The sequence below is a fragment of the Pseudomonas paracarnis genome (genome assembly GCF_904063055.1).
Taxonomy (GTDB): Bacteria; Pseudomonadota; Gammaproteobacteria; order Pseudomonadales; family Pseudomonadaceae; genus Aquipseudomonas; species Aquipseudomonas paracarnis.
Map to the genome: position 1 here is coordinate 56657 of NZ_CAJFCN010000008.1, position 228034 is coordinate 284690.

Below are 228034 nucleotides of genomic sequence, written 5' to 3' on the forward strand. Positions count from 1 at the left end.
GACACAGAATGGCGCGGTGACAAACTTGATGTCTTTGTAAATACCGAGGTGCTGGGAGTATCCTATTTCAGGAAGGCTGCAACGAAAACCATTTAGCGCGCCACTCATTGCCAACAACCAGCCCGCACCGCCGAAGGCCCCCAGATCAACAGGCTCGGTGCTCCAATGGTCCAGCCGCTGCCTGATATCATCGTAATCCGTATCGGAATGTATATTCTCGGCGGTACACAGGATCAACACATTAAATAACTGCGCATGGTCCAGCCGAGTAGTTTCAGTAGCTATGCCGCTGCTTGCGTTAAGCGTGCCCCCTTCTAAACTGAGAATTTGCCATTCACAAAGCTGAAAGCCTGCTACATGATTAGCGGATCGTAGTGGCTGTATAGCATTCGCTAATGAATATAGGTCAAACCCCTCAGTGAGCAAGAACCCAACTTTCACAATATCCAAGTCACCTCCAGGAAATCTAGGCACTTTTCTGCATCCTCGGAACCATGCTCAAACGCGACACCGCACAATATAACATTTAGCAACTAATATTTCTGGAAAGAGATCAGACGATAGCTTGATCACAAAGTAAGACCATTGATGTAAATGCAATTCAATTTACACTGCCACCATTCTGCCGCTCATTCCATGACGTAAGGAACTGAAGTAAGCGAGGGCTGGTAGGAGCCCCAAATATCTGGCTAGGAGGTCCCTGTTCCTCTACGCGACCATCAGCGAGAAAGACGACTTTATCCGATACCTTTGCCGCGAATCCCATCTCATGCGTCACGATGACTAATGTCATACCTTCACTCGCCACGTCCTTAATGACATTGAGCACCTCTCCTACTAATTCGGGGTCTAAAGCTGAGGTAGGCTCGTCAAAGAGCATAATGCTGGGTTCCATCGCCAACGCTCTGGCTATTGCCACCCGTTGCTGTTGACCTCCGGAGAGTTGACTCGGGTAGCTTGAAGCCTTATGAGCGAGACCGACCTTTTCAAGCTGGGCCTCCGCCATCGCATATGCCGCAAGTTTCGGCATTTTTTTTACAAGCCTCAAGGGGGTGGCAATATTATCAAGAACACGCATATGTGGCCATAGATTGAACTGTTGAAAAACCATGCACACCTTGCGAAGCGAACTCTGGATTATGTTTTCGGGCAATTGGTACAAACCTCCAGTAACAGAGCTTCCGTAACCAATAAGGCGGTTATTTACCAGTACCTCACCACCGTCATATTCTTCAAGAAAATTTATACATCTCAGCAACGTTGATTTACCAGATCCAGAACCTCCGATGATGCTAACCACCTCGCCTTTCGCGACGGTGAGTGAAATGCCTTTGAGCACTTCATGTTGACCATAGCTTTTTTGCAAATCACGAATTTCTATAGCGTATGAATTGGACATGCATAACCTCAGCGCTGCAGATAATTTTTAAAATGCCGCTCAGCTCTGGAACCAATGCCAGCTAGTACAATGGCAATAGCCCAATACGTCAACGCCAATATCGTATATGGCTCCAGCATGGAGTAGCTCTGAACAGCAATTGTCATCGCCACGTTAGTTAACTCAGCGACTGTTATAATCGACAAAACAGACGACTCCTTTAGTAGAATTATCGTCTGCCCGACGACTGCTGGTACGCACCGAGCCATCATCTGCGGCCACAGCACAACGCGAAATACCTGGGTACCTGTCAGTCCCAGATCTCTTGCAGCTTCGAGTTGACCTTGTGGAATTGACTCACGTCCGGCACGAAATATCTCTGCAAAATAGGCTGCACCATACAACCCTAGACCTATCAATCCTACGGTTTCTGCAGTCCATTCAATACCTATGTATGGTCCCCCATAGAAAACCAAAAATAATTGTAGAAGAAGCGGCGTACCCCGAAAAACATTTAAATACAGCTGGTATAAAAAGGCAAATGGCTTGTTATCAGGCTTGTATAAACTCTGTAACACCAAGCCCAAAACCATCCCCAGCGCAATTCCCCCGATACTCATTTTCAGCGTAACGCAAATCCCAGCTAGGATTGAGCCACCGTACTCGTCAAACAGACCAATGCCGATCAAAGGCACCTCCTACGCAATTTTTAGCCTAGCTTCCAGCCAGTTACCCACCCGTCCAGTCGCCATTGTTAGAGCCAAGTAAAGCAGCCCGGTCACGATAAAGAATTCGATGGGGCGGTAGGTAGTTGAGGCAAGGGTTTGAGCTGTCCTCATAAGCTCATGTACAGCGACAGCAGAAATCAATGAGGAATTTTTAATGATATCGATAGTTTCGTTTACAAGAGCAGGCAACATGGCCTTCAACACTTGAGGTGTTTTAATATAAATCAATGCTTGCCAGCGCGACAGACCAAGATCTCTGGCCGCCTCAGTTTGACCGTATGGCAGAAGCTGGAAACCGGAGCGCAATATTTCACCTTGGAAGGCTCCACTGTTCAAAGTTAATGCGACAATCGCGGCCGCCAGTGGAGGTAAACTTATTCCGATAGAAGGTAGTGCATAAAACACTAGAACAAGCTGTACCAACAAAGGCGTGCCTCGAAAGAAGCTTACATAAACAGCGCAAAACATCCGGAGCCACCTACGCTCACTCATCAGACCAAGACAAACAGCCCAGCCCATCACCAGCCCTAACGCAATAGCGGTCAAAGATACCCATAGTGTGGTAAATAGGCCTGCCAAAAGCTGTGGCAAATAGTGGGCTGTAGCTGTTAAATCAAACATACCTAATTTTCCCGATTAGCATTACTGCATTCAGTTTATCGGTGCTGGAACAGCATCAGTAGGTAGAGGCATTTCGAAGCCGAACCATTTGCGCTGAAGTTTGGCTAACTCACCGCTTGCGTTCAGCTTTGCAATACCGTCACTAAAAAATTTAACAAGAGAGGCGCTGTCAGCATCTTTACGACCGGCCCACGCATAGTATGTCGGCGGTCCGAAGGGAGGCTGTACAATTTCAAATACATCTCCACGCTCCTTGATTAAAGGCGCGAGATTGGGTAGGGATTGAACGACTGCATCGACACGACGGGAGGCCAAAGCCGCATAAGCCTCATTATAGTCCATAAATGCCTTGATTTCTTTCACGCCCGAGTTCTTCGTCGGCTGTAGTACAGTCCGCTCATACTCCTTGAGCACGTCGATTTGTGGTGCCCCGGCTTGACTTCCTACTACCATGCCAATCAAATCTTCGGCACTATTGATCCGGGCGTCTCCTTTACGCTTCAATACTGCCACACTAGCAGTGGAGAAAGGCAAGGTAAAAGCAAAACTTTCTGCGCGCGCCTTAGTTATAGTAAGTGACGTGGCTACGAAGTCGAATCTTTTGCTGGATAATCCAGGAAGTATGCCCTGAAATGGAACATCTAATTGTTTAAGTTTAACCCCGGGCAAATCAAGCATAATCGCGTCGAGTAAGTCTTTCCCGTACCCGACAATTTTACCGTCCTCGATCATCTCAAAAGGCGCATAACGTGCTTCGGTTGCGACGACAATCTCGCCACGCCCCTTGATGTCAGAAAGTAAATCAGCCTTAGCCTCAACAGCTGCAAAGGACACTAAAGTGCCAACTAACAATGGGGTCAGCAGCGAGTACAGTGGTCTCATGACGCGATCCTTTCGATGAGTTACGAGTAGAAGTGGGCGAACCGGTTGGCGTTCACACAGCATGTCCACAACCGAAATCATGAACAAACGGCTATTTTTAACGTCGACTCATTAGGTTTACTAATGTCGGCATGACTCATGCTTGTACCGGTAAAATCCCAACAGCTGGAGCCTCGTCATGTCTCGTGCCCTACCTTCTCTTGAGGGATTGCGCTACTTCGATGCTGCTGCACGGCACTTGAGCTTCACTCGCGCATCAAAAGACCTGTTCCTTACACAAAGCGCTGTAAGCCAGAAGATTCAAGCGCTTGAGCAGGAACTGGGCTATGAGCTTTTTTATCGCCTGCCTCGGGGTTTGAGGCTTACGCAACGCGGTGAACGCTTGCACGTCGGAGTCGACCAAGCGTTGAGGCTTTTAGGAATGACTTTGCACCAAATTGGAGATGAAGAGCTAAGTGGCACGCTAAAAGTGCGCGTTATGCCCTCCTTCGCTAGCAAGTGGTTGCTGCCGCGGATGCCATCCTTCAATCAAGCCTACCCTGGCATACAGTTGGAGGTAGAAGCGGATCTGAGTACCCCTAATTTCAATAGCGACGGCGTCGACTTGGCAATCAGCTGCGCTTGGACTGACAATGCCAAACTCTCTCAGCTACACCTATTCGATGACCTCGTTTATCCAGTAGCCAGCGCGGATTTGTTGGCACGAGTAGAAATCAAAGATTATGGTGATTTGTGCCAGACAATCTTGTTACATGACTCTATGCCTCACGCTGCCTACAGCACCAACTGGGACGCTTTTTTCTCCCGGCACAGCCGCTACGATATCAATACCCGTGGAGGCTGCTCATTTTCACGGGCAGACCTTGTGTTGCAGGCGGCTTGTGATGGTCAGGGGGTCGCGTTAATGCGGCATTCGCTGTGTGCAAAAGAGATAGCAAACGGTACCTTGGTCAGGCCGTTCCCTGAGGTAATGCAAGATGGCCAAGTATGGCTAGTGCACCCCAGCATTCATGAAGACCGCCCTCGGGTTCAGGCGCTAAAGAAGTGGATCAAGAGCGAGGTGGAGCAGCATCTGTCGCAGCGGCGCTTGAACCTGGGCAGCTAGATATCTGTCTCAGCCATAAGCTCTGCTAATAGTACGGAATTAAAAATCGTCATTTGTTCCTATTGGGCGTGAAGGAGATGCTACGCGCTGCCTTCACTAGACAGGAACCTCGGCATGAGCATGCCTAATTACATTACACTTCAAAATGGACCTAAAACACGGTCTACTTTCAGTGTGAAGGAAATGTCCCGACGCCTTCAGCTGTTACGTCAGCATATGACCAGCACCAGTTTGGACGCCATTGTATTGAGTTCAATACACAACATAAACTATTTTGGCGACTTCCTCTTCTGCGAGTTTGGGCGTAGCTACGCATTAGTAGTAACGCACGATAGCTCCATTCTTATCACAACCAATATTGATGGAGGCCAAGGTTATCGCCGCAGCTGGGGAGATAATCTTGTCTATACAGACTGGGAGCGTGATAACTATTTCGTTGCTCTACGTAAAGCAATCCCATTAAAATCTCGCCGTATAGGCGTAGAGTTCGATCATCTATCCCTCGATAAATTTCGCAAGATCGAAGCCGCTCTTGATAATGCGGAACTGGTTGACATCGCGCCTGGCACCAACCGTATTCGTATGTTCAAGTCAATCGAAGAAATCCAGCTGATTCGTATTGGTGCAGCGGTAGCGGACGTAGGAGGTGCGGCTTGTTTAGACGCGATATCTGAAGGTGTGCCTGAGTACGAGGTAGCCATTGCGGGGACGTCTGCAATGACTAGGGAAATTGCTAGGCGTATGCCTTACTGCGAGTTACGCGACACGTGGACGTGGTTTCAATCCGGTCTGAACACCGATGGTGCACATAATCCCGTTACCAGTCGTCGAGTTAAATCCGGGGATATACTTTCAGTTAACTGTTTTCCGATGATCGCAGGCTATTTTTCTTCATTAGAACGAACGGCTTTTTTGGGTGAGCCAAATGCCCAGCAGCGTCGCATATGGGAAATCAACTGCAAAGTACACCAACGCGGGCAGGAGATAATCAGACCAGGGGTTCGTTGCTGCGATATTGCGGCAGAGCTAAATGAAATCTATCTACAAGCGGATCTGCTCAAATATCGCACATTTGGTTACGGTCACTCAAATGGAGTCCTTTGCCACTATTACGGACGGGAGGCTGGGCTCGAATTGCGCGAAGATATCGAGACGGTGCTAGAACCGGGCATGGTGGTATCGATGACACCAATGGTAATGCTACCGGAAGGTACGCCAGGTGCTGGGGGATATCGAGAGGGCAGCGTGCTCATTGTAAATGACAGGGGTGCGGAAAATATTACGAAATTAGGCTCTGGGCCTGAGCACAATATAATCAATCTTCCCTAGCAATTAACGTCCAGAGCGGTTCAATTGATCAAGAAGTTCCAAACATCAAGAATCTGCATCATTGATTAATGATATCTGCACCTCTGGGTCATGTGGAGGATACCTAATCAGAACCCGAATTTTTGGTTAAGAGACCGAGATTGTGGCTCTGGATTGCGTAAAAACATCGATTGCTACTCGGGTATTGCTTTCTGGTAGCACTCGAAATTAAATGACCTCACCGATTTGGTCGATGGAGGAAACAGCTAGCATGAATCGCTAGTTTGAATATTGATAGTCGGTGAGAGGCCTATCCATTAGGAATGGAGGTCCGTCACGCTATGGCTATTAATGTTTTTAATTCGCATAGCAAAAGCTTCTATCGCCCTATAGATGCCGCATTGCGCTGGTGCAATCTCACTCGCTACGAAGCCCAAATTATGCAGGCGGATTGGTCTCGTCCTGAGAACCTTGCAACCCTCTTTCCCCAATGGCCCAATCTTCACATCGCTGTCGAAAGGATTTTAGACGCCATACGCAATGGAGAACTGCCGTACGGCTGCCTCGGCGTTTCTGTTCCTTTGGGAAGCTACGTAGAGCCCTATCAGCTGACCATACGCCATTCAGACTTACGCCGCTGGATGGAAATTCATTATCCCGACCATAAGCCCAGCTTTTTATTCGAGTCCGGTGAGGATACATCTGCAAAGGTCAGTCTCGGAACGTTTCTTTCAGTGAAAGCAGATCGAGACGAGTTATCGAGAGCGTTGAAAGCGCAACAGCAACACATTCAAGAAATCTTGGGAGAACTCCAGTCGATTGGACTTGAAAGAGATGATCTCAAAGCCTTGGCCAAAACGAATGGTCAACTCAGCGAGCGTAGTGAACTGACCTATCACAATATGATCGGGGCATTGGTCAGCCTTCTTTTGGACCATTCGCCCGCCGGAAAACCTCTTTCGGTATTCACGAATCAAGCAGCCATCGTCGACGCCATTGTCGCCCGTCACAAAGATGTGCCCGGCCTCAGCAAGCGGACGCTGGATGAAAAGTTTGCCGTGGCCAATCGTAGCCTCAAGAAAAACAACTGATCCAGTCAATTGCGTTGCAATGGGCTTGATTGCAGTGCAATGACTCAGCCGCGCTAGTGCGATTCAATCCAAGTCACTTCCCACCACGCGCCAACAGGCGCCAGGAGTGACTAGCATGTCCAACCCATCGGTACCCGCACTCGAAGCACCTCAACCCCAACGCCACATCATGCGACGTGACGAGGTTGAACTAAAAACCGGCTTCAAACGTGCGCATATTTACAACCTGATGAAGGAAGGCAAGTTCCCGCGGGCGAAGCGTATCGGGCTGCGCGCAGTCGGCTGGGACTCTCTGGAAATCGAACACTGGATTGCAGAACGCCTTTCACAACAGGAGTGAGGGTGATGCACGTGGTCTCGGTGGTTTCCACCAAGGGTGGTGTAGGCAAAACTACAGTAGCGGCGAACCTCGGCGGCCTGTTGGCCGATGCTGGTCTCCGTGTTCTGCTCTTGGATCTGGATAGCCAACCCACCCTCTCCAGTTATTATTCATTGAGCCAGAAAGCGCAGGCAGGTGCGTACGAGCTCATTGCACTCAATCTAACAATACCTGAACGAATAATTTCTAGGACTGCAGTCGTCGGTCTCGACCTGATTTTCTCTAATGACGATCAAGGTCGACTGAGCACTTTGTTGCTACATGCCCCTGACGGACGACTACGCCTACACAATTTGCTCAACGATTTGCATCTCAATTATGACCTGCTTTTGATTGATACTCAGGGAGCCCGCGGTGTGCTGTTGGAAATGGCCATCTTGGCCTCCGATCTCGCCCTCTCTCCCATCACGCCGGAAATGCTCGCTGCCCGCGAAATGCGTCGGGGCACCTTAAAACTACTGAGTGAGCTCGAACCGTTTCGTCATCTAGGCATCGACCCGCCGCCGTTGCGGCTCTTACTGAACCAAGTGAACGTCAATCGAGTGGACACCCGGATGATCATCCGAAGCCTGCGCGAGAATTTCGCAGAGGCTACCAATATCTCGGTTCTAGACACCGTAATCCCGGACCGGGTGGCGTACCTCAATGCCGCCTCCCTCGGCTTACCGGCCCACCGAATAGATGCTCGCCCGTCGAGTAAACGCCGACGCTCGCAGTCTGCGCTAGAAGTAATGCAAGCGCTGGCAATCGAATTATTCCCGGAATGGCGCGAAGCGGTCTCATCGGTAATGAGGTGTGCGGAGTCTCGATAAACCAAATCGCCCAATTAGCTTTTTCACCGAATTATTTTTGTTTGATCGACCTTGAAGCCATCAGGGCTTGGTAAGGAGTTTTCTAATGTTGGATCAGTTTCCTATCGTTGTTCAGCCTTCCATTCGACCACACGACGCGGCTTGCGGGGAGTGCTGCACTTTAGTTTTTCGTTTGCAAGGGGGGCGCTCGGCCATGTTGTGGTTCCTCGCAGAACTCTCCCAACATTTCGAAGGTTCAGGGACTGCCGAAATCGTGAAATTCGAGGTCGGTGACCATTTGCGTAGCCGGCGTTAACCGAGGCGGTTCAGATGAAGAAGCTCAGTCAGGAGGAAATTACCGACAAGCTGCACCAGGACCACTTCACTCAAGGTCCTGGACTGGAGCGACTGTCCGATCCCGTCATCGACACTCCCATGCTGGTCACTCTGGAACAGTTACGTCCCTACGAACACAACCCACGCTTCATTCGTAACCCGCTTTATGACGATATCAAGGCGTCGATCCGTGAACGCGGGCTGGATCAACCGCCACCGATAACCCGCCGCCCGGGTGAAACCTCTTTCATCATCCGCAACGGCGGTAATACGCGCTTAGCCATTCTCGGCGAACTGTGGCAGGAAACTCGCGACGAGCGTTTCTTTCGGATCCACTGCCTGTTCCGACCTTGGGGCAATGAAATCACCGCCCTACTCGGCCATTTGGCGGAAAGCGACCTGCACGGTCAACTCACGTTCATCGAACGGGCGCTGGCAGTAGCCAAACTCAAAACCATGCTTGAGTCCGATGGCGCAGATCTATCACAACGGGAGCTGGCTCGACGTCTTGCCGCTGGAGGCTATCCGATTTCGCAGTCGCATATCAGCCGTATGCTGGACACCCTCGAACACTTATTGCCCGCCATTCCACAAACTCTGTATGCCGGATTGGGTAAGCCTCAGATAGAGCGCCTGATCGGTCTACGTAGTCAGGCTGAGCGAACCTGGAATCGTTATCCAACCGCTGCCGTTTCATTTGCAGAGTTCTGGCTAGAAACCATGGGCTACTTCGATGGCGATCCTGAATCTTTTGATCTTGAGCAGATCCAGGACGAATTGCTCGAACGCATGAGCCACCTGCTTGGACAGTCCTACCGTATGCTGGCCCTGGAGCTGAGCGATACCCAACGGGTCGTCGCCACGCCTGGGGCTGTCACCACCACGCCTCCAGAAAACAGCCATCGGCCAAGCGTGCATGAAACTGCGGCAGAGTCGCCCTCCTCCGACGCTAATCCCGAATCAACTGATGCCCAGAGCAAGATAGAACCAATTTCAGAAGAACGGCTCACAGCCCCCGAAAAAAATACTTCACCTGCGGTCAGTCATCTATCACGCGTTCAACAGATTCGTGAGCAAATCGATCGCGAGATCTCCACCGAGCCGACGTCTCCAGTCGAAACCTGCCCAATCGACGACCTTTGGATCATCACACCACAGCTGGATACACCTGAACAACTGCGTTTAGCCATTGCTGGACTGGCTCGAGAAATGGCGGCCTATGCCGGAGATGCCGAGAGCATCATTGATCAAAAGCGTGGCTTGGGCTTCGCCCTGAACATTGAGCGACTCGATCTTTCAGCGCCTCGCTCGACGGGCGTTCACCTAATGCTCCTGGCCCTGTTACGGGCTCAAGACGAGGTGAACTGGGAGGATCGCAAGCAAATCCCCTCCGCACTGTTCGGGCAGTTGTTGCTGGGGGTCTATCAACTCCCTCTACCAGATAGACCAGTCACGGACGTGGGCCTGGAGCGACTGCCTGACAGTATGCTAATCAAACTGTTTCGCCTGATCCGCTTGGCCCGGCGCCTAATCGACTTAACACTCATCTTTGAAGACAAAAACTCACCGGAGGAGCTGAGATGAATTTGTCCTTCAATATGCTCAATCAAGCCATGCTAACCCAGGTACTGCACGAACTACGCCTGGGCAACCTGCAACGCTGCAAGGCACTTGGACTGAGTGAGGATGACATCTTCATGCTGCAATCCTTACCACCGACCACGTTATCGCGCCTGGCCCATGCCACTGTCCCTTGGCTTGAGGTCAAGATTGACTCGCCGGTGCTGCATCGTTTGATCGAACAAGCTGAACGTGATGAACAGAACGAACGGTTGATCAACCGAGCGCTCAAACTCGGCGCCAGCAGCACCATTATGTACCAGTGTTTTGGCTTGGCGCATTCGGAAACAGCCATGCGTCGGCGTCTACTCAAGATAGAAACTCGTAAAGGCCGCCCCCAACATTTAAGCGAAGCGCAGGAGCATGCGTTGTGGCAACGTTGGTGCCAAATACGAACAGAGGACGGCACCGAGGATAAACTCGACGCTATGATGATGCTTGCCGAAGAACAGCAGATCAGCTTGACCATCGTTTGGCAGCAAATCGACCAGTACAGCAACAAAACATGAATGCTGTTCCTGCCAGTCGCTGGCAACGTGTCCTGCAGCAATGCACACAGCAGCTGCATGAGCGCTGGCCAGCCCGCCCTGCCACTGAACAGCCCTCCAATCAGGCTCTACAGGCTGGCTTTCTGTTCAGTGGCCAATCACACGAAGTCGTGCCGCGTCGCCTGCTGTTGGATAGTCGGCTGACGCCACTGGAACGTAATGCCTGGCAAGTGTTTCGACTCATGCTGCAAGGCCAGGGCGTGGTCACGCCGCGCTATGAGGATCTGCAGCCTTACTTATCGAGTGTGCCCTACGGCGCCTTAGCCTCCCGTGAAACCATTGCTCGGGTGTTGACGATGCTCAGGTTGACGCGCTGGCTCAGTTTGGTGAGTCGCGGACGCGATCAGCTCAGCGGACGTCTCCAAGGTTCTCTGTATGTCCTGCACGATGAGCCGTTAACCCCCGCCGAAGCCTTGGAACTGGATCAGGATTACCTGGCGCTGGTCGGACATGCCCTCGGTCATGCCACCAAGGCGGTGCGTATTGTCGCCCAGCACGTTGTGGAGGAAGTCCGCCAAGACACGAATATCGATCAGGATCGGTTACCGACGCGGCTCGACAGTTGGGGCGAACTTTGGGCGCAGCAAGGATTGGATCCGGCAACCGATGCCACTCTGCACGATTCCGAACGGAGGGAAGATGCCCTCGTTCGGAATCGTGCAGGCCCTCGTTCGGATTCCGAACCGAGTCTGAACGCCAGTGTTTCCCGCACCGTTCGGAATCCGAACGCCGCCTGTACTGTATTAAAAGAAAGTATTTGTACAGTACCGCGCGCGACCCCAGCGGTGGTTAACCTGCACTGGCCTGCTGCGCTGCACCTGAGCCCAAACGAGCGTCAGGCCATCGCCGTGGCGCTGAACAAGCTCAAGCCCGCGGATCGGCAGGCGGTGCTCAACGAAGCGGGAGCACGCTGTACGGCCGGCGGTATCCGCAAGCCAGCGGCGTATCTGATGGGTCTGATCCAGCGTGCGCTGAAAGGTGACTTTCGTCCTTGGGCAGGTCAGGCCGAACCGTCACCCATTGCAGAACCGCCCCCACCCGCCCCCTCGCGGCCATCTCGACAACAGGGCGAACCCGCGTCTGCCCTTGCCCAAGCGTGCCTGAATGAGCTGCGCCAACTGCGTGGCAAACGCGGTGGACGTCAGTAGATTTGATGCCAGTGGCATCAAATCCAGGGAGTTCCACTCTACGAACACATCGGACCATACCATGAAATTTTTAGGAAAAAGCCGGGGCATCTCCTCCCATGAACGTAGACGTCAATGGATTTGATGCCACTGGCATCAAATCCACTGACGTCTCCATAGTTAACCCTCTTAAACCAAACCGAACAGACCGCATTCAGCTTTTTGGCTGTCCTTCACCTTCATCTGTCGCAACGTTCCTGTCCAAGCGAATGCGAGGACACCACCGTGGCCGATCACTATCAACTCAATCTGGGTTCATTGCGCAGCAGCATCACCCTGACCCTGCACACCCACCATGCCGCCCGTATCTGGCAAGGTCGAGCCGCACGCGAAGGCGTCCACTCGATCATGGGTATGGCCGGCTACATCAGTGTCACCAACCTGATCAAACAAACCGCGGCCCAGGACGATCCCTATGCCGATTGGGCCATCGTGCAACTCGAAGAAAAACTGATGCAGGCCAAGGCTGGGATGCGGGAACTGACCCAACAGCTGGATCGGATCAGACAGGACCTGCCGACACAGATCGACATGGGGGACAACCTCAACATCCACCCCGTCACCTTGCCGTTGTACATCGGCAGCCAGCTGGGTTTTCTCGCGGTCTACCTGCTGACCGACTACGACACCCTGGTGCGTCGTACCCTGTTGGCCCATCACACCGCCCTGATCGGCCGTATCGACATGGAAGCCTGGATCGACGACGGCGCCCATCTGCTGCGTAGCCTGTTCAGTCAGGCACAGCGCTATCGGCATGCCGGCGTCACGCGTGATGACATGGCGGCGAACAACGCCCGGGCCATTGCGGCCATTGAGAAACTGGGTTTGCCCCCGATGGACATTCTTGAGGGTCATCGCCGCTCCCAGTTTGCACCGCCAATCACTCGCCGTGGTGCGGTGGCAGTGGATGATGCCGACGCGTTGGCAGAGGACGCGGGAGAGCCCTCTGCGACAGTGGATGAGCCGGAGGACGAAGCATGAATCCGATGATCCCGGCTCAACCAATGCCCTTCGAAGCGTTAACACCGGATGCCTATCGACAGCTCGAACACGCAGCCTCCCTAAAAGGCCTTTTAAAACCTTTTAAGGGTAAGGGGGAGTTGGAGCACCTGGCGCAGGTGGCGAGGGAAATCGAGGCGCAGTTATGTCACCTGATGGAGGCTGTGGTGCAGCAAGCCGGACAGCCCCCTTACTCGCTGCTGGACATTCGTTTAGTGCTGCAGAACACCAGCGCAGGCAGCACCTTTTTGCGTTGGCGCACCCGTGACTTCGCCCGTATGGGGGTTGCGGTCTGGGAACGCCAGATCTGCAACAACGCCCTGCCGCAGGCCGTACGCGAGAGATTGCACCGCTTCGAATGCGATCGCATTGCACTGAACCTGCAGATGAGCGTGGTGCATTCGCTCTACCGCCAGGCCACGACCTGCGCGATCAACATGGCCAGTGCCGAACGGCTGCTGCGCCAGTTCACACCCGCAGTGGAGGTATCACGATGAGTACTTTTTTCGTTGGCGAAGGCAATATCGGCAGTGCGCCAGAATTCCAGGAGTTCGCCTCTGGCAATGACGAGCCGCGGCGTTTGCTACGGCTGAATGTGTACTTTGACAACCCCATCCCACGCGAGGGCAGCTATGAAGATCGGGGCGGCTATTGGGCGCCGGTTGAGCTCTGGCACCGTGAGGCTGAACACTGGAGCACCCTGTACCAGAAAGGCATGCGCGTACTGGTCGAAGGTCGTACGGTGCGCGATGAGTGGGAGGACAGCGAAGACAATGCGCGGGTGACCTTCAAGATCGAGGCCCGTCGAGTCGGCATCCTGCCTCACCGGGTGCACAGCGTGGTCATGCGGGAACGCTCCAGTGAACCGACGACCGCTCAAAATACTGAGCAGGCCAGCTCGCCGACCTCGAAACCCAGGAAACACAGAGGGCAATCACCTAAGGCCTGAACGACTTCAGGCATAAAAATTGCGCCTTTGCGCGAAGTTCCTGGCCTGTCATTGCTCGCGGCTCATGAAGCCCCCCACCCAGTTACAAACGCTCCAATAAGGTAGCAGCTTCAGCCCATTCAAAGCCGCCCTCACCGACTAATATGAGGAACCTGCCATTCGGGTTTCTCATATCTCGCACCTGCTACTTCGAACAACGCTGCTCCGAACTCAATCCGGAGTAGTTATATGCGCCTCTTCCTCTGCGAAAAACCTTCCCAGGGTCGTGACATCGCCAAGGTTCTCGGAGCCACTCGGCGTGGTGATGGTTGCCTAATCGGCCCCGAGACAACTGTCACCTGGTGTATCGGCCACCTACTGGAGACGGCCCCGCCTGAAACCTACGGCATTCAGTACAAAAACTGGTCGTTGGATCATCTACCTATCATTCCCGTGCAGTGGCAGGTCGAGGTCAAACCCAAGACTGCCGCGCAGTTCAAAATCATCAAACGCCTGCTCAGCGAAACCACCACCGTTGTCATCGCAACCGACGCCGACCGAGAAGGTGAGATGATTGCCCGCGAGTTGCTGGAGCTCTGCAAGTATCCAGGCTCCGTTCAGCGCCTCTGGTTGTCCGCCCTCAACGAGGCGTCGATTCGCAAAGCCCTCTCCTCGCTGAAGTCTGGTCAGGAGACCTTCCCGCTCTATCACTCGGCCCTCGCCCGCAGCCGTGCCGACTGGCTGATCGGCATGAACCTCAGTCGTTTGTTTACCCTTCTTGGTCGGCGGGCAGGCTACGACGGCGTTTTGTCAGTGGGGCGCGTCCAGACACCCACCTTACGTCTGGTGGTCGATCGGGATCGTGCGATTGCCGGCTTCGTCCCGGTACCTTACTGGAACATTGAGGTACACCTATCGTCGATGGGCCAGCGATTCATCGCGGCGTGGTTACCGCCATGCTCAGGACGGGACGAGTCGGGGCGTTGCCTACAACAAGTGCTTGCCCATCACGCGGTCCAAACAATCACCGACGAGAAGTCCGCCACGGTAATCTCGTTACATACTGAGCACTTCCGAGAACCGCCGCCCCTGCCCTTCGACCTAAGCACGTTGCAGGAAGTCTGCTCGCGTAAGCTGGGGCTCGGCGTCCAGGAAACCCTGAACATCGCCCAAGCCCTGTATGAAACCCACAAAGCCACCACCTACCCGCGCAGCGATTGCCGCTATTTGCCAGAGAATATGTTCAACGAGGCTCCCGCGGTACTAGACGCCCTGCTCAAAACGGATCCTGCACTCAGACCTGCATTCGAGGACCTCGATCAATCATTGCGCTCCCGCGCATGGAACAATGCCAAGGTCACTGCGCACCACGGCATCATCCCCACCATCGAACCGGCAAACCTGGTGCGGATGTCCGAACAAGAACGCCATGTCTACGAACTGATCCGTAGCCACTACCTAGTGCAGTTTCTTCCGCATCATGAGTTTGATCGGACCCAGGTCGAACTGGCGTGTGGCGAAGAACGATTGACCGCTGTGGGCAAACTGATCTTGGTCCAGGGCTGGAAAAGCTTACTCTCCGAAAACACCGAGGAGGATGAGCCCAGTCACAAATCCCAAGTCTTACCCATCTTGCAAAAGGGAGCGCAGTGCGCAGTGGACAATGCCGAACTCAAATCCATGCAAACGGCCGCTCCTAAACCTCTCACCGAGGGTGATCTGATCAAGGCGATGAAAAACGTCGCCAAGCTTGTCAACGACCCACGCCTGAAACAGAAACTTCGGGACACCACCGGTATCGGAACCGAAGCCACACGAGCCGGCATTATCAAAGGGTTAATTGATCGCGGTTATTTGCTGAAGAAAAAACGCGCCTTGATGGCCACCGCCGCGGCCCATACCCTGATCGAGGCGGTACCAGCAGCAGTCGCAGATCCGGGTATGACCGCAATCTGGGAACAGGCGTTGGACGAAATCGAAGCGGGACGCCTGACCCTAGATGCGTTCGTTGCCAAGCAGGCGAACTGGATTGCGCAGTTGATCGCACACTGCCGCTCGCTCACGTTGGCAATAGCGCTCGAAACGAACCCAGGCTGTCCCATGTGCAACGCCTCAATGCTCAAACGAAAGGGCAAATCAGGACCGTTCTGGTCATGCTCCCGATATCCGGATTGCAAAGGCACTGTGTCAATCAGTAAAGATACGCGTCGCTCATAATGTTCCATGGGGCGATAACCATGAAAATGGTGCGTTCTCCGCCTTGACCTAGTCCCATCCTCTCTGCTGTAGTGGCTCAGGGTAATCGCCAACGGCAACCCAAGGCCGATTAGCTCCGGGCAGTTCGGTCAAACTCTTCGAGTTCGGAGTCTCCTCTTCTGCGGGATCTCGTTCCCGTTTTGTGCTCGACCTGATTGTGGTGGCGGATGACCACTGTTGCCTCTACCCGGCAATAGCGGTCATCCGCTTCGGCGATCGTATTCAGTCCCGGAGCCCACCGGGGAAACAAGGGGCACCCTTTGTGCGCGGATGCGTGCCAGCATGTTCCGACCCAGGCCACGACAAGGATCGGTTGACGAATCATTGCGCAGTTCAACCAAGTTTTGCGAGGAGCTTGTCGACTGCGTAAGACCGTCAAAGGTGGCTTTTCTGTTCCTTGCCTGACACTCCGTCAGGCCCACTCTTCATTTTGTTCATGCCAGTGAATAGTAACCGTCCGGCCATGTCATCTACCCAGCCCCGCAAAGCCAAGACATCGAGTGCACTCAAATTTAAGTGAGCACCAGATCTAGCCTTTAAACGGGTATTTCATGCAGCCAACACTCGGTTCCTATTCCAAGGCCTTCAAAGCCCAGGTCATTCAATATGGGTGCCCAGCACGGCACTACAATTGCCAGCATCGCATTCAGCCGTAAGCGTGCCCGTGGAAGTCGCAAGGCTGGCATGACGCTTTTTTTTGTAAAATTTTTGACGATAGGATGAAGCGTACTCTTCAGAAACTGCTCGTGCCGCCGATGGCCCAGAGGAGCCAAATTCAACCTTCGGGGTTTCAATGCTAGTAAGCAGCTATAACAGCGTGTATGTGCTGTTTTCCTTCGCCGTAGCGATCCTGGCGTCTTATACCGCGCTGGACATGACTGGTCGAGTCACCCGTACCGAAGGCAAAGCATCGGCACTTTGGCTTGCCGGTGGATCTTCCGCCATGGGCACGGGCCTCTGGTCGATGCATTTTATTGGCATGTTGGCCTTCCAACTGCCCATCGAGCTGGGTTACGACCTGACGCTGACTGGCTTATCGTTGTTGATCGCCATCGCCTCCTCCGCCTTTGCTTTGTGGCTAGCATGCCAGACGGAAATGCCACTGCCGCGTTTGCTGCTTGGTGCGGTGCTCATGGGTATCGGAATTGCATCCATGCACTACGTTGGAATGGCGGCGCTGCTGATGAATCCTGTAGTGGAATACGTTCCGTCGTTGTTCGCGCTATCGGTGCTGATTGCTATCCTTGCTTCGGGCGTGGCTTTGTGGATCGCTTTCCGCCTGCGTGGCGAAGGTCAGTACATCAATCGTACACGCATCGGCGCCTCGTTAATTATGGGGTGTGCCATTGTTGGAATGCACTATACCGGAATGGCGGCTGCCCAATTTCCTATCGGGAGCGTGTGCGGAGCGGTCAATGCAGGCATTGATAGCAACTGGCTAATGGTTTTGGTGATTCTGATCACGCTGGCTGTCTGCGCTATTGCCTTGATCGTATCAATGCTTGACGTCCGCACCAGCATACTTGCCAGCTCCCTTGACCTCGCAAACAGTGAACTGGTGCAGCTAGCTCTTCACGACAATCTTACTCGCCTCCCTAACCGTATCCTCCTAAACGACCGTCTTCAGCAAGCGATTCATAAAGCCATCAGGCAGAAGAGCCACTTTGCCGTACTCTTCATGGATCTGGATGGTTTCAAAGCTGTTAACGATACTTACGGTCATCACACTGGCGACCAGTTGCTTCTGCAAGTAGCAAAGCGAATCAACGACGCCAAACGCGGCGAAGATACGGTGGCTCGCCTCGGAGGCGACGAGTTCGTTCTGCTTATCGATCCCGGCGAACCTGAAGACGCTGCGATGTTGGCGCAACGCTTGGTGGAAAATATTCGATTACCTTACGTACTTGGGCGGCAGACAGTGCATGTGTCCGCTAGCATCGGTATCGCTATATTCCCAGAAAATGGCCTAACCGAGCATGAGCTGATGGTCAATGCCGATGCGGCTATGTACCACGCCAAGGAGCAGGGCCGCGATGGCTACTGCTTCTTTGAAAAAGCTATGAACGTTAACGCTCACCTGCAGTTGGAAATGCAACAGGATCTGCGGTGCGCACTGGATCGGAATGAATTTATCCTGCACTTCCAGCCGAAGATGCTCGCCCCAAATGGCCCTATGATCGGCGTTGAAGCTTTACTGCGTTGGAACAAGCCAGGTTTGGGCTTGGTGCCGCCCGTCCGTTTCCTGCCCTTGGCAGAGCGTACTGGATTGATCGTGCCAATCGGTAGCTGGGTAATCCATGAGGCGTGCCGGCAGATGGCCGAATGGCAAGCGTTAGGCGAAGGTAAAGACGAATGGAGTATTGCGGTCAACATTTCGACGGTACAACTGGCCCATGCAAAGCTCGTTGATGTCGTGCGCAATGCCCTGCAAAGCAGTGGCCTGCCCCCCCGTTTCCTGACACTGGAAGTTACCGAATCTACGGCGATGCGGGACGCTGAAGCTGCTTTGATTGTTCTTGATCAATTGGCAGCATTGGGCGTGAATATCTCCATCGACGACTTTGGTACCGGTTATTCCAGCCTGCTTTATCTTAAGCGCCTACCAGCCAACGAACTGAAGATCGACCGAGGTTTTATCACCGAGCTGGCTAAGTGTAACGATGACGCGGCTATCGTTTCGGCCATAGTAGCGCTCGGTAAAACGCTGGGGCTGAGGATCGTTGCAGAGGGTGTGGAAACCGCTGAACAACAACAGATGCTTACCGAGTTGGGTTGCGACATTTTGCAAGGTTACCTGCTGGGCAAGCCGATGAGCGCAGAGAGGATGCTGGAAAGCTTAAGCGCGACCAAGACTCTAGCGTGATACTGCACAAGCCATAGATTCAAGTTGGTGCTTGCTGGTGCAATTTGCAGACCCGCTACATCACCTGATTTAAGCATCAGTTAAACATTCGAATTGGGATTTACGGCTTCTCCTCATTCGTCCGATAGTAAAATTCACTCTAAGGCTAATCAATGTTCAACAAGGCAATCAAGCAGACCTTGGCTGAGGCTCTGCAAAAGCTTCAGGCCGCAGAAGCAAGGGCCGTGGCCGTTGACCGTTCGACGGCAACAATTGAATTTAAACCCGATGGCACCATCATAGGTGCCAATGAGAACCTTCTTACCACCATGGGCTACCGACTGGAGGAGATCGTCGGACAGCACCATCGTATTTTCTGTTTTCCTGATTACCAGGCGAGTGCCGACTATCGTAAGTTCTGGCAGCGCCTGGCTGGTGGCGAGTACATACGTGAACGTTTCCTGAGGCGTAATAAGCAAGGCCTGGAGGTCTGGCTCGAAGCCAGCTACAACCCTATCCGAGGCGCCGATGGTCGCGTCGAAGGCGTGCTGAAGCTGGCCACCGACATTACTACTCAGGTGATCCGTGAGCAGGAGCAGAGCAGCATGGTTCAGGCCATCAGTCGCTCGATGGCTGCGATTTCCTTTAACTTGAAAGGTGAGGTTCTCGACGCCAACGAAAACTTCGAGCAGGCCATGGGCTATCGCCTGGATGAGATTCGGGGAAAGCACCACCGCATGTTCTGCACACGAGGTGAAGCGGACTCTCCTGAATACCGCGATTTCTGGGAGCGACTGAACCGTGGTGAGTTCTTCTCTGGACGCTTCCAGCGACTCAACCGGCATGGCGATACCGTCTGGCTGAGCGCAACCTACAACCCGGTATTCGATGCCAGTGGCCGGCTTTACAAAGTAGTTAAGTTTGCCCGTGATATTACGTCCCAAGTGCGCCAGCAGCAGGCAGAATCCGATGCAGCCACGTTCGCCTACAATATATCCCAGCAGACGGACAGAAGCGCTCGCCATGGTGCCGAGGTCATTAGTGAAACGGTCGAGGTGGTACAAGGCATAGCAGCCGAGCTCTCACGAGCGGCTGAAGGCATCACTGCAGTCAATCAGCAGTCAGAGATGATCCGCAGCATCGTGCAGACCATCCGAGGTATCGCCGAGCAGACCAACCTACTTGCTCTAAATGCTGCTATCGAAGCTGCAAGGGCGGGTGAACAAGGCCGAGGTTTTGCGGTGGTCGCCGATGAAGTACGAAACCTTGCAGCCCGCACGGCGCAGGCCACCGTGGAAATCGTCGATGTTGTGAAGCGCAACCATGAACTAGCGCAGGATGCTGTGGAGAGCATGCAGGCTAGTCGCCAAAAGGTCGATCAAGGCGTCGATTTGGTCAGCCAAGCCGGCTTTGTGATAGAGGAAATTCAGAGCGGAGCACGGCAAGTAGTCGACGCCGTGCGCCAGTTCGCCGAGGCAAAGGAAGAGCTCTGATGTAACTGTATCGGGCACAACCTCGTAAGGCTGTTCCAATTTCTCACGATAAGCGTGCTTGTCCAATATGACATCATCGCTGCTTACTGGGCGCAACTGAACGTTTGCATCCGAGCATCACGTCTTACGCAATTAGACCGGTTGCCAAATATGCGGCAGCAAATGATCGATTTCACTCGCCCGCTGCGTCGGCAGGCGTGTGAGCACGTCCTTCAAATAGGCATACGGATCATGACCGTTGAGCCGCGCAGACTGGATCAAACTCATGATCGCCGCCGCCCGTTTTCCGCTGCGTAGCGACCCTGCGAAGAGCCAGTTCTTGCGTCCAAGAGCCCATGGTCGGATCTGGTTCTCTGCCCAATTGTTGTCTATGGGTACAGCCCCGTCATCGAGGTAGCGCGACAGCGCTGCCCAGCGTTTCAGGCTGTAATCGAGTGCTTTGCTGATGGCTGAGCCTTCGGGCACAAGGTCGCGCTGGGCGCTCATCCAGACATGTAGCATGTCCATTACCGGGACGGCTTTTTCTTTCCGTATTCGCCGCCGTAAATCCGGCTCCAGATCGCGGACTTCGCTCTCGATTTCGTACAACAACTGGATATAGCGCAGGGCTTGCTCAGCAAGCGTGCTTTTATTCGTAGCGTGCAGCTCGAAGAATTTGCGCCGTGCATGGGCCATGCAGCCGATTTCGGTCACGCCGAGTTCGAAGCTGGCTTTGTAACCGCCAAAATCGTCACAGACCAGCTTGCCCCTCCAGCCTTGCAGGAAGTTGCGAGCATGCTCTCCGGCACGGCTGGGGCTGAAGTCATAAACCACCGCTGCCACATCCGAGAACTGGCTGGTGGCGTAGGCCCAAACATAGGAACGGTGGGTTTTCTTTGTTCCCGGCATGAGCATTTGCACGGGTGTTTCATCGGCATGAATAATCTGCTGCCCGAGTACCACTTCGCGCAGCGCATCGACCAGCGGCTGCAACTGAACCCCAGTCACGCCAACCCATTCGGCCAAGGTTGAGCGTGGAATCGCCAGGCCCGCTCGACCGAAGATCGATTCCTGACGGTAAAGCGGTAAATGGTCAGCAAACTTGGCAATCATGACGTGGGCCAGCAGCCCAGCGGTTGGGATGCCCTTGTCGATGATCTGAGCCGGAACCGGTGCCTGGATAAGCGTTTCGCAGTCATCGCAGACCCATTTGCCACGTACATGACGCTCGACGGTGAACACGCCCGGTGTGTAATCCAACTTCTCACTGACATCTTCACCGATGCGTTTCAGCGCGCAGCCGCATGGGCAGTGAGTGTTGTCAGGTTCGTGATGGATCAGTGTGCGTGGAAACTCAGCCGGCAATGCAGTGCGCTTGGGCTTCTGCTTTTTCTCGGTCGCCGCTGGCACTGTTTGCAAGGCCTGAAGCTCTGCTTCAATCGCTGCGATATCTGTATCGATCAGGTCATCGAGCAAACTGGCCTGCTCAGGATTCATCTGCTCGCTGCGCTTGGCAAATTTCAAGCGCTTGAGCTGCGCAATTTCGAAGGTCAGCTTCTCGATCACCGTCTGATCGCGGTTGATCTTCTTGCCCATGGTTTCGACCGTCTTACCCATTGTTTCGACTTGCGAGAGCAATTGCGCAGCTAAGGCACGCAGTTGGTCGGGAGTCATTTGGTCGAGATTGGGAGAAGAAGTCATGCGCCGAATTTTGCCAGAGCAGGCGCTTCGCGGCGATAGACCGATAGGCTAATGGCAGCCGTTAAAGCAGTGTGATCGAGCCGCCGGAACCTGCTCGTTGCCATGGCAGGCCCAATACCAAGGCTTGGAGTTGCTCGGTGTCCAACTGCATTTCAGAGCCATGACGAATGCTTGGCCAGTGGAACTTGCCCTGGCTCAACCGGCGCGCCGCCAGCCATATGCCGAAGCCGTCATGCACCAGCACTTTCATGCGATTGGCGCGGCGGTTGGCGAAAAGATAAGCACAGTGCGGCTGCGCCGCACCGAACACCGCAATCACCTTGGCTAATGCCGTTTCGGTACCAGCGCGCATGTCCATCGGCTCGGTGGCGAGCCAGATGGAGTCGATGCGAATCATCGCAGAAGGTCTCGAAGAAAGGTCGCGCAGGCAGCAGCATTTTCAGTGGGCCAGTTCACTGTGACGGTGCCACGCGGGTGCTGTATTTCAACGCAAATATTCGATGATGATGTGTGGGATTTCGCCCCTGCCAGCGGCACGGGTAACGGAATAAATGCAGGTTGCAGCGCCGTGCTTTTCTGCGCTTGCAGGCGAATCCATTTGTGGACGAGGTTTGCGTTGAGGTTATGGCTGAGTGCGATGCTGGCAATCGAAGCACCGGGCTGGGCACACTCTTGAATGACCTGAGCTTTGAAGGATTTGGAATAGGAACGGCGTGTTGGCTGCATGAAATACCCGCTTAAAAGGCTAGAACTGGTGCCCACTTAAATGTAAGTGCACACCATGTCTTGGCTTTGCAGGGCTGGGTAGATGACTTGGCCGTACGCATACAGTGAATACCACTCTAATCCAGGCGTAAAAAATCGGGTTGCAGCGTCTTGACGCTCCCCTTTGACAGGCTTATACAAAGGGCGTGGTTCGCTGTCGTTGACAGCCCAGCCCAGGTGGCCAGAACCTTCAAGGCTACGCCACGTTCGTGGTGGTTTACCCAAGTGCGATTAGCGTTCGGAAGCTCGCGCGGTTGCCGCTTCAGCGGTGATGAATGCCGACTAGTCCATGCCTGTGGATTACCACCGCAAACGCTCCTCTACTGCACAGCTATTCCTTCAGAAGCATCATTCTGATGGTCATCGGTTTGCCGGTGACGAGTCGTTCATCGCTCGACTTCATCTTACCCACCCTGACGGGGGCTCACTTTCCCGTCAGGGGCTGTGCGTCGCCGTTTTCCCTTGAAACAGGAGAACCACCATGGCCTACGCCAACCAATCCCAAGAAGCGACCTCTTACTTCAACCTGCACACCGTCGGTATCGGCTACCTCAACCGTGTTCGTGAAGTACAGGTCCGCCGCGGTCAGCCATTCATGGCCTGCGATATCGCAGCCTTGCATGGTGCCACTGATGCAGTGGAGTACACCCGCTTTGATTGCAAAGTCGCTGGTGGCGAAGCTGACCGTTTGATTCGTCTCTATATGGACGCCGTCAAGGCCGAGAAAAAGGTCTTGCTGTCGTTCCGTATTGGTGACCTGTGGATCGACCCATTTCTCTATGAGAAAGGCGATAAACAAGGCCAACCTGGCGCCAGCCTGAAAGGTCGTTTGCTGTTCATCGACTGGATCAAGGTCAATGGCAAGTTCGAATACAAAGCGCCCGCCAGGCAGGAAGCAACAGCACCTGCTGAGCAAGCGCCAAACCGTGAGCCGTCCCCAACTTCGGCTGATGCCGAAGTTGAGGATACCGACAACCCTACAGACTCCAGGATTGAACCGGAATCTCCAACCACTCCCCGCACGGCCCGCCGTGTCGCCACACGTGCTGTTCAGTCCGTCTGAACAATCCATGATGTTTTACATCAAGGCGCTCAATCGAGCGCCTTTTCTTCAACCAGCACAGGAGAACCAATATGGAATCCTTCTGGCTTTGCGACGACTGCCTGTTCGGTGCGGCTTACGAGGACTACAGCACGTTATCGCTGTATTACTCGCCAGATGAGACCGAACAACGTATCGCCGCGATACACCGGGGGCTGGTTCGCTTATTGCCCATCAGTGCCGACTTCGATCCCGAAACCGGCTGGGGAATAAGATCCTTTTCTCCATTGCCTTGCGACGGTTGTGGTTCACCTCTGCACGGTCAACGCCACCGATACACTCGGCTGTAAACCCTACATCACCTGCAAACGCCTGCAACTCCACACCCACCCTGGGGAAACCACTCCCCTCGGGCGTGTACCCCTGATTATTCCCTTCGGAGGTAGCGCCATGAACACCCCACTCACACTGATTGAGACCTCGGATTTCGAGGCTGATCGCATTATCCAAGAAAACCAGCTGATCGACGAAGCGCTGCATATTCTGGATCGTCGACTGTTCAACCGCGGTCCTAAACTGACGTCACCTGAAACCGTGACCTCTTACCTAAAACTGCAGCTTACACAACAAGAACATGAAGTCTTTGGTGTGATTTTTTTTGACGCCCAGCACCGGGTGCTGGCGTTTGAAATCCTCTTTCACGGCAGCATTGATAGCGCCAGCGTTTACCCCCGCCAAGTCGTTAAGCGTTCCCTCGCGCATAACGCTGCAGCCGTCATTTTTGTTCACAACCACCCCTCAGGGTGTACAGAGCCCAGCCAGGCGGACCGTGTTTTGACCGTACGGCTGAAAGAGGCCTTGGCCTTGATCGACGTGTGCGTACTGGATCACTTTATCGTGGGTGAAGGTCGCCCGCTCTCCCTTGCCGAATACGGATGGCTTTAAACCTCACAGGCGCCTACGGGCGCCTCGTTTATTTTCATTCTGGAGCACGCTCATGAACCCCACACACCAAGCCCCCACCCTGCTGATCGCCTCAAATCCATTTACTCGGGGCTACGACAAACTTTATATCGAACGGTTGTTACTGATCTTCTACGAGGATGGCTGTCCTCCCTGCTTTCGGCCTATGCACGACTCCCAGGAGCATCTGTCCGACGATACGTTGCAACTGGTCCCCTGCATCTTCAATGATGATTTCGCCTTGATCAGCGAAGGCCAATCCATTCTGAATGAATTGGATGGTTGCTGCCCGTCCAACGGACTGGTGCACCAGGTGGTCTATGCCGTAATAGGCTAAGTGTTCAACGAGCAGTGCCACGTCGCGGACTTTGACTCCTTGGAAGAAGCCAAGTCCGTGGTCCATCGTTTGAGTTTCGAGACTGGACGCTACAGCCGAGCTTGGGAGATCAGTACCGCACACCTCACTGAAGAAGCATTGCGCTACTTGGAACGCGGGGCGGACTATTTCGACTCTAGCCCAACCGGGCTGCTGTTCGAACCCTTTGTCCTGAAGGACTGCAATGGCAGTCGGGTGTAAGCTGATCGGCACGCCCTGGACAGACGATAACCTGATAAAAATCGAGGGCTGTTCTTACTCATCGCTGAGGCAAGAGCAACTCGATGCTAGTACGCCGGCAGCCTTGGTCAACGTACTGTATATGGCGGCATTGGCGGATGTGCGATTGTTGATCTTCGACCCCGACGCTGATGTCTTGGATGGACTAGCTATCTATGATGCAGAGCAAAGTATTTAGCGTTAACACGACCTGCCATAAATCGGATTTCTCACTGAATCGATCCTTCACCTCATGTCAGGTTCTGTACTGAATCTGACATGAGGTTTTTTCATGGAGCGTTTTTTTACGCCTGTCTGCCTGCTGTTTTTTTTGAGTGCCTGCAGCGCGCAAATTTCCACCCCATTGCCGACTAATCCAAAGATCGACAGTGGCTCCAATCGGACCCAATTATCAAGGAGCCCGGCCGAAGCAAACCATCCGGCGGAGATCCGTTATGGTCGCTATACCCTGGTGAGCACAGAGCCCACTACGGAGCAACGTGATCTTCTCGCTCAAATAATTGATGTGAGCATACCGTCCAACCTTAATCCCTCGGTAGAGGAGGCGATGCATTACGTGCTGCAGCGCTCGGGTTATTCGCTCTGCCCTACCACCGAACCAGTAAAGACACTTTTCACTCGGCCTCTGCCTGCAGCCCATTACCGACTCGGCCCGATTGCGTTACGCAGCGCACTACAGGTACTGGCTGGCTCCGCCTGGCAACTCACGACCGATGAGGTCAGCCGTTCGGTCTGCTTCGAACAGCAGAAAGCTGATGTCGGCATCGTGCGGGCTACACCAGACTCGTCCCATCAGGCGGAGGCACGTCCATGAAAGCCTCGACGTTTCAAACCATAATTGTTGGCTTACTTTGCCTGGCAGTCGCCGGGCTGAGCGGCGGTTTGTTTAACCAGTATCAGCGCATGGCCGAGCTACAGAGTACGAACACCCAGCGCTTCCAAACTTTGGACACCTTGCAACGTGATTTAAGCGCGCTCAGGGACGCACAGGAGAAACTGCAGTACTCGCTGAAAGACCTGAAGCAGATGGTCGATACAGGTGAGCAACAGGCCAATACCCTCGATCCGATGCTGGATCAGTGGGCGCAAGAGATACAGGAGATGCGCGACGGTCTGGCAGAGCGCGCCACCGTGAAAGATCTGACAGCTCTAAGCGGACGCTTTGAGCACGTCGAACAGCAGCTACTGGAGCTCAAGACTCAGCCTTCCCTACCACCGCCAACCTCTTCCGCGAACAAGCCGAAAAAGACGGCTCCCCCAAAACCCGTCCCGCTATCGCCACCGTTCTCGGTGTTGGGTGTCGAGTCCCGCGGAGGTGAGCGCTTTTTGGCAGTCGCACCTCATGACAGTAGCTCTCTCATAGATGTTCGGCTGCTGCATGCCGGCGAGCAGTTCGGAGCCTGGCACCTGAAAGTGCTGGAGCCGCACTCAGCCATCTTCTCGGTGGTCGCTCAGCCAGACCAGACCGTGCAACTCCCTTGAGAAGCGATCATGAACAGAGCGCCACTACTCCCCGTCGTCTGTCTCGCGTCGCTGCTGGCCATAGGCGCTGCGATGGGCACGCCTGTCACGACACCGTCGCGGATCCAGGACACACAATCCATTCCGCTGGGACGCTTGCACGCTGAACAGGCTGCAAGCTGGGGTCTGACGGAGCAGGAGTGGACGCGCTTCGAGCAGATCCAAACCGGCCCACGTGGTTTCTGGAGCCCGAAGCTCGATCCCTTGACCGCCCTAGGGGTTGAGGCCCAGACCGACCAAGAGCGCCAGCGCTATGCTGAATTACAGGTAGCACTGGAAGCCAAACGCGCCGAGCGTGAATTGGCCTACCAAAACGCTTACACCGCGGCCTGGACCAAGCTGTTTCCTGGTCAGCTACCGATCCAGGGCATGGCATCTTCTTCCCCTACCAGCTCATCAGTCGCCCCGCGCCCAGCCCTTTTTGTAGAGGACCACTGCCCTGCATGCACCGCTGAAGCACAACGTTTGCAGAACAGTGACACGGCGTTCGATATCTACCTAGTGGGCAGCCAAGGCCAAGATGAACGCGTCCGCAGTTGGGCTCGGCAAGCGGACATCGATCCGGCTAAGGTTCAACGCGGGCAGATCACCCTGAACCATGACCGTGGTCGATGGTTCAGCCTGGGGGCTCCGGGGCCATTGCCCGCCACATTTCAACAGGTGAATGGACAATGGCAACGTCTCGATTGATTGCTATTGCGCTCCTGCTGACGGTGCACACGGTTCGGGCTAACGAACTTCCGCCTCCGGCTTATCAACTGGCGGCGCATGACGCCAACATCCCTTCTACGGTGTTGTTCGCGATTGCCTTACAGGAGAGCGGTATTCGCGTCCGTGGTCGACTGCTGCCGTGGCCTTGGACCCTAAATATCGCCGGAACACCCTACCGTTTCCCCACTCGCCAGGCCGCATGTCACGCCTTGCTCCAGGCGCTCACACAATATGACGCTAAACGGGTCGACGCCGGACTTGGGCAAACCAACCTGGGTTATCACGGACAACGTTTTTCCAGTCCCTGCGAAGCTCTCGAACCCTACCGCAATCTAGCTGTGACTGCCGCCCTGCTGCAAGAGCATCACGCCGTCACCGGTGACTGGGTTTCAGCCGCTGGGCGTTATCACCGCCCTGCGGGAGGTTTACCCGCCGCGCGCTACCGCGATGGATTCTCCCGGCAACTCGCACGGCTACAGGCTTCCGCTGAACAAGGCACACCACCATGAAACGAATTCCTACTGCCTATTACTTCTCCCTGCTCTTGGCTGCTTTCGCCCAGTCGAAACAATCCGTTGCAGAGGACCAGTTTGGCGGCTTCACCCGTCCCCATCTTCAAGTTGCTAGGCCGCCCATAAACAACAATCTCCAGCCTGGTCGCGCCATGCATACGGACTTGTCCACATTTGCCGATGAAACCTGGATATTACCCGTTCGCAGCTCCCTCTTGAGCCCCGGCCAAATCACGTCTCGCGCCCTAAACATGCCGGGCTTACGGCCATTTTTCCTGGTGGGTGAGGATACCCAATCACTGGCTTGGTTGCGTCAACGCGCGACTGAGCTGCAGGAAATCGGCGCGGCTGGCCTTGCCGTCGAAGTGGCCGATACCGGAGCCTTGGCTCGGATCCGAGCAGCCGCTCCTAGTGTCACCATCCTACCGGTCAACGGTAACGACATCGCCACCCGCCTGCAGATTGAGCATTACCCTGTCTTGATCACTGCCACATCATTGGAGCAGTGAGTAAGGTCATGGCCGAGCATGCGATGGAGTCCAAGCTCCGTCCCGCGGTGGAGCTTTACACGGTAGCAATTTGCATCGCTGCCGCAGTACTGTGCGTGTACTCGCCCTGGGCTGTGGCCCTGTCACCCGAGATCGGGCTGGTTGCGGCGCTGGCCTATACCCTATTCGGCCTGATCCGCCTGCGACAAGCATGGGAGGTGTTGCGCTATCGGCGCAATATCCGTCGGCTATCCCGCTACGAGCTGACCAGTCGGCAGATTCCGGTCAGTTGTAAGCGTCTGTTCATGGGCCGCGGGTTTCGCTGGACCCGCCTGCATACCCAGCGCTTGGTCGAGGCTCAGGATCCAGCGGTCGCACATTATGTCGACCAACCGACCTGCTATCGCCTGGCCCGTGGACTCGAACGGTCCCTTGAGCATGCACCGTTTCCGCTATCGACATTGGCTCGTGTCACCGCCTGGGACAGTGCCGTCAATCCGTTGCGCCCTTTACCACCGGTAGGAGGCTCGCCATTGCTGCATGGGGTCGAGCCCGATGAGACGCAAGTCAGTCTGCCACTGGGCGAACGGGTCGGTCACACGCTGGTGCTGGGCACAACCCGCGTCGGCAAGACGCGACTCGCTGAGGTGTACATCACCCAGGACATTCATCGCATTGAACATGAGGTAGTGATTGTCTTCGACCCGAAGGGCGATGCCGACTTGCTCAAGCGCATGTACGTCGAAGCCAAACGCGCCGGCCGGGAGAAAGAGTTTTATGTCTTCCATCTGGGCTGGCCAGAAATCTCCGCCCGCTACAACGCGGTGGGACGTTTCGGACGTATTTCTGAAGTGGCATCTCGCATCGCTGGGCAGCTCAGTGGTGAAGGTAACTCTGCGGCCTTCCGTGAGTTCGCATGGCGTTTCGTCAACATCATTGCCCGGGCTTTGATCGAATTGGGCCGGCGTCCGGACTACCTGCAGATCCAGCGGCATGTGGTCAACATCGATGCGCTGTTCATCGAATACGCCCAGCAGTTTTTCGCCAAGACCGACCCGAAGGCGTGGGAAGTGATCGTCCAGCTCGAAGGTAAGCTCACAGAGAAGAACATTCCCCGGCATATGATAGGACGCGAAAAGCGGGTGGTGGCCATCGAGCAATACCTGGCGGTGAAGCGTGTATTTGATCCCGTAATGGACGGACTGCGTTCAGCGGTGCGCTACGACCGCACTTACTTCGACAAAATCGTGGCCTCGCTACTGCCGCTGCTGGAGAAACTCACTACCGGCAAGACCGCTCAGTTACTGGCTCCCAACTACACCGACCTGGATGACCCGCGGCCGATATTCGACTGGATGCAGATCATCCGAAAACGCGGCATCGTCTACGTTGGCCTGGATGCGCTGACTGATGCCGAAGTGGCCGCCGCCGTGGGCAATTCAATGTTCGCCGACTTGGTCTCGGTAGCGGGACATATCTACAAACATGGCATTGACCATGGGCTGCCTCAATCTGGCAACGCTGGTGACAAACTGCCAATCAACCTACATGCCGATGAGTTCAACGAGTTGATGGGCGATGAGTTCATTCCGCTGATCAACAAGGGGGGCGGTGCCGGTATCCAGGTAACCGCCTATACCCAAACCCTCAGCGATATCGAAGCACGTATAGGCAACCGCGCCAAGGCCGGCCAGGTGGTGGGCAATTTCAACACCCTACAGATGCTGCGGGTGCGCGAAACCGCAACCGCGGAACTACTCACCCAGCAGTTGCCCAAGGTTAATGTGCTGACCAAAACATTGGTCTCGGGTGCGACCGACACCTCCGATCCGGAGGCCAATACGGACTTCACCTCGTCCTCACAGGACCGTGTCAGCAGCACCAGCGTTCCGCTGATCGAGCCTGCTCACATCGTCAGTTTGCCCAAGGGGCAAATGTTCTCCTTCCAGGCCGGTGGTCAGCTCTGGAAAGTCCGCATGCCGTTGCCAAAACCCTCCAACGACGATGCCATGCCCAAAGACCTGCAGGAACTAACTCAACGGATGCGAGCGGCCTACAACGCGCAGGCGGGACAATGGTGGAGCGCCAGTGGTGGCGGCCCAACTACCAACTTCGATTTAGATCAGGTGGGATAGCCCGGCCCCACCACAGGTTTCGATCAACCGAATACGCACTCGGCAGGAGTCATGCCTAAATCAAAATCTGCAGAGCGTAATGGAGTGAACGATGGCGACTTTCGCCCACAAACAGCCACCACAACCGATCCACCGCCCGGGGTTGATTATCTCGGCAATCAGCCTAGTCCTGCGCATCATCGGTGCGCTAATGGCGTCGTTGGTGTTTTCGATCCTCATCGAGTTCGCCGGCCTGCTGCTGGTCTGGGGCGATCAGGGTTGGCATCACAGCCAGGCAATGTTGAATAGTGAATTGGGATGGCTCAGCGAGCACTTCAAAGATTCACTCATCCTCCAACAACCTGGACAGACGATTGGCCGGTGGCTGGATTTCCTCAATCAGTGGCTTCTGGTCAAAGCTGGCTTTGCGGATTTTACCCAGCAGGCGCGAGTGTCAAGCCAAGGCAACGGCCCTTGGGGCTGGATCAACCAGCTTTACGTGAGCATTGAGGATTTCGTGCTGGCCGCAGTTTACGTGACCTTTACCTTCGTGGTACGCCTGACCATTCTGGTCCTGGCCGCCCCACTGTTTCTAATGACCACGTTTACTGGTTTTGTCGATGGGTTGATGCGACGCGACCTGCGCAAGTTTGGGGCAGGTCGCGAAAGCAGTTTTGTCTACCATCGTGCTAAACGAGCCGTGACAACAGTGCTGCTCGTGCCCTGGATCATTTATCTGTCTCTCCCCTTTTCGCTCAATCCACTCGCTATTTTTTTACCGTGCGCCGCAATGTTGGGGATAACAACGGCGATCACCGCCGCAACATTCAAGAAATATCTTTAAAATTTGACGCCCCTTTTTTTCAAAGCATTAGATATGACTGGAGTTCGTACTCGCTTTTTTGCAGGCCGTGACGATTGCACTCATAAAATCCTGGTACTTAGGCTGAATCCAGTCACCTCGCTTCTGATGTTCAGAGAAGGGTTTCGAAAACATGAAATTAACCATGCCTTTGATTTGATGCTCCGTATCAGCTGTCCCAAACTCCACCCCCGCACTCTCGACATATGAATGTCGATGCCGCAGGACATCAGAGAGCGTATCGTCCAGCGTTTGCCCTACTAAAACATAACCGGCTTTCTGCTTATATTGCCGGGAACCGTCACATACCTGCAACATATCGACATCCCCTAGGCCTAACAAAGTCCCCTTCTTATTGAAGTTATTAAGATCCGCTAGAGCATCCGCCATTGGACCACTCCCAATCGGAAGGGCATCAGGGTTATGCTGTGACTGCTTAATTATCGCGCGCTCAACTCGACTAGTGAGCACAAACTTAACATACCAGGGATCAAAATATTTCAATGGCAAGTCATCAGGTATTTCCCGATATGCAATACCTAGAGGAATTAGCACACCAAAAGGAGCCTCGAGATCTTTTTTCCAACTCAGCTCTTCTATTCTTTTAAAATATTGAGTGAGGTATACATCGTCATCATGCACCGCCTCCAGAACGCTCACCAAATGCTCAATCGACTTAAAGCCGATCCAAGTCATACGCAGACCTGTATCAGCGAAAAACAACCGAAGCTCTTCGAGGGCACTTAATGCGTCAGCAGATTTAATATTTCCACGACGCCCCATATGCTCATATAAGGCTACAGGAGTCACAGCCAAGTAGGTTTCTCGGTCGCTCCAGCCTGTTACAAATCTGGTGAACGCAGTATATGATAACGCCTGCAAATCACGATTCGGCTTAGTTGCTCTATGTTTAAAAGACTGAATTATGCTGTTATCAAGAACCAAATGCATTGGTCCTTCTAGCTCGTAACTGACAGCGTATTTTCTTGCGAATTTCTCAGTCGATATATAAAACTCAAGAATTTCGTGGTCAGTGCGGCCACGCAGACACTCTGCGACCTCAACTATCAATTTTTCTTTAACTCCTTCCACCACTATCATCCTTAACGACAACTGAATAAAAACCGATCGTAGCCAGCTCGATTAATTTGCTGACGTTCACTCTTCCCTCGGAGATCTTAATTCCAGACCAACGTCGGGACCACCACAATGTCCGTTTTTCCTATTCGTGTTCTCATGCTCACTGTGATCGCATTTCACAGCGACTGCTTTGCTGCGGGCGAGCATGAGCAGCAACTCAGTCTACTCATCCGACAGCTAGATACTCTCGACACGTTGGTACTACGGGTCTCGCGTGACGAAGCACCAGAGTCAAATACACGTTACCGCTTTGACTATCCCCGCCTAACTCAAGACATCCAGCGCATCCGCCAGGGTGTGCAGGACTATCTCTCCCCCTCTCGCGCTCAACCCCGCGACTCCACTGAGTTGGTCGGAGAATACCGTCTCGACACCCCATCCGCAGAGTCCTCGCCGTGAGCATGACTGACGCCCAGACCGCCGCCTTTCAAAACGCTTCCGGCTTCTCGGCACAGAGCAGCTCGAAACTGTGGCTGTCCTTGGTTCTCGTCCTGGCTTTGCTGTGGTGTGCCTGGGTGATGTGGACGGCTTACCGGGGCTGGGCGACAGGAAGCATGCGCTTTGGTGCCTTTGGCGGCAGTGCTGCGCGCGTACTGCTCGCCTTGCTGATTTTGATGTTCTTCACCCTGTCCTAATATCGGAGATCGCGATCATGCTCAAGTGCCTTGTCCCTATCAAAAACAACCTGCGTGATCGTACAAGCCAACGCTTGATCGGTCTGCTGCTGGTCCTTGGTCCAGGCCTAGCTTTTGCCGAACTACCGACCATGGAGGCGCCTTCCCGAGGCGAAGGTTCCGGGCTGATCGAGACGATCAAAAACTACGCCTACGACGGCGGCATTTTGCTCGGTCTACTGATTGCCCTGCTCGCGTTTCTCGGCGTGGCCTGGCACTCCCTGACCGTATTCGCCGATGTCCAAAACCAGCGCAAGACCTGGAAAGACCTTGGCGCGGTAGTTGGTATCGGCGCCCTGTTGGTAGTGATCATCATCTGGTTCCTCACCAAAGCTGCCGCGATTCTGTGAGGTTGGCATGAACGACACTATCGAACGCCTTGCCGACGGCACTTTGGTCTTTCTGCCAGAGCGACTCAATCGTGATCCAGCCGTATTGCGCGGTTTAACCAATGATGAAATGTGGGTAGCCCTAGGCTCCGGCGCCGTCATTGGCCTGCTGGTGGGCATTCCTCTGGCGATCGTCACCGCCTCGATTGCCGTGGCGCCGACCAGCATGATCGCAGGCATGACAGTGGTCTTATTGATCGGGGGCACGCTACTGCGTCGGGCCAAACGGGCTCGTCCGGAGACCTGGTTGTACCGCAAGCTCGAATGGATACTCGCCAGCCGTTGGCGCCTGGGGCGTGGAAGTTTGATTCTCCACTCCGGTGCCTGGACGGTTCGCCGTTCACGTCGACTGCGCCCTGCCCTGTCCCGGTGGCAGCCATGAGTCGATTTCGAAACAAGGTCGATGCCCAACAGGCCCATATCTTCAGCCTGCGTCTGGCGATAGTGATGCTCGCCCTGCTCAGCGCCGGACTATGGTATGGCTGGCGCTCAGCACCAACCGATCTGACCGTGCACGTCCCCCCTGATCTGCGCTCGGGCAGCACGCGCAAGTGGTGGGATGTTCCCCCAGAGAATGTGTATGCCTTTGCCCTTTACATCTTTGGCCAACTCAACCGCTGGCCCTCGGATGGCGAGCAGGATTATCGCCGCGCCATCTATGGCTTGCAGTCCTACCTGACACCCGCCTGCAAGGCCTTCCTCGACGGCGACTACGAGTATCGCAAGGCCGCCGGCGAACTGCGTCAACGGGTGCGTGGCGTCTACGAAATTCTAGGCCGAGGCTACAGTGAAGATCCGGAACTGCGGGTCAAGCAACTCGATCGCGACAGTTGGTTGGTCACACTCGACCTTAACGCTGATGAGTATTACGCCGCCGAACCGGTGAAACGGGTGGTCGTGCGTTATCCGTTACGGGTGGTGCGTTTCGATCTGGACCCCGAACGCAATAAGTGGGGCCTTGCACTGGATTGCTATCAGGGTACGCCGCAAAAAATCTCACTGCCTGAAGGTGATCCATGAAGCGGATTTCTACCCTGGGACTCACCCTCACACTGATGCTATCGGGCGCTGCAGCGCAGGCCGTCGAACTGATGCACTGGGAACGCCTACCGCTCGCGGTCCCACTGGTGATCAATCAGGAACGAGTGGTCTTTGTCGATGAAGCTGTTCGTGTCGGCGTGCCTCCCACTCTGAAGGATAAACTGCGCGTGCAATCAACCGGAGGCACGCTGTACCTGCGCGCGTCGGAAGCCATTGCACCGACACGACTGCAACTGCAATCGGTCAAGACGGGCGAGATCATCCTCTTGGATATCGCGGCCACGCCTGGCGATCAACCCCTGGAGCCCGTGCGTATTCTCAAGAATGCTCCGATGCAAGCTATCGAGTCTGAATCGAGCACCGTCCCTGTTCCAGAACGTACGCCGATCCCGGCCGCTTTGACGCGCTACGCCGCGCAAAGCCTGTACGGCCCGCTGCGCACCGTGGAGTCCCTGCCCGGCGTACGCCGCGTCCCGCTCAAGCTGCGCACCGAACTGCCGACCCTGCTGCCGAGCGAAAACGTTTCCAGCACACCCATCGCCGCCTGGCGGCTCGGTGACTATTGGGTGACGGCCGTGAAGTTGCGCAATCGAGGTACAGCGACGGTGCAACTAGATCCGCGTCAGCTTCAGGCAAAGCTGTTCGCCGCGACCTTCCAGCATGCTTTCCTCGGGCCGGTCGGCAGTGCGGAAGACACCACGATTGCGTACCTCATCACTCGCGGTGCCGGCCTCGAACACGCCGTGATGCTTCCGCCCGTTGCGCGAGGTGCTTACGATGAAGGCTAACGCCTTGCTCAAATGGCTGGTACCGGCTGCGCTGCTGGGCGTGGTGCTGATCATCATGAAAAGCTGGGTCGCGGGAGGCAGCACACCTTCTCCAGAGCACCCAGTTGATCAGGGCGATATTCAATTATCTGCCGAGCAAGCCAAGTCGCTCGGCATTGCGGGCGATACCCCACGCGATACCGTCGCCACCCTGGTCGGCCAGGTGAAGGCCATGCGCAGCGACATGCTCGGTTTGAAGAAGCATAACGATTCACTACAAACAGAGAACAACCGCCTGCGCGAACGGGAAAACAGTGTCGATTCGCGTATCCAGACGGCGCTTGGCAGCGTGACACAGCAGGTCGACGAAGGCCGTCGACAAGCCAACGAGGCCCGACTTAAAGCAGAACTAGACAGTCGTCAGGCTCGCGGTCTACTAACGCAATTGCAGGAGCAGTTGTCGGGGCTGGCCGGCAAAGGCAAGGACATGCCGATCGGATTGGGGCTTGAGCCGGGCGATGGGGACCAGTTCGAAGGGCTGCATTCTGCCAACGATGCGCTGCAGTGGATTGAACCTTCGGATGCTCCCTCCACCGAAGCCCGAGGCAAAACCAAGACCTCCTCCGCACCGAGTCTGCCTACTGCCTTCAACTCACTGGAGGGTTTGAAGGACAATGCCATCGACCGCAGCCAGAAGCAGTTACGCGAGGTCACCAAGGGTGAGCGTGACCTGACGCGATCCGGTGATCGTACCGAAGGTGCGAAGCCGGTCTACACCATTCCCGAAAATGCGACATTAATGGGCTCGGTCGCCATGACCGCGCTGATTGGCCGAGTCCCGGTGGATGGCACCGTGAATGATCCCTATCCCTTCAAGGTGCTGGTCGGTCCGGAGAACCTGACGGCCAACGGCATCGACCTGCCAGACGTCGCGGGTGCTGTGATGAGCGGCACGGCGTCCGGTGACTGGACCCTGTCTTGCGTACGCGGACAGGTCGAGTCGATCACTTTTGTATTTACCGATGGCACCATCCGCACGGTGCCTCAGCCGAAAGCGGTAGCCAGCCGCAATGCCTCCACCACCCAGAGCTCAAACACCGACAAGATCCGCGGCGGACTCGGTTACCTGTCCGATCCGTATGGCATTCCCTGCATCGTCGGCGAGCGCCGCTCGAACGCCCAGCAGTACCTCGGTAGCCAGAGCCTGATCACTGCTGCCGGCGCGGGCGTCGCTGCATTGCTCGGGAATGAGCAAAACAACAGCAGCGTGATCAGCTCGGGCGGCAGTGCCTTCGGGGTCACCAGCAGCAGTGGCAATAGCGCACTGAATTCAATTCTCAGTGGTGGGGTCAGCGACATCCGAGAGTGGGTCAACAAACTGTATGGCGAAGCCTTTGCGGCCGTGTACGTGCCACCGGCAGCAGAAGTAGCACTGCACCTCGACCATGAGATCACCATCGACTACGAGCCTAAGGGCCGGAGCGTTCGCCATGAAAAAGATCCTACCTCTCTATCTGACCTGGATTAGCTTGCTCTGCTGGGTCCTGACGGGGTGTTCCACAGACAAGGACACACTTTTGCCGCATGGCGAGCAAACCATGCTGGACATCTGGAACGGTGCCGGCTCACAGGGTACTCAACAGCTACTGTTGGATGCTCGGCAACAGTTGCGCCGCCCGTTGGCTCAAACAGATCTCTCCGCTGCGCTCCAGGAACCGTATACGCGTACAGCAGTGAATGAAATTCGCAACCTGTTCCCTCGTCTACCCAATCCTGATTTGGTGATGTACGTGTATCCGCATCTGAGTGGTACCGAGCAAGCACCAGTGCCGGGGTACTCGACCGTCTTTCCATTCTATCAACGGGTGCAGTACGCAATGCCGGGTGAACGCCAGGAAGATCTGTAATGTGTAGCGACGATGCGGGAAACCGCTCTTCTGCATGGAAAGCCTGGCGCAACCCATTGCGCCCACGCGCCACATTTGCCGATGAAGCTGCGTTATATGCGCACAACCCCAGCTTCACCGATCATCTGCCGTGGGTCGAATACCTCGACACCGAGCAGTGTTTTCTACTAGATGACAATCAATCTGTGGGGGCGGTGTTCGAGTTACTGCCCATCGGCACAGAAGGGCGCGAACCCGATTGGCTAATGGCAACCCGCGATGCCATAGAAGATGCCCTGCAGGATAGCTTTGACGAGCTGGATCAAGCGCCATGGGTGGCGCAGTTTTTCTGCCAGGACGACAACGACTTCACCCCCTACCTGACCAGGCTCACCGACTATATTCAGGACAACGCCCGGGGCACGGTTTTCACCGAAGCGTACCTAGAACTAATTCACAGACATCTGAAAGCCATCTCCAAGCCCGGCGGCCTGTTCGAGGATAAGGCAGTCACGCGCCTGCCCTGGCGAGGAAACAGCCGTCGGGTGCGATTAGTGATCTATCGCTGGCTTGAGTCTGAGGGTGAGGAGGCGGGACTCAACCCAGTGCAATCGCTACAACAAACTTGCGAACGTGTCGCTGTTTCGTTGCAGGCGTGCGGGGTGCAATCGACGCGAGTCGATGGCCGAGGTTTGTATGCATGGTTGCTGCCCTGGTTCAATCCAGCCCCCAAGCTCACAGATGAATCGCCCGAACATTTCTACCGCCGCGTGGCCTATCCGGAGTCTGGCGAGAGCGAGTCGCTGGAACTGCCCTTCGATCACGACTTTGCCGAACGGTTGTTCTTCAACGAACCGCGTTCGGACGTGCAGCATGGACTCTGGTTTTTTGATGATCAGCCCCACCGGGTCATGGTGGTAGATAAACTGCGCCGGGCGCCATTGATTGGTCAACTCACTGGCGAAATCCGCAAGGGAGACGCGGTGAATGCCCTGTTCGACCAGTTACCCGAGGGCACGGTGATGAGTCTGACCTTGGTGGTCAAACCGCAGGATGTACTCGAGGATCAGTTGAACCGTCTAGCCCGCAAAGCGATCGGTGAGAACCTTGCCTCGACCCAGGCCCGTCAGGATGTTGAAGAGGCTCGTGCGATCATCGGCCGTCAGCACAAGCTTTACCGTGGCACGATGGCGTTTTACGTGCGCGGTCACGATGAACAGCAGTTGCACCAACGCTCAGTCGGCCTAACGAACGCGCTGCTGGGTGCGGGGCTACAACCGGTGCGTGAGGGCGATGAAGTCGCCGCCTGCAACAGCTACCTGCGTTGGTTACCGATGGCTTACAGCCCAGCCCGCGACACACGTAACTGGTACACACGCCTGATGTTCGCCCAACACCTGGCAAACCTCGTTCCAGTCTGGGGCCGCAGCATTGGCACCGGCCACCCGGGTATCACGCTGTTTAATCGTGGTGGGTCGCCTCTGAGCTTTGATCCGTTGTCACGTTTAGACCGGGCAATGAACGGCCATCTGCTGTTATTCGGCCCCACCGGCGCCGGCAAGTCAGCGACCCTAGTCACCTTGTTGATGCAGATCATGGCTATATACCGCCCTCGCCTATTTATCGTAGAGGCTGGCAACTCGTTCGGCCTGCAGGGTGACTACTTCGCCACACAGGGCTTGTCGATCAACAAGGTCCAATTAAAACCTGGCGCCCCGGTCAGTCTTGCCCCATTCGGCGATGCCTGGCGCTTGGTCGAACAACCAGATCAGGTGGCGAGCCTTTCCATTGATGAGTGGGACGATGAAGCAGTAGCCAGTCGCGAGGACCAGCGCGATGTGCTCGGCGAGTTGGAAATCACCGCTCGCCTGATGATCACCGGTGGCGAGGCTAAGGAAGAGGCGCGACTGAGTCGAGCTGATCGCAGCTTGATCCGCGAGTGTATTCTCGATGCGGCGCAAATCTGTGTCGCAACGAACCGTCAGGTACTGACCCGCGATGTGCGCAACGCTTTACTGCGCGTCGCCACAGACTCGCGCTTACCGGAAAAACGTCGCGAACGTGCACAGGAAATGGGCGAGTCCATCGATCTCTTTTGCCAGGGCTTCGAGGGTGAGCTCTTCGACCGTGAAGGCACCCCGTGGCCGGAAAGCGATGTGACCATCGTCGACCTCGCCACTTACGCTCGCGAAGGCTATGAGGCTCAGATGTCCATTAGCTACATCAGCCTGATGAACACCGTAAACAACCTCGCCGAGCGCGACCAGTACTTGGGCCGACCAATCATCATGGTCACCGACGAGGGGCACATCATTACCAAGAACCCGCTGCTGGCGCCCTTCGTGGTCAAGGGCACGAAGATGTGGCGCAAGCTCGGCGCCTGGTTCTGGCTGGCGACGCAAAACCTTGCCGACTTTCCAACGGCTGCGCAGACCATGCTCAACATGATCGAATGGTGGATTTGCTTGAATATGCCGCCCGCGGAGATTGAGGAAATCGCACGGTTCAAAAAGCTCACGTCTGCGCAAAAAGCCTTGCTGCTGTCCGCTGGCAAGGAGCCGGGGAAGTACACCGAAGGGGTCGTGCTATCGAAAAAAATTGAGACGCTGTTTCGGGCCGTACCACCCAGTCTTTATCTCGCCCTGGCCATGACTGAGCCCGAGGAAAAAGCCGAGCGCTGGACATTGATGCAGGAGAACGTCTGCTCCGAGCTGGAAGCGGCATTTCGGGTAGCGGAACGAATCGATAGAGCGCGAGGAATAGACCCTGTATAGGTAAATCTATTCAGCGCTCTAAAACGAGATAACGGTTATTGCCGTACTCCCCGGAGACGCTGCTGAACCCTCAACAAAAATCCGGCTTCAAAGGCATCCTGACAGTCACCGACAGGGAAGGACTTGCGGGTTTGCGCCAGCTCCCACCACAGCGGAATTTCGCCAGGCGCATCAAGCCAAGCCTGGGCGCATTGCACGCCACGCTCAATCATTGAGGAAAATTCGCTACCCCACGGCGTCAAAAGACTTGGACAACCATCCGCCGGCGGAATTGAAATGTAGTTTTCGTCCATATACACCCTAAATTTCTGATTTATTTTCAGACGCAAAGGCCAGCTTCGAAAACATATAGGCTCTAGGTACCAGCCATAAGCATTCAAATCGCATAGAGCAATGCTAATGCAGACTATATCCCGTGGATTGAGAGTCCCTCAAGGCGCAATTTGCGCGCATGACTCAAGACTACGAACAGCTTCGTCTGCGGCTGGCGGAAAATATCCGCTTGATGCGACGCGTGAAAAACCTTAGCCAGGAGCAGCTCGCGCTCATGGCCGAGGTGGATCGCACCTACGTCAGTCAAATCGAACGATGCACGGGCAATCCGTCGCTGTTGGTTCTGTGCAAGCTCGCCAATATTTTGGAAATTACGGCAGATCAGTTACTTGTGGAACCCGACATCCTGCGCAGCTTCCTTCACGTCAAATAATAGTCTCACGTCTCGCAAACCCGATACACCCGCTTCCATAATTTCCGCTGACAATCTCCAGCCCCTCACCGAATCTGCCCAGGCCATACATATTGAGCCTGGATTATGACTGCCGTCTGCTCGTCAATATCTCCCGCAAAGCTAAGACCCTTGGCACTGAGCATCCTGCTGGCATGCGGTCCAAGCATGGCGCTGGACACCGGAAGCATCACGTCCTCCGTGCTTTCGCCAGACTGCCTCGAATACAGGGTCGTCGGCATTTGCTTCTGGCTGCTCTGCACACCGTTCGGCTGCACAGTCAAAACCTCGACCAAGGTTCGTCATTTCATTCCTGAACTGGTGGTCTCAAGCTACACCGCCACGGGCAATAACCCCTGGATCGAGATGGCCACCCTTTCCTCTCCCGTCAGCGGTGCGGAAGGTGGCGGCAACCTTATCACCCCGAACCCCCACCGCAACAACCTGCCCCGGTTCAAAAACGTCGATGGTATAGGCCACCCTGGCGGATGGGCAGCCACGCAACTGGCTTCACAATCCGGCTACGCCTGCGCCAGCGGCGCAACTGCATTCATGCCCTACTATTTGAGTACCTTGGACTCACTGGCCTGGCGCCATGGCATCCCGGAAAATTTCTACCCCGAGTCACTTGTGCCAGGGGTCCGCGAAGTCGGTAGTCAAGTTTTAGGAAACATGTGGGGCAACGTTTATCCCCGGCAGGGTTTTCTGGTACAGCCCGACGATTTCAAGGCAGCCGCAGTCATGGCACAACGGGCCGGTGATGTAGTTACCCGAAACTGGCAGCCGCATGTGTACTTACCACTCACACCAGCCAGACACGACGGCTACTGGCCACCTGGCCCGATCGTCGAAAACGACGCTTCGACCCACAAATGGCAATTGCTCTCCCCCCAAATTCAGCCCACGTGCGCCATCTTCCCCAGCAATCCAGTCCAGAGCGCGGATGGCGGATACGCCTGGTCGCTTTGGCGTCCCTATAGCTGCTGCAAACGTGAGGGGCAGACCTTTCTGTTCAGTATCGACTTCGAAGGAGGTGCTTCATGAGCCGGCTTCTCGCACGACCATGGTTGGGCGCGATGAGTCTGTTGTTCTGTGGACTGCTTGCCATGGCCACGCATGCCCACTCCGCCGAAGACGATTACCGCCTGGGCACTCAAGGCGAAGTGCTCGATGACCGCGTGATGTACACCATTGGTGGCGGCTCGGCAGTCGGTTCACCGAGTTCGCTCTATCGACCCAGTGGTCTCGGTGTCGGTGGTTCTTGGCGAGCGAACATGATGTGCGGAAACATGAGCCTCACCAACACCCTGCAAAACCAGCTGAACGGCGTCACCGAAGGTTTTCAGCAGATCATGGGTAGCGTCGTGCAGAACGCGACCCAAGCGGTGATGTCGCTGCCGGCGTTGATCATCCAGCGCGCCAATCCAGGACTCTATGAGTTGCTCAGCAACGGAGTGATGCAAGGTCGTATCGACTTCGACCGTTCCAAGCTGACCTGTCAGGCCATGGCCGAAAAGATGGCGGACAAAGTAGGTCAAGCCGGCTGGGGTGCACTGGCCAAGAACCAAGAAATGCAAGGCAACCTGGAGCAAACCGGCGGCGATGCAGTGGCCGCGGTGAAAAATACCGAGGCCCATAACGGCAACAATGGAGTGACCTGGGTCGGCGGTTCGAAGGCTGGTGGTGATGGGCAGACGCCCATTCGGGTGACCTCCGACGTGGTGCGTGCGGGCTACAACTTGCTGCATAACCGGACGGTGGACGACAGTGCCTCGATCAGTAGCAGCGATTGCCTGGGTGGCGCTATTTGCCAGACATGGACCTCGCCCCAAGAGGAATCCGAATGGGCCGTTCGAGTGTTGGGTGAGAGCGAAGTCGCGACCTGCGATAGCTGCGAAACCCTGCGTGCGACCGCAGGCAGTGGACTGACGCCGCTGATCCAGGAGGCCTATAACGAGCGCCTTAAGGCCTTGCAAGGGCTGTTGTCTGGCTCTCTGCCCCCTATCCCTGACAACCTGGCGAAAGCCTCCAGCCCGATGCTGCCGGTGAGCCGTGGTGTGATCGAAGCCCTGCGCGACGATCCCGATCAGGATCTGCTGGCACGACGCCTGGCTAGTGAGACGGCCCTGTCCAGCGTCCTGGACAAGGCACTGCTGCTACTGCGCACACTACTGGCAGGCAGTCACGAACCCAACATCGCCTCCGCCGAGCCGGCCCAGACCGCCTTGACGAAAAACATCGACGCTTTGGAGCGTGAAATACGCCTGCTGCAGACCGAACTGCAGGTTCGACAAATGCTGGCTACCAACACCGCCAGCCTCGTGCTCGATCGACATGCGGGTGGTGCCGAGGCTTCGCGCACCGTCGAGCAAGGTGACCCTGAGCCGGGTCGACTCAATGATGCTGACGCCAGGCGCAAGTGAGCCATGAAACGCTCACCGCTATTCACTTTGCTTTCAAGTCTGGGGATTGTTGCGGTGATGATCTTGACCGCCTCACTGGCCGCCTGGATCGGTCGTACCGCGCTGGGTAGTTTCGACGCCTGGCAGCAGGCATTCGAATCCGCACAGCCTTATCTGCGGTGGTGGCGTGCGCTGCTTTACGGCGCTCTCTTTGCACTCTGGTGGGACCTGCTTCGGCGCTACCAACATCGACCACAGGATCGACGGCGCATAAAACGCATCGGGACATTAGGACTCCTGCTCTTTATCTGCGTCGAGCTCACCCGACTGTGAGGTCATTACCATGCTCATGAGCACCAACAGTTACTTGGAGTTTTACCTCTCTCTCCTGGCCTGGATCATCAACAACGGCCTCTGGAGTGTCCTGTCCGACACAGGACTGTTCGCCGCGCCCTTTGGTGCAATCATCTTGCAGGAATGGTTATCTGCCCGTCAGCAAGGCGCGGACGAAGGCAACAAGGGGCTGCTCTCGGTGCCACGGATCGAGAACCGGTTGTGGCTGGCCTACATCGTCGTCTTGTTCGGTTGCGCGCCTGTCTTTCCGTTGAGTCTCGCCTCTATGGCGTTCGATGATGCGGCGAGTCAGCGCTGCGGCGTAAGTGTGGCCAAACCAGCAGAAACCGCCTGGGGGACGACCTTCAATACCATCGGCGGGCGCTCCGCCAATGTGCCGATCTGGTGGTTTCTGGTGCATGCTTTGAGCAAAGGCGTGACTGCGGCAGCCACCGCCTCCATCCCTTGCGCACCGGATATCCGACAAATGCGCATGGAGATCGACAGCTCGCGCATCGATAATCAGGTCCTACTGCAGGAAGTCGCCGACTTCACCCGCGACTGCTACGGCTATTCCCGTTCTCGGCTGTTCACCAACCGTCCGCAGTTGGACAAAGCACAAAGTCACGACGCAGCGTGGATCGGGTCAAGCTTTTTTCTCGACACACCCGGCTACTACGATACGGATCGCTCACGTACACCGAGAGTCAGCTGGCCGTATGACGACAACCGCGATGTTTCCTTACCGCGGCTGGAGAATGGCGCGGGCTACCCCACCTGTAAACAGTGGTGGAGCGACAGCGGTGTCGGTCTACGCGAACGCTTGATCGAGCAGGTTAATCCCTCGTTGCTGACTCAGTTGAAAGGTTGGTTGACTGGGCGTTCGAGCAACGAGATCGAAGATGCCACCCTTCGCGAGCTGGTTAGTCCGCGCCAGCAATCGATGTCCATGTCGCCCGGACAGGTGTATCAGGACTACGGCTCCAGCGCTCGTGGCGGTTCGATCAATCAGGGGCTCAATAACCTGGCCACCAATACCGGGTTGGCCCTCGGTTCCTTCAGCAACTTCCCGGCAATGAATGCACTACGCGCAGCCTTGCCGATGGTGCAGGCATTCCTGATCATGGGCGTCATCATCAGCTTGCCGCTGATCCTGCTGGTCAGTACCTACCAGCTGAAGACCGTCATGACGGTGACGTTTGCCATGTTCACCTTACACATGCTGAGCTTCTGGTGGGAACTGGCGCGCTGGGTCGACTCCAGCATGCTCGATACGTTGTACAACCAAGTGTCAGCGTCAAATCAGGTGCTGTTGTCGCTGCCCACATCAGGCCTCATGGATGGAACCGTCACGGCGCAGGTGATCGAGTATGTAATGGGGGCGATGTTCATCGTGCTACCGATGCTTTTTCTCGGGGCAATGAGTTGGGCCGGATATAGCGTAGGTTCAGGCGTAGAAGGAATGCTCAGCAGGGGAACCCACGCAGCACAGACAGCGAGCTCTAACGGGACCTCTCAGTTGATGAGCGGTGCAAGAATTGTTTCGGGTAAATCGAGCTCAAAGTAACCAAGAGCCTACTTCAGAGAACCCCATTTATCGTAACGCTCAGGCCAAGAAGTTCTATGCATTGGATCATCGAGATCGTCACTATCTGGAGTGTCTGACCCCTGAAATGGGACAGCTGCAAATACGACAATTGTGCACATCAGCACAAACAACCAGAAGCTGACAAAAAGAAATGCTCCGAACAGAGCGAACTTAGCAGTCAGAAAACTCCCGCGAACAAGAAATTTACCTGCGGGCACACCTGCGGTCTCGGCACGCTCAACCACGCGGGATTCAAAAGTTTTCAACCTACGGTAGCTACGCTTCACCGACAGACCACAGGCATACGCCCAGCGGTGGGCACGTGAATTCTGAACAGGTTGCTGAGTCGGCATGGTCTCGTCCTCTTCTGAGCGTTTTCATGGTTGAGCCTGGAGGAATAGGCTACTACTGAAAACGGCCCATACCTGACCGTTTATCAGTTTCCCCGGCCGAAAAATCCTCATTGGAAGCCAGAAGACAAGCTCTGCGAAACATCGTCTCTACAGCGATTGACCCAGATAAATCGTCCGGCTAAATACAAGGTGCGGATCGCTGTTATCGACAGCACTTTCCCAGGTAGCCAGAACCTTCAAGGCTACGTCACTTCGATGGTGGTTCCCCCCAAGTGCGATTAGCGTTCGGTGGCTCGCACGATGACCGTTTCTACGGTAATGAACGCCTACTGCTCTTATGAGCGCCTTTCGAGCTCTGCCCGTGAGGTAAGCCCTCTTGATTTTCTTCAACCCACTGCGGGGAAATCTTTCTCCGCACGGGAAAGGTTTCTTCGCGTTCTCAACGGAGACATACCATGCCCGACTCACTTACACCGGAAACACTGAACACCCTCCGGTTGCCCATCGTGTTCACCCCTGGCGCGTGGCAGCACGCAGTAATGCTCGAGCAATCCGATCACGCTGAGAAGCTGCAGGTCGATCGGTTGAGCCACGTATTGCGCGCAGCCTTCGAAGCCCACCTGGCCTATCCACAAAAGCCCTATGTGCTGTTCGAGGTAGTCCACATTGAACCAACCGATCAATTCGACCACGACCCGTTGCTGCAGTTGAGTCTCAGCCTACTCCAAGAACCGGGTCAGCCTGGCGCCTTACTGATAGCGCTTGCAGGAGAACACCAGCGCTAAGCGCAATGGGCGGCGCCCACCTCCACATTCGGATGGTATGCAGGCCTGCATCAATCCAGCCCATCACCCACCGGGGAACCCTCCCCCGGCGGGCAAGGCGTTCCTCCATTTTTCTCTCGAGGAAATTGCCATGCGCGATATCTACCAAGACGTGACAGACAAGATCGTTACCGCGTTAGACCAAGGCGTTGCTCCCTGGATCAAACCCTGGTCCTCAAGTGGCTCCGCTTACATCGGCCATCAACCCTACCCCATCAATGCCATCACGCGACGTCCGTATTCGGGCATCAATTTACCGCTGCTCTGGGCCGAGGCCAGATTGCAGGGGTTCACTCAAGATCGTTGGCTGACCTTCAACCAAGCTAAAAAGGCCGGTGGGCACATCCGTAAGGGTGAACACAGCACTCTGGCTGTGCTCTACAAGCCTAGGGAGCGCGAGGAACAGACTGAGTCAGGCCAACCCGTACTCGATGAAAACGGTCAGCCTAAGGTCGCTCACTTCGGCATTCTCAGGACACATTTTCTGTTCAACATCGAGCAAACGGAAGGGCTCGAAATGCTCAATGGCACCCTGCTCGAGACGGAACAGAGTGATCCCTTCCAGCCCAACAGCGCCGCGGAAAATCTGCTTTTAAGTTCAGGTGCACGCATCGTTCATCGGCCTGCCGACGAAGCCTTTTACCATCCGATCAGGGATCTCATCCAACTGCCGACAAAGGCACAATTTCACGATGAAAGCGGGTACTACGCCACGGCACTTCATGAGCTGACGCACTGGACCGGGCATCACTCTCGGTTGCAGCGCGAAGGCGTGACGTCAGCCTGTCCGTTCGGCTCGCCAGGCTACGCGTTTGAGGAGTTGATCGCCGAGATGGGCGCAGCTTTTTTATGTGCCTACGCCGGTATACAGGGAGAGCTACGGCACGAGGGCTACATCGACTCCTGGCTCGGCCTGCTCAAGGCTGACAAACGCGCGATCTTTCGCGCCAGTGGTCAGGCCCGAAGCGCCTCGGAGTATGTACTCAACCTGGAGCAGCAACTGAAGCAGATGGTAATGGATGACTCACGATGCATGAACGATGGAGTTTGAGCGTTAACTCACCGTTGCAATCGCATCACAGGGCCCAACGCGAGTTGGGCCCTGTGATGCGCCCAGAAAAATCCCATGCCGCGGTGCTCTAATGCAAAGAGTCAGGGATGGGCACACACTCGCAGCCTGTCATTCCGCATCCAGGTTCTGCGCCAGAAAATCCACCAGCTCGAGCGGACTTCGGCTATCGATTACCTTGTAGATCAGATCACGTTTACTGCGCGGCAACTTCTTGACCACGCTCTTCGCCGAGGCCCGGACGGCTTCGTCGGTCCCATGGATACGTGCCGCGAGCAGCAGCACAAGCGTGGCGTCAGTGAGGTTCATGGCAAGACCTAAAAAATATGCACCGCAGTGTATCGATTCTTTTCTTTTCCGTACTAGCCCCAAAAAATGATGCCTAGGAGAATCCATATTCCGATTGCCGCACAAAGGGACACGAGCCAAAAAGGACGGGTAAGGGTTGGAAGGGAATGGGCACTCAAGGGTAAGAGCGCTATCCGAAAAGGCTAAAAGGCCACTGACCCAGCCACTTCCCGGAGGTCACGATGCTCAGTCTGTTTCGCCACAAAAGTCAGAAGCCCCCTCCGCCACCGACACAGAGCGCCACCGAAGGTTACCTGCCCATCGAGTCGGCCCACAGCTTGTTAGCCGCGGAGCACCGCCGCCAGTTGCTCGATCGCATCTGGCAGTACACCGCCCTCTCCCACGCGCAGTTCATCCAGCTTTATTTAAATCCGATTCATCGCTACGCCGAGCAGGTCCAGCAACTCCCGGCCAGCGAGACGCACCACCATGCGTATCTCGGTGGCATGCTTGACCATGGCCTGGAGCTGGTAGCTTGCAGTTTGAAACTGCGTCAGTCGTATCTACTTCCCACCGGCGCCGCGCCCGAAGACCAAGCCGCCCAGACCGATGCCTGGTCGGCTGGCATCGCCTATGGCGCCCTGCTGCATGACATCGGCAAGATCGCCGTGGACCTGCTGGTCGAACGCCAGGATGGCCGTGTTTGGCATCCTTGGCAGGGCTCCCTGGATCAGCCCTACCGTTTTCGTTACATCAAGGGTCGTGACTACCACCTGCACGGCGCCGCCGCAGGCTTGCTCTACACCCAAATTCTCGACCGCCCAATCCTCGATTGGCTCAGTGGATTTCCGCCACTGTGGGCCAGTCTGCTGTATGTCCTGGCGGGCCAGTACGAACGTGCCGGCGTGCTCGGTGAGTTGGTGATGCAGGCCGACCGTGTTTCCACCGCACAGAACATCGGTGGTAACCCGAGCAAGGCGCTGCAAGCACCGATTCATTCGCTGCAACATCACTTGATCAGCGGACTACGTCATCTGGTTCAGCACGAGCTGAAACTTAATCAGCCGGGGGCCGCGGGTTGGTTGACTCAGGACGCGCTGTGGCTGGTCAGCAAGACGGTCACCGACAAGCTGCGAGCTTATCTGCTGTCGCAAGCGATAGAAGGCATTCCCTCCTCCAACCTCGCGGTGTTCGACGAACTCCAGTCACATGGGTTGGTTGAGTCCACCCCAGAAGGCAAAGCCATCTGGACCGCGCTTGTCGCACAGGGAAGCTGGGAGCAGACCTTTACATTTCTTCGCCTTCAACCGGCGTTGATTTGGGGGAGCGAAGACCGCCCCGAAACTTTTAGCGGAACGGTGAGCGTGGCAGTCGATGACCACCCGACTGACGCTCCGGCATCACCAGCAGCGCCGGAGACCGTCAGTGCAGGATCGCGTCAAAGCCCATCGCAGCCCGATCCAATGACGATGGAAAATGCCGACTATCTCGGCACGTTGTTGGATATGTTCGAGCTGGAAGAGTCTGAGGTCAGCAATGTATCGTCAGCAGGCACCCTCGAAATCTCAAATCCTTCATCGGACAACCCTGGTCAGACATTCCTGAATTGGGTCAAGGAAGGGATCCTCAGCCATAAGCTGATCATCAATGACAGCAAGGCCAAAATCCACACGGTGAGTGGTACTGTATTTCTGGTAACTCCTGGTCTCTTCCAACGTTATGTCCAGGAGTTTCCTGGCATAGCCAAGAGGGTCGATCAAGAGATTGAAGAATGGCGTTGGGTACAGAAGCAGTTCGAGAATCTGAAGGTCCACAGGAAGCGAGACAACGGCCTGAACATCTGGGCATGCCAAGTGCAGGGCCCTAGGAAGAGAACCACTCTGAAGGGGTATGTGATTGAGGAACCAAAGCTATTTTTTGAACTGACTCCCCCAGATAACCCCTTTCTAAAAATCGACGATATTGCCTCCACGGGTCACTAACAACAATCCTCCTTCTGCCCAACAAATATATACAACTTTAAACATATATTTATGCATTAGTGAAACGCCACCAACCAGCAACAACACTTTCGCTCAGCACATAAAATCTAAACAACTGGGCAAGGGAGCAACGTATGTAGAATAACTATAGGAAGAGACGGATTCTGCGTTATTCTAAAATGACTGGTATCAAAATGTACCTGCCCTCCCATCATAGAAGGGGAAACAGCTACATCCCCGTTGGGAGCTGGAATGCAATTCAGCCTTTTTGGATAATCGGCGCTAGCAATATATCGGGCCAAATCACCTGCCTCCTTTATCAAATCCAATGGACTAAAAGCGCACATAATTCCATATTCATGACCGACAGCATATTTTCCGTCAATAAAACGATTCAAACCGTCAAAGCAATATTTCCATTTACTACTTGCTGAACCATCTAGTTTTTTGAATTCAAGAACTAAGTGCGGAGTACCTGGAGCGCCTAAAATTACGCGAATATCTGCCCTGGCGATTCGAGAGACATCACCATTGGCGGCGCGGCGCAACTCCCAAGTTTCAGCCTGGAAGTCACAATCCATTCCCCAATCGAAACGACGGTCTTCGTCGCTTAGGGCCTCGCATAGATTATCAGTTAACGTCGGCTCATCTTTCTCAAATGAAATTGCTGATGGCGAGGTTTGCAATAGAGAAGACCAAGTATCACTCATATAAACGAGGACATCAGGTATCTTCGGCCCAGGAAATAGGCGAAACCAAGCTGCTGAGATTGAGGAACTCATAACTAATTGCGCCCCCAAGCTGCGGCCTGAACTGTCTGAACAATCAAGTCAGCATCAGCAAGAGCGGTTCTAGCAAGCCAAAACCGACGCCTTAACGGCTTTACAAAGTAAAATGCTTCTCCTGCAGCAACCAAAATATTGGGGACATTGAATAATTTGCCCTCGGACTCTACCGAATGGTTAGCTTCTAGCCCTGCATAGAGATCACCGATCAGTCGTTGATAAGCAGAATCGGCAACATTAAGCCCACCGGTGCTGGACTCCCCAACAGAAACTCTAACTGCCCCAAAAAAGCCCTTAGCTCCATCTATAACAGCTTCCACTGTCAGCTCTCCCGCGCCTCTGCTACGACTGCGCCAAAGCGCAAGCTCTGTTTTAAAAACAGTTAAATAACGATCAATCTCATCGTTCGACGGTCTATCAAGCAAAGGGGTCGTAAGACCTTGATAGTTTGAAGGTTGAATTGAAGAAGCAATAACGTCGACAGTGTCGGTTATTAGTACACGCTCAGCCTCAGCAAGCATGAAATAATCAAAAACCAAATTATCAAGCTGAACTTTTACTGCATCATATGCTGATTCACGATGCAACTCAGACTCCGCCGAAATCTTATCCAGCAGCTGACAGGACTTAAATATTATTTCCTTTGCAAGCTCTGGTTTTTTGTGCGCCTCCGGCGAGCAAAATGGAAAACGCTCAACATCATCAATCGCAACACGAGGACGCTCACCGATCACCGAGTAACCTGTCATTATCAACATATACGTCGCTATCGGAGATCTAAGATAAATCATAAGAAACTTAAGAAGATTAGCATCAACTGATGCCCCGCCTATTGCCCCAATAGATGAGGTAAAAGCAAAGGGGACTTCTGAATAGATCGCCCTAATAACATAAGATTCAGACAAGCCATCTGGAAATATTACTCTAGGCCCCGAGTAAAGCTTCGCATTTTTTCCACCAGGACTTGCAACTATAGGATAAAAATCTGCAAGCCGAGCAAGTTGCGCATCAGCAGAAACTATTGGATAGACTCTAGGCAATCTATCTGCCGGCATCAACGAGAGATCAGCTAGCACACCTAGTTCGCGATCTCGATTACTGTGATTGGCAGCATGAAATCCTTTTCCAGAAAGCCAAGGACTTTCACGTGACTCCATAGTTTCTTTGACACTCCCAAAACGCTGAAGCCGTCGAAGTAATTTTTGATCGCGCTTTTCCCCCCAATAACTTGAAATAAGCAAGTAGTTATCTTGATATATTTCTTTGGCTGAAATTATCTTTTTATCGGCCTCGTGTAATGCCAGCCGCCCCAACGCCAGTGTTACATCGGTCTTAGGGGCCCAATACTCGACGTACTCACTTCCAAGTGAGATGATTTCGTCTTCAAAGCTTCTCGGCCGAGCCCGGACGACAGCGCATGGATGTTTAGCTGCCGGAAAAAGTAGCCGCCTCACATCAGCAAAGTTTATTATCCTTTCGATTCTTACATCTTCTAGCCAACGCCGTCTAAAATCACCTGATTGATCACTAGCACCAATTACAAGATTTAAAGGCATGATCAAAACAATAACACTATTTACTTTAACGCAACTCGTGGCTTTAAAAGCGTATCCAGCTGCAATTTGACGACGCCCAACTGGGTAAGGAGGTACATGTTTACGACACCACTCCTCCCAGACTGGCTTTTCACTATTATCAGACTCACGCCAAGGCGGATTAGATAAAAGAATATCAAACTTACGCTTACCTGAAAATGGATTATCTTCCGAGAAAAAATCTCCGTACAGCTCTCCTTTTTGAATATTTAGACCAGAGCCAACTAGACGAGGAAGTTTTAAGCTATTATCTGTCTGAAGGCGCATTACCTCTTCAGAATCTAAGCCTTCAAGTAGAGAAAGGTATAAACTGAACGCAGTTATCCAGCAAGCCGTTTCATCTATGTCGTTTCCGAAAAGATTTGATTCCATCAGAGCTACGCGTTCTGAAAATGTAAGTCGTCTCCCTCCACTTACTTCCGCATGCCTGAGCATCTTCCTAAATGCACTTGTTAGAAGAATACCAGAACCACATGCTCCGTCATATACGGTGCAACCAGCCGGATTATCAAAGCTCTCAAATGCTTGCTCAGTAACTAGGCTAGCCAAGTGCCGAGGAGTATAATAAGCTCCTAGCGCTCCCTGTCGATCTTTCAACAGCGTCTCATATATACCTGAAATAAGCTCAACTGGAATATGACTAAAATCATACTGCCAGAACGCCCCCTGCCCAGTTTCAAAATCTACAGCCTCTAAGAAGCGCTTTATACATCTGAAACATTGCTCATTGAGCACAACCCAATCTGGGGCGCCACCATCTCTAGAGCTGAGAAAGTCACCATTGAAATCAAATTTTAGTTGGCGTAACAGACTGTCAACACCCTCACCATCTGACTTAGCCACATAATCTTCTAACCTTTCAAGATTATGAGTTGCACGATATCCCTCACCAACAATACCTCTTTGTTCGAGGTAACATAAGAAAATGACTTGAGCCATTAATGCTTCTGCTTGACTACTACCAAGTCCTTCTTTTGCCAACTGCTTGACAACTTGTCTTAAATTAGCAAGCAAACGTTGATCTACCCTTTCCTCCGGCAAAAACCAATGCGAGAGGCGATCCTTAATAAATCCAGACTGCACTTCGTAGGCCGACCAATACCCTTGGGCAACAACAGCCTCACGTGATAGAACCTCGGGCTCAGCTTCTCTATCGTTTACCGAATACGCCACCAACCCATCAGGATCAAGAACAAGAACCACCGATGCTAAGTTCTGATTCCAGACCCGCTGACATATTTGCTCGACTCTTTTCTGACGCGGCAGCTGTAATGTTTGGGAGTCTATAAAGCAAACTGTAGGTACTTCCCCTACACAGAAGACTGCAGACGCGGAAATTCCTCCGCCAATCTCCAGCATTTCCTCAATTTCAGATGCGTAGGGCCTAGTTCCAATACTGTCGCCGGCCCGGTACAGCTCGTGCGGGAACTTTATATAGGCTAGATCGCTAAGCCATTGCTCAAGCAGCATGATTGTTGTCCATAGACCAAAATAGCAATATCCCACTCATGTCGTATCTACTTAACTGCAATGGCTGGAAAAAGATGAAATTGGTGCGACTCATCTGAAGGCTCAAACTCAGATGAAAGGATTTCTAAATGTGGATTCATATTAATTACTAATGCATCACCGTTAAAACTTGAATATTCTCGATACTGATACAGTGTAAATTCACCGCCAGGCTTAATCACAAGCACCGAGTCATATAAAGCGGGGAAGGAATGATTTTTGAGCTTTTGCGCCAGTCCCAGAAACAAATTTTTCTGAGATGTCAGCTCAACATGGAACTTTTCTCTCAACACAACTGCCAGTCGAAGCAAAAGCACTGTCTGCCATGAATACAATGCGCGAGAACCTGGTCCAGACGGCTTCTCATCGGGCACGATAAGGTGTCGACGAGATGTCCACTCCCTCAGCTGGTCTGATGTCAGCCCTGTGAGCGCTTGAACTGCAGCCGCCTTGATGAGTCGCATCAGTTGCCCCTTCGCTCCGCCATACATCCAAGCGGGCATCATACCCACTTAAATTACTGTTATCTATGCTTACCTCGTAGACAAGGCAAGAAACAGTCTGCTGACCTAGATACGCTAAGCACTATTCAACAGCCACTCCAGCCCCCCACCTGCAATCCTGCGCTGTGTACTCGGCAACCCGATGGGCTATCCCAGACGCAACCTCCAATTGAAGGCCAGTCATCATCCGGAGTGCACCCGCATACCAAAAACCAGGTTTCAACTCCCAGGGGCGGGATAAAGGATCGATGTTGGTGTCTCCCAGCACGCGCGCAACTTCCCTCCACACACACCTCGTTGACGCTGCCTACCTGAGTCCACGTACAATATGCATCACAAAAAATGACCAAAAAAATTTGTGGGAGTAAATGCGGGAGTAATTTTTCAGACATGAAAAAGCCCAACCTTCGCAGATTGGGCTAAGTCATTGAAAAATATGGTCGGGACGGAGTGATTCGAACACTCTACCCCTAGCACCCCATACCATCACCGGCAGACTCCTGCTGCGCGTTCAGAAAATCCATTGAACGTCGACCGCTCTGCGCCATGTATGCTTCTGGCCTAGGTGGAGCAAAGCCGACCTCTAGGGCATCTAATAAATCCGCCCAATATTGCATCATCCTACGTCTCGGCTCGACGTATTCTGCATGATTGTATGCAGCCCGAATTTGGTTGGTATCAGCGTGTGAAAGCTGCGCCTCAATCCACTCTTCTACAAAGCCAACCTCGTTAAGCGCCGTGGAGATGGTAGCCCTGATGCCATGACCGGTGAGCCTTCCTTTGTAACCCATACGGCTAATCGCGGTGTTAAGGGTATTTTCACTGATCATTTCCTGCGGTTCGTATCGGTGAACCAGCAGATACCGCGCACCGCGCGCCCTTAACTGCATCAGCCGCTGCACAATTGCAATTGCTTGGGTAGACAGCGGAACCACATAAGGTGGGATCTCATTCCCCTGGGTTCGAACACGACTCCGGAGTTGCTTGACACCCTCCGGCGGCACCAGCCAGATCCCCTTGTCGAGGTCGAATTGGTCTGGCGTCGCCGCCCGTAGCTCTCCTGTACGTACCCCTGTCAACAGCAATAGACGAATACCAAGCCGTGTCGCTTCTGCACACCCATAGTGGGTTACGGTCCTGAGCAGTCCTGGAAGTTCATTTACCTGGAGGAAGGGATTATGGCGAACTGGCCGCGGCGTCTCGGCAACGATATCAAGATCTGCTGCTGGGTTCACATCAACGAGCCCTTCCGCCATGGCAAAACGGAAGATCTGGTTGAGCCAGGTGCGCACCTTCCGAGCAGAGACCAGCGCCCCTCTGCGCTCAATTCGCCTAATGAGCTCCAGCACGTCACCACGAGAAATATCTGAGATCGGAAGATCGCCCAAACACGGCAGCATGTCCTTCTTCAGGTATTTGCTCGCTTGCCCTGCACTGCCCTTCTTACTTTTCGTCAGCTTTTTACTTCGGAACTCATGCCAGCGACCAGCAACCGCTTCAAACGTGTTGTTGGCGGCGTGAGAGGCTTTTTGGCGCTCGGCGCGACGATGTGAGCGGGGATCGATATTGTTGGCCACCAGCGCACGTGCAGCCTCTCTCCGCTGGCGAGCCTCCTTGAGACTGACGTCGGGATAGATGCCAAGGGAAATACGCAATTGCTTGTCATGCCAATAGAAACGGAAATGCCAGCGCTTCGAACCCGTCGTGGGCACTTGCAGAGATAAGCCATCCCCATCAGTTAACGTATAAGGCTTGCTGGCGGGCTTGGCTTGCTTGATCGCTGTATCTGTCAGAGCCATCAGACACCTCCTTTTGCATCAAGGAGGGGAATACAACCCAGCGGTAGACGGACCAATACGAAAATTGATGCGTAAGGAATCGTAAAAGGCTGTGCCAGCGGTGTACTTAAATGTGTACTTAAAAACCGTGGCTGGAGATGGATTCCAGTGGAATTCAGAAAACGAAAAAAGCGGCTCAAGGCCGCTATTTCCGTAGCTTCCAGGCGTTCAGTGGGCCTTAGTGGAAGCAAATATGGCGCAGCGGACGGGACTCGAACCCGCGACCCCCGGCGTGACAGGCCGGTATTCTAACCGACTGAACTACCGCTGCGCGTAACACTTGAAGCGAATGGTGGGTGATGACGGGATCGAACCGCCGACCCTCTGCTTGTAAGGCAGATGCTCTCCCAGCTGAGCTAATCACCCTTCGTTTCGGTGTGGCGCGCATTCTACGGAGCGACCCTAAGTCTGGCAAGCACTTTCTTAAATCTTTTTTTTCAGCCCTTCCAATGGCTTAGGCAGGGTTGGCCTGCGGCGTGATCAAGAGAATAATGCCCCCCTTTGTATAGAGGAGAGACTCACCCCATGTGGTTCAAGAACCTGCTTATCTATCGCCTGACCCAAGATCTGCCTGTTGATGCCGAGGCGTTGGAAGCGGCCATGGCCACCAAGCTGGCGCGCCCTTGTGCAAGCCAGGAGTTGACCACTTACGGTTTCGTCGCACCTTTCGGTAAAGGTGAAGATGCTCCCCTGGTTCACGTCAGTGGAGATTTCCTGCTGATCGCCGCCCGCAAGGAAGAACGCATCCTGCCGGGCAGCGTGGTGCGTGATGCACTTAAAGAGAAAGTCGAAGAGATCGAAGCCGAGCAGATGCGCAAGGTCTACAAGAAGGAGCGCGACCAGATAAAGGATGAAATCATCCAGGCCTTCCTGCCGCGTGCCTTTATTCGTCGCTCGTCGACCTTTGCTGCGATCGCGCCGAAACAGGGCCTGATCCTTGTCAATTCGGCCAGCCCAAAGCGCGCCGAAGACCTGCTGTCGACCTTGCGCGAGGTGATCGGCACCCTGCCCGTCCGTCCGCTGACGGTGAAGACTGCACCAACTGCCATCATGACCGACTGGGTCACCACCCAGAAACCGGCCGATGACTTCTTCGTCCTCGACGAATGCGAACTGCGCGACACCCACGAAGACGGCGGCATCGTGCGCTGCAAGCGCCAAGACCTGACCAGCGAAGAGATCCAACTGCACCTGACCACCGGCAAGGTCGTGACCCAACTGTCCCTGGCGTGGCAGGACAAGTTGTCTTTCATGCTCGACGACAAGATGACCGTCAAGCGTCTGAAGTTCGAAGACCTGCTGCAAGACCAGGCGGAACAGGACGGCGGCGATGAAGCCCTGGGCCAACTGGATGCCAGCTTTACCTTGATGATGCTGACTTTCGGCGATTTCCTGCCAGCGTTGGTTGAGGCACTGGGCGGCGAAGAGACACCACAGGGCATCTAAGCAACACCGATCCAATGTGGGCACGGTCAGTGTGGGAGCTGGCTTGCCTGCGATAGCGGAGTGTCAGCCAGAGTAGTGCCGACTCATACACCGCTATCGCAGGCAAGCCAGCTCCCACATTTGATTGCATCGACAACTCAGAAATCGAATAAAAAAGGACATCCCCATGCGCGCACTCGCCGCCTTGAGCCGCTTCGTCGGCAACACCTTTGCCTACTGGGTGTTGATCTTTGCCGTTGTCGCCTTTCTCCAACCCAGCTGGTTCATCGGCCTGAAAAGCGCCATCGTCCCACTGCTGGGCCTGGTGATGTTCGGCATGGGGTTGACCTTGAAACTGGAAGACTTCGCCGAAGTCGCTCGCCACCCCTGGCGCGTGGCGTTGGGCGTGGTCGCGCATTTCGTGATCATGCCGGGCGTGGCATGGTTGCTGTGCCAGGCGTTCCATTTGCCGGCGGAAATTGCCGTTGGCGTGATCCTGGTCGGTTGTTGCCCAAGTGGCACGTCGTCCAACGTCATGACCTGGCTGGCCCGGGGTGACCTGGCGTTATCGGTGGCGATTGCCGCGGTCACCACCCTCCTCGCTCCGCTGCTCACACCGGCATTGATCTGGCTGCTGGCCTCGGCCTGGCTGCCGGTGTCGTTCATGGAGCTGTTCTGGTCTATCCTGCAAGTGGTGCTGCTACCCATCGTACTGGGCGTGGTTGCGCAGCGCTTGCTCGGTGATCGGGTAAGGCATGCGGTGGACGTGCTGCCACTGGTGTCGGTGGTCAGCATTGTGATCATCGTCGCGGCCGTGGTTGCCGCAAGCCAAGGCAAGATTGCCGAGTCGGGCCTGCTGATCATGGCCGTGGTGATGCTGCACAACAGCTTCGGTTACCTGCTGGGCTACTTCACCGGGCGCCTGTTCAAGTTGCCCTTGGCGCAACGCAAGTCGTTGGCGCTGGAAGTCGGTATGCAGAACTCCGGGCTGGGTGCCGCGCTGGCCAGTGCACACTTTTCGCCGCTGGCGGCAGTACCCAGCGCGTTGTTCAGCGTCTGGCACAATATTTCCGGCGCATTGCTTTCTACCTACTTCCGTCGCATGAGCGAGAAGGAAGACCGCCGCGCATCAGACGCCGCGTAATTTCAGCTCTCCAGAGAACTTCGCGGGGATGACCTCGCGACGCACCAAGCGATTGCCCTACCTATAACGAACGTGGCGCAAGCAAGTGCAGGGCCTTGCTTGCACCTATGCTTCAACACCGCTGAGCGATGTATTAATGCCTTAGTCGAAGTATCTTTGACGTAGAGGCAAATTCAACTCCGCCAGCAGAGCGTTTTCGTTATACGGCCACGGGTTGTAGGTGGAGGCCGAAAAGTTACGACCGAGGAACTGAAAAGGCTGATGACTGGTAGGAAGTCCAACGGCCTGGCGTTCCAGGTTTCTCTCCCAGGCAAAATTCGGATCAGGATGGCCTACAAACGTATAGCCCGGTAGAAAGGTACCCTGACCGCCGTTGACCGCATGACTAAGCTCATGGTAGAGAATCACGGCAGGGGGGCGCCCGTGTCCGGGAGTGATGAAACTTCGCTCATGAATCAGCACGGGATTAGTCGCAGGCGCCCCTCGGACACCGTTTGATATAAAGCCGTACGCGGGGTCATTTTCGAGACGATTGGCGTCTTGAGGCGAGGGAGGGCTATCTGGATCGCGGTGATGGTATGAGCTTCCATCCAATCCCTCTCGAAGGGTTATCGGCGCGGCAAGGGAATCGATTTCTGCCAGCATCCCCTGCCCTGTGGGTGAGCTGCGCAGAAACTCCAGGTTGTCTTCCATGTTTTGGATGAAGTCTTCGCTCCCCTTGATCTTGATGCTGCTACCGTTACTCGAAGCGCCTAAATGACGAACGCTTGCAGGTGAACGCACACCATTAAAATTATCCACCCCGCGTTGCCCATATACGATATCGGATGGGTTATAAGTCGTGACGGTGTCCTGCCCTCGTCCCGTGTATATAACATTGCGGTCACCACCATTAATGATGTCGTCACCGCCCCCGCCATGCAATATATTGCGCCCTCTGCCGCCATAAATTAAATCGTTACCCTGTCCTCCGTCCAAGTAGCTGATTTTTGCATCCGGACCACCGCCCGCACGCAGCTCATCACTCCCCTTGCCACCATATATCACCGTATTGCCAGTACCGCCGGTGATGAAGTCATTGCCATCATTTCCCTCTGCATAGCTATCACCGCTGCCCAGGTTGATGATGTCAGAACCGTCTCCACCAAATACATTCGTCCGGCCTGCCCCGCCATAAAAGATATCGTTACCCGCGCCGAGATTGACAAAGGTTTGCTCACGCCCTCCATAGTCGAGACTGACGCCATCGCGCCCACCCCCGGTATCAATGTAAAGACGCTGTTGATCAGCAGAGTTATTTTGGAAAGGCAGGTGGTACGACTGTCCATTAACGTGTGCAACAAGCCCTCCATCTCTGCCTCTTTCAACATGGACTCTGTCGTCGCCATCACCGGTAGATAACAGAACATGCTCACTTTGCTTTGAAGGGTCATCAGCGTCATTGGCGGAGCCGCGCTCAATGGTGACATTGTCATCTTTATAACGGTTAGTACTGATGCGAGCAGGCTCTTGCCCGGCAAAATTTATTTGTCCTTGCTGACCACGGGCAGCAGCCTTGACTTCCTCTCGACTAGGACCAGACCGGTAGTACGGTTCGCCCTGCGGCGCAGCAGCTTGCCTCGCCTGCCGCTGAGACTCATTATCGCCGCTGGTGTTTTCACCATAGGTAATCGGTCCCGCCCGGGAAGAATTGAACTCTACCGGGGGAGCATCATTTGCGTTGTTAAACATCAGCTGCACATTCGCCGTGTTTGGAGCAGCGCGTGCTTCCTGCCTGGCAGGATCAGCCGCCTGGCGATGACTTTCGTTGTTATTTTCATTTTCGTAAGATCGTGAACCGGGTGATGCTGCAACAGAAGAAGTTTCCATTGTGTACCTCCAATTAACACTCGGGCTTACGAACCTTATGTGGTGTTACGGGTGGAGGCCGTTCCTTGCCATTGGGCGAAAACTTCCTGACTCCTGCGCTAAAACATAGAACTCAACCTGCACACCGGCGATTTCTCCCAACCCCCTCGATTTAAAAATGGGCAGCCATTGACGTCGCATGAGCGAGCACAAAACAGCCGTGCGCTGGAAGCCGCGCCGTAAACTTGATCACCTGATTTAATTTCGGCACTCTAGCGAGCTACGCGAGGACGACCTCGCGACGCTATCAAGCGCTTACCCGGGGACGACCCCACTTTGATAGAAGCGAGGTCATCATGTCCTGGATCATTCTGTTTTTTGCCGGGTTGTTTGAAGTGGGCTGGGCCGTCGGCCTGAAGTACACCGACGGTTTCAGCAAGCCACTGCCAACCGCCCTGACGATTGCTGCCATGGCTGTCAGCTTGGGGTTGCTGGGGCTGGCCATGAAGGAGTTGCCGCTGGGCACCGCCTATGCCATCTGGACCGGCGTGGGCGCCGTGGGCACCGTAATCGCCGGGATTATCCTGTTTGGGGAGTCCATGGCGTTGTTTCGGTTGGCAAGTGTGGCGTTGATTATTTGTGGGTTGATAGGCCTCAAGATCAGCGCCTGAGTCATTGGTCGCTCCCGGCATTGGGAGCGACTTCCTTTAATCAGCGAGCAAAGTACCGCTCACGCAACGAAGTTCCCAGCTCGTCAGCAAGGCCATTCTCAGTGGCCCATGCCGGGTTTGTATTCGTAGGTGGCGTTGAAGGATCGTTGTCGAAGTCGAAAGGTCGCGCATTAGTCGGCTGGCCTACTGCCTGCCGCTCCCTGTTTGACTCAAATTGCGGCCGGTCAGGATCAGCTTGATCAGCCCCTACAAAAGTTTCACCAGCCAATGCGGTGCCATTGACACCGTTATAGGCATGCCCCATCTCGTGAAACAGCGGAATAATGGGCGGCCGCTTATGCTCTTCCACCACAAATGAAGGGTCGAATAGAATCGTTGCGTCATCTGCCGGAGCGCCCGGGATACCGTCATTGATATAACCATGAGCCCAATCATTCGGTGGTTCTTGACGAGGGTCACCCGCGTCGACCCCTTTACGCCCATAGTTATAAAAAGCGCCCTCCCCTTCGGGCTGTTGCACAACCTTGATTCGCTCAGGCGTGTTATCCAATGCACCCAACATTTTCTGTCCCGTTGGAGAACTTTGCAAAAATTCAAGGTCGTCGTTAAAACGCTGCTTGAATTCCTCAGTCCCCTCGACATTAAAGGCCTTACTCCCGACTTCTGTTGGAGACACTATCTTGAACTGCGAACCGAACGTTCGCTTGATACCGTCGCCGTCTTTCGCATAGATAGAATCGACATCCGATACTGAGTTGATCGTGTCAAGCCCTCTACCGCTGTAAAAGATGTTACGCCCCTTCCCACCAATGAGAACATCATCATCCCTGCCACCGTGCATGACGTTATGTCCGGAGCCGCCCTCTAATAGATCATTTCCGCGCCCCCCATCCATGTAACTGCCGCCGCTCCCGCCACGTAGTTTGTCGTTGCCGTTACCCCCATACATGACGCTGTAACCTAGGCCTGCAGTAATGGAGTCATCACCGTCATCACCTTCGGCATAAGCAACCCCTGCGCCCAGCGTCAGCGTATCGTTACCTGCGCCGCCATATACATTGGTCCTGCCCCCGCCGGCTTTGAATCTGTCATTACCATCGCCCAGCTTGACGCTCACCGGCAGCTCAAGATCATCGGCAACAGACACGTCATCGTCTCCGCCATTGGTGTGGATTTCAATCTTTTGACGACTTCTTTCATCCTGATAAAGTGGAATCTCATAGGACTTGCCGTTAATGTCAGCAATCAGCCCTCCATCGTTAGATTTTTTTATATGGACTTTATCGGCTGCATTTCCCGTCGTGATGACCAAATTCTCTTCTTTTGGTGGCCCGAAAAATCCTTTGCCACCTCTAACATTCAGCTCTATCTGTATTCCATCCTCACTGAAAGGCATATTTGGAATGATCTTCACGGGTGCCGACGTCACGCCAGATTTACTTTGAGATTTATCAATACCCGTCAAATAATTTAGCTGGCCCGTAACGGTCCCTTGGGCTGGAGAGTGGTGAAGAGACGGAGAACCAACAGGCATATTCATAGAAAGTCATCCTTAGCATTAATTAGCTGCGATGACTATGTGGCGGGCCTGACGAAACCGTTCCGTCAGCTGAATGACTTTTTACCCTATGCAGTAAGTTTCGAGAATTTTCCGACAGCAACACTCACATTTCTCAGGGCCTTACTTGAAGCATTACAACAGGCCCTGAGCTTGCAGATCATGCGCAATGGTACTGATGACTATTCGAAATACCTAGGCCGTATCGGCAAACCGAATTCCGCCAGCAGCGCATTTTCATTCCTGCGACGCATCGGATTGCCTTGGCTGCCTCTGAAGCTCGTTATCGCCACCATAGGTCACCGGCCCCACCCGGGCAGAGCTGGTCTCTACCCGGGAAGCATCATGCTCATTGCTGTACATAAAGGGCACACTGGCCGTGTTCGGAGCAGCCTGAGCACCCTGCGCTGCAGGGTCAGCCGCCTGTCGATAGCCTGCGTCGTTTTTTTCATCTTCGCTGGAGCGTGAAGCAGTCGATGGTGCAACAGGCGACGTTTCCATCACTAACCTCCGAACATGCATTTGGGATTACGACGGTTAGGTGGTGCTACGGACCGAAAACGTTCCTGAAACCGAGTGGAAATTTACCGACGCCTGTGCAGAAGATACTCATCAAGCACCAGACCAGCGCACAATCCGGATCGTTGATGAGCCTCCATTACCGACGAAAAACTACCTTAAACTTCCGCGTAATTTTCCAACCAATGCGTGCAAAGCATTCGGTGTCACCGTCTCACTTTCCACCGGCTCACCCGCCACCAACACCACCCGCGACCAGATCCGATGGAAAAAGCCCTTGTTCGGATCGCGGCTGAAGAAACTCCCCCACAACCCCTGCAACGCCATGGGGATCACCGGCACCGGCGTCTCCTCCAGGATGCGTGTCACCCCGCCACGAAACTCATTCATCTCGCCATCGGCTGTCAGCTTGCCTTCCGGGAAGATGCACACCAACTCGCCATCCTTGAGGTACTGGGCAATGCGCGCGAACGCCTGTTCGTAGATCTGAATGTCTTCATGGCGCCCCGCAATCGGAATCGCACCAGCGGTGCGGAAGATAAAATTGAGCACCGGCAAGCGGTAGATCTTGTAGTACATGACAAAGCGAATCGGCCGACGTACTGCACCGCCAATCAACAGCGCATCGACAAACGACACATGGTTACATACCAGCAACGCCGCGCCTTCATCCGGGATGGCTTGCAGGTTGCGATGCTCCACGCGGTACATGGAATGGCTGAGCAGCCAGATCATGAAGCGCATGGTGAACTCGGGGACGATTTTGAAGATGTAAGTGTTAACCGCGATGTTGAGCAGCGACACCACCAGGAACAACTCGGGGATCGACAGCTTGGCCACGCTCAACAGCAGGATGGACACGATGGCCGAGACCACCATGAACAGTGCATTGAGAATGTTGTTGGCCGCGATCACCCGAGCCCGTTCGTTCTCGGCGGTACGCGACTGGATCAGCGCATACAGCGGCACGATGTAAAAGCCGCCGAACACACCCAGGCCGAGGATATCGAACAGCACCCACCACGCCTGGCCGTAGCTGAGCACCGCGAGCCAATCGTTGGCTTGCACGTTCTGCGGGAAGCCGCCGGAGTGCCACCACAGCAGCAGGCCGAACACGGTCAGGCCAAATGAGCCAAACGGCACCAGGCCGATTTCCACCTTACGCCCGGAGAGTTTTTCGCACAGCATCGAGCCCAGGGCGATGCCCACCGAGAACACCGTGAGGATCAAGGTCACCACGGTTTCGTCGCCGTACAGCCATTCCTTGGCATAGGCCGGGATTTGCGTGAGGTAGATCGCGCCGACAAACCAGAACCATGAGTTGCCGACAATCGAGCGCGACACCGCCGGCGTCTGCCCCAGGCCCATGCGCAACGTCGCCCACGACTGAGTGAAGATATTCCAGTCCAGGCGCAGCTGCGGTGTCGACGCCGCTGCGCGCGGGATGCTGCGGCTGGCCAGGTAGCCCAGCACCGCCACGGCCACAATCGCCACCGCCACCACCGGCGCGTAATGGGTGGAAGACATCATGATCCCGGCACCGATGGTGCCCGCCAAAATTGCCAGGAACGTGCCCATCTCCACCAGGCCGTTGCCGCCCACCAACTCATCGTCGTGCAAGGCCTGGGGCATGATCGAGTACTTCACCGGGCCGAACAGCGCCGAGTGAGTGCCCATGGCAAACAGCGCCAGCAGCATCAGTTCAAGATGATTGGTCAGAAAACCCGTCGCGCCCACCGCCATGATCACGATCTCGCCGATCTTGATCGCGCGGATCAACGCGTCCTTGTTGAATTTCTCGCCAAACTGCCCGGCCAACGCCGAGAACAGGAAGAACGGCAGGATAAACAACAAAGCACACAGGTTGACCCAGATGGAGCGGTCACCCTCGATGGTGAGCTTGTAAAGGATGGCCAGAATCAGCGACTGCTTGAAGATGTTGTCGTTGAACGCGCCCAGCAACTGGGTAATGAAAAACGGCAAGAAGCGCCGCGTGCGCAGCAAGGTAAATTGGGAAGGATGGCTCATCGTCGTCCGTGTTCCTGCGTGGCCTTTATTTATCAGGCCACGACTTTACCTAATCCTGCTTACTTATTCGCTAGCCCGGCAATACAAGGCGAAACAAAAAGCTCGCCTTTATAAGCGCCCTGCACGGTGCGCTTGGCCACGATCAGCCACATCAGCGCCAGCGCAACCACCAGCACACTGCCAAACACGCTGAAAAACGCCAGCTGTAACAGGCTCGCCAATTTAAGCGTGGCCAAGGCGTAAACCCCCAATGGGAAGGTAAAACCCCACCAGCCCAGGTTGAACGGGATACCGGCGCGCAGGTAACGCAGGGTGATCAACACCGCAATCAACATCCACCACAAACCGAAGCCCCACAGGGTAATGCCCGCAATCAGGCCCAGGCCGTGGGCCATTTCACCGACACTGGCCAGGCCATTGGCGGCGAAGATCCCAGGGGCATCCGTACCGAGCAGCAACATGCCCAAGGCACCGGTACCGATCGGGCCCAGGGCCAACCAGCTCGACGCTGCCATATTGGCGTGAGGCAACTTATGCAAGGCCATGCGCAGCATCAGGATGGTCAGAATGCTGAACGCTACCGGCAGGGAAAACGCCCACAGCACGTAGCTGGTCACCAACATCACCAGTTGCGAATGGGCATCGGCCAAGTGCGGCGCGAGCAAGCCACCGCTGGCCGCTGCCACTTCGGCCGCCACCACGGGCAACAGCCAGACGGCGGTCATCTGGTCGATGCTGTGCTCCTGGCGGGTGAACATCATGAACGGGATCAGCACGCCGCAGGCCAGGGACATGGCCACGTCCAGCCACCACAAGGCTTCGGCCAACGGGATCACATCACCGCCCCAGCGCGGCAGGCCGAACAGCAGCAAGCCGTTGAGAATGGTCGCCAGCCCCATGGGGATGGTGCCGAAAAACATCGAGACCGTTGAGTGCCCGAAGATGCGCCGCGCCTCGTGGAAAAACATCACCCAGCGGGCGGCATACAGCACGCTGAACAGCACAAACAGGCCAATGGTGAACAGCCACAGGCCCTCGGCGACGGCATGCAGGCCTGGCAGGCTGACTGGCAGCTGGGCCAAGGCCAGCGCCAGCACACCGGTGCCCATGGTCGCGGCAAACCAGTTCGGGGTGAACTGGCGAATCACTTCCCGGGGACGGGCCAAGTGACTGAAGGGTTTGTAGCGGTGAGTGGTCGAGCAGGTCATGGGTTAATCCTCTTCCTCATTTGAGGTTGGGGCCATGATAGAACCTGATCGAATATCTATATAACGGGTAATATCTCTAACTGTTATCTATTTTACCTATATTAATCGTAATCATGCGCTGGCCCTTGCCTGCGCCGTGTCCCGCCACAACAACCCAACAAGCGCGCCGAGAGACAGCAAGATAAGCACCGCACCGTAGCCGTCCGTGGTCGCGATCAGGCCAAAGACGCGGCTCAGGTTACCCGCCAACAGCGCCGGCACGCAGAACGCCAGGTAGCTCAATACATAGAACGCCGACATCAGGCCCGCCCGCTCATGGGGCAACGCCAGGCCCACGATACTGCGCACACTGCCCATGAAACCGCCGCCGAAGCCCAGGCCTGCGATCACACTGGCGACAAAGAACAGCCACAGGCTGGCGGTGTTTACGGCAACCAGCAGCAACCCCACGCCCACGGCCAGCAGTGCAGCCGACAAGCGCATCACCCTGTCAGCCGCGTGATTGCGCAGGCTGTAGATCATCACCGCGCCGCTCAAGGTCACCACCGCCACCAGCCCGCCGCCGATCAAGTGCGAGGTCGACCCGGTGGCGACGCGCACCAACGACGGCGCCAACGAGGAAAAGAACCCACCCAGCGCCCACACGGCCACATTCAATGGCATCGCCAGCCACAAGGCGCGGCGCGCCTGCGGCGGCACATGCAGGGTTGGCGCCAGGGACTGCAAGGCGCCGGGTATACGACTGACCGTTTCAGGCAGGCGCCATACATAGAGAGCCTGCATCACCATCAAGCCCAGCAGGGTGTAATAGATCAATTGGGTTGGCCATGGCGCGTACTCCACCAGTAACCCGCTGCCCAGGCCACCACTGGCCATGCCGAGCATCGGTGCAAGGCTGTTGAGCATCGGGCCGCGGACGCGGTCGGTATCGAGCAGCGTCGCACTCAATACCGCTGTGGCAGTGCCAGTCGCGAAGCCCTGTAACGCGCGGGCGGCCAGCAGGCAGGCGGTGCTGTCAGCGTGGATAAACAGCAGCATCGCCACACTATTGAGCAGCAGCGCGGCGAAGATCACCGGCTTGCGCCCCAGGTAATCCGAGAGCGACCCCACCGTCAGCAGGGCCGCCAGCAGGCTCACGGCATAGACACCAAAGATGGCCGTGAGCATGGCCGCCGAAAAATGCAGGTGGTCTTGGTACACCTGGTACAAGGGCGTCGGCGCGCTGGAGGCGGCGAGAAAGGTCAGCACCATGATCACTAGAAACGCCAGGCTGGACCGCTGAGAGATGACACTGGACATGGGCACGCTCCGCTAAAGCTAATATTTTGCTTTTGTGCAGTGTGCTATTCGCTGGCGCTTAAAGCAAATTCTTTGTGTTAAGGTCTTGCCCATGGCGATCAAAGAAGGCCTCCGCCCGGGGGGCCGCAGTGCCCGGGTACAAGAATCCGTCCACAGAGCGGTGCGCGAATTGCTGGAAGCCCATGAGCGTTCCAGTGTCACCGTGCCGATGATTGCGGCATGTGCAGGCGTCACGCCGTCGACCATTTACCGGCGCTGGGGCGATCTGTCAGTACTGCTCGCCGACGTCGCCCTGGCCCGAATGCGCCCCGATACCGAACCGGCCAACACCGGCAGCCTGCGTGGCGACCTGCAAGCCTGGGCCGAGCAATACCTGGATGAGATGAGTTCGGACGTAGGCCGCAACATGATGCGCGACGTGCAAAGCAGCCCGACGCCAGGGTATTGCGTGAGCATCCTGAGTGGGCAGTTGCAGGTGATTGTTGACCGCTACCCGCAGGAACAGCCACCGAGCGTTGACCATCTGATCAACCTGCTCGCCGCACCTACGGTGTTTCGTATTCTGTTTTCGGCAGAGCCTTTGGCGGTAGAAGAACTGCATGCCCTGATCGAGCTGGCACTAAAAAACTGAAGCGCGTGCGCCGACACAAAATGTGGGAGCTGGCTTGCCTGCGATGCAGACACCTCGGTACACCCGTCAAGCGAAGTCGATACCATCGCAGGCAAGCCAGCTCCCACATTTGTTCGGTGTGCATCCAATAAAAAACGGCCTCTGATGAGGCCGTTTTGTTATTTCCAATCCCACATCATGTACGCATCCCACGTCCGCTCACCAGCAACCGCGCGCAGCCGATATACAAGACGATGGTGGCAACGATCATAAAGGTGATCGCCACACTGATCTTGATATCCGACACGCCCAGAATGCCGTAGCGGAAGGCGTTGACCATGTGCAGCACCGGGTTGGCCAGGGACACCGTCTGCCAGAACGGCGGCAGCAAGGTGATGGAGTAAAACACCCCGCCCAGGTAGGTCAGCGGCGTCAGCACGAAGGTCGGGATGATGGAAATATCATCGAAGTTGCGTGCGAACACGGCGTTGATAAAGCCCAGCAGCGAGAAGATCGTCGCCGTCAGCACGACCACCAGAATGGTGACCCCCAGGTGATGCACCTGCAGGTGGGTAAAGAACAGCGACAGCAGCGTCACGATCACCCCCACCATCAGGCCACGCAACACGCCGCCCAGGGTGTAGCCGATGAGGATGGTGTGCGGTGACACCGGCGAGACCATCAGCTCTTCGATGGAGCGCTGGAACTTGCTGCCAAAGAAACTCGACACCACGTTGCCGTAGGAGTTGGTGATCACTGACATCATGATCAGGCCCGGCACGATGTACTCCATGTAGGTGAAACCACCCATGTCGCCGATTTGCCGGCCGATCAGGTTACCGAAGATCACAAAGTACAGGACCATGGTGATCGCCGGCGGCAGCAGGGTCTGCGGCCAGATCCGGGTAAAGCGCTTCACTTCGCGATAGACAATGGTTTGCAGCGCGACAAGGTTGGGTTGCAGTTCGGAACTCATACCGCCACCTTCGCCAGATTTTTCTCCACCAGGGACACGAACAACTCCTCAAGGCGATTGGTTTTGTTACGCAGGCTCAACACTTCGATGTTCTGAGTCGCCAGCTGGGTGAACAGCGCGGTGATGCCCATGGCCTTATCCACCTGCACCTCCAGGGTGTGGCTGTCCACCAGCCGGCTTGGGTAGCCGAGCAACTGCGGCGCCACCGAGAGATTGTTTTTCAAGTCGAGCAGGAAGGTTTCCACATGCAACTGGCCCAGCAGGTTGCGCATGCTGGTGTTCTCGACAATGGTGCCGTGGTCGATGATGCCGATGTTGCGGCACAACTGCTCAGCCTCCTCCAGGTAGTGGGTGGTGAGGATGATGGTGATGCCCTTCTCGTTCAGTTCGGTGAGGAAGGTCCACATCGAGCGGCGCAGTTCGATGTCCACGCCGGCGGTAGGTTCGTCGAGGATCAACAGGCGCGGCTCATGCACCAGGGCACGGGCGATCATCAGGCGTCGCTTCATGCCACCGGACAGCGAGCGCGAAGGCACGTCACGCTTGTCCCACAGGCCCAGTTGGGTGAGGTACTGCTCGGCGCGTTCCTTGGCGACTTTCGCCGGAATGCCGTAGTAGCCAGCCTGGGTCACGACAATGTCGAAGGTCTTTTCGAACTGGTTGAAATTGAATTCCTGGGGCACCACGCCAATGGAGCGCTTGAGCGCCGCCGGGGATTTGTCCAGGTCATGCCCGAAGATATTCACCGTGCCGCTGGTCTTGTTGACCAGGGTGGAGAGAATACCGATGGTGGTGGATTTGCCGGCACCGTTGGGGCCCAGCAAGGCGAAGAAGTCACCTTCGGCAACGTCCAGATCGATACCACTCAGGGCCTGGAAACCGTTGCCGTAGGTTTTGGTTAGCTGCCGGATGGACAGAGCGGAACTCATATCGGAATACGCACCAAAGAAGGGAATAGAAAGAATAGATGAGGGCACACCGCAGGTAGTTCAACCGGCGATGCAATGCGAGCATGGTGCTTGCCCATGCCGCACAAGTACAGTCACCCGTATTAATAGTGTGTATTAAGTCAACGCGGTCATCACCGCCTTGCGGTAGGCCGGGCGCTGTTGCAAGCGCTGGTACCAGGCCTCCAGATTCGGCATTGCCGGGCGTTCGATGGGCATCTCGAACCAGGCGTAGATGAAGCAGCCCAAGGGAATATCGCCCATGCCGAACGCCTGGCCGGACAGGTAGGGTTGCTCGGCGAGGGCTTGTTCGACGGTTTTGAGCGCGTCGATACAGGCTTGGCGCCCGGCATTGATGCTGTCCCAGTTTTGCTGGTCAGCCGGGGTGCGCACGATGCCCCAGAACACCGCCTTGAACGGGTCGGCGAGCGTGGAAGTGGTCCAGTCCATCCACTTTTCGGCGTTGGCCCGGGCTTGCAAGTCGCTGGGGTAAAAGTCCGATGCCTGCTTGGCGCACAGGTAACGCACGATGGTGTTGGACTCCCACAGCACAAAGTCGCCATCTTCGATCACCGGCACCCGGCCATTGGGGTTCATGGCCCGGTATTGGGGGGTATCGACCACACCAAAAGCCCCGCCCGCATCAATTGCTTCATAGTCCAGGCCGAGTTCCTCGGCGCACCACAGTGCTTTCCTGACGTTTGATGAATTTTTACGACCCCAGATCTTCAGCATGACCGCGCCTTATTGTGGATGAACTTGGCTGGATGAAGGCAGCAGCATACGCCGGTTCAGCCGCGGCTTAAATCGCTCTGCATATCGCCGAGCAGGGTGGGCGCATCGTCGGCAAACAGGTGCGGGTAGCACTGACGGATATGCCCGAAGAAAAATGCTTCAGGCACGTCAGCAAATTGCCCGTGGTCCACCACGTACTCCATCGAACGCTGACCCTGGCGATTGAACGCGTGGAACACGCTGTCGTGCAGGCCATCGAATTCCAGCGGCGGCACGTCGAACACCTCGCACAGTTGCTGGTTGAACGCCGGAGTGGCCTTGACCCAGCGGCCGTTCAGGTAAAGCTCGGTATAACCGTGCATGGCGAACACGTCACTCTTGAGCAGCGCGAGCAGCCGCGGTGTGGACAGGTGGTTGCGCACGTCCGCCAGGCCAATGCGTGCGGGAATGCCGCAGTGGCGCGCGCAAGCAGCGAGCAGCGTGGCCTTGGGTACGCAGTAGCTTTCGCCGGCCGCCAGGGCGAAGCTGGCGCTCAAGGTGTTGGGGTCACGACTGAAGGTATAGGGGTTGTAGCGAATGGCCTCACGCACCGCGTAGTAAAGACTGACTGCCTGGTCACTTAAATCCGGGCGGGTTCCGCGATGTTTCTCGGCGAACTCCACCACCACAGGGTGGTCACTATCGATGAAGCGGCTGGGACTCAAGTACGTATTCATGAGCTTGATCTCCGAGGGGAGCCTGGAGTTTAACCACCAGGCCTGCCAGAGAGATAACGACGATTCGGCCAAATGCCGGCGCCGGCTGATGGGTTGCCCAGTACACCTTGTTACACCCTGATCACCCGGCTTGTTCGGATGCCGACTAAGCTCCCTGGTGGTTTCGCCCCTAGTTCACGGAGGATTGAATATGCTGTTGTTGTGGATACTGGTGCTGGTGGTCGGCATTGCCTACCTGGCACACCGCCGTACTGCCCCCCTGCCCGCCCTGGGCGTGGTCGCCGTCTACCTGCTGGCGATGGGCGCCTGGAGCCACGCACCGGGTTGGCTGCTGCTGATCTTCTGGGTGCTCCTGGCCGTGGTGGCCGCGCCTTTGTTGCTGCCCGACCTGCGCCGCCAATACTTCACCAAGCCGCTGTTCAGCTGGTTCCAGAAAGTGCTGCCGCCGATGTCCGAGACCGAGCGCGATGCGATCGATGCCGGTACCGTATGGTGGGATGGCGAACTGTTCAGTGGCCGCCCCGACTGGGACAAATTGCTGGCCTACCCCAAGGCGCAATTGACCGAGGAAGAGCAGGCGTTCATCGACGGCCCCACCGAAGAACTCTGCGCCATGGTCAGCGACTGGGAAATCGGCCAGGCCATGGACCTGCCGCCGCAAGCCTGGGAACACATCAAGACCCATGGTTTCTTCGCCCTGATCATTCCCAAGGAGTACGGTGGCAAGGGCTTCTCCGCCTATGCCCACTCCCAGGTTGCCATGAAGCTCGCGACCCGCAGCGGTGACCTGGCCTCCACCGTGATGGTCCCCAACTCCCTCGGCCCCGCCGAACTGCTGCTGCACTACGGCACCGACGAACAACGTAACCACTACCTGCCGCGCCTGGCCCGCGGCGACGACATTCCGTGCTTCGCCCTCACCGGCCCGCTGGCCGGCTCCGATGCGGGCGCCATGCCCGACACCGGGGTGATCTGCAAAGGGGAATGGGAAGGCAAGGAAACCCTCGGCCTGCGCCTGAACTGGGAAAAGCGCTACATCACCCTCGGCCCGGTCGCGACCTTGCTCGGTCTGGCCTTCAAGGCTTATGACCCAGACCACCTGCTGGGTGAGGAAGAGGACCTGGGCATCAGCCTCGCGTTGATTCCTACCGACACCCCTGGCGTGGAAATCGGCCGTCGTCACCTGCCGCTTGGCGCCGCCTTCATGAACGGCCCCAACTCCGGCAAGGATGTGTTTATCCCTCTGGAATACCTGATCGGTGGCCAGGAGATGCTCGGCAAGGGCTGGATGATGCTGATGAACTGCCTGTCGGTCGGCCGTTCGATCTCGCTGCCCGCCGTCGGCACTGGCGCTGCCAAGTTCACCAGCCTGGTGACCGGCCAATACGCCCAGGTGCGCGAACAGTTCAACGTACCGCTGTCGGCCTTCGAAGGGATCCAGGAAGCCCTGGCACGCATCGGTGGCAACGCCTGGCTGATGGACAGTGCGCGCATGCTCACCGCCAACGCCGTGGACCTGGGCGAGAAGCCGTCAGTGTTGTCGGCGATCCTCAAGTACCACCTGACCGAGCGTGGCCGTGAGTGCATCAGCCACGCCATGGACGTGCACGGCGGCAAGGGCATCATCATGGGCCCCAACAACTACCTGGGCCGCAACTGGCAGGGCGCACCGATTTTCATCACCGTGGAAGGCGCCAATATCCTCTCGCGTAACCTGATGATCTTCGGCCAGGGCGCCATTCGCTGCCACCCCTTCGTGCTCAAGGAAATGGCCCTGGCCGGCCGCGAAGACCATGACCAGGCGTTGAAGGAATTCGACGGCCTGCTGATGCAACACATCGGCTTTGCCGTCAGCAACGCCGCCAGCACCCTGGTGCTGAACCTGGGCTTCGGGCACTTCGAAAAAGCCCCGGGCAACCGGTTGAGCCAGGGCTACTTCCGTGCCCTGAACCGCCAGGCGGCTGCGTTTGCCCTGCTGGCCGACCTGAGCATGATGTTGCTGGGTGGCGAACTCAAGCGCCGCGAACGCCTGTCCGCCCGCCTGGGTGATGTGCTGAGCCACATGTACCTGGCCTCGGCGGCGCTCAAGCGTTATCACGACCTGGACTCGCCGGACCATCTGGAGCCGCTATTTGCGTGGGCCATGGAAGAAAGCCTGGGCGAATCGGAACGCGCACTGGATGAGCTGCTGAGCAACTTCCCGAACAAGGTGCTGGGCTGCCTGCTGCGGGTGATCGTGTTCCCATTCGGGCGTCGTCATACCGGCCCGTCCGATGCGCTGGATGCCGAAGTGGCAGCCGTGATCGGCCGCGCCAAGGGCGACCCGACCCTGGAAGAATTGCTGGCCGGCTGTTATCGCCCGCAATCAGCAGAAGATCCCGTGGGCGCCCTGCAACATGCCTACGACCTGCTCGGTGCCAGCCACCCCTTGCAGAAAAAACTCCACAGCGCGCTCAAAAGCGGCCAGGTCAAGCCGGCTGCCGGCGAGCATGCCATCGACGCGGCCCTGCAGGCCGGCGTGCTGCAACCGGCCGAGGCGCAAACCCTGCGCGATGCCGAGGCGGCGCGACGCAAGGTGATCGACGTGGATGATTTCAGCAAGGAAGAGCTGATGCAGGCAGAAGGTAAAGTCCGCTGAGTCGAGCGGTCATATAAAAACGGGCGCGAGAGGCTTATACTCTCGCGCCCGTTTTTGCTTTAGAGGCCTTATCTCGTGTCCAACGTCGTTGCCGATCATCTCGTCTTGCTCGACCACTTGCGCAGCATCCTGGTTGCCGTCGGCGAAGCCGAACAGGTACCCGAGGAAAGCCACTCGCTGTTCCTGGAGCGTTTCGACGAACTGCGCGCCCTGTTGCCAATCGACCCGATCGAAAGCCAGTACCTGGGCCAGGACCTGATGAGCCAGGTCATCCTGCGCTACCCGCAAATCGCCCACCTGGTGCCCCGCGACCTGCTGTGGTTCTTTGGCGGCGACTGCCTGCACTTCATGCCCGACGAAGAACTGGACCTGTACCAGGCCCTGGAAGAACGTCGCTATGAAGCCGAACAGAACGACGAACCGTTCGACTGGAACCAGGAAAAACAGCTGCTGGCGATGCCTCAGGACCAGAGCAAACACTGACGACTATGCTCGTTCCTACGCTCTGCGTGGGAACCTATCCTGTGACGCTCTGCGTCACCCGTGCACAGGCATAAAGGCAGGACGCGGAGCTTCCAAGGTGGCATTCCCACGCAGAGCGTGGGAACGAGCAACCGCGCTCCTACCGTCGGTGCAGCGTGGGCTCCCTGGCCATGCACTCCACCAGATAATCGATAAACACCCGCAACTTCGGCGGCAGGTAACGTGTGGGCGAATGCAGCAGCCACGCCTCGCCATGGTACGAGGCAATAAAATCCCACCCCGGCAACACCTGCACCAACTCCCCCGCTTCCAATGCATGCCGCGCGGTGAAATACGGCAAGCTGGCAATCCCGACATGCTGCAACGCCGCCTCCAGCCGCACCCCGGTGTGGTTCGCCGCATACCGGCCGCGTACGCCGACCGTTACCGCCTTGCCAGCCTGGCGAAACTTCCAGCGTGAATCTCCCGGTGTCTCACCCAGATACATGCAACTGTGCCCAAGCAGATCATGGGGATGGCTCGGTGTACCGTGCTCGGCCAGATATTGCGGCGTCGCGCACAACAAATGTTCGATGGGCAACAGCTGGCGCCCGACCAAGCCTGGCGGTGGGCTGTCGGTGATGCGGATGCTCAAGTCGACGTTGTCGTCGATCAAATCCACATGCCTATCTTCCAGGATCAATTGCACATCCACCTTGGGATAGCGCCGCAAAAATTCCGGCATATGCGGGTGCACCACAAATCGCCCCACCGCCTTGGGCACACTGACCCGCACCAGCCCCTCGGCTTCATGGGTAAATTGCCCACTGATTTCCATCACCGAGCGCGCCGCATTGACCATCTCCTGGCAACGCTTGAACACCTCCTCGCCGCCCTCGCTCAGGCGCAGCTTGCGCGTGGTGCGTTGCAGCAGGCGCGTGGCCAGGGCTTGTTCCAGGCGCGAGATGCTGCGGCTCACCGCCGAAGGTGAAACGCTGAGTTGCCGCGCCGCTTCGGAGAAGCTGCCGGTTTCCACGACCTTGACGAAAATCGCCATTTCACCCAATAACGGTAAAGGAAGATTGATGCTCATGACGCACAGGTCCATTGATAATTGAGCGGATTATCACCCATCTGCGCACTATTTATACTGCCCACAGAACCCTGATGCGGATGTAAATAATGACCGAGCGCCTGTTTTTTACCCACGACCACCTGACGGCCGAGCTGGAAGTGCTCAGTTGCACCCCGCACGAAGAGCAATTCGCCGTGATTGTGCAGTCGACCATTTTCCACCCCCAAGGCGGCGGCCAGCCGTTCGACACCGGCTGGCTCGGCGATAGCCAGGTACTGCGGGTCGTGCAGGAAGCCGAACAGGTGGTGCACTACGTCGACCAGCCCCTGGAACCAGGACCCGCCATTGCACGAGTCGACGCACAGCGGCGCGCCTTGCACACTCGTCTGCATTCGGCGGGGCACTTAATTGGCAATGTCGGCGAACGCCTGGGCTGGATGCCGATCAAGGCTCACCACTGGCCCGGCGAAGGCAAGATCACCTTTATCCGTGGCCAGACCGCGCAAGACATGGATGCGCAGACGCTCCAGCAGTGGGTCAACACATGGATCGCCGCCGACTATCCCCGCTATATGACGCTGGAAGATGGCACCCGCGAAGTCGGCTTCGGCGAATTACCGGCTTACGCCTGTGGTGGCACTCATGTCCAAGCGCTGAGCGAACTGGGCCAGGTAACGATCCTGGCGTTGTCGGAGAAAAAAGGCGCGCTCTCGGTGCGCTATGAAATCAATGCGGGAGGAGGCTTGCCTTAATGCCATTCAGTTAAGCTCAGTTCCCTGTGGGAGCTGGCTTGCCTGCGAAAGCGTTAGTGCAGTAGCAGATGCAGTGACTGACACACCGCTATCGGGGGCAAGCCCCCTCCCACATTGGATCGCCCCAGAGAAACAGGCTACACGGCAATCGCCCCCGCCCTGCTCGGCTCAACCACGAACGACTTCAACGTCGACACCGTCGCCGCCGGGTCACGCGGATCACTGATCGCACGAAAATTCGTCAACATGCTATTGGCCGCCAACTCCACCGACACATACCCACGCTGGCGACTGTCGAAAAACTTCACATGGGGGTTGAGCGGCATGATCTTCATGAACGCGTCATAGGGCGGGCCGTCGGAGGTCACCGACGAGCCAACAAACTCGGTGGCGACCACCGCCGAGTCCGGCCTTTCTGCGTCGGCATGCAGGTCGGTGGCCCAGAACGAATGAATATCCCCTCCCCAGAACACCGGGTTCTTCACGCGATTGCGCACGATCGACGCCAGCATCCGTGAGCGGTTCGCCATGTAGCCATCCCAGCCATCGGTCCAGCGGCCAAGCTTATGGTTGGTGAGGTCACGCTGCATCAGCGGCGCCACCAGCAGGTCTTGTGCGATCACATTCCACTGCGCTCCAGACTGGGCAAAGCCCTGATCCAGCCAGGCTTCCTGCTGCCAGCCGAGCAACGTGCGGCCAGGGTCACGCAGGTCGCTGCAGGGGGCGGTGACAATATGCCCCTGGTGGCTGCCATTGGCCGCGATGCACGGTTGCTCGGAACGGTACTGGCGACCGTCGAGCACATGGAAACGCGCAAGCCGGCCGTAATCCAGGCGCCGGTAAATGCGCATGTCCGGCCCCTTCGGCACGCTGCTGGCACGCAGGGGCATGTGTTCGTAAAACGCCTGATAAGCCGCCGCGCGTTGTTTGAGAAACTGCGCCACCGCCACTTTCGGGTCCTGGGACCAGCGGTTGGCGTAGTCATTCTGTACTTCGTGGTCGTCCCAGGTAACGATGCTAGGGGCTGCGGCGTGCAGGGCCTGCAGGTCTGGATCAGTCTTGTAGAGTGCGTAGCGGTTGCGGTAATCACTCAGGCTTTGCGCGTTGCCGCTGCCGTGAGAACGAAACACCTTGCCCGACTCCGCCGCATAGGAGCTGTCGTAGATGTAATCACCGAGGAAAAACACCAGGTCCGGGTGCTCGGCGGCAAGGTGTCGGTAGGCGCTGAAGTAACCGCGCTCCCAATGCGAGCAGGACACAAACCCCAGCCGGGCCGAGGCCATGGCCTGCAGCGGCGGCATCGTGCGCGACTGGCCCACCGGGCTCTGCGCACCGAGCCCTTCAAACTGGTACCAATACGGCCGATCTGCCGCCAGCCCCGCCACCTCGACATGCACCGCATGAGCGAAACGCGGCGTCGCCAATACTTCGCCCTGCTTCACAATGCGCGTCATCGCCGCATCGCTGGCCACCCGCCAGCGCACCGGCACCGAGCGACTCAGGCCGCCACGGCCATCCGCGGCGTTGAACAACGGCGCCAGGCGCGTCCAGATCACAAAGCCATCTGGCAACGGGTCGCCGGAAGCCACGCCGAGGGTGAACGGATAATCCACCCCGGCACTGCGCGCAAACGGGCTGAGGATGGAAAAGGCGGTAGCGACCACCAACCCGCCGAGGACCCGGCGTCGGCCGTGGTCGACGTCGCCGCTCACAAGCAGCGCTCCCAGTCATCACGCACGGTGGCAAACCCGAGCAAGTCCTCATACACGCCGTTCTTCAGGAACGCCTGGTGCATGCAGCCTTCATAGCGCAGGCCGATCTTCTCCATGACCCGCGCCGATTCCTTGTTGCGCGCGAAACACTGGCTGCCCACGCGCTGCAACCCTAGCGCCTCGAAGCCGAAATCCATCACCGCGTTCGCCGCTTCTGCCGCATACCCCTGGTTACGGCAGTGCGCCGCCACCCAGCCACCCAAGTGCCCATAGTGATGGCGAGCATTGATGCGCAGGCTGACCATGCCGACCAATTCGTCGGTGTCGCGCACATGCATCCCCAGGTTCAGCAGCTCACCGGTGCGGTACTTGTCAGCGATCCCCGCAATGAAATCCTGCGCGGTTTCCAAGGTGTAGGGCGATGGAATGTTCGCCGTGTTGTCGGCAATTTTCGGCCCGTTGGCAAGCGTGAAAAGCACCTGCGCCTGGTGCATATGCAGGGCGCGTAACAGCAGTCGCGGGGTCGTCAATTGAGGCAGTGCAGTGGGCATGGGAGCCGGCTCTCAAGATAAATTTCTCAAGCATGGAGGCCCCGAGTGTCAGTTTCATTACGCCCGAAAACTGACCGGTAAGTTTTCTGAAAGACGCGTCCTAGAGCCTCTAAACGGTCAATTAAAGTTAACCAATCGGTCATTTTTGGCTGTTAGCGTTTTGCCCCTAATTCAATGACGGGGTAACGGAATGAGAACCTGGGACGAACCCAAGAAACGCAAGGCGCACATCGAGCTGATCCCGATGATCGACGTGATGATGTTCCTGCTGGTGTTTTTCGTACTGGTGAGCCTGAACGTGATTCCCGCGCTCGGCATGAAGACCCAATTGCCCAGCGCCAGCAGTTCGCAGCAGCTCAAGCCGCAGAACAAATTCATCCTCACCCTGGGCCTGGAAGGCCAGTTGCAACTGGACGGCAAGGACCTGACGGTGGAGGCCCTGGTGCCGGCGCTGAAGGCGGCCGAGAAGCCCGATACCAAGTCGACGATCATCGTCAACAGCGATAAAGGCGTGGAGGTTTCGCGCCTGGTGGAAGTGATGGACACCCTGCGCCTGGGTGGCTTCACCTCCGTGTCCATTGCTACGCGTAAGTCCTGACCATGTACGTTCTGTTTCGCGTGCGTCAGCTGCTGGGCGGCGTGCCGGCCCTGATCGCCTTGGTGCTGATTGCACTGGGTATCCAGTCCCAGACATTGAAGGTCGAGCCGGTGTATGACGAGTCGGCGGTCGAATTGGCCTTGGTCGAGCCGGAACCGCAAGTCATACCGGAACCGGTGGTGGAGCAAGAACCGCCGCCGCCGATGATCGAAGAGGAAGAGGCCGAGCCGGCGCCCCCGCCGCCACCGCCCAAGCCGCTGCCCAAACCCAAACCTGAACCCAAGCCAAAACCTGTGCCCAAGCCTGCCCCCGTGGTCGCCAAGCCCGTGCCGACGCCGCCACCGGTGGCCGCCAAGCCAGCCCCGGCCGTCGTCACCCAAGCGGCACCGACGCCTGCCCCACCGGCGCCACCGAAGGTCGATGGCCAGGCCCTGGAAAGCGGTTACCTCAAAGGCTTGCGCAACGAACTGGACACCTACAAGCAGTACCCCACCGGGCGCCAGGCGTCCCTCGAACGCCCGAGCGGCGAGGTGGTGGTGTGGTTGCTGGTAGACCGTCAAGGCCGTGTCCTCGACTCGGGTTTACAAACCCAGGCCTCGAGCATGCTGCTCAACCGGGCCGCCACCAATAGCTTGCGTCGCATCAAGCAAGTCAAACCGTTCCCCGAGCAAGCCTTCGGGGGGCGCAATGAGCAGCGCTTCACCGCCACCTTCAACTACAGCGTGCAATAAGCACCCGACACCAGGACGACAGTGATGAAGTTCACCCGTATTCATCTGGCACTAGTGGCCGCGACCAGCATGACCCAGGGAATGGTCATGGCAGAGACCAGCGACAGTGACGTCGGCACCATTGGGGTACAAGGCAAGGCGACCGCAGGAGGCGGTTACATGGTGCCGGAGGAAAGCATCAAGGGCCGCTCCACGGTAACCAAGGAAGCACTGGATAAACAGGCGGCCACCGGCAATGCCATCGACAAGCTCAAGTACACCCCGGGCTTGAACATCTCCAGTGAAGACAACACTGGCCTGTCGGGCTTTCGCTTCACCATGCGCGGCATGAACTCCGACCAGGTGGGCATGTCGGTGGACGGCATGCCGATCAATGATTCGGGCAACTACGCGCTGTATTCCAACCTGCTGGGCGATCCGGAAAACATCGACCAGATCTTCGTCACCCAGGGCGCTGCGGAATCCGACGGCCCGCACATTGGTTCCAGCGGCGGCAACATTGGCATCGTCACGATTCGCCCGACCAAGGAAACCGGTGCCTTCGTCAAACAGGTCGTCGGCAGCAACGCCACGCGCAAGACTTTTGCCCGCCTCAACACCGGCGAAATCAACGGCCTGAGCAACTGGCTGTCGGTGTCCCACACAGAAGGTGAAATGTGGCGCGGCTCGGGCGCGGTACGCGCGGACAAGGTGGAGTGGAACAGTTTTTTCGACGCCGGCAATGGCAACACCGCCAACCTGATCCTCAAGTACCACGAGCAGGACAACAACAGTTACAGCCAGTTGACCAAGGCGCAGTTCCAGCAATATGGCCGCAAGTACGACCCTTACCCTGCCACCCCCAGCGTGGGCAGCAACGGCAAATACAACAGCTATTACGCCCTGGCGCAGAACCCGTTCCAGACCTTCACCGCCGTGCTCAACACCCAGTTCAAACTGGCCGATAACCTCGCGCTGTCCGTGATCCCGTATTACTACTGGGGCAATGGCAGCGGCGTCGGTTCATCCAGCTATGCCCTCAACCGTGGCTCCAACCAGGGCGGTGTGTTCGACCTCGGCAACCTGCCCACGGCCGCCCAATACAACGCCGACGGCACACCCAACAGCGGCGTGTACTACCGCCCTTCACGCACGCAAACCTGGCGTCCGGGTATCACCACCAAGCTGACCTGGGACCTTGGCGACCACAGCCTGCAATTCGGCTACTGGTACGAGCGCGCACGCCAGAGTCAAACCCAGCCGTTCATTCCGCTCAAGAGCAACGGCAAGCCAGTGGACACCTGGCCGGACTCCAACAGCGCCATCGTCGATGCCAACGGCAACACCGTGCAGGGCCGCGACCGTTTCACCGTGACGCCAGCGCAAAAGGTCTGGGCCCAGGACACCTGGTACATCAACCCGGACTGGACCTTCATCGCAGGCCTGGCCTACATGAACGTCGAGCGTGAAGGCACCAACCACGGCAGCCTCAACGAACGCCCGGAAAAACGTAACCAGACCTACAACAAACTGCTGCCCAACGCCGGCCTGAAATACCAGCTGGACGAGCGTGACCAGTTGTTCTACAGCGTGTCGCGCAACATGCGCGTGCCGCAGAACTACGTGCTCTACGACAAAGGCGCCGGCTCGATCGACGCCGAGCCGGAAACCAGCTGGAACCATGAACTGGGCTGGCGCTACAGCGGCGACGACATGAGCCTGGCCGCCACCCTGTTCTACATGGACTTCAAGAACCGCCAGGTGTCGTCCCGGGACATCAACGGCGACTTTGCCGACATCAACGCCGGCTCCGTGGTCAACAAAGGCCTGGAGCTGGAGTGGAGCGGCCAGTTGCCCCACCACTTCAATTACTACACCTCCTACACCTACACCAAGGCCGAGCAGCAGGATGACCTGACCGTCTACAACGCCGGCAAACCCATCGTGCTGCCCACCAGCGGCAAGCAGTTCGCCAACGTGCCCAAGAACATGCTGGCGGCCAACATCGGTTATGACGACGGGCGCTTCTACGGCACCTTCGGCGGCAAGTACACCAGCAAGCTCTACGGCGACCTGACCAACGACGAGGCGATTTCCGGTCGCACCGTGTTCAACCTCGGCGCCGGTATTTACCTGCCGGTGGACAAGAAGGTGGTCAAGGACGCGACCCTGCGCCTGAACGTCGACAACCTGTTCGACAAGAAATACCTGGACGGCGTGTACACCACCAAGACCAACGCGGCCAGCTACAGCGGCTTCCGCGATGGCGACCCGGCGTACATCGTCGGCCTGGACCGTACCGTCACGGTTTCGCTGGAAGCGAATTTCTAAGACTCACCCCAAGAGGAACACCATCATGGATATGAACCTGCTCCACGACGTCACCTTCTATGTGATGTACGCGGCGATGGCCATTGCGATCTTCATCGCCATCGAACGCGGTATCTACTTCGCCTACGTACGCCGCCAGGCACGCGCATTGATCGACGCCCTGGGCGCCAATGTGCACAGCGAGCGTGACCTGCCGGAGAACCTGACCCGTCGCGACAGCCTGCCGCTGAACATGATCTTGCCGGTGCTGGCCCAGAAGGCAACCCACGGTTCGCGCAAAGACCTGGACGACGAAATCGATACCCAGTACCTGAAGACGCGCGCCCCACTGGCCCGCAGCCTGTGGATCATCGAGACCATCACCACCGCCGCCCCGCTGCTGGGCCTGCTGGGCACCATTCTCGGCATCATCGACACCTTCAAGGCACTGGCCACCGCGGGCGTGTCGGACCCAGGGCAGATATCCGGGGGTATCGGGACGGCGTTGTTCGCCACGGGATTAGGTATCGCCATCGCACTGTTTTGCGTGGTGTTTCACAACTTCTTCCAAGACAGCCTGGAGCGCATCAACGACCAGTTGAAGATCCTGTTGATCCGCGCCGCCACCGGTGCCCGCGCACAGGATGAAGTGACCCATCGCGTGCCCACCCCGCTGCACAGCCGCACGGCTTGACCTACAGGGCGGGCGCCTTGGGCGCTCGCCTTTTCCTTTGGTGCGATGAGACGCTTATGTCCCTTTCGATGAAGTTGCGTATCGCCGGCCTCACCGGCTTGCTCCTCAGTCCGCTGGCCCAGGCGGACTTTTCCATTCCAGGCTTTGAACTGGTGCATACCGTACCCGTGGACACCGCCCTGGGCACCGACGATCTGCGCCAGCCCGGCCCGGTATGGATCGAGCTGTTCGACGGCGCCAAAAGCCGCATTGATATCGGCCAGTTCTACGCCGCGGACCACCCTGGTTCGGTGATGAACACGGTGCTTGAACACCTGGAAGCCGCCGGCAAACGCGGCGTGAAGATTCGTTTCCTGCTCGAAGAAAAAGGCATCAAGCTGTCGGATGCCGCCACCCTGGAACGCTTGCGCGCCATTCCCAACCTGACCTTGCGCGTGCTGCCCTACGGGCAACTGAGCGGCGGCATCATCCACGCCAAGTACCTGCTGGTGGATGGCAAGCAGGCGTTTGTCGGCAGTCAGAATTTCGACTGGCGCGCCCTGGAGCATATCCACGAAACCGGGCTGCGCATCACTGACGAAACGGTGGTGGGCCAGGTGCAGGCGATCTTCGAGCAAGACTGGCAAGCCCAGGCCGCGCTGGCGGGTAAACAACCGGTGCCGCTACCCGCCAGTGGCCCGGCACCCGCACGTACCGGCAACTACCTGGTGGCCAGCCCGCAACGCTACAACCCGCCCGGCGTGGGCGACTCACAGTTGGAACTGCCGCGCCTGCTGGGCGAAGCCAAAAAAGAAGTACGCGTGCAATTGCTCGACTACGCGCCGCTGTCCTACGGACCGGATCGAACCCGGCCGTACTACGCGGTGATCGACAACGCCGTGCGCGCTGCTGCTGCCCGTGGCGTGTTGATCAAGCTGATGGTATCCAACTGGAACACCGACCCGCTGGAACTGCCTTATCTCAAGAGCCTGGCGGTACTGCCCAATGTCGAGATCAAGATCGTCACCCTGCCCGAAGCCAAGCAAGGCTTCATCCCTTATGCGCGGGTGATCCACAGCAAAACCATGGAGATCGACGGCCAAGTGGCGTGGGTCGGCACCAGCAATTGGTTGGGCGGCTACCTGGATAATTCGCGCAATCTGGAAGTGGTGATGCGCAGTGAGGCGATGGCCAAGCGCGTAGGCCAATTGCATGAACAACTGTGGGATGGGCCTTACGCTAGAGCCTTGAGCGTGACGGAGGAGTATCCCGCGGCCCATCCTGGCCAGCATTGACCTTGGGCACCTGAGTAATGGTAGTGTGTGGAAATGTTTCTGACTCTTCCGTCAGAAACCTCCTACTCACTACCTGCAAAGGAATGCCTTTAACCATGCACTTTCCACTGAAAAAACTGGTGGCTGCCACCTTGTTCGCCGCGAGCCTGTCGGCAGTTGCCACTCCCGCATCCGCTAACATCACCGCAGACCAAAGCGCAGCCATCCTGAAGCATTTCAGCGAGAACTCGGCCACCGATTTTCGCAGTTTCCTCGGCACCCTGGCCAAGAGCGAACTGGGCAAATCGGCTGACACCGGCCCTGCTATCAGCGCGTTTCTGGGCAACAAAACCCTGAGCGCCGAGCAGCAGAACGAGATCAATCGCCTGCTGGGCATTTATACCCGCGTGAAGTACGGCAAAGCCGCGCTCGAAACCCTGCGCGAACTCGTGGAAATCCCGACGTTCAACGTGGACGGCCTGCCACAGTATAAAAACCCGGAATTCCTCAAGATCGCGGCGAAGATCGAGGCCTTGGCCAAGTCCTTCAACCTGAACTTCCGTAACGTCGATAACCGCGTGTACGAAATTTCCCTGGAGGGCAGCGGTGATGACGTCGTGGGTGTGCATGCCCATGCCGATGTGGTGCCCGTGACCCCGGAAAACTGGGTGCTGCAAGACGGTACCAAACTCGACCCGTTCAAGGTCACGCTGATTGGCGACCGCATGTATGGCCGCGGTACCGAGGATGACAAAAACGGCATCGTGGTGACGATGTACGCCATGAAAGTAATCAAGGAAGAAAAACTGCCATTGGCGCGCACGTTCAAGCTGCTGGTGGACACCACTGAAGAAACCGCCGGTGATGCCATTCCTTACTACTTCGAACGCAATCCCGTGCCGCAATACAACCTGGCGCTGGATGGCGGTTACCCGGTGGTGATCGCCGAGAAAGGCTCGGGTACGGTCATGGCCACCTTCCCGGTGCGCAAGGGCGAAGGCAAAGGCGCGCAAATCATCGCGATGACCGGCGGCAAGGCGAACAACCAGATTCCATCGGCCTCGGTGGCCACGCTGGTCAGCGATACGCCAGCCGAATTGGCCGCCAGCTTGCAACAGGCCGGTGACGACTATGCCAAGCGCAATGGTGGCAATTTCCAGGTGACGGCCAAGGTCGATGGCAAGGACGTCAAACTCACGGTTACCGGCGTATCCGCTCACTCCTCCGAGCCTGAAACCGGGGTCAACCCGGTGGCGCGTATGCTGGACCTGATCCACAGCCTCGACGGCAAGGTCGCCCTCCAGCACAACCACATCACCGATGCCGCGCGGTATGCCGCCGACAACTGGGGCCTGGATTACCTGGGCGGCAAATTGGGTGTGGGCTACGCGGATGATTTCATGGGGCCGTTGACCACCTCGCTGACGTTTGTGGGGCAGGATGACAAAGCCTTCAAACTGGCCGTGAACCTGCGCGCACCGAAAGGTAAAACCCCGGAGGCGCTCAAGGCGCAAATCGAGCAGAAGCTGAACACCTGGGACAAGAACGCCAAGGTCAACGTGAGCTTCACTTACTCGCTGGACACGCCGATGTACCGCAACCCTGAAGGGGAATGGGTAAAAGCCTTGCTGGCAGTGGCTACTGAAAACCTAGGCATGGCGCACAAGTTCGGCACCTCGGCCGGCGCAACCTCGGTGCACGACCTGCCCAACGGCGTGCAATTCGGCCTGGCCCGCCCGGAAGAGAAGTACACCGGGCACACTGACAGTGAGTTCAAGACGGTTGAACAGTTCTTGCTGGACCTGCAGATCGTCACCGAAATGATGGGCCGCGTCGGGCAATTGCCGAAGCTCTGACCCAGTTGAAGCCCCAGCGAGGCTGCGATGGCGGCGGCACAGGCACCCTCTTCAGCGCCTGAACCACCGCTTTCGCAGCCTCGCTAAAGCTCGACAGCTCCCACAGGGGATCGGCTGTGTATGTGGAATCCCGCCTTGCAGGGCCATCGAGCCAAGCACAACTCCCGACAACAACACCGCCCCAATGTGGGAGCTGTCGAGCCCCAGCGAGGCTGCGATGGCGGCGGTACAGGCAACTTCTTTAGCGCCTGAACCACCGCTTTCGCAGCCTCGCTAAAGCTCGACAGCTCCCACAGGAGATCGGCGGTGTGGGTGAGATCTCGCTTTGCAGGGCTATCGCGCCAAGCACAACTTGGCAACATCAGCCTTGCAACATCAGCATGTCTTCAAAGAAACCACCGACCGACTCAGTGGGATGGCACAGCTGTATTTCCAGCACCCAGGCCATTTCACTCGGTGGGATCTCCAGGTCAGCCAACACTTTGCTCTCGAACAACGCATGAGGGAAATCTGCAAGGCGGTGCCCTGCCAGGTTGCGTGCCAATCTCCAGCCTTTGGACAGGGCGCTCTGCTCGGCGAAGTCGTAGAGTTCACGCCCAGTCAGGCCACGCAGCCACGCCTGGCGTGTTTCATCAAACACTTCGTGCACGGCCGTTTTGCAGGCCTGGTGCAACGGCGCATCGCCGAACACAAACGTATCGCCATAGTCCCCTTCGTAGCCATCCCACACCGGGCCAAGATCGACCACGGCAATGTCATTAGCGCGCAGCCTGCGCTGACGATCAACACCCTCGCGCGGTGGGCGCACAGTGTCGGCGCCAAAACGAATGTAGGTCGGATGCCAGGTGTGCGAAGCGCCCATGGCCTGCAGTTGCCTTGCGGCCATCTCAAGGGCCTCGCCGGTGGTCATGCCGATCTTCAACTGGCTGGCAATGGCCCCCAGGGCACGCATGGATTTTTCCCGCGCAGCCAACATGCCGTCCAAGGAATAACGCGGGCCGACTTTCTCCCAGACCGGGTCGAACGACAGGGAAACCGTTTCCGCACTTGACCGACCACTGGCAACAAACGCCTCCGCGATAAACCGGTGGCTAGCCAACCCCGCTTCAAGGCAATGGGTGCGCACCTGGCTGAGCATTGCACCATTACCGCACGCATACACCTGGACCTGCTCCCAGTGATGCCCGTGACCCGATGCAACCTCCTGCACCCTGCCCTCTGATGACCGCACGGGATGCCAGCGAAAACGGGGATGCTCAAGCATCGCGTGGTCGAGGAAGACGCTGTCATAAAAATCCGCCGATTGCGCGCCCCCCCAATACAACGTCACTTCGACATCGCGCTTGAGCGCGGTCAGCAGGATCGGCTTGATGCCCGCGTAACCAGTGCCCGTGGCAAATAGGACCACGGGCGCCGCCTCTTCGTCCTGCCAGGTACAGGCACCAAACGGCCCTTCCACGTGAAGACGCTCACCCGCGCCGAGATCACCCAGGATACCCTCGGAAAAGTACCCGCCACTCACCCTTCGAATCTGGAAGATCAACCGCCCTTCATCATCGGCGGGCAGGTTGGCAACCGAAAAGCAGCGCGTGTCACCGTCCGCCAGGCGGAACTTGAGGTATTGACCAGGCCGCACCGCCACTGGGCTTTCGGGTATCAATACCAACTCGATCACATCGGGGCCCAGCGCACGCTTGCTATGCACTTGCGCCGCCACTACCAGCGCGGGCGTATCCAGCGACCAGCCGGGAATACGCAGGCGCATGTCGCCGCAGGCGTGGCTCTGGCATAACAACATTTCATTGGCTGCCAGAGGATAAGAAGGCGCCGGCGCACCCGGCGCAAGGCGCTTGGCCCGGTACGCACCTTCGGCGACCACCACCTTGCACGAACCGCAGGCGCCACGGCGGCAGGAGAACGGCACGGCCAAGCCGCTGGCGAGCATGGCGTCGAGCAAGAGTTCATCGCCCGCTTCAAAGATTTTCCCCGAGGGCGACAGTTCGATGACATGACGTTTATTCATAAAGACCTCGGGATAAGTAAGGCTTGATTGTTGCGCTAGACTAGGCCCATTAAAACCTCCAGATTTGGATACTTCAGATGGTCCAGATGCGTAAATGGCGTCCACTGCTCCGGCTTGAAGAAGGTGCAAGCCAGGCGACTTACCGCAAGATCGCCGAAGGCTTGGTCAATGCCATCCTCGAAGGCCGCCTGCCGCCCGGGACGTTACTGCCGGGCACGCGGGAAATGGCACACTTGCTCGACGTCAACCGCAAGACGGTGATCCTGGCCTACGAAGAAGCCATGACCAAGGGCTGGCTGATCAGCGAGCCGCGCCGTGGCACCTTCGTCAATGCGCAGTTGACACCCACGCAACTGCCCAGCGTTACACAACCGTCTTTCGCACCGCAGTTACTGCACCAACCAGCGGTACCCTATTTCACCCATAACGCCCAAGTGGTCGCGCTTGAGCATCGACACGGCGCGCTGTTTTTCGACAACGGCACCAGCGACCACCGCCTGCTGCCCCAGGCCGTTTTGCACCGTTACTATCGCCGTGCATTGCGCAACAGTTTCGCCTCCAATACCGTGCGTTACGGGAGTGAGGGCACCGGCTATCATTTGCGCTGTGCCCTGGCCGAGATGCTGCGTAACAACCGTGGGCTGACGGTCACTGCCGAAAATATCTGCCTGACCCAGGGCACCCAGATGTCCCTGTACCTGAGCGCCAGCCTGCTGCTCAAGCCCGGCGACGTGGTACTGGTGGAACGCTTGAGCTACCCACCGGCCTGGGAAATTTTCCGTCAGCTCGGGGCTCAGTTGGTCACGGTCGACATCGACGATGAAGGTTGTCGCACCGACCAGGTCGAGCGCTTATGCCGTGAGCACAAGGTGCGCATGATTTACCTCACGCCCCATCACCAGTTCCCCACCACCGTGAGCCTGCATGCCGCCCGCCGGCAACACTTGCTGGCGTTGGCCGCGCTGCATGACTTGTGCATTATCGAAGAGGACTACGACCACGAATATCATTTCAGTGGCCGCCCTTACCTACCGCTGGCCAGTGACCGCGCCCAACGCCATGTGCTGTATATCGGCTCGTTGTCCAAAGTGCTGGGCTCGACGTTCCGCTGCAGCTATATCGTCGCGCCCACCTCTGTGATTGAAGCCCTGCAGCGCAATGCCGCGCTGATGTTGGGCGATGCCGACGCGGTCGCTCAAGCCATGCTGGCAGACCTGATCAATGACGGGGAGTTGAAGAAGCATGTGCGCCGCGTGTCGAAAGAATATCGGGCGCGCCGATCCGTGCTGGAGGACTGCCTGGACCAGGCGTTTGGCGCTCGCATACAGGTGCGCGAACCCGAGGGGGGCTTGGCGCTATGGGTACGTTTCGAGGAAGAAATAGACGTCGATAAGTTGGCAAGCGCCGCATTGGACCACGGCGTCGTGGTGCGCAGCGGTCGTCAGTTTTCACCCAACGACCAGCCGGTAAACGCGCTGCGCCTGGGCTTTGCCTCCCTCGACCGGGATGAAATCCAGCAAGCCACGCGGCGCCTGGCCCAGGCGATGAACGCCGTAGGCAGGCGTTGAAAAACTTACCCAGCGGCCCCCAGGAACGGCAGCGCCAGGTACAATTTGATCACCACCGCATTGGCGATATCGATGAAGAACGCGCCCACCATCGGCACCACCAGAAACGCGATCTGCGAGGGCCCGAAGCGCTGCGTTACCGCCTGCATATTGGCAATCGCCGTGGGCGTTGCGCCAAGCCCGAAGCCGCAATGGCCTGCCGCCAGCACCGCCGCATCGTAGTTGCGGCCCATCACCCGGAACGTCACGAAAATCGCGAACAGCGCCATCAGCAATGCCTGTGCGGCCAGCAGAATGACAATCGGCAAAGCCAGTGCCGCCAAGTCCCAGAGCTTGAGTGACATCAGCGCCATCGCCAGGAACAACGACAAACTGACATTGCCCAGCACCGAGACTTCGCGCTCGAACACCTGATGCCAGCCGAGCATCGACAGCCCATTGCGCAGCACCACACCGACGAACAATACGCACACGAACGTCGGCAATTCGAACGCGGTGCCTTGGATGGCGGCATTCAACAAGTTGCCGCCCTGCAGACTGATCGCCACCAGCGCCAGGGTCTCGATAAACGAAAACGCGGTGATCAGGCGCTCTTCATTCGGTTGTTCGAACCCCTTGGCCAGGCTCGACTGCGGTTGCCCAATACCTGGCACCTCGACCCGCTTGATCAGAAAACGCGCCACGGGCCCGCCGATCAGGCCACCGAGCACCAGGCCAAAGGTCGCCGAGGCAATCGCCAGTTCAGACGCAGACGCCACGCCATACTGCTCACTGAACACCGCGCCCCAGGCCGCACCGGTGCCATGCCCACCGGACAGAGTCACCGAACCCGCAAGCAGGCCCATCAATGGGTCAAGCCCGAGCGCCGAGGCCAGCGCGATACCCATGGCGTTTTGCACCACCAGCAAGCCCGTTACCACCAGCAGAAACACCGCCAGGATCCGCCCGCCTTTCTTCAGGCTGGCAAAATCGGCGTTCAAACCGATGGTGGCAAAGAACGCCAGCATCAAGGGGGTTTGCAATGAAGGATCGAAGCGTACTTCGATATCGGCAAACCCGCGCAACGCCAGGAGCAGCATGGCGACCAACAGGCCACCGGCTACGGGTTCCGGAATGTTGTAGGTACGTAAGAAGCCGATGCGAGCCACAAGCCCGCGCCCCAGCAATAGCACCAGTGAAGCGGCAACGAGGGTTGAATAGAAATCGAGTTGAAGCATCCGGTCAGTTCTCTGAAGTGGACAAGGAGAATGGGTGGCCAGAGTAGAGAGCACAGGGCGAAAAGGCATCCACCCTACAAAAAACACAGACTTTCCCTACAAGCTTCACAATAATAACCTACAACCGCCTGCACCTCGCCCATCCAGAGTACGCACAGTAGACTTATCGACGACGCCTTCGCAGCAGAGGCCAGTTTGAGGCGATCTCACCCGGCTCAGCGTCACGCCCTGCGACTCGCACCAGGTCTGGAAACTCAAGCAACAGGGCACGATTGCCCCGGCCAATGTGCTCCATCACCGCCAGGGTAATATTTTCCCGCACCATGCCCGTCGAAACGTAGTACATGGCCCAGGCCTGTTCTGGCGTACATAGGCCGATCTGCTCTTCAATCTCTTTGTAGGCCTTGTAGTCGTCCGACTCTAAATAGCGCTGATCACCACCCTGGCGCATGCTGTCTCCCTCCCCGACCTCGTCCCCGTCACGTACCGCTTTTGACCTTGGTCCAGACCCGTGTGCGAATGCGCTCCGCTTTCAGCGGCAAGGGCTCAAGCGGAACCAGTGTGGCCATGGTCTTTTTATCGGGATAGATCCAAGGGTTATCCCGCAACTTTTGTTCGACGAATTCAGTGGCGTCTTTATTGGCGTTGGGATAGAGCATGTAGTTGGATGTCTTGGCTATCACCTGTGGCCGCAGCATGTAGTTGATGAACGCCAGAGCGGCCTTTGGGTGGCGAGCGTCCTTGAGCAACACCCAGTTTTCAGACCAGACCAAGGCGCCTTCGCGCGGCAGGCTGTAGGCAATCTTGCGGCCACTGTTGGACTTTTCATTAATCGCCTGCGCCGCCAGGGCACCATTGGCCCAGCCTACGACCGCGCAGATGTTGCCGTCGGCCAAGTCGGTGTCGATCCGGGAAGAGTCGAAATAGAGCACATAGGGGCGGATTTTCAACAACAGCGCCTGGGCCTTCTGGTAATCCTCTGGATCGGTACTGTTGCTGGGCAGCCCCAGGTAGTGCAAGGCAATGGAAATGATCTCGCTGGGGGAGTCGAGCATGGCCACGCCACAAGACTTGAGCTTGCTGATGTTTTCTTCTTTGAAGATCAGGTCCCAGCTGTCCACCGGGGCGTCATCGCCCAGCGCCGCCTTGACTTTATCCACGTCGTAGCCAATGCCGGTGGTGCCCCAGACATAGGGCACGGCGTAGCGGTTACCGGGGTCATTGACCGCCAGCAGGGAGAGGATGTCAGGGTCGATGTGCGAAAGGTTACTCAACTGCGCGCGGTCCAGCGGCTGCAGCACCCCGGCCTTGATCAAGCCCGGCAATACATTGGAGGTGGCCACCACCAGGTCATAGCCGGTGCGCCCAGCCATGACCTTGCTCTGCATGATTTCGGCGCTGTCGAAAGCATCCATATGCAGCTTGATGCCGGTCCCCTGCTGGAATTGCTTGGGCGTCTGCGGTTCAAGAAACCCGAACCAGTTATACAGATACACCGAAGATTCAGCGGCGGCTGCGGGCGTGCTGATTGCAGCACCCATAAGCGAAGCTAAAAAAATAGCTCGCAAGTGTGCTCGACTCATATGACTATCCTTGTCCACACGACGCGCCCTCATGGCTATCGTAAGCTCGGGGTGAATATACCGAGCCTCGACGAATAGTAAATACCTACAAGTACTTAGCTCTGGCCTGCAAAGCCCTAACCCTAAAGGGGTAGAACATGTCGCTTGACCTTCATAGCCTGGCTTGGCACCGATCGGTTGGAAAACTGATCATGCAGCTCAATCGCCCTGAGTTCTGGAGTTCGTTGATTCGCGTATTGAATGAATATGTGCAGATAGACAATTGAGTGGTGCTGGTTTTTGGCGACCACGCAGTGCGTGTGATCAGCCTGCCCGAAGTAGCAGACAGCGAAGAAATCGACGCCTTTATTCACCGCTATGTGAAAGGCCTGTATCTGCTGGACCCGTTTTATATCGCTGATCGAGAAAACCCACAGAGCGGGTTCTTCCATCTGCTCGACATTGCGCCGGAACACTTCCGGGAAACCGAGTACTACCAGCAATATTTCGCGCAATACATCTCGGTCGATGAGGCGCAATACAATGTAAGGCTCGATGCCGGTACAACGCTGTGCATGTCGTTTGGCAGCAACCTGCGATTCACCCAGGCGCAGATAACGGTATTGGACATGATCAAGCCGTGGGTAACGGCAATGATGCATCAACGCATGGGCTTTGAAACTGACCCGGCAAAAAATCTTGCCGAGCCGGCCCCATGGGCTGAGGCACTTACTCAGTTGGAAGCACAAGTCACGGCACGTGAAAAGGACGTACTCAAGTTACTGCTCAGTGGGTTCTCCAACAAAGAGATCGCCGGCAAGCTGTCGCTGTCGACGGAAACCATCAAGGTTCACCGCCGCAACATCTACAGCAAGCTGAATATCAAATCGCAGTCCGAACTGTTTGCGCGGTTTTTTATGCCACGGCAGGAGATTCCTTCGACGCTTTGAACGGGGGCGGTGCGCTGGCGAAGTAAATTGCGCACAAACAAAAACGCCGATCATCACTGATCGGCGTTTTCGTTAAATATGGAGCGGGAAACGAGACTCGAACTCGCGACCCCGACCTTGGCAAGGTCGTGCTCTACCAACTGAGCTATTCCCGCAAATGGCGTCCCCTAGGGGACTCGAACCCCTGTTACCGCCGTGAAAGGGCGGTGTCCTAGGCCACTAGACGAAGGGGACACGCTACTGAAACACATGGTGTGTGTTCCAGTGCCCAGAGGCCTTGTCCGAAGACTTGGTCCTGGTTTCACTCAATGCCGCCCGAAGGCCACACTGCTTGTAAATTGGAGCGGGAAACGAGACTCGAACTCGCGACCCCGACCTTGGCAAGGTCGTGCTCTACCAACTGAGCTATTCCCGCATATGGCGTCCCCTAGGGGACTCGAACCCCTGTTACCGCCGTGAAAGGGCGGTGTCCTAGGCCACTAGACGAAGGGGACACACGTACAACATTCACTCCCTACCGCGTTTCGCTGTGTGCTTTACGCTGTAAGTGGCGCGCATTCTATGGATGGATTGAAAGGTCGTCAACCCCCAAGGATAAATTTATTTAAATCAATGACTTCGCCATGGTTTCACGGCCTTCGCGGGCATTGGCACCGTCCGAGCCTTGACGCCTATATTCTGGCGTTCGACAAGACGCTATAGTTCACCCAGGCAAATGATGGCAATGTGCATCCATTCAGGGAACGCCTACTTATATAGAAGAAATCACCTGGGCAACTGGTCGATCGGTCCTATCCGCCGGATGACCCAGTCACTACACTCCACAGCAAACCCTATTAAAGAGGTCACACCAGTGACACCACTCATGATCACCCTGCTGGTAATAGCCGGGATCGTAATACTGATCGCCATTGGCTACATGAACCACGTGGTGGAAAACAACAAGCTGGAAAAGAAGCGTACCGAGATCGAGCTTAACGATCGGCTGCGTCGCTGCGGTGAAATTACCGAGACCTTCCCCGGCCAACTGATGACCCCAGCGCTCAAGCTATTGCTGGCTCGCCTGGAACTGAACGTCAACCAGCGCCTGTTGAATCTCAACAAGTCCAGCACACCGCTCAAGGCGCGTATCATCGAACTGAATGCGCTGATCGCCCAAGGCGAATCGATTCCGGTGGCCAACCCACCGGCACCGATCCAGACCGAGGCCAAGGCCAAGGACGTGCGCTTCCTGCTCGAAGCCCTGCACGGCCAAGTCACCCGCGCCGCGCAGGATGGCTTCCTGCCGACCAACGAAGCCAAGCACTGGATCAAGGAAATCCGTCATATCCTGGTGCTGCTGCACATCGAGTTTTTCAACAACCTCGGCCAGCACGCCCTGCTGCAAGGCCAACCCGGCCAGGCACGCCTGGCGTTCGAACGCGGCGTGCAGTACCTGCGCAAACAGCCGGAGCCGGTGCTCTACAGCGCCCAGTTGCAACTGCTGGAGTCCCAATTGGCGCGCGCCAACTCCACAGTGCTGACCAACAGCCAGCCTGCCGAGGACGAAGTCAACGAGTTGACCGAGGGCTTGAAAGTCGTCGACGCCGATGCCGAGTGGAAGAAGAAAGCTATCTACGATTGATGGCATCGCGAACGCAATGCTCAAAGCAACGAACATCAAAGCTGGCTTGCCTGCGAAGACGTCGGCTCAGCAACATTGATGTTGACTGACACACCGCTTTCGCGAGCAAGCCCGCTCCCACAGTGGGATTGTGGGGTGTCAGGTAGGTGAGCATCGGCTGGCAGGCCTTCATCGCAGGCAAGCCAGCTCCCACAGTGAAATCATCACATGCCATCAATGTGCACCTATCCTCCTGCCCCCGACTAGCGTAAAAAAGTGCCCCTCACTCCGTGAAACTAGAGGCCTGTTATGCCTGTCGCCGTGATTGATAGACAACCGCTGCACTATATCGACCAGGGCGCCGGCCCCGTCGTGCTACTGGGTTCGAGTTACCTGTGGGCCAGCGACATGTGGGCGCCGCAGATTGAAGCGCTGTCGCGGCAGTACCGCGTGATCGTCCCCGAGTTGTGGGGCCACGGTGAGTCCGGGCCGTTGCCAGCAAACACCCATTCCCTGGATGACCTCGCCCGCCAGGCCCTGGCGCTGCTGGATCACTTGAGCATCGAACAAGCCAACCTGGTGGGCCTCTCGGTCGGCGGCATGTGGGGCGCACGCCTGGCGCTGCTGGCTCCCGAGCGCATCAACACCGTGGTGCTGATGGACACCTACCTAGGGGCTGAACCCGAAGCAACGCGCCAGTACTATTTCTCGCTGTTCAAGATGATTGAAGACGCCGGGGCGATCCCCGAACCGTTGCTGGATGTGATCGCACCGATCTTCTTCCGCCCGAACATCGACCGCGAATCCGCGCTGTACCAGGACTTTCGCCAGTCACTGCAAGGCTTCCCCAAAGAACGCTTGCTGGACAGTATCGTGCCACTGGGCCGCCTGATCTTCAGCCGCAAAGACATCTTGGCGCACTTACCTGCATTGGACTCCGACACCACCCTGGTGATGTGCGGCGAGCAGGACAAACCCCGGCCACCCGCCGAGTCCGAGGAAATGGCCGACCTGATCGGTTGCAGCCTGATCCTGATCCCCGAAGCCGGGCATATCTCCAGCCGCGAGAACCCGGATTTCGTCAACGAGGCGCTGCTGACCTTCCTCGCCAACCACGCCTGATCGCCCTGCCCTCAGATCGCAGCGTCTACGCTGCGATCAAAGGCGGAAATGCCCCACCATCCCCTTGAGTTGCGCGCCCAACTGCGCCAACTGGATGCTCGAGGCGGCATTGCCTTGCATGCTCAACGCAGAATGATCGGCACTCGCCCGAATACTGGTGACACTGCGGTTGATCTCTTCGGCCACCGAGCTTTGCTCCTCGGCGGCGGCGGCGATCTGTTGGTTCATCTGCTGGATCAATGAAACAGCCGCCGCGATGCTGCCCAAGGCCCCTTCGGTCTCCAGTGCATCACTGACCGCCAGTTTCACCAGCTCGCCACTCTGCTGGATCTGCTGCACCGAGGACTGCGCCGCACTGCGCAGCGTGCTGACCAGCCGTTCGATTTCCTCGGTCGATTGTTGGGTGCGCTTGGCCAGTGCCCGCACTTCATCGGCCACCACCGCAAAGCCACGGCCCTGCTCACCGGCACGCGCCGCCTCAATCGCAGCGTTCAAAGCCAGCAAGTTGGTCTGTTCGGCCACGCTCTGGATCACGCTCAAGACGGTACCTATATTCTGGATTTGGGCGCTGAGGCTTTCGATGCTGGCGCTGGCACTGTTGCTCGACGTCGCCAGCAATTCGATACGCTGAAGGCTCATGCGTACCACCTGTTGGCCGCTATCGACTTTGGCATCCGCGGTCTGCGCGGCTTGGGCCGCCTGCTCGGCATTGCGTGCCACATCGTGCACCGTGGCGGTCATCTGGTTCATCGCCGTGGCGACTTGCTCGGTTTCGTCCTTCTGGTTGCTGACTTCGGCAGTGGTTTGCTCGGTGACGCTGGACAATGAATGCGCGGAGCTGGCGAGCTGTTCGATCCCCGCCTGCAACCCGCTGACCATCTGGCTCAAGCTATTGCTCATCTGCTGCATCGCCTGCATCAACTGGCCGATTTCATCACGACGGCTGATCTCCATGCGCCCACTCAGGTCACCCGAGGCGATCTGCTGGGCCACGGCGATCACCGCGCGCAACGGCGCAACAATCAAGCGAGTGATCACCCATGCAGCGATCAAGCCCACCAGCAGCGCCAGGGCGGATGAGCCGATGATCAGCAACGTGCTGTGCTGCAACTGTGTTTGCATGGACTGGTCTTCGGCGGCATACGCCTGGTTGACCCGGCTGACCACTTGCTCGGCGCGGTCATGCAATTGCGTGTAGACCACTTTTTCCTGGGCCAGCAGCCCGGTGTATTCGCCGAGCTTTTCACTGAACGACGCGATATGCCCGGCGACTTCGTTGAGCACGGTCTGGTAGCCGGGGTCCTTGACCGTGGTTTTGAGTGTCTCGACTTCAGCCAGGGCCTGGTCGGCTTGCTCGATCTTGCCCTGCCCGGCGTCGTCTGCGTCCGCCCTGCGGCTCTGATCCAGGCGCACCCGCGCTTCGTTCATGGCCTGCAACATCAGCCGCGACACCTGGCTGACCTGCCCTGCCTGCTCGATAAACGCCGCGCCCTCCTTGCCTTGGCTTTCCTTGAGGCCATAGGCGCCGTCGTCCGCCAGCCCGGCTTGCAGCACATCCAGGTTATTGGCCACGCTGGACACCGACCAACTGGCCATTTCCAGGGCGAGGTCTTTGGTCTGGGTCAACTCGACGAACTCATCGAATGCCTGGCGATAGGCGACCAAAGCTTGCTCAACATCACCCATCACTCGCTCGTTGCTGGCGGACCGCGCCTTGAGACGCGTGGCCTGGGCCATCAGCGCATCGACACTGGCATGCAGGGCCTCAACGGCCTTGGGGTCGGCGTGCAACGCATAGTCTTGCTCGATCAAGCGCACCTTGAGCAGGTCGCTGTTGAGCGTCGACATCGACGTAAGACCCTCGAAGCGCTGGCCGATGGTCTGCAGGGACCACACACCGATGGCCGCTACCAGGGCCGTCAACAGCAGTACCAGGGTAAAACCCAAGCCGAGTTTTTTTGCCATACCCATGTTGGCGAAACGTCGTTGCACGCCCGAAATCATTGCACTTGATCCTCTTGCGATGGCAAATGCCATAAGCCAGGTTTACAAGCAGCGAGATTCGCAACCCCGAGGCACTGAGCACAAGCCGCTGGCGCCGGAATAATGGCAAAAAGCTACATGTGCGTCGTTTTCAGAATGGTCGAGGTCGATCTCGCTGCACCCATAGCGCGGAACAGCGTCAATGCGCGTTGATCAGCGGCGTAGGCCACATTGATGCGCAGCCATTCGCTGCGCTCACCCGTGGGGCTGAACAACGCACCCGGCGACAGCAACACACCCAGCCGCTGGGCGCAGGCTTGCAATCGCAAGGGGTCGGCCAAGCCTGGTCGTGCCCACAGGAACATCCCGCCCGCGGGTGCGGCAAATACCTGCCACTCTTCATCCTCCAGCACCTGCAGAGTGGCAGCCATCTGCGCAGTCAGGCGCTTGCGCAGGCGCTGCATCCACTTACGGTAAGTGCCGTTACTCAGCAACGTCGCCACCATGGCTTCGGCAAACCGTGAGGTGCCGATGCCTGTCAGGGTCTTGAGCTGGACCAATTGCGTGATGATCGCGGCATTGGCGCACAGGTAACCCACGCGCAGGGCACTGCTCAGTGTCTTGGAAAAGCTCGACACATAGATCACCCGCTCATCATGGGCAAGCGCCGACAAGCGTGTGCAACTGGCATGTTGCAGGTCGCCGTAAACGTCCTCTTCGATAATCAGGAAGTCGCGCTCGCGTGCCAACTCCAACAAGCGCTCCGCCACCGGACGACTCAAACTGGTCCCCGTGGGGTTGTGATACAGGCTGTTGATGAACAGGCACTTGGGCCGGTGGGTGTGCAGCAGCGCTTCCAATGCCGGAATATCCGGGCCACCACGGGTGCGCGGCACTTGCAGCAGCGTAACGCCCTGAAAGGCCAGTTGGCGATAGAGATTGCCATACCCGGGTGTCTCGACCACCACCTTATCACCTGGCTTGAGCAGCGTGCGTATCAGCAGGTCCTGGGCATGGCTGGCGCCGTGGGTGGTGAGAATACGGTCCAGGCTGGTGGGCACGTGTATCTGGGTCAGGCGTTTGAGCAGTTGTTCGCGCAACGCCGGCAACCCCAAGGGTGTGCTGTAGTTGAACAGGCCGCCAGTGTCGGTACGGCTCAGTTCGCGGATCGCGTAATTGATGTCATCGCTTTCGCGCCAGGTGTCGGGTAGCCAGCCGCAGCCCAGCTTCAGCTGGCCCAGTGGGCCATCGGTAAATGCCCCCCAGCCCTGTTCCGCACCCTCATACCAATGGTTTTCGTGGACCGTCGTGGGTGACGCCACCACAAACCCCGAGCCATGTCGGGGGGCCAGCAGCCCCTGGGCCACCAATCGTTCGAATGCCTCGATCACACTGGCCTGGCTCAGCAGGTTATCGAGGGCCAATTGGCGAATGGACGGCAAGCGTGTGCCAGGGCTCACCCCCTCCTTGCGAATCCATTCTGCCACCGCGCTGACGATCTGCTGAACAACCGGTACCAGGGCTTGTCGATCGATCCCTAAATCCATGAGCCACTCACTTCAACTGTCTGTTAACCCAAAACAGTTAAGCACAGAAGCTCAGTAAAACCGGCCGCCAACTTTTATTAAAGTATTGATTTTATTGGGTTATTTACCTAGTGAAACATATTCGGGCGCAGCCCACTGCCCGCCATGGAAACGCCCCACAGCACCTGGCTCTGTTTTCGAATGCCACGCGACCTGCCGTCCTAGATCGCTGTCGCGCCGCCGTCCACCGCCAGGGCCTGACCGGTGGTAAATGCTGCGCCATCACTGCACAGGTACAACACGGCGCTGGCGATTTCCTCAACCTTGCCAATGCGTCCGACCGGGTGCATGGCGGCGGCAAACTCAGCCTTGCGTGGGTCGGCCTCATAGGCGCGGCGAAACATGTCGGTATCAATCACGGCCGGGCAGACCGCATTCACGCGGATTTTCTTCTTCGCATACTCGATGGCCGCCGACTTCGTCAGCCCGATCACCGCATGCTTGGACGCCGCATAGATGCTCATCTTCGGTGCCGCCCCCAACCCCGCCACCGATGCGGTGTTGACGATGGCCCCACCGCCCTGGGCCAACAGCAACGGCAGCTGATACTTCATGCACAGCCACACGCCTTTGACGTTAACCCCCATGATCGCATCGAACTCATCAAGACTGCCGTCGGCCAGCTTGCCCTTCTCGATCTCGATGCCGGCGTTGTTGAAGGCGTAGTCCAGGCGTCCATAGGTGGCGACGGTCTGAGCCATCAATTGCTGCACGTCCGCGTCGAGCGTGACGTTGCAGCGCACAAATATCCCTTCGCCACCGGCCTGGTGGATCAATGCCACAGTGCCCTCACCTCCCGCCACATCAAGGTCAGCGACCACCACCTTCAAGCCTTCGGCGGCGAATGCCAGCGCGGTGGCGCGGCCAATACCAGCGGCGGCGCCGGTCACCAAGGCGACCTGGCCGGAAAACGTCATGCTCATGGGAACTGTCCTGTGGGGTTAGTAGCGATGGAGCGAGTCTAGCCAACGTCGGGAGCCGCACGTCAGCACTATCAGAAGGCCGGTTGGCGCTGCATGAATCGCAGTGATAAAGCGGACCGGCTGATTATCAATGAGGCCTATTGCCGGGCATTCGCCTGCGCCGCACACCCTTGCCCTTCTGCCACTGAGGGTCTATCACTCATGTTCCATTTCTAAAGAGTCCTTGCCATGACCGCCCAGACCAACCGCCAATTTCTGCTCGCCAAACGCCCGGTCGGTGCCGCCACGCGCGAGACCTTCACTTACCAGGAAGTACCGGTGGGCGAACCCCAGGAAGGCCAGGTGCTGGTGCGCAATGAATACCTGTCCCTCGACCCGGCCATGCGTGGCTGGATGAATGAAGGCAAGTCCTACATCCCACCAGTAGGCATCGGCGAAGTGATGCGCGCCCTGGGCGTAGGCAAGGTGATTGCCTCGAAGCATCCGAACTTCGCGGTGGGGGACTACGTGAACGGTGCACTGGGCGTGCAGGATTACTTCCTTGGCGAGCCCCGTGGTTTCTATAAGGTGGACCCCAAGCTAGCGCCCCTGCCCCGCTACCTGTCCGCCCTGGGCATGACCGGCATGACGGCGTACTTTGCCCTGCTGGACACCGGCGCACCGAAAACCGGTGACACCGTGGTGATCTCTGGTGCTGCCGGTGCCGTGGGTAGCATCGCCGGGCAGATCGCCAAGCTCAAAGGCTGTCGCGTGGTGGGGATCGCCGGTGGCGCCGAAAAGTGCAAGTTCCTGGTGGATGAGCTGGGCTTCGACGCCGCCATCGACTACAAAAACGAAGACGTGCCCGCCGCCCTCAAGCGCGAGTGCCCCAAAGGCGTGGACGTGTATTTCGATAACGTCGGCGGGGATATTCTCGACGCCGTGCTCAGCCGCCTGGCGCTCAAAGCCCGCGTAGTGATTTGCGGCGCAATCAGCCAGTACAACAACAAGGAAGCGGTCAAAGGTCCGGCCAACTACCTGTCATTGCTGGTCAATCGTGCGCGCATGGAAGGCTTTGTGGTGATGGACCACGCGGCGAACTTCGCGGCGGCGGGCCAGGAAATGGCCGGCTGGATGGCCCAGGGCAAGCTCAAGAGCAAGGAAGATATTGTCGAAGGGCTGGAGACATTCCCGGAAACGCTGATGAAGCTGTTCAATGGCGAGAACTTCGGGAAGTTGGTGCTCAAAGTCAGCTGAAACAACACAAAAACAAATGTGGGAGCTGGCTTGCCTGCGATGCAAGCAACTCGGTTTCTAAGTGATACCCAGTTGATACTATCGCAGGCAAGCCAGCTCCCACATTTTTGCTCACTCTAAAAATCAGGCGATCTCGGCGACGACCGCTGCCAACGCCTTGGCAGGATCCGCCGCCTGGCTGATCGGACGGCCAATCACCAGGTAATCCGAGCCCGCATCCAGGGCCTGGCGTGGGGTCAGGATGCGACGTTGGTCATCCTGGGCGCTGCCGGTGGGACGGATACCCGGTGTCACCAGTTGCAACGACGGGTGAGCGTTCTTCAAGGCCTGGGCTTCCAGGGCCGAACACACCAGGCCGTCGAGGCCGGCTTTCTGCGCCAGGGCTGCCAGGCGCAACACCTGAACCTGCGGCTCGATATCCAGGCCAATACCTGCCAGGTCTTCACGCTCCATGCTGGTGAGCACGGTTACACCGATCAACAACGGTTTTGGGCCGCTGCGCTGTTCCAGCACTTCGCGGCAGGCGCTCATCATGCGCAGGCCACCGGAGCAGTGCACATTGACCATCCACACGCCCATCTCGGCCGCGGCTTTGACGGCCATCGCCGTGGTGTTGGGGATGTCATGGAATTTCAGGTCCAGGAACACTTCGAAGCCTTTGTCACGCAGGGCGCCGACGATTTCCGCCGCGCAACTGGTAAACAGTTCCTTGCCGACCTTGACCCGGCAAAGCTTGGGGTCCAACTGGTCAGCCAGCTTCAGTGCGGCGTCACGGGTGGGGTAATCCAGGGCGACGATGATAGGAGTCTGGCAGACGGACATTGGAATGGGCTCTCAGGCAAGTCGAAATCGGCGCGGATTGTAGCGCAAGCAGCGCCGTTGCGGGATCCGATGATCGGTAAATACTGATCAAGCGCCCAATACCGGCGATTCAGAGCAATTGTTTCAACCCCGATACATTCACGACACGCCCCCAATACGCCGCCCGGCTAGCCTCGCGCACATGACCGTCCGCCCAGCACTTCCAGCCCTGGAACTGGGCGCCTATGCTGACAGCCACACTCAGGCAGATGACCTCGCTATGCATACCCCTTGCGACCCTGTAAACGAAGCGCCAAAAGACGCGGTGATCGCCGAAGACAAGCGCTGGAATACTCGCGCGCTGATTGTCGACGACGACGTGCCGATCCGCGAACTGCTGATCGACTACCTGGCACGCTTCAATATTCTCGCCTCGGGCGTCACCGACGGCACCGCCATGCGCCAGGCCATGCAAGCGGAGACCTTCGATGTGGTGGTGCTCGACCTGATGCTGCCGGGCGAAGACGGGCTGACATTGTGCCGCTGGCTACGCGCCGAGTCGGATATTCCGATTTTGATGCTCACCGCCCGCTGCGAACCTACCGACCGCATCATCGGCCTGGAACTGGGCGCCGATGACTATATGTCCAAGCCGTTCGAGCCGCGGGAGTTGGTCGCGCGTATCCAGACCATCCTGCGCCGGGTGCGTGATGACCGCACCGAACAGCGGGCCAATATCCGTTTCGACACTTGGCGCCTGAACAGCGTGCTGCGCCAGCTGGTGGCCGATGATGGCCTGGTGGTGCCGTTGTCCAACGCCGAGTTTCGTTTGTTGTGGGTGTTTATCGAACGCCCTCGCCGTGTGCTGAGCCGCGAACAGCTGCTGGACGCGGCCCGTGGGCGTTCCATCGAGGCCTTTGATCGCAGCATCGACCTGCTGGTGTCGCGCCTGCGCCAGAAGCTGGGGGATGACCCCAAGGCTCCGCAATTGATCAAGACGGTACGCGGCGAAGGCTACCTGTTCGACGCCCGGGATATCGGTTGATGCGCGCGCCCTTCAACACGCTGTTCGGGCGACTGTTCGGCCTGTTGCTGGTGGCGATTGTGCTGGCCCATGTGCTGGCGTTCTTCTGGTTCCACCACTACGGCCCGCCGCCACCACCCCGCGCGGCCTTCGTCGAACAACCAGATGGCAGCCTCACGCCCTTGCGCAAAGCGCCTCGCCCCTGGTTCGGCGGCCCGGTGGTGCCCCTGACATTTCAATTTATCTCGCTGATCATCGCTGCCTGGTACGGCGCCAAACTGCTGAGCCGGCCAATCCAGCGCCTGAGCGCAGCGGCCGAGCGCCTGAGCGTCGACCTCGACAGCCCGCCCCTGGTGGAAACCGGCCCTCGCGAAGCACGCCAAGCGGCCTCGACCTTCAACCTGATGCAAAAGCGCATCCGCGAACAAGTCAGCCAGCGCGCACGCATGCTCGGCGCGGTCTCCCACGACCTGCGCACCCCGCTCTCGCGCCTCAAGTTGCGCCTGGAACAAATCGAAGACCCCAAGCTGCAAGGCCAGATGCGCCAGGACCTGGACGACATGATCGGCATGCTCGATGCCACCTTGAGCTACCTGCACGAACAGCGCACCAGCGAGACACGGCATTGGCTCGATGTACAGGCGTTGGTGGAATCCCTGAGTGAAAACGCCCAGGACCAAGGCCGCGACGTGCAGTTTGCCGGCACCTGTACACCGTTGCAGGTACAGCCGATGGCCCTGCGTTCATGCCTGAACAATTTGATCGATAACGCCCTGCGCTATGCCGGCACCGCCCGGGTGGAACTGGCCGACAGCCGCGGTGCGTTGGTAATCCGGGTGATCGACCACGGCCCGGGAATCGCCGCCGATAAGCGCGAAGCGGTGTTCGAGCCTTTCTTTCGCCTGGAAGGGTCGCGCAACCGCAATTCCGGAGGGGTCGGTTTGGGGATGACCATTGCCAGGGAGGCCGTCGAGCGACTCGGCGGCCACCTGAGCCTGGAAGATACACCGGGCGGTGGGTTGACGGCGGTGATGTGGTTGCCGAGGGTTTAAGCACTCCCATTTACCTGACGCGCCGCGATCCAAATGTGGGAGCTGGCTTGCCTGCGATTGCGCAGTGTCAGTCGATGAAGTGTTGGCTGGCCCACCGCTATCGCAGGCAAGCCAGCTCCCACAAGTACCGCGGCGCACCACAGTTAGGTACACCCATCAGTTACACGGTTTGTCTTCACGACGCACTTGCGCCTGGCTCGCGCTCCAGTCTGTCAACAGGCTGTAGGCCACCGCCAGCAACGTCGGGCCAATAAACAGGCCGATAAAGCCGAACGCTATCAACCCGCCAAATACACCCAACAACACAATCACCAACGGCAGGTTGCCGCCACGGCTGATCAGGTACGGCTTGAGCACGTTATCCACGCCGCTGATCACGAACGTGCCCCACACGCCCAGGAATACCGCGTAGGTGTAGTCGCCCTTCCACGCCAGCCACGCCGTGGCCGGGATCCACACCAGCGGCGGCCCCATGGGAATAAGGCTGAGCAGGAAAGTCACGATACCCAGCACCAGCGCGCCCGGTACGCCGGCGATCAGAAAGCCGATCAGCGCCAGCAGCGCCTGGGCCGCAGCGGTGCCGATCACACCATTGACCACTCGCTGTACCGTGCCAGCCACCAGTTCGATGTAATAGCCGGCGCGTTCGCCGATCAGGCGCTCCAACAGGCGGTGCACAAACATCGCCAGGCGCGGCCCGTCACGGTAGAAAAAGAATACGAAGACCAGGCTCAGGGTCAGCTCGAGAATGCCGCCGCCAATTTGCGCACTGCGCGCCAACAACCAATTGCCGACCTGGCCCAGGTACGGCTTGATGCTCACCATCAGCGCCGCGCCTTGTTGATCAATGCTGTCCCAGGTCGCCACCAGGCGCTCGCCTACAAAGGGGATCGACCCCAACCAGGTCGGCGCCTCGGGCAAGCCGTCGACCTGGATGTCCTTGATCAGCGCCACCGCATCACGCACATGGTCCGCCAGGTTGAACCCCAGCCATACCAATGGCACCGCCACCAGCAACATCCAGCCCAACGTCAAGATGCCAGCGGCCAGGGACTCCCGGCCGCCGAGCCAACGGGTGAGCAAACGCATCAGCGGCCAGCTGGCAAATGCCAGCACCGCGCCCCAGAACAGCGCCGACCAGAACGGCGCCATGACCCAGAAGCTGGCACCAAACAGCACCAGCAGCAGGATTTGCACCAGCAGGCGATCGTTATTGAGCATCGGGTATCTCGAGAAGAAGGCTGTAGGAAGAGAGCTTAGGCGAACGGCGCGGGTCCGTTCGCCCGTGTGATGCTTAGCGTATCAGATGCAGATGCAGTCCTTGGGTTTCACCGGCGCCGGTTTCCAGACGGGCGGTGCGCACGCCCTTCTCCACCAGCGCCTGGCGCCAGGCCTCGGTGTGCGGCCCGCTCAGGCTCACGCGCAGGGTGGTGTCGAGGTTCAAGGCACGGGATATCAAGGTCAGCCAGGTGTCATCAGGCTCGGCGCCCAGCGCGGGGAAATCCAGCTCGCCGGTGCTTTTGAGTTCACGCAGCAGGGTGGCCGAGGTGGGCAGCAGGTTGCCCAGAGGCGCGCTGGCGTCGAGTTGCTCCACATGCAGGTAGGCGCGACGGTTACCGCGGGTAATGCCATACAGCGCGACCAGGGAATTGTCCTGCGGGGCGGCCAGGCGAAGCAGCAGGTACTCCTGTTGGCCGTCGGCGCCCACTAGCTTGGCGTTACCAAACACCTCGTTGGCCCACAGGCTGCTTTCGCCACAATCGCGGGCCTTGCACCAGAACAACAACTGCGCGCCCTTGGCCTGCAAGGCTTCGCGTGTTGCGGTAAAGGCGGCGCTGGAGCTGTGTTCGGCGGGTAGTTCATAGGTGATGGCAGTGGCTGGGCCGCGTGCGATGGCCTGGCCTTCGTAGCGCAACTGGCCGCTGATCTTGCGGATTGCGCCCATGGGGTAGATGCGTTCCTTGTCTTCAGCAGGGCGGTAATCGACGATTTGCGCATCAACCTGACGGGCTACCGCCGGTAAATCCTGGCTGCCGGGCAGATCGGCGGCAAATACCAGGGGGCTGAAACAGCAAAGGCCAAGGGCACGGATACATCCTTTACCCAGGCTCATCGGATCAATGAGCCCTGGCCAATGGTGGTCACAGCAATATTGAGTGTGTTCATGGTTGACTCCCTTTCAATCCGCCCAGCCTCGGCAGTTGACCCCGCCAAGTCAAGGCGTGGAGAAGAACCGATTGAAACAGTCTGCAACAAGAGCTGCACCGGGCTCGTCATTCAGGTGTAAATGATGGCCGCCTGGCAGCGTGGTAACCGTGAAAGGTAGCTGAGAAAGCAATTCGGAATGTTTCGCCAGCATGCCGTCAGCCGCGACCACCAACTGGGTAGGGCACCCTACCCTTCGCACGAAAGCCATGGCCTGTTCATCGGTCAGGCGCATCGGCGACGCCAGGGTCAGGCGGCTATCGCTGCGCCAAGTGTAACCGCCCGGCACCGGCATCAAACCGCGCTGGGCCAGGAGTTGCGCCGCTTCACGGCTGACCGCCACCACGCCTTTCATCCGCGCCTCAACGGCCCGATCAAGGCTGTTGTAGACGGGTTTGCGCTTGTCCTGCAGGCTCAATTGCGCCTGCAACGCCATGCCCAGGCGCTCGGCCGCGTTCTCGCCGCTGGCGGTCGGTGGGATCACGCCGTCGATCAGGCCCAGGTGTGTCACCCGCTCCGGCAAGGCCCCGGCCAACACCAGGGAGACTATGGCGCCAAGGGAGTGGCCAAGTAATGCAAAACGTTTCCAGCCCAGTTGCTCGGCCACCTGCAGCACGTCGTAGACGTAATCCCACAAGGCATAACCGGCGCCAGCCGGGCGGTGCGCCGAATGCCCATGCCCCGCCATGTCCAGGGCGACGATGCGCAACCCGTGCAACTTGGGCGCCAGGCGCGCAAAGCTGTTGGCGTTGTCCAGCCAGCCATGCAAAGCAATCACCGGCAGCCCATCCTCGGGCCCGAACAGATGCGCGGCCAATTCGATGTGCGGCAAGCTCAGGCGAACCTCTTCGACAGGCGTACTCATGCGCAACTGCGCTCGCGGGCCTGCCAGCGGGCGAACAGGTTTTTGATCAAGGCAGCGGTGTCCTGGGGGCGTTCAAGAGGGAACATATGGCCCCCGGGCATGGTGAGCATTTCGCCCATGGGCAAGCGGTCGACACCGCTGGCATGGTGACGCATCACCACCCGGCTCTGGCGGCCACGCACCACGGCCAGCGGCACCTTCAACTGGCGCACCTGGCCCGGGCTGGTGTGGGGCACGCCGCGATAGATGCTGATTTCGGTGGCTGGGTCGAACCGCAGGCGCAGGCGATCGCCCACTTGCTGCAGACCATGTTGCAGGTACGCGTCAAAGCAATCGGGGTCAAAGCCACGGAACAGGGTCTTGCCGGCGAAATAGCTGCGCGCGGTGTCCAGGTCGGTGAATTCTTCGCGCCGGCCAAGCGTGCGCCCAGCCGGGGTGAGGCGGTCGATAAAACCAAAGCGCTTGGCAGCGCGGATCACCCAGCGGTCTGCGCGGGTGAGCACCGGCGAATCCAGCATCACCACGCCCCGGTACAGGTGCGGGCAGCGCATGGCCGCGTGCAAATGCAGCACGCCTCCCAGGGAATGGCCAACGCCCCATACCGGTTCTGGCTGCTGCTCCAGATGGTGGATCAGTTCGTCCACCAGGTTCTGCCAGTTATCATCCACCGGGAACCTGGGGTCGTGACCGTGCTGCGGCAGATGTGCCACCGCATATTCCGGGGCCAGGGCGGCAAACAGCTTGCCGTAAGTGGCCGAAGGGAAGCCATTGGCGTGGGTAAAAAACACGTGCTGCGACATACAGGTTCCATCAACAAAAACAGAGGGGGATTGTCACCATGCCCGGCCTCTACAGCAATGACTGTAACTGCCAGGAATGATGACACTCACGCCACGCCTATCGCGCCGGCGGTTGTTCACCCAGCGGCACCACGGCCATGGTCAGGCGCGAGACACAACTGGCCTTGCCCTCGTCGCTGCTCAAACGGATGTCCCACACTTGGGTAGTGCGCCCGATATGAATAGCCTTGGCCACCGCCGTCACCCGACCGCTGCGCACACCGCGCAGATGGTTGGCGTTGACCTCCAGGCCCACGCAATAGAACTTGCTTGCATCAATGCACAAGTAGGCGGCCATGGAGCCGACACTTTCGGCCAGCACCACCGAGGCCCCGCCGTGCAGCAGGCCGTAGGGCTGATGGGTGCGGTGGTCGACCGCCATACTGGCGGTAAGGGATTCGTCGTCGAAGCTTTCGAAACGAATATCCAGCATTTCACCGATGGTGTTTTTCTGGATCGCGTTGAGGTGTTCGATATTCGGTTGGGTACGCCACAGGCTCATACGGTTGTCCTTGTTGGTTTTATTACGACCCTAATCCTGCCACAGAACGGTTTCGGCGCGCGCGCTCCATGCTTGCAATTGTGGCCCGTACGTCGACTCGATCACGTTGCGTTTGATCTTCAAGGTCGGCGTGAGAAAACCGTTTTCCACCGCCCAGTGGTCTTTCACCACCACCAATTGCCCCATGCGTTCGTGCTTGTCCAGACCCGCGTTCACCTGTGCCAGCCAGCGTTCAAGACCACTGCCGAGGGCTTGGCGGTCCTCGCCGGGTGCCGACAACACGCACAGCCCTATCGGCGCGCTGAGCCCCTCGCCGACCACACACACCTGTTCAATACGTGCATGTTCGGCCAGGCGGTTTTCAATCGGCGCCGGGGCCACGTATTTGCCTTTGCTGGTCTTGAAAATTTCCTTGAGGCGTCCGGTCAGGCGCAGGCGACCGTCCGCGTCCTGCTCGCCCTTGTCACCCGTGCGCAGGAAGCCATCTGCGGTGAGCGTATCCGCGGTTTTCTGCGGGTCCTTGAAGTAGCCCAACATGGTCGCGCCACTGTGTACCTGCACTTCGCCTGACGGGTCGATACGCACTTGCACGCCTGGGCAGGGCTGGCCGATCCAACCAAGCGTTTGCCCACCTGGGCGACACACATGGGAATAGCCGCAGTTTTCGGTCATGCCATACACCTCCAGCACATCCAGGCCCAGGCGCTGATACCAACGCAGCAACGCCTCGGGCACCGGCGCCGCGCCGGAAAGAGCGATACGCAGCGCATCCAGCCCCAGACCGGCGAGGACTTTATGGCCGACGCGCTTGCCGATAAAAGGCAGGCTTAACAGCATATCGAGCCTTTTTTCCGGGATTTTGGCGTAGACGCCCAGTTGGAATTTGGTCCAGATGCGCGGCACGCCAAACAAGGCCGTCGGCCGCGCCCTGCGCAAATCGGTCAGGAAGGTCTCCAGGCTCTCAGCAAAAAAAACGGTTTGCCCGGTATAGATCGACGCCATTTCCACAAACATTCGCTCCGCCACATGGCACAGCGGCAGGTACGACAGCAACCGGTCATCCTCTCCCAGGCCAAACAACTCAGTACCGCGCGTGGCAGCACACCCCAAGGCGCCGAAACTGTGCATCACCCCTTTGGGCAGGCCGGTCGTGCCGGAGGTGTAGATGATGGTAGCCAGGCTGTCGGCATCCGGTAGCGGGTTGTCCTGAATCGGCGAGCAGGCTTGCAGGTTCGCCCAGTTGAAATCGAAAGCCCCGTCAGGACACAGCGGCAGGCTGATAGTCGGGACACCCGCAGGGATGCCAGGCGCCATCGCCGACCAATCATCAAGCTTGCCGATCAGCGCCAACCGCGCCTGCGAGTGAGTCAGCACATGGGCGACTGAGTCCGCGGTGAGGTTGGGATAAAGCGGCACCGACACATGCCCGGCCATCCAGATCGCCAGGTCGGCGATGATCCAGTGGGCGCAGTTTTTTGAAATCAAGGCAATGTGCGAACCCTGGGGCAACTCCCGCGCGCGCAGCCAGTGCGCGGCGCAACGGGCCTGGTGGCCGACATCGCCCCAGGTGAGGGCCTGCACCTCACCGTCGCCGATGGGCTGAACGAGGAAGACTTTGCGCGGGTGCCGCGCTTCACGCTCGAAGAAGACCTGCAACGGCAAACGAAAAGCGACAGGCATGGGACGCGCTCCTTTGTGATCCGAGATACAGCCGACCAAGCACTTGCTTGGTTGACGGTATAGCACAGGTAAAGGAAATGGCTTGTCGCTAACCACGATGCGAAGCGAGCCGCTCTTGATCTGCTCTTGATCTTGATCTCAGGCGCCCTGTCGAACCACGCTGGCCGGAATTCCGGGTCCTTTTCCAAAAGTCAGGGCGGAACTCTAAGTGGCCGTTACCGCAGGAATGGATATGTACTCGGTATAACAGTGTCGCCTGTCAGGTCGTCATCGCAGGCAAGCCAGCTCCCACATTTGGATTGCGGGGTGTCATGTAGATAGGCGTCGGCTGTCAAGCCGTCATCGCAGGCAAGCCAGCTCCCACATTTGGATTGCGGGGTGTCATGTAGATAGGCGTCGGCTGTTAAGCCGTCATCGCAGGCAAGCCAGCTCCCACAGTTGGATCGCGGGGTGTCAGCGAGATAGGCGTCGGCGGCAGGCCGTCGCGGGAGCAAGCGCCCTCGCCACAGCGTCGCACGATGCCTAGGGATTCTTCACACCCACCAGACTCATCAACCCCGCCAACGGAAAATCACCCTCAAGCTCCGCCAGGCTGGCCGTGTACATCGGCTGTGGCTGACGCTGATGCCCATGCTGCAAAAAACTGATCAGGCTGCCCACCAGCGGTTGGTGGCTGACCAACAGCACGTCGTCATCGCTGTCGAGTTTCTCCAGCACTCGCTGAACATCCCCATCGGGCGTCAGCCACGGCACAGTACGGATTTCGGGCTGAAACCCCAGCACATCGCGCACCAACTGCGCCGTCTGTTGCGCCCTTACATAAGGGCTGGCAATGATGGCGCCCAAGGGCTGGCCAATCAGGTGCGCAGCACTGCGCAAGACTTCGGCACGCCCATGCTCGGTAAGGTTGCGCTCGGCGTCCGTGGGTGCGTGCCCTTCAGCTTCACCGTGACGCAGAATCCATACCTTCATAGCTTCGGCTCTTCATCACGCACCGGGTGCGGTGCCGGCGGTACGCTGTGGGCCGCTTCGCCTTCGGGCGCACGTGGGGTTGGCCAATCGGCGAACGGCCAGGGCTTTTGCTCGGTGTGGAAGCTGCCGAAGCGGCCAATCTGCGCCAGGAACTGGCTGAGGCTGTCGCCAAAGTTCATCAGGCCCAGGTTCGGCGCTCCGTAGACCAGCCGGTAAATCAATTGCACCACCACCAACGCGCCGAGCAGGAATTGCGCCACCTGCCACACCAGCGCAAACACCAGCATCCACAGGATGCGCAAGACAATCGACTCGTATGGGGGGGCAGCTTTGGGATCGTTCATGACGCGCTCCTCAGTTAAAACCACTGGTGGAAATGAAGTCGACATCGGTCTTGGGCTCGGCCCGCATCAGTAACTCGATGACCTGGTTCAAGGTGCGCCCTTCGAACAGGATCGCGTGCAGCCCGGCGACCAGCGGCATGTACACGCCCACTTCCTGGGCCTTGGCCTTCAAAACCTTGAGGGTGTTGACCCCTTCGGCCACTTCACCCAGGCGCGTCACCGCCTCCTCCAGGCTCAGCCCTTGGCCCAGGGCAAATCCAACCTGATAGTTGCGGCTTTTAGGCGATGAGCAGGTGACGATCAAGTCACCCACGCCCGCCAGGCCGAGGAAGGTCATGGGGTTGGCGCCCTGGTTCACCGCAAAACGCGTCATCTCGGCCAGGGCACGGGTGATCAGCATGCTCTTGGTGTTTTCGCCCATGCCCAGGGCCACGGCCATGCCGGCGATGATCGCGTAGACGTTTTTCAAGGCCCCGCCCAATTCGACGCCGAAGCGATCAGCGCTGGCGTAGACCCGGAAAGTACGGCCATGCAGCACCGCCTGGACGCGCTCGCACAAGGCCTCGTCTTCACTGGCGACCACGGTGGCGGTCAACGCGTGCTCGGCGACTTCCCGCGCAAGGTTTGGCCCGGACAGCACGCCAATGCGCGCCTGAGGGGCGATCTCGGTGAGGATTTCACTCATCAACTTGAAGGTGTGGGCTTCGATACCCTTGGTCAGGCTGACCAACAACTTGCCAGCCAGGCGTTCGGCGTGGGGCGCCAATACCGAACGCAAGGCGCTGGAAGGCAGCGCGACGAAGCACAGGTCGCAAGCCGTGAGGGTGTCCAGCAGGTCGGTCACCGGTTCGACGGCAGGATGAATCTTGATACCTTTAAGGTAACGGGGGTTTTCGCGATGCACGCGAATGGCTTCGGCCTGCTCGGGGTCGCGCATCCACTGACGCACCGCGTGGCCGTTCTCGGCCAGCAGGTTAGCCACGGCGGTACCAAAACTTCCGCCTCCCAGGACCGCAATAGGGCGCTGTTCAGTCATATGCAATCCGTTAATCCATACCAGTGGCGATGGCGGCATTATACGGGGCGCCCGGCTTGCGGCCAGCCCCCCTATCAATTCGCGGTTTTGTCAGAAAATGCCACGGGTGTGCGAAGTAAATGCAAGTCCGACGACTGGCAAATAGCCGCGCCTCGGTTAACATGGTCGGCTATCCGCAATTAACAAGGCCGTGCCGTGTATCTAGGCCCTCCTCCTCGCTCATCACTGTTATTGATGCTGGTGTGCGCTACCTGCGCACAGGCCGACGACCTGTTCCTCGACAGCCAGCCGCTGCCCCAGGTCTTGACCGCCACGCGCCTCAAGCAATCGGCCGCCGCCGTGCCCGGCAGCATGACGGTGATCGACAGCGAGCTGATCAAGGCCAGTGGTGCCCGGGACATCTCGGAACTGCTGCGGCTGGTTCCCGGGATGATGGTCGGCTACACCAGCGGCAACCAGGCCTCGGTGAACTACCACGGCACCAGCGCCAGTGATGCCCGGCGCATGCAGGTGTTGATCGACGGGCGCTCGGTCTACCGCGCTGGCCTGGCCACGGTGGACTGGAGCGATATCCCGGTGGCCATGGAGGATATCGAGCGCATCGAGGTCTTTCGCGGCCCCAACACCGTCAGCTACGGCGCCAATGCACTGATGGCGGTGGTGAATATCCTCACCCGCTCGCCGGCCAACAGCCAGGGTTCACGGATAAAGGTGGTCCGTGGCGAACGTGGCATCAATGACTTCTATGCCAGCCAGGGTGTGGGCTGGGAGACCGGCGATTTGCGCTTGTCCCTGTCCGGGCAACAGGACGATGGTTTTGACAGCGACGCAGCCGGCGCCGACCGCCGTGACGGGCGCCGTCTCAACCGTTTCAGCCTGGCGGTGAGCCAGACCTTGAATGGGCAACAAAGCCTCGATTGGCAACTGAACGTCAAGGAAGGCACGAACCAGCGCCCTTATACCTACACCCCGGTGTTTGCCGGGATTACCGAAGGCGGTAGCAATTCCGACGCCACCGCCAAAGACTATGCGGGCTCCCTGCGCTGGAACTTCGACTTCAACCCCGACCACAGCCTGTATATCCAAGGTTCGGCACAGCAATGGGACCGCAAGCAAATCTGGAAAGCCTGTGACGCCAAGGTCTCGTTCAGCCCGGAGCTGACCCAGCTATGGCAGCTCAACCCCAACTATGCCGAACAGCTGGCGCGGCACATGGACACCTACAGCCAAGGCTCCGCACCACCCGGCAGCGCCGCCGAACAGGCCTTGGCCAATCAGGTGCTGGGCCAGTGGCGCAACGGCGCCAACCAGAGCGTGTGCGGCGATATCGACCAGAGCGCCCGTGAAAGCCGCTACGACGTGGAGATTCAGGACACGCTCAGCCTCTCCGACAGCCTGCGCCTGGTCAGCGGCATGAATTACCGCTACGACCGCGCCGACTCCGAGACCTACTTCAATGGCACCCTGGACGACACCACCTGGCGTCTGTTCGGGCATCTGGAATGGCGCGCCAGCGAACACTGGCTGCTGCAAGGTGGCGCCATGTACGAAGACACGCACCTGAGCGGTAACTCGCTGACGCCCCGTGTGGCGGTCAATTACCTGATCAACCCCCGCCACGGCTTGCGCGCGGTTTACTCCGAGGCGATCCGCTCGCCGGACATGTTCGAGAACAACGTCAACTGGAGCTACCGTGTCACCAATCTCAGCTCCCCGACCTACGGGCAAAACGCCGGGCAATATTTTGTCGTGACGCGCGGCCCCGGCAACCTCGACAAAGAGTTGATGCGCTCACGCGAGCTGGGCTACAACGGCTTCTTTGCCGAGCTGGGGCTGAATGTCGACGTGAAGCTGTTCTATGACGAAATCACCGACATGATCAGCTCGCCGCTGCGCAACAACCAGTACATCGCCAGTAACGCCAACAGCTCGCGCTTCACCGGTGCCGAGTCACAGTTCGACTGGCGCGTGAGTAGCGCCGACCGCCTGCGCCTGACCTATGCTTATGTAGACGCCACCTCCAGCAACCCGCTGGACAAAGCGCAAACCGCGCGTAACAGCGGCTCGGCCGGTTGGCTGCGTGAATGGGGCCAGGGGTGGTCCAGCGCCTTGTTCTACTATGGCGACGACGCACTCAACCAATATCGCTTCCAGCGGGTCGACCTGCGGGTGGCCAAGCGCATTGCCGTAGGCAAAACCAACGTGGAGCTGGCGGGCATGTTGCAACAACGCCTGGATAACCAACCCACCACCTGGGCGGACAACAACTACGACCATCGCCACGTTCTCTACTTCAGCGCCGAGCTGGACTTCTGACATGGCCGATCAGTCACGGATGACACGCCTCCTGGTTTCACGATTGTGGCGCCGCGGCCTGCTGCTGGCGTGCCTGCTGCTGGCAGCGCCGGCCTGGAGTGCCAGCATCCTGCTCACGGCCGCCGAGGACGGTGCCGGTGTGCGCGCCTTTACTCAGGCCCTTGCCCAACAGCGCCCCAACGACCAGGTCAGCTTTACCCCCCTCAACGAGTTGCCGGCGCCCAGGGACTTGCCCGCCAGCACCCGTTTGATCCTCCTCGACCTGCCCGGCCTCGACTGGCGCCTGCAGGATGCCCAGGGGCCGCCCGCTCTGGTGTTGCGCATCAGCCGCCTCCAGGCCCGGCAACGCCTGGGCAACACGCACCCGGCGAAAATCAGCCTGCTCTGGAGCGACCCGCCGCTGGAGCGTCAGTTGCGCCTGATCGCCCATATCCTGCCCCAGGCCCAGCGCGTTGGCGTGCTTTACGATGCCAGCAGTGAGTTCCTGCTGCGCGAACTGATGCAGGCCGCCAAGCCCATAGGCCTGGAAATCGTGCCCCAGCTCTGGGACAACACCAGTGACAGCCGCCCGCTGCAAAACCTGTTCAGGAACAGCGACGTGCTACTGGGCCTGGACGATCCGAACCTGTACAACCCCAAAACCGTAAAAAACCTGTTGCTGAGCAGTTACGCCCGACAACTGCCGTTGGTGGGGCCCAATGCCGGCTTTGTGCGGGCCGGCAGCCTGGCCAGCACCTACAGCGATCAGGCCGACTGGCTCGCCGTGCTGGACCATCTGCTGGACCAGCCGCCGGCCAATTGGCCGCACACGCTCTACCCTGAACACTTCAAAGTCGTGGGCAACCCGCAAGTCGCACGCTCACTGGGCATCGAACAGGTCGATGAAGTCGCCGTTGCCGCCCGCTTGGCCGAAGGAGAACAACGTCCATGACCTTGCGTCGTCGTTGGGATATCAACACCCGCACCCAGCTCATTACCCTGGGCCCCGCGCTGCTGTTGACCCTGCTGCTCATCACCTTCTTCACCTTTGTGCGCATCCAGGATTTGCGCCAGGAACTGGACCACACCGGTCAATTGATCGCCAACCAGCTGGCGCCCGCCACTGAGTACGGCGTGATTTCCGGCAACAACGACGTGCTTGAATCCCTGCTGCGTGCAACCCTGGCCACGCCCCATGTACGCTTCCTGGAGATCCAGGACAGCGCCGAGAACATCCTGGTGTACGTGGAGCAGCCGTCCGAGCGACATGATCGCTCGCTGTCGGTGAAGGTGTTCCAGGCACCGATCCGCCTGCAACACATCCAGCTCAACAATGACTTTTTCCAGGACAACCTCAACGAACCCAAGGCCCCCCGCGCGGACTACCTGGGGCGGGTGATCGTGGGCATGTCCAATGATGCGTTCAGCCAGCGCCAGCAGGAGATCCTGTTCAAGGCCGGGATCCTGGCCTTGTTCGCCCTGCTGTTTACCTTCCTGCTGGCGCGGCGCTTGTCGGCGAGCCTGTCAAAGCCGATCAGCGCCATGGGGCATGCGGTCAAGGCCATCCAGCAAGGCGATTACAAGACGCCACTGCCCATCGTCGATGACTCGGAACTGGGCGACCTCTCGCGGCATATCAACAACCTGGCCGAGGGCCTTCACCAGGCCAGTCGCGAACAGCAACAAGCCATGGCCCAGTTGATCCAGACCCGTGAAGAAGCCGAGCGGGCGAACAACGCCAAGTCGGATTTCCTGGCGATGATGAGCCATGAACTGCGCACGCCCATGAATGGCGTGCTGGGCATGCTGCAACTGCTGGAAACCACCGAGATGACCGAGGAGCAGACCGAGTATGCGGCGCTGGCTTCGGAGTCTACCGAGCACTTGCTCAAGGTGATCAATGACATCCTCGACTTCTCACGCATTGAACGCGCCGCACTGGAGCTGGAGCATATTCCGTTCAACCTGGCGGACCTGATCAGCAGCTGCGCCCAAGCGTTCCAGCACAGTGCCCAACAGCGCGGGCTGAGCCTGGAGTTGCCCATCCCCATGGGCCTGGAAGCCCTGCGGGTGCGCGGCGACCCGACGCGGATCCGCCAGATTCTGGTAAACCTGATCGGCAATGCATTGAAATTTACCGAACATGGCAGCGTGACCGTCGAGCCCCACTGGCAAACCCTGGACCATGAGTTGCTGTGGTTCACCTGCACCGTGCGCGACAGCGGCATCGGTATTTCTGCCGAACGCCTGGATTTGATGTTCGATGCCTTCCAGCAGGCCGACAGCTCCATTTCCAGGCGTTACGGTGGCACGGGCCTGGGCCTGCCGATTGCGCGCACCCTGGCCGAACGTATGGGCGGCACCTTGCGCGCCCAGAGCGAAGAAGGTCGAGGCTCAGTGTTCACCTTGGAGATTCCGCTGGCCATTGACCAGCAGCATGTGCCGGTCGCCGCTCCTGATGCGCTTGGCAAAGCCAGCGCGGGCGATGGGCGCCACGTACTGTTGGTGGAGGACAACCCGGTCAACCGCACCGTGGTCGAAGCGATGCTGCGCAGCCTGGGCTTCGAAGTCAGCCTGGCCACGGACGGCGCCGAGGCGATCCGCAGCGCCGAGAGCTTGATTTTCACCGCCATCCTGATGGATTGCCGCCTGCCCTTGATTGATGGCTACGAGGCCACGCGGCAGATTCGCCAACTGCCTGGCTGCGCCGATCTGCCGATCATCGCCCTGACGGCCAACGCCTTGCAGGGCGATCGCGAAGCCTGCCTGGCAGCCGGAATGAACGATTACCTGGCCAAGCCGTTCAAACGCACGGATTTGCAGCAAATCCTGCAGCGCTGGGTGCAATAGCGCCGCGCCATCAGCCAACTGCGACTGGCGTGAAAGACGAAAGTGGGGCAGTCTTAGGCACCCGAACGGGCTGATAAACAGGCCCGGTTTAAAATTTCAGTGAACAAGTGTACATTCAGTGCCTTGCCGCTGTGACTTTCACTACAACGCAATAGTCTATGTGTAGGCTGCCGCTATGAGGCATGAACGCTTCATTCGGTTCGGGAAGATTTGCCCAACCCAGCCGCATGGGATTATTGAGGAGCTCGCATGACCAAACAAAACGCCTTTACTCGGGAAGACCTGCTGCGCTGCAGTCGCGGTGAGCTGTTCGGCCCAGGTAACGCGCAACTGCCCGCCCCGAACATGCTGATGGTGGATCGCATCACCCATATCAGCGAAGAGGGTGGCAAGTACGGCAAAGGTGAATTGGTCGCCGAGCTGGATATCACCCCTGACCTGTGGTTCTTCGCTTGCCACTTCGAAGGCGACCCTGTGATGCCAGGCTGCCTGGGCCTTGATGCCATGTGGCAGCTGGTCGGTTTCTACCTGGGCTGGCAAGGCCTGCCGGGCCGCGGTCGCGCCCTGGGTTCGGGCGAAGTGAAGTTCTTTGGCCAGGTACTGCCGAGCGCCAAGAAAGTCACCTACAACATTCAAATCAAGCGCGTCCTCAAGGGCAAGCTGAACCTGGCCATCGCCGACGGTTCGGTGACTGTCGACGGTCGCGAGATCTATACTGCCGAAGGCCTTCGGGTCGGCGTATTTACTTCCACTGACAACTTTTAAGGGTTATCCGCATGCGCCGCGTCGTTATCACTGGTCTGGGCATCGTTTCTTGCCTGGGCAATGACAAAGAGACCGTCACCGCTAACCTGCGTGCAAGTCGCCCTGGCATCCGCTTCAACCCGGAATATGCCGAAATGGGTCTGCGTAGCCAGGTTTCCGGCTCCATTGACCTGCCCCTCGAAGAACTGATCGATCGCAAGATCTATCGCTTCGTCGGCCACGCTGCCGCCTACGCCTACCTGGCCATGAAAGACGCGATCGCGGACTCCGGCTTGAGCGAAGACCAGGTTTCGAACGTACGCACCGGCCTGATCGCCGGCTCCGGCGGCGCATCGACCCTCAACCAGATGGAAGCGCTGGATATCCTGCGCGAAAAAGGCGTGAAGCGCGTCGGCCCTTACCGTGTCACGCGGACCATGGGCAGCACCGTTTCCGCTTGCCTGGCTACGCCATTCCAGATCAAGGGCGTGAACTACTCGATCTCCTCCGCATGCGCCACCAGCGCCCACTGCATCGGGACTGCCGTTGAGCAGATCCAACTGGGCAAGCAGGACATCGTATTTGCCGGCGGCGGTGAAGAAGAGCATTGGAGCCAGTCGTTCCTGTTCGACGCCATGGGTGCATTGTCCACCCAGTACAACGAAACCCCAGAAAAAGCCTCCCGCGCTTACGACGCCAAGCGTGACGGTTTCGTCATCGCCGGCGGTGGTGGCATGGTGGTGGTCGAGGAGCTGGAACACGCCCTGGCCCGTGGCGCGAAGATCTACGCGGAAATCGTTGGCTATGGCGCGACGTCCGACGGCTACGACATGGTTGCGCCAAGCGGTGAAGGCGCCATCCGCTGCATGCAGATGGCAATGTCCACCGTCGACACCCCAATCGACTACCTGAACACCCACGGCACCTCGACCCCGGTCGGCGATGCCAAGGAAATGGAAGGCGTGCGTGCGGTATTTGGCGACAAGGCTCCAAAAATCAGCTCCACCAAGAGCCTGTCGGGTCACTCCCTGGGCGCCGCTGGCGTTCACGAAGCGATCTATTGCCTGCTGATGATGGAAGGCAACTTCATGGCCGGCTCGGCCAACATCGACGAGATTGATCCGGTTGTGGCCGATATGCCGATCCTGACCAAGACCGTTGAAAACGCCAAGATCGACACCGTGATGAGCAACAGCTTTGGCTTCGGTGGCACCAACGCCACCCTGGTACTGAAGCGCTGGCAGGGCAAGTAAGCCCCGCAGGTTGATCACATGAAAAAGCCCCGACTGGTTCGGGGCTTTTTTTGTGCTTTGATTTGAAACCGCGTCGCCTTTATCGCAGGCAAGCCAGCTCCCACCTTCGACCGCGTTCACCCTGAAGGAATACGGTCCAGTGTGGGAGCTGGCTTGCCTGCGATTGGGCCAACCCGGTTCCCCGCCCTACACCGAAAACCGCGCCACCATCGAATTCAGATCCACCGCCAACCGCGACAACTCCTGGCTCGCTGCGCTGGTCTGATTAGCGCCGGTAGAGGTCTGATGTGCCAGGTCGCGGATATTCATCAGGTTACGATCCACCTCCCGCGCCACCGCCGCCTGCTGCTCCGAGGCACTGGCAATCACCAGGTTGCGTTCGTTGATCAAGGTGAATGCCGAGGCAATCTCTTCCAGGGCCATGCCCGCCGATTTGGCGATCTCCAGTGTGGAGCGCGCCCGTGTGTTGCTCTGTTGCATCGAGCTGACAGCCTGGTCGGTGCCCTGCTGAATCCCGCTGATCATCTGCTCGATTTCCTGGGTCGACTGTTGTGTGCGATGAGCCAAGGCCCGCACCTCATCGGCTACCACCGCAAACCCGCGCCCGGCATCCCCTGCTCGCGCCGCTTCAATCGCCGCGTTCAGTGCCAGCAAGTTGGTTTGCTCGGCAATCGAGCGAATCACATCCAGCACTGTGCTGATGCCATAGACCTTTAGCGCCAGCGCTTCGACCTGGGTCACATTGGCGGTCACATCGGTGGCGAGGGCTTCAATCGAGACCACCGTCTGCTGCACCTGTTCACGCCCTTGCTGGGCAATACGGTCGGATTCGCGAGACGCCTGGGACGTGGCCACGGCATTGCTCGCCACCTCCTCCACCGCCACCGTCATCTGATTGACGGCCGTGGCCGCCTGTTCGATTTCCTGGTTCTGCTGGTGCAAGCCACGGGTCGCATCCTCGGTGACGCAACTGAGCTCTTCGGAAGCCGACGCCAATTGGTTCGATGATTCTGATATGCGCCGGATAGTGTCGCGCAAGCTCTCCTGCATACGCTTGAGCGCCTGTTGCAAGCGCGCTGGCTCGTCGCTGCCACTGAGCCTGATGTCGCCCGTCAAGTCGCCACTGGCAACGCCCTGGGCCACTTTCAACGACTGTGCCAACGGCAGCACGATGCTGCGTGTCAGCCACACCGCCAGGCCAATCGTGATTAACGCCGTGACGCCAATCATGACCATCACCCAGACCCGCGACTGGCTGAACACCTGCTGTGCCAGCCGGGCGGCCTCGTTGGCGCTGGACTTGTTCAGATTGACCAACTCACGCAGCGTCACGGCCATCTGGTCGGCCATCTGATTCATTTCGCCATTGACCACCGCAATGGCGTCCTCCAGCCGATTAGCCTTGGATAAGCCCACCACCTGCTCCTGGCGTTGCAGGTACTGCTGCTCCTCGAGCTTGAAGCGATCAAACAGCACCCGCTCCTCAGGCAAGACGATCAATGCCTCGTACACGCCTTCAGCGTGATGCAAGCCGGTTTTGATCTCGGCGATTTTCTGCTCGTTCTGCGCCACCGCCTGGGGGTCGCGGTTGACCAGCAAGCGCAACGTCAGCGCCCGAATGCGCAACACATCCTGATTCATCTCCCCCACCGCCATGACGCTGGGCAGCCAGTTGGTCTCCACCTGGTCCGACTGCTGGCGCATATTAGCCATCTGCAACAGGGCAAAGCCGCCCAAGACGAACACCATCAACGCCAGCACACCAAAGCCCAGGCCGGCGCGAGGGGCGATATTCAAACTGCGGATATTCATGCCAGCGTTCCTTCCAAAAGTACTGCATCCACCTGCAGCGGGTCTCTTGGACGTTATCGGCACCTGAGGTCATTGGCGTAAGATCAAAACGCGATATCAACGCGCGTCGCCATCGCGATGCGGCTTGGGCAGGATGGCGAGGAAGTTGTCGCGCGCAACCTTGTGGGCAACGTCTTCGGGCAACGCATCGAGGAAAGGATCGAAACGGCGCATCTCTTTGCCCAACTTATTGAAGCGCCCCACAACATCGGAGCCGAGCATGAAGCGATCCGGGAAGCGCTCCACCAGCGCAACCCATTGCGGCCGTGGCTTGCCGGCGTCATCCAGCAGATAGGGCGTGAGCATGCTCCAGGACAGGTCGATATACAGGTTGGGGTACGCCTCAAGCAGGCGCGTCAGGGTAGGCAACAAAAAGTCCATCTGCACCTGATGACGGTGAATTTCCTTGCTGGTACCGGCATGGGCCCAGATAAAACGCGTGTGCGGGTGGTTGCGTAACGGCTGCTCGACTTCCGCCAGGTACAGTGGGTTGCGCTCACGTTTGGAGGTAATGTTGGAATGCAGCATCACCGGCAGGTCGTTTTCGGCCGCCAGGTGGTAGATGCGCGTCATGGCTTCGTTATTGGCACGCGGCGTGTCGCCGGAAGTCAGCGCGGTGAGGTCATCATGGCGGGTAAACACTTCACCGATGCCCTGCCACAGCCCAGGGTTGAGGTCGAGCATGCGCTGGATGTGGGCGGCGGAGTTCTTGTCGTTGGGATTGAAACCGGCGAGGAACGGGTGAAAGTGCTGGCGTTGCGCAGGAGAAAGTTTATTCACTGCCGCCGCGACGATCACATCCGTGGCGCTGTACCAATAAGCATCGGCGTCGTCACCGGCGTAATAGCGCGGACGCTTGGGCTCGTCTTCGTGCCATTTCTTGGCCACGGGAATCCCGGAAATCATGACGTGCTCAATGCGGTTGTCCGCCATGGCCTTGAGCAGCTTGTCCATGCCGGCGCTCTCCTGAAAGAAATCCACGTAATGCAGGTGCGCGTCGCTGTAGGCATAGTCACGGGCCTGCGCGGGAAGGCTGCTGATGGCAAGCAACAAGGCAAGACTCAGGCGGGTTCCAGACACGGTAAAACCTCAATATGGGCTGATACGGGTAGACCTTGCGCCAGCCTTCAGGGTTCAGCATGGAAAAAACCGGAACACTGGAGTGCCAGCATGCTCTATAACTGCATGACCTTCATCCTGCGCCCTTATGAGGTTTGCCATGCCTGTTACCGTCAATACGCTGAACGCTGAAAACTTTCGTCACAGCGTGAATATCAATAATCACGAGCTGTTTACCGACCTGCCCAAGAGCCTGGGCGGTGACGATTCGGCGCCCTCCCCCCACGATTATTTCGATGCTGCGCTGGCGTCGTGCAAAGCTTTGACCGTGAGGCTCTACGCGCAGAAAAAAGCTATCCCGCTGACCGGCGTGACCGTGGAGGTCACTCACGACAGCGCCGAAGAGCAAAAGGGTAAATACAAGCTCAACGTCAAGCTGACCCTCAAGGGCGTACTCACCGACGCCCAGCGCGATGAACTGCACCGCGTCGCCGATAAATGCCCGGTACATAAGCTGATGACCACTGCCGAAGTCACTATCGAGACAAAATTGTCGGAAGGTGCCTTCAGCCAATAGCCCCACCTTCCCATCGAGCGGGTTATGCTCAAAGCATCTAACCCGCTCAGACTGGGATGCCCATGACCACTCTCACCGTGATTCGCCCTCGCCCCGAAGATGTAGAAGGCCAGCCTATCCTGCGGCCCCTGCCCTCGCGTGAATGCCGCAGCGTCGGGCCCTTTGTGTTTTTCGACCACATGCTGCCGACCCGCTACGCACCGGGTAACGGCATGAATATCCGCCAGCATCCCCATATCGGCCTGTCCACCCTTACTTACCTGTTTGAAGGCGTCTTGCAGCATAAGGACAGCCTTGGCTCGGACCAGGTGGTGCAAGCCGGCGATGTCAGCTGGATGACCGCCGGCAGCGCGATTGCCCACGTCGAGCGCACACCTGAAGCGGTCAAGGCCAGTGGCTTCAACCTGCACGGCCTGCAGGTATGGCTGGCCTCGCCCAAGGACCACGAGACCGGGCCGGGACACTACAGCCATCACCCAGCGGCGAGCTTGCCGAAAAGCGATAACCTCGGCGTGCAGGTGCGTTTGATCGCCGGTGATGGTTTTTGCCTCAGGTCACCGGTGCCGGTACTGTCGCCGACGCTGTATGCCGAGGTACAGATGCAAACCGCCACCACCCTGTTGATTCCTGATGAACATGAGGAACGTGCGGTGTATGTGCTGGAGGGTGAGGTGCAGTTGGACGGTGAAGCCCTGGAGGTCAACAGCTTGGTGGTATTGCCGACTGGGCAGGAGATGACCCTGTATGCCGAGAGTGATTGCCACCTGATGGTATTTGGCGGGGCGCCGCTGGATGGGCCACGGCGGATCAACTGGAATTTTGTGGCGAGTGATCCGGCGGTGATCGAGCAGGCGAGACAGCGTTGGGCGGCTGGGGATTGGCCCACTGTGCCGGGGGAGTCAGAAAGAATCGAGTTGCCTGTGAAATAGCTATCGCAGGCAAGCCAGCTCCCACATTTGATGGGTATACACATTTTAGAATGTAGGAGCTGGCTTGCCTGCGATGGCGTCCGATCAGGCGCTGAGGAATCAGCCCTTGAACACTTCATCCAACAAGTTATGCATCGACTGGAAAGCCCGCGCAGCGGTCTTGGCGTCGTACATCATCTTGCCTGGCACATTGGCATGGGGGTCGGTGAAGGAATGCACCGCACCGCCGTAGCTGAGCAACTGCCAATCCACACCCGCCGCGTTCATTTCATCTTCGAACGCCGGCAGTTGCTCTTGGGGCACCAACGGGTCCGAGGCGCCATGCAGCACCAGCACTGACCCCTTGATGTTCTTCGCATCCGCCGGGTTCGGTGTATCCAGGGTGCCATGGAACGACACGGCAGCCTTCAGCGGCGCGCCGGTACGGGCCAGCTCCAGGGAGCAGCAACCGCCAAAGCAGAAGCCGAAGGTGGCCAGTTTCGAGGTGTCCACTGCTGCCTCAGTCTGGCCTTGCAGTTGCTCTAACGCTGCTTGCATGCGCTTGTTCAGCAACGGGCGATCATTCTTCAACGGCATCATCGCCGCGCCCGCTTCATCGCCATTTGAAGGACGTACGTTTTGCCCGTAGAGGTCGGCAATCAACACCACGTAGCCTTTGCCGGCAACGGCCTTCGCGATCTCTTCGGCCCCCCCACTCACGCCCATCCAGTTCGGCGCCATCAGCAGTCCCGGCAACGGGCCCTTGTGGCTGGCATCGAACGCCAGACGGCTTTCATAAGACTGGCCATCAATCTGATAGACCACGGAACGTACAGTGACTTGGCTCATGATTCACTCCAGTTGAGGTGCGCACAAACGAAAAAACCCGCCGAAGCGGGTTTTTCTACAACGGTGTTAAACCGACAATTCAACCAACAGCTTGTTCAGTCGGCGCACATACGCGGCCGGGTCCTTCAAGCTGTCGCCGGCTGCCAGGGCGGCCTGGTCGAAGAGGATGTGCGACAGGTCACCAAACCGCTCTTCGCTCTGCTCGCCATCGAGTTTCTCGATCAGCGGGTGAGACGGGTTGAATTCGAAGATCGGCTTGGAATCCGGCACTTTCTGGCCGCTGGCTTCCAGGATCTGGCGCATCTGCATGCCCAGGTCCTGCTCGCCGATGGCCAGGATCGCAGGAGAGTCGGTCAGGCGGTGGGAAACCCGCACTTCACTCACCGCTTCGCCCAGGGAAGCCTTGATGCGCTCAACCAGGCCCTCTTTGGACTTGGCGACTTCTTCGGCTTCTTTCTTCTCTTCTTCGGAGTCCAGGTTACCCAGGTCCAGATCACCACGGGCCACGTCGACGAAGGTTTTGCCGTCGAACTCGGTGAGGTAGCTCATCAGCCACTCATCGATACGGTCGGTCAGCAGCAGCACTTCGATGCCTTTCTTGCGGAAGACTTCCAGGTGCGGGCTGTTCTTGACCTGGGCGTAGGTTTCGCCGGTCAGGTAGTAGATCTTGTCCTGACCTTCCTTGGCACGTGCCAGGTAGTCAGCCAGGGACACAACCTGCTCGCCGTCTTCACCCTGAGTCGAGGCAAAACGCAGCAAACCGGCGATTTTTTCCTTGTTGGCAAAATCTTCCGCCGGGCCTTCTTTCATGACCTGGCCGAAGTTTTTCCAGAAGCTCTTGTATTGCTCAGGCTCGTTCTTCGCCAGCTTTTCCAGCATGTCGAGTACGCGCTTGGTGAGCGCCGACTTCATGGAGTCGATGATCGGGTCTTTCTGCAGGATTTCCCGCGACACGTTCAGCGACAGGTCGTTGGAGTCGACCACACCTTTGATAAAGCGCAGGTACAGCGGCAGGAAGGATTCCGCCTGGTCCATTACGAACACGCGCTGCACGTACAGCTTCAGGCCTTTTGGCGCTTCACGCTGGTACAGGTCGAACGGAGCACGGGCCGGTACGTAGAGCAGCGAGCTGTATTCGAGCTTGCCTTCAACCTTGTTGTGGCTCCAGCTCAGCGGGTTCTCGTAGTCGTGGCCGATGTGCTTGTAGAACTCCTGGTATTCCTCGTCCTTGATCTCGGTACGCGGACGGGTCCACAGGGCGCTGGCGCGGTTGACGGTTTCCCACTCTACCGCCGGGGCTTCTTCGCCTTCGGCAACGGTCTGTTCCTTGGGCAACTCGATCGGCAACGCGATGTGGTCGGAGTACTTCTTGATGATGTTGCGCAGACGCCAGCCATCGGCGAATTCGTCTTCACCGGCTTTCAAGTGCAGCACGATGCGGGTGCCGCGGTCAGCCTTGTCGATCGTGGCGATTTCAAATTCGCCCTCGCCTTTGGAAGCCCAGTGCACGCCTTCGCTGGCGTCAAGGCCGGCGCGGCGGCTGAATACTTCAACCTTGTCGGCGACGATGAAGGCCGAATAGAAGCCCACGCCGAATTGGCCGATCAGGTGAGAGTCTTTTTTCTGGTCGCCCGACAGGTTCTTCATGAAATCTGCGGTGCCGGACTTGGCGATGGTCCCCAGGTGGGTGATCGCATCGTCACGGCTCATGCCGATACCGTTGTCTTCGAGGGTGACGGTCTTGGCGTCTTTGTCGTAGCTCACACGGATCTTCAGTTCCGCGCCGCCTTCCAGCAACTCAGGCTTGGACAGGGCTTCGAAACGTAATTTGTCGACAGCGTCAGAGGCGTTCGAGATCAATTCGCGAAGGAAAATTTCCTTGTTGGAATACAGCGAATGGATCATGAGGTGCAGCAGTTGCTTCACCTCGGTCTGGAAGCCCAGGGTTTCCTTTTGAGTTTCCACACTCATGGTCATCAAACTCCAATTGGATGGCAGTGGCCGCGCCCGAAAGGGTTGGCGGCGGGTTGTCATCAAAGTTGGGGGCTCAGGCCAGGATTTCAAGGGCGGGCCAATTCCTCAATCTTGAAATGTGCGCGGGCGGTGGCAATCGGTTCGGCCGGTGTGCTCTGCCAGGCGGTAATCGCCACGTTGGCCACGCGCCGGCCCTGGCGCCATACCTGGCACTTGGCATAGGTGTCACGAAACTGGCCGGCGCGCAGGTAATCCAGGGAGAAGTCGATGATTTTCGGCAGGCCCGGAGCGCCCGTGAACACCATCAGGTGCAGGGCGGCTGCCAACTCCATGAAGCCGGCGATCACCCCGCCATGCAGCGCCGGCAATATGGGGTTACCAATATTGTCCTGGTTGGCCGGCAGGCGAAACAGCAACTCATCCCCCAGCCGGGTGCATTCGATGCCGATCAACCTGGCATAAGGCACCAACTCGAGCAGCGCGTCACAGTCGCCACGATCGAGGGCTTGCTCCAGGCGCGTCTTGAACCGATGCGTCATGCCTGCTCTCCCTTGACGACAGTGCCCAAGCCTTGGGTGCCTTTGAGGCGCTTGCCCATGCGCATGAATGTGCCCACCACATGGGCGATAGGTTGTTGCGGGTCATCCTGATAGGCAACGCCACGGGTGAAGATCACGTCGGTGGTCACCCGGTAGCATTGCGCGAAGCCATACACCGGCTTATGGGGTTCGGCGGGATGCATGTAGTCGATACGCAGGTCCAGGGTGGGGCACACCTCGAACTCGGGCAGTACGCACAGGGTCGCCATGCCGCACGCGGTGTCCATCAAGGAGGTCAGCGCGCCGCCGTGGATCACCCCGCTCAGGGGGTCACCGACAATATGCGGCCCATAAGGCAGTACGAGGGTCATGCCCTCCTCGCTGGCTTCATGCACCGCCACACCCAGCACCTGGCAATGGCGCAGGGCCGAAACGAAGCGCACGGCACGCTCTAACAAAGGGTTTTCGGTCATTGTTTTTAGACTCTTATTAGTGTGAATTCGGCGGATTGGAATGACTGGGTAAAGTTCCTGTACGAAACATGCTATATATCTGTGGGACATAAGGAACTAATGCTGGCCCCTTGGGTTCGAAAGGCCAGTAGATATCTTCAATAAGGAGAAACACCCCATGCGTAAGACATTAGCTATTTCCATGATGCTGGCCGCTGCTCTCGGTCTGGCTGCCTGCGACAAGAAATCCGAAGACAAAGCCCAAGATGCCGCTGCACACTCTGAGCAAGCACAGCAAGACATGGCTAAAGCACAGGATAAAGTGAACGACGCTGCGAAAGAAAACGCTGAAGCTGCCAAAGCTCAGGCCGAATCGAACGAAGCTGCTGCAAAAGAAGCTGCACCTGCCGCACCTGCAGAACCTGCCAAGCAGTAATCGCAGGGTTTAAAGCAGTATTGCAGCAAAAGAAAGCCCGCTGATTAAAGCGGGCTTTTCTTTGTCTGCGATTTGCTTGCAGCGCTACTGTGCGCCGTCTTTTACAACGTCGGCTCCCGGCATATCGGTCGGGGTATACACCATCACCTGCAATACATCGGAATGGAACTCGCGGCGGTACAGCACCAGCACCACCCCGCTACTCATCAACATGAACAACCAGGGGCTGACAAACCAGGCCAGCATGGTCATGCCGAAGTAATAGGCGCGCAGGCCAAAGTTGAACTGGTTGGCCGCCATCGAAATCACTCGCGCCGCCCGCAAAGCAAACGCCTTGCGCTCCTGCTCTGACACGTGCCGTTCACCGATCATGGGCGCCGAGCCCACCAGCACCGCCGCGAAGTTGTACTGGCGCATGCACCAGCTGAAGGTGAAAAAGGCATAGACGAACACCAGTGCCAGGCACAGCAATTTGATCTCCGACATGCCCTGGGATGCCTGCTGCACCATGGGAATGTCCGCCAGCAGTGACACTGCGCGTTCCGAAGCCCCCAGCACCGTGAGAATACCGGCGAGGATGATCAAGGTGCTGGAGGCAAAGAACGAGGCATTGCGCTCCAGGTTACCGATCACACTGGCGTCGGCGATACGGTTGTCGCGCAGCAGCATGCGGCGCATCCAGTCTTCACGGTACAGGTGCAACACACTGGCCAGGCACGCCGTGTCCCGGGCTTTCCACGTTGCGTAACGGGTGTAGCCGCCCCAGCAGATGACAAACCAGAGTGCTGCAAGCAGATGAACTTGATTGATTTCGACAAACGACATGTAGGTCCTTGTACAGGGTAGCCATGGTGAAAACGCGGTCAAACTGTGGGAGCGGGCTTGCTCGCGAATGCGGTGTGCCAGCTGCATATTAGTTTGCTGACACACCGCATTCGCGAGCAAGCCCGCTCCCACATTACCGGTTCACAAGTTTAGAAATATGTAACCTCATACGCAAAAAAAATGCCCCGTATCGTTTGATACGGGGCATTTCAGTAGAGCTCAACCGCGCGTTACGCGATGGCTTCGCTGCGCTTGCCCAGCATACGGTCAATCACCACGGCCCCGACCAGCGTCATCACCGACGGCACCAGCCACGCCAAGCCTTGTTCGCTCAACGGCAGGTTTACCAGTTGCGTAGGCATCCAACCCGCCAGGCCCGCCCCCTTGAGTGCGTCGATGCAGCCAAAGATGAACGACACCAGCATCACCGGGCCGACAATACGGCCCTGTTCCTGCCAGAACCCTTTGCAGAAGCTCAAGGCCACCAACACGATGCATGGCGGGTAGATCGCGGTCAGCACCGGGATCGAGAAGGCAATGAGTTTGGTCAAGCCCAGGTTGGACACAAACAGCGAGAACAGTGCCAGGATCACCACCAGAGTCTTGTAGGACAGCGGCAGGATCTTGCTGAAGTACTCGGCGCAGGCACAGGTCAGGCCCACGGCGGTCACCAGGCATGCCAGGGAAATCAGCACGGCGAGGAAACCACTGCCCAGGGAGCCGAACGTGTATTGCACATAGGCGTGCAGTACCGCCGCGCCATTGCTGGCACCCGCGGCCACGGCATGGCTGCCCGAACCCAGGCGGAACAGGCTGACGTACACCAGTGCCAGGCCCACGCCGGCAATCAGCCCGGCAATGATCGCGTAGCGAGTGATCAGCTTGGGTGACTCGACGCCACGGGAGCGAATCGCGTTGACGATCACGATGCCGAACACCAGGGCGCCCAGGGTATCCATGGTCAGGTAACCATTAATAAAGCCTTGGGAGAACGGCGCGGCAACGTATTCCGGCGTGGCAACCCCCACCTCACCGGCGGGCAAGGCAAACGCAGCGATGCCGAGAATAGCCAGGGCGATGATTTTCAGCGGCGCCAGGAAACGGCCCACGGTGTCCAGCAGTCGACCTGGGTACAGGGAGACAAAGAACACCACCAGGAAATACACCGAGCTGTAGAGGAACAGTGCCAACGGGCTCTCACCGGTCAAGGGCGCCAGGCCCACTTCAAACGATACTGTTGCGGTGCGCGGGGTCGCAAACAGCGGGCCCACTGCCAGGTAGGCCGCTGCCGCCAGCAGGCCACCGGCGATCTTGCCAATCGGGCTGCTCAGCGCATCCATGCCACCACCGACCTTGGCCAGGGCGATCACAGTGACCACCGGCAAACCGACCGCGGTGATCAGAAAGCCCAGCGCCGCCATCCACACATGCGGCCCGGACTGCAAACCAACGATAGGCGGGAAGATGATGTTGCCGGCGCCCACGAACAGGGCAAAGGTCATAAAGCCCAGCGCCAGGATATCCTGGCTTTTCAACACTTTCATTTGAGGAAATACCACACTACTGAATCGGAATTTAGAGAGGGCTTCCCTATGGATGAGGGAAATGCTGCCGGCCCTTGTGGGGACCGACCGGTCTAGCGCGCAGCTTCCTTTTGGGACGCGGACGCATAAAGAGGCGGCTAGAGTACAGAATTAGGCTGACAAACGCACTGTTGCGGGGCGGACTGTCCGATAAGCGACATTTCAATGTCGCGTTTTCATACTTAATTGGGCAACACAGAACCCTGTGGGCGCTGGCTTGCCTGCGATGGCATCGACTGGGCATGGCTGATGCGCCGAGGTGTCTGCATCGCAGGCAAGCCAGCTCCCACATTGAACCGAGTACATCCCCAAATCTGGGTATACCCAGAAAGCACAAAGGCCACCCGAAGGTGGCCTTTGTGTGGTGAAGCGTCAGCTAAGCGCGAGGCTTACTTGACAGCCCAACCGGTCAGCTCGGCCAGGGCCTTGCCGATGTCTGCCAGCGAACGCACGGTTTTAACGCCTGCGTCTTGCAGTGCAGCGAATTTCTCGTCTGCAGTGCCTTTGCCGCCAGAGATGATTGCGCCAGCATGGCCCATGCGCTTGCCCGCAGGGGCAGTCACACCAGCGATGTAGGAAACAACCGGCTTGGTCACGTGTGCCTTGATGTAGGCAGCCGCTTCTTCTTCAGCCGAACCGCCGATCTCACCGATCATTACGATCGCTTCGGTCTTCGGGTCTTCCTGGAACAGCTTCAGGATGTCGATGAAGTTGGAGCCTGGGATCGGGTCACCGCCGATGCCGACGCAAGTCGACTGACCGAAACCGGCGTCAGTGGTCTGCTTGACAGCTTCATAGGTCAGGGTGCCGGAACGGGAAACGATACCGACTTTACCTGGCAAGTGAATGTGACCTGGCATGATGCCGATCTTGCATTCGCCTGGGGTGATCACGCCTGGGCAGTTAGGGCCGATCAGGACTACGCCCAGTTCGTCGCACTTAACTTTAGCGTCCAGCATGTCCAGGGTAGGAATGCCTTCGGTGATGCAGACGATCAGCTTGATGCCGCCGAATGCCGCTTCCAGGATCGAGTCCTTGCAGAAAGGAGCTGGAACGTAGATCACGCTGGCGGTGGCGCCAGTGGCTTCTACTGCTTCTTTCACGGTGTTGAACACGGGCAGGCCCAGGTGCTCGGTGCCGCCTTTGCCTGGAGTTACGCCGCCAACCATCTGGGTGCCGTATTCGATGGCTTGCTGGGTGTGGAAACTACCTTGCGAACCGGTAATACCCTGGCAGATAACTTTGGTGTCTTTATTGATCAGGACGCTCATTACTTGCCCTCCGCAGCTTTGACAACTTGTTGAGCAGCGTCGGTCAGGCTGGTAGCCGCGATGATGTTCAAACCGCTTTCTGCCAGTACTTTAGCGCCCAGTTCAGCGTTGTTACCTTCAAGGCGAACAACAACCGGGATTTTAACGCCGACTTCTTTCACTGCACCGATGATGCCTTCGGCAATCATGTCGCAACGAACGATGCCGCCGAAGATGTTGACCAGTACTGCAGCGACGTTGGAGTCGGACAGGATGATCTTGAACGCTTCGGTAACGCGTTCCTTGGTAGCGCCACCACCTACGTCGAGGAAGTTGGCTGGCTTGCCGCCATGCAGGTTGACGATGTCCATGGTACCCATGGCCAGGCCGGCACCGTTGACCATGCAGCCGATGTTGCCTTCCAGGGCTACGTAGTTCAGTTCGAACTTGGCAGCGTGCGCTTCGCGCGGATCGTCTTGCGACGGATCGTGGAAAGTCTTCAGCTTAGGCTGACGGTACATGGCGTTGGCGTCGATGTTGATCTTGGCATCGAGGCAGTGCAGATCGCCGTCAGCCTTGATCACCAGCGGGTTCACTTCCAGCAGGGCCAGATCGTGATCCTGGAACAGTTTGGCCAGACCTACGAAGATCTTGGCGAACTGGGCAACTTGCTTGCCTTCCAGGCCCAGCTGGAAAGCCAGTTCACGACCCTGGAATGGCTGAGCGCCAACCAGTGGATCGATAGTGGCCTTCAGAATTTTTTCTGGGGTTTCGTGAGCAATTTTCTCGATGTCCACGCCACCTTCGGTGGAAGCCATGAACACGATGCGACGGCTCGAACGGTCAACGACAGCGCCCAGGTACAGCTCTTTAGCGATATCAGTGCACGATTCAACCAGGATCTTGGTGACTGGTTGGCCATTGGCATCAGTCTGGTAAGTCACCAGACGCTTGCCCAGCCACTGCTGTGCGAAGGCCTTGGCGTCTTCTTTGCTGCGAACCAGCTTGACGCCGCCCGCTTTACCGCGACCACCGGCGTGGACCTGGGCTTTGACAACCCACTCGCTGCCGCCGATTTTGTCGCAAGCTTCTGCTGCTGCTTCCGGGGTGTCTACTGCGTAGCCCTTGGAAACTGGCAGGCCGTATTCAGCGAACAGCTGCTTACCCTGATACTCGTGAAGATTCATGCTTTTTACCGTCTTCGTTAGGTACTGCGCATTCGGCGCTGCGCTCATTATGAGTGCCGCGCCACCTGTGACTGCTGCTCGCGCAACTTGCGGGGCTTATGGCCCGTAAAGCTGCGCAAGGCTGCGTCCAGCGGATATTCCGCGGTGAGTCTTGCGCGCAAGGCTCACGACGGGCAACTCCGCCGTGGTTTCTTATTATCTCGCTTAGCGCTTCTTCTTGTTGGCAATGTGGATGGCGCCGCCATTCACTGCCAACGCAGCTTCGTGCAGCGCTTCGGACAGGGTCGGATGGGAGAAGACCATCATGCCCAAGTCCTCGGCACTGGTGCCGAATTCCATGCCGATCGCGCCTTGCTGAACCAGTTCTGCAGCGCTTGGGCCAATCACGTGGACGCCCAATACGCGGTCAGTCTTGGCATCAGCGATGACTTTGACAAAACCACCGGTGTCGTTGGCTGCCATGGCACGGCCAGAAGCGGCAAACGGGAAGGTGCCGACGTTAACTTCAACGCCTTCAGCTTTCAACTGCTGTTCGTTCTTGCCGACCCATGCAATTTCCGGGTGGGTGTAGATAACCGATGGGATCAGGTCGTAGTTCATCTGGGTCTTGTGACCCTTGATGCGCTCAACGACCATGATGCCCTCTTCGGAAGCCTTGTGGGCCAGCATCATGCCACGAACCACGTCGCCAATGGCATAGACGCCAGGCACGGTGGTGGCGCAATGATCGTCAACGTGGATGAAACCACGCTCGTCGATGTTCACGCCGCTGTCGGAAGCCAGCAAGTCGTTGGTCACTGGGCGGCGGCCCACGGCGACGATCAGCTTGTCGAAAGTGATGGTCTGCTCGCCGTCTTTATCGGTGTAGGTCACTACGACTTCTTCGCCGTTGACCTTGGAACCGGTAACACGGGCGCCGAGCTTGATGTCCAGACCTTGTTTGGTCAGGGTTTTCAGCGCTTCCTTGGACACCGCGGTGTCGGCAGCCAGCAGGAATGTATCCAGGGCTTCCAGCACGGTGACTTGAGCACCCAGGCGGGACCATACCGAACCCAGTTCCAAACCGATCACGCCAGCGCCGATGACGCCCAGACGCTTAGGCACAGCTTGGAATTCCAGGGCGCCGGTCGAATCAACGATCACGTTGTTATCAACAGGAGCAGGCGGAATGTCGATTGGACGCGAGCCGGGTGCCAGGATCACGTTTTCGGCTTCGATGACTTCAACCGAACCGTCTGGCTTGGTGACTTCAACTTTCTTGCCGGCCAGCAGCTTGCCGTGGCCTTGAATGGAAGTCACGCCGTTGGCCTTGAACAAGGTGGCAACGCCGGAAGTCAGGCCTTTGACGATGTTGGCTTTACGGCCGACCATTGCGGGTACGTCCATGGTCACGCCAGCATGGTTGATGCCGTGGATCGCAAAGCCGTCTTGGGCTTCGTGGAATTTCCAGGAGCTGTCCAGCAGCGCCTTGGACGGAATGCAACCCACGTTCAGGCAAGTACCGCCCAGCGCCAGTTTGCCTTCCTTGTCGGTGTATTTTTCGATGCAAGCAGTGGACAGGCCCAGTTGCGCAGCCTTGATGGCGGCAACATAGCCGCCAGGGCCTGCACCAATCACTACAACGTCAAATTTCTGTGTCATGAAAATAGATCCTCTATTTGCGACAAGCTTCTAGTCACACGTTGCAAGCCAAGCTGCTTTTTCCTACAGCTTGTAGCTCGCAACGTGCAACTGCTTCTATCAGATGTCCAGGAGCAGGCGAGCCGGGTCTTCCAGCAGGTTCTTGATGGTCACCAGGAACGTCACGGCTTCTTTACCGTCGATCAGGCGGTGATCGTAAGACAGTGCCAGGTACATCATTGGGCGGATCACGACTTGGCCGTTGATGGCCATCGGACGCTGGATGATGTTGTGCATGCCCAGGATCGCGGCCTGCGGTGGGTTGACGATCGGCGTCGACATCATCGAACCGAAGGTACCACCGTTGGTGATGGTGAAGGTACCGCCGGTCATCTCGTCGATGGTCAGCTTGCCGTCACGGGCTTTCTTGCCGAAGCCAGCGATGCCGCCTTCGATTTCGGCCAGGCTCATCAGCTCGGCGTTACGCAGGACTGGAACCACCAGGCCGCGGTCGCTGGAGACGGCAACGCCGATATCCGAGTAGCCGTGGTAAACGATGTCGCCGCCGTCGATCGAAGCGTTGACTGCCGGGAAGCGCTTCAGCGCTTCGGTGGCCGCTTTCACGAAGAACGACATGAAGCCCAGGCGCACGCCGTTGTGGGACTTCTCGAACAGGTCCTTGTACTTCGAACGCAGGGCCATGACTTCGGTCATGTCGACTTCGTTGAAGGTGGTCAGCATCGCCATGTTCGACTGAGCTTCAACCAGGCGCTTGGCCACGGTGGCACGTACACGAGTCATCGGTACGCGCTTCTCGGTGCGGTCGCCAGCGGCAAACACAGGCGCAGCGGCAGCAGGCGCTGCAGCCTTGGCAGGTGCGGCAGCCGGAGCGTTCTTCTTGGCTTCAACTGCGGCAACCACGTCTTCCTTGGTCACACGGCCATCTTTGCCGGTGCCCTTGATGGAAGCCAGGTTGATGCCGTTTTCCTCAGCCAGTTGACGCGCAGCCGGTGCAGCGATTGGATCTTCGCCACCCGCAGCCGGTGCGGCAGGCGCAGAAGCAGCCGGTGCAGCAGCGGCAGGAGCAGGAGCAGCGGCAGCAGCGCTGCCCTCTTCGATCGAGCCCAGTACCTGGTTCGACAGAACGGTAGCGCCCTCTTCAGCAACGATTGCGCCCAGCACGCCGTCAGCTTCGGCCAACACTTCCAGAACGACTTTGTCGGTCTCGATGTCGACGATCAGGTCGTCACGCTTGACGGCCTCGCCTGGTTTCTTGTGCCAGGTGGCAACGGTGCCATCGGCAACCGATTCCGGGAATGACGGGGCTTTGATTTCGATAGCCATTATCTGTAGGTCCTTAAAATTCGGTTTCAGTCAGCGCGAAGGCGTTAAACAGTGAAAGCATCTTGCAGCAGTTTTTCCTGCTGCTCGGCGTGCATCGACGCGTAACCACAGGCAGGTGCAGCAGAAGCATCACGACCGGCGTACTCAAGGACCAAAGCCTTGTTGTGGTTGCCGATGCTGCGACGCAGATGATGCTGGCTGCTGTACCAGGCGCCCTGGTTCATCGGTTCTTCCTGACACCACACTACGTTCGTGAGGTTGGTGTAAGGCGCGATGATCTCCATGAGGTCATCTTCCGGGAACGGATAAAGCTGCTCGATACGCACGATGGCGATGTCTTCGCGGCCTTCGGCACGGCGTTTTTCCAACAGATCGTAGTAGACCTTGCCGCTGCACAGGATCAGGCGAGTGACCTTGGCGGCGTCCAGCGTATCGATCTCTGGAATCACGGTCTGGAACGAACCTTGGGCCAGATCTTCCAGGGTCGAAACGGCCAGCTTGTGACGCAACAGCGACTTCGGCGTCAGTACCACCAGCGGCTTGCGCAGCGGACGGATCACCTGGCGACGCAGCAAGTGGTAGATCTGCGCCGGGGTCGTCGGCACGCACACCTGAATGTTGTGCTCGGCGCACAATTGCAGGTAACGCTCCAGACGGGCCGAGGAGTGCTCAGGGCCCTGACCTTCATAACCGTGTGGCAGCAGCATGGTCAGACCGCACAGACGGCCCCACTTGTGCTCGCCGCTGGTGATGAACTGGTCGATAACCACCTGGGCACCGTTGGCGAAGTCGCCGAACTGGGCTTCCCAGATCACCAGCGCGTTCGGCGTGGTGGTCGAGTAACCGTATTCGAACGCCAGTACGGCTTCTTCGGACAGGAACGAATCGTACAGGTCGAAACGTGGCTGGCCTTCGTACAGGTTCTGCAACGGGATGTAGGTGCCCGCGTCTTTCTGGTTGTGCAATACAGCATGACGGTGCGAGAACGTACCGCGGCCGATGTCCTGGCCGGTCATGCGGATCGGGTGACCTTCGAACGCCAGGGTCGCGTACGCCATGGTTTCGGCGTAACCCCAGTTGATCGGCAGGCCACCGGCTTGCATCTTCTGACGGTCTTCGTAGATCTTCGCAACCTGGCGCTGTACGACGAAGCCTTCGGGAATTTCCAGCAGCTTGGCGGACAGTTCCTGCAACGTCTTCAAATCGAACGAGGTATCGTGACGTGCAGTCCAGGTGTGACCCAGGTATGGGCGCCAGTCAACGAACAGCTCTTTGTTCGGCTCCTTGACCAGGCTTTTCACTACATGCAGGCCGTTGTCCAGCGCGTTGCGGTATTCGTCGACTTTCGCCTGAACACGCGCATCGTCAACCACGCCGGCCTTGGTCAGGCTTTCGGCGTACAGCTCACGGGTGGTGCGCTGCTTGGTGATCTGCTGGTACATCAACGGCTGGGTGCCGCTTGGCTCGTCCGCTTCGTTGTGACCGCGACGGCGGTAGCAAACCAGGTCGATGACCACGTCACGCTTGAACTGCATGCGGTAGTCGACAGCCAGTTGGGTGACGAACAGCACGGCTTCCGGATCATCGCCATTCACATGGAGGATCGGCGCCTGGATCATCTTGGCAACGTCGGTGGCGTACTCGGTGGAACGCGCGTCCAACGGGTTGCTGATGGTGAAGCCCACCTGGTTGTTGATGACGATGTGAACGGTACCACCGGTCTTGAAGCCGCGAGTCTGCGACATCTGGAACGTTTCCAGGACCACGCCTTGACCGGCGAATGCCGCGTCACCGTGGATGGAAATCGGCAGAACCTTCTCACCGGTGGAATCGTTACGACGATCCTGGCGAGCACGTACCGAACCCTCGACCACTGGCGAAACGATTTCCAGGTGGGAGGGGTTGAATGCCATGGCCAGGTGAACTTCACCGCCGGTGGTCATCACGTTGGACGAGAAGCCCTGGTGGTATTTAACGTCACCGGAACCCAGCTCGACCTTCTTCTTGCCTTCGAACTCGTCGAACAGCTCACGCGGGTTCTTGCCGAAGGTGTTGACCAACACGTTCAGGCGACCACGGTGAGCCATGCCGATCACGATTTCCTTGGTGCCATAGGAACCGGAACGCTGGATCAGCTCGTCGAGCATCGGAATCAGGCTTTCGCCGCCTTCCAGGCCGAAACGTTTGGTGCCTGGGTATTTGGTGCCCAGGTATTTCTCGAGGCCTTCGGCCGCGGTCACGCGCTCCAGCAGGTGGCCGCGCACATCGGCGGACAATACCGGACGGCCACGCACGCCTTCCAGGCGGTGCTGGAACCACTGGCGCTGCTCGGAATCGGTGATGTGCGTAAATTCAGCGCCGATGGTGCGGCAATATGTCTGCTGCAACGCTTCGTGAATTTCGCGTAGGCTCGCTTCCTCTTTGCCGATGAACAGGTCGCCGGCACGGAAGGTCGTATCAAGATCGGCATTGGTCAAGCCGTAATGATTGATCGACAGGTCTGCAGGTGCAGGACGCTGCCACAGCCCCAGCGGGTCAAGCTGGGCTGCCTGGTGGCCACGCATACGGTAGGCCTGGATCAGTCGCAGTACTTCAACTTGCTTCTTCTCATGCTCACTGCTCACGCTGCCGGCGGAAACCGGTTGGGCGCGGCGCTGGTTCTTTGCCAGCAGCACGAACTGATCGCGAATTGTTGCGTGCGATACATCGGTGGCAGCGTTGCCGTCTGAAGACAACGTCTGAAATTTGGTGCGCCATTCTTCTGGCACAGCGTTAGGGTCGTGCAGGTAGAGCTCATAAAGCTCTTCCACATAGGCAGCGTTACCACCTGAAAGATAGCCGCTGTTCCACATGCGCTGCATCACGCTTTCTTGCATGCTTGGTCACCCTCGATTTGGGGACACCACCGGCGAAAACACCGAGTTTGCTTGCAAAAGGCCAAGTGCAGCGACCAAAACAAGCAACTTAGGATCACGCTGATAGTTCGGGTACCAACCCGAATGCCCCTGCTTGTCTCATTTCTTCAAAATAAGAGCCGCGGCTTTGTAAGTCGCTGCTCAAGTTAAAACTACGGCGCCGGTTGAAGCCTGCGCCGCAGCATTTACGGGCACAACGGTCCTGCTTTTACTACAACGTCAGTTACACGCCGCTCTGCAGCAGCATGTTACGGATGTGACCAATGGCCTTAGTCGGGTTCAGGCCTTTAGGACATACGTTGACGCAGTTCATGATCCCGCGGCAGCGGAATACGCTGAACGGGTCATCCAGCGAAGCCAGACGCTCGGACGTCTTGGTATCACGGCTGTCTGCCAGGAAGCGGTAGGCTTGCAGCAGCGCAGCTGGACCCAGGAACTTGTCCGGGTTCCACCAGAAGGACGGGCAGGATGTCGAGCAGCAAGCGCACAGGATGCACTCGTACAGGCCATCGAGTTTTTCACGTTCTTCCGGGGACTGCAGACGCTCGATGGCCGGAGCCGGCGTGTCGTTCTGCAGGAACGGCTTAACTTTCTCGTATTGCTTGTAGAAGATGCTCATATCGACGACCAGGTCACGGATAACCGGCAAACCTGGCAGTGGACGAACAATCAGCTTGTTGCCTTTGACCACGGCGGACAGCGGCGTGATGCACGCCAGGCCGTTTTTGCCGTTGATGTTCATGCCGTCGGAACCGCACACACCTTCACGGCAAGAGCGACGATAGGAGAAACCCTCGTCCTGCTCTTTGATCAGTGCCAGTACATCCAGCACCATCAGGTCTTTACCACCGGTATCGACCTGGAACTCCTGCATGAACGGCGCGGCGTCCTGATCAGGGTTGTAGCGATAAACACTGACTTTCAACATGGCAGCCACCCTTAGTAAGTCCGAATCTTCGGTTCAAACGTCGGCACCGTCTTCGGCGAGAAGTTCACGGCACGCTTGGTTACGCGCTTGTCACCCGGGAAGTACAGGGTGTGGCACAACCAGTTTTCGTCGTCGCGATCTTCAAAGTCTTCACGAGCGTGAGCACCACGGGATTCTTTACGAACCTCGGCGGCGATCGCCGTCGCTTCAGCCACTTCCAGCAGGTTTTGCAGCTCAAGGGCTTCGATACGAGCAGTGTTGAACGCCTGGCTCTTATCGTTGATCTTGACGTTGGCGATGCGCTTGCGCAGGTCAGCCAGCTGGGCGATGCCCTTCTGCATGTATTCGCCGGTACGGAACACACCGAAGTAGTTCTGCATGCAGCTTTGCAGCTCGCGACGCAGGGTTGCCACGTCTTCGCCATCCGTGCGCTCGTTCAGAGCGTTCAGACGCGCCAGGGCCGCTTCGATGTTGGCGTCGGTGGCGTCATCGTATTCGATGCCGTCAGTCAGCGCCTTCTCAAGGTGCAGGCCGGCCGCACGGCCGAATACCACCAGGTCGAGCAGCGAGTTGCCGCCCAGGCGGTTGGCACCGTGAACCGATACGCAAGCCACTTCACCTACTGCGAACAGACCATGGATGATCTCGTCCTGGCCGTCGGCGTTCTGGGTGATTGCCTGACCATGAATGTTGGTCGGCACGCCGCCCATCATATAGTGGCAAGTTGGAACCACCGGAACCGGAGCAACTACCGGGTCAACGTGGGCGAAGGTCTTGGACAGCTCGCAGATACCAGGCAGGCGGCTGTGCAGCACTTCTTCACCCAGGTGATCGAGCTTGAGCAGTACGTGGTCGCCATTCGGGCCACAGCCGTTACCGGCGATGATCTCTTTAACCATCGAACGTGCCACAACGTCACGGCCAGCCAAGTCTTTGGCGTTCGGAGCATAACGCTCCATGAAACGCTCGCCGTGCTTGTTGATCAGGTAACCACCTTCACCACGGCAACCTTCGGTCACCAGTACACCGGCGCCGGCGATGCCGGTCGGGTGGAACTGCCACATTTCGATGTCTTGTACCGGTACGCCAGCACGCAGGGCCATGCCGACGCCGTCACCGGTGTTGATCAGGGCATTGGTGGTAGAAGCGTAGATACGACCTGCACCACCGGTCGCCAGCACAGTCGCCTTGGCGCGGATGTAGGTGGTTTCACCGGTTTCGATGCAGATGGCGATCACACCGACGAACTCGCCCTTGCCGTTCTTCACCAGATCAACAGCGTAGTACTCGTTCAGGAACGTGGTACCGGCTTTCAGGTTGCCTTGGTAAAGGGTATGCAGCAGAGCGTGACCAGTACGGTCGGACGCAGCGCAGGTACGGGCAGCCTGGCCGCCTTTACCGTAATCCTTGGACTGGCCACCGAATGGACGCTGGTAGATACGGCCTTGCTCGGTACGGGAGAACGGCAGACCCATGTGGTCCAGCTCGAACACCGCGGCCGGGCCTTCCTGACACATGTATTCGATAGCGTCCTGGTCACCGATGTAGTCGGAACCCTTGACGGTATCGTACATGTGCCAGCGCCAGTCATCGTTAGGGTCGGCGGAGGCGATGGCGCAGGTGATGCCACCCTGGGCCGATACGGTGTGGGAACGCGTCGGGAACACCTTGGTGATCACGGCCGTCTTGTGGCCGCCCTGGGCCAGCTGCAGCGCAGCGCGCATGCCAGCACCGCCGCCACCAATAATGATGGCGTCGAATGAAATAGTTGGAATGTTAGCCATGAATCAGATACCCCAAAGAATCTGCACACCCCAGACGAAGTAAGCGAACATCGCGACGCCGCATACTGCCTGGAAGAGGAAACGTACTGCAGTCGCGGACTTGCCCAGCGCCATCGGCGTCAGGTAGTCAGTCGCGATGGTCCACATGCCAACCCAGGCGTGAGCGCCCAGGGCTACAAGGGCCAGCAGACTGAAGATTCGCATCGCATTGTGGGAAAACAGGCCGTGCCATTGCTCATAGCCGATGCCCGGGTTTGCGACGAGGTATCCGATCAGGAAAATGAAATAAGCCGCGAGAACGACCGCAGACACACGCTGTGCCATCCAGTCATAGAGGCCCGAACGCGACAGATTCGTTACGCTGGTTACCATATCCAAACTCCTGCCAGAACGATCAGCACCACGGAAATGGCGACGATGATTTTCGAGCCCAGGCGGCCGCCTTCCAGCGTCTCACCGATGCCCATGTCCATGATCAAGTGGCGCACACCGGCTACCAGGTGATACAGAAGAGAGGACAGGAGGCCCCATGCTACGAACTTGGCCAGCGGGCTGGTCAAGCATGCCTTCACCTCGGCGTATCCTTCCTCGGAACCCAGGGATTTGCTCAATGCATAAAGCATGATGCCCAAGCCCAGGAACAGGATGATGCCGGAAACACGGTGCAGGAACGACGTAACGCCGGTGATGGGGAGTTTGATGGTCCTTAGGTCTAGGTTTACAGGTCGTTGGCTATTCACGGCTTTTTTTCACACTGAAGAGCCCCTAACAATCAGGGCAAAGTTGTTGGGGAGTGCGACTGGTCAGGTAAGCACCACCCAGGGAGTGCGACCCCCAATGAAAGCAAGCCCAAAAGCCCTTGGCGGTCGGTGGCCGAGTATAGACAGTTAGGTTACTAATGACAACGCGCACACCTCACCCTAATAGCTGATTGCGCTGGCGGGATAAAAGGCGTAAATGGCAGTCAATTTCGACGAAAAAGTACGGTTAAAGCCTTCTGGCGCAAGACTTTAGGCAAATTGACATCTGGATTTATATCAATATAGTGGTGCGGGCCCTGCGTGGGGGGTCTGTCTGATGATTTGAAGCATAAATAGGAGGCCACATGGCTGACAAAAAAGCGCAGTTGATCATCGAGGGCGCAGCCCCCGTCGAGCTGCCCATTTTAACCGGCACCGTTGGTCCCGATGTTATCGACGTACGGGGCCTGACGGCCACGGGCCGTTTTACTTTCGACCCAGGCTTCATGTCGACCGCTTCCTGCGAGTCGAAGATCACCTATATCGATGGTGACAATGGCATTCTGCTTCATCGCGGCTACCCGATTGAGCAACTGGCTGAAAAGTCGGACTACCTGGAAACCTGCTACCTGCTGCTAAATGGCGAATTGCCAACAGCCGAGCAGAAAGCCCAGTTCGTCAGCACCGTGAAGAACCACACCATGGTTCACGAGCAGTTGAAGACCTTCTTCAACGGCTTCCGTCGCGACGCCCACCCGATGGCCGTCATGTGCGGTGTAGTAGGCGCCCTGTCGGCCTTCTATCACGACTCCCTGGACATCAATAACCCGCAGCATCGCGAAATTTCCGCGATCCGCCTGGTTGCCAAGATGCCTACCCTGGCCGCAATGGTTTACAAGTACTCCATGGGCCAACCCATGATGTACCCGCGCAACGACCTGACGTACGCGGAAAACTTCCTGCACATGATGTTCAACACCCCGTGCGAGATCAAACCGATCAGCCCGGTGCTCGCCAAGGCCATGGACCGGATCTTCATCCTCCACGCCGACCACGAGCAGAACGCTTCCACCTCTACTGTGCGCCTGGCGGGCTCTTCGGGTGCCAACCCGTTCGCCTGTATTGCCGCCGGCATCGCCGCACTGTGGGGCCCTGCCCACGGCGGTGCGAACGAAGCCGTATTGACCATGCTCGATGAAATCGGCGATGTGTCCAACATCGACACCTTCATCGCCAAGGCCAAGGACAAGAACGATCCGTTCAAGTTGATGGGCTTCGGTCACCGGGTCTACAAGAACCGCGACCCGCGCGCTACTGTCATGAAGCAGACCTGCGACGAAGTGTTGAAGGAACTGGGCATCAAGAACGATCCGCAACTCGAACTGGCCATGCGCCTGGAAGAGATCGCCCTGACCGACCCGTACTTCATCGAACGTTCTCTGTACCCGAACGTCGACTTCTACTCGGGGATCATCCTCAAGGCGATCGGCATTCCAACCAGCATGTTCACCGTGATCTTCGCCCTGGCGCGGACCGTGGGCTGGATCTCCCACTGGAAAGAAATGCTCTCCAGCCCGTACAAGATTGGCCGCCCGCGCCAGCTGTACACCGGCTACGAGTCGCGTGACATCACCAAGCTGGAAGACCGCAAGTAAGCATTCAACTGCTTAGCTGCATTGAGAACGGCCTCCCTTAGTGGAGGCCGTTTTTGTTGGTGTGGCCTGATCTACCGTCATCGCAGGCAAGCCAGCTCCCACATTGGACCGCATTCCAACAAAAGGACACGACCCAGTGTGGGAGCCGGGCTTGCCCGCGATGAGGCCAGCCCAGGAAAAAAAATACCCCGGCCTTGCGACCAGGGTATCTCTTATGCAACTGACGACTTAGTGATTAACCGCCCCACTCGCCCCAAGGCCAGTCTGCGAACGCACGAACTGCGGGAAGTACAGCGCACGCTCTTTCTCTGCCGCCGCCGACTTGTCGGTGATGGAGAAGAACCAGATGCCGACGAACGCAATGATCATCGAGAACAGCGCCGGGTACTCGTACGGGAAGATCGCCTGTTCATGGTGCAGGATCGACACCCAGATGGTCGGACCGAGGATCATCAGGCCCACGGCGCTGATCAAGCCCAGCCAGCCGCCAATCATGGCACCACGGGTGGTGAGGTTTTTCCAGTACATGGAAAGCAGCAGCACCGGGAAGTTACAGCTGGCGGCGATGGAGAACGCCAGGCCGACCATGAACGCGATGTTCTGGCTTTCGAACAGGATACCCAGGCCGATGGCCAATACACCCAAGGCTACGGTAGTGATCTTCGACACGCGAATCTCATCTTTCTCGTTGGCCTTGCCCTTCTTGATCACGCTGGCATACAGGTCATGGGACACCGCCGAAGCACCCGCCAGGGTCAAGCCGGCAACCACCGCCAGGATGGTGGCAAACGCCACGGCCGAGATGAAGCCCAGGAAGATACTGCCACCCACCGCGTTGGCCAGGTGCACCGCCGCCATGTTGTTACCGCCGAGCAAGGCGCCCGCTGCATCCTTGAACGCCGGGTTGGTGCTGACCAAAAGGATCGCGCCGAAGCCGATGATAAAGGTCAGGATATAGAAGTAGCCGATGAAGCCGGTTGCGTACAGCACGCTCTTACGCGCTTCCTTGGCGTCGCTTACCGTGAAAAAGCGCATCAGGATGTGCGGCAGGCCAGCGGTACCGAACATCAGTGCCAGGCCCAGGGAGAATGCCGAGATCGGGTCTTTCACCAGGCCGCCGGGGCTCATGATCGCCTCACCTTTGGGGTGAACCTTGATCGCCTCGGAGAACAGCATGTTGAAATCGAAGTTGACGTGCTTCATCACCATCAGCGCCATGAACGAGGCACCGGACAGCAACAGCACCGCCTTGATGATCTGCACCCAGGTGGTCGCCAACATGCCGCCGAACAGCACGTACAGGCACATCAGGATACCCACCAGGATCACCGCCACATGGTAATCAAGGCCAAACAGCAGCTGGATCAGCTTGCCCGCGCCGACCATCTGCGCGATCAGGTAGAACGCCACCACCACCAGCGAGCCACACGCCGACAGGCTGCGGATCTGGGTTTGCCCCAGGCGATAGGACGCCACGTCGGCAAAGGTGTATTTGCCCAGGTTACGCAAGCGCTCGGCGATCAGGAACAGAATGATCGGCCAGCCCACAAGGAAGCCGATCGAGTAGATCAAGCCGTCGTAGCCGGAGGTGAACACCAGCGCGGAAATCCCCAGGAAGGACGCCGCCGACATGTAGTCACCGGCAATCGCCAGACCGTTCTGGAAACCGGTGATCTTGCCGCCCGCCGCATAGTAGTCCGCCGCCGACTTGTTGCGCTTGGACGCCCAATAAGTGATGCACAGGGTGGCGCCGACAAACGCGACGAACATCACAATGGCCGAGATGTTCAGCGGTTGCTTGTGCACTTCACCGGTCAATGCGTCCGCCGCCCAAACGGCCGGAGCCAACAGCGAAGCACCGAATAGAGCCAATAGACGCCGGATCATTGCGCAGCCTCCTTGAGAATCGCATTGTTCAGGTCGTCAAATTCGCCGTTGGCCCGACGCACGTAGATACCGGTGAGAATGAAGGCCGACACAATCAGCCCGACGCCCAGGGGAATGCCCCAGGTAATCGAGGAACCGGGGCTGATCTTGGCCCCCAGCACTTGTGGCCCGTAGGCGATCAACAGGATGAAAGCGGAGTAAAGCCCTAGCATGATCGCCGAGAGAATCCAGGCGAACCTTTCCCTTTTCCTGACCAGCTCCTTGAAACGCGGGCTGTTTTGAATCGAGAGGTAAATGCTGTCGTTCATTGTTTTTATCCTCGCAGCACAGCTTTTTATTATTTTGGAACGTATCCACTGTATGCGGCTGCGCAATGGGTTCCAGACGACCTTAGTAGTAGATCGAGTGTAGCGAGGGATTGCTGGGGCGCAGGAAGATTTGAGTCAGTGCAAAACGAATGTGGGAGGGGGCTTGCTCCCGAAAGTGGTGTGCCAGTCAAAAATCTGTGACTGGCACACCACTTTCGGGAGCAAGCCCCCTCCCACAGGATTGCATCGGTGGCTTTTATTTAGCGGTCCATTCGGCAACGCGCTCGGGGTGCTTGGCTACCCAGTCCTTGGCCGCGGCGTCCGGCTTGGCGCCTTCTTGAATCGCCAGCATGACTTCACCGATTTCATCCTTGGAGGCCCACTGGAATTTCTTCAGGAAGGCTGCGACTTCCGGCGCTTTCTTCTCCAGGCCCTTGCTGCCGATGCTGTTGACGGTTTCAGCAGCACCATAAATCCCTTTTGGGTCGTCCAGGAAACGCAGTTTCCACTTGGCGAACATCCAGTGCGGTACCCAACCGGTGACCGCAATCGACTCCTGCTTGTCTTCGGCGCGGGTCAGTTCGGCAATCATCGCCGCACCCGAGCTGGCTTGCAGTTTGTAGTCCAGGCCATATTGCTTGATGGCTTCGTCGGTCTTGAGCATTACGCCTGAACCGGCGTCGATGCCGACGATCTTGTTCTTGAAGGTGGTGTCGGTCTTGAGGTCTTCGATGGACTTGGCCTTGACGTACTCCGGCACGATCAGGCCGATCTTGGCGTCCTTGAAGTTGGGGCCGTAGTCGACCACCTTGTCCTTGTTCTTGGTCCAGTATTCCCCGTGGGTCACCGGCAGCCAGGCGGAGAGCATGGCATCGAGTTTGCCAGTGGCAACGCCCTGCCACATGATCCCGGTGGCAACCGCTTGCAGTTTTACGTCGTAGCCGAGTTTTTGCTTGTTCACCTCTGCCGCCACATGAGTGGTGGCCACGCTGTCGGACCAGCCGTCCACGTAGCCGATGCTCAGGGTCTTGCTGTCGGCACTGGCCAGTGTGGAGCCCATCGCAACTACCAGAGTGGCAGCTGCGCCCAAGAGTCGTCGCATCTTCATAGTACTTCCCCGAAAGTGCTGCGCCCGACGGATGCCGAGCGACGTCAAACTGTTGTTATAGGGTGCACCGCGCCCCCTTCACGCGCATCGATCCGGTTGCTGAGGCATCAGTGGAGTACTGACAGTTTTATCTTCAACCTGCGTAGGCATTTGCCCTGCTCTGTCAGCGACCTTGGTTGAGCAGGAAACGACATCACATCGCCAGCAGGACGCTTTGTAGGCGTTATCGCCAGAATCCCGCCCGAAGTTTGCATGTCAAAATTATGCAGCCGCACTGGGCTGCGGCAAATCCGGGTAAGATGCGCGCCTTTGCTCCCCCAGATAAGCCGACCATGCCCGCGACTGCCCGCTTCCCTGCCCTGCCCTATTTCTTCGCCTTGATCCTCGGCGTGCTTGCCCTTGTCGGCTACTGGTACGGCCTCGGCCGGCCCGTGGTGTTGCCAGACGTCGCCAGCGCCAGCCATAAGCTGCAATGTGCGTCCTACACACCGTTCGACAAAGACCAGTCCCCATTCGACCAACCGTTCACGCTGCGCCCCGAGCGCATGGACGCCGACCTGGCGCTACTGGCTACGCGCTTTGAATGCATTCGCACCTATTCCATGACCGGCCTGGAGGCCCTGCCGGACATGGCGCGCAAGCATGGGTTGAAAGTGATGGCCGGGGCCTGGGTCAGCAGCGACCCTGTGGCGACCGAAAAAGAGATCAACGAGTTGATCGCGGCGGCCAACGCTAGCCCGGATGTAGTGACCTCGGTGATCGTCGGCAACGAAGCCCTGCTGCGCAAGGAAGTTACTGCCAAGCAACTGGTGGCGCTGATCCATCAGGTTAAAAGCCAGATCAAGCAGCCCGTCACCTATGCCGATGTCTGGGAGTTCTGGTTGCAACACCCGGAAATCGAGCCGGCGGTGGACTTCCTGACCATTCACCTGTTGCCGTATTGGGAAGATGAGCCGTCCGGCATCGACCAGGCGCTCAAGCACGTGGGCGATGTGCGCCAGACCTTCGGCCATAAATTCGCGCCCAAGGACATCGTGATCGGCGAAACCGGCTGGCCCAGCGAAGGCCGACAGCGCGAAACCGCCGTGCCCAGCCGGGTCAATGAGGCCAGGTTCATGCGCGGCTTCGTGGCCATGGCCGAAGCCAATGGCTGGCGCTACAACCTGATCGAAGCCTTTGACCAGCCATGGAAACGTGCGAGTGAAGGGGCTGTGGGTGGTTACTGGGGGCTGTTCGATGCAGACCGTCAGGACAAAGGTATCCTCGCCGGCCCGGTGACCAATGTGCCCTACTGGCGGCTGTGGCTGGGCGTCGGCGGGCTCATCCTGCTTGGCACCCTGGTGCTCGGCGGCCGCGTTCGCAGCACTCGCTCTGCATTAATACTGCCGTTGCTAGGGGCCGTCGCAGCGTGCTCCATCGGCAGTTGGGCCGAACTGACCCGCGTTACCGCGCGCTTCAGCGATGAATGGGTATGGGCAGGCTTGCTGGTGATGTTGAACTTGCTGGTGCTGGCCCACGCCGCACTCGCCCTCAGCGCACGGGAAGGCTGGCGTGAGCGCGGGTTCAGCTGGCTGGAGCAACGCGCGGGCTGGCTGATGGCAATCGCCGGGTTTGCCGGTGCGGTGATGATGCTAGCGCTGGTGTTTGACCCGCGCTATCGCAGCTTCCCAAGCGCGGCGCTGGTGTTGCCGGCCCTGGTGTACCTGGTACGCCCGGTGACCGGACCACGTCGGGAGATTGCGTTGCTGGCCTTTATCATCGGTGCCGGCGTTGCGCCGCAGTTGTACCGTGAAGGGCTGTTGAACCAGCAGGCCTGGGGTTGGGCAGTGGTCAGCGTGCTGATGGTTGCGGCTTTGTGGCGTTGCTTGCGAGTGCGCAAGGCGTAACACCGCTATCGCAGGCAAGCCAGCTCCTACAGTTGATTGGGTTCACACATTTCTATCTGTGAGCACGGTCAAATGTGGGAGCTGGCTTGCCTGCGCTGAGGCCACATCAGGCGCCGCGCGGCTTCCTGACCAACCGCAACCCCGCAATCACCACCGCAAACACCGCAAACGTCGTGTTGTACAACGCCAGCGCCGGCAACCCGAACACCAAGCCCACCACCGCCAACGCCCATCCCGCACGCCCCGGTACAAAAAAGCCCAGCACCGAGGTGATCAACGCCGCCCACCCCAGCAGCTTGAAATGGATCATCAAACCCAGGTTCGAACGCACCTGGCATTCCCAGCGACTGGCCTCATCAGCACAGATGCCAACCCACTGCCCATCCTCCATGAAGCCGTAGCGTGCGGCATAACTGGCGGCCAGCCATAACGGCAAGGCAATAAGCAGCAGAATCAACGGCAAACGACGGGACATGGGGCACTCCGATAGGCAAAAACGGCGCCCAGCTTAATCCCACGGCGGCCGTTAGCAAGGTGTTCGCACAGATATCTGTTCAACAAAGCATGGCAAAGTGTATCGTCTCGCTACTATTACCCCGATTCCGACGTTTTTTCCGACTTTTCGTGCCGAGTGCTGGCACTTCGGTGACAAGGCGGTGGTCATAGCCTGCGAACTTCATTCAGCCCGTTCCTCTTAGGGATTAAGTCATGCTCCGTTCCTTGCGCTGTGCTGCCTTGCTGGGCAGCCTATTTTTGAGTGCGTCAGCACTGGCCGTCGATATCGACCAAGCCAGCTATGGCTACCCTTTGACCAACCCGTTCGAAGCAACCATCGCCACCACGCCTCCCGATCTGCGGCCAACCCTGCCGACAGATGACGAGATCAACCAGTCCGACTACACCCTGACGATGCGCCCCGAGCGCGAGTTCAGCCTGCCGGACAATTTCTGGGCGGTGAAGAAACTCACTTACCGCATTGCCAAGCAGGACCGTGCTGCGCCTTTGATCTTCCTGATCGCCGGCACCGGTGCACGCTTTGATAGCAGCATCAATGAATACCTGAAAAAGCTGTATTACCAGGCCGGCTACCATGTGGTGCAGCTCTCCTCGCCAACCAGCTTCGATTTCATCAGCGCCGCTTCGCGCTTCGCCACCCCGGGCATCACCCAGGAAGACGCCGAAGACATGTACCGCGTGATGCAAGCCGTACGCGCGCAGAACGCCTCGTTGCAAGTGACTGATTTCTACCTCACCGGTTACAGCCTGGGCGCCCTGGATGCGGCGTTTGTCAGCAAGCTGGATGAGACCCGCCGTAGCTTCAACTTCAAGAAAGTGCTGCTGCTCAACCCGCCGGTCAACCTCTACACCTCGATCACCAACCTCGACAAGCTGGTACAGACCGAGGTTAAGGGCATCAACAACAGCACCACCTTCTATGAGTTGGTGCTGAGCAAACTGACGCGTTACTTCCAGCAGAAAGGCTACATCGACCTCAACGATGCCTTGCTCTATGACTTCCAGCAGTCCAAGCAGCACCTGAGCAATGAACAGATGGCCATGCTGATCGGCACCTCGTTCCGCTTCTCGGCCGCTGACATTGCGTTCACTTCGGACTTGATCAACCGCCGCGGCCTGATCATTCCACCCAAATACCCGATCACCGAAGGCACCAGCCTCACGCCGTTCCTCAAGCGTGCCCTGCAGTGTGACTTCGACTGCTACCTCACCGAACAAGTGATCCCGATGTGGCGCGCGCGTTCCGATGGCGGCAGCCTGCTGCAACTGATCGACCAGGTCAGCCTCTACGCCCTCAAGGACTACCTGCGCGACAGCCCGAAAATTGCCGTGATGCATAACGCCGACGATGTAATCCTCGGCCCTGGCGACCTGGGCTTCCTGCGTAAAACCTTCGGCGATCGCTTGACCGTCTACCCGCTGGGCGGCCATTGCGGCAACCTCAATTACCGCGTCAACGCCGACGCCATGCTGGAGTTCTTCCGTGGCTAAATATCTTCTGCTGCTCGCCGCACTGATGTGCGCAGGCGTGGCCAATGCCGACAACAGCAAGGCCCAAGAACCCGTCAAGGTCGATGCCGACGGCTTCAAGGAGCCGCTGACCAAGCTCAAGTTCAACCCAGGCTTGGACCAGCGTGAGTTCGAACGCTCCACGCTCACCGCGCTTAACGTCTACGACCCACTGGAGTCGTGGAACCGCCGCGTGTACCACTTCAACTATCGCTTCGACCAGTGGGTATTCCTGCCGGTAGTAAACGGTTACCGCTACGTCACGCCGAGCTTCCTGCGCACCGGCGTGAGCAACTTCTTCAACAATCTGGGCGATGTGCCCAACCTGATGAACAGCTTGTTGCAGCTCAAGGGCCACCGCTCGCTGGAAACCACCGGGCGCCTGCTGGTCAATACCACCATTGGCATCGCCGGCCTGTGGGACCCGGCTACCGCCATGGGCCTGCCGCGCCAGAGCGAAGACTTCGGCCAGACTCTGGGCTTCTACGGCGTACCGGGCGGCGCCTATGTGGTGTTGCCGATCTTTGGCCCGTCGAACCTGCGTGACACCACCGGCTTGCTGGTGGACTACAGCGCCGAATCGCAGATCAACTTCCTCAACGTATCCGAAGTCAGCTCCAACCATCCGGAAGTCTGGGCCCTGCGCGCCGTGGACAAGCGCTACCAGACCAGCTTCCGCTACGGCCAGATGAACTCGCCGTTCGAGTATGAGAAGGTGCGGTATATCTATACGGAATCGCGCAAATTGCAGATTGCCGAGTAAACGTCATTGACCAAAGCCAAGGTCATCGCAATGGCCTTGGCCTCAATCCTGTAAACGCCATCTATCGTCACACTTTGAGCCACTGATCACCGCCAGACGGCGAAAACAGTGGAACCTCTTGAATGAAAGTTTACACACAGGTACTGACCCGGCGGCTCACCCAAGGCCGCCGAGGTATTCCTGATTAAACTTCTTCAAAAGGACACATCATGTTCATTCCGAACACCTTGAATTTGGCGGCTGGCTCGATAGACGCCATTGCACAACAGTTTGGTATGCCGAAACTGCAAGCCCCAACCGAAAACACCGGCCGGGCAGCTGGCGATTATCGGACCGTAGACGAAATCACCAAAAACCCCTTGTTCGACAATCTGCTTACACCATTGCCCGCCGATAAAATGCCGACGTCCGCTCACCTGGATCCATTCACAAACCCCTATGCAGCGCGGCTTGAAGAACACAGGATCGACGATTTCTACGATAAGGTTGGAGGCAATTGGAACGATCCCAGCCTCAGCGACAGTGAGCGCGCTGATATCGCCGCGAATGCGGAGCGAGTGCTTGAATATATCGATAGCCTAGGAGGAAACAATTCGACAGTGGGCGACCAAATGATTAACGGGATGAGCAGCGCCTTGCCTCGCTTGTACTATAACAGGCTGACCACTGAGCATCTGACGACCGAGGGTTCCGAGGCAAGGCTTCTACTGAATTTTGCCGATCACGGTTACGATGTCTTTCATTAAGTGAAGCGCTGTTAGCTGAAAAACAAGCAGCGCCGCCTGGCACTGCTTGTTTTGAGAAAGCATGGGCACGTTATGGTTTGGATTTTAAAACAACCCAGAGCTTGGTCACTAAGGTGAGCAATACCAGAACCACCCCACCGGCAATAATCCCCGCCACCGCATTCAGCAACGTCGGCATCAGCCACGCCAGCGCCCCTGTGCTTTGGCTCACCGTCTCGATCCAGTGGTGCACCACGGGCACGCCATGGGTGAGAATGCCACCACCGACCATAAACATCGCCGCCGTGCCGATCACCGACAAGCTCTTCATCATGTACGGCGCCGCACTCAGAATCGCGCCGCCAATACTGCGTGCCACCTGGCCCGGCTTCTGCGTCAGCCACAGCCCCAGGTCGTCGAGCTTGACGATACCAGCCACCAATCCATATACGCCGATGGTCATGACAATGGCGATACCCGACAGCACAATCACCTGCTGTGTGAGCTGCGCGTCGGCGACAATGCCGAGGGTGATGGCAATGATTTCGGCGGACAGAATGAAGTCGGTGCGGATGGCACCCTTGATCTTGTCTTTCTCGAACGCCACCAGATCGGTTGCCGGATCGGCCACCGCTTCAGCCAACTGCGCGTGTTCTGCTTGATCTTCAGCCTTGCTGTGCAGGAATTTGTGCGCGAGTTTTTCGAAGCCCTCGAAACACAGATAGGCACCGCCAAGCATCAACAGTGGTATCACCGCCCACGGAGCAAAGGCGCTGATCAACAGGGCCGTCGGCACCAGGATCAACTTGTTGATAAACGAACCCTTGGCCACCGCCCACACCACGGGAATTTCCCGCTCGGCCCGCACGCCGGAGACCTGCTGGGCGTTCAGTGCAAGGTCATCGCCCAGCACGCCCGATGTCTTCTTGGCGGCCATTTTTGTCATCAGCGCGACGTCATCGAGTACCGCCGCGATATCGTCGATCAACACCAACAAGCTGCTTCCTGCCATGAACCGAACTTCCGTTAGAGAGAGATGGCGCGAGCATAGCGCGGCGCAAGGCGTTGCGGGCAGATTGTTGAGGCTTGCGGATGGCCGGTGCTACCATGCGCAACCGCCTGTCATGGCAAGGAAACGTCTGGTTTATGAGCAGCATTCGCGAGCGCAACAAAGAAAAAATCCTGCGGGCGGCGAGCGAGGAGTTTGCCGACAAGGGCTTCGCCGCGACCAAAACCAGCGACATCGCCGCCAAGGCCGGGCTGCCCAAGCCCAACGTCTATTACTACTTCAAATCCAAGGACAACCTTTACCGCGAGGTGCTCGAAAGCATTATCGAGCCGATCCTGGCCGCCTCCACGCCGTTCAACCCCGAAGGCGAGCCCAAGGAAGTATTGAGCAACTACATCCGCTCCAAAATCCGCATCTCCCGCGACCTGCCGTTCGCCTCCAAGGTGTTCGCCAGCGAAATCATGCACGGCGCCCCACACCTGAGCACCGACCAGGTTGAACAGCTCAATGCCCAGGCCAAGCACAATATCGACTGCATCCAGAGCTGGGTTGACCGTGGCCTGATCGCAGCAATTGACCCCAACCACCTGATGTTCAGCATCTGGGCAGCCACCCAGACCTATGCCGATTTCGACTGGCAGATCTCGGCGGTAACCGGCAAGGCCAAGCTGGATGAGGCCGATTATGAGGCGGCGGCGCAGACGATCATTCGGTTGGTGCTCAAGGGGTGTGAGCCGGATTGATAGACCGCGCAGAGGCTATCGCAGGCAAGCCAGCTCCCACACGGATTTGCGCGGGACACAAAATGTAAATTGGTCATAATCCCCTGTGGGAGCGGGCTTGCCCGCGATAGCGCCCATCCAGACACATCCTGCTAAAAGCCTGCCGATCAGCCTTCGCCCCTCAGTCTAGCCTCTCAGAACACCATCTGAAGAGAGGCCAAGGAATGCCTGATCTACCTGCTTCAAAACGCCTGCGCATCGGCCGCTATAACGAATCCAACCGCATTTACCTGCTCACCACCAACACCCTTGAACGTGAGCCCATCTTCAGCGACTTCAGACTTGGCCGTCTGGTCGTACACCAATTCAGAATCGTTCAATATAAAGGGCTCGCAACCTCATTGGCCTGGGTAGTAATGCCTGATCATTTCCATTGGCTTGTTGCTCTGGAGAAAGGTTCGCTTGCCGACTTGATGCGACAAGTGAAGTCCAAGAGCACCCGAATTGTGAATGCGGTGGCTGGCCGCCAAGGTCGCCTCTGGCAGCCGGGCTTTCATGATCATGCCGTGCGTCGAGAGGAAAGCCTTGAGGGGATTGCACGCTACATCGTAGCTAATCCACTCAGGGCTGGGCTGGTAAAGAAGTTTGGCGACTATCCGCTGTGGGATGCTATTTGGGTTTGACTGTAGACCGAGTCGACTGCATCGCAGGCAAGCCAGCTCCCACACTGATTGGATTCACACAGTTGGATTTGTGAACACCGCCAATGTGGGAGCTGGCTTGCCTGCGATAGCTTACTCACAGTCAGAACGATTCAAGCCGACACCCCCGCATCCGCCATCAACCCCACCCCCTCTATCGCCGTGATCGCACACTGCTCGTCAATATCGGACGTGTCCCCGCTGATCCCAATTGCGCCGAGCACCATGCCACTCTGATCCCGAATCAACACCCCACCCGGTGCCGGCACGACGCTGCCGTGACCCAGACTGTTCAACGCCGCGATAAACGCCGGGCGCTGTTGGGCGTCCAGTGCCAGCAAACGTGAACCCTTGCCCAGGGCAATGGCGCCCCAGGCTTTGCCGATGGCGATTTGCGGGCGTAGCAGGCTGGCGCCGTCTTCGCGTTGCAGGGTGACCAGATGGCCGCCGCTGTCGAGCACGGCGATGGTCAGTGGCGCAGCCGAAATGGTGCGGCCTGCAGTAAGGGCCTGGGTGGCCAGCTGGGTGGCGAGTTTCAAGGTTAAAGCGCTCATAGGTGCCGTCCTTATCTTGTTATGGGTAACGCGGTGAGGTCTGTTTGATCAGATGCTCGATGACACAAATAGAACACAATGATATCTGTTTTTGTATACAATATTTTTCAACAAAGACTCCATACGTCGAAAAAAGCGCTTCCGACGAACGCAAAGGTCAGTTCACGAAAGGCATTGACCAACGTAGCTCGCCGTGAATACACTTTGGACAGACACCACTTGTATACAATTACAAAACGCAAGAGGCACCAAAACCATGAGCAAAATGAGAGCAATCGAAGCCGCCGTCCTGGTGATGCGCCGTGAAGGTGTGGATACCGCCTTCGGTATCCCAGGCGCCGCGATCAACCCGCTGTATTCGGCCTTGCAGAAGGTGGGTGGCATCGATCACGTCCTTGCTCGCCACGTTGAAGGCGCCTCGCACATGGCCGAGGGCTACACCCGCACCAAGGCCGGCAATATCGGCGTGTGCATCGGCACATCGGGCCCGGCGGGTACCGACATGGTCACCGGCCTGTATAGCGCCTCGGCCGACTCGATCCCGATCCTGTGCATTACCGGCCAAGCCCCCCGCGCCCGGATGCACAAGGAAGACTTCCAGGCCGTGGACATCACCAGCATCGTCAAGCCAGTGACCAAGTGGGCAACCACGGTGCTGGAACCCGGCCAAGTGCCTTACGCGTTCCAGAAAGCCTTCTATGAAATGCGCTCCGGCCGCCCTGGCCCGGTGTTGATCGACCTGCCGTTCGACTTACAGATGGCCGAGATCGAATTCGACATCGACGCCTACCAGCCGCTGCCTCTAGCCAAGCCGCTGGCGACCCGTGTGCAAGTGGAAAAAGCCCTGGCTCTGCTCGACGCAGCCGAACGCCCATTGCTGGTGAGCGGTGGTGGCGTGATCAACGCCGACGCCAGCGAGCTGCTGGTGGAGTTCGCTGAGCTGACCGGCATCCCGGTGATCCCGACCCTGATGGGCTGGGGCACGATCCCGGACGACCATCCGCTGATGGTGGGCATGGTCGGCCTGCAAACCTCGCACCGCTACGGCAACGCGACGATGCTCAAGTCGGACGTGGTGCTGGGCATCGGCAACCGCTGGGCCAACCGTCACACCGGTTCGGTCGAGGTGTACACCGAGGGCCGTAAATTCATTCACGTCGACATCGAACCGACCCAGATTGGCCGCGTGTTCACGCCGGACCTGGGCATCGTTTCTGACGCCGGCTCCGCGCTGACGATGTTCATTGAAGTGGCCCGCGAGTGGAAAGCCGCCGGCAAGCTCAAGGACCGCAGTGCCTGGTTGCATGACTGCCAACAGCGCAAGGCCACCCTGCACCGCAAGACTCACTTCGACAATGTGCCGGTCAAGCCGCAACGCGTGTACGAAGAGATGAACCAGGTGTTCGGAAAAGACACCTGCTACGTCAGCACCATCGGCCTGTCGCAGATTGCCGGCGCGCAATTCTTGCATGTGTACAAGCCCCGCCACTGGATCAACTGCGGGCAGGCCGGCCCATTGGGCTGGACCATTCCCGCAGCGCTGGGCGTGGTCAAGGCCGACCCGAGCCGCAAAGTGGTGGCCTTGTCGGGCGACTATGACTTCCAGTTCATGATCGAAGAACTGGCGGTGGGCGCGCAGTTCAAGCTGCCGTACATCCATGTGGTAGTGAACAACTCTTACCTGGGCCTGATCCGTCAGGCCCAGCGTGGGTTCGAGATGGACTACTGCGTGCAGCTGTCCTTCGACAACCTCAACGCCCCCGAACTCAACGGCTATGGCGTCGACCATGTGGCGGTTGCAGAGGGCTTGGGCTGCAAGGCTCTGCGTGTGTTCGAGCCAGGCCAGATCCAACCTGCCTTGCGCCGCGCCCAAGAGATGATCGAAGAATTCAAGGTGCCCGTGATCGTTGAGATTATTCTGGAACGGGTGACCAATATTTCCATGGGCACCGAGATCAACGCTGTCAATGAATTCGAAGATCTGGCCCTGGTCGGCAACGATGCGCCGACTGCCATTTCCCTGCTCGATTAAGGAGAACCCTATGCCGCGCTTTGCTGCCAACCTGTCCATGTTGTTTACCGAACAGGATTTCCTTGCCCGCTTCAAAGCGGCTGCCGATGCCGGTTTCCAGGGCGTGGAGTACCTGTTCCCGTATGAATTCAGCTCTGCCGATATCAAGGCGCAGCTGGACGCCAACGGCCTGACCCAGGTGCTGTTCAACCTGCCAGCCGGTGACTGGGCCAAGGGCGAGCGCGGCCTGGCTTGCCACCCGGACCGGGTCGAGGAGTTCCGTGCCGGGGTCAAACTGGCAATCGCCTATGCCCAGGTCTTGGGCAACACCCAGGTCAACTGCCTGGCGGGTATCCGGCCACAAGGCGTTGATGACGAGACCGTAGAAAAGACCTTCGTCGCCAACCTCAAGTACGCCGCCGAGAAGCTGCAGGCGGCGGGTATCAAGCTGGTGATGGAGATGATCAACACCCGCGACATTCCGGGCTTCTACCTCAACAACACGGCGCAGGCCCTGTCGATTCGCGAGCAAGTGGGCAGCGCCAACCTGTTCCTGCAATACGACATCTACCACATGCAAATCATGGAAGGCGACCTGGCGCGGACCATGGCGGCGCACCTGGGCGAGATCAACCACATTCAACTGGCGGACAACCCAGGGCGCAACGAGCCAGGTACCGGTGAGATCAACTACCGCTTCCTGTTCGAGCATCTGGACCGCATTGGTTACGCGGGTTGGGTCGGCTGTGAGTACAAGCCGTTGACCACTACCGAGGCGGGTTTGGGCTGGCTCAAAACCCATAACGCCATCTGACAACTGACACAACACAAAACAATGTGGGAGCTGGCTTGCCAGCGATGCGGACACCTCGCTGTATCAGGCATACCCAGGTGATGCCATCGCAGGCAAGCCAGCTCCCACATTAAACGAGGATTTTGATCATGGCTAAAATCGGATTCATCGGCACCGGCATCATGGGCCAACCCATGGCCGCCAACCTGCAGAAAGCAGGCCATCAACTGTTTCTCTCCGAACATCACGGCAAGGCTCCGGCTGAACTGATCAGCGCCGGCGCCGTGGCGCTGGCCAACCCGCAACAAGTGGCCCAGGAAGCCGAGTTCATCATCGTCATGGTGCCCGACACCCCTCAAGTCGATGACGTGCTGTTTCGCGCCGACGGCGTGGCTGCGGGCCTGTCACCGAACAAGGTGGTGATCGACATGAGCTCGATCTCCCCTACTGCGACCAAAGCATTCGCCGCCAAGGTCAACCAGGCCGGCGCGCAGTACCTGGACGCACCGGTGTCCGGTGGTGAAGTCGGTGCCAAGGCCGGCACCTTGAGCATCATGGTCGGCGGCGAACCGCACACGTTCGAACGCGCGTTGCCGCTGTTCCAGAGCATGGGCAAAAACATCACCCTGGTAGGCGGCAATGGCGATGGCCAGACCGCCAAGGTGGCCAACCAGATCATCGTCGCGCTGAACATCCAGGCGGTGGCCGAAGCGTTGTTGTTCGCCTCCAAAAACGGCGCCGACCCGGCCAAAGTGCGTGAAGCGCTGATGGGTGGCTTTGCATCGTCGAAGATCCTGGAAGTGCACGGCGAGCGCATGATCAAGGGCACCTTCGATCCGGGTTTCCGCATCAACCTGCACCAGAAGGACCTGAACCTGGCGCTGGCTGGTGCCAAGGAACTGGGGATCAACCTGCCGAACACCGCCGGCACCCAGCAAGTGTTCAGCACCTGCACGGCAATTGGCGGCGGTAACTGGGACCACTCGGCGCTGATCAAGGGCCTGGAGCATATGGCGAACTTCTCGATTCGCGAAAAATAACCCACACCGCTGATCGTTCCCACGCTCCGCGTGGGAATGCCTCTTGTGACGCTCCGCGTCACGCTTTGGGCGCAGAGCGTCCCGGACTGCATTCCCACGCAGAGCGTGGGAACGATCGCTGCACCTCTAATAACAAGAATCCCCCGGGAGCCCGCTTATGTCGGTCGATCCGCAACACCTGCTTCGCGAGCTGTTTGCCACAGCCATCGACGCCGCCCACCCCCGGCAAGTCCTTGAACCCTACCTGCCTGCCGACCGCAGTGGCCGTGTGATCGTGATCGGAGCCGGCAAAGCCGCGGCCGCCATGGCACTGGTCGTCGAAGACTGTTGGCAGGGCGAGGTCTCGGGCCTGGTGGTCACCCGCTACGGCCATGGCGCGCCATGCAAAAAAATCGAAGTGGTCGAAGCCGCCCATCCGGTGCCGGATGCGGCCGGCCTGGCCGTGGCCCAGCGCGTGCTGGAACTGATCAGCCATCTGGGTGAAGACGACCGCGTGATCTTCCTGCTCTCCGGCGGTGGCTCGGCTCTACTCGCCCTGCCCGCCGAGGGCATCACCCTGGCGGACAAGCAAGCCATCAACAAAGCCCTGCTTAAATCCGGCGCCACCATTGGCGAGATGAATTGCGTGCGCAAGCACCTCTCGGCGATCAAGGGCGGTCGCTTGGCCAAGGCTGCGTGGCCGGCCACGGTGTACACCTACGCGATCTCCGATGTACCGGGCGACCAGGCCACGGTGATTGCCTCGGGCCCGACCGTCGGTGACCCGAGCACCTCACAACAGGCCCTGGCGATCCTCAAGCGTTACCACATCGACGCCCCCGCTTCGGTGCGCAGTTGGTTGCAGAACCCGGCCTCGGAAACCGTCAAGCCCGGCGACCCGGTGCTTGCCCGCAGCCACTTCCAATTGATCGCCCGCCCGCAGCAATCCCTGGAAGCGGTAGCAGTAAAAGTGCGCCAGGCCGGTTTCAGCCCGCTGATCCTCGGTGATCTGGAAGGCGAAGCCCGCGATGTGGCCAAGGTACACGCCGGCATCGCCCGCCAGATCGTGCAGCACGGCCAGCCACTGGCGGCGCCGTGCGTGATCCTTTCGGGGGGCGAAACCACCGTCACCGTACGCGGCGACGGCCGTGGCGGGCGCAACGCGGAATTCCTCTTGAGCCTCACCGACAGCCTCAAGGGCCTGCCCGGCGTGTACGCCCTGGCCGGCGATACCGATGGCATCGACGGTTCAGAAGACAACGCCGGCGCGATCATGACCCCCTGCAGCTACCGCCGTGCCGAAGCCCTGGGCCTGTCGGCCAGTGATGAGCTGGACAACAACAACGGCTACGGCTATTTCGCCGCCCTGGGCGACTTGATCGTCACCGAGCCGACGCGCACCAACGTCAACGACTTGCGCGCCATCCTGATCCTTGAGACTGCCAACCATGACGCCTGACAAGAAGGTCAAAATCCTCGCCACTCTGGGCCCGGCCACCGACGGTATCGATGACATCCGCGAGCTGGTGGAGGCCGGGGTAAATATCTTCCGCCTCAACTTCAGCCACGGTGACCACGCCGACCATGCCCAGCGCTACCAGTGGATTCGCCAGGTCGAGCGCCAGCTCAACTACCCGCTCGGTATCCTCATGGACCTGCAAGGGCCGAAGCTGCGGGTGGGACGCTTTGCCGAAGGCAAGGTGCAGCTCGTACGCGGCCAGGCCCTGCGCCTGGACCTGGATGAAACTTTGGGGGACCAACGCCGGGTCAACCTGCCCCACCCGGAAATCATCGCGGCCCTGGAGCCGGGCATGGACCTGCTGCTCGACGACGGCAAGCTGCGCCTGCGCGTGATCACCAAGCATGCCGACGCCATCGACACCACCGTGCTCAATGGCGGCGAACTGTCTGACCGTAAAGGTGTGAACGTCCCACAAGCGCTGTTGGAACTGAGCCCACTCACCGCCAAGGACCGCCGCGACCTGAGCTTCGGCCTGGAGCTGGGTGTGGACTGGGTGGCGCTGTCGTTTGTGCAGCGCCCGGAAGACATCCGCGAAGCCCGCGAGCTGATTGGTGATAAGGCGTTTTTGATGGCCAAGATCGAAAAGCCGTCAGCGGTGCAACGGCTGCGCGAAATCGCCGAACTGAGCGACGCGATCATGGTGGCCCGGGGTGATTTGGGCGTGGAAGTGCCGGCCGAGAGCGTGCCGCAGATCCAGAAAGACATCATCAGCACCTGCCGCCAACTGGGTAAGCCGGTGGTGGTGGCCACGCAGATGCTCGAATCCATGCGCTTCTCGCCAGCACCCACCCGCGCCGAAGTCACCGATGTCGCCAATGCGGTGGCTGAAGGTGCGGACGCGGTGATGCTGTCGGCGGAAACCGCCTCGGGCGAGTACCCGCTGGAAGCGGTGCAGATGATGAGCAAGATCATCCGCCAGGTGGAAAACGGCCCAGACTACCAGGCACAGTTGGATGTCAGCCGGCCCAAGGCAGATGCCACGGTGTCGGACGCCATCAGCTGCGCGATCCGCCGCATCAGCAGCATCCTGCCGGTGGCGGTGCTGGTGAACTACAGCGAGTCCGGCAGTTCCAGCTTGCGCGCGGCGCGGGAGCGGCCCGTGGCGCCGATCCTCAACCTCACGCCCAACCTGTCCACGGCGCGACGCCTGAGCGTGGCGTGGGGCGTGCACTCGGTAGTCAATGATCGGCTGCGCCAGGTGGACGAGGTGTGTTCCACCGCGCTGGAAATTGCCCAGGCCCAGGGCATGGCGCAGCGTGGCGATACCTTGGTGATTACCGCAGGGGTGCCGTTCGGGCAGCCGGGGTCCACCAATTCGCTGCGTATAGAGACGCTGATTTAGCGCCTGTCAGGGCCTCATCGCGGGCAAGCCCGGCTCCCACATTTGATCGAGTTTGCATGTCGAACATCAATCAAATGTGGGAGCTGGCTTGCCTGCGAGGAGGGCAACTCGGTCTTATTGACTCAACCCAAATGCACAACCCAACCTGCCCCGACTGGGCCGAAGCCCTGCTCAACGGCTTCAGCCAAATCTTCCTGCAGCGCCACCCGCTGTGCGGCCTGCTGTGCCTGCTGGCGATCCTGATCGGCGCCCCGGCGTTGCTCGGCGGTGCCTTGCTGGGAGGTGTCGCGGGGTTGCTCACGGCCCAGCGCCGGGGGTATCCCAAGGCCGAGCGCCAGGCCGGGCTGTATAGCTACAACGGCGTATTGCTGGGCCTGTTGATCAGCCAGCACTTTGCCTGGTCGGCGCTGGTGCCGCCGCTGATCCTGGCGTGCGGCGGCTTGAGTGCCATCCTCACCCGGCACTGGTTGAAACACGCGACCCAACCCCTGGATTTGCCAGCGTACACCGCGCCCTTTGTTGGGCTGGGCTGGTTGCTGCTCGGCCAGGTCCCGCAGAACACCCTTGCGCTGAGCGAGCCCGACACTGTCGCTATACTGGCCGCGCCCTTCACCGGCCTTGGGCAAATCATGCTGCTGGACCAGCCCCTGGCGGGTGTGCTGATCGCCTTGGGCTTGCTGCTGGCCGACCGTCGCGCCGTCGCGTGGGCCTTGGGCGGCGCCACTCTCGGCATGCTGGCCGGCCTGTGGTTGAACGACGCCACTGGCGCTCTGCTCGGCCTGCACAGCTATAACCCCGCGCTGGCCGCCCTGGCCCTGTGCTCGTCGCGTCGCCAGCCTTGGTTGCCGCTGCTGGGTATCGGCCTGGCCATCCTGCTCACCCCAGGCTTCGCCGCCCTGCACCTGCCCGCGCTGACCGCGCCGTTTATCCTCGCGTGCTGGCTGGTGCGCGCCGGTCAGCGAATGCTGCACAAGCCTCACATGGACAGCCCGTACGAATCGCCCTAGGCTTGCTCGATATTCGTTTCAGGCAGGGTTTATGGACAGCAACAACGACTGGCGCCAGCGCCTCTACATCATGGTGTTCCAAAGCGACACCGTCGCCGGGCGGCGCTTTGACGGCATCCTGCTGCTGATCATCCTCGCCAGCCTGGTGATCGTGATGCTCGACAGCATCGACACAATTCACCAGAACTACGCCGACGTGCTGGCCTATATCGAGTGGGGTTTCACGCTGATCTTCGCCATCGAGTACGGCCTGCGCCTGTATTGCTCGCCCAAGCCGCTGCGCTATGCCTTCAGCTTTTATGGCTTGGTGGACCTGCTCGCCATCGTCCCCGGCATCCTCGCGCTGTACTACAGCGACGCCCAGTATCTGCTGATCATCCGCATCATCCGCATGCTGCGCATCTTCCGCGTGCTCAAGCTCAGCCCGTATCTCAAGCAGGCCAACTACCTGATGGCGGCGCTGCGCGGCAGCAAGCAGAAGATCGTGGTGTTCCTGGTCAGCGTGTGCACCCTGGTGACGGTGTTCGGCACGTTGATGTACGTGATCGAAGGCCCGGAACATGGCTTTACCAGTATCCCCAAGGGCATCTACTGGGCGATCGTCACCCTGACCACCGTGGGCTTCGGCGATATCGTGCCCAAGACGCCCCTGGGCCAGGTTATTTCATCGCTGGTGATGATCACCGGTTACTCGATCATCGCCGTGCCGACGGGTATTTTTACCGCTGAACTGGCCAGTGCCATGCGCGGCGAACAGCTGCATACCGACTGCCCAGTGTGCAAGAAGGACAGCCATGAACCCAACGCCGCGTTTTGTGCGCGCTGTGGCAGCAATCTGTTTCGCAAACTGGAATAAGCAAAGTTCTTTTTAATCTTTAAAGCTCTATGAAGGCCCGGCTATAGTCGCTGGCAAATTGCCTCCCTCTTCTCGAACAACAAGGAATGAGCAGTGAAAAAAATCCTCAGCGCCTCCCTACTGGCCGCCGGCCTGGCCCTGGCGGGCTCCGCCCAGGCAGCGACCACCCTGCTCAACGTCTCCTACGACGTGATGCGCGATTTCTACAAGGACTACAACGCCGCCTTCCAGAAGCATTGGGCAGCCGAGCACCCGGACGACAAGCTGACGTTGCAGATGTCCTTCGGCGGCTCCAGCAAACAGGCGCGCTCAGTGATCGACGGCCTGCCCGCCGATGTGATCACCATGAACATGGCCACCGACATCAATGCCCTGGTCGACAACGGCAAGCTGGTGCCGGACAACTGGGTGACACGCCTGCCGAATAACAGTGCGCCATTCACCTCAGCCACAGTCTTTATCGTGCGCAAAGGCAACCCCAAGGCGTTGAAAGACTGGCCCGACCTGCTCAAGGATGGCGTGCAAGTGATCGTGCCCAACCCGAAGACCTCGGGCAACGGCCGCTACACCTACCTGTCGGCCTGGGGCTACGTGTTGAAGAACGGCGGCGATGAAGACAAGGCCAAGACCTTCGTTGGAAAGTTGTTCAAGCAAGCGCCCGTGCTGGACACCGGTGGCCGCGCCGCCACCACCACCTTCATGACCAACCAGATTGGCGACGTGTTGGTGACCTTTGAAAACGAAGCGGAAATGATCGCCCGTGAGTTTGGCCGTGATCAGTTCGAAGTGGTCTACCCAAGCGTCTCCGCCGAAGCCGAACCGCCGGTGTCGGTGGTGGATAAAGTGGTCGAGAAAAAAGGCACTCGTGCGGTGGCTGAGGACTACCTCAAGTATCTGTGGTCGCCCGAAGGCCAGGAAATTGCGGCCAACAATTACCTGCGCCCACGGGACCCTAAGGTGCTGGCCAAGTACACCGACCGGTTCCCCAAGGTGGACTTCCTGTCGGTGGAGAAGACCTTCGGCGACTGGCGCACAGTGCAAAAGACCCATTTCAATGATGGCGGGGTGTTTGACCAGATCTACTCTGGCCAATAATCCATCTGACTGAATCAACTCGGTCAAACCTGTGGGAGCTGGCTTGCCTGCGAAAGCGATCTATCAGTCATATTTCTGGTGACTGGTGCACCGCCATCGCAGGCAAGCCAGCTCCCACTTTTTTGCGTAGGGCAGATGTGTCTGAATGTATCATCAGCCGGCATAAGTGATATCACCACAAGCAGCCTACTCACTTGCGAGCCTTGTCTTTACTCTCTCACGCCATCGTCCTTCGCCTTTATGAGTACACCATGAACGCAACCTCTCACGCTGCAGGCACCATGACCCGGGGCATGGTCATGCTGTTCGCGTTTTGCTGCGGCGCCATTGTCGCCAACATCTACTACGCGCAACCGATCATCGAGCTGATTGCCCCGGACATTGGCCTGACGCCGGCAATGGCCAGCCTGATCGTGTCCCTCACGCAAATCGGCTATGCCCTGGGCCTGTTTTTCCTGGTGCCTCTGGGCGACCTGCTGGAAAACCGCAAGCTGATGATCGCCACCACCGTCGTGGCGATCGCCAGCCTGCTGGGTGCGGCGTTTATCAAACAGCCGAACCTGTTCCTGCTGGTGTCGCTGCTGATCGGTTTCAGTTCCGTCTCGGTGCAGATCCTGATTCCGCTGGCCGCACACCTGGCGCCGGCCGAGTCCCGTGGGCGGGTGGTCGGCAGCATCATGGGCGGCCTGCTGCTGGGCATCCTGCTGGCACGGCCGGTGTCGAGCGTGGTGGCCGACCACTTCGGCTGGCGTGCGATGTTCATAGCGGCCGCCGCACTGATGGCGTTCATCAGCGTGGTGCTGATGCTGACAATCCCCAAGCGCCAACCCGATCACAGTGCCAGCTATGGCCAGTTGCTGCGCTCCCTGGGCACCCTGTTGCGTGAACAACCGCTGTTGCGCCAGCGGGCGTTCTACCAGGGTTGCATGTTCGCCGCCTTCAGCCTGTTCTGGACTGCCGTACCACTGGAACTGGCGCGTAACCACGGCCTGAGCCAAAGCGAGATCGCACTGTTTGCCCTGGTCGGTGCACTTGGCGCCATCGCCGCGCCCATGGCCGGTCGCCTGGCCGACGCAGGCCATACCCACCGCGCCTCGTTGCTGGCGATGCTGTTTGGCGCGCTGAGTTTCCTGCCGGCGTTGGTACACCCGCTTTACAGCGTGATCGGCCTGGCAGTCACCGGTGTGGTTCTGGACTTCTGCGTGCAGATGAATATGGTCCTCGGCCAGCGCGCCATCTACGCCCTCGATGCCAACAGCCGCAGCCGCCTGAACGCGCTGTACATGACCAGCATTTTTATCGGCGGTGCGTTCGGTTCAGCGATTGCCAGCAGCGTGTATGAACATGGCGGCTGGTTGGCCGTCATGCTGGTGGGCAGTGCATTTGCGCTGGTTGCGTTGTTGCGTTTCATGAGCGTTGCACGTAAAGCCGCGTTGGCCACCGTCCAAGCGTCCTGACGAGCCCGTGCGCCACTTCAAAACGCACAAAAGGGCGGGACTTAATCAACACGTGAGTAAGTCCCGCCCCCGCCTTGCTTCCAGCAGTGGCGCCCGTCAAAGGCGCGCGATCAAGGCATTAGAGATAACTGCCCTCTTTGATGTTGAGCCCGATGACATCTTCTGGACTGATCATTCGGGTGCTTTTGATCAGGAAGTCGGTCTTGCCATCGCCATCCAGGTCGACCGCCAGCAAGTAACGTCCCGTTTGCGGATTAAACTTGATGATGGTGTCGCCTGCCGCCCCCGTATAGTTCTCGACGAAGTTCAACGCTACCTTGCCGTCGAGCACCATTTGCGACAGGTCGATCTTGTCCTGCCCCGTGTTGAAGTCCAACAACAAGTCGGCATTGGCACGGGTTGAATCGCTAAAGGCGTTGAACTTGAAGGTGTTCCAACCGCCACCGCCCACCAACGTATCGGCCCCCGCGCCACCGGTGAGCACATTATCCGCACTGTTACCGATGATGCGATCGTTACCATGGCCCCCCACAGCATTTTCGATCACCGTCTTCTCGCCGATCCTGACGTTTTCCTTCAGCCCCCCCACGCTGGAAAACGAACCACCGCGCAAGTTGATGATTTGATCCTGCTTGAAGCCAGAGAAATCAAAGGTATCGTTCCCACGCTCATCCCATACGTTGAAGTCTGGCTTATCGGCTGCGGACGTCAGGGTCGTTTCCGCCTTGCCAGTATTCGAGTTGAATCCATAGGTGGTGTCATCGGTTCTGGTGTCACGGGGTTGCTTGGGTTTATCAACGACTGGCAGGGTGTCGACGTTGAGCTTGGGCTTATCAACGACTGGCAGGGTGTCGACGTTGGGCTTGGGCTTATCAACGACTGACATGGTGTCGATGTTGGGCTTGGGCTTATCAACGACTGGCAGGGTGCCGACGTTGGGCTTGGGCTTATCAACGACTGGCAGGGTGCCGACGTTGGGCTTGGCCTTATCAACGACTGGCAGGGTGTCGACGTTGGGCTTGGGCTTATCAACGACTGACATGGTGTCGACGTTGGGCTTGGACTTATCAACGACTGGCAGGGTGTCGACGTTGGGCTTGGGCTTATCAACGACTGGCAGGGTGTCGACGTTGGGCTTGGGCTTATCAACGACTGGCAGGGTGTCGACGCTGGGTTTGGGCTTATCAACGACTGGCAGGGTGTCGACGCTGGGTTTGGGCTTACCACCGACTGGCGTGGTGTCGATGTTGGGCTTGGGCCTATCACTTACTGGCGTGGTGTAGCCACTTGGCCGAGGCTGATCGGCTATCGGCTTGGTACCGCCGTTTGGCCGGGGCTGATCGGCTGCCGGCTTGGTACCGCCGTTTGGCTGAGACTGATCTGTTGCCCCCTTGGTACCGCCGTTTGGCTGGGGCTGATCGGCTGCCGGCTTGGTACCGCCGTTTGGCCGGGGCTGATCGGCTGCCGGCTTGGTAACGCCGTTTGGCTGAGACTGATCTGTTGCCCCCTTGGTACCGCCGTTTGGCTGGGGCTGATCGGCTGCCGGCTTGGTACCGCCGTTTGGCCGGGGCTCAGGAGTGGGTTTGGTATTTTCCTCTGCCATCGGATAGCAACGGGCCGTCACCACGTTGCCGGAATGGATGTCTCCAAGTCGAAGCAGCCCCGAGTTTAGACTCAATCCATACATTCGCTGCTGATGAGTGCGTGCCCCTATCAGCGGAGCAGAAAGATTAAGCAATTGAGAGTTTGTTGAGGCTTGTTTGTCGGCTGCTAAGTTCGCGTCGCGATGAAGGAAACTGGCAGCCTCACTTTCAGCTGGATTGCCAGAACGTAGCACCTGAGACGGCTGAGGGGCCGCGTTCGGTGTGGGCACATAATAATTTGCAGCGGGTGTATTTGCATTGATCATAATCACGTTTCTCAGTTAGTTAAAAACAACAACACAACACTTCACACGTAAGTCACCGGTGAATTCCTAGACATCCAACTTCATTAATAGCCATTCAAATCTTTAAGTCGATCAACCTCCCCTTCCGAGCCGCTACGGCCAGTCCGTGCATAACCGCCCACCCATTCAACCATTCACAACCCAAGAAAATTAATTACCCGACAAACCAATCTTTATATAAGTATCACAGCACCCGCTTTACTGACGAACATCAAGCCATTGCTGATTGTTTGCACTTATACACTGCGTAATACATGATTTGATTTTGCAACAGACTCGATTTAAATCGAGCAATCAGCGCGACTTTTTTACTTATAAAAGCAGCACGCTACTTGAACGTATTCAGCGTGCGGCTGCCGGTGAATGGCGCCCGTTCCAAGACCGCGCTGAATACGCCGACTGATCGTTTCGACTGGCAGCTCTCGGCTCGCAAGGATCCGGTTGCCGATCACAGGGATCTGGACGAGGCGTCGGCTCGCGGGTCACCGGCCATGGCCGGGGCTCACGCGGGTTCGGGCGCGGCATGGGCTCACACGGGGCCGGACGTGGTGTCGGCTCGCGGGGCTCAGGCCGTGGCCTGGGGTCACGCGGGGACGGGCGCGGCATGGGCTCACACGGGTCTGGACGTGGTGTCGGCTCGCGGGTCTCCGGGCGTGGCCGGGGGTCACGCGGCTTCGGGCGTGGCGTTGGCTCACACGGGTCTGGACGTGGTGTCGGCTCGCGGGTCTCCGGGCGTGGCCGGGGGTCACGCGGCTTCGGGCGTGGCGTTGGCTCCCACGGGTCTGGACGTGGCGTCGGTTCGCGGGTCTCCGGGCGTGGCCAAGGGTCACGCGGGTGCGGGCGTGGCGTGGGCTTCCACGGGGCTGGACGTGGCGTCGGCTCGCGGGTCTCCGGGCGTGGCCGAGGGTCACGCGGCTTCGGGCGTGGCGTTGGCTCCCACGGGTCTGGACGTGGCGTCGGCTCGCGGGTCTCAGGCCGTGGCCTGGGTTCACGCGGGGACGGGCGCGGCTTTGGCTCACACAGGTCTGGACGTGGCGTCGGCTCACAAGGCTCTGGCCGTGGCTTCGGCTCACAGCGGTCCGGACTTGGCTTCGGCTCACAAGGGTCTGGCTGTGGCTTCGGCTCACAGCGGTCCGGACTTGGCTTCGGCTCACAAGGGTCTGGCTGTGGCTTCGGCTCACAGCGGTCTGGACTTGGCTTCGGCTCACAAGGGTCTGGCTGTGGCTTCGGCTCACAGCGGTCTGGACTTGGCCTGGGCTCCTCAGGCTTTGGCTCCTTCGGTTTGGGCTCAGGCTTGGTTTTGGGCTCGTCGAATTGAGGCCGCGGCGCAGGCTTGGGGTCTTTCGGTTCAGGGTTTGGCGTAGGGGTATCGCCGTGTGCCACGACATCACCCGCGTTTATCCGGCCGATGCTTTTTACGAACAGGTCAGCCTTGCCGTTGCCCGTCAGGTCCAGGGCCAGACTTCCCTCATTACTGCCCTCGCTGTAACTCATCACAGCCTGGCCGGGTTGACCCGTTAAGCGATCAACGAATTTAAGCGCACTGAGATTGGCCCTTTTCAAAGCCCCGGAGACGTCAATTTTGTCTGCACCACTTTCAAAATCCAGAATTACATCGGGGTTATCCGGCGTGGAATCATTGGCATGGTCATAGACGAAAGTGTCTGCCCCCCCTCCCCCTGACAACCGGTCTGCTCCACCGCCCCCTTTGAGACGATTGGCGACCTGGTTACCTATGAGAGCGTCATCTCCCTTGCCGCCCACCGCGTTTTCCAGTGTGACGCCCTTGGCTATGGAGACATTACCCTTCAACGCACCGACATCCGAAAAAGACTCGGCATTGAGATTGATTTTCTGAGGCTGTGAATACCCAGAGAAATCCAACGTGTCTTTCCCACCACCATCCCACACACAAAAAACAGGGTTGTCATTTGGCGACTTCAAACTAAGCGCTTCACGGTTCGTATTGGAATTAAACCCATAGGTTGTATCGGTATTGCGCGTATTGGTATTCGGCCCATACAGTTTCTGGACAGCCGAGATGTCATCCATCATCGGCGCAGAAGGGTTCAACAATTTGAAGTCGTGGCCTGGCTGGTTTTTTTCTGAATAGTAACTCATCACCGAACGCGCTCGAGTATCCCCTGCATAGACTGCGTCACGCCCATAGTTACCAAAACCATCATAACGCCCCGGGTGTTCCAGGCCGATTGAATGACCTATTTCATGGATAAGCACTCCGCGAAAATAATGACCCAGTGGAGGGTTCGCCCCCGCATTCGCCGTTCCAATATTTACGAAGGTTCGAGTCATGAACTTATCAGGCAGTGAGGCCACTCCCCCCGGTGTTCCGGGCATTTCACTGATATCAACATGACCGTCTGAATGTTGCGGTTTTTCAGTAAATGTAACGTTAGCGACATCCTGCCAGGATTGCAGTGCCTGCCTGACCTGCTCTGCCTGCTGCGGGGTAAAGCCCTTGGAGACGCGAACGGACAAGGTAATTTTGCCGTCACCATTATTATCATGAACCTTGAAACCGTTGCGGGTGATGTGTTTTCCCGCCTGTTCCGTAGTAAACACCGGCTTTTTACTATTGAGTGTATAGGCCCCGGCAGGGCTTTCTGGGCTGATACTGCTATTAAGAGCTGGTTCCTTGGGTATAACAATATTAGGTGTGGATGGTCCTGGCACTCTCATAAACCAACGTCCTCATAAAAATCAGACTCGAGGCTGTAACATCAGCACGTTCGAGATACCGATTCCCGCCCACCAAGAGCAGCAGTAGTTATCGGCACAGCGTTAAATTCGCACACTCCCCTGCCGTACACCAGCGGTGAAATAATTCAACTCGACACACTCTAAAATTTAAAAACACTTTAATCTTATACTTGAAAACTTCCGAAACCCCAGAACAGATAGCACTTTAACCGCAAACATGATAACTCTTTGTTTTGCATGAACATTAAACCTCACAAACACACTTTACATAATTTTTATTGCAAAGCGTTATTCACAATCAGACAACACCCCAATCGCCCAAAAACCTATACCCGACTGGCAACTTTTAACCCGTCCTACACAACAACCCAATGCACAGACGAATAGCAGAGTTCGTATTGAAAGAAAAAACCTGCGGTGCTCATACAACGGCTTTAGTCTGGCCGAGGACGGTCATTGAATGTACTGCAACAACCGATCCGGCTGACGCTCCAAAACTGAAACATGAAAAACGCACTGCAATACGGCCAGTGTGTGCCTCAACGGGAGTGTTCGACGGTTGAGCAGAGCCTTGCAGGCGCCCTATGAAGCGACGAAGCAGAACGATCACCGAGCGCTGATAGCCCGCTGCAAAGGACACGGCTGAAGGGAGAAAACGTACGGCAGGCAGGCTTGAACGCGGTGATGCGCGCGTTCAAGCCTGGACAGAGGTAACCGGGAGAGCGGCGCTACGGCACAAAGGTGCAAGCGCAATCGTTGGGTTGCAGGGGCTGGCATTCCCAGGCAATCACCGTCAGGAAAAGCTGCAAGCTCAAGGCGGTGAAAGGTACGCGTGTCGTTGGTCAGACGCTGCGATGGCATGCTCTGGGCTGATCAAGGGACTAGCCAATAGCCACCGGACTCACCGGAATATCGACCGCACCTTATTTACAAACCCCTTGAACGATGAAAAAACTTTCTGGATAAACCTTCTCCCCGACCGGGGCGCCGGGCCGGGGCTTGGCCTCGGCTCTGGCTGTGGGTCAGGGTCAGGCTTGGGATCAGGCTTGGAGTCAGTCGGCTCCGAAATGGGACTGGGAACGGGACTCGGAACGGGTTCCGACACAGGGACAACAGTGGGCCCAGGCGTCGGTGTGACAGTCGGCGCCTCACCGTTCCAGATCACATCCGTCTGCTTGATCTGGCTTTGGCTGGCGATCATCAGATCCGCCGTGCCGTTCCCCGTTGTATCCACAGCCAACGTGGAACGGCCAGTCTTCGAGTCATGACCGAGCACGGCATCTCCCGCTTTTGTGCCGAATTTATCAACGAAATTCAACGACTTGATCCCTGCCTCCTGGAGAACGCCGGTGAGGTCGATCTTGTCGAGCCCGCTTTGGAAGTCCTGAATAACGTCTGGGTTCTGCGGTGTCGAATCGCCGATGCGGTGATACACAAACGTGTCTGCCCCTGCACCGCCGTGCAACTTATCGGCACCCTTGCCGCCCGTAAGGCGATTGTTGCCCTCGTTTCCCGTCAAGGTATCGTTGCCGGCACCGCCGATGGCATTTTCGACAATGACGCCCTTGGCAATCGATACGTTCCCGCGCAAGCCTCCCACGTCCGAAAACGCCTCAGCCTTGAGGTTGATGGTTTGGTTCTGGGTAAACCCGGAGAAATCGAGCGTATCGTTACCGCCGCCATCCCAGACGGTAAAAATCGGCTTGTCACTCCCCTGCTTGAGGCTGTAGACCTCGCGGCCGGCATTGGAATTGAAGCCATAGATAGTGTCGGTATTGCGGGTCTTCGTATTGGCGCCATAGAGCCGCTGTGCTGCCGCAACATCGTCCATCATCGGTGCCGCCGGGCTGCGGCCGGCAAACTTGTGCCCCGGTTGATGGGTCTCGGCCCAATAGCTCATGACACTGCGTGCCTTGGTGTCCTGTGCATATTCGGCACTGCGCTCGTAGTTGAAGCCTTGGCCATTGTATTCACCTGGATGACTGAGCCCCAGGGTATGCCCCAGTTCATGGATCAACAAACCCAGAAAGTGGCTGCCCATGGTCGGGTTCTGCCCACCCGAAGTGCCTATATTGGCCTGGACTTTTGCATGCTGACCGAACGGAAAGGTTGCCCAGCCTCCCGATCCGCCAGTCCCCTTGATAGTGATCTTGCCATCGGTGTTTGAGCCATTTTCAACAAATTCGATATTGGCGATATCCGCCCAGTATTGAAGGGCTTGCCTGGCTCGCTCTTTCTGCGCCGCATTGAACCCCCCGGAAAAGTTAAACCCCACCACAACTTTTCCATCTCTATTACTGTCCTTAAACTTCGCATTACTGCGCGTAATATGTTTCGCCGCCTGGTCCGTGGTGAAAGATTTTTTATTATTGGCCCAACGAATAACTTGCTTCTCATCAGGTGAAAAATTGGAGTTCAATGTCTCAGGGGGATGCGACTGGAAAGACTGTCTAACTGGGATATGCATGGCACTTTACTACTCTGAACAGTGAAATGAATCGTCCATGTACAGGAGTTATCGATGCCGACTGTTCCGTAGTCAGCCCGATAAAGCTCCCATATTGAAAACGCCTTCACCATCGCTAATTCTTTGCAAGAAAACCCTATAAACACGACCGCAAAAAATCCGCACACAGTTTATTCAGCGCAGCACAGCCGCCCCTTATCAATCACGCTAAAACCCTGATACTACAGACGTAAAAACGCGCAAAGCGTTAATTTAATCGGGTCGACAGTTAAACTTCAAACATTCAGCAACCCACTCAAACACATCAGAAAAAAATAAGCTCAGTGCCAGGGTTTTATCTGAGACCTGGCCTCATCAAGCACTACATGACGGGGTTGTCCTAACCTACCGGGACTTGGGTCAGGCTCATACGCAATGCCGGTGGTCCAGGCAGCACAGCAAGCGTTCAACGGTGTGCGCCAATGGGCCGGAATTATCCAACACGAACAAACCCGCGCCGTGACCTGCGATCAATTCGGCAGTGAACCGCGCATTGCGCGCCAGGCGTTGCTCGATATCCGCCAACGACTCCCGCCCACGCGCAATCAGACGTTGGCGCAACACCGCTTGGTCCACCGTCAGCAGCAATACCAGCAAGGTCGGATAACGCTCGCGGGTCTGCGCCAGGTGGGCACGGGAGCCGTTGACCAAAACATCGTCGCCGGCGGCCAGCCAATCGTCGATGTCCTTGGAGATGCCGTAGGACAAGCCATTAGCCTGCCAGCTCAAGGCAAATGCACCCTCGGCCTCCATCGCCGCAAACTGCTCGGGGCTCACGCCTTGCGCCGCTTCGCCCACCGCCTCCGCTGACCGTGTGATTACCCGCCGCACCAGGCGACACCCACGCTCGACCAGGCGTGGGCGCGCGGCGTCCAGCAGGCTGTCCTTGCCCGACCCCGATGGCCCGATGAGATAGATCAACCTGCCCGCCATCAAAACACCCTCTTCGCTTGTCTCCAGACCTGTACCGGCGCCCCGGTGTCAGCATTCGGCGCGTCAAGCCATCGTCAGGGCTGGAAAGTATTTCCAGCCAACCTGCCCTTGCAGGCCGGCGGCGGCCACATTACCCGAGTGTGACCCACCGCGCACCACGCTCGGCACGTGCACCAGGCTTTCCGGGCTTATTGGAGTGAGTATGTAAATTTGTAACAACGATACAACATGAAACAAATGCTCAATGGTCGCCCCTACTCACAATCTATAGAAAGCTCAGCACGTTCCTACATGGGAATGTTTTTCATCCTACAGCTGACAGTTTAAACAAGAATCTAGAACATAGCGTTCGACGTAATTGTAGTAGGCGCGTGCCGTTCAGGGAGTGTGCATGTGCCGAATGAATTGATGGCCCTGTGTCAGGCATTGCCCCATGCAGCCATTCTCGGCTTCGGCATGGCCTTGGCCCAATCTTCGGTAGACCTGGACATCGTGGCGGAGGTCATGCCGCCGCCCATGCTGGCAGGATTGCTTATTTCCATGGGTAGCCTGGGGGATCGCAAAGGCCATCGCAAACTCCTGCTGATCGGCTCACTGGGGTTTACCCTGGTGTCGGTGATGACCGCTTATTCCAGCACCGCCACGCAGCTGGTCGTGGGACGCGCATGCATGGGGGTTTTCGGGGCGATGTTGATGCCGTCAACGCTGGCGCTGATTCGCTCAGTGTTCGAGGACCGGGAAGAGCGTCGCCTGGCCGTGGCGATCTGGGCAACCACCTTGACCGTCGGTTCTGCGCTTGGGCCGTTGGTCGGCGGCATATTGCTGGAGTTCTTCAGTTGGGGGTCGATTTTTCTCCTGGCCGTACCGGTGCTGGTGCCTCTGTTGATCCTCGGCCTCTGGCTGCTGCCTGAGTCCGAGCCGGACGCGTCGGGGCCGATGGATGTCATCAGCATTGCGCTCTCGATGGTCGCCCTCAGTGCGCTGGTGTACAGCATCAAGCATGTCGCCAGTGAAGGGCCGGACGCCTGGGCACTGGCGGTATTGGCCGTTGCAATCGTGAGCGGCTGGCAATTCGTACGCCGTCAGTTGCGCCTCCCTACCCCCTTGATGGACCTGAGCCTGTTTCGCAACAAGACGTTCAGCGGCTCGGTGACCATTAACCTGATGAGCCTGGCCTTCATGATCGGCTTCGTGTTCTTTGCCACTCAGTTGCTGCAAATCGTCCTGGGCATGTCGCCCTTGAACGCCAGCCTGGCGTTGATACCGGGCCAGCTCATGGCGATTGTGGTGGGGATCCTGATCGTCCCGGTCGCCCAGCGCGTCTCGGTCAATGTCCTGATTCCCATCCTGCTGGCCTTCACTGCCGGCGCGTTTTTGCTGGTGGCCAGCCTCGGTAGCAGTTTGACGGTGATCGTGGTTGCGTTTGCCTTGCTGAACATTGGCGTCGGCGCCATTGCTACCGTCTCTAACGACGTGATCCTGTCGGCCGCCCCAGCCAACAAAGCCGGCGCCGCGTCAGCCATCAGCGAGACGGCCTATGAAGTCGGCGTAGTACTCGGCACCACCGTGCTCGGTGGCCTGGTGACGGCGTACTACCGTGGCACGCTGCACCTACCGGACTTCTTGAGCCCTATGCAAATGCAACTGGCAAGCGAAACCTTGGCAGGCGCGCACGCAATCTCGGCCACCCTGGCGCACGACCAGGCCAGTGAAGTCATGGGCAACGCTATACAGGCATTTGTAGGAGGGACTCAACTGATGGCCTGGGCCACCTTCAGCTTGGCGGTGCTGGCCATTGTCATCGCCAGGCGCACATTGAAAGGCCAGGAGACTGCGCCGGTGTGAAGTGGGTGCGGGCGGACGAACCAAGTACATCTTGAGTGCGGGGGTAACCCGACAGGACGCCGGGTTAGATCCAACATCCCGATCGACTGTCAGGCCGCCTTCGCGAGCAAGCCCGCTCCCACACTTGGATTGCGGGGCGTCAGGTAGATAGGTATCGGCTGGCAGGCCGTCATCGCAGGCAAGCCAGCTCCCACAATTGGTCAGGTGTCGGCTGTCAGGCAAGCTGCCGCCCAACTATAGGGCGATGCGAGGGAGCTTGCTCCCGTGACGGCTTGACAGCCGACGCTGGGCCAACTGAAGCGCTGCGATCCAAATGTGGGAGCTGGCTTGCCTGCGAAGGCGGCTTGGCAGCCGACCAATATGTTGGATCCAGACCGAGTACATATCCGTTATTGAGGTAACAGCCACTTAGGGTTCCGCCCAACGGCGGCTACAATCTACAAAGTTGTGTAGATACCTATAGTCATCGCAGGCAAGCCAGCTCCCACAGTGGAGAGCATTTCAAATCGGAAATAAAAAAGGCGACCTGAACACGGTCGCCTTTTGTCATTGCGCGTACTGCTTGCTCAGCCCCGGCGGCACGCCCTGCACGTTGGTTTCTTCCCATGACCCGTTGGGGCTGATGGACCGGCTCCAGCCGTTGCTCCAGCGGTAGTAGGTGCGCTGGCGGTAGAAGGTGTCAGGCTGGTCATCCAGCACGTACACCTGCATCTTGCCGTCCCAGTGGCTGGCGGCGCCCGGCGGTGGGGCGAAGGTCGGCGATTTGCTTGGCAGAGGCTTGGGCGGCGGCGTCACCGGGCCAGATGGTTTGGTGCTCGGCTGGGTCGAGGGGCCAGACGGTGGAATAGTCGGGCCGGTCGGCGCCGCAGGTGGGCGGTGGACCGCACAGGCGCTCAGGCCCAGTACCAGGCTGAGCAGGGTGATGCGTGCAAATGCGGTCATGGGTGTGTCCTCAGAATTACTGGTCCGGAGTGTCGATGGTCAATTGCTGCAGCGCAGTGGTGCTGCTGGCCAACGGTTGGCTGCGGCCGATCCATTCGCCAGCGGTCGGTTGGCCGGCCCGGGATATGCGCGCAACCAGTTGGACTTCGGGGAAGTTGGACAGTTTCAACTGCGGCATCATCGCGTCGGCATCGCCCAGTTCGACGGTGACCGGCAATGCGTCGACGGTTACACGCTTGGCCGCCAAGGGCGCCGGGGGGCCGTTTACGGCGCGGGCGAAGATGAACACGCTGTCGCCTGGCAGGGCCTTGGCTTTCACCTCGGCAGATACGTCCACCCGCACGGTCAGCAGCGCCTTGGGCGCCTGAGCCAGGCTGCCACCGCTCTCCTTGAGCTTCTCTGCCGCGCGGTCAATTCCGCCTTGCAAGGCGACACGGGAATTGTCCTCTGGCGGCAGTTGCGCGAGCAGGCGGTTCCAGTAGTCGATGGCTTCCTGATAACGCTGGCCCTCAAAGGCAGCGATACCCAACAGGCCAAGGCTGGTGACTTCCTTGGGGTCGAGCTTCAAGGCTTCGTCGGTCAGCGCCTGAACCTGAGGCGACCATTGTTTGTTGTCGGCAAAGTACTGCGCCTGGGCCCATTGGCCGAGCAGTTCCGGTTGGCGCCCGGCCAACGCAACCGTACGTTCAAAGACTTTGGCGGCATCGGCGGCACGGTCCTGGGCCATATAGGCGCGCCCAAGGAAGTACAAACCTTCTGCCGAATCCGGTTGCGCGGCGGCGGCGCGTTCCAGGCGGCGGGTCATGTCGGCCATGGACACCGGCGGTTGGGAAAACTCACGGGTCAGTTCAACCTTGTCGCTCGCCCCATAATGCAGGTACAGCGCCACGCCCAGCACAGGCACCAGAAACGCCGCCAAAAACGGCAGCGGTTTGCCTAACCGCGATTCGCGGGGTTTTTCCACACCTTCGGTGTCGGCCAGCAACTCGCGGGCCGCTTCGGCGCGGCCGGTGTCGAGTTGCGCGGTATTCAACACACCTTCGTCCTGCTGCGCTTGCAGCTCGGCGACGCGTTCCTGGTACAGCGCCACGTTCAACGCGGTGCGATCCTCTTCACGCTGGGCACGACGGCCACGCAACACAGGGATCAACAGGAAACTCAGGGCAATCAGTAGCAGCAAACCGGCTGCGAGCCAGAAATCAATCATCAGTCTTGGTGTCCAGCAATTGGTCGAGGCGTTTACGCTCTTCAGGGGACAGCGCATCGGCGCCATCAATCGGTGCGACACGGCGCCGACGCACGATCACAGCCATCACCACCACGCCGGCCAGCAGCAGCCCGGCCGGGCCAAACCACAGCAGCGCGGTCTTGCCGGTGAGTGCCGGTTTGTAGCGTACGAAATCACCGTAGCGGTCGACCATGAAGTCGATGATCTGCTGGTCGTCCTTGCCCTCCCCCAGCATGCGGAAAATCTCTCTGCGCAGGTCGGTGGCGATCGGGGCGTTGGAGTCGGCGATGTCCTGGTTCTGGCATTTGGGGCAGCGCAGTTCCTGGGTCAGGTCGCGGAAACGCTCGCGCTCGGCGTCGTTGGCAAATTCGTAGGTGTCGATGGCGGCGTGGGCCACGCCGGCCAGGCCCAGGGTTAAAACGGCAGCGGTCAACCAACGCTTCATGGCTTGGCCTCATCGACCAGGGCCTGGTACTTGGCGGCCAGTTGCTCGCGCCACACCGTTTCGTCGATCACGCCGACGAACTTGTCACGAATCACACCCTTGGCATCGATGAAGAAGGTTTCCGGCGCGCCGTACACGCCCAGGTTCAACCCCAGGTTGCCGTCTTCGTCGCGGATATCCAGCTGGTACGGGTTATGAAATTCCGCCAACCACTTCACGGCCGCCGCATTGTCGTCCTTGTAGTTGATGCCGTAGATCACCACGCCCTTCTCGGCCAGCTTGTTCAGCACCGGGTGTTCGACGCGGCAAGAGATGCACCAGGTGGCCCACACGTTGACCAGCGCCGGCTTGCCCTGCAAATCTGCCTGGGTCAGGGTCTTGTCACCCTGCACCGTTGGCAGGTTGAAGGCGGGGAACGGCTTGCCGATCATCGCCGAAGGCAGCTCGGCCGGGTCCAGGTACAACCCGCGATACAGGAACACCGCCACCAGCAGGAACATCGCCAGCGGCACAACCATCAACCAACGCTTCATACCGCAGCTCCCGAAAGGCCAAGCGCTTCACGCACCCGGCTCTTGACCTTGACCCGATAGCGCCGGTCCAGCGCTGCGAGCAACCCGCCGAACCCGGTGAGCAACCCGCCGAACCAGATCCAGCGCACGAACGGTTTGACATGCACGCGCACGGCCCAGGCGCCATCGCCCAGGGGTTCACCGAGGGCTACATACAGGTCACGGGTGAAACCTGCGTCAATGCCAGCCTCGGTCATCATCGAACTTTGCACGGTGTACAGGCGTTTCTCCGGGTGCAGCACGGCGATTTCCTTGCCATTGCGCACCACGCGCACCGTGCCTTTGTCGGAGGTGAAGTTCGGCCCTTCAAAGTGCTTGGCACCTTCGAAGATGAAGTGGTAACCGGCCAGGTCCATGGACTCGCCCGGCGCCAGGCGCAGGTCGCGCTCGGCGCTGTTCTGGCTGGACAGCACCACCCCAAGGGCGCACACCGCAATACCAATGTGGGCGATCTGCATGCCCCAATAGCTGCGGGTCAGAGTGGGCAGGCCTTTGATCAGGCCTTTGTGGCGCGTCTTGTCGACGATGTCCCGCGCCCCCGCCAGCAACACCCAGGCCGCCAGCAGGAAGGTGGCGAGTACCGCCCAATTGAAGTCGCCGTAGGCAAACCCGGCGATCACCGCCAGGGCCACGCTGCCGAGCAGCACCGGCATCAGCATGCCCGCCAGCCATTTCACCGGGGTGTCTTTCCAGCGCACCAGCACGCCGACCGCCATCACTACCATCAACAGGCCCATCAACGGGATGAACAACGCATTGAAGTACGGCGGCCCCACGGACAGCTTGGCGCCGCTCAAGGCATCCAGTACCAGCGGGTAGAGGGTGCCGAGCAGGATCATCGATGCAGCCACCACCAGTACCAGGTTATTGCCCAGCAACAGGGTCTCCCGCGACCACAGGTTGAAACCGACGTGGCTCTTGACCACCGGAGCACGCAGGGCGAACAGGGTCAGGGAACCGCCGACCACAAACAGCAGGAAGATCAGGATGAACACGCCGCGCTCAGGGTCTGAGGCAAACGCATGCACCGAGGTCAGCACGCCCGAGCGCACCAGGAAAGTGCCGAGCAGGCTGAGGGAAAACGCCGCGATGGCGAGCAGTACCGTCCAGCTCTTGAACACGCCACGCTTTTCGGTGACGGCCAGGGAGTGAATCAGCGCGGTACCCACCAGCCACGGCATGAAGGAGGCGTTTTCCACCGGGTCCCAGAACCACCAGCCGCCCCAGCCAAGTTCGTAATAGGCCCACCACGAGCCCAGGGTGATACCGATACCGAGGAAGGCCCAGGCGACGATGGTCCATGGCCGTGACCAGCGCGCCCAGGCGGCGTCGAGACGCCCGCCGAGCAAGGCGGCGATGGCGAACGCGAAGGCCACAGAAAAGCCCACATAGCCCATGTAGAGCATCGGCGGGTGCACGATCAGGCCGATATCCTGCAGCAACGGGTTGAGGTCGTGACCGTCCACCGGGATCTGCGGCAGGATGCGGGTGAACGGGTTGGAGGTCATGATCAAAAACAGCAGGAAGCCGATGCTGATCATGCCCATCACCGCCAGCACCCGCGCCAGCATCACTTGCGGCAATTGGCGCGAGAACACCGATACAGCGAAGGTCCAGCCGCCGAGGATCAAGGCCCACAACAGCAATGAACCTTCGTGGGCGCCCCACACGGCGCTGAACTTGTAGTACCAGGGCAAAGCGCTGTTGGAATTGTTGGCGACGTAGGCGACGGAAAAATCGTCGGTCATGAAGGCGTAGGTCAGGCAACCAAAGGCGAACAGCAAGAAGGCAAACTGGCCCCAGGCGGCAGGCTGCGCCAGGCTCATCCACAGGCGGTCGCCGCGCCAGGCACCGAGCAAGGGCACCACGGCCTGGACCACGGCAAAGCACAGCGCGAGGATCATCGCCAACTGGCCCAGCTCCGGAATAAACAGTGCGGACGTCATGGCTCAGCCCTCCTTGACTGGGGTGGCGGGCGCGGTTTGGCCGCTGTCTTTCAAGGCTTTGGTGACCTCGGGCGGCATGTATTTTTCATCGTGCTTGGCCAGCACTTCGTCAGCCACCACCACGCCGTCGGCGTTGAGCTTGCCCAGGGCGACAATGCCCTGGCCTTCACGGAACAGGTCCGGGAGGATGCCGCGATAGGTGATGGTCACGGCCTTGTTGAAATCGGTGACCACGAAGGTCACGTCCAACGAATCGCCGGAACGCTTCAACGAGCCCTGCTCCACCATGCCGCCAGCGCGGATGCGCGTATCGACCGGTGCCTCGCCATTGGCGATCTGGGTGGGCGTGTAGAACAGGTTGATGTTCTGCTGCAGGGCGCTCAGGGCCAGGGTCACGGCAATGCCGACGCCGGCCAGGATGGCAAGGATGATCAACAGACGCTTTCTACGCAGCGGATTCACTTTTCGGTCTCCCGGCGCAGACGTCGCGCCTCTTGTTGCAGGTAACGCTTGCGGGCCAGGATCGGCGCGGCGACGTTGAGGGCCAGCACCGCCAGGCAGATGCCATAGGCCGTCCAGACATACAGGCCGTGGTGGCCCATGGCGAGAAAATCACTGAAAGAAGCAAAACTCATCCACGTGCTCCCAGGCAGCTTTGCACTTCGGCCTTTACCCAACTGGTACGGGCTTCACGCTTGAGCACTTCAAGGCGCATGCGCAGCAGCAGTACGGCGCCGAAGAAACAGTAGAAACCCAGCACCATCAGCAGCAACGGCGCCCACATTTCCACGGGCATCGCCGGTTTTTCGGTGAGGGTGAAGGTGGCGCCCTGGTGCAGGGTGTTCCACCACTCCACCGAGTACTTGATGATCGGGATGTTGATCACGCCGACAATCGCCAGCACCGCGCAAGCCTTGGCGGCGCTGTCGCGGTTGCTGATGGCGTTGCCCAGGGCGATCAGGCCGAAATACAGGAACAGCAGGATCAGCATCGAGGTCAGGCGCGCATCCCACACCCACCATGAGCCCCAGGTCGGCTTGCCCCAGATCGCACCGGTCACCAGCGCCACGGCGGTCATCCACGCACCGATGGGCGCGGCGCATTGCAGGGCTACATCGGCCAGCTTCATCTTCCATACCAGGCCGACGATGCCGCACACCGCCAGCATCACGTAGCAGGACTGGGCCAGCATCGCGGCAGGCACGTGGATATAGATGATGCGAAAGCTGTTGCCTTGCTGATAGTCCGGCGGCGCAAAGGCCAGGCCCCAGACCAGGCCGATGCCGATCAGCAGGATGGCGGCGATACTCAACCACGGCAGCAGCTTGCCGCTGATGCCATAAAACCATTTGGGCGAGCCGAGCTTGTGAAACCAGGTCCAGTTCATTGCTGTTTCCATCACGGTGCTTTTCGTCGTGGCGAAAAGCTCAGGGTCTTTACTGACTCAGCGTTATTGACGCCGGGTCAGACCTCATTATTCACCGACGCTGATTTTCAGGCCGGCGGCTATAGCAAAGGGTGTCAGGGTTACCGCCAGGGCGGTCAGGCTACCCAGCCACAAGAGGTAACCGGTCGCCGGCATCCCCATAAGCGCGGCTTGCAAAGCGCCGCTGCCCAGGATCAACACCGGGATATACAAAGGCAGAATCAACAGGGCCAGCAACAGGCCGCCCCGTTTCAAGCCGACGGTCAACGCTGCGCCCACCGCCCCCAACAGGCTGAGCACCGGCGTGCCGAGTAACAAGGACAGGAGCAACACCGGCAGGCATTCAACGGGCAACCCGAGCATCATGGCAAGCAGTGGCGAGAGCAAGACTAGCGCCAAGCCGGAAAAAACCCAGTGTGCCAGCACCTTGGCCAGTACCAGAAGTGGCAAAGGGTGCGACGAAAGGACCCACTGTTCCAGGGAACCGTCTTCGAAATCACTGCGAAACAGCCCGTCCAGCGAGAGCAGAACCGATAAAAGTGCGGCGACCCACACCAGTCCTGGGGACAAGGTTTGCAACAGTTTAGTCTCCGGGCCAACCGCCAGCGGGAACAGCGCGATCACGATGGCAAAGAACACCAGCGGGTTGGCCAGTTCGGCGGGGCGACGGCACAACAGCCGGGCTTCGCGGGCGACCAACAGGGCGAACACACTCATAGCGACCACCGCCCAAGGTCCAGCTCACGGTAGCCAGCGGGCATACGCGCCAAGGTGTGGTGGGTGGTGAGCACCACCAGGCCACCTTGCTCGCAGTGCTGGGCCAGATGTGCTTCGAGTTGAGCCACGCCTTGTTTGTCGAGGGCCGTGAAAGGTTCGTCGAGAATCCACAGCGGCGGGCCCGGCAAGTACAAGCGGGCCAGGGCTACGCGACGCTGCTGGCCGGCGGACAGGGTGAGGCAGGGGACGTCCTCAAAGCCCTTGAGGCCCACCGCGGCCAGGGCCTGCCAGATGGCGTCACGGGAAGCAGGATGATGCAGGGCGCTGAGCCAACTGAGGTTTTCTTCAGCGGTGAGTACGTCCTTGATGCCAGCGGCGTGGCCGATCCAGACCAGGTTGCGCGCAAGCTCGCTACGCTGCTCGTGCAACGGTTTGCCGTTGAGCCGCACCACGCCGGCCGTCGGCTGCATCAACCCGGCCAGCAGGCGCAGCAGGCTGGTCTTGCCGCTGCCATTGGGGCCACTGATTTGCACCATGTCGCCCCCCGAAAGCCGCAGGTCGAGTTGCTCGAACAGCAGGCGCAGGTCGCGTTCACAGGCAAGCGCTACGGCTTCAAGAAGAGGGCTGGTCAAAAGATCGCGGGCCTTTACGGTTCAAGTCGGCGGTGCAGCGGCCGTTATAGTGAGATGCACAATAACGACTTTGGCGACCGATTTTAGAGAGCTGGATCAAATAGTTGTGAGGTTTTTACCGCTCTCTTTGCAGACGGACGGCATTATACATGCGATGTCCTACTCTAAAGAGGGCAATTTCCCCAGAGACGATGCGCACGATGACCGGCGAGATCAACCTTCCTCCACTGCCGCCAACCTCCGCACCCGGGCCCACTCCGCTGCCTGGGGCCGGCGCGTTGCTCAAACTGCTGGAGCCGCAAGCCGGGTTGATCGACCCGGGGAAAACCGTGAACGCCGAGGTCATCGCGCTTAAACAAGGCGGCGAGGCCTTTCAGTTATTGCTCAAACTGACCCTCGCCGGCGGTCGCCAGACGCTGGTGCAAGCCAGCAGCGCCCAGCCCTTGCCCCTGGGCAGCAATGTGGCGGTGAGCCAGACGCCTGCGGGCAACCTGGCCATTACCTTGCAGCAAGCCATGAGTGCCAACGTGGCCGCCCTCACCCGCCTCGACACTAACCAAATACCGGTGGGTACGTTATTGCAGGCCAAGGTGCTGACCACGCAGATGCTGCCCCAGGGCACGGCGCAACCGGCGATCTATCGCTCGCTGGTGAGTGTGCTCAATAACGCCCTGGCCGGTGCCACCCTCACCCTGGAAAGCCCTCAACCGCTGAGGGTGGGCAGCTTGCTCAGCGCCGTGGTGCAGAACGCGCAGACCCTGAACTTCGTACCGCTAAGCGGCCTGAAGGACCAACTGGCCGTGACGCAGCAACTTACCACTCAGCAAAGTCGCCAAGGCTCGCTGGATGCGGTGTTCACCGCCTTGCAAAACCTGCCCCGTGGCGACAGCACATCGGCCGAGCTGCGGGCCGCCGCCGAGCGCTTGCTGGCGGCGTTGCCCGATCTGGCACAGGTCAGCAATCCCAAGATACTGGCCCAGGTGGTGCAGAACAGCGGCGCCTTTCTGGAAGCCAAATTGCTTGCCGGGCAGAACCCGCAAATCCCACCGCTGGACATGAAAGGCGCGCTGTTACGCCTGGTCGCAGACCTTTTGCCCGCCTTGCCTGCCAGTACCAACCTGAATGCGATCCTCGCCGCCAATACCCTGGCCCAGGTGTTGCCGCACTTCGTGCGCAGCCCGTTGAACACCCTCGGCCAGGTCGGCGCCCGGCAGATACCCGCCGGCTTCCCGCTGCCCGAGCGGCTCATGGCAAAACTGGAAGGTGAAGGCGACTTGGAAAGCCTGCTACGCCTGGCCGCCGGGGCGATCTCGCGCTTGCAGAGCCATCAACTGTCGAGCCTGGAACAGACCGGCATCACCGCCGATGGCCGCCTGCAAACGACCTGGCAGTTGGAGATCCCCATGCGCACCCTGCAAGACATTGTGCCGTTGCAGGTCAAGTTCCAACGCGAGGAGCCCGCGCCAGACAAGGACCAGCCCGAGCGCAAGGATAAAAAAGACCCGAAACAGATGCTCTGGCGCGTAGAACTGGCCTTCGACATGGAGCCGCTGGGGCCACTGCAGGTTCAGGCGCAGTTGTCTCAAGGCAAACTGTCCAGCCAGCTGTGGGCCAGCCGCCCATTCACCGCCAGCCTGATCGAAAGCCATTTGGGCAGCCTGCGCGAGCGCCTGGTGTCATCCGGGCTTAACGTCGGCGACCTGGATTGCCATCTGGGCACCCCGCCCCGTGGGCCAAAAACCGGACTGGAGCAACGCTGGGTGGATGAAACCGCATGAAAAACGCCGCCCCACCCCGCCAGGCCATCGCCCTCAAGTACGATGGCCAACAGGCCCCCACCCTGACGGCCAAAGGCGACGACGCCCTGGCCGAAGCCATCCTCAAATTGGCACGGGAGAACGAAGTCCCCATCTATGAAAACCCCGAGCTGGTGAAACTGCTGGCACGCATGGAACTGGGGGACACCATTCCGGAAGAGTTGTACCGCACGATTGCCGAGATCATTGCGTTTGCCTGGACGTTGAAGGGCAAGTTCCCGGCCGGCTACGACCCGGAAGCAGGGCCAGTAGAGCGGGATGTCACTGAGCAGGGTGACGATTACTGATTGCTCATGAGCTCCCCACACATCCAACTGTGGGAGCTGGCTTGCCTGCTCCCACATTTTTGATCTGTGTTCAGTTCAGGACTTCGCTCAAAGGAATGAAGTTGACCCGGTCGCCGATGGCCAGCGTGGTGCCTTCCACTACCTCCACAAAGCCTTCAGCCCACGCCGCACTGCGCAGCACCCCGGAGCTTTGGTTGCGGTAGATGATCGCCTTGCCCTGTTCGATCCGCCCGCGCAGGTACTCGCGGCGGTTGCCGGGCTTGGGCCAGACGAACCCTGCCGGCACTTCGAAGCGCAGCGGCTGCACCTGCAGCACACCTTGACGGCGCAGCAGATACGGGCGCGCCAACAGCGCAAAGGTCACCAGGGTCGAGGCCGGGTTTCCCGGCAGGCCGATCACCGGCACGCCACGAAAATGCCCGAAGGTCAGCGGCTTGCCCGGTTTGATCGCCAGTTTCCACAGCGCCAGCTCACCCTCTTCCCGCAAGGCAATGCCAAGGAAGTCCGCTTCGCCCACCGACACACCGCCGGTCGAGAGGATCAGGTCAACGCTGCCCAGCCCCGCCAGGCGCGCGCGGGTCTGTTCCAGATCATCCGGTAGAATCCCGGCATCAATCACTTCGCAGCCCATGCGCCCAAGCCAACTGCACAGCACGCGGCGGTTGCTGTTGTAGATCTGCCCAGGGCCGAGCGGCAACCCTGGCTCGATCAGTTCATCGCCGGTCGACAACACGGCCACGCGCACGCGCCGCACCACCTCGAGTCGATCACGTCCAAGAGACGCGGCCAAACCGAGTTCGATAGGGCCCAGGCGGGTACCGGCACTGAGTACGGTCTCGCCGACCGTGGTTTCCTGGCCCTGGGGACGGATGTTGTCGCCCATCTGCAATAGCTCGGTGAAACTCACGCGCTGGTCGGCATGCACCACGGCGTTTTCCTGCATTTGCACGCAGTCAGCGCCTTGGGGCACCGGTGCGCCGGTAAAGATGCGTGCGCAGGTGCCGGCCGCCAAGGGTTCAGGGGCAGTGCCGGCGAAAATCCGCTGGCTCACCACCAAGGGTTCGCCGGTCCAGTCCGCCAGGCGCACGGCGTAGCCGTCCATGGCACTGTTGGGCCACGGTGGCAGGTCGAGTGTGGAGATCAGATCCTGGGCCAATACCCGGCCATCACACTCAGCCAGGGACAGTACTTCCTCCTCGCGGATCGGCGCGGCGGCGGCCATGTCGAGCAAACGTTGCAGGGCTGCCTCCACCGGCATCAGGGCGCCGGTCTTGCCGGGCTTATCCACGGGATTCACAAGGTTCTGCCTGCTTCAGATGCGGGACGAAATTGCACGGGCGGTGACGGTTATCCAACTGCTCGGCGAGGATGCCGTCCCAACCGGTGCGCACGGCATTGGTGGAGCCTGGCAGGCAGCACACCAGGGTGCCGTTGGCCAACCCCGCCAAGGCGCGCGATTGTACGGTGGAGGTGCCGATATCGGCCACGGATATCTGGCGGAACAGCTCGCCAAAACCATCGACCTGCTTGTCGAGCAGGCAGCTCACTGCTTCAGGGGTACTGTCGCGACCGGTGAAGCCGGTGCCGCCGGTAATCAGCACCACCTGCACCACGTCTTCAGCGATCCAGTGGGCCACCTGGGCGCGAATCTTGTAGAGGTCGTCCTTGAGCAGCACGCGCTCGGCCAGGCGGTGGCCGGCGGCGGTGAGGCGGTCGACGAAGACCTGGCCGGAGGTGTCAGTCTCCAGGGTGCGGGTGTCGCTGACGGTCAATACAGCAATATTCAGGGGTACAAAGGGCGCATCGGCCTTGGCTTTCATGGCACGGTCCGGTTGTCGAAGGAACAGCCCGGTGTTATATCACAGGCCCCTGTTTCCCTGCCGCAGCGCAACCACCATGACGTTTGAATTTTCCTCACTGCCGTGTTCGATCCTATTGCTCGCCGGTGGTCGCGGCCAACGCATGGGCGGCCAGGACAAAGGGCTGCTGGAATGGCAAGGCCAGCCCTTGATCGCCCACCTGCACCAGTTGGCCCGGCCGCTCACCGATGACCTGATCATCTCGTGCAACCGCAACCATGAACGCTACGCGCCCTATGCCGACCAGCAGGTGAGCGACGACAACCCGGACTTCCCCGGTCCGCTGGCCGGTATCCGTGCGGGACTCTTCGCCGCACGCCATGCGCATCTGCTGATATTGCCTTGCGATGTACCGCAGGTCGATGCGCGACTGCTGGCCGACCTGCGTGCGACCGCACGACGCAACCCGCAGATACCGGTGATGGTGCGCCAGGGTGAATGCTGGGAACCCTTGCTGTGCATCATTCCCACAAGCCTGAAAAACCAGGTGGAACAGGCATGGCAAGCGGGTGAGCGCAGCCCGCGCAAGCTCTGGCTGCAACTGGGCGCGGTGGCCGTGGAATGCCCGGCCGATGACCCACGCCTGGCCAATCTTAATACGCCCGAGCTGTTGCACCCCGGGGCTGGCATGTCAGAATGAACCCTGCACAAGGAACTTTGCCGGCGTCCCGTACGTCACAAGGTCAGCAATTTAAAAGTATTCTCTCGGAGACAAACTCATGACTCAACGGACCATCGCCGCTCTCATGCTTGCACTGGGCCTCGCCACCCTCGCCGGTTGCGCCTCGCCAACAGTGATCACCCTGAATGACGGTCGCGAAATCCAGGCCGTCGACACCCCGAAATACGATGAAGATTCGGGCTTCTACGAATTCGAACAACTGGACGGCAAGCACACCCGTATCAACAAAGATCAGGTTCGCACCGTTAAAGACCTGTAAGCCTCAGCGCTTGCACACAAGGCCCGCCTAGCGCGGGCCTTGTTGTTCCTGGGGTTTACCAGTCCAGGGTGATCTGGCTGCGGAAGCTGCGTTGTTCACCGCTCACCGGGTCGATAAAGCGCACGCCCTGGGCCAGCAGCTTAAGTGGCTTGGCGTAATCGTCCTCGGCATCCTTGATTACTTCGGGGTAAAACGGGTCATTACAGATGCTTGCCCCCAGCGCCGTCATATGCACGCGCAGCTGGTGCTTCTTACCGGTCACCGGGAACAGGCCGTAGCGCCATAGATCAGCGTTTTTCTCGCGCACCTCTACCGCCGTCTCGGTGTTGCTGGCCCCCGGCCCTTCCTGCATGCGAAAGAAAGGCTCGCCATCCACCAAACGGCTTTTGTGCACCAACGGGAAGCTGAGGTGCGGCAAGGCCGGTGCGATGGCTTCGTAGAATTTGTCGATACGCCGTGTGGGAAACAATTGCTGATAGGCCGAACGGCTGTGCGGATTGGCGGAGAACAGCACCAACCCCGCCGTATGCCGGTCGATGCGGTGCAGAGGCACCAGGGCGGGATTGTCCAGGCGCCGGATCAAGCGTCGCAACAAGGTGTGCTCGACGTACTCGCCAGCGGGTGTCACTGGCAGGAAATGCGGTTTGTCCGCCACCACCAGGTGTTCATCGGCGTACAGGATGTTTTCCTGCACCGGAATCACTTTCTCGTTGAGCACTTCGCGAAAGTAATAGATGCACAGGCCTTCCTTGTAGCCCAGGCCCAGGCTGATCGGGTTGCCATTGACATCCAGCACCCGGCCGCGGGCAATGCGGTCCAGCCACTGTTCGCGGCCAATGGCCGGGAAGTGTGCGCACAGGCAATCGAGCACCGTCACCCAGGAGCCCGGCGGCAAGTACAGGGTGCTGGCTTGGTGCTGGGAGGGGGAAAAAACCAAAGTGGACATGCCGACGCTCAAAGCCTGGAAAACAGGCGGGCATTATCGCCCATGGCGCGCGATTGCCTAGGGCCTATCTCAGGCCTTGGCCAGTTGAGCCCGCAGCACCGGCGAGGCGCTCGCCGCCTCGGTGAATTCCTTGAGCCAGCGCAGCACGTCCACCGCTTCCCAACGGCCTGGGTCATACAGCGCGTAGAGCAAGCCCTGATAACCCACCACATCCAGCTGCTTGTGATAACCGGCGCGCTGGAACAGCGCCTCGATTTCCGCGAAGCAGGTGTTGAAATGCACTTTGTTAAACGGCGTCTTGCCTTCCGTGACCAAGCCATCGAGGCGCAGTTCGTTCACCGCGTCACGCACCACATCGGCGGACATGCGATTGACGCTGCTTTTAAGTTGTTCAACATTCACCACGGGCGTTCCCTCTATTCAATCGCTGTACGAATATACAGTAACTGAATATTTGAAAAGCCGCCATCGCATAAATCTCAGCGCAGGAAGGCAACCACCTGCTCGGTGTCGAACGGCCAGTCCAGTTCCGCCCCGGTGTCCGTGCGGCGAAGCACCGGAATCCGCAGGCCGTAGACATCTGTCAGGTCCTGCGGATCGGTGATATCCACCAACTCCACCAACAGCCCGTGTTCGACGAGCGGCATGACTTCGGCTTCGGCGATCTCACACAAATGGCAACCCAGGGTGCCGAACAGCTGGCATTCAGGAAGCATGATGAAAGGACTCGGTCACAAAACGAATCTCCATTCTAAGCCCAACAAGCCCCTTGTAGGAGCGAGCTTGCTCGCTCCTACGGTGCAAAAAGCCTGACCCAGATCACCATGGCCTATAACTGATTCAGCGATTCTCGCGGCTTTTTGCCGCTCACCCTGCAACGGAGATGCCTGTGTTCGCCAACCTGCTGATTATTCTGGCTTCATCCCTGGTGGTGATTGCGTTGTTTCGCCGGCTGCAGTTGCCTCCCGTGCTGGGCTACCTGTGCGTGGGCCTGGCAGTGGGGCCCACCGCGCTGGACTGGGTCAATGACAACGAAGACCTGCCGGACCTGGCCGAGATGGGCGTGGTGTTCCTGCTGTTTTCCCTGGGGCTTGAGTTTTCCCTGTCGAAAATGTTGGCGCTGCGCAGCGTGGTATTTGGCCTGGGCAGCCTGCAGGTGCTGGGGTGCGGGGCATTGCTGGGCGCTTTGTTGATGAGCTTTGGCCTCGCGCCTGGCATCGCGTTATTGCTGGGCGCAGGGCTGGCGTTATCGTCCACGGCCATTGTCAGCAAGGAATTGACCAGCCTCGGGGAAATCTTCAGCAGTCATGGCCAGAATGCGATAGGCGTGTTGCTGTTCCAGGATGTCGTGGCGGTGTTGCTGCTGACACTGGTGCCGGTGTTTGCCGGCAGCAGCGACCACGCCTGGTACTGGGCGCTGCCGTTGACGCTGGCTAAGACCGTGGTGCTGTTCGTGGGCCTGTTGTTCGCCAGCCGCTGGTTGCTGCCGCGCCTGTTCCGTGAAGTCGCCGCGTCTCATTCGGCGGAGCTGTTTGTGCTGCTGGCGCTGGTGATTGTCTTGCTCACCGCCTGGCTCACCCACCTGCTGGGCCTGTCCCCTGCCCTCGGCGCGTTCCTGGCCGGCATGCTGCTGGGCGAGAGCCATTACCGACACCAGATCGAAGCCGATATCCGCCCGTTTCGCGACATCCTGCTGGGGCTGTTTTTTGTCAGCATCGGCATGCTCATCGATCTGCAGTTGTTCGTCAGCCACAGCCTGTTGATCCTCGGCCTGACGCTCACGTTGATGCTGGTCAAAGGCATGGTCGTCGCGGCGCTGGTCAAGTGGCGTGACAGCGACACCGAAACGGCCTGGCGCAGCGGCCTGGCACTGGCCCAGGGCGGCGAATTCTGTTTTGCGCTGATGGCGCAAATGCAGCAGAGCCGGTTGATTCCCGATGAGTTCAACGGCCCGCTACTGGCTGCCACCTTCTGCTCAATGCTGCTGACACCACTGCTGTTACGTGCGGCACCGGCCATCGCCCTGCGCCTGCATCGCAAGCCCAACCAGCAAGTGCAACTGGAACACATCACCGCGCTCAACGCCCAACTGCATAGGCACGTGGTGATTTGCGGGTATGGCCGGGTAGGCCAGTCCATCGGGCGCTTTATGCGCCGCGAACAACAGGCGTTTATCGCCCTGGATGATGACCCCGAACGGGTGCAGGAAGCCGCCACCGAGGACAGCAGCGTGCATTACGGCGACTGCCGCCGTGGCGCTTTGCTCAGCGCCGTCGGCCTGGAACGGTCGCGGTTGGTGGTGATCGCGGTGGACAACAGCGATGTCGCGCTGGTGGTGCTCAAGGAGGCACGGCAGATCAACCCTGACGTGCCGATTTTGGTGCGCACCCGCGATGACAGCCAGTTGGCTGAGCTCAAGGCCGCGGGCGCCAGCGAAGTGGTGCCCGAGCTGTTGGAGTCGAGCCTGATGCTCGCCTCCCATGCCCTGATCCTGCTGGGTCTGCCGGACCAACAGATGCAGGCGCGAGTGAACGAAGTACGGCGCAACCACTATCGCCTGCTGCACGGTTTCTACCCACCGGAACACACTGACGAAGACGCGCCGATCAGTCCTGACTGACCGCGCCGATTTTGTGAATCGACAGGTCTGCGCCGTAATACTCCTGCTCCTGGCTCAAGCGCAGCCCTTGCACACGCTTGATCACACCGTACACCAGCAAGCCGCCGCCAAACGCCACGGCCACGCCCAACCCGGTGCCGATCAACTGGCTGATCAGGCTCACGCCGCCCAGCCCACCGAGGGCGGCCTGCCCGAAAATACCGCAGGCAATGCCGCCCCACACACCGCACAAGCCATGCAATGGCCACACGCCCAGCACGTCATCGATCTTCCAGCGCGACTGGGCAGCGATAAAACACCATACGAACAAGCCACCAGCCACCACGCCCGTGACCAGCGCGCCCACCGGGTGCATCAGGTCGGAACCGGCGCAGATTGCCACCAACCCGGCCAAAGGACCGTTGTGCAGAAACCCAGGATCGTTACGGCCAATTACCAGGGCAGCCACGGTGCCACCGACCATGGCCATCAGCGAATTGACGGCCACCAGGCCACTGACGCCATTGAGGGTTTGGGCGCTCATCACGTTAAAGCCGAACCAGCCCACGATCAAAATCCACGAGCCCAGCGCCAGGAAAGGAATGCTCGACGGCGCAAACGCCACCAGACGCCCTTCACGATAACGCCCATTGCGCGGGCCCAGCAGCAACACCGCCGCCAGCGCCAGCCAGCCGCCCATGGCGTGAACCACCACGGAACCGGCAAAGTCGTGGAAGCTGGCACCAAAGGTTGCGAGCAGCCAGGCTTGCAGGCCAAGGTTGCCGTTCCACACCAGACCTTCGAAGAACGGGTAGATAAACGCCACGATCAACGCGGTGGCACACAGCTGCGGCGCAAACTTGGCACGCTCGGCAATCCCACCGGAAATGATCGCCGGAATCGCCGCGGCAAACGTCAGCAGGAAGAAAAACTTCACCAGGCCGTAGCCATGATCGGCGCTGATCACGGCGGCCGGTTGCAGGAAGCTCACACCGTAGGAGATCCAATAGCCTATAGAGAAATAGGCCAGCGTTGAAATCGCAAAATCACTGAGGATTTTCGACAAGGCGTTGACCTGATTTTTCTGGCGCACCGTGCCAACCTCAAGGAAGGCAAAGCCGGCGTGCATGGCCAGCACCATGACCGCGCCAATCAGAATGAACAAGGTGTTGGAACTGTGGACGAGGGTGTCCACCGCGCTTTGCAAGTTTTCCATGGAGGTTGGCAGGCCTGCATCAAGGCAAAAAGCACCAAAGCGGTTCAAGCCAGGGTTTCGCGCACTAAATTGGCACCGCCGGCCTCGCCCTTCTTCAGAGGGCGTGAACCGCTTTAGCGCAGCGATCAACACAACAGGCCGTTGCCGACAGGGTTTTTCCGCGAAGTTAAGTGATTTAGGGTAAGGTTTTTCAAGGTTTTCACCTCGACCGCCCGGATTCAGCGCAGGCTCCAGGGCCTGCGCACCAAGGCAAAGCAAAAGCTGTACCACACAATTGCAGTGAACCTTCAGCGAACGCCGCGACTCGAAACCACACGTACAGATCAGCTACCCACGGAGATAACCATGGCCGGTAAAACAGCAAAGACTGCTCAAGAGATACTGATGGAGGATTTTCAAACCCTGGTCAGCGATACCGAAAAGCTGCTGGACGACACTGCCGTGCTGGCCGGTGACCAGGCTGACGAGCTGCGCACCAAGATCCACGAGAGCCTGCTCAAGGCCCGCCAGACCCTGCAACTGACCGAAGACTCATTGCGCGAGCGCGGCCAGGCGGCGATCACTGCCACTGAAGACTACGTGCAAGCCAACCCATGGCAGTCAGTCGGCATTGCTGCCGGCGTAGGCTTTTTGATCGGTCTATTGGCTACAAGGCGCTAACCATGTCTATCGGCGAATCCAGCTCATCCACGAGCGCACATTCCTCAGCAAGCGGTTCAACTTCCCGACGCCTGGGCGCAGCTGTGCTGGGCTTGCTGCACAGTCATGTCGAGTTGTTCGGCATTGAATTACAAGAGCAAAAGGCCCGTACCGTCAGCCTGTTGCTGTTTGCCGGCCTGGCATTGGTGTTTGCCCTGCTGTTGCTGGTGGGCTTGTCGACGCTGGTGATGATCCTGGTGTGGGACACGGGCTATCGCCTGACCGGCATCATCTGCCTCTGCGTGTTCTATAGCCTGGCCGCTGCGTTCTGCGGCGTGCGCTTGAAGGCGGCGGTATTCGATGAGTCCACGCCCTTCCATGCCACGCTCGAAGAACTGGCCAATGACCGGGAGCGCCTGCTGCCATGAGCATGACTGAGATCCCGCAAAATACGTCACGCCGGGAAATGCGCAAAGCCTTGATCCGCCTGCGCATGGAAATGCACCGCCAGGAAATCCGGCATGAGTCCCAACAACTCATGGCGCCCCTGCACAAAATGCGCAATATGCGCCACAACTGGCAGGACAGCCTGGGCATCAAGCACGCGCCGTTGTGGGGCGTGGCGGCGGTCACGCTGATGGGCTTCTTTACCGGCAAGGGCGCCAAGGGCGGCAGTATCAGCAGCATCACGCGGCTGGTGCGGCTGGGTGCCGGGTTGATCCCACTGATCAAGTTGGCCATGCAAGGCGCTTCGCGCAAAAGCTGACCTTCGAAAGCCAATGACCGCAATGACCAGACACCTGCTGGTCATTGCGGTTTTTTGCGCTGCCTGTTAATTGATACTGACGCGGCCGACCGCTGGATTCGCTTGCCCCATAAAGGCCGAACAGGGAAGCTGGCGCTGTCATTCACCCTACGGAGAGCCTCTGCCTTGGATTGGCCCACCCTGTTGACCCGCGAACGTCTTGGAAAACCCCTGCACAGCCCTGAAGAACTGGGCCGCAGTCCCTTTCACAAAGATCACGACCGCATTATTTTCTCTGGCGCGTTCCGGCGCCTGGGGCGCAAGACCCAAGTACACCCGGTGACGAGCAACGACCATATCCACACACGCTTGACCCACTCGCTGGAAGTCAGCTGCGTGGGGCGCTCCCTGGGCATGCGCGTAGGCGAAACCCTGCGCGGCGCCCTGCCCGACTGGTGCGACCCGAGCGACCTGGGCATGGTGGTGCAATCGGCCTGCCTGGCCCATGACATCGGCAACCCACCGTTCGGGCACTCTGGCGAAGACGCCATTCGCCACTGGTTCCAACAGGCCGCCGGGCGCGGCTGGCTGGATGACATGAGCAGCGCCGAACGCAATGACTTCCTTAACTTCGAAGGCAATGCCCAGGGTTTTCGGGTGCTCACCCAACTTGAATACCATCAGTTCGACGGCGGTACGCGGCTGACCTACGCCACCTTGGGCACTTACCTTAAATACCCCTGGACCGCCCGCCACGCCGACTCGCTGGGCTACAAGAAACACAAGTTTGGCTGTTACCAGAGCGAGCTGCCGATTCTTGAGCAAATCGCCCACAAGCTGGGGTTGCCTCAGTTGGAGGAACAACGTTGGGCGCGTCACCCGCTCGTGTATCTGATGGAGGCCGCCGACGACATCTGCTATGCGTTGATCGACCTGGAAGACGGCCTGGAAATGGAGTTGCTGGAGTACGCCGAAGTCGAGTCATTGCTGCTGGACCTGGTCGGCGATGATCTGCCACAAACCTATCGCCAACTGGGGCCAATGGACTCGCGCCGCCGCAAGCTGGCGATCCTGCGCGGCAAAGCCATCGAGCACCTGACCAACGCAGCGGCGCAGGCGTTCGTCGAACAACAGGACGCCCTGTTGGCCGGCACGCTGCCGGGGGATCTGGTGGAGCACATGCACGGCCCGGCAAAGCGCTGCGTGCTGGATGCCAAGGACATGGCGCGCAAGAAAATCTTCCAGGACAAGCGCAAGACGTTGCATGAAATCGGGGCCTACACCACCCTGGAAATCCTGCTGAACGCCTTCTGCGGCGCGGCCCTTGAACAACATGGCGGGCGCACCCCGTCGTTCAAGAACCGGCGCATTCTCGACCTGCTAGGCAATAGCGCGCCAGACCCCGCCTGGTCACTGCACGCCTCGTTCCTGCGGATGATCGACTTCATCGCCGGTATGACCGACAGCTACGCCACCGAAATGGCACGAGAAATGACCGGGCGCTCCGGCCCCCAATAACGACTTCATCAGGCAACCTGTTCCCTGAAGCGAATTGCCCTACGACGGGAACAGAGCGGCCTGATCGAATTCGTACAGACACTCGAAGAATAATCACGCGCGCTCCCAACGGACCAGCCGAGTCATTCCTACTGCCCCCATCGACGCTTGCCTTACTGTGTGCTCTTTATGCCCAGCTATTCTCTCCGTATTCTTTTGGTGGAGGATCACCCCTTTCAACTCCTGGCCACCCAATGCCTGCTCAGAAGTTTCGGCTTCGACCAACTGACCGCGGTGGAAAATGCCGAGCAGGCCATACGCGCGATGAGCCAGTCCGAACACCCTTTCGACCTGATGTTATGCGACCAATGCCTGCCAGACCTGCCTGGGCTTGAACTGGTGGAAATCGCCAGCCGCCGACGCTTCATCAGCAGTGCCATCCTGTTGAGCGGCTTACCTACGCCAGAACTGGTCAACCTGACGACACAAGCCGCGCAACGAAATCTCCCCCTCCTTGGCTATTTGCCAAAACCTTTGAACAAAGATGATCTTGAAATATTAATCGGCTTAACTTTCGACCCCCTCATGTAGGATTTTAAACATTCCTTTCAACGAAAATAGATACGAGGCCCGCCGTAAATTCCCCAGCCTTGCGTCTTGTCATGATCGACCTCGAAACGCTCACATGCCTTGTCACGATTACCTAACAACTTGTAGGTCTATACCTTTTTAAATGTAGGAACTTTCCTGTTCTGCATCTACTCCTTGCGAGCTTCATACTGCGGACTCACCTTCTGAGCTAATGTGCCCGCTTTATCTGCACCTGCATGGAATGTGACTATGAACTCAGTTTTTATTATCGACGACCATCCCGTTATCCGGCTTGCCATTCGAATGTTGCTGGAACATGAAGGTTACAAAGTCGTCGGCGAAACAGATAACGGGTGCGATGCCATACAGATGGTGCGTGAATGCCTTCCAGACTTGGTGATTCTCGACATCAGCATCCCGAAACTTGATGGCCTTGAGGTGCTCTGCCGGTTCAACGCCATGAACACCTCGATGAAAACCCTGGTCCTCACGGCTCAATGTCCGACGTTGTTTGCCACGCGGTGCATGCGCTCGGGGGCAGAGGGCTATGTGTGCAAGGAGGGTGACCTGAGCGAGTTGCTGAGCGCCATCCGCGCGGTGCTATCCGGCTACAACTACTTCCCCAGCCAGGCCTTGAATGGCCCCGGAACGGAAGGCATGGATGCTCAGGAGCTGGAACTGTTCAAGACCGTCAACGACCGGGAGCTGATGGTGCTGCAACTGTTTGCACAAGGTCGCACTAACAAGGAAATCGCCAAAGGTATGTTCCTGAGTAACAAGACCGTCAGTACTTATAAGAAAAGATTAATGCAAAAACTCCAAGCCAAATCCTTGGTCGACCTCATCGAGTTGGCAAAACGAAACGCGCTAGTGTGAGAAAGCGGATGCCCAGGCGTATAAAGGACTATCTGATTATATTAAGTGCCGGTTTGTACTTCAGCACAACTGTGCTGGCAGAGCACCAAACCAGCCCGGAACGCTTCACCCTCTTGAGTCGTGCGGGAGCTGTACAACTGGACACTCATTTTGACAAGGCCCAGCGCCAGTGGCTGCATAACAAACGTGAACTAACGCTGGGTACATCCAGTCCTGACTACCCACCCTTTGACCTCACGTCCAGCGGACATGATTATGAAGGCCTTACCGCCGATTACGCGGGATTGCTGGCCAAGGCACTCTCCCTGCCCATCACTGTGATGCGCTACCCGTCCCGGGCGGCTGCCATTCGCGCCCTGGAAGCCGGGGAAATCGACTTGTTGGGCTCCTCCAACGGCTTTGAGGCTGCAACGCCGAATCTGATCCTCTCCGAACCCTATGCGGTAGACCAGCCAGTCCTGGTCACACGCGAGGGAGAAACCCGCAGCCTCAGTGAAGGCCTCGACGGGCTGCGCCTGAGCCTTGTCTATCACTACCTGCCGCTTAATGAGGTGGAAAAGCTGTACCCCAAGGCGATCATCCGCGCCTACCCCTCTTATCAGAATGCCTTGAATGCAGTGGCCTTCGACCAGGCGGATGTGTTTCTCGGTGACACCATTTCCACCCATTACATGATCAACAAGGGCTACCTCAAAAACATTCGCATGGCCAACTTCGGCAAGCATGAAGCTTATGGCTTCAGCTTTGCCACGCGTCAGGACAACCGGATGCTCTTGAGCATTGTCGATTCAGCACTGGCTTCGGTGCCCATCAATGAACGGGAGAGCATCGCCAAGCGTTGGAGTGCCGGCAGCGATATCCTGCTGACCGACAAGAAACTGCAACTGACCCAGCGCGAAGAGCGTTGGCTCAAAGACCACCCGGTGGTGACGGTCATCGTCAACGAAACCTTCGCGCCACTGACATTTTTCGATGCGGACGGCAACTTTCGCGGGATCACCGCGGACCTGCTGGAATTGATCCGCCTGCGCACCGGCCTGCGTTTTTCGGTACAACGTGGGCGCGACGTCAACGCGATGATCGACCAGGTCGCGACCCAGAAAGTCGATATGATCGGGGCCATCGTTCCCAGCAACGAGCGAGACCCACAACTTAATTTCAGCCGCCCTTACCTCGAAAACTCCTATGTGCTGTTGACGCGCAAAGAGCCAGGAGCGCCGTCGAACATGGAGCAAATGGCCGGAAAGCGCCTGGCGATAACCCAGGGTAACCCCTTGGCCGCAACCTTGACCAAGGACTTTCCTGAGATTCACCTGGTGGAAACCAGTGATACATTCAGAGCATCCGAGCTGCTCGCACAGGGACAAGCAGATGGGGCCGTGAACACCCTGGTGATCGCCAACTACTTCCTGTCTTCCCAGGTTTTCCAGGACCGCCTGCAAATCAGCGCCAGCATCGGCACCACCCCCGCAACATTCACCCTGGCCACCTCGCGCCAAGCCACGGAGTTGAGCTCGATCCTCGACAAGGCCCTGCTCAGCATTGCCCCGGATGAAATGGGCGTGATCAACAGCCGCTGGCGGGGCTACACCGCCGCGTCCGACAGTTACTGGCGAAACTATCATCAGTTGATCGCGCGCATCATCATCGGCACCGGCCTGTTGCTGTTGATTTCCTTGGCCTGGAACGCCTACATGCGGCGCCAGATCAAGCATCGAAAAATGGCCGAACGCGCCCTCAACGATCAGTTCGAGTTCATGCGCGCGCTGGTCAATGAGACGCCGCATCCGATCTACGTGCGCGACCGCAATGGCCTGCTGCAGACCTGCAACGACAGCTACCTGCAGGTGTTCGACGTCAAGCGTGAAGACGTGATCGGCAAAAGCGTGACCCAGATGAGCATGGCCCTGGAGTCGGAGGCGGCCCAGTACCATGCTGACTATCTGCGCGTGGTGGCCGAGGGCAACCCGCTGATCCTCGATCGCAGCCTGCATATCCACGACAGGAAACTGACCATCTACCACTGGATCCTGCCTTACCGCGACTCCACGGGTGAAGTCCAAGGCATCATCGGTGGCTGGATCGATATCAGTGACCGACGCCAGCTATTCGATGAACTGCGCGCCGCCAAGGAGCGTGCCGACGAGGCCAATCGCGCCAAGAGCACGTTCCTGGCCACCATGAGCCACGAGATTCGCACCCCGATGAACGCCGTGATCGGCATGCTCGAACTGACGCTCAAGCGCGCCGATCAAGGGCATCTTGACCGTCCGGCAATCGAAGTGGCGTACAACTCGGCCAGAGACCTGCTGGAACTGATCGGTGACATCCTCGACATCGCGCGTATCGAGTCGGGCCGCCTCAGCCTGGCGCCGGAGCGCGTGAACCTGCGGGAGGTCATTGAATCAGTGGTGCGCGTGTTCGACGGTCTTGCACGGCAAAAAACCCTCAGCCTGCTGCTGGAGTTCAAGCCCGACCTTAACGATATCGAGGTGCTGATAGACCCGCTGCGCTTCAAGCAGGTGCTCTCGAACCTTGTGAGCAACGCGATCAAGTTCACCGAACAGGGGCAGGTCAAGATCAAGGTTGAACTGCAGCCTACCCAGGCACCGGAGCAGATCGAGCTGAAACTGGTGGTGGAAGACACCGGCATCGGCATCAGTCGGGAGGACCAACTGCGCCTGTTCGAACCCTTTGCGCAAGCAGACAATTCCGGGCAACTGGCCCGTAGTGGTGCGGGCCTGGGGCTGGTGATCTGCCGCAGCCTGTGCGCGATGATGGGCGGCCAACTGAGCCTGAGCAGCGTGCCCATGGTGGGCACCCAGGTGCACGTCAACCTGAGCATGCCCCGCTTGCAAGCGGTCCAGCCGGTAGGTGACCAAACGCCGCAAAAGCCGGCTACCGCACTGATGCTTAATGTACTGGTGGTCGACGATCACCCGGCGAACCGCCTGCTGATGTGCCAGCAGCTGGGCTACCTGGGCCATAAATTCACCGCTGCCGAGCACGGTGCGGCGGGGTTCCAGGCCTGGCGTAAAGAGCATTTCGACTTAGTGATTGCCGACTGCAATATGCCCATCATGAATGGCTATGAACTGAGTCGCTCAATCCGTGAGTATGAGCAGCGCGAGCAATTGGTGCCCTGCGTGGTACTGGGCTTTACCGCCAACGCCCAGCCAGAGGAAAGGCAACGGTGCGTGCAAGCCGGCATGGATGACTGCCTGTTCAAGCCCATCAGCCTTACCGTGCTGGAGCGCCAACTGACACACATTGTCCCTAAAGCCGTGCACCCACGGCTGGACCTCGAATGCCTGGAAGCGCTGACCGGCGGTGATCCCCACTTGAGTCGACGCTTGCTGGAGGAACTGCTGAGCAGCAGCCTTCACGACCGCCAGCTGCTTATCGAACTGCTGGATCGACACGCGCCCCTCTCAGACATCATTGAGCAAGCTCACAAGATCAAAGGCGCGGCCCGTATCGTGCAAGCCCACTCATTGGCGGGGCAATGCGAAGCCTTGGAGCAAACCTGCTCTCGCAATGAGGAGTGGGCGGTGATCGAAAGCGGCATCAAGGCACTGGAACAACTCATGCTGGAATTGGAAAAGATGTTGCAGGTTCAGCTGGATGAGCTGCCAGGCCAATAAGTGCAACAGCCGGTAGCCCAAGGAACGAGCAAACGCGCTCCTTGCGCTACCGGCATAAACACCCGCCGCTTCAGCAGTCGGTCAATCGCAGGAAAATCGCCGCCAAGCGCTCGATCCCCACCTGGTCCTGGGGGGTAAACCGGGCCAAGGACGGGCTGTCGAGGTCAAGGACGCCAATCAATTGACCGTCCTTGACCAAGGGCACCACCAATTCACTGTTCGAAGCGCTGTCGCAGGCAATATGGCCTGGGAATGCGTGCACATCTTCCACGCGCTGGGTTTGCCGCGTTGCCGCAGCCGCACCACACACGCCACGACCGAACGGAATGCGCACACAGGCGATTTGCCCCTGAAATGGCCCAAGCACCAGCTCTTCATTGCGATTAAGGTAAAAACCCGCCCAGTTCAAGTCATCCAGCTGGTTGAACAGGAACGCGGAAAACTGCGCACTGTTGGCAATAAAATCGCGTTCATCAGCCAACAGCGACTCCAGTTGCGCGCACAGCATGGCATAGCCATCAAGGCCGCTGCCGGCCTGTTGTAGATCGATCATGGTTGACGTTCCAGCAATTTGAGACCTACCCAGTAACGGGCGAATTGATAGGCACACCGACCATTGCGGTTGCCGCGCCCAGTGGCCCAGCGTACCGCGAGGACATCAAGCTGTTCATCGCGCTGCCACTGCAAGCCGGCCTTGCTGGCCAGCTCACCGATCCAGTGCTCCACCACATCCAGGAAATGCTCCTGGCTAAACGGGTAGAAAGACAACCACAAACCAAAACGATCCGACAAGGCAATCTTGTCTTCAACCGCCTCGCTCGGGTGCAACTCGCCATCCACGCGTTTCCAGTTGTCATTGTCGCTCTGGTTTTCCGGCACCAGATGGCGACGGTTGGACGTGGCATACAGCAGCACGTTTTCCGGCGCCTGCTCCAGGGAGCCATCCAGCACGCTCTTGAGCACCCGATAGTCACCTTCGCCGGCCTCGAACGACAGGTCATCGCAAAATAAAATAAAGCGTTGTGGTAGCTTGATCAGTTGCTCGACCACCCGCGGCAGGTCCGCCAGGTGGTCACGCTCGATCTCGATCAAGCGCAGGCCCGCGTTGGCGTGCTGGGCGAGCAAGGCACGGACCATGGAAGACTTGCCGGTGCCACGCGAACCCCACAACAGCGCATGGTTGGCGGGCAAACCGTCGAGGAACTGTTGGGTGTTGCGCGCCAGTTGTTCACGTTGCTTGTCGACACCTATCAGGTCCGACAAGCGCATGTCCAGGCTGACCTCCAGCGGCAACAGGAAGCCATTGCGGCCTTCGCGCTGCCAACGGGCGGCGAGGCATTGGTTCCAGTCGATCGCTTGGCGCGGTGCGGGTAACAACGGTTCCAGGCGAGCCAGCACCGCATCGGCACGCTCAAGAAAGGCATTCAATCGAGAATCCACAGCTATTCCTCTGGCAAGTTCTTGCAAAAGATGGCGTATTGGCAACCCTGCGGCACACTGCATGGGCTGCATCAAACAAACGATTCATGCCGGGCAAGCCAAAGCTTGTGGATGTTCAGCTATGCTTGCCGGGCGAAGGGAAACGCTAAGTGGTTCAACACTCGATGGATATCAAGTTCGCCCACCGCTTGTCTTATAAACAAGCCAGATTGACTGTGCTGGTCGGTTTCGTGTTGGGAACCTTGCTCAGCCTGATCCAAATCGGCATTGATTATGCCAGCGAAGACGCATCCATCAACCGTGAAATACGCTCACTGATTGAAATCAGCCATAACCCGGCGTCACGCATCGCCTACAACATCGATGCCGAACTCGCCCAGGAACTGACCCTGGGCCTGCTGCACTCCCCTGCCATCATCCGCGCGCAGTTGATCGACAACAATGGCGTGGTGCTGGCCGACGTCAACCGCCCGCGCAAAGAAAGCAACTATCGGCCCGTCAGCGATTTTCTGTTTGGGGCCAATCGCCAGTTTGAAGACCGGCTGTTTCTCAGCCATATGCCCAACGACTCCCTGGGTGTGCTACGCCTGGACGTCGATACCTATGCCTTTGGCAGCCGTTTCCTGCATCGCGCCGAGATCACCCTGCTCAACGGCTTCGCCCGCAGCCTGCTGCTCACCGGGATTTTGCTGGGCCTGTTCTATGTGATGCTCACCCAACCGCTGGTGCGCATTATTCGCGAACTGAGCACACGCAAACAGGCGCGACTGGATTGCCCCGCGGGGCATGAACACGATGAAATCGGCGTGCTGGTCAATGTCGCTAACCAGCAATTTGAAAACATGGAAACCGAGATCCAGCAACGGCGCCACGCCGAAGACCGCCTCACGGAGTACCTGGGGCAGCTGGAAAATATCGTTTCGGCGCGCACCCTTGAACTCAAGGCCAGCAACCAACGCTTGAGCCAGTCCAACGATGAGCTGGAAGCAGCGAAAATGACGGCGTTGGGCATGGCCCAGGCGCGGGCGGCATTCCTGGCCAATATGAGCCATGAAATCCGCACGCCACTCAATGGGCTGCTGGGCATGATTGCCCTGTCACTGGACAGCCCGCTGACTGCCGAACAGCGCCAGCAACTGTCCATTGCCCATGACTCAGGTAAAGTGCTGGTGGAGTTGCTCAACGATATCCTCGATCTGTCCAAATTCGACGCTGGGCAACTGGAGCTGGAGCATATTCCGTTCGACCTGGGCTCCCTGGTGGAGGACACCGCCAACCTGCTGTCGCAAAACGCGGCGCCGAGTGTGGAGTTGACCTGCCTGATCGACCCGCGATTTCCCGCCCAGGTGATCGGCGACCCAACCCGTGTGCGGCAAATCGTCAGCAACTTGCTCTCCAATGCCTTGAAGTTCACCCGCTTTGGCCGCGTCGACGTGCGCCTGCGCGCCTCGGCAGGCAGGGTCAGCATCGAAGTGTGCGATACCGGCATTGGCATCGCTCAGGAAGCCCAAGTGAAAATTTTCCAACCATTCACCCAGGCCGGCGCTGGCATCACCCGCCAGTTTGGTGGAACGGGATTGGGCCTGGCGTTGACCCATAACCTGTGCGAAGCCATGCAAGGTCGTTTGAGTATCAGCTCGGAGGTGGGCTTTGGCAGCCAGTTCTGCGCCGACCTCCCGCTGCCCGCGCATCTGCCTGCCACACGCTATGCACCGCTCACCGGCGAGGTGATCGCCATCACCAACGCCGGCGGCGGGCTGACGGAGCTGCTCACCACCCTGCTACCCTCTTGGGGGCTGACGCCGCGCTGCTACTCCCAGGACGATGATCTGAGCGGGCTGGCGCCCGACCTGTTGATCACCGACTGCCCTGAATGCCTGTTCCGCTTGCGCCCGGGCATCAGCGCGCCGATTCTGCTGGTCACCGCCTACGGCAACTTTTTGCCCAGCGCTGAAGTCGCGGCCCTGGCGCCGCTGCAGCAACAAGCCCGCCCGTTGAGCCGCAACGCGCTGTACCAGATCCTGCAACGCAACCTGCGCAGCGACGCGCAACTGGTCCTCGATCCGGTGCAGATAGAAGCCGCACCGCTTGCGCACCGCGCGCGCATCCTGCTGGTGGAGGACAACGCGGTCAACCAACTGGTGGCCAAGGGCATGCTCAGCAAGCTCGGGTGCGAGGTGATCGTCGCGGCCCACGGTGGCGAAGCCCTCAAGCTGCTGGAGGATCAGCGCTTCGATATGGTGTTGATGGACTGCAACATGCCCGTGATGGATGGCTATGAGGCCAGCCGACAGATTCGTCGCAGCGGGCGGTGGCCGGACTTGCCCATCGTGGCCTTGACCGCCAACGCGATGGCCGAAGAACGCGAGCGTTGCCGGGCCGCGGGAATGAACGATTACCTGGCCAAGCCGTTTCGCCGGGAAGAACTCAACGCCTTGCTGGAGCTGTGGGTACCGAAGACCATCAGCCTCTGAGGGGTACCCGCAATGCTTAGGTCATTTGAGCAGGGCTTCGATCTCCTGGGTCAAGTCCTGGGGCTTGGTGGTTGGCGCAAAGCGCTTGACCTGCTGGCCATCACGGCCGATGAGGAACTTGGTGAAGTTCCACTTGATGTTCTTGGAACCCAGTAGTCCCGGGGCCTGTTTTTTCAACTGCACGAACAGCGGGTGGGCATCGCTGCCATTGACGTCGATTTTCTTGAACAGCGGAAAACTGACGCCGAAATTCAGCTCGCAGAACTCGGATATCGCGCCTTCGTTGCCCGGTTCCTGCTTGCCGAACTGGTTGCAGGGAAAGCCGAGCACCACCAGGCCTTGGTCCTTGTATTGCTGCCAAAGCTGCTCAAGGCCCTTGTACTGCGGGGTGAAGCCGCATTTGCTGGCGGTGTTGACCACCAAAATGGCCTTGCCGGCAAAATCGGCCAAGGTCTTTTGTTCACCCTTTATGGTGGTGCAAGGGATGCTCAGCAGGGAGTCGCTCATGGCAATGCCTCAGTCAGGAAAAAAGAGCCTTATTTGTAGGAGCGAGCTTGCTCGCGAAAAACTATCAGGCGCCGCGTTCATTCAGAAAAACCCGCGTTATTGTTGACGTTTTTCGCGAGCACGCTCGCTCCTGCAGGGACCATGCAAGCCTAGCGCGGCACCAGCTCCAGGCATACCGAGTTGATGCAGTAGCGCAGGCCCGTCGGCGGCGGACCATCCGGGAACACATGCCCCAGGTGTGCGTCACACTTGGCACAGGTGACTTCGGTACGAATCATGCCGTGGCTGACATCGCGGATCTCGACCATCGCGCTGTCGGCAATCGGCTCATAGAAGCTGGGCCAGCCACAGCCGGAATCAAACTTGGCCTTGGAATCGAACAGCGGCTCGTTGCAGCAGATGCAGTGGTAGACGCCGTCGGTCTTGGTGGCGTTGTACTTGCCGCTGAACGGTCGCTCGGTACCTTTGAGACGGCACACGTTGTACTGCTCCGGATCGAGCATCGCCTTCCATTCATCTACAGTTTTCTGCAACTTTTCCATCGGTACACCTCGGCAACTGAAAAACCCTGATCTGTGTCTTTTCCATGGATCAGACGGCACGTATGATTGCGCCTCTTCAAAACGCCAGTCTGGCACCCGCGCCATCGGCATTCAAACGTATTTATGGGTGCGGGCCGTGCAGGCTTCACCCTACGGTAGTGCCTACGCCGTCGGGATCGTTCATTTTCAGGATCACATCGCCATGCAGGTCAGCAAATCGAACAAGCTCGCCAACGTCTGCTATGACATTCGCGGCCCGGTGCTCAAGCACGCCAAACGCCTGGAAGAGGAAGGCCATCGCATCCTCAAGCTGAACATTGGCAACCCGGCGCCGTTTGGTTTCGAAGCGCCGGACGAAATCCTCCAGGATGTGATCCGCAACCTGCCGACCGCCCAGGGCTACAGCGACTCCAAAGGCCTGTTCAGCGCGCGCAAGGCGGTGATGCAGTACTACCAGCAGAAGCAGGTCGAAGGTGTCGGCATCGAGGACATCTACCTGGGCAACGGCGTGTCCGAGCTGATCGTGATGTCCATGCAGGCATTGCTCAACAACGGCGATGAAGTCCTGGTGCCAGCCCCGGATTACCCGCTGTGGACCGCCGCCGTGACCTTGGCGGGCGGCCACCCGGTGCATTACCTGTGTGATGAGGGCGCCGACTGGTTCCCGGACCTGGCCGACATCAAGGCCAAGATCACGCCCAACACCAAGGCTCTGGTGATCATCAACCCGAACAACCCCACCGGCGCCGTGTACTCCAGGGAAGTATTGCTGGGCATGCTGGAACTGGCGCGTCAGCACAACCTGGTGGTGTTCTCCGACGAGATCTACGACAAGATCCTCTATGATGACGCCGTGCATATCTGCACCGCCTCCCTGGCCCCGGACCTGCTGTGCCTGACCTTCAATGGCCTGTCCAAGTCCTACCGCGTGGCGGGTTTCCGCTCCGGCTGGATCGCCATCTCCGGGCCCAAGCACAATGCGCAAAGCTATATAGAAGGCATCGACATGCTGGCCAACATGCGCCTGTGCGCCAACGTACCTAGCCAGCACGCGATCCAGACCGCCCTCGGCGGCTACCAGAGCATCAATGACCTGGTCTTGCCTCAAGGCCGCCTGCTGGAGCAGCGTAACCGCACCTGGGAGTTGCTCAACGCTATCCCCGGCGTGAGCTGTGTGAAGCCCATGGGTGCGCTCTATGCGTTCCCGCGGATCGACCCGAAAGTCTGCCCGATCCTCAACGATGAGAAGTTCGTGCTCGACCTGCTGCTGTCGGAAAAACTGCTGGTCGTGCAAGGTACCGCCTTCAACTGGCCATGGCCGGATCACTTCCGCGTAGTGACCTTGCCACGCGTGGATGACCTGGAAATGGCCATTGGTCGCATCGGCAACTTCCTGAAGTCCTATCGCCAGTAAGGCCATTGACGCTGTACGACTCACTTGGGGTCGTACAGCGATTATCTGGCAACACTTCTGCGTCACTTACTTGCGGTTGTACTTCATTTGGCCCTGCCGAGGACGTACCCCTTATAATCACGGGGCGGCGAGGTAGTATCGGGTTGATAAGGGCTGACGATACAGGTCGGAAAATCCCTTCAAGGCCCTACGCCCGAGGCGTAGGACACAGTTTGAAATAGTCCCCCGGTTGAATCACCCCATGCCGCACCTTATATACCCCGCAGTGAGCGACATATTAAGCATGAGGAGAATTCTACAACCATGATGCGCATCCTGCTGTTCTTGGCCACTAACCTGGCGGTCGTACTGATTGCCAGCGTCACCCTGAGCCTTTTTGGCTTCAACGGGTTCATGGCGGCCAATGGGGTTGATCTGAACCTCAATCAGCTGCTGATTTTCTGTGCGGTCTTTGGTTTTGCCGGTTCGCTGTTTTCGCTGTTCATCTCCAAGTGGATGGCGAAGATGAGCACCAGCACCCAGATCATCACTCAACCCCGCACTCGCCATGAACAATGGCTGATGCAAACCGTGGAACAGTTGTCTCAAGAAGCCGGCATCAAAATGCCCGAAGTGGGGATCTTTCCGGCTTATGAGGCCAACGCCTTTGCGACCGGCTGGAACAAGAACGACGCGCTGGTGGCCGTGAGCCAGGGCCTGCTGGAGCGGTTTTCGCCCGATGAAGTCAAGGCGGTGCTGGCCCACGAGATCGGTCACGTGGCCAACGGCGACATGGTCACCCTGGCGCTGGTACAGGGCGTGGTGAACACCTTCGTGATGTTCTTCGCGCGGATCATCGGCAACTTCGTCGACAAGGTCATCTTCAAGAACGAAGAAGGCCGCGGCATTGCCTACTTCGTGGCGACCATTTTCGCCGAGTTGGTCCTGGGCTTCCTGGCCAGCGCCATCGTGATGTGGTTCTCGCGCAAACGCGAGTTCCGCGCCGACGAAGCCGGCGCACGCCTGGCGGGCACCAGCGCAATGATCGGCGCGCTGCAACGCTTGCGCTCTGAACAGGGCCTGCCGGTGCATATGCCCGACAGCCTGACCGCCTTCGGCATTAACGGCGGCATCAAGCAGGGCCTGGCTCGCCTGTTCATGAGCCACCCGCCGCTGGAAGAGCGGATTGACGCATTGCGTCGCCGCGGCTGATAGCCGGATGACTCGACAAGGGGCGATCTAATCGCCCCTTTTTTGTGCCTGCTGATTTCCCCGCTCGCGCCTACAAAAGGAAAAGGCCTTTTAGAGCCTGGTCAGCCGATAAGCACGCTCTTCAAGGCGAGTCACTCCGTCCTGCACGAACTTCCAGCTCTCCCCCAGGATGTCTCGCTCCTCCAGCCGCTCCAACGCCCAATGCGGTGCTAGCAGCACCTGCACTTCCTCGTCCGAGACAGCAAAGGGTGGGCCGGCTTTCTGCGCCTGGTCGTAATCGAGGGTAACCAGCAACCCCTGGCAGCCTGACGGCAGCAAGGCATTCAGGTGCTCGGCGTATTGCGCACGCATCAGCGGAGGCAATGCAATCAACGCGGCGCGATCATATACGCCGCGGCAACCGACCAGCGCCCGCGCATCCAGGCTGAAGAAATCGCCACACCACAGTTCGATCTGACCCGCCTGGTAGACCTTGAAGACGCCCTTATGACTGACGTGCGGCACCAGCCCCTGCTCGCTGAAGAACGCCTCAACCGCCTGCTCCGACAGCTCCACGCCCATTACCGGGTACCCCTGGCTCTCGAGCCATACCAAGTCCAGGCTTTTGCCACACAATGGCACCAGCACCTTTGCCCTCTCGGGCAACCCCAACACGGGCCAGTGCCGTTGCAAGTAGGGATTGACCTCGCGCTGATGGAAACCGATCTGATTGCTCGCCCAGCGGTCCTGCCAAAATTCAGGCTGCATGAATCACTCCGAAAATTCGATCAAAAGGCGCTAAAACTTATATTAGATTTAGATCAATGATCTGATTGAAGATGGCGTTATCTTAACCCTCAGGACCCGCTCATGCTCCCCAGCCTGTTTATCTCCCACGGCTCGCCCATGCTGGCCTTGCAACCCGGCGCCAGTGGCCCCGCGCTACAGCGCCTGGCTGCCGAGCTACCCCGCCCCAAAGCCATTGTGGTGGTGTCGGCGCATTGGGAAAGCCCGGAACTGCTGGTCAGCGGCGGTGCTGCACCGGAAACCTGGCACGACTTTGGCGGCTTTGCGCGCGAGTTGTTTGCGGTGCAATACCCCGCGCCGGGTGACCCACAGCTGGCCAGTGAGATCGTCGAGCTGCTGCACGCCGACGGTCTGGCTGCACGTATTGACGAGCAACGTCCCTTCGACCACGGCACCTGGGTCCCGCTGTCGCTGATGTATCCGGCAGCAGACCTTCCAGTGGTACAAGTTTCCTTGCCCAGCCGCCTGGGCCCCGCCCTGCAAACCCAGGTCGGGCATGCGCTCGCCAGCCTGCGCGAACAGGGCGTGCTGTTGATCGGCTCCGGCAGCATCACTCATAACCTGGGCGAACTGGATTGGCGCGCCGGGCCGGAAACGATCACCCCGTGGGCGCGGGAGTTTCGCGACTGGGTGGTCGACAAACTGGCGACCAATGACGACGCCGCCTTGCATGACTATCGGCGCCAGGCGCCACATGCCGTGCGCAACCATCCCAGCGATGAGCATTTGCTGCCGCTGTACTTTGCGCGGGGTGCCGGGGGTGATTTCAGTGTGGCGCATCAGGGCTTCACTCTGGGCGCCCTGGGCATGGATATCTATCGTTTTGGCTGACACCGCCACATCTGTGGGAGCTGGCTTGCCTGCGATAGCGGTGTATCAGTCACACACTGGCTTGCTGACTCACCGTTATCGCAGGCAAGCCAGCTCCCACAGTTGATCGCCTCGGAGACTAAAACATGAGGCAAAAAAAATCCCCGAACCAGTCGGGGATTTTTTATGTGCGATCAATCAGCCCAAGGGCAGATCAATCTTCGCGGTAGCGACGCAGCTTGAGCTGCTTACCGGCAACGCGAGTGTCTTTGAGCTTGGCCAGCAGTTTTTCCAGGCCGTCTTCCGGCAGCTCCACCAGGGAGAAGCTGTCACGCACCTGGATGCGACCGATGGCTTCACGTGCCAGGCCACCCTCGTTGAGGATAGCGCCCAGCAGGTTCTTGGCCGCGATACCATCACGCGCACCCAGCGCGGTACGGCAACGAGCACGGCCTTCGGCCAATGGCACTGGAGCGCGACGCTCGCGATCACCACGGTCTGGACGGTCGCCGGAACGCTCTGGACGATCACCGCGTGGCGCGCTGTTCGGAACCAGTGGACGTTCTTTTTCGATGGCTGCCAGGGTCAGGGCCTGACCATTGGTAGCTTTGCGCAGCAGAGCTGCAGCCAGGGCACGCGGGGTGCAACCGATATCGGCAGTCAGGCGGTCCAGCAGGTCGCCGTGGGTCGATTCAGCGTCAGCCACCAGTGGCGCCAGGCTGTTGGTCAGTTTCTTGATGCGCGCATCGAGAACGGCCTGGGCATCCGGCAGGCGGACTTCGGCAACTTTCTGGCCGGTAACACGCTCGATCACTTGCAGCATGCGACGCTCACGTGGAGTCACCAGCAGCAATGCACGGCCTTCGCGACCGGCACGGCCGGTACGGCCGATACGGTGAACGTAGGACTCTGGATCGTAAGGCATGTCAACGTTGAACACGTGGGTGATACGTGGAACGTCGAGGCCACGGGCGGCAACGTCGGTCGCCACAACGATGTCCAGACGGCCATCCTTGAGGGAGTCGATCACGCGCTCACGCTGGTTCTGGGCAATGTCACCGTTCAGCGCAGCGGCTTTGTAGCCTTTGGCTTCCAGGGCGCTGGCCAGGTCCAGGGTCGCTTGCTTGGTGCGCACGAACATGATCAGGGCGTCGAAGTCTTCGACTTCCAGCAGGCTCAATACAGCCGAGGTCTTCTGGTCAGCGTGAACCAACAGGTGAGCCTGTTCGATCGCGGTAACGGTCTGGGTCTTGGTCTGGATCTTCACGTGCTCCGGATCGCGCAGGTGGCGTTCGGCAATGGCACGGATGGACTGCGGCAGGGTAGCCGAGAACAGTACGGTCTGACGGGTCGCTGGCAGCGCCTTGAAGATGACTTCCAGGTCATCCATGAAGCCCAGCTTCAACATTTCGTCAGCTTCGTCCAGAACCAGGTGGTTCACGGTCGACAGGACTTTTTCGTCACGACGCAGGTGGTCGCACAGACGGCCCGGAGTGGCGACAACGATCTGTGCGCCATTACGGATTGCCTTGAGTTGTGGGCCCATAGGCGCGCCGCCGTAAACGGCCACAACAGTTACACCCGGCATTTGCTTGGCGTAGGTTTCAAAGGCGGTTGCTACTTGCAGCGCCAACTCACGGGTTGGCGCCAGGATCAGGGCTTGCGGCTCGCGCTTGGCAGGATCGATGCAGTGCAGAATAGGCAGGGCGAACGCGGCGGTTTTACCGGTACCGGTTTGCGCCTGGCCAATCATGTCCTTACCGGCCATGATGATCGGGATCGATTGCTGCTGAATCGCCGAAGGTTCTTCGTAGCCGGTCGCTGCGACGGCTGCAAGAATATTCGGGTTAAGATTAAAAGCGGCGAAGCCGCCGGTTTCCTGGGTCATGGGTCTGCCTCTAAGTGCATCCGCAAAGACCCATGCTCCAAAGCTGCGCATGCCGTGTTGAGACTCAAGAGTCGCCCTGGCTGCTTTGTCGGCGGGGATTTGCGAAAACGAATGAATGAAAAAGATTCGTCAAGGAAGAGTCCGCTGTGCGGACGTGCAGCCGAAGCTGACTTCGGGGAATTGCGCTACCTAAACGCGGCCCGGTTAAAGGCCGGCGCGCACTATACCGGAAATAGCTGAAAAAGGGAGCTTTTTTTATCGCCAGGCACCGATAAACCGCACTGCGTCACGCGCTTTGCAGATCCGTGCGCCAGGGTCTATTTTTCAAAGGCCCGGCCCTGTTGGTCATCGAGCTTAAACGGTTCACCCCCCCACTGAGACCCTTTGGTCTGAAACCTTACCCGCGCCCCGAGGGCACACCCCATGAATCAAGCCAGCAGTAGCCGTGTCAGCCGCGCACTTGAGGGTCATGTTCTATTGCTGGGCCTGGACCGTGTGGCCAAGCGCAACGCCTTCGACCTGGATTTGCTCAATGCGCTGAGCCTGGCCTATGGCGAATTTGATCGAAACGATGACGCACGGGTGGCCGTGGTGTTTGCCCATGGCGACCACTTCACGGCCGGGCTGGACCTGGCCAATGTCAGCAGCGTGATGGCGGGTGGCTGGCAACCGCCGCTGGGAGGGTGCGACCCGTGGGGGGTATTTGCAGGCCCGCGCGTGAGCAAGCCGGTGATCGTCGCCGCCCAGGGTTATTGCCTGACGATCGGTATCGAATTGATGCTGGCGGCGGATATCAACCTCTGCGCCAGCAATACCCGCTTTGCCCAGATGGAGGTGCAACGCGGGATCTTCCCGTTTGGCGGCGCGACATTGCGCTTTCATCAGATTGCCGGCTGGGGCAATGCAATGCGCTGGCTGCTCACCGGCGACGAGTTCGACGCCCATGAAGCCCTGCGCCTGGGGTTGGTGCAGGAAGTGATGGCCAGTGAAGACCTGTTGCCCCGCGCCATCGAGTTGGCCAACCGCATTGCGCGCCAGGCACCGCTGGGTGTACAGGCCACGTTGATGTCGGCACGGCTGGCGCGTATGGAGGGTGAGGCTGTCGCAGCCGCCGCGCTGCCGCCCATGGTGGATAAACTGCTCAACAGTGAAGATGCCAAGGAGGGTGTTCGGGCGATGGTCGAGAAGCGGCCGGGGGTGTTCAAGGGGATTTGAACGAACTGAATTAGCGGTCGGCAGTGAGGGCCTCTTCGCGGGCAAGCCCGCTCCCACAGTTGAATTGCATGCTCTGTTGAAATGCAATCCCCTGTGGGAGCGGGCCTGCCCGCGAAAGCGTCCGAACTGGCAACTAAGTTGCCGGCCGAATCGCCTTGATCAACGGCTGCAACGAGTACCCCAAGCGCGGCGCCAAAGCTTCGGCGCGGGCTGACAGCGCCTCCAGGTCCAGCACCTGATCCAGCTCCGAAGGCACCAACAGAATCACATTGCCCTCCTTCACCGGCAGCTCCCAGTAATGCCGGTGGTACAACCCACGCAACAACGCCGCCCCCAACGGCTTGCCATCATCGGTGGCCCATTGGTTGATCACCAGCCAGCCGCCGGGGTTGAGTTTCTTCTGACAGTTTTCCAGGAAGGTCCAGGCCAGATGCCCCACGCCCGGGCCGACATCGGTGTAGAGGTCGACGAAAATCAGATCGGCCGATTCGGCACTGTCGAGCAATTGCAACGCGTCGCCAATGCGGATGTACAAGCGCGGGTCGTCATCCAGCCCCAGATATTCGATGGCCAGCCGCGGCACATCAGGGCGCAGCTCAATGGCTTCGACATCTTCCAGCGCCAGGAACTTGAGGCACGCCTGGGTCAATGTGCCCGCGCCCAGGCCGAGAAACAATGCACTCTCCGGCTGTTCATGGCACAACGCGCCGATCAGCATGGCGCGGGTGTAGTCGTACTCCAGCCAGCTCGGGTCAGCAGTGAACACACAGCTTTGCTCGATGGCGTCGCCAAATTCGAGAAAGCGGTAATCAGCCACTTCAAGCACACGGATCATGCCGAATTCATCATGGACTTCGGCCAGCAGGTGCTCGACACGCTCCTCGCTCATCACTACTCCTAAAAGGGTCTGCTGCACGGCAAAGGCGCGATTGTCGGCCAAGCGGCAGCAACAGGTCACGCACTAATTGCTGCTAACATTGACGCCCGAACATCCACCCGCAAACGAGTTCATGATGAGCCAACCCTGGAGCCCCGATAGCTGGCGAGCCCTGCCGATCCAGCAGCAACCCCAATACCCGGACGCTGCACACTTGCTGCAAGTGGAGCAGAGCCTGGCGAGCTACCCGCCCCTGGTGTTTGCCGGGGAAGCCCGCGAATTGCGCCGTCAGTTTGCCGAAGTGACCCAAGGTCGTGCGTTCCTGCTGCAAGGCGGTGATTGCGCCGAGAGCTTTGCCGAGTTTTCCGCCGCGAAGATTCGCGACACCTTCAAGGTGCTGCTGCAGATGGCCATTGTCATGACCTTCGCTGCCGGTTGCCCGGTGGTGAAAGTCGGGCGCATGGCCGGCCAGTTCGCCAAGCCACGCTCGGCCAACGATGAAACCATCGACGGCATCACCCTCCCCGCCTACCGGGGCGATATCGTCAACGGCATCGGCTTCGACGAAAAAAGCCGCGTGCCAGATCCGGACCGCCTGTTGCAGTCCTACCACCAGTCCACCGCCACCCTCAACCTGCTGCGCGCCTTTGCCCAGGGCGGTTTCGCTGACCTGCACCAGGTGCACAAGTGGAACCTGGATTTCATCGCCAACTCCGCGCTCGCCGAGAAGTACAGCCAACTGGCCGACCGCATCGACGAAACCCTGGCCTTCATGCGCGCTTGTGGCATGGACAGCTCGCCGCAATTGCGCGAAACCAGCTTCTTCACCGCCCACGAAGCATTGCTGCTCAACTATGAACAGGCCTTCGTGCGCCGCGATAGCCTGACCAACGACTACTACGACTGCTCGGCGCATATGTTGTGGATCGGCGACCGCACCCGTCAGTTGGACGGCGCCCATGTCGAGTTCCTGCGCGGAGTGAACAACCCGATCGGCGTGAAAGTCGGACCTAGCATGAACCCGGACGACCTGACCCGCCTGATCGACATCCTCAACCCAGATAACGACCCTGGCCGCCTCAACCTCATCGCCCGTATGGGGGCAGGCAAGGTCGGCGACCATTTGCCCAACCTGATCCGCGCCGTGCAGCGCGAGGGCAAGCGAGTGCTGTGGAGCTGCGACCCGATGCACGGCAATACCATCAAGGCCAGCAGCGGCTACAAGACCCGCGACTTTGCGCAGATCCTTGGCGAAGTGAAGGATTTCTTCCAAGTGCACCAGGCAGAAGGCACCTATGCTGGTGGGATCCATATCGAGATGACCGGGCAGAACGTCACCGAATGCATCGGCGGCGCACGGCCGATCACCGAAGATGGCCTGTCGGACCGTTATCACACCCATTGCGACCCACGTATGAATGCCGATCAATCGCTGGAGTTGGCGTTTCTGATTGCAGAGACCTTGAAACAGGTAAAGCGCTGACGTTTTAGCGACGGGGATGACGCCATCGCGGGCAAGCCCGGCTCCCACATTTGAACGCGTTTCTCTGTGGGAGCCGGGCTTGCCCGCGATAGAGGTTTAAAGGTTGGTATCCCGGTTCGGCATCGCTGCCCTTAACCGAGCAGCACTGGGCCGCTGGCAATTGAGCTGGACCTGTTCCAGCCCTAGCCAGTCGGCCATTTTGCGCAGGTTCAGCGCCAGCGCCAGCATGCCTTCCTCATCCAGCCCCGGCTCTTCCTCATGCACGGCATGCACGGCCAGGCGCCCATGAGCACGCTCGGCTCGCAGGTCGACGCGCGCGACAATGCGTTCGTTGTGGAGAAACGGCAACACGTAGTAGCCATACACGCGCTTTTCTTGCGGGGTGTAGATCTCCAGCCGATAGCGAAAGTCGAACAGGCGCTCGGTGCGGCTGCGCTCCCATATCAGCGAATCGAACGGCGACAACAATGCACTGGCCGGCACTGTGCGAGGCAGTTTCGGCGCCGACGGGCAGTACGCTGGTTGTTTCCAGCCCCGCACCCGGCACGCCAGCAGTTGCCCATCCTCAACCAGCTCGGCCAAGCGGTTGCGGCTGTCGGCGGGGTCGAGGCGGAAATAATCGCGCAGGTCTTTTTCGGTGGCGACACCCAATGCAGTCGCACTGTGCAACAGCAAGCCACGCTGCGCTTCACCTTCACTCATGGAGACCCTGAGCACCTCTGCGGGAATAACACGCTCGGGCAGATCATAAAGCCGCTCAAACCCTCGACGACCGGCAACCGTGACCAGGCCAGCGGCGAACAGCCATTCCAGCGCGTGCTTTTCATCACTCCAATCCCACCAGGGCCCGGCACGCTCCTCGCGGGTCGACAAGCTACCCGCCCCCAAGGCGCCCTGCTGTTCGACGGTGCGCAACACGCGTTGGATCGTCGCCTGCTGTTCACGGCCAAAACGTGCCATTTGCGCATAAATCCCCCGCCCTTGCCGGGCGCGCTCCATGCGCCAACCCATCAACGGGTACAGCGCCAAGGGCAGCAGTGACGCCTCATGCCCCCAGTATTCAAACAGAGAACGCCGCCGCCCCTGGCTCCAGGCCGCCTGTTCAAGAATCGATGGGGAATAAGAACCAAGGCGGGAAAACACGGGCAGGTAGTGGGAACGCACCAGCGCATTGACCGAGTCGATCTGTAAAACGCCCAGGCGTTCGATCAAGCGGTTGAGGTGCGCAGCCTTTATCTGTGCAGGCGCTTGGCGCCCGGAAAATCCCTGGGCAGCCAGCGCCATGCGTCGAGCTTGCTTGAGTGAAAAACACAGGTCGGCGGGCATGGCAATCTCCATAGAAGCTCGCCCCCTACCCTACTGCATCCGCGCTTATTTTCGCAGCGGGTCTTCCCAGAAATGCCGATGGCTTTCCTGCGCGACGTCGGCGCGATTGAGCCCGATGTCCTTGAGGGCGTCATCGCTCAGGGTCGCCAGCATCTGGCGCTCCTGATGCAACAGCTGCCAACGCGCGAATGTGTGCAACAGCCCGGCAAACGGCCATTTATCCGTCGATATGAAACCTTTTTGACCTTTCATCTTCTCGCCCTCCAGTGGGGATGACGACAGTGTGTGCCGGGCATTATGATCAATCCAACGAATGTTTCTTATGCATTACATCTCGGAGATTGATCAATTGTCCGCCTATCCCAGCATCGACACTGATGTGCTGCGCACCTTCGTCGCCATTGCCGACCAGGGCGGTTTCACCCGCGCCGGCGAGCAGGTCAACCGCACTCAATCGGCGGTGAGCATGCAGATGAAGCGCCTGGAAGAAGACGTGTTGCAGCGCAAACTGTTCGAGCGCGATGGCCGCCAGGTACGGCTCACGCCCGAAGGCCAGGTGCTGTTGGGTTATGCGCGGCGCATCCTGAAATTGCACAGCGAAGTGTTCAATACCCTGCGCGAGCCGCATATGGTGGGGTTGGTGCGTATCGGAACGCCGGATGACTACGTGATGCGCTTTCTGCCAGGCATCCTCAAGCAATTTTCCAAAGCCTACCCACTGATCCAGATCGAAATGCACTGCGAAGCATCGACCGTATTGATGCAACGGCGGGACCTGGCGTTGACCGTAATCAGCCGCGAGCCCGGCAATGATCTGGGTGAGTTATTGCGTACCGAGCGCATGGTGTGGGCAGCATCACCGTGCTTTTGTGTGGAGGAGCACGATGCCCTGCCCCTGGCGGTGTCCGGCGACGAGTGCCTGTACACCCATTGGGCACGGGCCGCACTGGAGGCGGCCGGGCGAGATTATCGCCTGGCCTATCACAGCTCTAACGGAGCAGCGATCCTGGCAGTGGTCAGTGCAGGCCTGGCGGCGATGGTCAGCATGGAAAGCCTGGTCACCGACGACCTGCGAGTGCTCGGCAGCGACGAAGGCTTCCCGCCTTTACCGTCGATGAACCTGCGCTTGCTGCGTAACCCGCAGATGACCTCGCCGATCACCGAATGCCTGGCGGACTACATCGTCGAAGGCTTCAAACTTTAAAGGTCAGCATCAGCGCGCACACCACCAAGAAGCCACAGAAGAGGCCGCGCAACAGACGTTCTGGCAAGGCATGCGCCACTTTCACGCCCCAACTGATACTCAGCAGGCCCCCCACCGCCAGTGGCAGGCCGATCATCCAGTCCACCTCGTGGTGCCAGGCATAGGTGACCAGGGTCACACCGGTGCTGGGCAACGCCAAGGCCAACGACAAGCCTTGGGCGACCACTTGAGTAGTGCCGAAGACACTGGTGAGTACCGGCGTGGCGACCACCGCGCCGCCGACCCCGAACAGCCCGCCCATGGAACCGGATGCCGCGCCCAAGACGCCAAGCCAGGGCCAGGAATAACGCATTTGTGCGGTGGGCGGCGCATTGCGAGTGAACATGCGCAGCAGGTTGTAGGCAGACAACGCCACCAAGAACGCAATAAAACCGATGCGCATGGCGCCCGCATCCAGGCCCACCGCCCAGATCGATCCCAGCCAGGCAAAGCAAAAGCCGGTCACACCCAGGGGTAAAGCGTGACGCAACTCGATGCGGTTACGCTGATGATAGCGCCACAGCGCGAGCATCACATTCGGCACGACCATCACCAAGGCGGTACCTTGGGCAATCTGCTGATCCAGGCCGAACAACACGCCCAGCACCGGGATGGCAATCAGCCCACCACCAATGCCAAACAGCCCACCTACAGTGCCCAACGCCGCACCCAATGCCAGGTACATCACTAAATCCCACACCGCTCGGTACTCCGCAATTCCATGCTTGGCATGCTACGCAGTCGGCTCTGGCGCGGAAACGCACAGCAACGCACAATGGCTGTGCCAATCTCGCATAAGCGTTGAGCTATGAACCCCAACACCCTGACCGACCAGCTGAGCCTGTTTCTCGACGTAATGGAAGCCGGCAGTTTTTCCGCCGCCGCGCGCCTCCATCCGCTGACACCTTCAGCCGTGGCCCGGCGCATCGACAGCCTGGAAAGCTCCGTGGGTAGCCGCCTGTTCCAACGCAGCACCCATGCGGTGGTGCCCACCTCCGCAGGCCTGGCCTTTGCCGAGCGGGCGCGACGGATTGTCAGCGAGTTGCAGCTGGCACGGGCAGAGGCGGTCTCGCTGAGCCATGCGCCGGAGGGGTTGATCCGGGTCGATGCGCCCGCAGCATTCGGCCGCCGGCACCTGGCGCCTGTCATTGCGGACTTTTTGAGCCTGTATCCAGGCCTGGACGTGCACCTGCACTTGATCGACAGCTTTGTCGATATGCAGGGCGCGCATCTGGGCAAGGTCGACCTGGTTCTGCGCGCAGGGCATATTGTCGACACCCGACTGGTCGCTACGCCGCTGGCGAGTATCGTGCGTATCGCCTGTGCCAGCCCCGCGTACCTGAAAAGCCGTGGCACGCCGGCCCATCCTCGAGAGCTGAGCGAACATGACGGCCTGGACTGGGACGGGCTGGCGCCAATGTTCGCCTGGCGCTTCGAACTGGACGGGCGCCGCACCACCTATCGCCCGCGACGCATCCGCATGAGTGCCAACAACGCCGAAGCCCTGCTCTCGGGCGCACTGGCCGGGCTGGGCATCGCTCACTTGCCGACCTGGTTGGCCAGTGAATACCTGGTGCGCGGCGAACTGTTGCCGCTGTTTTGTGAAGACGGTTTGCCCAGCCCAGAAACCGCCGGCATTTATGCGCTGCGCCTGGAGCAACAGCCCAATGCACGCAGCCGATTGTTGCTTGAATACCTCAAATCCCGTTTCAGCCCGGTGCCGCCCTGGGATCTGGCATTGCAAAGTGGCTTGGTCTGACGCCTACGGCAAGAATTACCTGGCGCATTAAAGATTTGCCCGCTAGATTCCAGCCCAGACATGCTTTTTCGAGACGCCACCATGAGCAAAAACCCTGATCCTTGCGAATCGCTGTTGCTGGACAACCAGCTGTGCTTCGCCCTGCACTCCACCTCACTGCTGATGACCAAGGCCTATAAGCCCCTGCTCCAGGCCATCGGCCTGACCTACCCGCAGTACCTGGCCATGATGGTGCTGTGGGAAGAGGATGAGTTGACCGTCAGTGAAATCAGCAGCCGCCTGCTGACGGACCCAGGCTCCATGACGCCACTGCTCAAGCGCCTGGAAGCCGAGGGCCTACTCAGCCGCACGCGCAGCCGCGAAGACGAGCGGGTGGTGGTGGTGAAACTGACCGACGCCGGGCGCGCCTTGCAGGAGAAGGCCAAGGATGTTCCGCAATGCATCCTGGGCGCCAGCGGGATGGCGTTGGAGCAATTGCGCAAGCTGCAAGGCGACCTGATCGCGTTGCGCGCCAATCTGCAAACCAGCATCTGACACGCTAGGCCCCAGCACTAAACATACTCAAAAGTGGGAGCTGGCTTGCCTGCGATTGCGATTCATCAGTCAACCATGCAGTGACTGATACACCGTCATCGCAGGCAAGCCAGCTCCCACTTTTTGTTCTGCGACACCCTTAAATTCTTCAACGCTGAAAAATTAACTTGCGCACTAAACATTAGCGCTATACATTCACCTCACCAACTACTTAGCGCACAAATGTTTAGCGCTAACCACACAGAGGAACGCCCCATGCAAACGCTCTATACCGCAGTAGCCACCGCCACTGGCGGCCGTGATGGTCGCGCCGTTTCCAGCGACAATATCCTCGACGTCAAACTGTCGACTCCAAAGGAGTTGGGCGGCGCCGGTGGCCAGGCCACTAACCCAGAGCAATTGTTTGCTGCCGGCTACTCCGCTTGCTTTATCGGCGCACTGAAGTTCGTGGCCAGCCAGACCAAACGCAAAATCCCGGATGACGCCTCGATCACCGCCCACGTGGGCATCGGCCAGATCCCGGGCGGCTTCGGCCTGGATATCGACCTGCATATCAGCCTGCCGGGCCTGGCCCAAGATGAGGCGCAAAGCCTGGTCGACGCTGCGCACCAAGTGTGCCCGTACTCCAATGCCACCCGTGGCAACGTTGAGGTGCGCTTGCATGTAACGGTCTGAAAAACAGACGCCCATGAAAAAGCCCGACTCAAGGTCGGGCTTTTTTCGTATAGCCGGGGCCAGAATTACTTCTTGGCGCGGCCTTTGTACGAACCACCTTCACGGGTGTCGATCTCGATCAGGTCGTCGATTTCGATGAAATCGGCCACTTGCAGTTCGGTACCGTTGCTCAGTTTGGCAGGCTTCATCACCTTGCCGGAAGTGTCGCCGCGAGCGGAGCCTTCGGTGTAAGCAACCTTACGCACGATGGTCGTCGGCAGCTCTACGGAAACCAGGCGCTCTTCGAAGAAGATAGCTTCGCAGACGTCTTCCATGCCTTCTTCAATGAACGGCAGAACGGCTTCGATATCTTCAGCGTTCAGCTCGTACATGGTGTAGTCAGTGGTGTCCATGAACGTGTAGGTGTCGCCGCTGATGAAGGACAGGGTCGCTTCTTTGCGGTCGAGGATCACGTCGTCCAGTTTGTCATCGGCGCTGTAGACGATTTCGGTCTTGTAACCGGTCAGCAGGTTCTTCAGCTTGGTCTTCATGATTGCGCTGTTACGACCAGACTTGGTGAACTCAGCTTTCTGAACCAGCCAAGGGTCGTTTTCGAGACGGATCACTGTACCGGGTTTCAGTTCTTTACCAGTTTTCATTGCGTATATCCGAAATTTGGATGGGATTGACAAAAATCAAGGTGGCGTATCATATCCAACTTTCATAAAACTGTACCAGCGCCGTCGCAAGATCGGCCTGCAAGCCTTGTTCCAGACACCAGTTCTGCGCGTGCTGGCTGACCTCGGGCCAATGTTCCAGCAGCATTTTCCAGGACTGTGCCATATCGCCATCAGCGTTCCAGGCTTGCCAGAGCGTGACGACGGCAGCTTTGGCGGCCGGTGAAAGTGCGGCTGTGTACAGTTCCAGGAAGGCATCGAGCTTGTCCAGGTGGATGTCTTCGTCCTGGCGGTAGATGTGCCACAGCAATGGCCTCCCCGCCCACTGGGCACGCACGAACGAGTCTTCGCCACGTACGGCGTTAAATTCGCAGCACCATAGCAATCGGTCATATTGCTCCTGACGTACGAATGCAATGACCTGTACGGTCAGCGCACCACGTACTTGGATGTCTCCCGCCGACAAGCTGTTCACCCCCAGCCAGCGCTGCACGTCCCCCAGAATGCGCCCTTCCGGCACCAGCAAGTGCGTCCCCCGTCCATCGGCCGCCAATACGTCCAGCCAGCCGGCCAACCCGTCATTCTCATAGGCAAACAGCGACATCAAACGCGCGCCGGCCGTCGGAGCAACGCCCAGGCTTTGCAGGAACCGTTGTTGCGCGGCCGCGTCCTGCTGAAACGCCCGGCGTCGCTCCAACAAGCCGGCTTCGCGCAACAGGCCGCCAGTACCAGGGCGAAACCCGGGGAAGAAAAAGTACTTCTGCACGCCCTTGTACTTCACCGAAGGCAAGCGATGGCAGCCCACCACCCAGTCTTCAGCGCTGAGGTAATCCAGGTTCATCCACAACGGCGCACGTTCACACTCGGCCATGCGGTCCATGTACTCGGGCGGTAGCTGGCACGCGAACGCAGCAATCACCACATTCGCCGGGTGTGCGCCTGGCCATTCGGCCGGCCAGTGGCGCACTTGGACGCCCTCTTGCCACTGCTGGCCCACCTGCACATCAATGTCCGGGCACATGCGTTCGAAGGCGCGCAGGTCATCGACCCACAAGCGCACGTCACAGCCATGCTCCACCACCAACTGCCGGGCCAGGCGCCAGGTCACGCCGATGTCGCCGTAGTTGTCGACGACACTGCAAAAAATATCCCAGCGGGCTTTCATTCCGGGCTCCATCGATCAAAGGTTCGATTGTCCGCATAAATGCGTGGATGCAGAAGGCTTGATCGCGATTATTCTGCACGGAGGCTGTGCGACAATCACCGTCATGCCGTCAATGCCTGCCAGGAGGCCCTTATGTCTGACCGTCCGTTATCGCTGTTCAAGCTCTGCATCGCGATTGCCGCCGGCGTGTGGCTAGGGTTTATCGCCATTGCGCTGACCGCCTGGCTGGCGTCTCGCTACCTGTTCCCCCAGAGCCTGGCGCCGGTGGCACAGGCGGTTCAGCAATTGGGCAAACCGGCCATGGTTGAGCCGCAGCCACCGAACCGTCTGTTCGAACAGTACCAACAGAACCTGCAAAAACAGGAACAACAACAGGCCCTGGACCAGGCCCGAAGCAACGCGCGTAACCTGTCCAACCCCAAATGCCAGTTCTGGCTGCAACAAGACCAGAACGCCCCCAATGAAAAGACGCGGGCCAATGTCCTGCAATTCTGCGATTGATGCCAGATACCGCCATGAATAAACACGCCGTGCTCCAGCTGATCCTGGAAAAGCTCACCGTCGACATCGACGTCGTCCAACGCGCCGCGCAGACCGCCTACGAAACCGCGACCCACGAAGAAAACATTGCCGAAAACAAATACGACACCCTTGGCCTGGAGGCTTCGTACCTGGCCACCGGGCAGGCCCGACGCGTGGAGGAGATCAAGCAATCGCTGGTGCTGTGCCAGCAACTGCAGCTACGTGCGTACGATGATCAACGCGGGATAGAGATAGGCACGCTGGTGGGCCTGGAAGACGAGGACGGTCGCCAGCAATGGCTGTTCCTGGCGCCGGATGCGGCGGGTTTGAAAGTGGATGTGGTGGGGCAACCGGTGACGGTCATCACGCCACGCTCGCCCCTGGGCAAAGGCCTGCTGGGCAAGCGTATCGATGAAGAGGTAGAGATTCTGGTGGCCGGCGCTCGGCAGCACTTTACGGTGACCGAGGCCCGATAACCTACACCCCTGTAGGAGCGAGCTTGCTCGCTCCTACAGGGTAATCGCGGTCAGTGGACGGGCAATTCAACGCCGTCAAACAACTCTTCCAGCTCTTGCTTGTTGTGGCACTGGATCGCCTTGGCCATCACTTCACGGGTCAGGTGCGGTGCGAACTTCTCGATGAAGTCGCACATGAAGCCGCGCAGGAAGGTACCGCGACGGAAACCGATCTTGGTCACGCTGGACTCGAACAATTCGCTGGCATCCAGCACCACCAGGTCTTTGTCGAGGTTGGTGTCGACCGCCATCTTGGCGACGATCCCGACGCCCAGGCCCAGGCGCACGTAGGTCTTGATCACGTCGGCATCGGCAGCAGTGAACACCACCTTGGGCGTGAGGCCGCGATGGCTGAACGCTTCGTCGAGCTTGGAACGGCCGGTAAAGCCGAACACGTAGGTCACGATCGGGTATTCAGCCAGGGCTTCCAGGGTGAGCTTCGGCAGCTTGGCCAAAGGGTGCCCCTGGGGCACAACCACGCAGCGGTTCCAACGGTAGCAGGGCATCATTACCAGGTCGCCGAACAATTCCAGGGCCTCGGTGGCGATGGCAAAATCGACGGTGCCGTCAGCGGCCATCTCGGCAATCTGCATCGGCGAACCCTGGTGCATGTGCAGGGCTACGTCCGGGTATTGCTTGATGAAATCACGGATCACCGGCGGCAATGCATAGCGCGCCTGGGTGTGAGTGGTGGCGATCGACAAGGTGCCTTTCTTCTCGTTGGAAAATTCCTGGGCGATCTGCTTGATGCTTTCGACTTTACGCAGGATCTCGCCGGCGGTGGTGATGATGCGCTCGCCAGCTGGAGTGACGCGGGTCAAGTGTTTGCCGCTGCGTGCGAAGACTTCGACGCCCAACTCGTCTTCGAGCAGGCGGATCTGCTTGCTGATACCAGGTTGCGAGGTATAGAGGCTTTGAGCGGTAGCGGAAACGTTGAGGTCGTGGTGCGCCACTTCCCAGATGTAGCGCAGTTGTTGAAGCTTCATATGAATCCCTCAAAGCAGATAGACGCCACGGGTATCAGCGACGGTATATAACTATATTAAAGGTTTGACGGATAAATCTAGAACTTTTTATCGTTTTTGCCGATCAACTATCGTCACTGCGCCGACGCTGCAGCGACGGCACCAGGTAAACCGGCACGGGGGACAACTGCAACACCCGTGCGGCGGTACGCCCAAGGGGGACGGCCACGCCGGTTGCCTGGCTATGACTGCCGACGATCAGTAAGTCGACGGACAGTTTTCGCAACTGGTCGAGAATCACCTCGCAAGGATCCCCCTGGATCACCTTGACCGAGCGAATCCATTGCAGGTCCTGCTCCCCTTCCCCCCACTCTTCGCGGAAGCTGTCCAGCACGCGTTGTTCAATCGTCGCCATCACCGTGCTCAACCCCTTGCTTTGCCATTCGCTCAGGGCGGTTTCATCAAGGTAGCTCTGCAACACCGATTCGGCGAACAAGCCAATG

Annotated in this window: 212 protein-coding genes, 6 tRNA genes and 6 pseudogenes (2 of these 224 cut by a window edge); 114 read left to right on the forward strand and 110 right to left on the reverse strand. The window is 58.5% G+C overall.

The genetic code is table 11. The annotated features are described in order from the left end of the window. The 5 genes from JMV15_RS17865 to JMV15_RS17885 form a co-directional block, all read right to left on the reverse strand. Positions 1-450, reverse strand: the 5' portion of a protein-coding gene (locus JMV15_RS17865; protein ID WP_052491505.1) for a type 1 glutamine amidotransferase family protein. The gene continues 159 nt to the left of window position 1, outside the view; 450 of the gene's 609 nt are visible here — the first part of the coding sequence; the start codon lies at positions 448-450; the stop codon falls past the left edge of the window. 151 nt (positions 451-601) lie between these two features. Continuing rightward, a complete protein-coding gene (locus JMV15_RS17870) occupies positions 602-1399 on the reverse strand; it encodes an amino acid ABC transporter ATP-binding protein (protein WP_042558384.1) in 798 nt (265 codons plus the stop codon). An 8-nt stretch (positions 1400-1407) separates the two neighbouring features. After that, complete coding sequence (locus tag JMV15_RS17875; RefSeq protein ID WP_042558383.1) at positions 1408-2067, reverse strand: amino acid ABC transporter permease; 660 nt, start codon at positions 2065-2067, stop codon at positions 1408-1410. Between the two features lie 9 nt (positions 2068-2076). Continuing rightward, positions 2077-2727, reverse strand: a complete 651-nt coding sequence (locus tag JMV15_RS17880) for an amino acid ABC transporter permease (RefSeq protein WP_042558382.1) — start codon at positions 2725-2727, stop codon at positions 2077-2079. 30 nt (positions 2728-2757) lie between these two features. After that, entirely contained in the window at positions 2758-3609 is an 852-nt protein-coding gene (locus JMV15_RS17885) for a transporter substrate-binding domain-containing protein (RefSeq protein WP_042558381.1), read from the reverse strand. Between the two features lie 178 nt (positions 3610-3787). On the opposite strand from JMV15_RS17885, the gene JMV15_RS17890 reads away from it, so the two are divergent. The 16 genes and pseudogenes from JMV15_RS17890 to JMV15_RS28710 form a co-directional block, all read left to right on the forward strand. Continuing rightward, positions 3788-4714 (forward strand): LysR substrate-binding domain-containing protein, encoded by a 927-nt coding sequence (locus tag JMV15_RS17890; protein ID WP_042558380.1) that lies wholly within the window; start codon positions 3788-3790, stop codon positions 4712-4714. A 114-nt stretch (positions 4715-4828) separates the two neighbouring features. Beyond that, entirely contained in the window at positions 4829-6043 is a 1215-nt protein-coding gene (locus JMV15_RS17895; RefSeq protein ID WP_042558379.1) for an aminopeptidase P family protein, read from the forward strand. 320 nt (positions 6044-6363) lie between these two features. Then, positions 6364-7113 carry a caspase family protein gene (locus JMV15_RS17900; protein WP_042558378.1) on the forward strand — a complete coding sequence of 250 codons (750 nt, stop codon included), beginning with the start codon at positions 6364-6366 and terminating at the stop codon, positions 7111-7113. 115 nt (positions 7114-7228) lie between these two features. Further along, complete coding sequence (locus JMV15_RS17905; protein WP_042558377.1) at positions 7229-7453, forward strand: AlpA family transcriptional regulator; 225 nt, start codon at positions 7229-7231, stop codon at positions 7451-7453. A gap of 5 nt (positions 7454-7458) precedes the next feature. Next, the gene (locus JMV15_RS17910; RefSeq protein ID WP_042558376.1) at positions 7459-8304 is read left to right on the forward strand and encodes a ParA family protein; all 846 of its coding nucleotides are present in this window, start codon (positions 7459-7461) and stop codon (positions 8302-8304) included. A gap of 85 nt (positions 8305-8389) precedes the next feature. After that, positions 8390-8599 carry a hypothetical protein gene (locus tag JMV15_RS28630; protein WP_042558375.1) on the forward strand — a complete coding sequence of 70 codons (210 nt, stop codon included), beginning with the start codon at positions 8390-8392 and terminating at the stop codon, positions 8597-8599. A gap of 14 nt (positions 8600-8613) precedes the next feature. Next, positions 8614-10203, forward strand: a complete 1590-nt coding sequence (locus tag JMV15_RS17915) for a ParB family protein (protein WP_042558374.1) — start codon at positions 8614-8616, stop codon at positions 10201-10203. Next, the gene (locus JMV15_RS17920) at positions 10200-10748 is read left to right on the forward strand and encodes a DUF2857 domain-containing protein (RefSeq protein WP_010565142.1); all 549 of its coding nucleotides are present in this window, start codon (positions 10200-10202) and stop codon (positions 10746-10748) included. The genes JMV15_RS17915 and JMV15_RS17920 overlap by 4 nt, the downstream gene beginning before the upstream one ends. Then, positions 10745-11935 carry an STY4528 family pathogenicity island replication protein gene (locus tag JMV15_RS17925; protein WP_131672194.1) on the forward strand — a complete coding sequence of 397 codons (1191 nt, stop codon included), beginning with the start codon at positions 10745-10747 and terminating at the stop codon, positions 11933-11935. The genes JMV15_RS17920 and JMV15_RS17925 overlap by 4 nt, the downstream gene beginning before the upstream one ends. Before the next feature lie 264 nt (positions 11936-12199). Then, positions 12200-12955, forward strand: coding sequence for a PFL_4669 family integrating conjugative element protein (locus tag JMV15_RS17930; RefSeq protein WP_042558373.1), 756 nt, complete (start codon positions 12200-12202; stop codon positions 12953-12955). Beyond that, positions 12952-13470 (forward strand): DUF3158 family protein, encoded by a 519-nt coding sequence (locus JMV15_RS17935; protein WP_042558372.1) that lies wholly within the window; start codon positions 12952-12954, stop codon positions 13468-13470. The genes JMV15_RS17930 and JMV15_RS17935 overlap by 4 nt, the downstream gene beginning before the upstream one ends. After that, a complete protein-coding gene (locus tag JMV15_RS17940) occupies positions 13467-13922 on the forward strand; it encodes a single-stranded DNA-binding protein (protein ID WP_042558371.1) in 456 nt (151 codons plus the stop codon). The genes JMV15_RS17935 and JMV15_RS17940 overlap by 4 nt, the downstream gene beginning before the upstream one ends. Positions 13923-14150: 228 nt before the next feature. Then, positions 14151-16118 carry a DNA topoisomerase III gene (locus JMV15_RS17945; RefSeq protein ID WP_042558370.1) on the forward strand — a complete coding sequence of 656 codons (1968 nt, stop codon included), beginning with the start codon at positions 14151-14153 and terminating at the stop codon, positions 16116-16118. Positions 16119-16950: 832 nt separating this feature from the next. Next, complete coding sequence (locus tag JMV15_RS17950; RefSeq protein ID WP_094989982.1) at positions 16951-19020, forward strand: putative bifunctional diguanylate cyclase/phosphodiesterase; 2070 nt, start codon at positions 16951-16953, stop codon at positions 19018-19020. Positions 19021-19172: 152 nt separating this feature from the next. Beyond that, positions 19173-19949 (forward strand): annotated as a pseudogene (locus tag JMV15_RS28705) (PAS domain-containing protein); the annotation flags it as partial. 105 nt (positions 19950-20054) lie between these two features. Further along, positions 20055-20492, forward strand: a pseudogene (locus JMV15_RS28710) (methyl-accepting chemotaxis protein); the annotation flags it as partial. A gap of 132 nt (positions 20493-20624) precedes the next feature. Here JMV15_RS28710 and tnpC read toward each other — a convergent pair. The 3 genes from tnpC to tnpA all read right to left on the reverse strand — a co-directional run bounded on the left by tnpC (position 20625) and on the right by tnpA (position 22898). After that, entirely contained in the window at positions 20625-22172 is a 1548-nt protein-coding gene (gene tnpC / locus JMV15_RS17960) for an IS66 family transposase (protein WP_034128274.1), read from the reverse strand. Positions 22173-22233: 61 nt separating this feature from the next. After that, a complete protein-coding gene (tnpB, locus tag JMV15_RS28415) occupies positions 22234-22569 on the reverse strand; it encodes an IS66 family insertion sequence element accessory protein TnpB (RefSeq protein WP_009682493.1) in 336 nt (111 codons plus the stop codon). After that, entirely contained in the window at positions 22566-22898 is a 333-nt protein-coding gene (gene tnpA / locus JMV15_RS17970) for an IS66-like element accessory protein TnpA (RefSeq protein ID WP_009682494.1), read from the reverse strand. The genes tnpB and tnpA overlap by 4 nt, the downstream gene beginning before the upstream one ends. Positions 22899-23418: 520 nt before the next feature. On the opposite strand from tnpA, the gene JMV15_RS17975 reads away from it, so the two are divergent. From JMV15_RS17975 to JMV15_RS18025, 11 genes and pseudogenes are all read left to right on the forward strand, one after another. Beyond that, a complete protein-coding gene (locus tag JMV15_RS17975) occupies positions 23419-24000 on the forward strand; it encodes an STY4534 family ICE replication protein (protein WP_042558369.1) in 582 nt (193 codons plus the stop codon). Between the two features lie 71 nt (positions 24001-24071). After that, the gene (locus JMV15_RS17980) at positions 24072-24329 is read left to right on the forward strand and encodes a hypothetical protein (protein WP_080896004.1); all 258 of its coding nucleotides are present in this window, start codon (positions 24072-24074) and stop codon (positions 24327-24329) included. Positions 24330-24429: 100 nt separating this feature from the next. Further along, positions 24430-24924 carry a RadC family protein gene (gene radC / locus JMV15_RS17985; RefSeq protein ID WP_042558368.1) on the forward strand — a complete coding sequence of 165 codons (495 nt, stop codon included), beginning with the start codon at positions 24430-24432 and terminating at the stop codon, positions 24922-24924. Between the two features lie 52 nt (positions 24925-24976). Next, positions 24977-25736, forward strand: a pseudogene (locus tag JMV15_RS17990) (DUF5983 family protein). Positions 25737-25829: 93 nt separating this feature from the next. Continuing rightward, positions 25830-26372, forward strand: coding sequence for a PFGI-1 class ICE element type IV pilus protein PilL2 (pilL2, locus tag JMV15_RS17995; RefSeq protein WP_042558367.1), 543 nt, complete (start codon positions 25830-25832; stop codon positions 26370-26372). Then, positions 26369-27040 (forward strand): tropomyosin, encoded by a 672-nt coding sequence (locus JMV15_RS18000; RefSeq protein ID WP_042558366.1) that lies wholly within the window; start codon positions 26369-26371, stop codon positions 27038-27040. Before pilL2 ends, JMV15_RS18000 begins: the two co-directional genes overlap by 4 nt. A gap of 9 nt (positions 27041-27049) precedes the next feature. Next, positions 27050-27769: a TIGR03759 family integrating conjugative element protein gene (locus tag JMV15_RS18005; protein ID WP_042558365.1), complete on the forward strand. Its 720-nt coding sequence runs from the start codon at positions 27050-27052 to the stop codon at positions 27767-27769. Continuing rightward, a complete protein-coding gene (locus JMV15_RS18010) occupies positions 27751-28299 on the forward strand; it encodes a lysozyme family protein (protein ID WP_042558364.1) in 549 nt (182 codons plus the stop codon). Before JMV15_RS18005 ends, JMV15_RS18010 begins: the two co-directional genes overlap by 19 nt. After that, a complete protein-coding gene (locus tag JMV15_RS18015; RefSeq protein WP_042558363.1) occupies positions 28296-28811 on the forward strand; it encodes an integrating conjugative element protein in 516 nt (171 codons plus the stop codon). Before JMV15_RS18010 ends, JMV15_RS18015 begins: the two co-directional genes overlap by 4 nt. Positions 28812-28819: 8 nt before the next feature. After that, positions 28820-30925: a type IV conjugative transfer system coupling protein TraD gene (traD, locus tag JMV15_RS18020; RefSeq protein WP_042558362.1), complete on the forward strand. Its 2106-nt coding sequence runs from the start codon at positions 28820-28822 to the stop codon at positions 30923-30925. A gap of 91 nt (positions 30926-31016) precedes the next feature. Further along, the gene (locus JMV15_RS18025; protein ID WP_042558361.1) at positions 31017-31748 is read left to right on the forward strand and encodes a TIGR03747 family integrating conjugative element membrane protein; all 732 of its coding nucleotides are present in this window, start codon (positions 31017-31019) and stop codon (positions 31746-31748) included. A gap of 27 nt (positions 31749-31775) precedes the next feature. Here JMV15_RS18025 and JMV15_RS18030 read toward each other — a convergent pair whose 3' ends face one another. Continuing rightward, positions 31776-32858: a hypothetical protein gene (locus tag JMV15_RS18030; protein ID WP_042558360.1), complete on the reverse strand. Its 1083-nt coding sequence runs from the start codon at positions 32856-32858 to the stop codon at positions 31776-31778. Between the two features lie 144 nt (positions 32859-33002). On the opposite strand from JMV15_RS18030, the gene JMV15_RS18035 reads away from it, so the two are divergent. Genes JMV15_RS18035 through JMV15_RS18075 form a run of 9 tightly spaced genes read left to right on the forward strand, consistent with a single transcriptional unit; the run spans position 33003 to position 40437 of the window. Continuing rightward, a complete protein-coding gene (locus JMV15_RS18035) occupies positions 33003-33305 on the forward strand; it encodes an integrative conjugative element protein, RAQPRD family (protein ID WP_373459353.1) in 303 nt (100 codons plus the stop codon). Continuing rightward, positions 33302-33541 carry a TIGR03758 family integrating conjugative element protein gene (locus JMV15_RS18040; protein ID WP_042558358.1) on the forward strand — a complete coding sequence of 80 codons (240 nt, stop codon included), beginning with the start codon at positions 33302-33304 and terminating at the stop codon, positions 33539-33541. Before JMV15_RS18035 ends, JMV15_RS18040 begins: the two co-directional genes overlap by 4 nt. Before the next feature lie 17 nt (positions 33542-33558). Beyond that, the gene (locus tag JMV15_RS18045) at positions 33559-33930 is read left to right on the forward strand and encodes a TIGR03745 family integrating conjugative element membrane protein (RefSeq protein ID WP_042558357.1); all 372 of its coding nucleotides are present in this window, start codon (positions 33559-33561) and stop codon (positions 33928-33930) included. Between the two features lie 7 nt (positions 33931-33937). Next, positions 33938-34351: a TIGR03750 family conjugal transfer protein gene (locus JMV15_RS18050; protein WP_042558356.1), complete on the forward strand. Its 414-nt coding sequence runs from the start codon at positions 33938-33940 to the stop codon at positions 34349-34351. Beyond that, a complete protein-coding gene (locus JMV15_RS18055) occupies positions 34348-34989 on the forward strand; it encodes a PFL_4703 family integrating conjugative element protein (protein ID WP_042558355.1) in 642 nt (213 codons plus the stop codon). Before JMV15_RS18050 ends, JMV15_RS18055 begins: the two co-directional genes overlap by 4 nt. Further along, positions 34986-35798 carry a TIGR03749 family integrating conjugative element protein gene (locus JMV15_RS18060; protein ID WP_042558354.1) on the forward strand — a complete coding sequence of 271 codons (813 nt, stop codon included), beginning with the start codon at positions 34986-34988 and terminating at the stop codon, positions 35796-35798. Before JMV15_RS18055 ends, JMV15_RS18060 begins: the two co-directional genes overlap by 4 nt. Next, on the forward strand, positions 35788-37305 hold the full coding sequence (locus tag JMV15_RS18065) for a TIGR03752 family integrating conjugative element protein (protein WP_042558353.1): 1518 nt from the start codon (positions 35788-35790) through the stop codon (positions 37303-37305). Before JMV15_RS18060 ends, JMV15_RS18065 begins: the two co-directional genes overlap by 11 nt. Beyond that, positions 37268-37684 (forward strand): TIGR03751 family conjugal transfer lipoprotein, encoded by a 417-nt coding sequence (locus JMV15_RS18070; RefSeq protein WP_042558352.1) that lies wholly within the window; start codon positions 37268-37270, stop codon positions 37682-37684. The genes JMV15_RS18065 and JMV15_RS18070 overlap by 38 nt, the downstream gene beginning before the upstream one ends. After that, positions 37684-40437: a conjugative transfer ATPase gene (locus JMV15_RS18075; RefSeq protein WP_042558351.1), complete on the forward strand. Its 2754-nt coding sequence runs from the start codon at positions 37684-37686 to the stop codon at positions 40435-40437. The genes JMV15_RS18070 and JMV15_RS18075 overlap by 1 nt, the downstream gene beginning before the upstream one ends. A gap of 35 nt (positions 40438-40472) precedes the next feature. On the opposite strand, the gene JMV15_RS18080 is transcribed toward JMV15_RS18075, so the two are convergent. Beyond that, positions 40473-40730 carry a LasR-specific antiactivator QslA gene (locus JMV15_RS18080; RefSeq protein ID WP_042558350.1) on the reverse strand — a complete coding sequence of 86 codons (258 nt, stop codon included), beginning with the start codon at positions 40728-40730 and terminating at the stop codon, positions 40473-40475. Between the two features lie 158 nt (positions 40731-40888). Here JMV15_RS18080 and JMV15_RS18085 point away from each other — a divergent pair, with 158 nt between their 5' ends. The 5 genes from JMV15_RS18085 (at position 40889) to JMV15_RS18105 (ending at position 45463) form a co-directional block, all read left to right on the forward strand. Continuing rightward, positions 40889-41143 (forward strand): helix-turn-helix domain-containing protein, encoded by a 255-nt coding sequence (locus tag JMV15_RS18085; protein ID WP_042558349.1) that lies wholly within the window; start codon positions 40889-40891, stop codon positions 41141-41143. A 105-nt stretch (positions 41144-41248) separates the two neighbouring features. Further along, positions 41249-42205, forward strand: a complete 957-nt coding sequence (locus JMV15_RS18090) for a TIGR03756 family integrating conjugative element protein (protein ID WP_042558348.1) — start codon at positions 41249-41251, stop codon at positions 42203-42205. Next, a complete protein-coding gene (locus JMV15_RS18095; RefSeq protein WP_042558347.1) occupies positions 42202-43584 on the forward strand; it encodes an integrating conjugative element protein in 1383 nt (460 codons plus the stop codon). The genes JMV15_RS18090 and JMV15_RS18095 overlap by 4 nt, the downstream gene beginning before the upstream one ends. Before the next feature lie 3 nt (positions 43585-43587). After that, positions 43588-43896 carry a hypothetical protein gene (locus JMV15_RS18100; protein ID WP_042558346.1) on the forward strand — a complete coding sequence of 103 codons (309 nt, stop codon included), beginning with the start codon at positions 43588-43590 and terminating at the stop codon, positions 43894-43896. A 10-nt stretch (positions 43897-43906) separates the two neighbouring features. After that, entirely contained in the window at positions 43907-45463 is a 1557-nt protein-coding gene (locus JMV15_RS18105) for a conjugal transfer protein TraG N-terminal domain-containing protein (RefSeq protein ID WP_042558345.1), read from the forward strand. Between the two features lie 8 nt (positions 45464-45471). Here JMV15_RS18105 and JMV15_RS18110 read toward each other — a convergent pair whose 3' ends face one another. Then, entirely contained in the window at positions 45472-45837 is a 366-nt protein-coding gene (locus JMV15_RS18110) for a DUF3742 family protein (RefSeq protein WP_080896003.1), read from the reverse strand. 455 nt (positions 45838-46292) lie between these two features. On the opposite strand from JMV15_RS18110, the gene JMV15_RS18115 reads away from it, so the two are divergent. After that, positions 46293-46622 carry a hypothetical protein gene (locus JMV15_RS18115; RefSeq protein ID WP_042558344.1) on the forward strand — a complete coding sequence of 110 codons (330 nt, stop codon included), beginning with the start codon at positions 46293-46295 and terminating at the stop codon, positions 46620-46622. 130 nt (positions 46623-46752) lie between these two features. Then, positions 46753-47712, forward strand: a complete 960-nt coding sequence (locus JMV15_RS18120) for an ArdC family protein (RefSeq protein ID WP_042558343.1) — start codon at positions 46753-46755, stop codon at positions 47710-47712. A gap of 129 nt (positions 47713-47841) precedes the next feature. Here the strand turns inward: JMV15_RS18120 and JMV15_RS18125 are convergent, their stop codons facing one another. Beyond that, the gene (locus tag JMV15_RS18125) at positions 47842-48039 is read right to left on the reverse strand and encodes a DUF7740 domain-containing protein (protein ID WP_007901093.1); all 198 of its coding nucleotides are present in this window, start codon (positions 48037-48039) and stop codon (positions 47842-47844) included. A gap of 221 nt (positions 48040-48260) precedes the next feature. Here JMV15_RS18125 and mobH point away from each other — a divergent pair, with 221 nt between their 5' ends. Continuing rightward, the gene (mobH, locus tag JMV15_RS18130) at positions 48261-50000 is read left to right on the forward strand and encodes a MobH family relaxase (RefSeq protein ID WP_042558342.1); all 1740 of its coding nucleotides are present in this window, start codon (positions 48261-48263) and stop codon (positions 49998-50000) included. 107 nt (positions 50001-50107) lie between these two features. On the opposite strand, the gene JMV15_RS18135 is transcribed toward mobH, so the two are convergent. The 6 genes from JMV15_RS18135 to JMV15_RS18160 all read right to left on the reverse strand — a co-directional run bounded on the left by JMV15_RS18135 (position 50108) and on the right by JMV15_RS18160 (position 56596). Then, positions 50108-50782 (reverse strand): hypothetical protein, encoded by a 675-nt coding sequence (locus tag JMV15_RS18135; protein ID WP_131672193.1) that lies wholly within the window; start codon positions 50780-50782, stop codon positions 50108-50110. A 2-nt stretch (positions 50783-50784) separates the two neighbouring features. Then, entirely contained in the window at positions 50785-53850 is a 3066-nt protein-coding gene (locus JMV15_RS18140) for an HsdM family class I SAM-dependent methyltransferase (RefSeq protein WP_042558341.1), read from the reverse strand. Between the two features lie 47 nt (positions 53851-53897). After that, the gene (locus JMV15_RS18145) at positions 53898-54353 is read right to left on the reverse strand and encodes a hypothetical protein (protein WP_042561996.1); all 456 of its coding nucleotides are present in this window, start codon (positions 54351-54353) and stop codon (positions 53898-53900) included. 509 nt (positions 54354-54862) lie between these two features. Further along, complete coding sequence (locus tag JMV15_RS18150; protein ID WP_042558340.1) at positions 54863-56191, reverse strand: tyrosine-type recombinase/integrase; 1329 nt, start codon at positions 56189-56191, stop codon at positions 54863-54865. Positions 56192-56424: 233 nt separating this feature from the next. Beyond that, positions 56425-56501, reverse strand: a tRNA-Asp gene (locus JMV15_RS18155). A gap of 19 nt (positions 56502-56520) precedes the next feature. Continuing rightward, positions 56521-56596, reverse strand: a tRNA-Val gene (locus JMV15_RS18160). A 159-nt stretch (positions 56597-56755) separates the two neighbouring features. Between JMV15_RS18160 and rdgC the strand changes: the two genes are divergently transcribed. Together rdgC and JMV15_RS18170 are read left to right on the forward strand one after the other, a co-directional pair. Then, positions 56756-57676 (forward strand): recombination-associated protein RdgC, encoded by a 921-nt coding sequence (gene rdgC, locus JMV15_RS18165; RefSeq protein ID WP_020301078.1) that lies wholly within the window; start codon positions 56756-56758, stop codon positions 57674-57676. A gap of 166 nt (positions 57677-57842) precedes the next feature. Next, positions 57843-58799 carry a bile acid:sodium symporter family protein gene (locus JMV15_RS18170; RefSeq protein ID WP_020301079.1) on the forward strand — a complete coding sequence of 319 codons (957 nt, stop codon included), beginning with the start codon at positions 57843-57845 and terminating at the stop codon, positions 58797-58799. A 141-nt stretch (positions 58800-58940) separates the two neighbouring features. On the opposite strand, the gene JMV15_RS18175 is transcribed toward JMV15_RS18170, so the two are convergent. Continuing rightward, the gene (locus JMV15_RS18175; protein ID WP_014717788.1) at positions 58941-60668 is read right to left on the reverse strand and encodes a M91 family zinc metallopeptidase; all 1728 of its coding nucleotides are present in this window, start codon (positions 60666-60668) and stop codon (positions 58941-58943) included. A gap of 335 nt (positions 60669-61003) precedes the next feature. On the opposite strand from JMV15_RS18175, the gene sugE reads away from it, so the two are divergent. Beyond that, on the forward strand, positions 61004-61318 hold the full coding sequence (gene sugE, locus JMV15_RS18180) for a quaternary ammonium compound efflux SMR transporter SugE (protein WP_003190128.1): 315 nt from the start codon (positions 61004-61006) through the stop codon (positions 61316-61318). Between the two features lie 40 nt (positions 61319-61358). Here sugE and JMV15_RS18185 read toward each other — a convergent pair whose 3' ends face one another. Next, positions 61359-62858 (reverse strand): M91 family zinc metallopeptidase, encoded by a 1500-nt coding sequence (locus JMV15_RS18185; protein ID WP_038449622.1) that lies wholly within the window; start codon positions 62856-62858, stop codon positions 61359-61361. 39 nt (positions 62859-62897) lie between these two features. On the opposite strand from JMV15_RS18185, the gene JMV15_RS18190 reads away from it, so the two are divergent. Next, the gene (locus JMV15_RS18190; protein ID WP_166406340.1) at positions 62898-63344 is read left to right on the forward strand and encodes a hypothetical protein; all 447 of its coding nucleotides are present in this window, start codon (positions 62898-62900) and stop codon (positions 63342-63344) included. 204 nt (positions 63345-63548) lie between these two features. Here the strand turns inward: JMV15_RS18190 and JMV15_RS18195 are convergent, their stop codons facing one another. From JMV15_RS18195 to JMV15_RS18205, 3 genes are all read right to left on the reverse strand, one after another. Continuing rightward, a complete protein-coding gene (locus JMV15_RS18195) occupies positions 63549-65423 on the reverse strand; it encodes an MFS transporter (protein ID WP_014717785.1) in 1875 nt (624 codons plus the stop codon). Between the two features lie 59 nt (positions 65424-65482). Beyond that, positions 65483-66631 carry a TDT family transporter gene (locus tag JMV15_RS18200; RefSeq protein WP_038449620.1) on the reverse strand — a complete coding sequence of 383 codons (1149 nt, stop codon included), beginning with the start codon at positions 66629-66631 and terminating at the stop codon, positions 65483-65485. A 111-nt stretch (positions 66632-66742) separates the two neighbouring features. Beyond that, positions 66743-67930 (reverse strand): MFS transporter, encoded by a 1188-nt coding sequence (locus tag JMV15_RS18205; protein WP_032901944.1) that lies wholly within the window; start codon positions 67928-67930, stop codon positions 66743-66745. A gap of 91 nt (positions 67931-68021) precedes the next feature. Between JMV15_RS18205 and JMV15_RS18210 the strand changes: the two genes are divergently transcribed. Beyond that, positions 68022-68561, forward strand: a complete 540-nt coding sequence (locus JMV15_RS18210; protein WP_014717782.1) for a TetR/AcrR family transcriptional regulator — start codon at positions 68022-68024, stop codon at positions 68559-68561. Between the two features lie 175 nt (positions 68562-68736). Here JMV15_RS18210 and JMV15_RS18215 read toward each other — a convergent pair whose 3' ends face one another. The 4 genes from JMV15_RS18215 to JMV15_RS18230 all read right to left on the reverse strand — a co-directional run bounded on the left by JMV15_RS18215 (position 68737) and on the right by JMV15_RS18230 (position 71914). Further along, positions 68737-69516: an ABC transporter permease gene (locus tag JMV15_RS18215; protein ID WP_003190115.1), complete on the reverse strand. Its 780-nt coding sequence runs from the start codon at positions 69514-69516 to the stop codon at positions 68737-68739. After that, positions 69513-70445, reverse strand: a complete 933-nt coding sequence (locus tag JMV15_RS18220; protein WP_014717781.1) for an ABC transporter ATP-binding protein — start codon at positions 70443-70445, stop codon at positions 69513-69515. Before JMV15_RS18220 ends, JMV15_RS18215 begins: the two co-directional genes overlap by 4 nt. A gap of 135 nt (positions 70446-70580) precedes the next feature. Further along, positions 70581-71198, reverse strand: a complete 618-nt coding sequence (locus JMV15_RS18225) for a glutathione S-transferase family protein (RefSeq protein WP_003190113.1) — start codon at positions 71196-71198, stop codon at positions 70581-70583. Positions 71199-71254: 56 nt separating this feature from the next. After that, positions 71255-71914 (reverse strand): transglutaminase-like domain-containing protein, encoded by a 660-nt coding sequence (locus JMV15_RS18230; protein ID WP_019817270.1) that lies wholly within the window; start codon positions 71912-71914, stop codon positions 71255-71257. Positions 71915-72104: 190 nt separating this feature from the next. Between JMV15_RS18230 and JMV15_RS18235 the strand changes: the two genes are divergently transcribed. Both JMV15_RS18235 and JMV15_RS18240 read left to right on the forward strand, forming a co-directional pair. Then, positions 72105-74552, forward strand: a complete 2448-nt coding sequence (locus tag JMV15_RS18235; protein WP_014717779.1) for an acyl-CoA dehydrogenase — start codon at positions 72105-72107, stop codon at positions 74550-74552. Between the two features lie 75 nt (positions 74553-74627). Further along, positions 74628-75035: a PA2817 family protein gene (locus tag JMV15_RS18240; RefSeq protein ID WP_003190109.1), complete on the forward strand. Its 408-nt coding sequence runs from the start codon at positions 74628-74630 to the stop codon at positions 75033-75035. A gap of 139 nt (positions 75036-75174) precedes the next feature. Here the strand turns inward: JMV15_RS18240 and JMV15_RS18245 are convergent, their stop codons facing one another. Then, positions 75175-76107 (reverse strand): LysR family transcriptional regulator, encoded by a 933-nt coding sequence (locus JMV15_RS18245; RefSeq protein ID WP_201491844.1) that lies wholly within the window; start codon positions 76105-76107, stop codon positions 75175-75177. A gap of 89 nt (positions 76108-76196) precedes the next feature. Here JMV15_RS18245 and JMV15_RS18250 point away from each other — a divergent pair, with 89 nt between their 5' ends. Beyond that, positions 76197-76841, forward strand: a complete 645-nt coding sequence (locus JMV15_RS18250) for a serine-tRNA(Ala) deacylase AlaX (protein WP_038449616.1) — start codon at positions 76197-76199, stop codon at positions 76839-76841. 137 nt (positions 76842-76978) lie between these two features. On the opposite strand, the gene JMV15_RS18255 is transcribed toward JMV15_RS18250, so the two are convergent. Together JMV15_RS18255 and JMV15_RS18260 are read right to left on the reverse strand one after the other, a co-directional pair. Beyond that, a complete protein-coding gene (locus JMV15_RS18255; protein ID WP_020301087.1) occupies positions 76979-78553 on the reverse strand; it encodes an alkaline phosphatase D family protein in 1575 nt (524 codons plus the stop codon). Continuing rightward, positions 78550-79104, reverse strand: coding sequence for a GNAT family N-acetyltransferase (locus JMV15_RS18260; protein WP_038449614.1), 555 nt, complete (start codon positions 79102-79104; stop codon positions 78550-78552). Before JMV15_RS18260 ends, JMV15_RS18255 begins: the two co-directional genes overlap by 4 nt. Before the next feature lie 190 nt (positions 79105-79294). Between JMV15_RS18260 and JMV15_RS18265 the strand changes: the two genes are divergently transcribed. The 6 genes from JMV15_RS18265 to JMV15_RS18290 all read left to right on the forward strand — a co-directional run bounded on the left by JMV15_RS18265 (position 79295) and on the right by JMV15_RS18290 (position 86525). Next, on the forward strand, positions 79295-79702 hold the full coding sequence (locus JMV15_RS18265) for an ExbD/TolR family protein (RefSeq protein WP_014717774.1): 408 nt from the start codon (positions 79295-79297) through the stop codon (positions 79700-79702). Positions 79703-79704: 2 nt separating this feature from the next. Beyond that, positions 79705-80433, forward strand: coding sequence for an energy transducer TonB family protein (locus JMV15_RS18270; protein ID WP_038449612.1), 729 nt, complete (start codon positions 79705-79707; stop codon positions 80431-80433). A 24-nt stretch (positions 80434-80457) separates the two neighbouring features. Further along, positions 80458-82743, forward strand: coding sequence for a TonB-dependent receptor (locus JMV15_RS18275; RefSeq protein ID WP_014717772.1), 2286 nt, complete (start codon positions 80458-80460; stop codon positions 82741-82743). Between the two features lie 25 nt (positions 82744-82768). Next, positions 82769-83416 (forward strand): MotA/TolQ/ExbB proton channel family protein, encoded by a 648-nt coding sequence (locus JMV15_RS18280; RefSeq protein WP_014717771.1) that lies wholly within the window; start codon positions 82769-82771, stop codon positions 83414-83416. 56 nt (positions 83417-83472) lie between these two features. Continuing rightward, positions 83473-84690: a phospholipase D-like domain-containing protein gene (locus tag JMV15_RS18285; RefSeq protein WP_014717770.1), complete on the forward strand. Its 1218-nt coding sequence runs from the start codon at positions 83473-83475 to the stop codon at positions 84688-84690. Positions 84691-84785: 95 nt separating this feature from the next. Continuing rightward, positions 84786-86525: a dipeptidase gene (locus JMV15_RS18290; RefSeq protein WP_014717769.1), complete on the forward strand. Its 1740-nt coding sequence runs from the start codon at positions 84786-84788 to the stop codon at positions 86523-86525. A gap of 361 nt (positions 86526-86886) precedes the next feature. Here the strand turns inward: JMV15_RS18290 and JMV15_RS18295 are convergent, their stop codons facing one another. Next, complete coding sequence (locus JMV15_RS18295; protein ID WP_038449610.1) at positions 86887-88548, reverse strand: M24 family metallopeptidase; 1662 nt, start codon at positions 88546-88548, stop codon at positions 86887-86889. 77 nt (positions 88549-88625) lie between these two features. On the opposite strand from JMV15_RS18295, the gene pdxR reads away from it, so the two are divergent. After that, positions 88626-90116 carry a MocR-like pyridoxine biosynthesis transcription factor PdxR gene (gene pdxR, locus JMV15_RS18300; protein ID WP_201491846.1) on the forward strand — a complete coding sequence of 497 codons (1491 nt, stop codon included), beginning with the start codon at positions 88626-88628 and terminating at the stop codon, positions 90114-90116. 5 nt (positions 90117-90121) lie between these two features. Here pdxR and gltS read toward each other — a convergent pair whose 3' ends face one another. The 3 genes from gltS to JMV15_RS18315 all read right to left on the reverse strand — a co-directional run bounded on the left by gltS (position 90122) and on the right by JMV15_RS18315 (position 92916). Next, positions 90122-91333 (reverse strand): sodium/glutamate symporter, encoded by a 1212-nt coding sequence (gltS, locus tag JMV15_RS18305; RefSeq protein WP_014717766.1) that lies wholly within the window; start codon positions 91331-91333, stop codon positions 90122-90124. Positions 91334-91496: 163 nt separating this feature from the next. After that, a complete protein-coding gene (locus JMV15_RS18310; RefSeq protein ID WP_014717765.1) occupies positions 91497-91784 on the reverse strand; it encodes a hypothetical protein in 288 nt (95 codons plus the stop codon). Positions 91785-91812: 28 nt separating this feature from the next. After that, positions 91813-92916: a polyamine ABC transporter substrate-binding protein gene (locus tag JMV15_RS18315; RefSeq protein ID WP_038449606.1), complete on the reverse strand. Its 1104-nt coding sequence runs from the start codon at positions 92914-92916 to the stop codon at positions 91813-91815. Positions 92917-93053: 137 nt separating this feature from the next. Here JMV15_RS18315 and JMV15_RS18320 point away from each other — a divergent pair. Next, positions 93054-93845 (forward strand): annotated as a pseudogene (locus JMV15_RS18320) (response regulator transcription factor). A 79-nt stretch (positions 93846-93924) separates the two neighbouring features. Here JMV15_RS18320 and JMV15_RS18325 read toward each other — a convergent pair. The 4 genes from JMV15_RS18325 to JMV15_RS18340 form a co-directional block, all read right to left on the reverse strand. Then, positions 93925-94000, reverse strand: a tRNA-Gly gene (locus JMV15_RS18325). A gap of 3 nt (positions 94001-94003) precedes the next feature. Next, positions 94004-94079, reverse strand: a tRNA-Glu gene (locus tag JMV15_RS18330). Positions 94080-94184: 105 nt separating this feature from the next. Then, positions 94185-94260 (reverse strand) — tRNA-Gly (locus JMV15_RS18335). A gap of 3 nt (positions 94261-94263) precedes the next feature. After that, positions 94264-94339 (reverse strand) — tRNA-Glu (locus JMV15_RS18340). 371 nt (positions 94340-94710) lie between these two features. Between JMV15_RS18340 and JMV15_RS18345 the strand changes: the two genes are divergently transcribed. Both JMV15_RS18345 and JMV15_RS18350 read left to right on the forward strand, forming a co-directional pair. Further along, positions 94711-95469 (forward strand): hypothetical protein, encoded by a 759-nt coding sequence (locus JMV15_RS18345; protein ID WP_081339062.1) that lies wholly within the window; start codon positions 94711-94713, stop codon positions 95467-95469. Positions 95470-95757: 288 nt separating this feature from the next. Beyond that, positions 95758-96570 (forward strand): alpha/beta fold hydrolase, encoded by an 813-nt coding sequence (locus JMV15_RS18350; protein WP_038449602.1) that lies wholly within the window; start codon positions 95758-95760, stop codon positions 96568-96570. A 36-nt stretch (positions 96571-96606) separates the two neighbouring features. Here JMV15_RS18350 and JMV15_RS28715 read toward each other — a convergent pair whose 3' ends face one another. The 4 genes and pseudogenes from JMV15_RS28715 to JMV15_RS18365 all read right to left on the reverse strand — a co-directional run bounded on the left by JMV15_RS28715 (position 96607) and on the right by JMV15_RS18365 (position 101062). Continuing rightward, a complete protein-coding gene (locus tag JMV15_RS28715) occupies positions 96607-97488 on the reverse strand; it encodes a methyl-accepting chemotaxis protein (RefSeq protein WP_371103640.1) in 882 nt (293 codons plus the stop codon). After that, positions 97465-98607 (reverse strand): annotated as a pseudogene (locus JMV15_RS28720) (HAMP domain-containing protein); the annotation flags it as partial. The pseudogene JMV15_RS28720 and the gene JMV15_RS28715, both read right to left, overlap by 24 nt. Before the next feature lie 80 nt (positions 98608-98687). Continuing rightward, positions 98688-100100: an aminotransferase-like domain-containing protein gene (locus JMV15_RS18360; protein WP_014717759.1), complete on the reverse strand. Its 1413-nt coding sequence runs from the start codon at positions 100098-100100 to the stop codon at positions 98688-98690. Positions 100101-100300: 200 nt separating this feature from the next. Next, positions 100301-101062: an SDR family oxidoreductase gene (locus JMV15_RS18365; protein ID WP_014717758.1), complete on the reverse strand. Its 762-nt coding sequence runs from the start codon at positions 101060-101062 to the stop codon at positions 100301-100303. Between the two features lie 228 nt (positions 101063-101290). Here JMV15_RS18365 and JMV15_RS18370 point away from each other — a divergent pair, with 228 nt between their 5' ends. Further along, the gene (locus JMV15_RS18370; RefSeq protein WP_014717757.1) at positions 101291-102298 is read left to right on the forward strand and encodes an NADP-dependent oxidoreductase; all 1008 of its coding nucleotides are present in this window, start codon (positions 101291-101293) and stop codon (positions 102296-102298) included. 123 nt (positions 102299-102421) lie between these two features. Here JMV15_RS18370 and pyrF read toward each other — a convergent pair whose 3' ends face one another. Beyond that, positions 102422-103120, reverse strand: coding sequence for an orotidine-5'-phosphate decarboxylase (gene pyrF, locus JMV15_RS18375; protein ID WP_038449598.1), 699 nt, complete (start codon positions 103118-103120; stop codon positions 102422-102424). A 259-nt stretch (positions 103121-103379) separates the two neighbouring features. On the opposite strand from pyrF, the gene JMV15_RS18380 reads away from it, so the two are divergent. Together JMV15_RS18380 and JMV15_RS18385 are read left to right on the forward strand one after the other, a co-directional pair. Continuing rightward, a complete protein-coding gene (locus JMV15_RS18380; protein ID WP_014717756.1) occupies positions 103380-104144 on the forward strand; it encodes a response regulator in 765 nt (254 codons plus the stop codon). Next, positions 104144-105175, forward strand: a complete 1032-nt coding sequence (locus JMV15_RS18385; RefSeq protein ID WP_014717755.1) for a sensor histidine kinase — start codon at positions 104144-104146, stop codon at positions 105173-105175. Before JMV15_RS18380 ends, JMV15_RS18385 begins: the two co-directional genes overlap by 1 nt. Positions 105176-105331: 156 nt before the next feature. On the opposite strand, the gene JMV15_RS18390 is transcribed toward JMV15_RS18385, so the two are convergent. From JMV15_RS18390 to JMV15_RS18430, 9 genes are all read right to left on the reverse strand, one after another. Continuing rightward, the gene (locus JMV15_RS18390; protein WP_003190063.1) at positions 105332-106396 is read right to left on the reverse strand and encodes an AI-2E family transporter; all 1065 of its coding nucleotides are present in this window, start codon (positions 106394-106396) and stop codon (positions 105332-105334) included. A gap of 73 nt (positions 106397-106469) precedes the next feature. Further along, the gene (locus JMV15_RS18395; protein WP_019816697.1) at positions 106470-107288 is read right to left on the reverse strand and encodes a DUF4892 domain-containing protein; all 819 of its coding nucleotides are present in this window, start codon (positions 107286-107288) and stop codon (positions 106470-106472) included. A gap of 102 nt (positions 107289-107390) precedes the next feature. Then, complete coding sequence (locus JMV15_RS18400; protein ID WP_020301706.1) at positions 107391-108245, reverse strand: alpha/beta hydrolase; 855 nt, start codon at positions 108243-108245, stop codon at positions 107391-107393. After that, positions 108242-109045: an alpha/beta fold hydrolase gene (locus JMV15_RS18405; RefSeq protein WP_014717752.1), complete on the reverse strand. Its 804-nt coding sequence runs from the start codon at positions 109043-109045 to the stop codon at positions 108242-108244. The genes JMV15_RS18400 and JMV15_RS18405 overlap by 4 nt, the downstream gene beginning before the upstream one ends. 97 nt (positions 109046-109142) lie before the next feature. Further along, positions 109143-109586 (reverse strand): hotdog fold thioesterase, encoded by a 444-nt coding sequence (locus tag JMV15_RS18410; protein ID WP_003190054.1) that lies wholly within the window; start codon positions 109584-109586, stop codon positions 109143-109145. Between the two features lie 30 nt (positions 109587-109616). Continuing rightward, on the reverse strand, positions 109617-111266 hold the full coding sequence (locus JMV15_RS18415) for an AMP-binding protein (protein WP_038449594.1): 1650 nt from the start codon (positions 111264-111266) through the stop codon (positions 109617-109619). Between the two features lie 522 nt (positions 111267-111788). After that, positions 111789-112238 (reverse strand): phosphohistidine phosphatase SixA, encoded by a 450-nt coding sequence (gene sixA, locus JMV15_RS18420; protein ID WP_014717749.1) that lies wholly within the window; start codon positions 112236-112238, stop codon positions 111789-111791. Beyond that, on the reverse strand, positions 112235-112582 hold the full coding sequence (locus JMV15_RS18425) for a DUF4389 domain-containing protein (protein ID WP_014717748.1): 348 nt from the start codon (positions 112580-112582) through the stop codon (positions 112235-112237). The genes sixA and JMV15_RS18425 overlap by 4 nt, the downstream gene beginning before the upstream one ends. A 10-nt stretch (positions 112583-112592) precedes the next feature. Beyond that, positions 112593-113618 (reverse strand): NAD(P)H-dependent glycerol-3-phosphate dehydrogenase, encoded by a 1026-nt coding sequence (locus JMV15_RS18430; RefSeq protein WP_014717747.1) that lies wholly within the window; start codon positions 113616-113618, stop codon positions 112593-112595. Between the two features lie 195 nt (positions 113619-113813). Here JMV15_RS18430 and JMV15_RS18435 point away from each other — a divergent pair, with 195 nt between their 5' ends. The 5 genes from JMV15_RS18435 (at position 113814) to fabB (ending at position 120760) form a co-directional block, all read left to right on the forward strand. Beyond that, positions 113814-115934: a TonB-dependent receptor plug domain-containing protein gene (locus JMV15_RS18435; protein WP_317147082.1), complete on the forward strand. Its 2121-nt coding sequence runs from the start codon at positions 113814-113816 to the stop codon at positions 115932-115934. Between the two features lies 1 nt (position 115935). Beyond that, entirely contained in the window at positions 115936-116865 is a 930-nt protein-coding gene (locus JMV15_RS18440) for an ABC transporter substrate-binding protein (RefSeq protein WP_038449591.1), read from the forward strand. Then, positions 116862-118763 carry an ATP-binding protein gene (locus tag JMV15_RS18445; RefSeq protein WP_014717744.1) on the forward strand — a complete coding sequence of 634 codons (1902 nt, stop codon included), beginning with the start codon at positions 116862-116864 and terminating at the stop codon, positions 118761-118763. The genes JMV15_RS18440 and JMV15_RS18445 overlap by 4 nt, the downstream gene beginning before the upstream one ends. Before the next feature lie 249 nt (positions 118764-119012). Then, a complete protein-coding gene (gene fabA, locus JMV15_RS18450) occupies positions 119013-119528 on the forward strand; it encodes a 3-hydroxyacyl-[acyl-carrier-protein] dehydratase FabA (protein ID WP_003190035.1) in 516 nt (171 codons plus the stop codon). Between the two features lie 11 nt (positions 119529-119539). Beyond that, on the forward strand, positions 119540-120760 hold the full coding sequence (fabB, locus tag JMV15_RS18455) for a beta-ketoacyl-ACP synthase I (protein ID WP_003190033.1): 1221 nt from the start codon (positions 119540-119542) through the stop codon (positions 120758-120760). A gap of 186 nt (positions 120761-120946) precedes the next feature. On the opposite strand, the gene JMV15_RS28890 is transcribed toward fabB, so the two are convergent. Both JMV15_RS28890 and JMV15_RS18465 read right to left on the reverse strand, forming a co-directional pair. Then, positions 120947-122572, reverse strand: coding sequence for a methyl-accepting chemotaxis protein (locus JMV15_RS28890; protein ID WP_038449589.1), 1626 nt, complete (start codon positions 122570-122572; stop codon positions 120947-120949). Positions 122573-122668: 96 nt separating this feature from the next. Continuing rightward, positions 122669-123691, reverse strand: a complete 1023-nt coding sequence (locus JMV15_RS18465) for an amidohydrolase family protein (protein WP_038449587.1) — start codon at positions 123689-123691, stop codon at positions 122669-122671. A gap of 139 nt (positions 123692-123830) precedes the next feature. Here JMV15_RS18465 and JMV15_RS18470 point away from each other — a divergent pair, with 139 nt between their 5' ends. Together JMV15_RS18470 and JMV15_RS18475 are read left to right on the forward strand one after the other, a co-directional pair. Further along, a complete protein-coding gene (locus JMV15_RS18470; RefSeq protein WP_014717741.1) occupies positions 123831-124247 on the forward strand; it encodes an OsmC family protein in 417 nt (138 codons plus the stop codon). Between the two features lie 62 nt (positions 124248-124309). Beyond that, on the forward strand, positions 124310-125176 hold the full coding sequence (locus JMV15_RS18475; protein ID WP_020301699.1) for a pirin family protein: 867 nt from the start codon (positions 124310-124312) through the stop codon (positions 125174-125176). 99 nt (positions 125177-125275) lie between these two features. Here the strand turns inward: JMV15_RS18475 and JMV15_RS18480 are convergent, their stop codons facing one another. The 4 genes from JMV15_RS18480 to JMV15_RS18495 form a co-directional block, all read right to left on the reverse strand. Further along, complete coding sequence (locus JMV15_RS18480; RefSeq protein ID WP_038449584.1) at positions 125276-126004, reverse strand: dienelactone hydrolase family protein; 729 nt, start codon at positions 126002-126004, stop codon at positions 125276-125278. Positions 126005-126070: 66 nt separating this feature from the next. Next, positions 126071-127975: a molecular chaperone HtpG gene (gene htpG, locus JMV15_RS18485; protein ID WP_014717738.1), complete on the reverse strand. Its 1905-nt coding sequence runs from the start codon at positions 127973-127975 to the stop codon at positions 126071-126073. 89 nt (positions 127976-128064) lie between these two features. Further along, a complete protein-coding gene (locus tag JMV15_RS18490) occupies positions 128065-128517 on the reverse strand; it encodes a PaaI family thioesterase (protein ID WP_038449582.1) in 453 nt (150 codons plus the stop codon). Beyond that, entirely contained in the window at positions 128514-128990 is a 477-nt protein-coding gene (locus JMV15_RS18495; protein ID WP_038449580.1) for a PaaI family thioesterase, read from the reverse strand. The genes JMV15_RS18490 and JMV15_RS18495 overlap by 4 nt, the downstream gene beginning before the upstream one ends. Before the next feature lie 157 nt (positions 128991-129147). On the opposite strand from JMV15_RS18495, the gene JMV15_RS18500 reads away from it, so the two are divergent. Next, a complete protein-coding gene (locus JMV15_RS18500) occupies positions 129148-129405 on the forward strand; it encodes a hypothetical protein (protein ID WP_003190018.1) in 258 nt (85 codons plus the stop codon). Positions 129406-129489: 84 nt separating this feature from the next. Here JMV15_RS18500 and JMV15_RS18505 read toward each other — a convergent pair whose 3' ends face one another. From JMV15_RS18505 to sdhC, 11 genes are all read right to left on the reverse strand, one after another. Then, positions 129490-130230, reverse strand: a complete 741-nt coding sequence (locus JMV15_RS18505; RefSeq protein WP_014717735.1) for a DUF599 domain-containing protein — start codon at positions 130228-130230, stop codon at positions 129490-129492. 230 nt (positions 130231-130460) lie between these two features. After that, positions 130461-131774: a branched-chain amino acid transport system II carrier protein gene (gene brnQ / locus JMV15_RS18510; protein ID WP_014717734.1), complete on the reverse strand. Its 1314-nt coding sequence runs from the start codon at positions 131772-131774 to the stop codon at positions 130461-130463. A 428-nt stretch (positions 131775-132202) separates the two neighbouring features. Beyond that, positions 132203-133084 carry a succinate--CoA ligase subunit alpha gene (gene sucD / locus JMV15_RS18515; protein WP_003190013.1) on the reverse strand — a complete coding sequence of 294 codons (882 nt, stop codon included), beginning with the start codon at positions 133082-133084 and terminating at the stop codon, positions 132203-132205. Continuing rightward, entirely contained in the window at positions 133084-134250 is a 1167-nt protein-coding gene (gene sucC, locus JMV15_RS18520) for an ADP-forming succinate--CoA ligase subunit beta (RefSeq protein WP_003190011.1), read from the reverse strand. Before sucC ends, sucD begins: the two co-directional genes overlap by 1 nt. Positions 134251-134454: 204 nt before the next feature. After that, a complete protein-coding gene (gene lpdA, locus JMV15_RS18525; RefSeq protein WP_014717733.1) occupies positions 134455-135891 on the reverse strand; it encodes a dihydrolipoyl dehydrogenase in 1437 nt (478 codons plus the stop codon). A 99-nt stretch (positions 135892-135990) separates the two neighbouring features. After that, positions 135991-137214, reverse strand: a complete 1224-nt coding sequence (gene odhB, locus JMV15_RS18530; protein ID WP_014717732.1) for a 2-oxoglutarate dehydrogenase complex dihydrolipoyllysine-residue succinyltransferase — start codon at positions 137212-137214, stop codon at positions 135991-135993. A gap of 44 nt (positions 137215-137258) precedes the next feature. After that, on the reverse strand, positions 137259-140090 hold the full coding sequence (locus JMV15_RS18535; RefSeq protein WP_014717731.1) for a 2-oxoglutarate dehydrogenase E1 component: 2832 nt from the start codon (positions 140088-140090) through the stop codon (positions 137259-137261). Between the two features lie 262 nt (positions 140091-140352). Continuing rightward, complete coding sequence (locus JMV15_RS18540; protein ID WP_003172807.1) at positions 140353-141057, reverse strand: succinate dehydrogenase iron-sulfur subunit; 705 nt, start codon at positions 141055-141057, stop codon at positions 140353-140355. 11 nt (positions 141058-141068) lie between these two features. After that, complete coding sequence (gene sdhA / locus JMV15_RS18545) at positions 141069-142841, reverse strand: succinate dehydrogenase flavoprotein subunit (RefSeq protein WP_014717730.1); 1773 nt, start codon at positions 142839-142841, stop codon at positions 141069-141071. A 3-nt stretch (positions 142842-142844) separates the two neighbouring features. After that, complete coding sequence (gene sdhD, locus JMV15_RS18550; protein WP_003172805.1) at positions 142845-143213, reverse strand: succinate dehydrogenase, hydrophobic membrane anchor protein; 369 nt, start codon at positions 143211-143213, stop codon at positions 142845-142847. Then, positions 143207-143581 (reverse strand): succinate dehydrogenase, cytochrome b556 subunit, encoded by a 375-nt coding sequence (gene sdhC, locus JMV15_RS18555; RefSeq protein WP_014717729.1) that lies wholly within the window; start codon positions 143579-143581, stop codon positions 143207-143209. The genes sdhD and sdhC overlap by 7 nt, the downstream gene beginning before the upstream one ends. Positions 143582-143946: 365 nt before the next feature. Between sdhC and gltA the strand changes: the two genes are divergently transcribed. Then, on the forward strand, positions 143947-145236 hold the full coding sequence (gene gltA, locus JMV15_RS18560) for a citrate synthase (protein ID WP_014717728.1): 1290 nt from the start codon (positions 143947-143949) through the stop codon (positions 145234-145236). A 228-nt stretch (positions 145237-145464) separates the two neighbouring features. On the opposite strand, the gene JMV15_RS18565 is transcribed toward gltA, so the two are convergent. From JMV15_RS18565 to JMV15_RS18575, 3 genes are all read right to left on the reverse strand, one after another. Beyond that, positions 145465-147123, reverse strand: coding sequence for a cation acetate symporter (locus tag JMV15_RS18565; RefSeq protein WP_038449578.1), 1659 nt, complete (start codon positions 147121-147123; stop codon positions 145465-145467). Beyond that, positions 147120-147431 (reverse strand): DUF485 domain-containing protein, encoded by a 312-nt coding sequence (locus JMV15_RS18570; protein ID WP_003190001.1) that lies wholly within the window; start codon positions 147429-147431, stop codon positions 147120-147122. Before JMV15_RS18570 ends, JMV15_RS18565 begins: the two co-directional genes overlap by 4 nt. A gap of 256 nt (positions 147432-147687) precedes the next feature. Next, on the reverse strand, positions 147688-148539 hold the full coding sequence (locus tag JMV15_RS18575) for a glycine betaine ABC transporter substrate-binding protein (RefSeq protein ID WP_201491848.1): 852 nt from the start codon (positions 148537-148539) through the stop codon (positions 147688-147690). 332 nt (positions 148540-148871) lie between these two features. Between JMV15_RS18575 and JMV15_RS18580 the strand changes: the two genes are divergently transcribed. After that, positions 148872-150425: a glycoside hydrolase family 17 protein gene (locus JMV15_RS18580; protein WP_014717725.1), complete on the forward strand. Its 1554-nt coding sequence runs from the start codon at positions 148872-148874 to the stop codon at positions 150423-150425. 106 nt (positions 150426-150531) lie between these two features. Here JMV15_RS18580 and JMV15_RS18585 read toward each other — a convergent pair whose 3' ends face one another. Continuing rightward, positions 150532-150900 (reverse strand): hypothetical protein, encoded by a 369-nt coding sequence (locus tag JMV15_RS18585; protein ID WP_014717724.1) that lies wholly within the window; start codon positions 150898-150900, stop codon positions 150532-150534. 233 nt (positions 150901-151133) lie between these two features. On the opposite strand from JMV15_RS18585, the gene JMV15_RS18590 reads away from it, so the two are divergent. The 3 genes from JMV15_RS18590 to JMV15_RS18600 all read left to right on the forward strand — a co-directional run bounded on the left by JMV15_RS18590 (position 151134) and on the right by JMV15_RS18600 (position 153959). Then, positions 151134-152432, forward strand: a complete 1299-nt coding sequence (locus JMV15_RS18590) for a serine/threonine protein kinase (protein ID WP_038449576.1) — start codon at positions 151134-151136, stop codon at positions 152430-152432. Beyond that, a complete protein-coding gene (locus tag JMV15_RS18595; protein ID WP_014717723.1) occupies positions 152425-153213 on the forward strand; it encodes an MlaA family lipoprotein in 789 nt (262 codons plus the stop codon). The genes JMV15_RS18590 and JMV15_RS18595 overlap by 8 nt, the downstream gene beginning before the upstream one ends. 209 nt (positions 153214-153422) lie before the next feature. Then, positions 153423-153959, forward strand: coding sequence for a hypothetical protein (locus JMV15_RS18600; RefSeq protein WP_019820397.1), 537 nt, complete (start codon positions 153423-153425; stop codon positions 153957-153959). Positions 153960-154029: 70 nt separating this feature from the next. Here JMV15_RS18600 and JMV15_RS18605 read toward each other — a convergent pair whose 3' ends face one another. Continuing rightward, entirely contained in the window at positions 154030-154950 is a 921-nt protein-coding gene (locus tag JMV15_RS18605; RefSeq protein ID WP_014717722.1) for a DUF808 domain-containing protein, read from the reverse strand. 134 nt (positions 154951-155084) lie between these two features. On the opposite strand from JMV15_RS18605, the gene JMV15_RS18610 reads away from it, so the two are divergent. Beyond that, the gene (locus JMV15_RS18610) at positions 155085-155690 is read left to right on the forward strand and encodes a TetR/AcrR family transcriptional regulator (RefSeq protein WP_014717721.1); all 606 of its coding nucleotides are present in this window, start codon (positions 155085-155087) and stop codon (positions 155688-155690) included. Positions 155691-155893: 203 nt separating this feature from the next. Continuing rightward, entirely contained in the window at positions 155894-156352 is a 459-nt protein-coding gene (locus tag JMV15_RS18615) for an REP-associated tyrosine transposase (protein WP_014717720.1), read from the forward strand. Positions 156353-156483: 131 nt separating this feature from the next. On the opposite strand, the gene JMV15_RS18620 is transcribed toward JMV15_RS18615, so the two are convergent. After that, complete coding sequence (locus JMV15_RS18620) at positions 156484-156924, reverse strand: GlcG/HbpS family heme-binding protein (RefSeq protein ID WP_014717719.1); 441 nt, start codon at positions 156922-156924, stop codon at positions 156484-156486. 256 nt (positions 156925-157180) lie between these two features. On the opposite strand from JMV15_RS18620, the gene gcl reads away from it, so the two are divergent. The 9 genes from gcl (at position 157181) to JMV15_RS18665 (ending at position 168026) form a co-directional block, all read left to right on the forward strand. After that, entirely contained in the window at positions 157181-158956 is a 1776-nt protein-coding gene (gene gcl, locus JMV15_RS18625) for a glyoxylate carboligase (RefSeq protein ID WP_201491850.1), read from the forward strand. A gap of 10 nt (positions 158957-158966) precedes the next feature. After that, entirely contained in the window at positions 158967-159749 is a 783-nt protein-coding gene (gene hyi, locus JMV15_RS18630; protein WP_014717718.1) for a hydroxypyruvate isomerase, read from the forward strand. A 128-nt stretch (positions 159750-159877) separates the two neighbouring features. Beyond that, positions 159878-160768 carry a 2-hydroxy-3-oxopropionate reductase gene (locus JMV15_RS18635; protein WP_020302585.1) on the forward strand — a complete coding sequence of 297 codons (891 nt, stop codon included), beginning with the start codon at positions 159878-159880 and terminating at the stop codon, positions 160766-160768. Positions 160769-160925: 157 nt separating this feature from the next. After that, positions 160926-162206, forward strand: a complete 1281-nt coding sequence (locus JMV15_RS18640; RefSeq protein WP_038449572.1) for a glycerate kinase type-2 family protein — start codon at positions 160926-160928, stop codon at positions 162204-162206. Continuing rightward, the gene (gene pyk, locus JMV15_RS18645) at positions 162196-163611 is read left to right on the forward strand and encodes a pyruvate kinase (RefSeq protein WP_014717715.1); all 1416 of its coding nucleotides are present in this window, start codon (positions 162196-162198) and stop codon (positions 163609-163611) included. Before JMV15_RS18640 ends, pyk begins: the two co-directional genes overlap by 11 nt. Positions 163612-163742: 131 nt before the next feature. Next, positions 163743-164618 (forward strand): urea transporter, encoded by an 876-nt coding sequence (locus JMV15_RS18650; RefSeq protein ID WP_038449570.1) that lies wholly within the window; start codon positions 163743-163745, stop codon positions 164616-164618. Positions 164619-164649: 31 nt separating this feature from the next. After that, entirely contained in the window at positions 164650-165474 is an 825-nt protein-coding gene (locus JMV15_RS18655) for an ion transporter (protein WP_014717713.1), read from the forward strand. 93 nt (positions 165475-165567) lie between these two features. Further along, entirely contained in the window at positions 165568-166569 is a 1002-nt protein-coding gene (locus JMV15_RS18660; RefSeq protein ID WP_014717712.1) for a sulfate ABC transporter substrate-binding protein, read from the forward strand. 251 nt (positions 166570-166820) lie between these two features. Next, positions 166821-168026: an MFS transporter gene (locus JMV15_RS18665; protein WP_038449568.1), complete on the forward strand. Its 1206-nt coding sequence runs from the start codon at positions 166821-166823 to the stop codon at positions 168024-168026. Between the two features lie 118 nt (positions 168027-168144). Here JMV15_RS18665 and JMV15_RS18670 read toward each other — a convergent pair whose 3' ends face one another. The 5 genes and pseudogenes from JMV15_RS18670 to JMV15_RS28735 form a co-directional block, all read right to left on the reverse strand. Then, the gene (locus tag JMV15_RS18670) at positions 168145-169935 is read right to left on the reverse strand and encodes a M10 family metallopeptidase C-terminal domain-containing protein (RefSeq protein WP_201491852.1); all 1791 of its coding nucleotides are present in this window, start codon (positions 169933-169935) and stop codon (positions 168145-168147) included. 381 nt (positions 169936-170316) lie between these two features. Further along, positions 170317-172674, reverse strand: coding sequence for a M10 family metallopeptidase C-terminal domain-containing protein (locus JMV15_RS18675; protein ID WP_081339061.1), 2358 nt, complete (start codon positions 172672-172674; stop codon positions 170317-170319). Positions 172675-173596: 922 nt separating this feature from the next. Next, entirely contained in the window at positions 173597-175162 is a 1566-nt protein-coding gene (locus JMV15_RS18680) for a M57 family metalloprotease (protein ID WP_038449562.1), read from the reverse strand. A gap of 405 nt (positions 175163-175567) precedes the next feature. Next, on the reverse strand, positions 175568-176134 hold the full coding sequence (gene phnN, locus JMV15_RS18685; protein ID WP_014717708.1) for a phosphonate metabolism protein/1,5-bisphosphokinase (PRPP-forming) PhnN: 567 nt from the start codon (positions 176132-176134) through the stop codon (positions 175568-175570). 79 nt (positions 176135-176213) lie between these two features. Next, positions 176214-176311, reverse strand: a pseudogene (locus tag JMV15_RS28735) (hypothetical protein); the annotation flags it as partial. A gap of 216 nt (positions 176312-176527) precedes the next feature. On the opposite strand from JMV15_RS28735, the gene JMV15_RS18690 reads away from it, so the two are divergent. Further along, positions 176528-177979: an MFS transporter gene (locus JMV15_RS18690; RefSeq protein WP_032902972.1), complete on the forward strand. Its 1452-nt coding sequence runs from the start codon at positions 176528-176530 to the stop codon at positions 177977-177979. A gap of 546 nt (positions 177980-178525) precedes the next feature. Here the strand turns inward: JMV15_RS18690 and JMV15_RS18695 are convergent. The 10 genes from JMV15_RS18695 to ccmA all read right to left on the reverse strand — a co-directional run bounded on the left by JMV15_RS18695 (position 178526) and on the right by ccmA (position 185887). Next, complete coding sequence (locus JMV15_RS18695) at positions 178526-178921, reverse strand: hypothetical protein (protein WP_201491854.1); 396 nt, start codon at positions 178919-178921, stop codon at positions 178526-178528. A gap of 16 nt (positions 178922-178937) precedes the next feature. Then, positions 178938-180128 (reverse strand): c-type cytochrome biogenesis protein CcmI, encoded by a 1191-nt coding sequence (gene ccmI, locus JMV15_RS18700; protein WP_019820372.1) that lies wholly within the window; start codon positions 180126-180128, stop codon positions 178938-178940. Further along, a complete protein-coding gene (locus JMV15_RS18705) occupies positions 180121-180594 on the reverse strand; it encodes a cytochrome c-type biogenesis protein (protein ID WP_019820370.1) in 474 nt (157 codons plus the stop codon). The genes ccmI and JMV15_RS18705 overlap by 8 nt, the downstream gene beginning before the upstream one ends. Next, the gene (locus JMV15_RS18710; protein WP_014717705.1) at positions 180591-181127 is read right to left on the reverse strand and encodes a DsbE family thiol:disulfide interchange protein; all 537 of its coding nucleotides are present in this window, start codon (positions 181125-181127) and stop codon (positions 180591-180593) included. Before JMV15_RS18710 ends, JMV15_RS18705 begins: the two co-directional genes overlap by 4 nt. Further along, complete coding sequence (locus JMV15_RS18715; protein ID WP_014717704.1) at positions 181124-183112, reverse strand: heme lyase CcmF/NrfE family subunit; 1989 nt, start codon at positions 183110-183112, stop codon at positions 181124-181126. The genes JMV15_RS18710 and JMV15_RS18715 overlap by 4 nt, the downstream gene beginning before the upstream one ends. A gap of 3 nt (positions 183113-183115) precedes the next feature. After that, positions 183116-183574: a cytochrome c maturation protein CcmE gene (gene ccmE / locus JMV15_RS18720; RefSeq protein ID WP_014717703.1), complete on the reverse strand. Its 459-nt coding sequence runs from the start codon at positions 183572-183574 to the stop codon at positions 183116-183118. Then, positions 183571-183747 carry a heme exporter protein CcmD gene (ccmD, locus tag JMV15_RS18725; RefSeq protein WP_003172771.1) on the reverse strand — a complete coding sequence of 59 codons (177 nt, stop codon included), beginning with the start codon at positions 183745-183747 and terminating at the stop codon, positions 183571-183573. The genes ccmE and ccmD overlap by 4 nt, the downstream gene beginning before the upstream one ends. Continuing rightward, on the reverse strand, positions 183744-184499 hold the full coding sequence (locus JMV15_RS18730) for a heme ABC transporter permease (protein ID WP_014717702.1): 756 nt from the start codon (positions 184497-184499) through the stop codon (positions 183744-183746). Before JMV15_RS18730 ends, ccmD begins: the two co-directional genes overlap by 4 nt. Positions 184500-184586: 87 nt before the next feature. Beyond that, positions 184587-185255: a heme exporter protein CcmB gene (gene ccmB, locus JMV15_RS18735; protein WP_014717701.1), complete on the reverse strand. Its 669-nt coding sequence runs from the start codon at positions 185253-185255 to the stop codon at positions 184587-184589. After that, positions 185252-185887: a cytochrome c biogenesis heme-transporting ATPase CcmA gene (ccmA, locus tag JMV15_RS18740; protein WP_038449557.1), complete on the reverse strand. Its 636-nt coding sequence runs from the start codon at positions 185885-185887 to the stop codon at positions 185252-185254. The genes ccmB and ccmA overlap by 4 nt, the downstream gene beginning before the upstream one ends. Before the next feature lie 200 nt (positions 185888-186087). Here ccmA and fliK point away from each other — a divergent pair, with 200 nt between their 5' ends. Together fliK and JMV15_RS18750 are read left to right on the forward strand one after the other, a co-directional pair. Beyond that, entirely contained in the window at positions 186088-187665 is a 1578-nt protein-coding gene (fliK, locus tag JMV15_RS18745) for a flagellar hook-length control protein FliK (protein ID WP_038452118.1), read from the forward strand. Next, positions 187662-187991, forward strand: coding sequence for an EscU/YscU/HrcU family type III secretion system export apparatus switch protein (locus tag JMV15_RS18750; protein WP_038449556.1), 330 nt, complete (start codon positions 187662-187664; stop codon positions 187989-187991). Before fliK ends, JMV15_RS18750 begins: the two co-directional genes overlap by 4 nt. A gap of 70 nt (positions 187992-188061) precedes the next feature. On the opposite strand, the gene JMV15_RS18755 is transcribed toward JMV15_RS18750, so the two are convergent. Together JMV15_RS18755 and moaB are read right to left on the reverse strand one after the other, a co-directional pair. Beyond that, complete coding sequence (locus tag JMV15_RS18755; protein WP_038449554.1) at positions 188062-189288, reverse strand: molybdopterin molybdotransferase MoeA; 1227 nt, start codon at positions 189286-189288, stop codon at positions 188062-188064. Next, entirely contained in the window at positions 189272-189811 is a 540-nt protein-coding gene (gene moaB / locus JMV15_RS18760) for a molybdenum cofactor biosynthesis protein B (RefSeq protein ID WP_014717696.1), read from the reverse strand. The genes JMV15_RS18755 and moaB overlap by 17 nt, the downstream gene beginning before the upstream one ends. 76 nt (positions 189812-189887) lie before the next feature. On the opposite strand from moaB, the gene mobA reads away from it, so the two are divergent. After that, positions 189888-190490 carry a molybdenum cofactor guanylyltransferase MobA gene (gene mobA, locus JMV15_RS18765; protein WP_038452116.1) on the forward strand — a complete coding sequence of 201 codons (603 nt, stop codon included), beginning with the start codon at positions 189888-189890 and terminating at the stop codon, positions 190488-190490. A 79-nt stretch (positions 190491-190569) separates the two neighbouring features. Next, positions 190570-190791 carry a YgdI/YgdR family lipoprotein gene (locus JMV15_RS18770; RefSeq protein WP_003189935.1) on the forward strand — a complete coding sequence of 74 codons (222 nt, stop codon included), beginning with the start codon at positions 190570-190572 and terminating at the stop codon, positions 190789-190791. 55 nt (positions 190792-190846) lie between these two features. On the opposite strand, the gene JMV15_RS18775 is transcribed toward JMV15_RS18770, so the two are convergent. The 3 genes from JMV15_RS18775 to JMV15_RS18785 all read right to left on the reverse strand — a co-directional run bounded on the left by JMV15_RS18775 (position 190847) and on the right by JMV15_RS18785 (position 192453). Continuing rightward, positions 190847-191737, reverse strand: coding sequence for a pseudouridine synthase (locus JMV15_RS18775; RefSeq protein ID WP_014717693.1), 891 nt, complete (start codon positions 191735-191737; stop codon positions 190847-190849). Positions 191738-191806: 69 nt separating this feature from the next. Next, positions 191807-192142, reverse strand: a complete 336-nt coding sequence (locus JMV15_RS18780; protein ID WP_003189932.1) for a hypothetical protein — start codon at positions 192140-192142, stop codon at positions 191807-191809. Between the two features lie 74 nt (positions 192143-192216). After that, positions 192217-192453: a glutaredoxin family protein gene (locus JMV15_RS18785; protein WP_014717692.1), complete on the reverse strand. Its 237-nt coding sequence runs from the start codon at positions 192451-192453 to the stop codon at positions 192217-192219. A gap of 167 nt (positions 192454-192620) precedes the next feature. Here JMV15_RS18785 and JMV15_RS18790 point away from each other — a divergent pair, with 167 nt between their 5' ends. Continuing rightward, entirely contained in the window at positions 192621-194357 is a 1737-nt protein-coding gene (locus JMV15_RS18790) for a cation:proton antiporter (RefSeq protein WP_201491856.1), read from the forward strand. Here the strand turns inward: JMV15_RS18790 and JMV15_RS18795 are convergent. Then, positions 194344-195552: an ammonium transporter gene (locus JMV15_RS18795; protein WP_038449549.1), complete on the reverse strand. Its 1209-nt coding sequence runs from the start codon at positions 195550-195552 to the stop codon at positions 194344-194346. The two genes, JMV15_RS18790 and JMV15_RS18795, sit on opposite strands and share 14 nt — an antisense overlap. A 345-nt stretch (positions 195553-195897) precedes the next feature. On the opposite strand from JMV15_RS18795, the gene JMV15_RS18800 reads away from it, so the two are divergent. The 7 genes from JMV15_RS18800 to JMV15_RS18830 all read left to right on the forward strand — a co-directional run bounded on the left by JMV15_RS18800 (position 195898) and on the right by JMV15_RS18830 (position 203544). Continuing rightward, positions 195898-196212, forward strand: a complete 315-nt coding sequence (locus JMV15_RS18800) for a DUF883 family protein (protein ID WP_019820355.1) — start codon at positions 195898-195900, stop codon at positions 196210-196212. Positions 196213-196214: 2 nt separating this feature from the next. Then, a complete protein-coding gene (locus tag JMV15_RS18805; protein ID WP_005786473.1) occupies positions 196215-196619 on the forward strand; it encodes a phage holin family protein in 405 nt (134 codons plus the stop codon). After that, on the forward strand, positions 196616-196957 hold the full coding sequence (locus tag JMV15_RS18810; RefSeq protein WP_014717689.1) for a hypothetical protein: 342 nt from the start codon (positions 196616-196618) through the stop codon (positions 196955-196957). The genes JMV15_RS18805 and JMV15_RS18810 overlap by 4 nt, the downstream gene beginning before the upstream one ends. Before the next feature lie 165 nt (positions 196958-197122). Continuing rightward, positions 197123-198454 (forward strand): deoxyguanosinetriphosphate triphosphohydrolase, encoded by a 1332-nt coding sequence (locus JMV15_RS18815; RefSeq protein WP_014717688.1) that lies wholly within the window; start codon positions 197123-197125, stop codon positions 198452-198454. 168 nt (positions 198455-198622) lie between these two features. Continuing rightward, positions 198623-199024 (forward strand): response regulator, encoded by a 402-nt coding sequence (locus JMV15_RS18820; protein ID WP_014717687.1) that lies wholly within the window; start codon positions 198623-198625, stop codon positions 199022-199024. Between the two features lie 249 nt (positions 199025-199273). Further along, positions 199274-199900 carry a response regulator transcription factor gene (locus JMV15_RS18825; protein ID WP_014717686.1) on the forward strand — a complete coding sequence of 209 codons (627 nt, stop codon included), beginning with the start codon at positions 199274-199276 and terminating at the stop codon, positions 199898-199900. Between the two features lie 8 nt (positions 199901-199908). Beyond that, positions 199909-203544, forward strand: a complete 3636-nt coding sequence (locus tag JMV15_RS18830) for a transporter substrate-binding domain-containing protein (RefSeq protein ID WP_201491859.1) — start codon at positions 199909-199911, stop codon at positions 203542-203544. A gap of 70 nt (positions 203545-203614) precedes the next feature. Here JMV15_RS18830 and JMV15_RS18835 read toward each other — a convergent pair whose 3' ends face one another. Next, complete coding sequence (locus tag JMV15_RS18835) at positions 203615-204097, reverse strand: GAF domain-containing protein (protein ID WP_014717684.1); 483 nt, start codon at positions 204095-204097, stop codon at positions 203615-203617. Beyond that, positions 204094-204984, reverse strand: a complete 891-nt coding sequence (locus JMV15_RS18840) for an ATP-binding protein (RefSeq protein ID WP_019820351.1) — start codon at positions 204982-204984, stop codon at positions 204094-204096. Before JMV15_RS18840 ends, JMV15_RS18835 begins: the two co-directional genes overlap by 4 nt. Positions 204985-205148: 164 nt before the next feature. Between JMV15_RS18840 and JMV15_RS28895 the strand changes: the two genes are divergently transcribed. After that, positions 205149-207458: a hybrid sensor histidine kinase/response regulator gene (locus tag JMV15_RS28895; RefSeq protein WP_014717682.1), complete on the forward strand. Its 2310-nt coding sequence runs from the start codon at positions 205149-205151 to the stop codon at positions 207456-207458. Positions 207459-207479: 21 nt separating this feature from the next. Here the strand turns inward: JMV15_RS28895 and JMV15_RS18850 are convergent, their stop codons facing one another. Together JMV15_RS18850 and msrB are read right to left on the reverse strand one after the other, a co-directional pair. Beyond that, on the reverse strand, positions 207480-207965 hold the full coding sequence (locus tag JMV15_RS18850) for a glutathione peroxidase (RefSeq protein ID WP_014717681.1): 486 nt from the start codon (positions 207963-207965) through the stop codon (positions 207480-207482). A gap of 149 nt (positions 207966-208114) precedes the next feature. Then, complete coding sequence (gene msrB, locus JMV15_RS18855; RefSeq protein WP_014717680.1) at positions 208115-208507, reverse strand: peptide-methionine (R)-S-oxide reductase MsrB; 393 nt, start codon at positions 208505-208507, stop codon at positions 208115-208117. A 202-nt stretch (positions 208508-208709) separates the two neighbouring features. Between msrB and JMV15_RS18860 the strand changes: the two genes are divergently transcribed. After that, positions 208710-209921: a pyridoxal phosphate-dependent aminotransferase gene (locus JMV15_RS18860; RefSeq protein WP_003209058.1), complete on the forward strand. Its 1212-nt coding sequence runs from the start codon at positions 208710-208712 to the stop codon at positions 209919-209921. A 303-nt stretch (positions 209922-210224) separates the two neighbouring features. Continuing rightward, the gene (gene htpX / locus JMV15_RS18865) at positions 210225-211112 is read left to right on the forward strand and encodes a protease HtpX (protein ID WP_003189904.1); all 888 of its coding nucleotides are present in this window, start codon (positions 210225-210227) and stop codon (positions 211110-211112) included. A 90-nt stretch (positions 211113-211202) separates the two neighbouring features. Here htpX and JMV15_RS18870 read toward each other — a convergent pair whose 3' ends face one another. Next, positions 211203-211859, reverse strand: a complete 657-nt coding sequence (locus JMV15_RS18870) for a thiopurine S-methyltransferase (protein ID WP_038449539.1) — start codon at positions 211857-211859, stop codon at positions 211203-211205. A 102-nt stretch (positions 211860-211961) separates the two neighbouring features. On the opposite strand from JMV15_RS18870, the gene JMV15_RS18875 reads away from it, so the two are divergent. Continuing rightward, positions 211962-212729, forward strand: a complete 768-nt coding sequence (locus tag JMV15_RS18875; RefSeq protein WP_014717678.1) for a DODA-type extradiol aromatic ring-opening family dioxygenase — start codon at positions 211962-211964, stop codon at positions 212727-212729. Positions 212730-212922: 193 nt separating this feature from the next. On the opposite strand, the gene JMV15_RS18880 is transcribed toward JMV15_RS18875, so the two are convergent. Then, a complete protein-coding gene (locus JMV15_RS18880; RefSeq protein WP_014717677.1) occupies positions 212923-214596 on the reverse strand; it encodes a DEAD/DEAH box helicase in 1674 nt (557 codons plus the stop codon). 423 nt (positions 214597-215019) lie between these two features. Here JMV15_RS18880 and JMV15_RS18885 point away from each other — a divergent pair, with 423 nt between their 5' ends. After that, complete coding sequence (locus JMV15_RS18885) at positions 215020-215811, forward strand: crotonase/enoyl-CoA hydratase family protein (RefSeq protein ID WP_014717676.1); 792 nt, start codon at positions 215020-215022, stop codon at positions 215809-215811. Between the two features lie 133 nt (positions 215812-215944). Here JMV15_RS18885 and JMV15_RS18890 read toward each other — a convergent pair whose 3' ends face one another. Next, entirely contained in the window at positions 215945-216700 is a 756-nt protein-coding gene (locus tag JMV15_RS18890; protein ID WP_014717675.1) for a spermidine synthase, read from the reverse strand. Positions 216701-216824: 124 nt separating this feature from the next. On the opposite strand from JMV15_RS18890, the gene JMV15_RS18895 reads away from it, so the two are divergent. Next, positions 216825-218171, forward strand: a complete 1347-nt coding sequence (locus tag JMV15_RS18895; protein WP_014717674.1) for a class II 3-deoxy-7-phosphoheptulonate synthase — start codon at positions 216825-216827, stop codon at positions 218169-218171. A gap of 96 nt (positions 218172-218267) precedes the next feature. On the opposite strand, the gene JMV15_RS18900 is transcribed toward JMV15_RS18895, so the two are convergent. Continuing rightward, complete coding sequence (locus JMV15_RS18900) at positions 218268-219497, reverse strand: winged helix-turn-helix domain-containing protein (RefSeq protein WP_038449537.1); 1230 nt, start codon at positions 219495-219497, stop codon at positions 218268-218270. 45 nt (positions 219498-219542) lie between these two features. Beyond that, positions 219543-219749, reverse strand: coding sequence for a DUF1127 domain-containing protein (locus JMV15_RS18905; RefSeq protein WP_038449535.1), 207 nt, complete (start codon positions 219747-219749; stop codon positions 219543-219545). 70 nt (positions 219750-219819) lie between these two features. On the opposite strand from JMV15_RS18905, the gene JMV15_RS18910 reads away from it, so the two are divergent. Beyond that, complete coding sequence (locus tag JMV15_RS18910; RefSeq protein WP_014717672.1) at positions 219820-220701, forward strand: LysR family transcriptional regulator; 882 nt, start codon at positions 219820-219822, stop codon at positions 220699-220701. Here JMV15_RS18910 and JMV15_RS18915 read toward each other — a convergent pair. Next, on the reverse strand, positions 220691-221440 hold the full coding sequence (locus tag JMV15_RS18915) for a sulfite exporter TauE/SafE family protein (protein WP_032902966.1): 750 nt from the start codon (positions 221438-221440) through the stop codon (positions 220691-220693). The two genes, JMV15_RS18910 and JMV15_RS18915, sit on opposite strands and share 11 nt — an antisense overlap. A gap of 108 nt (positions 221441-221548) precedes the next feature. On the opposite strand from JMV15_RS18915, the gene JMV15_RS18920 reads away from it, so the two are divergent. From JMV15_RS18920 to JMV15_RS18930, 3 genes are all read left to right on the forward strand, one after another. Next, on the forward strand, positions 221549-222499 hold the full coding sequence (locus JMV15_RS18920) for a LysR family transcriptional regulator (RefSeq protein ID WP_014717670.1): 951 nt from the start codon (positions 221549-221551) through the stop codon (positions 222497-222499). A gap of 81 nt (positions 222500-222580) precedes the next feature. Next, positions 222581-223033, forward strand: a complete 453-nt coding sequence (locus JMV15_RS18925) for a MarR family winged helix-turn-helix transcriptional regulator (RefSeq protein WP_201491861.1) — start codon at positions 222581-222583, stop codon at positions 223031-223033. A gap of 255 nt (positions 223034-223288) precedes the next feature. Further along, positions 223289-223708 (forward strand): organic hydroperoxide resistance protein, encoded by a 420-nt coding sequence (locus JMV15_RS18930; RefSeq protein WP_014717668.1) that lies wholly within the window; start codon positions 223289-223291, stop codon positions 223706-223708. Between the two features lie 65 nt (positions 223709-223773). On the opposite strand, the gene JMV15_RS18935 is transcribed toward JMV15_RS18930, so the two are convergent. Together JMV15_RS18935 and earP are read right to left on the reverse strand one after the other, a co-directional pair. Continuing rightward, on the reverse strand, positions 223774-224346 hold the full coding sequence (locus tag JMV15_RS18935; protein ID WP_003172723.1) for an elongation factor P: 573 nt from the start codon (positions 224344-224346) through the stop codon (positions 223774-223776). A gap of 49 nt (positions 224347-224395) precedes the next feature. Further along, entirely contained in the window at positions 224396-225529 is a 1134-nt protein-coding gene (gene earP / locus JMV15_RS18940) for an elongation factor P maturation arginine rhamnosyltransferase EarP (RefSeq protein ID WP_038449532.1), read from the reverse strand. Between the two features lie 132 nt (positions 225530-225661). Here earP and JMV15_RS18945 point away from each other — a divergent pair, with 132 nt between their 5' ends. Then, complete coding sequence (locus JMV15_RS18945; protein WP_038449530.1) at positions 225662-226030, forward strand: hypothetical protein; 369 nt, start codon at positions 225662-225664, stop codon at positions 226028-226030. Positions 226031-226044: 14 nt separating this feature from the next. After that, positions 226045-226527, forward strand: a complete 483-nt coding sequence (locus tag JMV15_RS18950) for a GreA/GreB family elongation factor (protein WP_014717665.1) — start codon at positions 226045-226047, stop codon at positions 226525-226527. Between the two features lie 50 nt (positions 226528-226577). Here the strand turns inward: JMV15_RS18950 and cysB are convergent, their stop codons facing one another. After that, positions 226578-227552, reverse strand: a complete 975-nt coding sequence (cysB, locus tag JMV15_RS18955) for an HTH-type transcriptional regulator CysB (RefSeq protein ID WP_003189876.1) — start codon at positions 227550-227552, stop codon at positions 226578-226580. Between the two features lie 103 nt (positions 227553-227655). Further along, positions 227656-228034, reverse strand: the 3' portion of a protein-coding gene (locus tag JMV15_RS18960) for a universal stress protein (RefSeq protein WP_014717664.1). 122 nt of this gene lie beyond the right edge of the window; only the last 379 of its 501 coding nucleotides appear in the window; the start codon falls outside the window, past its right edge — the gene reads right to left on this strand; it ends in the stop codon at positions 227656-227658.

Bases quoted from the DNA above. Each gene is read 5' to 3' on its own strand.
- JMV15_RS17870 (WP_042558384.1), bottom strand. From the start codon at position 1,399: ATGTCCAATTCATACGCTATAGAAATTCGTGATTTGCAAAAAAGCTAT.
- JMV15_RS17880 (WP_042558382.1), bottom strand. From the start codon at position 2,727: ATGTTTGATTTAACAGCTACAGCCCACTATTTGCCACAGCTTTTGGCA.
- JMV15_RS17885 (WP_042558381.1), bottom strand. From the start codon at position 3,609: ATGAGACCACTGTACTCGCTGCTGACCCCATTGTTAGTTGGCACTTTA.
- JMV15_RS17890 (WP_042558380.1), top strand. From the start codon at position 3,788: ATGTCTCGTGCCCTACCTTCTCTTGAGGGATTGCGCTACTTCGATGCT.
- JMV15_RS17895 (WP_042558379.1), top strand. From the start codon at position 4,829: ATGAGCATGCCTAATTACATTACACTTCAAAATGGACCTAAAACACGG.
- JMV15_RS17900 (WP_042558378.1), top strand. From the start codon at position 6,364: ATGGCTATTAATGTTTTTAATTCGCATAGCAAAAGCTTCTATCGCCCT.
- JMV15_RS17905 (WP_042558377.1), top strand. From the start codon at position 7,229: ATGTCCAACCCATCGGTACCCGCACTCGAAGCACCTCAACCCCAACGC.
- JMV15_RS17910 (WP_042558376.1), top strand. From the start codon at position 7,459: ATGCACGTGGTCTCGGTGGTTTCCACCAAGGGTGGTGTAGGCAAAACT.
- JMV15_RS28630 (WP_042558375.1), top strand. From the start codon at position 8,390: ATGTTGGATCAGTTTCCTATCGTTGTTCAGCCTTCCATTCGACCACAC.
- JMV15_RS17915 (WP_042558374.1), top strand. From the start codon at position 8,614: ATGAAGAAGCTCAGTCAGGAGGAAATTACCGACAAGCTGCACCAGGAC.
- JMV15_RS17920 (WP_010565142.1), top strand. From the start codon at position 10,200: ATGAATTTGTCCTTCAATATGCTCAATCAAGCCATGCTAACCCAGGTA.
- JMV15_RS17925 (WP_131672194.1), top strand. From the start codon at position 10,745: ATGAATGCTGTTCCTGCCAGTCGCTGGCAACGTGTCCTGCAGCAATGC.
- JMV15_RS17935 (WP_042558372.1), top strand. From the start codon at position 12,952: ATGAATCCGATGATCCCGGCTCAACCAATGCCCTTCGAAGCGTTAACA.
- JMV15_RS17940 (WP_042558371.1), top strand. From the start codon at position 13,467: ATGAGTACTTTTTTCGTTGGCGAAGGCAATATCGGCAGTGCGCCAGAA.
- JMV15_RS17945 (WP_042558370.1), top strand. From the start codon at position 14,151: ATGCGCCTCTTCCTCTGCGAAAAACCTTCCCAGGGTCGTGACATCGCC.
- JMV15_RS17950 (WP_094989982.1), top strand. From the start codon at position 16,951: ATGCTAGTAAGCAGCTATAACAGCGTGTATGTGCTGTTTTCCTTCGCC.
- tnpC (WP_034128274.1), bottom strand. From the start codon at position 22,172: ATGACTTCTTCTCCCAATCTCGACCAAATGACTCCCGACCAACTGCGT.
- tnpB (WP_009682493.1), bottom strand. From the start codon at position 22,569: ATGATTCGCATCGACTCCATCTGGCTCGCCACCGAGCCGATGGACATG.
- tnpA (WP_009682494.1), bottom strand. From the start codon at position 22,898: ATGCAGCCAACACGCCGTTCCTATTCCAAATCCTTCAAAGCTCAGGTC.
- JMV15_RS17975 (WP_042558369.1), top strand. From the start codon at position 23,419: ATGGCCTACGCCAACCAATCCCAAGAAGCGACCTCTTACTTCAACCTG.
- JMV15_RS17980 (WP_080896004.1), top strand. From the start codon at position 24,072: ATGGAATCCTTCTGGCTTTGCGACGACTGCCTGTTCGGTGCGGCTTAC.
- radC (WP_042558368.1), top strand. From the start codon at position 24,430: ATGAACACCCCACTCACACTGATTGAGACCTCGGATTTCGAGGCTGAT.
- pilL2 (WP_042558367.1), top strand. From the start codon at position 25,830: ATGGAGCGTTTTTTTACGCCTGTCTGCCTGCTGTTTTTTTTGAGTGCC.
- JMV15_RS18000 (WP_042558366.1), top strand. From the start codon at position 26,369: ATGAAAGCCTCGACGTTTCAAACCATAATTGTTGGCTTACTTTGCCTG.
- JMV15_RS18005 (WP_042558365.1), top strand. From the start codon at position 27,050: ATGAACAGAGCGCCACTACTCCCCGTCGTCTGTCTCGCGTCGCTGCTG.
- JMV15_RS18010 (WP_042558364.1), top strand. From the start codon at position 27,751: ATGGCAACGTCTCGATTGATTGCTATTGCGCTCCTGCTGACGGTGCAC.
- JMV15_RS18015 (WP_042558363.1), top strand. From the start codon at position 28,296: ATGAAACGAATTCCTACTGCCTATTACTTCTCCCTGCTCTTGGCTGCT.
- traD (WP_042558362.1), top strand. From the start codon at position 28,820: ATGGCCGAGCATGCGATGGAGTCCAAGCTCCGTCCCGCGGTGGAGCTT.
- JMV15_RS18025 (WP_042558361.1), top strand. From the start codon at position 31,017: ATGGCGACTTTCGCCCACAAACAGCCACCACAACCGATCCACCGCCCG.
- JMV15_RS18035 (WP_373459353.1), top strand. From the start codon at position 33,003: ATGCTCACTGTGATCGCATTTCACAGCGACTGCTTTGCTGCGGGCGAG.
- JMV15_RS18045 (WP_042558357.1), top strand. From the start codon at position 33,559: ATGCTCAAGTGCCTTGTCCCTATCAAAAACAACCTGCGTGATCGTACA.
- JMV15_RS18050 (WP_042558356.1), top strand. From the start codon at position 33,938: ATGAACGACACTATCGAACGCCTTGCCGACGGCACTTTGGTCTTTCTG.
- JMV15_RS18055 (WP_042558355.1), top strand. From the start codon at position 34,348: ATGAGTCGATTTCGAAACAAGGTCGATGCCCAACAGGCCCATATCTTC.
- JMV15_RS18060 (WP_042558354.1), top strand. From the start codon at position 34,986: ATGAAGCGGATTTCTACCCTGGGACTCACCCTCACACTGATGCTATCG.
- JMV15_RS18065 (WP_042558353.1), top strand. From the start codon at position 35,788: ATGAAGGCTAACGCCTTGCTCAAATGGCTGGTACCGGCTGCGCTGCTG.
- JMV15_RS18070 (WP_042558352.1), top strand. From the start codon at position 37,268: ATGAAAAAGATCCTACCTCTCTATCTGACCTGGATTAGCTTGCTCTGC.
- JMV15_RS18075 (WP_042558351.1), top strand. From the start codon at position 37,684: ATGTGTAGCGACGATGCGGGAAACCGCTCTTCTGCATGGAAAGCCTGG.
- JMV15_RS18080 (WP_042558350.1), bottom strand. From the start codon at position 40,730: ATGGACGAAAACTACATTTCAATTCCGCCGGCGGATGGTTGTCCAAGT.
- JMV15_RS18085 (WP_042558349.1), top strand. From the start codon at position 40,889: ATGACTCAAGACTACGAACAGCTTCGTCTGCGGCTGGCGGAAAATATC.
- JMV15_RS18090 (WP_042558348.1), top strand. From the start codon at position 41,249: ATGACTGCCGTCTGCTCGTCAATATCTCCCGCAAAGCTAAGACCCTTG.
- JMV15_RS18095 (WP_042558347.1), top strand. From the start codon at position 42,202: ATGAGCCGGCTTCTCGCACGACCATGGTTGGGCGCGATGAGTCTGTTG.
- JMV15_RS18100 (WP_042558346.1), top strand. From the start codon at position 43,588: ATGAAACGCTCACCGCTATTCACTTTGCTTTCAAGTCTGGGGATTGTT.
- JMV15_RS18105 (WP_042558345.1), top strand. From the start codon at position 43,907: ATGCTCATGAGCACCAACAGTTACTTGGAGTTTTACCTCTCTCTCCTG.
- JMV15_RS18110 (WP_080896003.1), bottom strand. From the start codon at position 45,837: ATGCCGACTCAGCAACCTGTTCAGAATTCACGTGCCCACCGCTGGGCG.
- JMV15_RS18115 (WP_042558344.1), top strand. From the start codon at position 46,293: ATGCCCGACTCACTTACACCGGAAACACTGAACACCCTCCGGTTGCCC.
- JMV15_RS18120 (WP_042558343.1), top strand. From the start codon at position 46,753: ATGCGCGATATCTACCAAGACGTGACAGACAAGATCGTTACCGCGTTA.
- JMV15_RS18125 (WP_007901093.1), bottom strand. From the start codon at position 48,039: ATGAACCTCACTGACGCCACGCTTGTGCTGCTGCTCGCGGCACGTATC.
- mobH (WP_042558342.1), top strand. From the start codon at position 48,261: ATGCTCAGTCTGTTTCGCCACAAAAGTCAGAAGCCCCCTCCGCCACCG.
- JMV15_RS18135 (WP_131672193.1), bottom strand. From the start codon at position 50,782: ATGAGTTCCTCAATCTCAGCAGCTTGGTTTCGCCTATTTCCTGGGCCG.
- JMV15_RS18140 (WP_042558341.1), bottom strand. From the start codon at position 53,850: ATGCTGCTTGAGCAATGGCTTAGCGATCTAGCCTATATAAAGTTCCCG.
- JMV15_RS18145 (WP_042561996.1), bottom strand. From the start codon at position 54,353: ATGCGACTCATCAAGGCGGCTGCAGTTCAAGCGCTCACAGGGCTGACA.
- JMV15_RS18150 (WP_042558340.1), bottom strand. From the start codon at position 56,191: ATGGCTCTGACAGATACAGCGATCAAGCAAGCCAAGCCCGCCAGCAAG.
- rdgC (WP_020301078.1), top strand. From the start codon at position 56,756: ATGTGGTTCAAGAACCTGCTTATCTATCGCCTGACCCAAGATCTGCCT.
- JMV15_RS18170 (WP_020301079.1), top strand. From the start codon at position 57,843: ATGCGCGCACTCGCCGCCTTGAGCCGCTTCGTCGGCAACACCTTTGCC.
- JMV15_RS18175 (WP_014717788.1), bottom strand. From the start codon at position 60,668: ATGGAAACTTCTTCTGTTGCAGCATCACCCGGTTCACGATCTTACGAA.
- sugE (WP_003190128.1), top strand. From the start codon at position 61,004: ATGTCCTGGATCATTCTGTTTTTTGCCGGGTTGTTTGAAGTGGGCTGG.
- JMV15_RS18185 (WP_038449622.1), bottom strand. From the start codon at position 62,858: ATGAATATGCCTGTTGGTTCTCCGTCTCTTCACCACTCTCCAGCCCAA.
- JMV15_RS18195 (WP_014717785.1), bottom strand. From the start codon at position 65,423: ATGAGCCATCCTTCCCAATTTACCTTGCTGCGCACGCGGCGCTTCTTG.
- JMV15_RS18200 (WP_038449620.1), bottom strand. From the start codon at position 66,631: ATGACCTGCTCGACCACTCACCGCTACAAACCCTTCAGTCACTTGGCC.
- JMV15_RS18205 (WP_032901944.1), bottom strand. From the start codon at position 67,930: ATGTCCAGTGTCATCTCTCAGCGGTCCAGCCTGGCGTTTCTAGTGATC.
- JMV15_RS18210 (WP_014717782.1), top strand. From the start codon at position 68,022: ATGGCGATCAAAGAAGGCCTCCGCCCGGGGGGCCGCAGTGCCCGGGTA.
- JMV15_RS18215 (WP_003190115.1), bottom strand. From the start codon at position 69,516: ATGAGTTCCGAACTGCAACCCAACCTTGTCGCGCTGCAAACCATTGTC.
- JMV15_RS18220 (WP_014717781.1), bottom strand. From the start codon at position 70,445: ATGAGTTCCGCTCTGTCCATCCGGCAGCTAACCAAAACCTACGGCAAC.
- JMV15_RS18225 (WP_003190113.1), bottom strand. From the start codon at position 71,198: ATGCTGAAGATCTGGGGTCGTAAAAATTCATCAAACGTCAGGAAAGCA.
- JMV15_RS18230 (WP_019817270.1), bottom strand. From the start codon at position 71,914: ATGAATACGTACTTGAGTCCCAGCCGCTTCATCGATAGTGACCACCCT.
- JMV15_RS18235 (WP_014717779.1), top strand. From the start codon at position 72,105: ATGCTGTTGTTGTGGATACTGGTGCTGGTGGTCGGCATTGCCTACCTG.
- JMV15_RS18245 (WP_201491844.1), bottom strand. From the start codon at position 76,107: ATGAGCATCAATCTTCCTTTACCGTTATTGGGTGAAATGGCGATTTTC.
- JMV15_RS18250 (WP_038449616.1), top strand. From the start codon at position 76,197: ATGACCGAGCGCCTGTTTTTTACCCACGACCACCTGACGGCCGAGCTG.
- JMV15_RS18260 (WP_038449614.1), bottom strand. From the start codon at position 79,104: ATGCCCACTGCACTGCCTCAATTGACGACCCCGCGACTGCTGTTACGC.
- JMV15_RS18265 (WP_014717774.1), top strand. From the start codon at position 79,295: ATGAGAACCTGGGACGAACCCAAGAAACGCAAGGCGCACATCGAGCTG.
- JMV15_RS18270 (WP_038449612.1), top strand. From the start codon at position 79,705: ATGTACGTTCTGTTTCGCGTGCGTCAGCTGCTGGGCGGCGTGCCGGCC.
- JMV15_RS18275 (WP_014717772.1), top strand. From the start codon at position 80,458: ATGAAGTTCACCCGTATTCATCTGGCACTAGTGGCCGCGACCAGCATG.
- JMV15_RS18280 (WP_014717771.1), top strand. From the start codon at position 82,769: ATGGATATGAACCTGCTCCACGACGTCACCTTCTATGTGATGTACGCG.
- JMV15_RS18285 (WP_014717770.1), top strand. From the start codon at position 83,473: ATGTCCCTTTCGATGAAGTTGCGTATCGCCGGCCTCACCGGCTTGCTC.
- JMV15_RS18290 (WP_014717769.1), top strand. From the start codon at position 84,786: ATGCACTTTCCACTGAAAAAACTGGTGGCTGCCACCTTGTTCGCCGCG.
- JMV15_RS18295 (WP_038449610.1), bottom strand. From the start codon at position 88,548: ATGAATAAACGTCATGTCATCGAACTGTCGCCCTCGGGGAAAATCTTT.
- pdxR (WP_201491846.1), top strand. From the start codon at position 88,626: ATGGTCCAGATGCGTAAATGGCGTCCACTGCTCCGGCTTGAAGAAGGT.
- gltS (WP_014717766.1), bottom strand. From the start codon at position 91,333: ATGCTTCAACTCGATTTCTATTCAACCCTCGTTGCCGCTTCACTGGTG.
- JMV15_RS18310 (WP_014717765.1), bottom strand. From the start codon at position 91,784: ATGCGCCAGGGTGGTGATCAGCGCTATTTAGAGTCGGACGACTACAAG.
- JMV15_RS18315 (WP_038449606.1), bottom strand. From the start codon at position 92,916: ATGAGTCGAGCACACTTGCGAGCTATTTTTTTAGCTTCGCTTATGGGT.
- JMV15_RS18345 (WP_081339062.1), top strand. From the start codon at position 94,711: ATGATCACCCTGCTGGTAATAGCCGGGATCGTAATACTGATCGCCATT.
- JMV15_RS18350 (WP_038449602.1), top strand. From the start codon at position 95,758: ATGCCTGTCGCCGTGATTGATAGACAACCGCTGCACTATATCGACCAG.
- JMV15_RS28715 (WP_371103640.1), bottom strand. From the start codon at position 97,488: ATGCAGGCGATGCAGCAGATGAGCAATAGCTTGAGCCAGATGGTCAGC.
- JMV15_RS18360 (WP_014717759.1), bottom strand. From the start codon at position 100,100: ATGGATTTAGGGATCGATCGACAAGCCCTGGTACCGGTTGTTCAGCAG.
- JMV15_RS18365 (WP_014717758.1), bottom strand. From the start codon at position 101,062: ATGAGCATGACGTTTTCCGGCCAGGTCGCCTTGGTGACCGGCGCCGCC.
- JMV15_RS18370 (WP_014717757.1), top strand. From the start codon at position 101,291: ATGACCGCCCAGACCAACCGCCAATTTCTGCTCGCCAAACGCCCGGTC.
- pyrF (WP_038449598.1), bottom strand. From the start codon at position 103,120: ATGTCCGTCTGCCAGACTCCTATCATCGTCGCCCTGGATTACCCCACC.
- JMV15_RS18380 (WP_014717756.1), top strand. From the start codon at position 103,380: ATGCATACCCCTTGCGACCCTGTAAACGAAGCGCCAAAAGACGCGGTG.
- JMV15_RS18385 (WP_014717755.1), top strand. From the start codon at position 104,144: ATGCGCGCGCCCTTCAACACGCTGTTCGGGCGACTGTTCGGCCTGTTG.
- JMV15_RS18390 (WP_003190063.1), bottom strand. From the start codon at position 106,396: ATGCTCAATAACGATCGCCTGCTGGTGCAAATCCTGCTGCTGGTGCTG.
- JMV15_RS18395 (WP_019816697.1), bottom strand. From the start codon at position 107,288: ATGAGCCTGGGTAAAGGATGTATCCGTGCCCTTGGCCTTTGCTGTTTC.
- JMV15_RS18400 (WP_020301706.1), bottom strand. From the start codon at position 108,245: ATGAGTACGCCTGTCGAAGAGGTTCGCCTGAGCTTGCCGCACATCGAA.
- JMV15_RS18405 (WP_014717752.1), bottom strand. From the start codon at position 109,045: ATGTCGCAGCACGTGTTTTTTACCCACGCCAATGGCTTCCCTTCGGCC.
- JMV15_RS18410 (WP_003190054.1), bottom strand. From the start codon at position 109,586: ATGAGCCTGTGGCGTACCCAACCGAATATCGAACACCTCAACGCGATC.
- JMV15_RS18415 (WP_038449594.1), bottom strand. From the start codon at position 111,266: ATGCCTGTCGCTTTTCGTTTGCCGTTGCAGGTCTTCTTCGAGCGTGAA.
- sixA (WP_014717749.1), bottom strand. From the start codon at position 112,238: ATGAAGGTATGGATTCTGCGTCACGGTGAAGCTGAAGGGCACGCACCC.
- JMV15_RS18425 (WP_014717748.1), bottom strand. From the start codon at position 112,582: ATGAACGATCCCAAAGCTGCCCCCCCATACGAGTCGATTGTCTTGCGC.
- JMV15_RS18430 (WP_014717747.1), bottom strand. From the start codon at position 113,618: ATGACTGAACAGCGCCCTATTGCGGTCCTGGGAGGCGGAAGTTTTGGT.
- JMV15_RS18440 (WP_038449591.1), top strand. From the start codon at position 115,936: ATGGCCGATCAGTCACGGATGACACGCCTCCTGGTTTCACGATTGTGG.
- JMV15_RS18445 (WP_014717744.1), top strand. From the start codon at position 116,862: ATGACCTTGCGTCGTCGTTGGGATATCAACACCCGCACCCAGCTCATT.
- fabA (WP_003190035.1), top strand. From the start codon at position 119,013: ATGACCAAACAAAACGCCTTTACTCGGGAAGACCTGCTGCGCTGCAGT.
- fabB (WP_003190033.1), top strand. From the start codon at position 119,540: ATGCGCCGCGTCGTTATCACTGGTCTGGGCATCGTTTCTTGCCTGGGC.
- JMV15_RS28890 (WP_038449589.1), bottom strand. From the start codon at position 122,572: ATGAATATCCGCAGTTTGAATATCGCCCCTCGCGCCGGCCTGGGCTTT.
- JMV15_RS18470 (WP_014717741.1), top strand. From the start codon at position 123,831: ATGCCTGTTACCGTCAATACGCTGAACGCTGAAAACTTTCGTCACAGC.
- JMV15_RS18475 (WP_020301699.1), top strand. From the start codon at position 124,310: ATGACCACTCTCACCGTGATTCGCCCTCGCCCCGAAGATGTAGAAGGC.
- JMV15_RS18480 (WP_038449584.1), bottom strand. From the start codon at position 126,004: ATGAGCCAAGTCACTGTACGTTCCGTGGTCTATCAGATTGATGGCCAG.
- htpG (WP_014717738.1), bottom strand. From the start codon at position 127,975: ATGAGTGTGGAAACTCAAAAGGAAACCCTGGGCTTCCAGACCGAGGTG.
- JMV15_RS18490 (WP_038449582.1), bottom strand. From the start codon at position 128,517: ATGACGCATCGGTTCAAGACGCGCCTGGAGCAAGCCCTCGATCGTGGC.
- JMV15_RS18495 (WP_038449580.1), bottom strand. From the start codon at position 128,990: ATGACCGAAAACCCTTTGTTAGAGCGTGCCGTGCGCTTCGTTTCGGCC.
- JMV15_RS18500 (WP_003190018.1), top strand. From the start codon at position 129,148: ATGCGTAAGACATTAGCTATTTCCATGATGCTGGCCGCTGCTCTCGGT.
- JMV15_RS18505 (WP_014717735.1), bottom strand. From the start codon at position 130,230: ATGTCGTTTGTCGAAATCAATCAAGTTCATCTGCTTGCAGCACTCTGG.
- brnQ (WP_014717734.1), bottom strand. From the start codon at position 131,774: ATGAAAGTGTTGAAAAGCCAGGATATCCTGGCGCTGGGCTTTATGACC.
- sucD (WP_003190013.1), bottom strand. From the start codon at position 133,084: ATGAGCGTCCTGATCAATAAAGACACCAAAGTTATCTGCCAGGGTATT.
- sucC (WP_003190011.1), bottom strand. From the start codon at position 134,250: ATGAATCTTCACGAGTATCAGGGTAAGCAGCTGTTCGCTGAATACGGC.
- lpdA (WP_014717733.1), bottom strand. From the start codon at position 135,891: ATGACACAGAAATTTGACGTTGTAGTGATTGGTGCAGGCCCTGGCGGC.
- odhB (WP_014717732.1), bottom strand. From the start codon at position 137,214: ATGGCTATCGAAATCAAAGCCCCGTCATTCCCGGAATCGGTTGCCGAT.
- JMV15_RS18535 (WP_014717731.1), bottom strand. From the start codon at position 140,090: ATGCAAGAAAGCGTGATGCAGCGCATGTGGAACAGCGGCTATCTTTCA.
- JMV15_RS18540 (WP_003172807.1), bottom strand. From the start codon at position 141,057: ATGTTGAAAGTCAGTGTTTATCGCTACAACCCTGATCAGGACGCCGCG.
- sdhA (WP_014717730.1), bottom strand. From the start codon at position 142,841: ATGGCTAACATTCCAACTATTTCATTCGACGCCATCATTATTGGTGGC.
- sdhD (WP_003172805.1), bottom strand. From the start codon at position 143,213: ATGGTAACCAGCGTAACGAATCTGTCGCGTTCGGGCCTCTATGACTGG.
- gltA (WP_014717728.1), top strand. From the start codon at position 143,947: ATGGCTGACAAAAAAGCGCAGTTGATCATCGAGGGCGCAGCCCCCGTC.
- JMV15_RS18565 (WP_038449578.1), bottom strand. From the start codon at position 147,123: ATGATCCGGCGTCTATTGGCTCTATTCGGTGCTTCGCTGTTGGCTCCG.
- JMV15_RS18570 (WP_003190001.1), bottom strand. From the start codon at position 147,431: ATGAACGACAGCATTTACCTCTCGATTCAAAACAGCCCGCGTTTCAAG.
- JMV15_RS18575 (WP_201491848.1), bottom strand. From the start codon at position 148,539: ATGAAGATGCGACGACTCTTGGGCGCAGCTGCCACTCTGGTAGTTGCG.
- JMV15_RS18580 (WP_014717725.1), top strand. From the start codon at position 148,872: ATGCCCGCGACTGCCCGCTTCCCTGCCCTGCCCTATTTCTTCGCCTTG.
- JMV15_RS18585 (WP_014717724.1), bottom strand. From the start codon at position 150,900: ATGTCCCGTCGTTTGCCGTTGATTCTGCTGCTTATTGCCTTGCCGTTA.
- JMV15_RS18590 (WP_038449576.1), top strand. From the start codon at position 151,134: ATGCTCCGTTCCTTGCGCTGTGCTGCCTTGCTGGGCAGCCTATTTTTG.
- JMV15_RS18600 (WP_019820397.1), top strand. From the start codon at position 153,423: ATGTTCATTCCGAACACCTTGAATTTGGCGGCTGGCTCGATAGACGCC.
- JMV15_RS18605 (WP_014717722.1), bottom strand. From the start codon at position 154,950: ATGGCAGGAAGCAGCTTGTTGGTGTTGATCGACGATATCGCGGCGGTA.
- JMV15_RS18610 (WP_014717721.1), top strand. From the start codon at position 155,085: ATGAGCAGCATTCGCGAGCGCAACAAAGAAAAAATCCTGCGGGCGGCG.
- JMV15_RS18615 (WP_014717720.1), top strand. From the start codon at position 155,894: ATGCCTGATCTACCTGCTTCAAAACGCCTGCGCATCGGCCGCTATAAC.
- JMV15_RS18620 (WP_014717719.1), bottom strand. From the start codon at position 156,924: ATGAGCGCTTTAACCTTGAAACTCGCCACCCAGCTGGCCACCCAGGCC.
- gcl (WP_201491850.1), top strand. From the start codon at position 157,181: ATGAGCAAAATGAGAGCAATCGAAGCCGCCGTCCTGGTGATGCGCCGT.
- hyi (WP_014717718.1), top strand. From the start codon at position 158,967: ATGCCGCGCTTTGCTGCCAACCTGTCCATGTTGTTTACCGAACAGGAT.
- JMV15_RS18635 (WP_020302585.1), top strand. From the start codon at position 159,878: ATGGCTAAAATCGGATTCATCGGCACCGGCATCATGGGCCAACCCATG.
- JMV15_RS18640 (WP_038449572.1), top strand. From the start codon at position 160,926: ATGTCGGTCGATCCGCAACACCTGCTTCGCGAGCTGTTTGCCACAGCC.
- pyk (WP_014717715.1), top strand. From the start codon at position 162,196: ATGACGCCTGACAAGAAGGTCAAAATCCTCGCCACTCTGGGCCCGGCC.
- JMV15_RS18650 (WP_038449570.1), top strand. From the start codon at position 163,743: ATGCACAACCCAACCTGCCCCGACTGGGCCGAAGCCCTGCTCAACGGC.
- JMV15_RS18655 (WP_014717713.1), top strand. From the start codon at position 164,650: ATGGACAGCAACAACGACTGGCGCCAGCGCCTCTACATCATGGTGTTC.
- JMV15_RS18665 (WP_038449568.1), top strand. From the start codon at position 166,821: ATGAACGCAACCTCTCACGCTGCAGGCACCATGACCCGGGGCATGGTC.
- JMV15_RS18670 (WP_201491852.1), bottom strand. From the start codon at position 169,935: ATGATCAATGCAAATACACCCGCTGCAAATTATTATGTGCCCACACCG.
- JMV15_RS18675 (WP_081339061.1), bottom strand. From the start codon at position 172,674: ATGAGAGTGCCAGGACCATCCACACCTAATATTGTTATACCCAAGGAA.
- JMV15_RS18680 (WP_038449562.1), bottom strand. From the start codon at position 175,162: ATGCATATCCCAGTTAGACAGTCTTTCCAGTCGCATCCCCCTGAGACA.
- phnN (WP_014717708.1), bottom strand. From the start codon at position 176,134: ATGGCGGGCAGGTTGATCTATCTCATCGGGCCATCGGGGTCGGGCAAG.
- JMV15_RS18695 (WP_201491854.1), bottom strand. From the start codon at position 178,921: ATGACCGCATTTGCACGCATCACCCTGCTCAGCCTGGTACTGGGCCTG.
- ccmI (WP_019820372.1), bottom strand. From the start codon at position 180,128: ATGATTGATTTCTGGCTCGCAGCCGGTTTGCTGCTACTGATTGCCCTG.
- JMV15_RS18705 (WP_019820370.1), bottom strand. From the start codon at position 180,594: ATGAAGCGTTGGTTGACCGCTGCCGTTTTAACCCTGGGCCTGGCCGGC.
- JMV15_RS18710 (WP_014717705.1), bottom strand. From the start codon at position 181,127: ATGAAGCGTTGGTTGATGGTTGTGCCGCTGGCGATGTTCCTGCTGGTG.
- JMV15_RS18715 (WP_014717704.1), bottom strand. From the start codon at position 183,112: ATGACGTCCGCACTGTTTATTCCGGAGCTGGGCCAGTTGGCGATGATC.
- ccmD (WP_003172771.1), bottom strand. From the start codon at position 183,747: ATGAGTTTTGCTTCTTTCAGTGATTTTCTCGCCATGGGCCACCACGGC.
- JMV15_RS18730 (WP_014717702.1), bottom strand. From the start codon at position 184,499: ATGAACTGGACCTGGTTTCACAAGCTCGGCTCGCCCAAATGGTTTTAT.
- ccmB (WP_014717701.1), bottom strand. From the start codon at position 185,255: ATGAGTGTGTTCGCCCTGTTGGTCGCCCGCGAAGCCCGGCTGTTGTGC.
- fliK (WP_038452118.1), top strand. From the start codon at position 186,088: ATGACCGGCGAGATCAACCTTCCTCCACTGCCGCCAACCTCCGCACCC.
- JMV15_RS18750 (WP_038449556.1), top strand. From the start codon at position 187,662: ATGAAAAACGCCGCCCCACCCCGCCAGGCCATCGCCCTCAAGTACGAT.
- moaB (WP_014717696.1), bottom strand. From the start codon at position 189,811: ATGAAAGCCAAGGCCGATGCGCCCTTTGTACCCCTGAATATTGCTGTA.
- mobA (WP_038452116.1), top strand. From the start codon at position 189,888: ATGACGTTTGAATTTTCCTCACTGCCGTGTTCGATCCTATTGCTCGCC.
- JMV15_RS18770 (WP_003189935.1), top strand. From the start codon at position 190,570: ATGACTCAACGGACCATCGCCGCTCTCATGCTTGCACTGGGCCTCGCC.
- JMV15_RS18775 (WP_014717693.1), bottom strand. From the start codon at position 191,737: ATGTCCACTTTGGTTTTTTCCCCCTCCCAGCACCAAGCCAGCACCCTG.
- JMV15_RS18785 (WP_014717692.1), bottom strand. From the start codon at position 192,453: ATGCTTCCTGAATGCCAGCTGTTCGGCACCCTGGGTTGCCATTTGTGT.
- JMV15_RS18790 (WP_201491856.1), top strand. From the start codon at position 192,621: ATGCCTGTGTTCGCCAACCTGCTGATTATTCTGGCTTCATCCCTGGTG.
- JMV15_RS18795 (WP_038449549.1), bottom strand. From the start codon at position 195,552: ATGGAAAACTTGCAAAGCGCGGTGGACACCCTCGTCCACAGTTCCAAC.
- JMV15_RS18800 (WP_019820355.1), top strand. From the start codon at position 195,898: ATGGCCGGTAAAACAGCAAAGACTGCTCAAGAGATACTGATGGAGGAT.
- JMV15_RS18805 (WP_005786473.1), top strand. From the start codon at position 196,215: ATGTCTATCGGCGAATCCAGCTCATCCACGAGCGCACATTCCTCAGCA.
- JMV15_RS18810 (WP_014717689.1), top strand. From the start codon at position 196,616: ATGAGCATGACTGAGATCCCGCAAAATACGTCACGCCGGGAAATGCGC.
- JMV15_RS18820 (WP_014717687.1), top strand. From the start codon at position 198,623: ATGCCCAGCTATTCTCTCCGTATTCTTTTGGTGGAGGATCACCCCTTT.
- JMV15_RS18825 (WP_014717686.1), top strand. From the start codon at position 199,274: ATGAACTCAGTTTTTATTATCGACGACCATCCCGTTATCCGGCTTGCC.
- JMV15_RS18830 (WP_201491859.1), top strand. From the start codon at position 199,909: ATGCCCAGGCGTATAAAGGACTATCTGATTATATTAAGTGCCGGTTTG.
- JMV15_RS18835 (WP_014717684.1), bottom strand. From the start codon at position 204,097: ATGATCGATCTACAACAGGCCGGCAGCGGCCTTGATGGCTATGCCATG.
- JMV15_RS28895 (WP_014717682.1), top strand. From the start codon at position 205,149: ATGGATATCAAGTTCGCCCACCGCTTGTCTTATAAACAAGCCAGATTG.
- JMV15_RS18850 (WP_014717681.1), bottom strand. From the start codon at position 207,965: ATGAGCGACTCCCTGCTGAGCATCCCTTGCACCACCATAAAGGGTGAA.
- msrB (WP_014717680.1), bottom strand. From the start codon at position 208,507: ATGGAAAAGTTGCAGAAAACTGTAGATGAATGGAAGGCGATGCTCGAT.
- JMV15_RS18860 (WP_003209058.1), top strand. From the start codon at position 208,710: ATGCAGGTCAGCAAATCGAACAAGCTCGCCAACGTCTGCTATGACATT.
- htpX (WP_003189904.1), top strand. From the start codon at position 210,225: ATGATGCGCATCCTGCTGTTCTTGGCCACTAACCTGGCGGTCGTACTG.
- JMV15_RS18870 (WP_038449539.1), bottom strand. From the start codon at position 211,859: ATGCAGCCTGAATTTTGGCAGGACCGCTGGGCGAGCAATCAGATCGGT.
- JMV15_RS18875 (WP_014717678.1), top strand. From the start codon at position 211,962: ATGCTCCCCAGCCTGTTTATCTCCCACGGCTCGCCCATGCTGGCCTTG.
- JMV15_RS18880 (WP_014717677.1), bottom strand. From the start codon at position 214,596: ATGACCCAGGAAACCGGCGGCTTCGCCGCTTTTAATCTTAACCCGAAT.
- JMV15_RS18885 (WP_014717676.1), top strand. From the start codon at position 215,020: ATGAATCAAGCCAGCAGTAGCCGTGTCAGCCGCGCACTTGAGGGTCAT.
- JMV15_RS18890 (WP_014717675.1), bottom strand. From the start codon at position 216,700: ATGAGCGAGGAGCGTGTCGAGCACCTGCTGGCCGAAGTCCATGATGAA.
- JMV15_RS18895 (WP_014717674.1), top strand. From the start codon at position 216,825: ATGAGCCAACCCTGGAGCCCCGATAGCTGGCGAGCCCTGCCGATCCAG.
- JMV15_RS18900 (WP_038449537.1), bottom strand. From the start codon at position 219,497: ATGCCCGCCGACCTGTGTTTTTCACTCAAGCAAGCTCGACGCATGGCG.
- JMV15_RS18905 (WP_038449535.1), bottom strand. From the start codon at position 219,749: ATGAAAGGTCAAAAAGGTTTCATATCGACGGATAAATGGCCGTTTGCC.
- JMV15_RS18910 (WP_014717672.1), top strand. From the start codon at position 219,820: ATGCATTACATCTCGGAGATTGATCAATTGTCCGCCTATCCCAGCATC.
- JMV15_RS18920 (WP_014717670.1), top strand. From the start codon at position 221,549: ATGAACCCCAACACCCTGACCGACCAGCTGAGCCTGTTTCTCGACGTA.
- JMV15_RS18925 (WP_201491861.1), top strand. From the start codon at position 222,581: ATGAGCAAAAACCCTGATCCTTGCGAATCGCTGTTGCTGGACAACCAG.
- JMV15_RS18930 (WP_014717668.1), top strand. From the start codon at position 223,289: ATGCAAACGCTCTATACCGCAGTAGCCACCGCCACTGGCGGCCGTGAT.
- JMV15_RS18935 (WP_003172723.1), bottom strand. From the start codon at position 224,346: ATGAAAACTGGTAAAGAACTGAAACCCGGTACAGTGATCCGTCTCGAA.
- earP (WP_038449532.1), bottom strand. From the start codon at position 225,529: ATGAAAGCCCGCTGGGATATTTTTTGCAGTGTCGTCGACAACTACGGC.
- JMV15_RS18945 (WP_038449530.1), top strand. From the start codon at position 225,662: ATGTCTGACCGTCCGTTATCGCTGTTCAAGCTCTGCATCGCGATTGCC.
- JMV15_RS18950 (WP_014717665.1), top strand. From the start codon at position 226,045: ATGAATAAACACGCCGTGCTCCAGCTGATCCTGGAAAAGCTCACCGTC.
- cysB (WP_003189876.1), bottom strand. From the start codon at position 227,552: ATGAAGCTTCAACAACTGCGCTACATCTGGGAAGTGGCGCACCACGAC.